At 67.3% G+C, this 193,963-nt stretch carries 174 protein-coding genes, 1 tRNA gene and 3 pseudogenes (1 of these 178 running past the window's edge); 59 read left to right on the top strand and 119 right to left on the bottom strand.

Annotation, left to right across the window (positions count from 1 at the left end):
• Positions 1–25 precede the first annotated feature (25 nt).
• Genes AC1DX8_RS02010 through AC1DX8_RS01985 form a run of 6 tightly spaced genes read left to right on the top strand, consistent with a single transcriptional unit; the run spans position 26 to position 6,831 of the window.
• The gene (locus AC1DX8_RS02010) at positions 26–1,540 is read left to right on the top strand and encodes a sugar ABC transporter ATP-binding protein (RefSeq protein ID WP_477628215.1); all 1,515 of its coding nucleotides are present in this window, start codon (positions 26–28) and stop codon (positions 1,538–1,540) included.
• Positions 1,541–1,543: 3 nt separating this feature from the next.
• A complete protein-coding gene (locus AC1DX8_RS02005) occupies positions 1,544–2,524 on the top strand; it encodes an ABC transporter permease (RefSeq protein ID WP_477628214.1) in 981 nt (326 codons plus the stop codon).
• 5 nt (positions 2,525–2,529) lie between these two features.
• Positions 2,530–3,624, top strand: coding sequence for a Gfo/Idh/MocA family protein (locus AC1DX8_RS02000; RefSeq protein ID WP_056918303.1), 1,095 nt, complete (start codon positions 2,530–2,532; stop codon positions 3,622–3,624).
• Positions 3,621–4,541 carry a sugar phosphate isomerase/epimerase family protein gene (locus tag AC1DX8_RS01995; RefSeq protein WP_477628213.1) on the top strand — a complete coding sequence of 307 codons (921 nt, stop codon included), beginning with the start codon at positions 3,621–3,623 and terminating at the stop codon, positions 4,539–4,541. The genes AC1DX8_RS02000 and AC1DX8_RS01995 overlap by 4 nt, the downstream gene beginning before the upstream one ends.
• 26 nt (positions 4,542–4,567) lie before the next feature.
• A complete protein-coding gene (locus tag AC1DX8_RS01990; protein ID WP_056918305.1) occupies positions 4,568–5,197 on the top strand; it encodes a gluconate 2-dehydrogenase subunit 3 family protein in 630 nt (209 codons plus the stop codon).
• Positions 5,194–6,831, top strand: coding sequence for a GMC family oxidoreductase (locus tag AC1DX8_RS01985; RefSeq protein WP_056918306.1), 1,638 nt, complete (start codon positions 5,194–5,196; stop codon positions 6,829–6,831). Before AC1DX8_RS01990 ends, AC1DX8_RS01985 begins: the two co-directional genes overlap by 4 nt.
• Positions 6,832–8,029: 1,198 nt before the next feature.
• Here the strand turns inward: AC1DX8_RS01985 and AC1DX8_RS01980 are convergent.
• A complete protein-coding gene (locus tag AC1DX8_RS01980; RefSeq protein ID WP_477628212.1) occupies positions 8,030–10,276 on the bottom strand; it encodes a hypothetical protein in 2,247 nt (748 codons plus the stop codon).
• A 2-nt stretch (positions 10,277–10,278) separates the two neighbouring features.
• The gene (locus tag AC1DX8_RS01975; protein ID WP_477628211.1) at positions 10,279–11,358 is read right to left on the bottom strand and encodes a hypothetical protein; all 1,080 of its coding nucleotides are present in this window, start codon (positions 11,356–11,358) and stop codon (positions 10,279–10,281) included.
• Between the two features lie 1,257 nt (positions 11,359–12,615).
• On the opposite strand from AC1DX8_RS01975, the gene AC1DX8_RS01970 reads away from it, so the two are divergent.
• Positions 12,616–13,236 carry a hypothetical protein gene (locus AC1DX8_RS01970; RefSeq protein ID WP_477628210.1) on the top strand — a complete coding sequence of 207 codons (621 nt, stop codon included), beginning with the start codon at positions 12,616–12,618 and terminating at the stop codon, positions 13,234–13,236.
• A gap of 76 nt (positions 13,237–13,312) precedes the next feature.
• Complete coding sequence (locus AC1DX8_RS01965; protein ID WP_477628209.1) at positions 13,313–14,734, top strand: M48 family metalloprotease; 1,422 nt, start codon at positions 13,313–13,315, stop codon at positions 14,732–14,734.
• A 217-nt stretch (positions 14,735–14,951) separates the two neighbouring features.
• Here the strand turns inward: AC1DX8_RS01965 and AC1DX8_RS01960 are convergent, their stop codons facing one another.
• From AC1DX8_RS01960 to AC1DX8_RS01925, 8 genes are all read right to left on the bottom strand, one after another.
• Complete coding sequence (locus AC1DX8_RS01960; RefSeq protein ID WP_477628208.1) at positions 14,952–17,261, bottom strand: (Fe-S)-binding protein; 2,310 nt, start codon at positions 17,259–17,261, stop codon at positions 14,952–14,954.
• A 159-nt stretch (positions 17,262–17,420) separates the two neighbouring features.
• Positions 17,421–18,209 carry an enoyl-CoA hydratase/isomerase family protein gene (locus tag AC1DX8_RS01955; protein ID WP_477628207.1) on the bottom strand — a complete coding sequence of 263 codons (789 nt, stop codon included), beginning with the start codon at positions 18,207–18,209 and terminating at the stop codon, positions 17,421–17,423.
• 137 nt (positions 18,210–18,346) lie between these two features.
• Positions 18,347–19,663, bottom strand: coding sequence for a wax ester/triacylglycerol synthase domain-containing protein (locus AC1DX8_RS01950; RefSeq protein WP_477628231.1), 1,317 nt, complete (start codon positions 19,661–19,663; stop codon positions 18,347–18,349).
• Between the two features lie 96 nt (positions 19,664–19,759).
• Complete coding sequence (locus AC1DX8_RS01945; RefSeq protein ID WP_477628206.1) at positions 19,760–21,415, bottom strand: AMP-binding protein; 1,656 nt, start codon at positions 21,413–21,415, stop codon at positions 19,760–19,762.
• The gene (locus AC1DX8_RS01940) at positions 21,408–22,532 is read right to left on the bottom strand and encodes a hypothetical protein (protein WP_477628205.1); all 1,125 of its coding nucleotides are present in this window, start codon (positions 22,530–22,532) and stop codon (positions 21,408–21,410) included. The genes AC1DX8_RS01945 and AC1DX8_RS01940 overlap by 8 nt, the downstream gene beginning before the upstream one ends.
• Positions 22,533–22,838: 306 nt before the next feature.
• Positions 22,839–23,810 carry an alpha/beta fold hydrolase gene (locus tag AC1DX8_RS01935; RefSeq protein WP_477628204.1) on the bottom strand — a complete coding sequence of 324 codons (972 nt, stop codon included), beginning with the start codon at positions 23,808–23,810 and terminating at the stop codon, positions 22,839–22,841.
• On the bottom strand, positions 23,807–24,364 hold the full coding sequence (locus tag AC1DX8_RS01930) for an N-acetyltransferase family protein (protein ID WP_477628203.1): 558 nt from the start codon (positions 24,362–24,364) through the stop codon (positions 23,807–23,809). Before AC1DX8_RS01930 ends, AC1DX8_RS01935 begins: the two co-directional genes overlap by 4 nt.
• A 69-nt stretch (positions 24,365–24,433) precedes the next feature.
• Positions 24,434–25,630, bottom strand: a complete 1,197-nt coding sequence (locus tag AC1DX8_RS01925) for an acyl-CoA dehydrogenase family protein (RefSeq protein ID WP_477628202.1) — start codon at positions 25,628–25,630, stop codon at positions 24,434–24,436.
• 96 nt (positions 25,631–25,726) lie between these two features.
• Here AC1DX8_RS01925 and AC1DX8_RS01920 point away from each other — a divergent pair, with 96 nt between their 5' ends.
• Positions 25,727–26,473, top strand: a complete 747-nt coding sequence (locus AC1DX8_RS01920) for a Crp/Fnr family transcriptional regulator (protein WP_477628230.1) — start codon at positions 25,727–25,729, stop codon at positions 26,471–26,473.
• Here AC1DX8_RS01920 and AC1DX8_RS01915 read toward each other — a convergent pair.
• From AC1DX8_RS01915 to AC1DX8_RS01880, 8 genes are read right to left on the bottom strand one after another with little or no spacing between them, the layout of a single operon-like run.
• The gene (locus AC1DX8_RS01915) at positions 26,439–27,386 is read right to left on the bottom strand and encodes an NAD-dependent epimerase/dehydratase family protein (protein ID WP_477628201.1); all 948 of its coding nucleotides are present in this window, start codon (positions 27,384–27,386) and stop codon (positions 26,439–26,441) included. The genes AC1DX8_RS01920 and AC1DX8_RS01915 overlap by 35 nt on opposite strands.
• A gap of 57 nt (positions 27,387–27,443) precedes the next feature.
• Positions 27,444–28,418, bottom strand: coding sequence for a MaoC family dehydratase (locus AC1DX8_RS01910; RefSeq protein ID WP_477628200.1), 975 nt, complete (start codon positions 28,416–28,418; stop codon positions 27,444–27,446).
• 13 nt (positions 28,419–28,431) lie between these two features.
• Positions 28,432–29,631 carry a CoA transferase gene (locus AC1DX8_RS01905; protein ID WP_477628199.1) on the bottom strand — a complete coding sequence of 400 codons (1,200 nt, stop codon included), beginning with the start codon at positions 29,629–29,631 and terminating at the stop codon, positions 28,432–28,434.
• Positions 29,632–29,686: 55 nt separating this feature from the next.
• A complete protein-coding gene (locus AC1DX8_RS01900; protein ID WP_477628198.1) occupies positions 29,687–30,856 on the bottom strand; it encodes an acyl-CoA dehydrogenase family protein in 1,170 nt (389 codons plus the stop codon).
• On the bottom strand, positions 30,853–31,632 hold the full coding sequence (locus AC1DX8_RS01895; RefSeq protein ID WP_477628197.1) for an enoyl-CoA hydratase/isomerase family protein: 780 nt from the start codon (positions 31,630–31,632) through the stop codon (positions 30,853–30,855). Before AC1DX8_RS01895 ends, AC1DX8_RS01900 begins: the two co-directional genes overlap by 4 nt.
• Positions 31,620–32,822 carry a CaiB/BaiF CoA transferase family protein gene (locus tag AC1DX8_RS01890; RefSeq protein ID WP_477628196.1) on the bottom strand — a complete coding sequence of 401 codons (1,203 nt, stop codon included), beginning with the start codon at positions 32,820–32,822 and terminating at the stop codon, positions 31,620–31,622. Before AC1DX8_RS01890 ends, AC1DX8_RS01895 begins: the two co-directional genes overlap by 13 nt.
• The gene (locus AC1DX8_RS01885) at positions 32,819–33,568 is read right to left on the bottom strand and encodes a FadR/GntR family transcriptional regulator (protein ID WP_477628195.1); all 750 of its coding nucleotides are present in this window, start codon (positions 33,566–33,568) and stop codon (positions 32,819–32,821) included. The genes AC1DX8_RS01890 and AC1DX8_RS01885 overlap by 4 nt, the downstream gene beginning before the upstream one ends.
• A complete protein-coding gene (locus AC1DX8_RS01880) occupies positions 33,565–34,479 on the bottom strand; it encodes an acyl-CoA dehydrogenase family protein (protein WP_477628194.1) in 915 nt (304 codons plus the stop codon). Before AC1DX8_RS01880 ends, AC1DX8_RS01885 begins: the two co-directional genes overlap by 4 nt.
• Before the next feature lie 283 nt (positions 34,480–34,762).
• Here AC1DX8_RS01880 and AC1DX8_RS01875 point away from each other — a divergent pair, with 283 nt between their 5' ends.
• On the top strand, positions 34,763–36,256 hold the full coding sequence (locus tag AC1DX8_RS01875; protein WP_477628193.1) for a 3-hydroxyacyl-CoA dehydrogenase NAD-binding domain-containing protein: 1,494 nt from the start codon (positions 34,763–34,765) through the stop codon (positions 36,254–36,256).
• Between the two features lie 34 nt (positions 36,257–36,290).
• Here AC1DX8_RS01875 and AC1DX8_RS01870 read toward each other — a convergent pair whose 3' ends face one another.
• From AC1DX8_RS01870 to AC1DX8_RS01810, 13 genes are all read right to left on the bottom strand, one after another.
• Positions 36,291–37,910, bottom strand: a complete 1,620-nt coding sequence (locus AC1DX8_RS01870; protein WP_477628192.1) for an MFS transporter — start codon at positions 37,908–37,910, stop codon at positions 36,291–36,293.
• 18 nt (positions 37,911–37,928) lie between these two features.
• Entirely contained in the window at positions 37,929–39,359 is a 1,431-nt protein-coding gene (gene pntB, locus AC1DX8_RS01865; protein ID WP_477628191.1) for a Re/Si-specific NAD(P)(+) transhydrogenase subunit beta, read from the bottom strand.
• Positions 39,360–39,371: 12 nt separating this feature from the next.
• Positions 39,372–40,916: a Re/Si-specific NAD(P)(+) transhydrogenase subunit alpha gene (locus AC1DX8_RS01860; RefSeq protein WP_477628229.1), complete on the bottom strand. Its 1,545-nt coding sequence runs from the start codon at positions 40,914–40,916 to the stop codon at positions 39,372–39,374.
• 19 nt (positions 40,917–40,935) lie between these two features.
• Positions 40,936–41,742 (bottom strand): enoyl-CoA hydratase/isomerase family protein, encoded by an 807-nt coding sequence (locus tag AC1DX8_RS01855; RefSeq protein WP_477628190.1) that lies wholly within the window; start codon positions 41,740–41,742, stop codon positions 40,936–40,938.
• The gene (locus AC1DX8_RS01850) at positions 41,735–43,306 is read right to left on the bottom strand and encodes a class I adenylate-forming enzyme family protein (protein ID WP_477628228.1); all 1,572 of its coding nucleotides are present in this window, start codon (positions 43,304–43,306) and stop codon (positions 41,735–41,737) included. Before AC1DX8_RS01850 ends, AC1DX8_RS01855 begins: the two co-directional genes overlap by 8 nt.
• 47 nt (positions 43,307–43,353) lie before the next feature.
• Complete coding sequence (locus tag AC1DX8_RS01845; protein WP_477628189.1) at positions 43,354–44,133, bottom strand: SDR family oxidoreductase; 780 nt, start codon at positions 44,131–44,133, stop codon at positions 43,354–43,356.
• A 51-nt stretch (positions 44,134–44,184) separates the two neighbouring features.
• Complete coding sequence (locus tag AC1DX8_RS01840; protein WP_477628188.1) at positions 44,185–44,943, bottom strand: SDR family NAD(P)-dependent oxidoreductase; 759 nt, start codon at positions 44,941–44,943, stop codon at positions 44,185–44,187.
• 21 nt (positions 44,944–44,964) lie between these two features.
• Positions 44,965–45,303 carry a carboxymuconolactone decarboxylase family protein gene (locus AC1DX8_RS01835; protein WP_477628187.1) on the bottom strand — a complete coding sequence of 113 codons (339 nt, stop codon included), beginning with the start codon at positions 45,301–45,303 and terminating at the stop codon, positions 44,965–44,967.
• A gap of 1 nt (position 45,304) precedes the next feature.
• On the bottom strand, positions 45,305–46,132 hold the full coding sequence (locus tag AC1DX8_RS01830) for an aspartate/glutamate racemase family protein (protein WP_477628186.1): 828 nt from the start codon (positions 46,130–46,132) through the stop codon (positions 45,305–45,307).
• A complete protein-coding gene (locus AC1DX8_RS01825) occupies positions 46,132–47,340 on the bottom strand; it encodes an acetyl-CoA C-acetyltransferase (RefSeq protein WP_477628185.1) in 1,209 nt (402 codons plus the stop codon). Before AC1DX8_RS01825 ends, AC1DX8_RS01830 begins: the two co-directional genes overlap by 1 nt.
• Positions 47,341–47,360: 20 nt before the next feature.
• Complete coding sequence (locus AC1DX8_RS01820; RefSeq protein WP_477628184.1) at positions 47,361–48,104, bottom strand: SDR family NAD(P)-dependent oxidoreductase; 744 nt, start codon at positions 48,102–48,104, stop codon at positions 47,361–47,363.
• Positions 48,105–48,159: 55 nt separating this feature from the next.
• Entirely contained in the window at positions 48,160–49,653 is a 1,494-nt protein-coding gene (locus tag AC1DX8_RS01815; RefSeq protein WP_477628183.1) for an aldehyde dehydrogenase family protein, read from the bottom strand.
• Between the two features lie 147 nt (positions 49,654–49,800).
• On the bottom strand, positions 49,801–50,550 hold the full coding sequence (locus AC1DX8_RS01810) for an SDR family NAD(P)-dependent oxidoreductase (protein ID WP_477628182.1): 750 nt from the start codon (positions 50,548–50,550) through the stop codon (positions 49,801–49,803).
• A gap of 45 nt (positions 50,551–50,595) precedes the next feature.
• Here AC1DX8_RS01810 and AC1DX8_RS01805 point away from each other — a divergent pair, with 45 nt between their 5' ends.
• Positions 50,596–51,435, top strand: coding sequence for an SDR family NAD(P)-dependent oxidoreductase (locus AC1DX8_RS01805; protein ID WP_477628181.1), 840 nt, complete (start codon positions 50,596–50,598; stop codon positions 51,433–51,435).
• Between the two features lie 189 nt (positions 51,436–51,624).
• On the opposite strand, the gene AC1DX8_RS01800 is transcribed toward AC1DX8_RS01805, so the two are convergent.
• The 10 genes from AC1DX8_RS01800 to AC1DX8_RS01755 form a co-directional block, all read right to left on the bottom strand.
• The gene (locus AC1DX8_RS01800; protein WP_477628180.1) at positions 51,625–52,398 is read right to left on the bottom strand and encodes an SDR family oxidoreductase; all 774 of its coding nucleotides are present in this window, start codon (positions 52,396–52,398) and stop codon (positions 51,625–51,627) included.
• A gap of 16 nt (positions 52,399–52,414) precedes the next feature.
• Complete coding sequence (locus AC1DX8_RS01795) at positions 52,415–53,797, bottom strand: MmgE/PrpD family protein (RefSeq protein ID WP_477628179.1); 1,383 nt, start codon at positions 53,795–53,797, stop codon at positions 52,415–52,417.
• Between the two features lie 94 nt (positions 53,798–53,891).
• The gene (locus AC1DX8_RS01790; protein ID WP_477628178.1) at positions 53,892–55,382 is read right to left on the bottom strand and encodes an aldehyde dehydrogenase; all 1,491 of its coding nucleotides are present in this window, start codon (positions 55,380–55,382) and stop codon (positions 53,892–53,894) included.
• Position 55,383: 1 nt separating this feature from the next.
• The gene (locus AC1DX8_RS01785; protein ID WP_477628177.1) at positions 55,384–56,595 is read right to left on the bottom strand and encodes a sugar ABC transporter permease; all 1,212 of its coding nucleotides are present in this window, start codon (positions 56,593–56,595) and stop codon (positions 55,384–55,386) included.
• The gene (locus tag AC1DX8_RS01780) at positions 56,592–58,115 is read right to left on the bottom strand and encodes a sugar ABC transporter ATP-binding protein (RefSeq protein WP_477628227.1); all 1,524 of its coding nucleotides are present in this window, start codon (positions 58,113–58,115) and stop codon (positions 56,592–56,594) included. The genes AC1DX8_RS01785 and AC1DX8_RS01780 overlap by 4 nt, the downstream gene beginning before the upstream one ends.
• Before the next feature lie 43 nt (positions 58,116–58,158).
• Positions 58,159–59,235 carry a substrate-binding domain-containing protein gene (locus AC1DX8_RS01775; protein ID WP_477628176.1) on the bottom strand — a complete coding sequence of 359 codons (1,077 nt, stop codon included), beginning with the start codon at positions 59,233–59,235 and terminating at the stop codon, positions 58,159–58,161.
• A 250-nt stretch (positions 59,236–59,485) separates the two neighbouring features.
• On the bottom strand, positions 59,486–60,355 hold the full coding sequence (locus AC1DX8_RS01770; RefSeq protein ID WP_477628175.1) for an NAD(P)-dependent oxidoreductase: 870 nt from the start codon (positions 60,353–60,355) through the stop codon (positions 59,486–59,488).
• A 134-nt stretch (positions 60,356–60,489) separates the two neighbouring features.
• Positions 60,490–61,257, bottom strand: coding sequence for an SDR family NAD(P)-dependent oxidoreductase (locus AC1DX8_RS01765; RefSeq protein WP_477628174.1), 768 nt, complete (start codon positions 61,255–61,257; stop codon positions 60,490–60,492).
• Between the two features lie 119 nt (positions 61,258–61,376).
• Positions 61,377–61,805: a cupin domain-containing protein gene (locus AC1DX8_RS01760; RefSeq protein ID WP_477628173.1), complete on the bottom strand. Its 429-nt coding sequence runs from the start codon at positions 61,803–61,805 to the stop codon at positions 61,377–61,379.
• Between the two features lie 206 nt (positions 61,806–62,011).
• The gene (locus AC1DX8_RS01755; protein WP_477628172.1) at positions 62,012–62,839 is read right to left on the bottom strand and encodes an HpcH/HpaI aldolase/citrate lyase family protein; all 828 of its coding nucleotides are present in this window, start codon (positions 62,837–62,839) and stop codon (positions 62,012–62,014) included.
• A 161-nt stretch (positions 62,840–63,000) separates the two neighbouring features.
• Here AC1DX8_RS01755 and AC1DX8_RS01750 point away from each other — a divergent pair, with 161 nt between their 5' ends.
• Positions 63,001–63,729, top strand: a complete 729-nt coding sequence (locus AC1DX8_RS01750) for a FadR/GntR family transcriptional regulator (protein ID WP_477628171.1) — start codon at positions 63,001–63,003, stop codon at positions 63,727–63,729.
• A gap of 53 nt (positions 63,730–63,782) precedes the next feature.
• Here AC1DX8_RS01750 and AC1DX8_RS01745 read toward each other — a convergent pair whose 3' ends face one another.
• The 10 genes from AC1DX8_RS01745 to AC1DX8_RS01700 form a co-directional block, all read right to left on the bottom strand.
• The gene (locus AC1DX8_RS01745; protein ID WP_477628170.1) at positions 63,783–64,775 is read right to left on the bottom strand and encodes a zinc-binding dehydrogenase; all 993 of its coding nucleotides are present in this window, start codon (positions 64,773–64,775) and stop codon (positions 63,783–63,785) included.
• A gap of 103 nt (positions 64,776–64,878) precedes the next feature.
• Complete coding sequence (locus AC1DX8_RS01740; protein WP_477628169.1) at positions 64,879–67,392, bottom strand: ATP-binding cassette domain-containing protein; 2,514 nt, start codon at positions 67,390–67,392, stop codon at positions 64,879–64,881.
• A gap of 104 nt (positions 67,393–67,496) precedes the next feature.
• Positions 67,497–68,792 carry a substrate-binding domain-containing protein gene (locus AC1DX8_RS01735; protein ID WP_477628168.1) on the bottom strand — a complete coding sequence of 432 codons (1,296 nt, stop codon included), beginning with the start codon at positions 68,790–68,792 and terminating at the stop codon, positions 67,497–67,499.
• A 67-nt stretch (positions 68,793–68,859) separates the two neighbouring features.
• Entirely contained in the window at positions 68,860–69,927 is a 1,068-nt protein-coding gene (locus AC1DX8_RS01730; RefSeq protein ID WP_477628167.1) for an ABC transporter permease, read from the bottom strand.
• A gap of 154 nt (positions 69,928–70,081) precedes the next feature.
• Positions 70,082–70,819 carry an SDR family NAD(P)-dependent oxidoreductase gene (locus AC1DX8_RS01725; RefSeq protein WP_477628166.1) on the bottom strand — a complete coding sequence of 246 codons (738 nt, stop codon included), beginning with the start codon at positions 70,817–70,819 and terminating at the stop codon, positions 70,082–70,084.
• 80 nt (positions 70,820–70,899) lie between these two features.
• Complete coding sequence (locus AC1DX8_RS01720) at positions 70,900–71,700, bottom strand: aspartate/glutamate racemase family protein (RefSeq protein ID WP_477628165.1); 801 nt, start codon at positions 71,698–71,700, stop codon at positions 70,900–70,902.
• Positions 71,701–71,747: 47 nt separating this feature from the next.
• On the bottom strand, positions 71,748–73,238 hold the full coding sequence (locus tag AC1DX8_RS01715; protein WP_477628164.1) for an aldehyde dehydrogenase family protein: 1,491 nt from the start codon (positions 73,236–73,238) through the stop codon (positions 71,748–71,750).
• A gap of 41 nt (positions 73,239–73,279) precedes the next feature.
• Positions 73,280–74,335 (bottom strand): NAD(P)-dependent alcohol dehydrogenase, encoded by a 1,056-nt coding sequence (locus AC1DX8_RS01710; RefSeq protein WP_477628163.1) that lies wholly within the window; start codon positions 74,333–74,335, stop codon positions 73,280–73,282.
• Positions 74,336–74,534: 199 nt separating this feature from the next.
• The gene (locus AC1DX8_RS01705) at positions 74,535–75,401 is read right to left on the bottom strand and encodes an SMP-30/gluconolactonase/LRE family protein (protein ID WP_477628162.1); all 867 of its coding nucleotides are present in this window, start codon (positions 75,399–75,401) and stop codon (positions 74,535–74,537) included.
• 608 nt (positions 75,402–76,009) lie between these two features.
• Complete coding sequence (locus AC1DX8_RS01700) at positions 76,010–76,936, bottom strand: cupin domain-containing protein (protein ID WP_477628161.1); 927 nt, start codon at positions 76,934–76,936, stop codon at positions 76,010–76,012.
• Positions 76,937–77,051: 115 nt separating this feature from the next.
• Between AC1DX8_RS01700 and AC1DX8_RS01695 the strand changes: the two genes are divergently transcribed.
• On the top strand, positions 77,052–77,768 hold the full coding sequence (locus AC1DX8_RS01695; protein ID WP_477628160.1) for an NADPH-dependent F420 reductase: 717 nt from the start codon (positions 77,052–77,054) through the stop codon (positions 77,766–77,768).
• A 47-nt stretch (positions 77,769–77,815) separates the two neighbouring features.
• Positions 77,816–78,754 carry an NADP-dependent oxidoreductase gene (locus AC1DX8_RS01690; protein WP_477628159.1) on the top strand — a complete coding sequence of 313 codons (939 nt, stop codon included), beginning with the start codon at positions 77,816–77,818 and terminating at the stop codon, positions 78,752–78,754.
• Positions 78,755–78,883: 129 nt separating this feature from the next.
• Here the strand turns inward: AC1DX8_RS01690 and AC1DX8_RS01685 are convergent.
• From AC1DX8_RS01685 to AC1DX8_RS01625, 13 genes and pseudogenes are all read right to left on the bottom strand, one after another.
• A pseudogene (locus tag AC1DX8_RS01685) lies at positions 78,884–79,170 on the bottom strand (formyltransferase family protein); the annotation flags it as partial.
• Between the two features lie 555 nt (positions 79,171–79,725).
• Positions 79,726–80,298 (bottom strand): LacI family DNA-binding transcriptional regulator, encoded by a 573-nt coding sequence (locus AC1DX8_RS01680; RefSeq protein ID WP_477628158.1) that lies wholly within the window; start codon positions 80,296–80,298, stop codon positions 79,726–79,728.
• Positions 80,295–81,122, bottom strand: coding sequence for a polyphosphate--glucose phosphotransferase (gene ppgK, locus AC1DX8_RS01675; RefSeq protein ID WP_477628157.1), 828 nt, complete (start codon positions 81,120–81,122; stop codon positions 80,295–80,297). The genes AC1DX8_RS01680 and ppgK overlap by 4 nt, the downstream gene beginning before the upstream one ends.
• Positions 81,119–82,099 carry an acetylxylan esterase gene (locus AC1DX8_RS01670; RefSeq protein ID WP_477628156.1) on the bottom strand — a complete coding sequence of 327 codons (981 nt, stop codon included), beginning with the start codon at positions 82,097–82,099 and terminating at the stop codon, positions 81,119–81,121. The genes ppgK and AC1DX8_RS01670 overlap by 4 nt, the downstream gene beginning before the upstream one ends.
• 148 nt (positions 82,100–82,247) lie before the next feature.
• Positions 82,248–84,641 (bottom strand): GH116 family glycosyl-hydrolase, encoded by a 2,394-nt coding sequence (locus tag AC1DX8_RS01665; protein ID WP_477628155.1) that lies wholly within the window; start codon positions 84,639–84,641, stop codon positions 82,248–82,250.
• Positions 84,642–85,007: 366 nt separating this feature from the next.
• On the bottom strand, positions 85,008–86,135 hold the full coding sequence (locus AC1DX8_RS01660) for a Gfo/Idh/MocA family protein (RefSeq protein WP_477628154.1): 1,128 nt from the start codon (positions 86,133–86,135) through the stop codon (positions 85,008–85,010).
• Complete coding sequence (locus AC1DX8_RS01655; RefSeq protein ID WP_477628153.1) at positions 86,132–87,151, bottom strand: sugar phosphate isomerase/epimerase family protein; 1,020 nt, start codon at positions 87,149–87,151, stop codon at positions 86,132–86,134. Before AC1DX8_RS01655 ends, AC1DX8_RS01660 begins: the two co-directional genes overlap by 4 nt.
• Before the next feature lie 48 nt (positions 87,152–87,199).
• A complete protein-coding gene (locus AC1DX8_RS01650; RefSeq protein WP_477620630.1) occupies positions 87,200–88,075 on the bottom strand; it encodes a carbohydrate ABC transporter permease in 876 nt (291 codons plus the stop codon).
• Complete coding sequence (locus tag AC1DX8_RS01645) at positions 88,075–88,914, bottom strand: carbohydrate ABC transporter permease (RefSeq protein WP_477620628.1); 840 nt, start codon at positions 88,912–88,914, stop codon at positions 88,075–88,077. The genes AC1DX8_RS01650 and AC1DX8_RS01645 overlap by 1 nt, the downstream gene beginning before the upstream one ends.
• Before the next feature lie 91 nt (positions 88,915–89,005).
• Positions 89,006–90,334: an ABC transporter substrate-binding protein gene (locus AC1DX8_RS01640; protein ID WP_477628152.1), complete on the bottom strand. Its 1,329-nt coding sequence runs from the start codon at positions 90,332–90,334 to the stop codon at positions 89,006–89,008.
• 55 nt (positions 90,335–90,389) lie between these two features.
• Positions 90,390–90,947, bottom strand: a complete 558-nt coding sequence (locus AC1DX8_RS01635; RefSeq protein WP_477628151.1) for a hypothetical protein — start codon at positions 90,945–90,947, stop codon at positions 90,390–90,392.
• Positions 90,948–91,180: 233 nt separating this feature from the next.
• A complete protein-coding gene (locus AC1DX8_RS01630) occupies positions 91,181–92,245 on the bottom strand; it encodes a Gfo/Idh/MocA family protein (RefSeq protein WP_477628150.1) in 1,065 nt (354 codons plus the stop codon).
• A complete protein-coding gene (locus AC1DX8_RS01625) occupies positions 92,242–93,120 on the bottom strand; it encodes a sugar phosphate isomerase/epimerase family protein (RefSeq protein ID WP_477628149.1) in 879 nt (292 codons plus the stop codon). Before AC1DX8_RS01625 ends, AC1DX8_RS01630 begins: the two co-directional genes overlap by 4 nt.
• Before the next feature lie 227 nt (positions 93,121–93,347).
• Between AC1DX8_RS01625 and AC1DX8_RS01620 the strand changes: the two genes are divergently transcribed.
• Complete coding sequence (locus AC1DX8_RS01620; protein ID WP_477628148.1) at positions 93,348–94,619, top strand: ROK family protein; 1,272 nt, start codon at positions 93,348–93,350, stop codon at positions 94,617–94,619.
• A 102-nt stretch (positions 94,620–94,721) separates the two neighbouring features.
• Here AC1DX8_RS01620 and AC1DX8_RS01615 read toward each other — a convergent pair whose 3' ends face one another.
• The 3 genes from AC1DX8_RS01615 to AC1DX8_RS01605 are packed head-to-tail and all read right to left on the bottom strand — an operon-like array spanning position 94,722 to position 96,991.
• Positions 94,722–95,504: an SDR family NAD(P)-dependent oxidoreductase gene (locus tag AC1DX8_RS01615; RefSeq protein ID WP_477628147.1), complete on the bottom strand. Its 783-nt coding sequence runs from the start codon at positions 95,502–95,504 to the stop codon at positions 94,722–94,724.
• A gap of 27 nt (positions 95,505–95,531) precedes the next feature.
• A complete protein-coding gene (locus tag AC1DX8_RS01610) occupies positions 95,532–95,918 on the bottom strand; it encodes a nuclear transport factor 2 family protein (RefSeq protein ID WP_477628146.1) in 387 nt (128 codons plus the stop codon).
• Positions 95,919–95,953: 35 nt separating this feature from the next.
• Positions 95,954–96,991 carry an aldo/keto reductase gene (locus AC1DX8_RS01605; protein ID WP_477628145.1) on the bottom strand — a complete coding sequence of 346 codons (1,038 nt, stop codon included), beginning with the start codon at positions 96,989–96,991 and terminating at the stop codon, positions 95,954–95,956.
• 128 nt (positions 96,992–97,119) lie between these two features.
• On the opposite strand from AC1DX8_RS01605, the gene AC1DX8_RS01600 reads away from it, so the two are divergent.
• Positions 97,120–97,767, top strand: a complete 648-nt coding sequence (locus tag AC1DX8_RS01600) for a TetR/AcrR family transcriptional regulator (protein ID WP_477628144.1) — start codon at positions 97,120–97,122, stop codon at positions 97,765–97,767.
• A gap of 50 nt (positions 97,768–97,817) precedes the next feature.
• On the opposite strand, the gene AC1DX8_RS01595 is transcribed toward AC1DX8_RS01600, so the two are convergent.
• A complete protein-coding gene (locus AC1DX8_RS01595) occupies positions 97,818–98,378 on the bottom strand; it encodes an NADPH-dependent FMN reductase (protein ID WP_477628143.1) in 561 nt (186 codons plus the stop codon).
• A 91-nt stretch (positions 98,379–98,469) separates the two neighbouring features.
• Here AC1DX8_RS01595 and AC1DX8_RS01590 point away from each other — a divergent pair, with 91 nt between their 5' ends.
• Positions 98,470–99,063: a TetR/AcrR family transcriptional regulator gene (locus tag AC1DX8_RS01590; protein ID WP_477628142.1), complete on the top strand. Its 594-nt coding sequence runs from the start codon at positions 98,470–98,472 to the stop codon at positions 99,061–99,063.
• Positions 99,064–99,795: 732 nt separating this feature from the next.
• Here AC1DX8_RS01590 and AC1DX8_RS01585 read toward each other — a convergent pair.
• The 5 genes from AC1DX8_RS01585 to mobF form a co-directional block, all read right to left on the bottom strand.
• Complete coding sequence (locus AC1DX8_RS01585; protein ID WP_477628141.1) at positions 99,796–100,833, bottom strand: NAD(P)-dependent alcohol dehydrogenase; 1,038 nt, start codon at positions 100,831–100,833, stop codon at positions 99,796–99,798.
• A gap of 73 nt (positions 100,834–100,906) precedes the next feature.
• Positions 100,907–101,302, bottom strand: coding sequence for a (R)-mandelonitrile lyase (locus AC1DX8_RS01580; protein WP_477628140.1), 396 nt, complete (start codon positions 101,300–101,302; stop codon positions 100,907–100,909).
• 94 nt (positions 101,303–101,396) lie between these two features.
• The gene (locus AC1DX8_RS01575; RefSeq protein ID WP_477628139.1) at positions 101,397–101,858 is read right to left on the bottom strand and encodes a MerR family transcriptional regulator; all 462 of its coding nucleotides are present in this window, start codon (positions 101,856–101,858) and stop codon (positions 101,397–101,399) included.
• An 888-nt stretch (positions 101,859–102,746) separates the two neighbouring features.
• Positions 102,747–103,247 carry a hypothetical protein gene (locus AC1DX8_RS01570; protein ID WP_477628138.1) on the bottom strand — a complete coding sequence of 167 codons (501 nt, stop codon included), beginning with the start codon at positions 103,245–103,247 and terminating at the stop codon, positions 102,747–102,749.
• Positions 103,244–106,921 carry a MobF family relaxase gene (gene mobF, locus AC1DX8_RS01565; RefSeq protein ID WP_477628137.1) on the bottom strand — a complete coding sequence of 1,226 codons (3,678 nt, stop codon included), beginning with the start codon at positions 106,919–106,921 and terminating at the stop codon, positions 103,244–103,246. The genes AC1DX8_RS01570 and mobF overlap by 4 nt, the downstream gene beginning before the upstream one ends.
• A 308-nt stretch (positions 106,922–107,229) precedes the next feature.
• Here mobF and AC1DX8_RS01560 point away from each other — a divergent pair, with 308 nt between their 5' ends.
• The 4 genes and pseudogenes from AC1DX8_RS01560 to AC1DX8_RS01545 all read left to right on the top strand — a co-directional run bounded on the left by AC1DX8_RS01560 (position 107,230) and on the right by AC1DX8_RS01545 (position 109,431).
• A complete protein-coding gene (locus AC1DX8_RS01560) occupies positions 107,230–107,574 on the top strand; it encodes a hypothetical protein (RefSeq protein WP_477628136.1) in 345 nt (114 codons plus the stop codon).
• 98 nt (positions 107,575–107,672) lie between these two features.
• A pseudogene (locus tag AC1DX8_RS01555) lies at positions 107,673–107,849 on the top strand (helix-turn-helix domain-containing protein); the annotation flags it as partial.
• Complete coding sequence (locus tag AC1DX8_RS01550) at positions 107,850–108,887, top strand: hypothetical protein (protein ID WP_477628233.1); 1,038 nt, start codon at positions 107,850–107,852, stop codon at positions 108,885–108,887.
• Between the two features lie 4 nt (positions 108,888–108,891).
• The gene (locus tag AC1DX8_RS01545; protein ID WP_477628135.1) at positions 108,892–109,431 is read left to right on the top strand and encodes a flavoprotein; all 540 of its coding nucleotides are present in this window, start codon (positions 108,892–108,894) and stop codon (positions 109,429–109,431) included.
• A 26-nt stretch (positions 109,432–109,457) separates the two neighbouring features.
• Here the strand turns inward: AC1DX8_RS01545 and AC1DX8_RS01540 are convergent, their stop codons facing one another.
• The 11 genes from AC1DX8_RS01540 to AC1DX8_RS01490 form a co-directional block, all read right to left on the bottom strand.
• Positions 109,458–110,006: a hypothetical protein gene (locus tag AC1DX8_RS01540; protein WP_477628134.1), complete on the bottom strand. Its 549-nt coding sequence runs from the start codon at positions 110,004–110,006 to the stop codon at positions 109,458–109,460.
• A 142-nt stretch (positions 110,007–110,148) separates the two neighbouring features.
• Positions 110,149–111,291, bottom strand: a complete 1,143-nt coding sequence (locus AC1DX8_RS01535) for a C40 family peptidase (RefSeq protein ID WP_477628133.1) — start codon at positions 111,289–111,291, stop codon at positions 110,149–110,151.
• A 1-nt stretch (position 111,292) separates the two neighbouring features.
• Positions 111,293–111,631 (bottom strand): hypothetical protein, encoded by a 339-nt coding sequence (locus AC1DX8_RS01530; protein ID WP_477628132.1) that lies wholly within the window; start codon positions 111,629–111,631, stop codon positions 111,293–111,295.
• A 290-nt stretch (positions 111,632–111,921) separates the two neighbouring features.
• Positions 111,922–113,931, bottom strand: coding sequence for a hypothetical protein (locus AC1DX8_RS01525; RefSeq protein WP_477628131.1), 2,010 nt, complete (start codon positions 113,929–113,931; stop codon positions 111,922–111,924).
• A 1-nt stretch (position 113,932) separates the two neighbouring features.
• On the bottom strand, positions 113,933–116,488 hold the full coding sequence (locus AC1DX8_RS01520; protein WP_477628130.1) for an ATP-binding protein: 2,556 nt from the start codon (positions 116,486–116,488) through the stop codon (positions 113,933–113,935).
• Positions 116,485–116,913 carry a hypothetical protein gene (locus tag AC1DX8_RS01515; protein WP_477628129.1) on the bottom strand — a complete coding sequence of 143 codons (429 nt, stop codon included), beginning with the start codon at positions 116,911–116,913 and terminating at the stop codon, positions 116,485–116,487. Before AC1DX8_RS01515 ends, AC1DX8_RS01520 begins: the two co-directional genes overlap by 4 nt.
• Positions 116,914–116,917: 4 nt before the next feature.
• Positions 116,918–117,172 carry a hypothetical protein gene (locus tag AC1DX8_RS01510; RefSeq protein ID WP_477628128.1) on the bottom strand — a complete coding sequence of 85 codons (255 nt, stop codon included), beginning with the start codon at positions 117,170–117,172 and terminating at the stop codon, positions 116,918–116,920.
• 350 nt (positions 117,173–117,522) lie between these two features.
• Positions 117,523–119,937: an AAA family ATPase gene (locus tag AC1DX8_RS01505; protein ID WP_477628127.1), complete on the bottom strand. Its 2,415-nt coding sequence runs from the start codon at positions 119,935–119,937 to the stop codon at positions 117,523–117,525.
• Positions 119,930–120,271, bottom strand: coding sequence for a hypothetical protein (locus tag AC1DX8_RS01500; protein WP_477628126.1), 342 nt, complete (start codon positions 120,269–120,271; stop codon positions 119,930–119,932). Before AC1DX8_RS01500 ends, AC1DX8_RS01505 begins: the two co-directional genes overlap by 8 nt.
• 230 nt (positions 120,272–120,501) lie before the next feature.
• Positions 120,502–122,238 (bottom strand): SIR2 family protein, encoded by a 1,737-nt coding sequence (locus tag AC1DX8_RS01495; protein ID WP_477628125.1) that lies wholly within the window; start codon positions 122,236–122,238, stop codon positions 120,502–120,504.
• A gap of 566 nt (positions 122,239–122,804) precedes the next feature.
• On the bottom strand, positions 122,805–123,038 hold the full coding sequence (locus AC1DX8_RS01490) for a helix-turn-helix domain-containing protein (protein WP_477628124.1): 234 nt from the start codon (positions 123,036–123,038) through the stop codon (positions 122,805–122,807).
• Between the two features lie 150 nt (positions 123,039–123,188).
• On the opposite strand from AC1DX8_RS01490, the gene AC1DX8_RS01485 reads away from it, so the two are divergent.
• The 12 genes and pseudogenes from AC1DX8_RS01485 to AC1DX8_RS01430 form a co-directional block, all read left to right on the top strand.
• Positions 123,189–123,602 carry a hypothetical protein gene (locus tag AC1DX8_RS01485; RefSeq protein WP_477628123.1) on the top strand — a complete coding sequence of 138 codons (414 nt, stop codon included), beginning with the start codon at positions 123,189–123,191 and terminating at the stop codon, positions 123,600–123,602.
• A complete protein-coding gene (locus AC1DX8_RS01480; protein ID WP_477628226.1) occupies positions 123,602–123,988 on the top strand; it encodes a hypothetical protein in 387 nt (128 codons plus the stop codon). Before AC1DX8_RS01485 ends, AC1DX8_RS01480 begins: the two co-directional genes overlap by 1 nt.
• 58 nt (positions 123,989–124,046) lie before the next feature.
• The gene (locus AC1DX8_RS01475) at positions 124,047–125,099 is read left to right on the top strand and encodes a C40 family peptidase (RefSeq protein ID WP_477628122.1); all 1,053 of its coding nucleotides are present in this window, start codon (positions 124,047–124,049) and stop codon (positions 125,097–125,099) included.
• A 98-nt stretch (positions 125,100–125,197) separates the two neighbouring features.
• Positions 125,198–125,479, top strand: coding sequence for a DUF6112 family protein (locus tag AC1DX8_RS01470; protein WP_477628121.1), 282 nt, complete (start codon positions 125,198–125,200; stop codon positions 125,477–125,479).
• A 233-nt stretch (positions 125,480–125,712) separates the two neighbouring features.
• Complete coding sequence (locus AC1DX8_RS01465) at positions 125,713–126,267, top strand: hypothetical protein (protein WP_477628120.1); 555 nt, start codon at positions 125,713–125,715, stop codon at positions 126,265–126,267.
• A 2-nt stretch (positions 126,268–126,269) separates the two neighbouring features.
• Positions 126,270–127,514 (top strand): hypothetical protein, encoded by a 1,245-nt coding sequence (locus AC1DX8_RS01460; RefSeq protein WP_477628119.1) that lies wholly within the window; start codon positions 126,270–126,272, stop codon positions 127,512–127,514.
• A gap of 24 nt (positions 127,515–127,538) precedes the next feature.
• Positions 127,539–128,996 (top strand): SCO6880 family protein, encoded by a 1,458-nt coding sequence (locus tag AC1DX8_RS01455; RefSeq protein WP_477628118.1) that lies wholly within the window; start codon positions 127,539–127,541, stop codon positions 128,994–128,996.
• A gap of 1 nt (position 128,997) precedes the next feature.
• Positions 128,998–130,500, top strand: a complete 1,503-nt coding sequence (locus AC1DX8_RS01450; protein ID WP_477628117.1) for an ATP-binding protein — start codon at positions 128,998–129,000, stop codon at positions 130,498–130,500.
• Positions 130,501–130,505: 5 nt separating this feature from the next.
• Positions 130,506–132,272 (top strand): type IV secretory system conjugative DNA transfer family protein, encoded by a 1,767-nt coding sequence (locus AC1DX8_RS01445; protein WP_477628225.1) that lies wholly within the window; start codon positions 130,506–130,508, stop codon positions 132,270–132,272.
• Positions 132,273–132,444: 172 nt separating this feature from the next.
• Positions 132,445–132,726, top strand: a complete 282-nt coding sequence (locus AC1DX8_RS01440) for a hypothetical protein (RefSeq protein ID WP_477628116.1) — start codon at positions 132,445–132,447, stop codon at positions 132,724–132,726.
• 51 nt (positions 132,727–132,777) lie between these two features.
• The gene (locus AC1DX8_RS01435; RefSeq protein WP_477628115.1) at positions 132,778–133,452 is read left to right on the top strand and encodes a hypothetical protein; all 675 of its coding nucleotides are present in this window, start codon (positions 132,778–132,780) and stop codon (positions 133,450–133,452) included.
• Positions 133,449–133,661, top strand: a pseudogene (locus tag AC1DX8_RS01430) (CHC2 zinc finger domain-containing protein); the annotation flags it as partial. The gene AC1DX8_RS01435 and the pseudogene AC1DX8_RS01430, both read left to right, overlap by 4 nt.
• Here AC1DX8_RS01430 and AC1DX8_RS01425 read toward each other — a convergent pair.
• Positions 133,596–133,757 (bottom strand): hypothetical protein, encoded by a 162-nt coding sequence (locus AC1DX8_RS01425; RefSeq protein ID WP_477628232.1) that lies wholly within the window; start codon positions 133,755–133,757, stop codon positions 133,596–133,598. The pseudogene AC1DX8_RS01430 and the gene AC1DX8_RS01425 sit on opposite strands and share 66 nt — an antisense overlap.
• 69 nt (positions 133,758–133,826) lie before the next feature.
• On the opposite strand from AC1DX8_RS01425, the gene AC1DX8_RS01420 reads away from it, so the two are divergent.
• From AC1DX8_RS01420 to AC1DX8_RS01395, 6 genes are all read left to right on the top strand, one after another.
• Positions 133,827–134,897 (top strand): toprim domain-containing protein, encoded by a 1,071-nt coding sequence (locus AC1DX8_RS01420; protein ID WP_477628224.1) that lies wholly within the window; start codon positions 133,827–133,829, stop codon positions 134,895–134,897.
• Positions 134,898–134,983: 86 nt separating this feature from the next.
• A complete protein-coding gene (locus tag AC1DX8_RS01415; RefSeq protein WP_477628114.1) occupies positions 134,984–135,337 on the top strand; it encodes a hypothetical protein in 354 nt (117 codons plus the stop codon).
• Entirely contained in the window at positions 135,334–136,785 is a 1,452-nt protein-coding gene (locus AC1DX8_RS01410; protein ID WP_477628113.1) for a hypothetical protein, read from the top strand. Before AC1DX8_RS01415 ends, AC1DX8_RS01410 begins: the two co-directional genes overlap by 4 nt.
• A gap of 121 nt (positions 136,786–136,906) precedes the next feature.
• Positions 136,907–137,095 (top strand): helix-turn-helix domain-containing protein, encoded by a 189-nt coding sequence (locus AC1DX8_RS01405; RefSeq protein ID WP_477628112.1) that lies wholly within the window; start codon positions 136,907–136,909, stop codon positions 137,093–137,095.
• Positions 137,092–138,429 (top strand): tyrosine-type recombinase/integrase, encoded by a 1,338-nt coding sequence (locus AC1DX8_RS01400; protein WP_477628111.1) that lies wholly within the window; start codon positions 137,092–137,094, stop codon positions 138,427–138,429. The genes AC1DX8_RS01405 and AC1DX8_RS01400 overlap by 4 nt, the downstream gene beginning before the upstream one ends.
• Positions 138,430–138,549: 120 nt before the next feature.
• A complete protein-coding gene (locus AC1DX8_RS01395) occupies positions 138,550–139,647 on the top strand; it encodes a nucleotide kinase domain-containing protein (RefSeq protein WP_477628110.1) in 1,098 nt (365 codons plus the stop codon).
• Between the two features lie 27 nt (positions 139,648–139,674).
• Here the strand turns inward: AC1DX8_RS01395 and AC1DX8_RS01390 are convergent, their stop codons facing one another.
• The 4 genes from AC1DX8_RS01390 to AC1DX8_RS01375 all read right to left on the bottom strand — a co-directional run bounded on the left by AC1DX8_RS01390 (position 139,675) and on the right by AC1DX8_RS01375 (position 142,203).
• Positions 139,675–140,463, bottom strand: coding sequence for a thymidylate synthase family protein (locus AC1DX8_RS01390; RefSeq protein ID WP_477628109.1), 789 nt, complete (start codon positions 140,461–140,463; stop codon positions 139,675–139,677).
• Complete coding sequence (locus tag AC1DX8_RS01385) at positions 140,460–141,296, bottom strand: ImmA/IrrE family metallo-endopeptidase (RefSeq protein WP_477628108.1); 837 nt, start codon at positions 141,294–141,296, stop codon at positions 140,460–140,462. The genes AC1DX8_RS01390 and AC1DX8_RS01385 overlap by 4 nt, the downstream gene beginning before the upstream one ends.
• A 221-nt stretch (positions 141,297–141,517) precedes the next feature.
• Positions 141,518–141,880, bottom strand: coding sequence for a helix-turn-helix domain-containing protein (locus AC1DX8_RS01380; RefSeq protein WP_477628107.1), 363 nt, complete (start codon positions 141,878–141,880; stop codon positions 141,518–141,520).
• Positions 141,877–142,203, bottom strand: coding sequence for a hypothetical protein (locus AC1DX8_RS01375; protein WP_477628106.1), 327 nt, complete (start codon positions 142,201–142,203; stop codon positions 141,877–141,879). The genes AC1DX8_RS01380 and AC1DX8_RS01375 overlap by 4 nt, the downstream gene beginning before the upstream one ends.
• Positions 142,204–142,279: 76 nt before the next feature.
• On the opposite strand from AC1DX8_RS01375, the gene AC1DX8_RS01370 reads away from it, so the two are divergent.
• Positions 142,280–143,170 (top strand): MazG nucleotide pyrophosphohydrolase domain-containing protein, encoded by an 891-nt coding sequence (locus AC1DX8_RS01370; RefSeq protein WP_477628105.1) that lies wholly within the window; start codon positions 142,280–142,282, stop codon positions 143,168–143,170.
• 208 nt (positions 143,171–143,378) lie between these two features.
• Here AC1DX8_RS01370 and AC1DX8_RS01365 read toward each other — a convergent pair.
• Together AC1DX8_RS01365 and AC1DX8_RS01360 are read right to left on the bottom strand one after the other, a co-directional pair.
• Positions 143,379–143,452, bottom strand: a tRNA-Met gene (locus AC1DX8_RS01365).
• Positions 143,453–143,551: 99 nt separating this feature from the next.
• Complete coding sequence (locus tag AC1DX8_RS01360) at positions 143,552–146,482, bottom strand: UPF0182 family membrane protein (protein ID WP_477628104.1); 2,931 nt, start codon at positions 146,480–146,482, stop codon at positions 143,552–143,554.
• Between the two features lie 299 nt (positions 146,483–146,781).
• Here AC1DX8_RS01360 and AC1DX8_RS01355 point away from each other — a divergent pair, with 299 nt between their 5' ends.
• Positions 146,782–147,318, top strand: coding sequence for a PPA1309 family protein (locus AC1DX8_RS01355; protein WP_477628103.1), 537 nt, complete (start codon positions 146,782–146,784; stop codon positions 147,316–147,318).
• A 67-nt stretch (positions 147,319–147,385) separates the two neighbouring features.
• Here the strand turns inward: AC1DX8_RS01355 and AC1DX8_RS01350 are convergent, their stop codons facing one another.
• The 3 genes from AC1DX8_RS01350 to AC1DX8_RS01340 are packed head-to-tail and all read right to left on the bottom strand — an operon-like array spanning position 147,386 to position 150,152.
• Positions 147,386–148,546 carry a YlbL family protein gene (locus AC1DX8_RS01350; RefSeq protein WP_477628102.1) on the bottom strand — a complete coding sequence of 387 codons (1,161 nt, stop codon included), beginning with the start codon at positions 148,544–148,546 and terminating at the stop codon, positions 147,386–147,388.
• Positions 148,543–148,995 (bottom strand): molybdenum cofactor biosynthesis protein MoaE, encoded by a 453-nt coding sequence (locus AC1DX8_RS01345; protein WP_477628101.1) that lies wholly within the window; start codon positions 148,993–148,995, stop codon positions 148,543–148,545. Before AC1DX8_RS01345 ends, AC1DX8_RS01350 begins: the two co-directional genes overlap by 4 nt.
• A complete protein-coding gene (locus AC1DX8_RS01340; RefSeq protein ID WP_477628100.1) occupies positions 148,992–150,152 on the bottom strand; it encodes an NAD-dependent epimerase/dehydratase family protein in 1,161 nt (386 codons plus the stop codon). Before AC1DX8_RS01340 ends, AC1DX8_RS01345 begins: the two co-directional genes overlap by 4 nt.
• A 61-nt stretch (positions 150,153–150,213) precedes the next feature.
• Here AC1DX8_RS01340 and AC1DX8_RS01335 point away from each other — a divergent pair, with 61 nt between their 5' ends.
• The gene (locus AC1DX8_RS01335; RefSeq protein ID WP_477628099.1) at positions 150,214–151,728 is read left to right on the top strand and encodes a zinc-dependent metalloprotease; all 1,515 of its coding nucleotides are present in this window, start codon (positions 150,214–150,216) and stop codon (positions 151,726–151,728) included.
• Positions 151,725–152,306 carry an NUDIX hydrolase gene (locus AC1DX8_RS01330; RefSeq protein ID WP_477628098.1) on the top strand — a complete coding sequence of 194 codons (582 nt, stop codon included), beginning with the start codon at positions 151,725–151,727 and terminating at the stop codon, positions 152,304–152,306. The genes AC1DX8_RS01335 and AC1DX8_RS01330 overlap by 4 nt, the downstream gene beginning before the upstream one ends.
• A gap of 5 nt (positions 152,307–152,311) precedes the next feature.
• Here AC1DX8_RS01330 and AC1DX8_RS01325 read toward each other — a convergent pair whose 3' ends face one another.
• From AC1DX8_RS01325 to AC1DX8_RS01305, 5 genes are all read right to left on the bottom strand, one after another.
• Entirely contained in the window at positions 152,312–152,881 is a 570-nt protein-coding gene (locus tag AC1DX8_RS01325; protein WP_477628097.1) for a M48 metallopeptidase family protein, read from the bottom strand.
• A gap of 72 nt (positions 152,882–152,953) precedes the next feature.
• Entirely contained in the window at positions 152,954–154,027 is a 1,074-nt protein-coding gene (locus tag AC1DX8_RS01320) for a phosphotransferase family protein (protein ID WP_477628096.1), read from the bottom strand.
• The gene (locus tag AC1DX8_RS01315) at positions 154,024–154,785 is read right to left on the bottom strand and encodes an SDR family NAD(P)-dependent oxidoreductase (protein ID WP_477628095.1); all 762 of its coding nucleotides are present in this window, start codon (positions 154,783–154,785) and stop codon (positions 154,024–154,026) included. Before AC1DX8_RS01315 ends, AC1DX8_RS01320 begins: the two co-directional genes overlap by 4 nt.
• Positions 154,782–156,032: an acyl-CoA dehydrogenase family protein gene (locus AC1DX8_RS01310; protein ID WP_477628094.1), complete on the bottom strand. Its 1,251-nt coding sequence runs from the start codon at positions 156,030–156,032 to the stop codon at positions 154,782–154,784. The genes AC1DX8_RS01315 and AC1DX8_RS01310 overlap by 4 nt, the downstream gene beginning before the upstream one ends.
• A 32-nt stretch (positions 156,033–156,064) precedes the next feature.
• Positions 156,065–156,889, bottom strand: a complete 825-nt coding sequence (locus tag AC1DX8_RS01305) for an enoyl-CoA hydratase/isomerase family protein (protein WP_477628093.1) — start codon at positions 156,887–156,889, stop codon at positions 156,065–156,067.
• Between the two features lie 132 nt (positions 156,890–157,021).
• On the opposite strand from AC1DX8_RS01305, the gene AC1DX8_RS01300 reads away from it, so the two are divergent.
• From AC1DX8_RS01300 to AC1DX8_RS01290, 3 genes are all read left to right on the top strand, one after another.
• Positions 157,022–157,180: a DUF5679 domain-containing protein gene (locus tag AC1DX8_RS01300; protein ID WP_091788997.1), complete on the top strand. Its 159-nt coding sequence runs from the start codon at positions 157,022–157,024 to the stop codon at positions 157,178–157,180.
• A gap of 139 nt (positions 157,181–157,319) precedes the next feature.
• On the top strand, positions 157,320–158,321 hold the full coding sequence (locus AC1DX8_RS01295) for a hypothetical protein (RefSeq protein WP_477628092.1): 1,002 nt from the start codon (positions 157,320–157,322) through the stop codon (positions 158,319–158,321).
• Positions 158,318–159,655, top strand: coding sequence for an ABC1 kinase family protein (locus AC1DX8_RS01290; protein WP_477628091.1), 1,338 nt, complete (start codon positions 158,318–158,320; stop codon positions 159,653–159,655). The genes AC1DX8_RS01295 and AC1DX8_RS01290 overlap by 4 nt, the downstream gene beginning before the upstream one ends.
• A 6-nt stretch (positions 159,656–159,661) precedes the next feature.
• Here the strand turns inward: AC1DX8_RS01290 and AC1DX8_RS01285 are convergent, their stop codons facing one another.
• The 8 genes from AC1DX8_RS01285 to AC1DX8_RS01250 form a co-directional block, all read right to left on the bottom strand.
• The gene (locus AC1DX8_RS01285) at positions 159,662–159,856 is read right to left on the bottom strand and encodes a hypothetical protein (RefSeq protein WP_477628090.1); all 195 of its coding nucleotides are present in this window, start codon (positions 159,854–159,856) and stop codon (positions 159,662–159,664) included.
• A gap of 2 nt (positions 159,857–159,858) precedes the next feature.
• On the bottom strand, positions 159,859–160,452 hold the full coding sequence (locus tag AC1DX8_RS01280) for an HhH-GPD-type base excision DNA repair protein (RefSeq protein WP_477628089.1): 594 nt from the start codon (positions 160,450–160,452) through the stop codon (positions 159,859–159,861).
• Positions 160,453–160,509: 57 nt separating this feature from the next.
• Positions 160,510–161,991 carry an alkaline phosphatase family protein gene (locus tag AC1DX8_RS01275; protein WP_477628088.1) on the bottom strand — a complete coding sequence of 494 codons (1,482 nt, stop codon included), beginning with the start codon at positions 161,989–161,991 and terminating at the stop codon, positions 160,510–160,512.
• Positions 161,992–162,138: 147 nt separating this feature from the next.
• The gene (locus tag AC1DX8_RS01270) at positions 162,139–162,270 is read right to left on the bottom strand and encodes a hypothetical protein (protein ID WP_477628087.1); all 132 of its coding nucleotides are present in this window, start codon (positions 162,268–162,270) and stop codon (positions 162,139–162,141) included.
• A 146-nt stretch (positions 162,271–162,416) separates the two neighbouring features.
• Positions 162,417–162,704 carry a WhiB family transcriptional regulator gene (locus AC1DX8_RS01265; protein ID WP_477628086.1) on the bottom strand — a complete coding sequence of 96 codons (288 nt, stop codon included), beginning with the start codon at positions 162,702–162,704 and terminating at the stop codon, positions 162,417–162,419.
• Positions 162,705–162,975: 271 nt separating this feature from the next.
• A complete protein-coding gene (locus AC1DX8_RS01260) occupies positions 162,976–163,212 on the bottom strand; it encodes a hypothetical protein (RefSeq protein ID WP_477628085.1) in 237 nt (78 codons plus the stop codon).
• 148 nt (positions 163,213–163,360) lie between these two features.
• Entirely contained in the window at positions 163,361–165,547 is a 2,187-nt protein-coding gene (locus AC1DX8_RS01255; RefSeq protein WP_477628084.1) for an ATP-dependent DNA helicase UvrD2, read from the bottom strand.
• Positions 165,548–165,665: 118 nt separating this feature from the next.
• On the bottom strand, positions 165,666–166,115 hold the full coding sequence (locus AC1DX8_RS01250; RefSeq protein WP_477628083.1) for a PPOX class F420-dependent oxidoreductase: 450 nt from the start codon (positions 166,113–166,115) through the stop codon (positions 165,666–165,668).
• Positions 166,116–166,224: 109 nt separating this feature from the next.
• On the opposite strand from AC1DX8_RS01250, the gene AC1DX8_RS01245 reads away from it, so the two are divergent.
• Positions 166,225–166,494: a glutaredoxin domain-containing protein gene (locus tag AC1DX8_RS01245; RefSeq protein WP_477628223.1), complete on the top strand. Its 270-nt coding sequence runs from the start codon at positions 166,225–166,227 to the stop codon at positions 166,492–166,494.
• A gap of 123 nt (positions 166,495–166,617) precedes the next feature.
• On the opposite strand, the gene nudC is transcribed toward AC1DX8_RS01245, so the two are convergent.
• Positions 166,618–167,574: an NAD(+) diphosphatase gene (gene nudC, locus AC1DX8_RS01240; RefSeq protein WP_477628082.1), complete on the bottom strand. Its 957-nt coding sequence runs from the start codon at positions 167,572–167,574 to the stop codon at positions 166,618–166,620.
• Between the two features lie 41 nt (positions 167,575–167,615).
• Between nudC and AC1DX8_RS01235 the strand changes: the two genes are divergently transcribed.
• Positions 167,616–169,013 (top strand): phosphotransferase, encoded by a 1,398-nt coding sequence (locus AC1DX8_RS01235; RefSeq protein ID WP_477628081.1) that lies wholly within the window; start codon positions 167,616–167,618, stop codon positions 169,011–169,013.
• Here the strand turns inward: AC1DX8_RS01235 and AC1DX8_RS01230 are convergent.
• The 4 genes from AC1DX8_RS01230 to moeB form a co-directional block, all read right to left on the bottom strand.
• Positions 169,010–172,438 carry an ATP-dependent helicase gene (locus AC1DX8_RS01230; protein WP_477628080.1) on the bottom strand — a complete coding sequence of 1,143 codons (3,429 nt, stop codon included), beginning with the start codon at positions 172,436–172,438 and terminating at the stop codon, positions 169,010–169,012. The two genes, AC1DX8_RS01235 and AC1DX8_RS01230, sit on opposite strands and share 4 nt — an antisense overlap.
• The gene (locus AC1DX8_RS01225; protein WP_477628079.1) at positions 172,435–175,635 is read right to left on the bottom strand and encodes an ATP-dependent helicase; all 3,201 of its coding nucleotides are present in this window, start codon (positions 175,633–175,635) and stop codon (positions 172,435–172,437) included. Before AC1DX8_RS01225 ends, AC1DX8_RS01230 begins: the two co-directional genes overlap by 4 nt.
• 64 nt (positions 175,636–175,699) lie before the next feature.
• Positions 175,700–176,041: an MGMT family protein gene (locus AC1DX8_RS01220; protein WP_477628078.1), complete on the bottom strand. Its 342-nt coding sequence runs from the start codon at positions 176,039–176,041 to the stop codon at positions 175,700–175,702.
• 31 nt (positions 176,042–176,072) lie between these two features.
• Positions 176,073–177,281: a molybdopterin-synthase adenylyltransferase MoeB gene (gene moeB, locus AC1DX8_RS01215; RefSeq protein ID WP_477628077.1), complete on the bottom strand. Its 1,209-nt coding sequence runs from the start codon at positions 177,279–177,281 to the stop codon at positions 176,073–176,075.
• Positions 177,282–177,357: 76 nt separating this feature from the next.
• On the opposite strand from moeB, the gene AC1DX8_RS01210 reads away from it, so the two are divergent.
• The 3 genes from AC1DX8_RS01210 (at position 177,358) to AC1DX8_RS01200 (ending at position 178,778) form a co-directional block, all read left to right on the top strand.
• Positions 177,358–177,999 (top strand): TetR/AcrR family transcriptional regulator, encoded by a 642-nt coding sequence (locus AC1DX8_RS01210; protein ID WP_477628076.1) that lies wholly within the window; start codon positions 177,358–177,360, stop codon positions 177,997–177,999.
• A 122-nt stretch (positions 178,000–178,121) separates the two neighbouring features.
• Positions 178,122–178,343, top strand: coding sequence for a DUF3107 domain-containing protein (locus tag AC1DX8_RS01205; protein WP_477628222.1), 222 nt, complete (start codon positions 178,122–178,124; stop codon positions 178,341–178,343).
• 168 nt (positions 178,344–178,511) lie between these two features.
• Positions 178,512–178,778, top strand: a complete 267-nt coding sequence (locus tag AC1DX8_RS01200; protein WP_477628075.1) for a GlsB/YeaQ/YmgE family stress response membrane protein — start codon at positions 178,512–178,514, stop codon at positions 178,776–178,778.
• 67 nt (positions 178,779–178,845) lie between these two features.
• On the opposite strand, the gene AC1DX8_RS01195 is transcribed toward AC1DX8_RS01200, so the two are convergent.
• Positions 178,846–179,538: a ferritin-like fold-containing protein gene (locus AC1DX8_RS01195; RefSeq protein WP_477628074.1), complete on the bottom strand. Its 693-nt coding sequence runs from the start codon at positions 179,536–179,538 to the stop codon at positions 178,846–178,848.
• Between the two features lie 225 nt (positions 179,539–179,763).
• On the opposite strand from AC1DX8_RS01195, the gene AC1DX8_RS01190 reads away from it, so the two are divergent.
• Positions 179,764–181,317 (top strand): DEAD/DEAH box helicase, encoded by a 1,554-nt coding sequence (locus AC1DX8_RS01190; RefSeq protein WP_477628073.1) that lies wholly within the window; start codon positions 179,764–179,766, stop codon positions 181,315–181,317.
• 97 nt (positions 181,318–181,414) lie between these two features.
• Here the strand turns inward: AC1DX8_RS01190 and AC1DX8_RS01185 are convergent, their stop codons facing one another.
• Positions 181,415–182,461 (bottom strand): NAD(P)-dependent alcohol dehydrogenase, encoded by a 1,047-nt coding sequence (locus tag AC1DX8_RS01185; RefSeq protein WP_477628072.1) that lies wholly within the window; start codon positions 182,459–182,461, stop codon positions 181,415–181,417.
• A gap of 98 nt (positions 182,462–182,559) precedes the next feature.
• Complete coding sequence (locus AC1DX8_RS01180; RefSeq protein ID WP_477628071.1) at positions 182,560–183,339, bottom strand: ParA family protein; 780 nt, start codon at positions 183,337–183,339, stop codon at positions 182,560–182,562.
• A gap of 230 nt (positions 183,340–183,569) precedes the next feature.
• On the opposite strand from AC1DX8_RS01180, the gene AC1DX8_RS01175 reads away from it, so the two are divergent.
• The gene (locus AC1DX8_RS01175; protein ID WP_477628070.1) at positions 183,570–184,493 is read left to right on the top strand and encodes a hypothetical protein; all 924 of its coding nucleotides are present in this window, start codon (positions 183,570–183,572) and stop codon (positions 184,491–184,493) included.
• A 10-nt stretch (positions 184,494–184,503) separates the two neighbouring features.
• On the opposite strand, the gene AC1DX8_RS01170 is transcribed toward AC1DX8_RS01175, so the two are convergent.
• The 4 genes from AC1DX8_RS01170 to AC1DX8_RS01155 form a co-directional block, all read right to left on the bottom strand.
• Positions 184,504–185,415 carry a RecB family exonuclease gene (locus AC1DX8_RS01170; protein WP_477628069.1) on the bottom strand — a complete coding sequence of 304 codons (912 nt, stop codon included), beginning with the start codon at positions 185,413–185,415 and terminating at the stop codon, positions 184,504–184,506.
• A gap of 10 nt (positions 185,416–185,425) precedes the next feature.
• Positions 185,426–186,043, bottom strand: coding sequence for a MarC family protein (locus tag AC1DX8_RS01165; RefSeq protein WP_477628068.1), 618 nt, complete (start codon positions 186,041–186,043; stop codon positions 185,426–185,428).
• Positions 186,040–186,900 (bottom strand): PHP domain-containing protein, encoded by an 861-nt coding sequence (locus AC1DX8_RS01160; RefSeq protein WP_477628067.1) that lies wholly within the window; start codon positions 186,898–186,900, stop codon positions 186,040–186,042. Before AC1DX8_RS01160 ends, AC1DX8_RS01165 begins: the two co-directional genes overlap by 4 nt.
• Positions 186,901–186,986: 86 nt before the next feature.
• Positions 186,987–187,361 carry a YciI family protein gene (locus AC1DX8_RS01155; RefSeq protein ID WP_477628066.1) on the bottom strand — a complete coding sequence of 125 codons (375 nt, stop codon included), beginning with the start codon at positions 187,359–187,361 and terminating at the stop codon, positions 186,987–186,989.
• A 188-nt stretch (positions 187,362–187,549) separates the two neighbouring features.
• Between AC1DX8_RS01155 and AC1DX8_RS01150 the strand changes: the two genes are divergently transcribed.
• The 6 genes from AC1DX8_RS01150 to AC1DX8_RS01125 all read left to right on the top strand — a co-directional run.
• Entirely contained in the window at positions 187,550–188,077 is a 528-nt protein-coding gene (locus AC1DX8_RS01150) for a MaoC family dehydratase (RefSeq protein ID WP_477628065.1), read from the top strand.
• 54 nt (positions 188,078–188,131) lie between these two features.
• The gene (glpK, locus tag AC1DX8_RS01145; protein ID WP_477628064.1) at positions 188,132–189,655 is read left to right on the top strand and encodes a glycerol kinase GlpK; all 1,524 of its coding nucleotides are present in this window, start codon (positions 188,132–188,134) and stop codon (positions 189,653–189,655) included.
• A 3-nt stretch (positions 189,656–189,658) separates the two neighbouring features.
• Positions 189,659–191,377, top strand: coding sequence for a glycerol-3-phosphate dehydrogenase/oxidase (locus AC1DX8_RS01140; RefSeq protein WP_477628063.1), 1,719 nt, complete (start codon positions 189,659–189,661; stop codon positions 191,375–191,377).
• A gap of 146 nt (positions 191,378–191,523) precedes the next feature.
• On the top strand, positions 191,524–192,915 hold the full coding sequence (locus tag AC1DX8_RS01135; RefSeq protein WP_477628062.1) for a cryptochrome/photolyase family protein: 1,392 nt from the start codon (positions 191,524–191,526) through the stop codon (positions 192,913–192,915).
• Complete coding sequence (locus tag AC1DX8_RS01130; protein WP_477628061.1) at positions 192,912–193,685, top strand: CPBP family intramembrane glutamic endopeptidase; 774 nt, start codon at positions 192,912–192,914, stop codon at positions 193,683–193,685. The genes AC1DX8_RS01135 and AC1DX8_RS01130 overlap by 4 nt, the downstream gene beginning before the upstream one ends.
• Positions 193,686–193,689: 4 nt before the next feature.
• A protein-coding gene (locus tag AC1DX8_RS01125; protein ID WP_477628060.1) for a tryptophan-rich sensory protein crosses the window boundary here: on the top strand, positions 193,690–193,963 show its start. The gene runs 1,136 nt beyond the window's last position; the window shows 274 of its 1,410 coding nt (coding positions 1–274); the start codon lies at positions 193,690–193,692; its stop codon lies beyond the right edge, outside the window.

Raw genomic sequence — 193,963 nt, 5'->3', positions numbered from 1 at the left:
CCCCGCCACCAGAAGGGAGTACGCGATGGGCGAGCAGAGCAGTACCGCGACAGCGGTAGAGATGCACGGCATCACCAAGGCATTCGACGGGGTGGTCGTCCTGGACAACGTCGACTTCGAGGTCCGCCGCGGCGAGGTCCATGCGCTCGCGGGGGGCAACGGCGCAGGAAAGTCGACGCTCATGAAGATCCTCCAAGGGGTCTACCGGGCCGACGAAGGGGAAATCCGCGTCGACGGCGAGCCCGTAGACATCAACTCCATCCAGAGCGCGCGAGCAGCGGGCATCGGCATGGTGTTCCAGGAGTTCAGCCTGGTGCCGACTCTGACCGTGGCACAAAACATCTATCTGGCCGACGAGCCCGCTGGAAGGTTCGGTCTCATTGACGACCGAGCTGCCGTCGCGAAAGCCGCGGAGGTCTTTGCCACCATGGAGGTCTCAGTCAACCCGAAGGCGATGGTTGCCAGCCTCGGAACTGCTTACTGGCAGCTCACCGAAATCGCCAAGGCGCTGGCCCAGAATGCCCAGATCCTCATCATGGACGAGCCCACGGCGAGCCTGGCCAAGCACGAGACCGAGGCGCTTTTCGACCTCATCGGCCGGATCAAAGAGCGCGGAATCTCGATCATCTACATCTCCCACCGGATGGACGAGATCTACCGAATCGCCGACCGCATCACCATTCTTCGCGATGGGAAGCGCCTCCTCACCGAGCCGCTGGCTGCGGTCACGCCCGAGCAGATCGTCGAGGGGATTGTCGGCAAGAAGATCGAAGGTCAGATGAACTACCGCGAACGGGAGGGTCTCGACCAGCGGGAGGCCCTGCTGGAAGTATCCGGGCTGACCAGTGGTCCCCTGGTGCAGGACGTGTCATTCACCGTCCACGCAGGCGAGATCATCGGGCTCGCCGGCCTCATGGGTAGTGGACGCACCGAGCTCGCCCGGACCCTCTTCGGGATCGACAAGGCCACGAGCGGAACCATCCGCCTGCGGGGCAGGGAGATCACCGTTAACGACCCCCGCGCCGCGATCGGTCACGGACTCGCGCTCATCCCGGAGGACCGTCGCGAGCAAGGACTGGTCCTGGACCATTCCGTACGCGAGAACCTGCTCCTCCCCCTGCTGGGGAAGCTCAAGAAGGGTCCGCTGCTCGACGGGAAGGCGGGAAAGGCCATGTCCTCCAGCCTCATTCAGCGGTTTGCCATCAAGGCAACCAACCCGAATCGGCCCATCCGTCTGCTCTCGGGCGGCAACCAACAGAAGGTCGTGATCGCCAAGTGGCTGGGCACCGAACCCGACGTCCTCATCCTTGACGAACCCACCGCGGGAGTGGACATCGGGACCAAGTCCGAGATTCTCGACATGGTCCGCGCCCTCGCTGATGTCGGCAAGGCCGTCATCCTCATCTCCTCGGAGTACCCCGAGCTCCTCGCGGTCAGCGACCGCATCCTCATCCTGCGTGACGGCTCTGTGACCCGCGATCTGCGGCGGAGCGAGATCGCCGACGAGGAATCCCTTCAACTGGCCGTTCAAGGAGTCTGACCCATGGTCACCATCGCACCGAACCAAGAGAACACCGCACTGGGCTCATTTCAGAGCCGCATGTCCACGATCGACTGGCGCCGCTACGTCATCTACATCGGCTTCCTGGTCGTCTTTGCCTTCTTCGCAGTCCTGTTGCGGGACCAAGGCTTTCTCTCCTCCAACAACCTGCTCAACATCTTCCGCCAGACCGCGACGATCACGGTCATCGCTGTGGGTATGACCTACGTGATCGCCTGTGCCGAGATCGACCTGTCCGTGGGCTCAGTGGCAGGACTGTCGAGCGTCGTGACCGCCATGGCTATTTCCAGCTGGGGTCTCATCCCGGGCGTCCTCGCCGGACTCGCGGTGGGCCTTGCCGTGGGCGCGGTGAACGGTGCCCTGGTGAGCCTGCTCGGTATCCCGTCCTTCCTTGTGACGCTGGGCATGCTCGGCATCGCCGCAGGGGTGGCGCAATGGATAACCTCCTCGGCGCCGCAGCCCATCCTGAACGACACGTTCAACCTGATCTTCGGTGGTGGAAACTTCGGTCCAGTTCCCGGCCTGCTCGCGTGGAGCGCCATCTTCGTGACCATCGGCGCCATCGTGCTGGCCAAGACGCGCTTCGGCCGTCAGGTGCTCGCGACAGGCGGCAACCGCACCGCGGCTCAGTTCACTGGGGTGAACACACGCAGGATCAAGTTCCAGGTGCTGCTCCTCTCCGCCACGGTCGCCAGCTTTGCCGGAATGCTCTATGCGGGCCGGCTGCAGTCTGGACGGTTCCAGTGGGGCGCAGGCGACGAGCTGTCCGCCATCGCGGCGGTGATCCTCGGCGGCACCAGCCTCTTCGGGGGCGCAGGATCGGTGGTCGGCACGCTCGTCGGTGCGCTGCTCATCGGCCTGATCAACAACGGCCTGATTCTTGCCGGACTCGACAGCAGCCAGCAGCAGGTCGTCCGCGGCGTCATCATCATCCTGGCTGTCGCGCTCGCGCGGAAGAAGTGAGTCGCATGCCCGCACTGCGAGCTGGAATCATCGGCGCCGGCTTCATCGGCGGTGTGCACGCGTATGCCGTGCGAGCAAGCGGAGGAGTGGTGACGCAAGTCGCCGACCACTCCCCCGAGGCAGCCACCCACGCCGCGGTTCGGCTCGGAGCCAGGTCAGGCGCCGAGTCCCCCGAGGCACTCATCGCCTCCGACGACGTCGACGTCGTGCACATCTGCACACCGAATGACACGCACTACGACCTGGCGCTCGCCGCAATGCAGGCCGGGAAGGCGGTCATCTGCGAGAAGCCGCTGGCCACCTCGGTGGAGCGCGCCGCCCTGCTGGCCGAGACGGCCGAGTCCACGGGCGCGGTCACCGCAGTGCCGTTCATCTACCGCTTCTACCCCTCCGTCCGTGAGGCGAGGCACCGCATCTCCAGCGGACAGGCGGGAGACCTGTGGATGCTGCACGGCTCGTATCTCCAGGACTGGCTCTCCGGCTCACAGGAAACGAACTGGAGGGTGGACCCGGCCATCGGCGGTGGGTCGCGAGCCTTCGGCGACATCGGTGTCCACTGGTGCGACGTCATGGAGTTCACCACCGGACACCGCATCACACGTCTCGTGTCCCGGATGTCCCAGGCCCACGCCAGCCGGGCAGGCACCGACGGCAGTTCGGTGGTGGGCACCGAGGACGGCGCGACCGTGATGTTCGAGACCGACCGCGGCGCGACCGGCTCGGTGGTAGCCAGCCAGGTATCGCTGGGCCGCAAGAACCGGCTCTGGTTCTCCTTCGACGGGACCGAGGCGGCTTACGTCTTCGACCAGGAGCTCCCGGACTCTCTGTGGATCGGTGGGCGGTCCTCCAGCCAGATAGTCCCCCGTGGGCCGGATACGTTCACCGCCGGTGGCGGCGCCGACTACTCGCGCCTGCCTGCCGGGCACCCACAGGGGTACCAGGACAGCTTCACCGCGTTCATGGCGGATGCGTATGCCGCGGTGTCCGGCCCGCGGCCCGAGGGGCTTCCCAGTTTCAGCGACGGCCACCGGGCCGCCGTCATCACCGAGGCCGTCCTGGCCTCGGCTGCGAAGGACTCCTGGGTGGAGGTGCCCTCGTGAAACTCGGGTTCCTCACGGCCTGCCTTCCGGACCGGCCCCTCGAAGACATTGCCAGGTGGGCGGCGGAGCACGACTATGAGGCGCTGGAGGTGGCAGCTTGGCCGGCACTTGGTGATCGACCGTTCACAGCGAGCCACATCGTGGCTGAGTCGTTCACCGACGGCGAGGCCGAGAAGATCCGTGCGCTGTTCGAACACCACGATCTCACCCTGTCGTCCCTTGCGTTCTACGACAACAACCTTCACCCGGACCTTCGGGAACGACAGGCGATCAACGACCACGTCATCGCGTGCATCGATGCTGCCGCTCTCCTCGATGTCCCTACCGTCGGGACGTTCATCGGCCGCCATCCTGGCCAGAGCGTGGCGGACAACCTTCGCGAGGCCGAGAGGATCTTCCCGCGACTCGTGGACCACGCCGGCCAGAAGGGCGTCAAGCTCGTCATCGAGAACTGCGTCATGGAGGGCTGGCACCCCGACGGTTATCCCGGAAACCTTGCGTACTCCCCTGAGCTCTGGGAGTGGATGTTCGGGCTGGGCCTCTACCTGAACTACGACCCGTCCCACCTGGTCTGGATGGGCATCGACCCTGTGGAGGCGCTGCGCCCCTACGTGGACCGCGTCGCGCACGCCCAGGCCAAGGACATCGAGCTGTTCCCGCACAAGCGGAACCGGTTCGGCTGGCCCGGGATCGCAGACAAGAGCGCGGACCCGTGGGACGTCGGTTGGTGGCGGTACCGCATCCCYGGTCGCGGTCAGGTCGACTGGAACGGCGTCGTGGACACGCTCTACGAGGGCGGGTTCGACGGCGTGCTGTCGGTGGAGCACGAGGACCCGGTCTGGGGCGGCAGCGAGGCCCGGATCGAAACCGGGCTGCTCGTCGCACATCACACCTTGCGACCACTCATCATCGCCTGACCCCCACGACTCGAACGGAGGCCCCCATGGCTGACATCTTCCTCGACGCCCACCAGCGGGAGACGACAGAGGCGGCAATGGCCCGGATCATCCCGACTGACGACACACCCGGCGCACGCGAGGCCGGCACGATCGACTTCCTCGACCGCTACCTGTCTGGCATCGACTACATCTACGCCCTTCCCGACGGGACCGGGTTCGAGACGCTCACTGGACTGCGCGCGCAGGCCTGGCAGCAACGGGTCGACCACGCGCGTGCGGTGTACGTCGCAGGGGTCGTCGAGCTCGACAAGCGTGCCAACGACGCCCACGGAAGGTCCTTCGTCAAGCTCGATGACGCCGAGCAGGACGACATCCTTCGCGGGCTCGAGCATGGCACGAGCGCTCCGACCATCAACTACGGGGGGCCCGAAGAGCCGGCGCTGCAGCAGACCAGCGCCGAGTCCGACCTCGACTTCTTCGGCCTGCTCGTGACGCACACCCGCCAGGGCTTCCTGGCAGATCCGATCTACGGCGGCAACCGTGGCCAGGTCGGCTGGCAGACCATCGGCTTCCCCGGGCCGAAGGATCTCGCGGAGGTGCACACCGGCCGCTACACCACCCACCAGTACTTCTCTGACAACCCGACCCACCGCAGCCTGGAGGAGTCCTCATGACCATCCCCGCGACCAAGCCCGAGAGAGTCGATGCCGTGATCATCGGCGCCGGTGCCTCCGGGGCAGCCGCGGCCAAGGTGCTCACCGAGGGTGGCATGCGCGTGGTCGCCCTCGAGAAGGGGCCCTGGCGCACCAAGGAGTCCTTCGGCGGAGACGAGCTGGCCAACGTCAACCGCTACAACCTCTGGCCCGATCCACTGCTGAACCCCCGCACATCGCGGCGCGACACCGAGAGCGAGGCGGAGGTCGACCTCTTCTGCCCGGTTCCGCAGATGGTCGGTGGCGGGACGGTCCACTGGCAGGGGTGGCTCCCCCGATTCACCGAGAACGACTTCCGCCTGCGCAGCATCGCGGGCGAACTGCCCGGGACCTCACTTGCCGACTGGCCGATCACGTACGCCGAGCTGGAGCCCTACTACGACAAGGTCGAGTGGGCCTTCGGAGTCTCGGGACAGGCCGGAGCGAACGCGTTCGAGTCCTTCCGTTCCCGGGGCTACCCCTGCCCGCCGATGCCCCAGTCCCGCTACGCCGAGAAGTTCCACCTCGGCTGCGAACAACTCGGCTGGAACTCCTTCCCGACTCCGCAGGCGGCCCTGTCTCAGCCGTTCAACGGGCGGCCCGCCACGGTCATCAGCGCCTTCGCGCAGCAGCACGGCGATCCCAGTGGCACCCGGTCCAGCGCACTGAACGTGTTCATCCCCGATGCTGTCGCCACGGGCCGGTACGACCTTCGGGCGGACTCCTACGTTCGCGAGCTCACGGTCGACTCTCAAGGTCGCATCCAGAGCGCCGTGTACGAGGACTCCGCGGGTCGACTCGTGGAGCAGGAGGCCGATGTCTTCATCCTTGCCTGCGGCGCCGTGGAGACCGCCCGGCTGATGTTGCTGTCGACCTCCTCGAGGTTCCCCAACGGACTCGCCAACGGCAACGACCTCGTGGGGCGCAACGTCACCTTCCATGAGTACAGCGCGTCGGTCGGCACCTTCGAGGACCCGATCAATGCCTGGGCCGGCGGCGGCTATGTCAGCGCGAGCAGCTTCCAGTTCTACGAGCACGACGACTCCAGGGGGTTCGTCAGTGGTGGGCACATTGCTGCCGCCGGAGTCGGCATACCACTGCCCATCAACTGGGGACTGCCGGGTCGACCCACCTGGGGCGCCGAGGCCAAGCAGAACGATCGCGACTACTTCAGCCACAGCATGGCGGTCGCCATGGTCCTGCACGACATGCCGCAGCACGACAACCGGGTCGACCTCGACCCCAACGTCAAGGATGCCTGGGGACTGCCCGTCGCCCGCATCACCCTTCAAACCCACCAGAACGACATCGACCAGGGCAGGTTCCTGGTCGACCGGTGCGGGGAGATCCTCGACGCTGCGGGGGCCAAGCAGGTCGACCGCGTCTACGCCGAGAAGGTGACAGGCAACTGTTCTCACCAGCACGGCACCGCCCGGATGGGTGACGACCCCGCATTGTCAGTACTGGACCGCAACTGCCGCGCCCACGAGGTCGACAACCTGTTCGTTGTCGACGGCTCTCCGTTCCCCACGGCAACAGGAGCGAACCCGACACTCACCATCATGGCCAACGCCTGGCGGGTCTGCGACCACATCTTGTCGAACCGAGCGAGCTAGTCAGAGACACGAAGACTCCGACCGGGTACTGCACGTCACAGGAGCACCACCCAAGGAGAAAATCACCCAAGGCTCTGTGGTGGGCGCTGACTGGCGATCGCCCGGATATCGACCCGGCGACATCCCGAATTGGCGGCATCCGGCGTCCGGCCGGGCGTCTCATGCGTTTCTGCCTCGTCCCAGGTGTCCCAAGCGGTCCCGCTCGTCCCGGAGCCCTCGACGCCCGCTGGCTACGCATTTGGCTACAGGTGCCAACGCCAGAGGCCCTCTCCTCGAAAGGAAAGGGCCTCTGACCTGCTACTTCGTGGTAGCGGGGGCAGGATTTGAACCTGCGACCTCCGGGTTATGAGCCAGCCCTGCCCACGTCTCAAACGTCCCGCAAACTCTCACCTGCCGCACGAAATCTCGGTGTCGAGTCCCAGTCGTCGCGCCGCGTCGCACGCCGTCCCTCCACCTCCCGGTTACACATTTGGCTACACCTCCCCGCCTAGCAGTCACGTCTGGCCATGGGCGTGCTCGGAGTACCCGCCAGCCGGTACAACACAGCGCGCAGGTCGCTGATGCACCGACGCAGGCACGTGTCGATCAGGTTGGATCAGGACGTGGGCTGACCCGTACGCGCCAGGCGCTGCGACAAGAGGTCACCGGACACATTTGACGAACAAGGTTCGTCCCGATCCGCGCCTGGACTTGCACCCGATCATCAGCACCTGGTCGGCCGTGCGCACGAGACTGAACCCCTCCTGGCTTGCCGCTGGCCGCCGAACGGAGCACCTGAGACACAGTTCKAAGTGTCTCGTCGTCGACGAACTGTGCACAGAACGGGGCAGCTGTCGCGGCGGATGGAGGTTGCGCAGACCCAATTGCCGAGTCCGCGCGAGACGCACTGTCCGTATGTGACCCGTTCGCGCCGCTGCACCCGGTCATCGCGCCCGCCGTCACGACGGCTAAGCACAACGCCGAGACACCCTCGCGCGCGTGCTGCCAACCCGCTCCGGCTCGGAGGCCCCTCATCCTCCATGTCGCTCCCTTCCCCAAAGGGGACGGCTGGGATGCGACAGTCCGCGGCAAGACGGTCGTGATCAACTACAAACAAGAGCGTGGACGCGGAACTCTTCCTTCGCAGGGCCCTTGGCCATCGGCGTTTTGCTTGGGCGCTCTGGCCGGACTTGCGACCGCCTCAGGCGTCGGGCGGCATTCAGTCCGTACCGCCCCACAGCTGGTTCAAGAAGAAGTCGAAAAGAAGCGGGTCGAATCGCTCGTCTTCAAGGGCCGAGTACATGCCCGGCAAGATCGGGAGCTTGCCTGCGATAGTGGCAAGGAGCATTTCGATCCGCAGGTTCGCAGAGGGTGCCTCCTCCCAGCGGGTCTGCATCGCTCGGCTGAATTCTCGCCCGGCAATGGGGGCAGTCAGGTCATGTTTGTTCGCCGCGCGAAGGATTGACGCGGTGATGGGTTCGGCGTAAAACCGGCCATCCGCCCAGAACGCAGGATCGAGGACTTTCGCGACGGGGGGCGTGAACTCAGCATCAAGTTTGCCTTCGCTGCGCAGCCACTGCAGCCCGGAAGCTACAGATGCGAAGATCTGAGCATCGGTAAGGGCGACGGAACCCAGGACGCTTTCGGGACCAAGCGGCAGTGTTGCGTCATTCAATCCCCAAAAGAGACCAGTCGTGAGGCCGTTGCCATTGAGGACCTCCGCACGATCGATCAGTTCGCTGGCAATCTCCTCACCGCGGCGACCGTAGTCGTGCAGCAAGGACCGTTCCCAGCACCACGGGCAATCGTTCTCGTCCATGTTAGGAAGAAGGAGATCTTCCACGCTGTGCAAGGTCCGCTCAGACTCGCCCATCTGGTGCACAAGGTTGGCGATCGTCTGTCGCATCTTCCTTGAGGTGGGACGGCAGACCCCAACAAGGACATGGACGATTGTGGGTGACAGGTCGTGGCTGAGCATCGCGAGCCGGTACCCCCGCAGACGGCTACCGCTGATGATGGCGTCATCGACGATCAGAACGCGTCCTGTGCTGAGGAGTTCGCGCTCACCAGCATCGAGGGTGTGGAACTCCTCGGCATTTCGGTTGATCACTGGCAAGCCGGTGTACTTGGAAGCCTTGTCTCCCAGCGTGACAGCGGCGTCATGTTGCGGGGTCAGGATGACATCGACCGACGTGCGGAGCCGGCGGGCCTTGTCGCGGAAGCGGGCAATGAACTCCGGCTCGTTCTGAAGAATGCTCACATCGATGTAGACGCCGTGGTGTCTGGGGCGGCGGGAGAGCCCGCGGACGGGTTCGTCCCGATGGACGGTGAAGGCGTTCGATCCTTCATACCGACCCATGAAGTCAATGGCGGGATTGAACGCGTTGATGTTGAGCTCAGCTGCGATCGGGTGCGAAATTTCCACTTGGTAGCTGTCGCGCCCAATGATGAGTGCCGGGCTGGATCCTCTTCGGTCCTGTCGGCACTTTTGGCAGTCGGACGCGTCGACGCGTCCGAGGTCGTCGTCGAGCTGCGCGAGGATTCGGTTCAGCCGTCCGACCTGCAGCGCCTGATCCTCGTTGCCCGCGCCGAAGATCCCCACGGACGTGATCTGGTCGAAGCGAAGCCGTTCGGCGAGAGTCCGGCCGCGCAGGGCGAGGCTGCCCGTGCCGACGACACTGACTAGCACCAACGCGTGAGTTCTGTGTTCGGGGTTGGGCAGCGCGGCTTCGACCTGTCTGTGTGCCACTTCGACGAGTTCGTCGTCATACCCCCGCATGGGGTGGACCACCGCGACTTGGCGGTCAGTTTCGAGTCCGGTCTCGCGAACGTACTGGGCAAGGTGGAGGCCGACAACGCTGATTGTGCTGCTGTCGAGCAACACCACTGTTCTCTCCTCGACGAACGGAAGAAGCCAGAACGCTGCCGCATCCAGTTGGTCGGGAAGCCGCAGGATGGACTGGACGCGTAGGAACGATCGGTAGTGCTGACCATTAGGGCCTTCGTAGTGAAACGAATCGTTTTCGGGCAGCCTGCCGCGTGGGTCATTCGCGTAAGTGGTCAGTTCGGCGCGGGCCATGTGCGCCAGCAGAGTGCGGGCGTGTCCGGTCGCGCCGGGTGCATGCTCAGGGACGCTGGCCAGCGAGATTTGATGTTCCGCCCCAGCCCAGGCGACGACATACAAGGGAACCCGGGCTCGCCTCCTCAAGACCTCCAGCCCGGGGGCCATTAGTCCGTCACGCGGCAGGTAGGCGGTCTCGTCGCCTGGGTGCACGCGCAGGAAGATGGCCTGGGCGTGCGTGGTGACGACGGGGTCTAGCCGTTGCCACTGTTCGTCCAGGTCGGTGACATCGAAGTGCCGGGGCAGGCATACCAAAAGGATGTCGTTCCAGGATGCGTCAGACGACTCGACTTCGAGGGCGCCCGTGAAGGTTCGGCTGCCGAAGGCAGCGACATTGATCCGCACCGTCAGCTCAATTCAAAGGGGAGCTGGGGTTCAGAGGGGATCCAGGGCACCAGGAGAGTTAGTGCTGTTCCTCCCAGCAGGGCTCGGGCGTCCGGGCGGATCGTGATGCTGAGCAGGTCATCGTCGGGCGCATCGATGAAGTGTTTGGTCGCTTCGACTCGACCGGTCCGGATGGCTAGGAACGCGCGAAGGTCACGGGTTGCTTCTTGTACCTTGGACAGTCCTACGCCTGCCCAGGAGCCTGCGGGGGCTTCTTCGCTCATGCGGAATGCTCGACGGACGAGTGTGGCCTCGTCGTCAAAGTTGCTGGCGTAGATATTGACTCTGCTGCCATAGTGCGCGGAGATGCCAACGCCGCTGTCGGCAACAGTGAACTCGGCGAACTGGGTGTCGGACAGGTCGGACCTCAGCGACCTTTGCAACGCGGAGAAGTAGTCCGCTAATGGACCGGTTGTGCCGGCGAGGGCCGCACGCTGCTCCCTGAAGTGGTAGCGCTTGATGGACATGTAAGCCAAGCCAGGAATTCGTTCCCCCCTGAGGTCGCGGGTCGCGTGAACTCGGGCGTTTTCCAACGTTTCGGCGGCGAAGTCACGCACGGACTTCAGCAAGACGGGGGATGGTCCGGACGTTGGTGCATCGAAGCCGGTGAGCCCCATGGCGGTCAGTCCGTTGGCCAGGAGCGTCTTCAAGGCTGGCGTGGGAAGCTCGTCAGGCCGGCGCGCGATGGCGTCCAGCAGTGGAAGGCCCAGCATCTGGTGGTCGTAGAAGTAGACACGGAGGTCCGGCGTCGCCAGAGTGCCCTGGTTTTGCTCAAGGTGCGCCACCTGGGCTTTGCGAAGTTCGCGAGTGCGGTCTGCACCGTTGTGGACGACGCGACCGCTCATGCGCCCTAGAAGGTAGTAGGCGAGTTCGGAGGTCGCTCCGGCCGGAAGGGAATCGCCACGAACGCTCGGTGGAAACATCAAGTCGGGGCGCGCCCGCGCGAGATTCTGTCGGGCGAGCCAACCGAGAAGTCTGGCTTCAGCGCCGAACGACACTGGCGTGGTGGACTGCGATAGACCGGCTAGTTCCACGAACTGCACGGTTCGCCCCTGAGTCGCTGCTGCGTGTTCTTCAACGAGGTCCGCGGATAGGGGGACGGTCAATCGGACGTGCCTGCCGGAGGGTGCCAAACTGGCCGGTGGGCGGCTCATATGTCCGCCCGCTCGGGCACTAGGTAGCGCGCCAAGAACGAACGTAAACCCGGCCTGGGCAACGTGCGGCCGGATCTGCTGGATGAGCACGCCAGCACAGCGACGCACGCGCCATTGGGTATGCAGTCAGGTCCCACCAGCCAACCGTCCGTCCCCATGCGTGGAACGTAGCGCGATCGGGGTGGGCTACGCGACCGTTTGGGCCATCCGTGCGGTCGATCCGGCCGCCCGAATGCGGACAACCGTGTAAGCGCAGGTACGAGCGAGCCTGCGCGCCAACGAGCGGTTCGTCACGTCGCGGAGAACGCCTGCGCGGGGTGTACCCAGGCTCAGGGGACGGATGGTGAGTCGGTTCCAGCTGTGCTTGCAACTGCCAACGGAAGAGACCGTTCTCGAAGGCGATGGCCTAGCAGACGGTGAGATGCACATTCGGTGTGATTGCCCCCATTGTGTTCTCATTCGGTAAAGATTCTCCATTTCGCGACGGAAACAGAGGCTGGCGAGGATCGTCGCATTCTCAGCCCACGCGCCGGCAGTCGTCCGAGAGGACGATGAGCGTCAACCCTTCCAGGGTGTGCAGCGTGCGTGCAGTCAAGGGTTCCTGACTTTGGACCGTCGCTGAAGTGGGTCCTTCGAACCGTTGACGGGCGCGCGAACACCCCGATACTGAGACTGAAGGGTCGACGGTCGCACCCCCACGCAGTGCGACCGCGGTTGCACCGGCGCTGCGGCCGCAAATTACCGCACGGAGGGGGTGTTCATTGTGGACGAGCAGGCAAGCATGTCAACGCCAGAAGCGGATGAGCCAGAGCACAACGCTGCCGACTGGGCGGCAAAGGCATCGGGCACCGAGATGGCGTGGCTGGAGGAAAGCAAGGACGAGTACGGGGAGGGGGCGGCGAAGACTATTCCGTACTCGCGGCGGCCGCCGACGGACCCGGATGAGTTGGTGTTCGAGGGGCCGTGTCCTCGATGCCCGCACTCGTTCGTATACGTGTGGCCGTTGGCGTATGTGCGAGCTGCCGGCCCCGCCTTTCGGAAGACAAGAACCGTGCCCGTCCGGTGCCAGTGCGAGGGCACGCACCCAGGCCGGCCGCCGGAGAAAAAGGGTGGCTGTGGAGCGTTCTGGACCGTGGAGGTGAACGAATGAGCGGGCAACTGCCGGTCAGTGGTGGGTCCGCGTCCACGGCTCAGCTGCGCGATGCGGAGGCGGTACTTGCGGCCAGGCAGGGGGAGCTGGAGGCGACGCGTGCGGTTGCGGAGAAATGGCAGGCGGGCCTGGCCACGTTGGTGGCCGTGGTGATCGGGCTGTCGTTCACGTCTCTGTCCGATGCGGTGCGGGGCATGGCTGGCCCGTTCGACGTGATCGTTGCGTTGGTGTTGTTGGTCGCGTTCGGTGCCGCGGTCACCTCGTTGCTGCTGGCGCTCCGTGCTTCTGGTGGGTTCCCCAAGCTCGTCGTGACATCAACCAGTCAAAGCCAGGACCGTGCCGCGCACTTGGAGGCAGTGAGGGCAACCCAGCTGCTTAGGTGGGCGGTCATCCTCACGCTGGTCGTCCTGCTGTTGTTCGCGGTCGTCGTTGGCATGTTGTGGTTCGCGCCGGAGCCTGAAGGACCCTCCGCTGAAATACGAACGAGTACTGATAAGGCGTGCGGGGGCGCGGAAGTGTCCGGCGACCATGTCATCGTCACCGCAGCCGACAAGACCGTTCACGTGCTCGCCCTGTCAGACATCAAATCGTGGTCAAGCGTCGGCAAGTGCCCATGAGCGCCCTCTGGCCGGGCGCCCAGGATGACGACGATGCGCCCAGGCCGGGAGATCTGCCGATGCGTCCCAGACGGCGGTGAGCGACGCGCAGGACCGTCTGGCGTTGTTGTGGGCCGCAGGACGGAACCCGGACGCGGTCGAGCTTGGCGTCGAGCACTTCCACTCCCTATACCCGTCGATGCGCGACGACCCGACGTTTGGTCCGATGACTGCCGAAACCGAGGCGGGGTTGCGTGCCACCGGAACCATGACCGGCGAACTGGTCCGATCTGTGAAGCGGCTGGTCGCACGCAACGCTGACGCGCCATGGGTAAACGAGCTGACCCAGGCGGTGGCCGGTGTCGTTGTGGGGGCAGTTCGTGGAGGTGAGGTGTCTGCGGCCACGCTGCGATTCCCGGACCGGTCCCACCTGCTGCTGGTCGACCACGGCATGGCCGCGGTGACGTGGTTGGCCGCGAGCATGGTCGCCATCCTCGGACGGGACCGCCCCGCCGGCGAAAGCCAAAGTGGCTCCGGTGAAGAAGCACTTGGCGAAGCGTGCGCATTTCGCCTCGCGTTGAGTCGGGCAGCAGCTGGTGGCAGCGCGAACCTGATTCCACCCATGGTCCTGTCAGTCGACGAGCTTCGTGTCGCGGGTGCGTTCGCGTTGGAAATGGACGCTTTCGTGGTCGCTCACGAGGTTGCGCACGTACTCCTCGGTCACCTGAATGCTGGCGCTAAAGAGGTCGGCGTTGTCGGTGGTTCGAACCGATTGATGGGAAAGCAGGCCGCGCAAGAGCTCGCCGCAGACGAGCTGGCTTTGCGGCTCATGTTCGCTGACGCCGGCACGGATGCGGTGACTAGCCAGGTCGCGACCATCCGGCTGGGCGCGGTGCGTCTGTTTCTGTCTGTCCTCCAGGAGTACGAGCAGACGTGCTTCCTTCGGCTGCCGTCGTCCCATCCGCCAGCACCCGTTCGGTGGCAGTCGCTGCGCGACAAGCAGCTCATCGAATGGTTCCCCGATGTGGACGACCGCATCAGCGCTGTGGAACCGTTCCTGAACGCGCTCGGGAACTTGGCGGGCACCCCGCGGTCAGAAGACCCCTACATCGTCGACGACAGACTTCGGGACCGGCTGGATGCAAGGTTGTGGTCGGTCGACGAGTGGACGCAGGTCGGTCAGGTTGCCCGAATGCTGTGCACCACAGTTACCGACGCGGACCTCGTTCTGGATGCATGGGGTCGGCGCCACCCAGACCTTGATGCGCGAGTCTTCGCTGCGCGCACCGTGCCCCTGATGCTGGACCAACCGGCCGTACACGCGCTCGTGCGCCAAGCCATCGAGCATGGGCGGGCAATCAGCCGCCTCGAGGCAACGGCGGCGCTGCTGTCCTGCGAACCCATCACCGAGGTCACCGCCCTGCACCCTCGTGACCCGTTCCCAGCCTGGACGATGTCGATCATGGCGCAGGAAGCCCTTCGCGCCACGCTGATCAGCCATCAGGGCGTGCACCTCTGAGCGCGCCCGGGCCGTTCCGACGCGCTGCATACCAACAAGGGCTGCCTCGCGCGGCTGCAGGTCTCGGTTCCGGCTCGTACGGTTAGGGCATGTACGACCACGGCCCAAGGCTCATCGGCTGAGGTGCAATCGCAACCTTGGAATCAGGCGTCCGACTGAAGATCGGAAGGTTACCCACCGCGCCCATCAACTAGTGGTCAGGCGTCAAGGCGACGGGCTAGGGCTCGGGTTCGGTCGGCTGACCGTCGTCGCGGCGCTTGACCGCGGCGAGCAGCATCTGGGCGACGTCGACGACCTCGACGTCGGCGCCCTTGCCCTCGGACTGCGCAGCGGTCAGGCCGTCGGACATCATCACGCGGCAGAACGGGCAGCCGATCGCGATCCGCTCCGCGCCGGTGCCGATGGCCTCCTCGGTGCGGTTGGTGTTGATCCGCGTGCCGAGCTTCTCCTCCATCCACATGCGCGCACCACCGGCACCGCAGCAGAACGACTTCTCCTTGGTGCGCTCCATCTCCTTGAGCTCGACACCGGGCAGGGCGCCGATCAGCTCGCGCGGCGGGGCGTAGACACCGTTGTGCCGGCCGAGGTAGCAGGGGTCGTGGTAAGTCACGGTCTCCGCGGTGGAGGCGACGTCCTTGTTCGAGGACTTGCCGGGCACGTCGGCCGGGCGGGCCACCGGGACCAGCTTCTTCTCGCGGACCAGCCGGTTGAGCAGCTGGGTGTGGTGGACCACCTCGTACTTGCCGCCGAGCTGCGGGTACTCGTTCTTGATGGTGTTGAAGCAGTGCGCGCAGGTGACGACGATCTTGGTGGCGCCGACCTCGTTGAGGGTCTCGACGTTCTGCTGGGCGAGCATCTGGAAGAGGAACTCGTTGCCGGCCCGTCGCGCGGAGTCACCCGTGCAGGACTCGCCATCGCCGAGGATCGCGAAGGTGACCCCGGCCTGGTCGAGCAGCTCGGCCACGGCGCGGGTGGTCTTCTTGGCGCGGTCCTCATACGCGCCGGCGCAACCGACCCAGAACAGGTAGTCGACGTCGTCGGCCGAGTCGACGTCCTGGCCCAGGATCTTGACCTCGAAGGGCAGGTCCTTGGCCCAGTCGAGCCGGGCCCGGGCGGCCATGCCCCACGGGTTGCCCTTGTTCTCGAGGTTCTTGAACAGCCCGTTGAGCTCGTTGGGGAAGGCGCTCTCGATGAGGTTCTGGTAGCGGCGCATGTCGACGATGGCGTCGACGTGCTCGATGTCGACCGGGCACTGCTCGACGCAGGCACCGCAGGTGGTGCAGGACCAGAGCACGTCCTGGTCGATGACCGCGTCGGGGCCGTGCGGGTTGTAGGCCCCCAGCGGGTTGGTGATGTCGTAGCCGGTGTCACCGATGAGCGGCACCTCTGACAATGCAGTCAGCGCGGCGGCGCCCTCACCGAGCGCGGACCGCTCGGACTCGGTGGCGAGCAGCCAGGGCGCCTTGGCGTGCGCGTGGTCGCGCAGCGCCATCACGAGCATCTTGGGCGACAGCGGCTTGTCGGTGTTCCAGGCCGGGCACTGGGACTGGCAGCGGCCGCACTCGGTGCAGGTGCTGAAGTCGAGCAGGCCCTTCCAGGTGAAGTCCTCGACCTTGCCGACGCCGAGGGCGGCGTCCTCGTCGAGGTCCTCGATGTTCTCGAAGTCGACCGGCTCGCCCTTGACCATCAGCGGCCGGAGCTCACCGAGCGAGGTGCGGCCGTCGGCGTGCCGCTTGAGGAAGATGTTGAAGAAGGCCAGGAAGCGGTGCCACGCGACGCCCATGGTCGGCTGCAGGGAGATGGTGATCATCCAGGCGAACGAGATCAGGATCTTCACCGCGGCGACGACCACGATGACGTTCTCGAGGGTGCTGACCGAGGCGCCGTCGAAGAGCCCGCCCAGCCACCCGGTCAGCGGGTAGTGCAGCGCGTTCGCGTGGCCCACGGCGGTGGTCCCGGTCGTCCCGCCGAGCTTCTCAAGCRCGTACTCCAGCGCCCGCAGGCTGATGATGCAGATCGTGACGCCGAGGATGGTCAGCTCCACGTAGTAGGCCTGCCACYAGGTCGACCCGAAGAACCGCGACCGGCGCCCGCCCTCGCCCGCGGCCGAGCGCGGGTGGTTCCTCTGCCGGATCACCATCAGCGCCACGATCCCCACGAGGCCGGTCCACGCGAAGAACTCGGTGACCCACTCGTAGAGGAAGAAGTGCCCGATCACCGGCAGCGTGAAGTCCGCCTTGACCAGCTGGCCGAACGCGTTCAGCAGCGTGAAGAACAGCACCCCGAAGCTGATCATCGTGAACCAGTGCGCCACCGCGACGACCGGCAGCCGCGACATCCGGGTGTGCCCGAGGAACTCGCGCAGCAGCGTCACGGTGCGGGTGCCCTTGTCGCCGGTGCGGGTGGCATCGGGCTCGCCGAGGCGGAAGACGGCCAGGAACTGCCGGACCACCCGCGCGAACAAGGCGATACCCGTGAGGGCGACGGCGAGGCACACCACGAGCGCGACGATCTGAAGCACAGACATGCTGCTCACCTCCTTGTCACAAGCAGAGCCGCACGGCAGCCCCGCCTTAGCTTGGGCGCCACATCGTCCTCCACCGGCCGAGGCGACCTGCCGGTCGAACACACCATCCGGACCCGGGGCTCTCCACGTTCGTACCGTGGGGAACACTCATGTCGGCGGCTATTCGAAGTCAGCGTCGCGGCGTTCCAGAAATGAGGAGATCCCCTCGCGAACGTCGGGGGAGAACAGGGTGATCATCTCCATCGCCAAGCTCGCCTCGAAAGCCGGCATGGCGAGCCGCAGCCAACTGTTCAGCGAGCGGCGGGTCCACTTGATCGCCTGCTGCGGCCCGGTGGCCAGTTGGTTCGCTATTCGCAAGGCCTCGTCAAGCACCTCCTCGCGGGGCACAGCCTTGCTGACAAGTCCGATCTGGTCGGCGGTACGGCCGTCCAGACGATCAGCGGTAAGGAGGTAGTACTTCGCCTTGGCCATGCCGCACAACAGCGGCCAGATCAGTGCGGCATGGTCACCAGCCACGAGCCCGATGTTGATGTGCCCGTCGGTGAACTCGATGTCCTCGCCGATGATGCTGATGTCCGCCATGAGGCCGACGACTAGTCCAGCTCCTGCGGCGGGGCCATTGATGGCGGAGATGATCGGCTTGTCACACCCGATCATGTTCTCGACCAGCTTGCGGGCTTCCTCGAGCGAGGTCACGACGCTGGGATAGTCCCCCACCTTCTGGAGTTCCTCCTGCAGGTCACCCCCGGCGCAGAACGCCTTTCCGGCCCCAGTTACCACGGCCACCCGCGTCTCCGGGTCATCGGAGATGTCTGGCCAGACCCTGACGAACTCCTTGAGCATCACCTTGTCGGCCGCGTTGTACCTGTCCGGGCGATTGATGGTGACGACCAGCACGCCGTTGTCCCGCCGCTCAAACGTGAGTCGCTCGTAGGTACTGAAATCCATCGTGTTACCAACCTCTACCGTCAGGCCCTTTGATCACACAGTACACGAATGATCAAGTCTGCAAACTGTCTTAACTTTAGTGCGGGAGGTGACACGGTCGCTGACTCGCCATGCTCCCACCCCCTGCCCTTCCGTCACTAGACGCCAGTGAGGCTTAAGTCCGTGACCCCGAGTTCGGCGAAGGCGGCCGAGACCGAGCTGAGCAGCAACTCCGTGTGAGTCACAGCGGCAGGGTCGATGGTGAAGCCCAGCGTGCAGAGTCCCTCGTACGAGACAAGAACCGCCATGATCGGTATGCCGGGCAACGGTCCGAAGGCATAGAAGCGGGACACGTGCACTCCCGCGAGGTAGACCGCGCTCCTGGGACCGACGACGTTGCTGGCCTGGAGGTCCACCCGCGCGGCATATGCGCCCAGTGCGGTGGTCGCTAAGCGGGGCGGCACCTGGTGCAGCAGGGATGCCAGCCGTACCGGCGCGTCGACTCCGGGCTCGGCTCGTCGCGCCGCGATGAGATGGCGCACCGCATCGAGTCGTTCGAAAGGGTCTTCCACGGAGCACGGTCCAGGGATCACACCGGCACTGAAGTGATTGCCACTCTCGGTGGACGCGTCACGTGAGATGTTGATGGGAAAGGCTACATTGACGTCGACCACCTGCTCTCCGGACGCCTCCTGGTACGTACGCAGACCTCCGAGCAGGCCTGCGATGAATACGTCGTTCACCGTTGCTGAGCGACCAGCGCCGACGGCCCGAATTTGCGCCAACGGCATCTCGATGGTCGCGAATCGGCGTGCCCGGCTGCGTGACCGCAGGAGGGGAGACCCCGGGGCACCCGCCGCCGTGTAGATCCTGGCCACCGATCGGGCATACCGGTTGGCGTGCACCACGGTGCCGGTCGGGTGCCACGACGCGTCGAGAGCTAGGCGCACTGCGGAGTCGACGCGACGCCGACGCGCCTCGAGCACTTGTGAGGTAGTACGGACCCACCGCTCTCCGGAAATCCGGATCCCCGAACCCATGTGTTCCAGCGCCGGAAGCTCCTCCCGCGAAGGATGCGGTTCCAGGTCGATTAAATGGGTCATCATGCGAAGCAAACGCAGGCCGTCAGCGATCGCGTGGTGCACGCGCAGGACAAGCACCGCACGCTGGCCCTTCACGCCCGTGACCAAAGTGGCGTCCCACAATGGCTTCGCGGGGTCGAAGGGAACCGTCGCGTAGCTGGAGGCGAACTGGAGCACGTCGCTGACCGATCCGTCACCAGGTGCTCCCACCTGTCGGATGTGGCTGGCCGCGTCGAACGCCTCGTCCCCGACCCACGTCTGGTGGGAGCCCGTCCAGCTGGTGGCCTTCGCCACGCGCTGGCGCATGCGGGGAACGACCCGTGAAGCGCGCTCAAAAGCCTCGGCTAGGGCGTCGGACTCCGGGATCCCGTCCAACACCAGGGCAGAACTCATGATCGCCCGGGTCGTGGGATCTGCATCTCCCTTGAGCAGCAGGGCGTCGAGAGGTGCCACCAGCTCAGCCAGATAGTGCGACATACTCGCCTTTCGTCAGCCTGGTGCCCGTCGGTCCTCACCCACGCCATCGGAATGCGACAGCACTTGGTCGCGCAGGACGAATTTCTGGATCTTGCCGCTTGGCGTGCGCGGTAGCTCTTCCCGCACGCGCACCACCTCGGGGTAGAACTGTTTGGCCACGCCGCGCTCCTCGAGGAACCTCCCAAGAGCCGCGACGGAGGGCATCTCCGAACCGGGGACGGGCACGATGCAGGCGCACGCGATCTCGCCCAGGCGGTCGTCGGGTAAAGGCACGAGTGCAACCTCCTTGACCGCCGGGTGGGTGATCAAGAGGTTCTCTATCTCCACGACGGGGATGTTTTCCCCGCCTCGGATGATGAGGTCCTTGGTGCGCCCGCAGATCCGGATACTGCCGTGCTCATCGAGCACCCGCGCCCGGTCGCCCGTCCTGAGGAAGCCGGACTCGGTGATGGCGTCCTGATCCAGGTCTGGACGCTTGTAGTAGCCGCGGAAGAGCCCGGGTCCCCGGATCAGAAGGTCACCTTCCGCGCCGACGGCCACTGGATCGCCAGCCGGGTCCACCACGATCACGTCAGCGCGCGCGATCGGACGGCCATCGGTGGAACTTGCCGCGCGCGGGTCATCTCCCACGGTTGTTGCGGTTCCCACGGGGTACTCGGTCATGCCCCAGACCGCGACGACGTGGCACTGGTGCTCGCGCACCGCGCGCTGCACGAGCGAGGGTGGGATGGGCGCGCCGCCACAGACGAAGACGTTCGGGAACGAGGGGGACGGCCGTCGGCTGGCCGCGTCGAGGAGGTCACTCAGGAAGGGGGTGGCCCCCATGGTGAAGGTGACGTCGTATCGTTCGACGAGGTCCAGCGCCTGCTCTGCATCCCAGGACTCGAGAAGCACCACGTCACCGGCGCCCCGTAATGGCATGAGGATTCCCCACGTAAAACCGGTCAGGTGTCCGAAAGGCGACATCACTAGGGAGGTAAGACCGGCGCCGTACTGCGCGTGGACGACGAGGTCGTCGATCGCCGCATGCATAGAGGCATGCGAATGCATGACCCCCTTCGGCTCACCGGTGGTTCCTGAAGTGAAGGCGAGAACAGCAGTGGCGGCGGGATCGATGTCAGCGGCTGGGACAACCCCATGCGGGGCGGAGAGGAGATCCCGGCTCGACAAAGCGCCGTCCGCGTCACCCTCCCCTACGCGGATGATGTGGTTCAGCGACGGCAACCGATCCCGGAGCCTTGTCGCCATCGAGAGATAGTCGAAGCGACGGTAGCTCGCCGGCACGACCAGCACCTTGCATTCGGTCCGCTGCAATATGAAGGCGAGCTCGCGCTCGCGGTAGATGGTCGTGATCGGACAGACGACTGCCCCGAGGCGAGCCGCTGCGTAGGTGTAGATCACGGCCTCGGTCCAGTTGGGAAGCTGAAGGCAGATGACGTCGTTCACGCCCAGACCGAGAGCGGCAAGTTGGGCGCTTGCACTGATCACTGTGGAAAGGAGGTCTTGGTAGTCCAGCTCAACCCAATCCACCGCATCTCGGAGCCCAGAGAGGGCGCGCCGCCCGGGGTCGCTCGACTCAGCGGCACGCAGAAGCGACCCAAATAGGGAGTCGCCGACGCTTAGGTTGAGGTCGGCAGCCGTGCTTAAGGCCTGCGTGAGCTCAGTCATTCGGATTACCACTTGGGTTAACGGGTTTTGTCGCGTGCGGCGTCGAGTGTCGCTCCAACCACTCCAAGACCCCCGGCATGGTCTGACGACGTGCGACCGAACCCATCAACGCACCGGCATGACCACCGGGCACCCGCAGGATCTCTACGTCCTTGGACCCTAGGAGCTCAGCCAAGGGCTCGGAGTTAGCCGGCGGGACGAACTCGTCACGCTCCGCTATCACCAGGAGGGCGGCAGCAGTGATGGCGTCGAGGCGAACGGGCCGCCGGCTCAACTCGGCCCTTCCGGTGGCAAGCTGGTTCTCCCGTACGTAATAGGTAACCATCTGCAGGAATGCCGGCCCGGCCATCGCGCGGTGGTTCCATGCCCAGTGGTTCACGGCCCGGTGGGCCTCCACGTAGTCGTCTCGCCACAGGTGTTCCCACAGGGTGACGTACTGCACGAGGTCCGACGTCGGGGCCATCAGGCGGAACATGGCGCGGACGGCCTCAGCAGGCACCAAGCCTGTGTGCTCGTCGATGGCGTCCTCGGCACGCATCTTGCCGTCGCGGTAGCGCTCCATGAATGGAGGCGCGTGCGTGTAGTCGCATGGCGGCGTGAACAGAAGCACGTTACGCGCAGGGATGTCCTTCCGACTACCCAGCGCAAGGAGGGCCATGAGCGACCCCATGCAGTAGGCACCCAGCGAGACCTCCGTCGCCTGGGCGGTCCTGCAGACAGCGTCGATCGCGTGGACGAAGTACTCGTCGAGGTAGGTCTCCAGCGTGTGGTCCCCCTCGGCGGCCTCAGGGCGTCCCCAGTCGAACAGGAACACGTCGAAGCCTTTGCCGATGAGGACCTCGGCCCACGAGTTGCCCGGATGAAGGTCGAAGATCGCGGAGTCGCCCATAAGTCCTAGGAAAAGCATCACCGGCGGACCAAGGCGCACATGGTCGTTGCGGTAGCGCCATAGTTCTGCCTTGCCAAGCGACCACACCTGGTCCTTCGGCGTGAGGTTCACCCCCGGTGGAGGCGTCCTGGCGATGAGCTTGATCCCCTTGCGTGCGCGCAGCTGGGTACGCTCAACCTCCCTCCGGATTCCCCGAGCAGCGTCGATCGCGGTGCCGACGGGATTCACGACCGCCCCCGCTGGTCACGCGCAGCCTGAGCGCGGGAGCGCCTCATAGCACTGATTTCCCGCTCAACCGCGTGGAGCCCCTGACGCAGTTCGCGCACTTCCGAGTTGGTTGGCATGCCGAGCAGGTGCAAACCGTATCCCGCAACCGCCTGGACCGGCTTGACCACGGCACGTACGAGTCGGCCGGCCTTGAGAGTCCCCGACTGAAACTCCGTAGAACTGGTCAAGCTCGCCAGCGGTTCGCCCACGCGGTGCTCTACCTCGTCGAAGACTCGACGCCACAGCGGAGACGGCTCTTTGCCCATCTCACTCCGCTCCGTCCTGTACGGGGTTCGCGCGGCGCACCAGTCCGTTGGTGTATTGCGTGTAGTGGGCACTGCGCGGCGAAGCCCGCACGAACGTGCGCATCTCGTCGACGCCGATCGCGCGAGCCCCTGTCCAGGCCTCGCTGGTGCCGTAGTCCTGTGCCGACAGGAAGTCGGAGACCATCCGCGCGGCCCCGGACGCAGCATCGTGAAGAAGGTAATGACCCCAGTTCTTCACGACGCGCAGCCGCGCGTTGGGGAGGTACGCGGCGAGAACGGCAGAATTGGCCATGGGAACCAACCTGTCGTGCGAGCCTGTGAGGAGCAGCGTCGGTTGCTTGACTTCGTGCAGCCACGGGAGGCTGTTGAAGACTGAAAAGGCGGTCATCTGTAGGAAGGACCCGCGCCAGGAAGGTGGCGACTCGTGATGCCACCCGTCCCACTGGTGTCGCAGGGTGTCGCTCTTTTTCTCTGCCGGAGCCAGGTCCACCATCTTCATGGCTATCCGGTAGCCTGACTTGACGTAGTGCCGCAGCGGGGTCATGACGGCCATCAGGGCTACCAGTGAGCCTGGCACCGCGCCAGCGCCACATGAGGTACTGACCAGCACCAGACGCCGCACGCGCTGGGGAAAGTCGTGGGCGAGCTGTTGGGCGACGCCCCCGCCAAGCGAGTACCCGAGGACGTCCACCTCGTCATACCCAAGCTCGTCGAGCACGTGCGCTGCGACCCGGGCGATGTGGGCGACGCTGTAGGGCAGCACGGGCGCATCAGACCGTCCGGCGCCCGGCGCGTCAAAGGAGATGACCTGGCGATCTGGCAGCTGATCCACCAGCTGCCCCCACATTGCGGTGTTTCCCCCTAGGCCATTGATCAAGAGGAGTGGCGGGCCCGAGCCCTGGACCCCCACGTGCACGGTCCGTCCGGCCACGTCGAGGAAGTGTTCGGTCTGAGGCAGGGGTGTGCGTGTCATGCGCTCAACTCGTCAAGCAGCAGATGGTGCACCTGCTGGTCCTGTGCGCGGTGGGTCAGCAGCATCAGGTCGTGGAGGTCCCCGTTACCGTCACGGACGAAGTCAGCCAGCAAGGCCTCCGGCTCGAACCCCAGGTCCTGGAACATTGCTACGAGCGCTTCCTGCTCCGCTACCACCTCGATGTAGGCGTGGCTACAGCCCTGTTCGAGGGCCTCCATCAACGCGGCTTGGGCGAGAAGTCGCCCGACCCCTTGACGTCGGTGTGAGGAGCTCACCAGGACGCGCAGTTCCGCCACGTGAGAGGACCAACCACGCCCGAGGAAGACGCCCGCCATGCCGACGATGACACCCTTCGGCAGGTGCGCAATCAGGCGGTGGACTCCCGGCTCCGAGACCATGGTGGCAAACCTAGATTCGGAAGTCTCTAGGGCCTCCTTCAGAAACCGACGCTCGCCCTCCGCCACCGTGGCCGCAAAGAGGGCGAACTCCTCCGCGTCCGCAACGGTCAGACGGCGCACGGAAATCGGGCGATCGGCGGCCTCCGGCTCAGGCATGGCGTTGAGTATAAGTTTCAGTAGCGCAAAGGTCAAACTTTTTACGCTCGGTTGAAGACGCGCGGATTGTCAACGGCGGAGGGCGTAGTCCTTCAGCAACGACCGGCCGATGATCATCTTCTGGATCTCAGCCGTGCCCTCACCAATCAAGAGGAAGGCTGCCTCGCGATACAGCCGCTCGATCTCGTACTCCTTGGAGTAGCCGTAGCCGCCGTGGATCCGGAAGGCCTGCTCCACGACCTCGTTGCAGAGCTCTGCCGCAAGGTACTTCGCCATGCCCGCCTCTACGTCATTGCGGTTGCCCTGATCCTTGAGTCGGGCAGCGCGGACCGTCATCGAGTGGGCAGCCTCCACCTTGGTCGCCATCTCGGCCAACTGGAACAGCACGGCCTGATGCTGGGCAATCGGCTTGCCGAAGGTCTCACGTTGCTGTGCATAGGCGATCGCCAGCTCAAACGCTCGGTTGGCGACCCCCGTGGCGCGCGAGGCGACGTTGACCCGCCCAACCTCCACACCGTCCATCATCTGGTAAAAGCCCTTGCCCGTTTTCCCACCGAGGACCTGGTCGTCGGAGACGCGGAACTTGTCAAAGACGGCCTCGGTGGTGTCCACGCCCTTGTAGCCCATCTTGTCGATCTTGCCCGGAATCGTGAGGCCAGGAGCGACCTCACCGAAGCCCGGCTCCTTGTCCACGAGGAAGGTCGTCATGTTCTTGTACACCGAATCCGCGCCCTCATCAGTCTTCGTCAAGAGCGCGATCAGGGTCGAGGACCCGCCATTGGTCAGCCACATTTTCTGCCCGGTGATGGAGTAGCCGTCACCGTCCTTCACGGCCTTCGTCCTGATGGCCGACACGTCGGAGCCCATGCCCGGCTCGGACATGGAGAAGGCACCGCGAACCTCGCCCAAGGCCATCCTGGGGAGATACTTCTGCTTCTGCGCTTCCGTTCCGTGCTGCATCAGCATGTAGGCCACGATGAAGTGCGTGTTGATCACGCCAGAGACGCTCATCCACCCACGCGCGATCTCCTCGACGACCAGCGCGTACGTCAGCAGCGACTCGCCCAGCCCGCCGTACTCCTCTGGAATGGTGATCCCGAAGATCCCGAGCTCCTTGAGCCCCTCCACGATCTCGGCCGGGTATTCGTCGGCATGCTCCAGGCGCGACGCCACCGGGATGATCTCGGCGTCCACGAACTGACGCACTGTTTTGAGGATCTCCTGCTGGACGTCGGATAGACCCTCTGTGTGGCACAGGCGAGCCATGCGGCAACCCCCTTCCCGATCGATGAGTCAACCTTCGCAGGCTCGGAACTGCCTGACATTTACCATACTGTAGTAGTGTCGAAGGAGGATCAAGCGATGATGAAGCCGAACTTGCCGGAGCGCCCACCAGCGGCCCTCGTAGCTGTCGCCAGAATCCAGGCGTACTCCCCTGGTGCCACCATTTTTGATCAGGGCGCATCCGGCGATACCGGATACGTTGTGATGTCTGGGAAGGTAAAAGTCGCTCAGAGCACCAGGAGAGGATCGGTCCAGCTTCTCGCCCTCCTAGGGCCGGGAGAGGTCGTTGGAGAGCTCTCACTGTTCGATGGAGGGCCCCGGTCTGCGTCGGCGCAGGCCGTGGGACCAGTGGTCCTCAGCACCTTCGACCGTTCAGTGGTCACGGAGGTGATGGGAACGAGCTCCGCCGCAGAGGCCTGGCTGATCCGGCAGTTGGCTCATCGCCTCAGACGCGCCGTGGAGGCTACGTCGCTCCTTGCGTTCGCGGACGCGCCAACACGACTCGCTGCCTTGCTCGTCGACTTGGCTAGACGCTTCGGAATGCCAATCGGCCACGACATCGTCGTTGAGCATGGACTAACCCAAGTTGAGCTCGCGCAGCTCGCGGGCATGACCCGCGAGTCTGTTAATAAAGGCCTGTCTTCCTTTGCCGCGCGAGGTTGGATCAGTGTCTCCAAAGGATGCATTTATATCCTCGACGAGCCGGCGCTGACGCGACGAGCCGGACGAAACCCAGTCGCGTCAACTCCGGTTGTGATCTCTCCGAGCCCTCCGCTTCCGGGGCGACCGCTCACTCCGCGCGTGAATGAACGTACCAATCGATGACGGATTGCACCCCCTCCTCCAGCCCGACGGATTGGTGGAGGTCCAAGTGCCGCAACATTCGTGTCCTGTCGGTGGCCTGGAAGCGAGTCCGCTGCTCGTCCCAAGTCAGCCCCTGCGGGTCGTGACCGTACAGCCGCACCAGCGTGAAATAGATCTGTGCGGCCGTTACTGGCTCACCTACGATATTGATCGCCATGTCGACGGCGTCGCTGGTCAGGGCACGGACGCACGATTTTGCCACGTCGTCCACGTGGACCAGTCCGTGCACCGATCCGCGAGCCCACGGCACGTGCGGGACCTCGCCGGCGTCCAGTGCCCGCAGCACGTCCAGCATCGTGGCGTTGTTCGAGCCCTCACTAACCCGGGGGCCGTAGATCGTGCCGAACCGAAGGGACAGGTAGGGCGCACCGCCACCGCCTCGGAACGCCTCAAGATAGGCCTCTGCCGCGAGCTTGGTGGCGGCGTACATGCTGAGGGCGCGTCCGGTCCCGCCAGTCTCCGTCTCCCTGTAAGGAAAGCGCTCAGGATCGGCGAAGGCACCGTACACCGTGTGCGACGACCCGAACACGAACCGCTCGATGCCGTGCGCCGCGGCTCCAGCGATGAGGTCGTACGTGGCGTCGACGTTCACCTCGTGCGAAAGCCGCGGATTGGAGTCGGACGAGCGCGAGCGGACCGCCGCCAGGTGCACGACATGCGAGACACCCGTAAGGAGGCGCCCGACGGTCTCCCGGTCGCGCAGGTCCGCTCGTTGGAAATCCACAGCCCGATGCCCGGCCAGCTCGGCCGAGTGGTCGTTCTCCACCACGTCAACCATCAACACGGGGGTCCCGGAGGCAGCCAACAACTCCACCACCCTAGAACCGACAAAGCCGGCGCCGCCCGTCACAAGCACACGTTCCAACGTTGTCACGTTCTGTTTCTCCTGATCGCCCGTGACCCTTGGGTCAATTGGAATGTGGTCAATGGCTCACCGCACGACCACTACCGGTCGCCACCGGAGCACTTCAGTGCCCCCGACCGAGCTCATCACCAGCAGAGTCAACGCCGCCAGACCATCTGGGAGGTGCCGGACCTCCTCGATAGTCACCGATGAGCCCACCAGGTCGCCCTCATGCACCGGGGCGACGTGGTCGCACCCGTGCCAGCCTGCGACCGCCACGAGGCCTGGAAGGACCTGGCAGACGTGGTTCAGTGCGAGGCCTATGGTGTGACCGCCGTATACCAGACGTCCACCACCGCCAGCCTCGCTCTCGTGGTGCACTCGTGCCAGGTTGCCGGTGAGCCGGGCGAGTTCGGGGGCGCTGGACACTAGGTCCCGACCGAGAACAGCGTAAGTCCCGGTCAGCGGGCCCGCTCCACCTGATGAGGTCGGAAGCGCGCGGAGGTCCCATCCCTCGATCGACGCAACCGCGCTGCTGCCATCCGCGTCGTCGTGGGACAGCTCGTCCGCATACCCAGTGGGCGCCGCGTGTGGCGAAAGCAGGATCATTGCGCATCGGCGGTAGTCGAGCACGACGCGTTCGTGCTGGTCCACGGTCGTGATGCGGAGTTCGGCCAGCCCTGTCGGCGGCCGGTCAGGCCGCCGAGTATTTTCCCGGAGGGCCACCACCCGCGTCGTGGTGGACAGGGTGTCACCGAGCAGAGGCTGCCGATGGAACCAGAGCCCACGGTAGAACAGGTTCGCCTTGACATGCTGGGTCGCGACGGTGGATTGGCCAATCGAGATGTCCCAAACCAGCGCAGGGCCCGCCAGCGGACCCCCAGCGACGCGGCGCCCAAGCTCATGATCGAGGACGACCGGCACCCGGTTACCTACGATCGCTGTGTGTGCGCCTTGCAGGCCACAGGTCAGTGTGACCGCAGGCGGCCGCGCAAGCACCATGCCGACGGCAAGTTCGTCGAAGTATGGCCCTCGGACGAGGCTGGGCACTTCCTTTGTCATGGCCGCCTCTTCCTCACACGATTCCGGCTGTACGCAGCCGCCCGATTTCGGCACCCGTCAGACCAAGAACGTGCGTGAGGACCGATTCCGTGTCGGCGGAGAGCATGGGAGCAGGCAGAGCTGGCGGGTTGACGTGGTTCCACCGCCAGGGTGCGGACGCCGCCAGCATGGGCCCGATTCCCGGCTGCTCGATCTCGCGAACGATGCTGTCGTTGGCTCCTCGTTGCTCCTTGGCCAACTCGGCCATGTCCTGGTACGGGCTCCAGAGAACCTTCGCTTCGTCGAGTAGTCGCTGGAGGGTGGCGTAATCACGCGCCTCGAACCAGGGTCGCAAGATCGAGGCGATGGTCTCCCGCAGTCGATATCGGTCACCTTCGCGATCGAGGTCGGCCCCCAATGTCTCCTCCAGGGCCGCGAACACATGCTCGGTGCCCGTGACCCTCCGCAGCGCGATCCACTGCCCTTCTGTGAGCGCGACGACCATGATTCGCCGGCCGTCCGAGGTCGCGAAGTCAACGCCGAACGAGCCGTACATGTGGTTGCCGACACGTGCACGAGGGCGACGCAATTCGTCCGCCTCGGCGAGCCAACCCATGCCAGCGACACCGGCGATAGCGACGTCCGCGAGCGCCACTTCGACGCGAGCTCCCTCTCCTGAACGCTCACGACGGTAGAGCGCCGTGGTCACCGCGGACGCGGTCAACATGCCGGTCACCAGGTCCCAGGCAGGCAGAACGTGGTTGACCGGAACGGCGGCATCGACTGGGCCGGTCATCAGGGGCACGCCGACCTCGGCATTGATGGAGTAGTCGACGGCCGGCTTGCCGTTACGCCGGCCCTCGACATGCACGTGGATGACGTCCGGGCGCCGTTCGGCGAGTTGCTCGTAGCGCAGACGTCGAGCCCCGACGAGATTGTCGACGTACACGCCACCTTGGCGGCCGGAGGAAACCACCAGCTCGAGCAGCAGTTCACGTCCTTCCTCGCGACGGTAGTCAATCGTGACCGACCGCTTCCCCTTGTTGAGGTTCGCCCAAAAAAGGCTGGCGCCGCGGGTGGAGAGGGGCCAGCGACCGGCGTCACTGCCACCCCCCGGCGGGTCCACACGGATCACGTCTGCGCCCAGCTGCCCCAGCGCCATTCCCGCCGACGGCGCGGCGACGAAGGAGGCGGCCTCGACGACACGGAGACCTGCGAGGGGGCCGGTCGCCACGGTCAGGCGTCCGTGTCAGGCGCCCGGCGGGACAACCGTCCGAACATGCCTTTGGTCATCGCGCCGCTCTCCCGGCCGCAGCCGCGAGGCTGATGTCGCGAGCCACCAGCATGCTCTGGATCTGATTGGTACCGTCATAGATCTCGGCAATCTTGGCGTCGCGAAGCCGTCGCTCGACGCCGAGAGCCACGTCGTCGCCAGCCGGTCCGAGAAGCTCCAGACACGCCGCCGAGACGCTGGTGCCGAGGGCCGTGCAATGCAATTTGACCAGCGACACCTCCGCAACAGGCTCATCTGGGCTCGTGTCGACTCTGTCGCACACCGACAGAAGCATCGCCCGAGCGGCGGTGATCTCACCGCGCAGCCTGGCCAGTTCGAATTGGAGGTCTTGGGCTTCGCGGGTCCTCGATGACAGCAGACCCAATGGAGCAGCCCAGTTCACCGTGGCGTCGTACGCGCCTTCGGCGAAGCCGAGACCCTGCGCCGCCGCACTGATGCGCGAGCGGATCACCGAGCGCAGGAGAAGCGGGTAGCCCTCGCCCTCCCCACCGAGGCGATTAGCCACTGGGATCCGGCACTCCTGAAGCGCGAGGGTTACAGTCGAGGCGCCCTTCTGCCCCAGCTTCTTCATTGGGCGGCCGACCGAGAGGCCCTCTAGGCCATCGGTCTCGAGGAGGAAAGCAGTCACGCCTTCCTTGCCGAGGGTCAGATCGACTGATGCAAACAGCACCACGACGTCCGCCCGGTCACCGTTGGAGATGAAGGTCTTCTCACCGGTGATGACGTACTCGTCACCGTCGCGGCGGGCGATTGTGCGCATCGTCGCAACGTCTGAGCCGGCGCTGGGCTCGGTCAGGGCTATTGACCCGATGGCGCTGCTGTCGCACAGGCGTGGGATCCAGGTCTCGGCCTGCTCGCGCGTACCTTGGAGATGAAGAGGGTGCGCGCAATGCATCTGCGTCATGTAGACAGTCGACGTAGCCCCGCACTCGGCGCTGATCCGAGCGAGGGACTCGGCGTACGTTGAGATGCTGGTGTCTGCTCCCCCGAGGTCTGCCGGCATCAGCATGATGCCGAGACCCTCTCCGGCCAGTTGGCTGAGCGCCTCGGCCGGGAAGGTCCCCTCGGCGTCGATGCTCCCCGCCTGTGGACGGATGGTGCGGTCGATGACGGCATCGACACTCTTGATGACGTCGGCGTCCACCGTCGGCCAGACGTAGGTCATGAGGGCTCCTCGTGGAAGTGGGGAGAACGTCGCTCGGCGAAGGACGCGATGCCCTCTTGGCCGTCCCTCGACGCGATCGACAGGGCGGCCAGGGCGGCCTCATGCTCAAGGGCTGCGGGCGCGACAGCGCGACGAGCTGCGTCCAGGATGTTGGTGATGCCCCGCCGACTGCCTGAGGCGATCAGGTCCGCCAGCCGGCTCACCTCGGCGTCGAGTGCGTCGGGCGCGAGCGGGGGCACCGAGAGCAACCCGATCTGCCACGCGCGCTCGGCGCCGATGCGCTCACCGGTCAGGAGGAGGTGCATGGCCGCTGGGCTTCCAACCGCGTGGGGCAGCCTTTGGGTACCGCCGAACCCGGGAATGCAGCCGATGCGCGCCTCAGGGAGGCCGAACTGGCTTCGCTCAGACGCCACCACCAGGTGACAGGCGAGCGCCAGTTCGAAGCCGCCACCAAGCGCATACCCGTCCACCGCAGCGATCACAGGAACGTCAGAGGCCGCGATCGTCGTCATCGTGCGATGTCCGGCGTTGATGAATTCCTGCGCCTCCTCAACGCCCAGCCCTCGGATCTCGTCGAGGTCCGCGCCCGCGCTGAACGCCCGGGGACCTGCACCGCGGATGACGACACAGCCGATGGCGCTATCGTTCTGGATGTCGAGGATGGCGGTGCGGACAAGCGCGAGCACCTGGGAGTTCAGCGCGTTCATGTGCTCAGCACGTGAGAGTTCTATGCACAGGACCCTGCCGGAGCGGGACGTTTCAATCACGGAACCCATACGACACTCTCCTGCGCCAGTTCGTCGATGGCTTGCTCGTCCAAACCAATCTCCCGAAGGATCTCCCGGCCGTGCTGGCCCCGTATCGGCGCTGGTCGCCGTGGTTGACGTCCGTCCGGGTCCGAGGCAAGCCGCCAAGGAGCGCCGACCCCCCGGAAGGCTCCAGCAACCGGATGCTCATATTCGACGATCGTTCCCYGGGCGACCACCTGTGGGTCTGTGACCACCTCCGAGAGGTAGTTGATCGGTGAGCATGGGACGCCGACGTCCTGAAGGAGCTTGAGCGCGTGGACCGAGGGCATTGTCCCCAACTTCGCTTGGAACTCGTCGACCACTTCTTGGCGGTGGGCCCGCCGGCCGGCATTGGTGCGCAACTCCTCGCGCTCGGCCAGGTGCTCGAGGTGGAGCGCGGCACACGCACGCTGCCAGTGGTTGTCGTTGCCGAGAGCGAGCACGATGTTCCGATCGGCGGTGCGCATCGATTGGTAGATCGCGACGACCGAGTCGGCGCCCCCGCACGGCACGGGTTCAGGATCACCGGCGAGGAAGCTGGCAATTCTCGGCGACATCAGCGCCAGGTCGGCCTCGAGTAGAGCGATGTCAACGATTTCGCCCCTGCCCGTTTGTTGCTGGCGCACGAGGGCAGCGGCGATCGCGAATGCTGCCACGGTGCCCGAGGCAACGTCGGAGAGTGCTGTGCTCACACGCTGGGGAACGCCGTGGTCCCCGGTCACGCTCATCATGCCCGACCGTGCTTGCGCGATGAGGTCGTAGCCCGGCAGCCCCGCGTCGGGACCGTCCAGACCGAAGCCTGAGAAGGCGCAGATAACGAGTTGAGGAAAGCGCGCGAGGAGGCCATCGAGACCCAAGCCGTGCTTCTCGAGCTTGGTCGGGACGATGTTCTCGATGAAGACGTCCGCCGACGCCAGCAGTTCGAAAAGGAGCCCGCGACCCCGCTCGCTCCGCAAGTCGAGGCACATACTGCGCTTGTTGCGGTTGACCGAGAGAAACCAAGCGGCCTCTCCGTTGAGGAACGGCGGCCCCCAACTTCGGGCGTCGTCTCCGCGCAGTGGCTCGATCTTGATCACGTCAGCACCCATGTCTGCGAGGTACATCGAGGCAGTCGGGGCGGCGTAGGACGACGCAATGTCAACCACGCGAACGCCGGCCAGCGGTCCGTTGCGGCTCATGCGCCAACCTCGTGCGGGGTTGCGGTGGAGTAGCGCAGCACGTACTTCAAGTGCCGGTCCATCGCCTGTGCAGCTGCATCAGGCGATCCATCGCGGATGGCGCTGAGGATCGCCATATGCTGACGCACGGTCTCCCGGCCCACGGCGGGCGTGACCGCAAGGTAGCGCGCCGGCAGCGTCGTCTCGTGAATGGCCGCGATGAAGGCGGCCAGGAGGCGGTTGCCGGAAGCCTGCGCGATCGTGACGTGGAAGTCCCGGTCGTACAGGGCGATTTGCGGGTCGTCGATCGTCGTGGTGCGTTGGAGTTGGACAATGTCCTGTAGCGCCGTGACCTGAGGCTCTTCGCGCTTGTGCGCTGCCCACCTGGCTGCCGGGACCTCCAGCACCCGCCGCATCGACGTCAGTTCGTCGATGGTGAGCGAGCCGAGGCGCACGATCGTGTCCATGGACTCACTGAGCATGGAACTGAGCGAGTTCGGGGTCACGGTGTTGACAAAGCTGCCGCCGGCGACGCCAGGAACCTTACGGATCAAGCCGTCGGCTACCAGCGACCCCAATGCCTCCCGAACGGTCGGCCTGCTCACCCCGAATTGCTGGGCAAGTTCGGTCTCCGGTGGCAACTTGTCGCCCTGGCGGAACTCGCCGCGGAGGATGCCCTCTCTGATCTGGTGTTCGACCTGCGCTCTCGGCCGCAGGATCTGCTTGGCCTGGAAGGCGTTGCGTGCTCCTGCTCCCTCGCGTGTCACGACCGTCGCCCCACGGGCTCGCCGAGGCCACGCGTCGCCACTCGCGCCACGTGCAGGCGGCGGCCGCCAGACCGGGCCTGCAGGCTGATCGCGTCACGGAGCAAACCCGCCACCGGGTACTCCTCGATGTAGCCGTAGCCACCGTGCGACTGAATCGCGTCCAGACAGTTGTCGATGGCCGCTCGTCCTGCGAGCGGCGCAACACCGTCGCTTGCGCCCTGCCCTCGAAGCGCCTGGTCAAGCTGGGCGCGCACGGGTTCGACTCGAAGCGACATCCCGGCGACCAGGGCGCGCAGCCCGGCGAACGACCCGATGGGGACCCCGAACTGGTGACGCTCCAGGACGTAGCTCGACGTGAGCCTCACGGCTCTCTCCGCGACCCCCACCAGGGCTGCACCCAAAAGGAGCGCCCAGGTGGAGAGCGCTGCCTCCGCGTCGCGCTCCAAGGAACCTGGCGTCGACCGGAGGTCCAGCGTGCCGAGTCTCGCACCTGCGAGCCCCGTCCGGGGAAGACGCTCTACCGTGAGAGCGTCCCAGGCCATGAGAGCGAGCTGCGGGGTGTCGACGTCGAGGAGGACGACGGCGTCGGGGGTGGGGGACGTCGCTACGACGGGCGCCGCCAGGTGTGAACGCAGGGCGAAGGTCGGGGACTGGATGGTGTCCTCTTGAACGATCAGATCTGCGGCGTACCGCCCGGCGAGGATGTAGCCGAGGGCCGGGGACGACCCAGCGGCCACACGCACGGTATGGGCCAACCACTCCAAGGCGTCTGCTTCCTCGGCGGTGTCGCGCGCCAGAGTCCACAGACCAGCAGTCGCGACAGGGGCCCATCCGTCGACATCGGCAACTGCGGCCGAGACCTTGTCGACGACCTCCAGAAACTCCTCGAGGTCTTTGCTCAACGCGGTCATCGATAGGTCTCGTCTCGGCTAGGCGAGCGCAGTGAGTCCAAGAGCTCCGGGACAGTGTGGATGCCCGACTCAGCGGAACTGGCTGGGGAGCTGACCGGGGTGGCTACGCCCTCCGTGGTCGAGGCCAGGATGTCCGGGTAAGTCATCAAGTGGAGCCCTCCCACCTCGCCTAGGTCAGGCGATTGCGCATTGGTAAAAAGTTGACAGCACTGTACATTGTCTTACACCTACGGAGCAAGGCAACTGGCCCCAAGCGAGGCCGGACAGATGAGGAGAGCGAATCGTGGCAACGTCACGCTTGTCTGGTGTCTGCGTCATCGGGGCGGGCACGATGGGGCGGGGGATCGCCCAGGTCGCTCTCGCTGCGGGACACCAAGTGAGTTTGGTCGACCCGGACTCCGCACAGCTGGCCGCGGCTGTTGCAGACATCGGGCAGCGCCTGTCCCGCCGGCACCCTCAGGTTGGCGGACGTCTGAGCGACGTTCTCGGGACGCATGAGTCCATCGACGAAGCGCCCGTGTGGACCCGCGCGCTCGTGATTGAGGCCGTGCTCGAGTCACTGCCAGTCAAGACCGACGTGCTCTGCGGAGCGTGGACTCATTTCGGTCCAGAGACCATCCTCGCGACCAACACCTCGTCCTTGTCGGTCACGGAGATCGCCCAAGGGACGCCCGCGCCCGAGCGGGTCGTGGGGATGCACTTCTTCAACCCGGTGCCGGCGATGCGACTTGTGGAGATTGTCACTGGCATTCAGACGGACCCCGAGATCGCCGACGAAGTCGCCGATCTCGCGGTGTCGTGGGGTAAGCAGGTGGCGCGAGTGAGGTCAGCCCCTGGATTCATCGTCAACCGCGTCGCTCGAGGGTTCTATGGCGAGGCGCTGCGCCTGGTCGAGGAACAGGTTGCGGCCCCCGCGACCATCGACGAGGTCATGCGTGGGGCGGGACAGTTTCGGATGGGTCCCTTCGAACTCATGGACTTGATCGGCAACGAGGTCAACGCCGCAGTAACACGGTCGGTGTGGACGGCCTTCAACTTCGACCCCAGGTTCGAACCGTCGAGGATCCAGGACGAGCTGGTAGCCGCCGGTCGCTACGGCCGCAAGCGTGGTCACGGCTTCTACTCTTATGCCGAGGGTGCTGTCCTGCCCCCGCCGACGCCTGTGCCCGCCACGGGTCGCCCCGCGCGCGTCGTGTCTCGGGGTGGTTCCTCCCAACTGGACACCCTCCTTTCACGCTGCGGCGTCAAGGTCGAGCATGACCCGGGCTACGAGCTTGGCCTGTCGCGGTTCGACGACGTCGTCGTCCGAGTGACGAGGGGGCGTACGGCCGCCGAGGAATCTGACTTGCTCGGCGGCGCTCCGGTGGTCCTGGTCGACCGCATGTTGAGCGCGGAGGACGCCACGGCGGTCGCCGTGTCAGCGTCGGACCCCGCCAAACTCGGCATGGTCGCGGCTGTGTTTGCTGACGCTGGCGTAGCGGTGCACGAGGTGGCCGATGCCCCCGGGCTGGTTCTCGCGCGCACGTTGGCGGTAATCATCAACGAGGCTTGGGAAACGGCACTGCATGGCGTGGCCACGCCTGAGGACATCGACGTGGCCATGGAGCTGGGCACGAACTACCCGTCGGGCCCGTTCGAGTGGACCCGCCGCTGGGGGAGAAGCGCGGTTCTGCAACTCGTGGACGCGCTGTGGTCGACGTACCACGACCCCCGTTACCGCGCCAGTCGCCACTTGCGGCTGCCGTCCGCTCAGCCCCCAGTACCCAGTCAGGAGTGACCCAGGGTGCGGCGCGGCGTCTTCGCTGAACCGCTCACCTCGCTGGGGGGAGAAGGTGGCGCACCTCGGGTGCAGAACGCGAGAACGCGCGAGCTTCGCGCTCGATCGCGGCGTCAGTCTCCGTGAGCCTGCCGTCATGCTGCCGCAGGTGCTCCCCCCAAGACCTCACCAAGTACACCTCGACGAAGCGAGCGGGCTGCTCACCGTCCTGAAAGAGCTGCCACCAGTAGGCGCCCGACCGTTGTCGCGAGCGTCGGACTCGCTCCATCGCGAGGACAAAGCCGGGACGGTCCTCTGGCGGCACGCTGTAGGCCAGTTCGACCATGATCGGTCCGACGCTGGGTTCGGGCTCCACGAGGAGTTGCGGCTGCTTCCAATACGTGGCGGATTCCCGTCCTCGCTCAGGCGGATTGAGGGTGGGCCACCACCGGATCGACAACGCGCCGATGGCCATGACACAGGCGGCCGAGGTCAACGACACCGCGACACTGGCCATATCGGAGATCACTCCCCAAAGGGCAGCGGCCAGCGCCTGGGCGCCGAAGATGGCCATCTGGTAGACCGCAAGTCCACGGGCGCGCACCCAAGAGGGCAGGTGCGATTGCAGCGTCGCGTTGATGGTGGACAACACCACCACCCAGCAGGCGCCGGCCGGCAGCAGTGCGGCGATGACGAAGGGGACTTCGCGGACGACACCCACGACCGCAGTGGAGCAGGCAAAGACGACGCTGGACAGCCCGATCAGGCCCGACGGCGCCAGCCAGAGTCGAAGGCGCGGCATCGTGACCGCTCCACCGACGGCTCCCAGTCCCAACGCCCCAAGCAGCAGGCCATACCCGCTAGGGCCGAGGCCCAAGCGTTCTGTTGCGACAATCGGCAGCAAGGCCCACGGAGCCATCGCCGGTGCCACGAACAGCACGGACCGCAGTACAAGGCGGCGGATGACCGGGGAGTGCCGCACGAAGCGTCCACCTGCCCGGAGCGCGGGGGCGAAGCGCTCGCGCCCGTAAGCCACTGGCACACGCTCAGGTCGCCACGTGAGCAGTACAACCGTGAAGATCACGAACGTGGCTGCGTTGATCGCGAATACTGCAGCAGTTCCGATGCGCGTGATGACGATTCCGGCGATGCCCGGCCCCACCGCGCGGGCGACATTCATGCTGACAGCGCCTAACGCCGAGGCGGAAGACAGCTCGGTCCGTGGTACGAGGTCCGGGATGAGCGCTTGGTACGTCGGCCACGTGAGTGCGGCCCCTACCCCGAGGGCGAAGGTGAGCATCAGCAGGAGCGGGGGCCGCATCTCTCCCGTTGCCGCGAGCAGCGCCATGGCTAAGGCGGCAGTGGCCAGGTAGATCTGGATCCCGATCAGCAGCAGCCGGCGGTCAAATGTGTCTGCCAGCACGCCCGCCGGCATGGCGAGGATTACGACCGGCAGCGTGCTAGCAGTCTGCACCAAGGCCACGAGTGCTGATGCGCGTGGCTCGTCGACCAGCATCAGTTGCGCGCCGACGGTCTGCATCCACGTCCCGGTGTTACTGATCACCACGGCGAGCCATATGGACCGGAACGGAGGGCGGCGCAAGGGGCTCCACGCATTGGGGGTGCCCGGCGTCGGGTGAAGCTCTGATGAGTCCTGCACATGGAGGTGACTCATGTCCTCACGCCCGCAATCTCACAACGACCGCAGGATGTCCTCCACGCGGTCCTTGGCGTCGCCGAAGAGCATGTGCGTGTTGTCGCGGAAGAAGAGCGGGTTCTGCACTCCGGCGTACCCAGCAGCCATGGACCGCTTGAAAACCACAACCTCCTGCGCCTCCCATACCCGCAGGACCGGCATACCCGCGATGGGACTCGTCGGGTCCTCGGCGGCGGCAGGGTTCACGGTGTCGTTCGCGCCGATGACGAGGACGACGGACGTGTCCGCAAAGTCGTCGTTTATCTCGTCCATTTCCAGCACGACGTCGTAGGGGACCTTGGCTTCGGCCAATAGGACGTTCATGTGTCCCGGGAGGCGCCCGGCGACGGGATGAATCCCGAAGCGGACGTCCACGTCTCGCGAGCGCAGCAGCCGGCAGAGCTCCGCCACGCCGTGCTGAGCCTGCGCCACGGCCATCCCATATCCAGGAGTGACGACGACCGAGCGTGCTGAACCAAGCAACTCCGCCACCGCGGCTGCGGTGGTCTCCCGGTGCTCCCCGTGCTCGGCGTCTTCCCGAGCCGGAGCCTCGATGCCGAATCCCCCGGCGATCACCGAGATGAAGGAGCGGTTCATCGCAGTGCACATGATGTACGAGAGGTAGGCACCCGAGGAGCCGACAAGCGCTCCGGTAATGATGAGTAGGTCGTTGTTTAGGAGAAACCCTGACGCCGCCGCCGCCCACCCGGAGTATGAGTTCAGCATCGATACAACGACCGGCATGTCTCCACCGCCGATGGAGGCCACCAGGTGCCACCCGAGGGCGAGCGCGACACCCGTCACGACGGCCAGCAGCCACAGCCGCGGTGAGATCACGAACCAGGCAGTGAGCGCTGCAAAAAGCACCAAGGCGGCGACGTTGAGGATGTTCTTACCTGGGAGGACGAGTGGGCGAGAGCTGATCCGGGCGGAGAGCTTCAGGAAGGCCACCACGGACCCGGTGAATGTGACGGCTCCGATGAAGACACCGATGACCACCTCTGCCGAGTGGACCCCAGCCATGCCCTGCGCCCCGAGCGCCACGTGTTCCGCGCCTGAGGGCTTTGCTTCGACCTCGAGGTAGCCGTTCCACCCGACAAGCACCGCGGCGAGGCCCACGAACGAGTGAAGGAGGGCGATGAGCTCGGGCATGCCGGTCATCTCCACGGCGCGGGCGCGCCACAGCCCAAGCGCCGCACCGACGACGGTGACAAGCACGAGGAGGCCTAGTCCCTGGCCCGATATGCCTCGGTCGGCGGCGAGGGCGATCGTGGCGGCCAGGGCCAAGGCCATACCTACGATCCCAAGCCGGTTGCCGAGTCTGGCTCGCTCGTGCCGCGACAACCCAGCGAGGGCGAGAATGAACAGGAGAGCCGCCACGATGTAGGCGGCGCGGGCACTGGTCTCAACGCTGACGAGGTCAGTCATGGTGGGCCTTCCTCAGCTCCGGGTGAACATGCCGAGCATGCGACTGGTGACCGCGAAACCGCCGAAGACGTTGATGCTGGCCAGGAGAACGGCTGCGGCAGACAGCGTCGTGACGGCTGCGTTCCCGTGACCGATCTGCAAGATCGCACCAGTCACGATGATCCCGGAGATGGCATTCGTCACCGACATGAGTGGTGTGTGAAGGGCGTGGTGGACATGGCCGATGACGTAGTAGCCGACGACGATCGCGAGGGCAAAGACCGTCAAGTGCCCCAGAAGTTGTTGCGGCGACAGGGCGGCGAGTCCGAATAGTGCTATGCCGCCGGCGACGGCCAGCCACCTTCGCAGCGTTGTCCGGTCGCGCTTGGGTTCGAGGACCGTGGTCGCCTCAGAGGGCGCGACGGGGGCTGCGGACACTTGTACGGGCGGAGGGGGCCACGTCGTCACGGTCCTGCCTTCGTAGTGCCGCACCACGGTCATCGACCGCAGCACCACGTCGTCCCAGTCGATGACAAGCCGGCCGTCGCGTCCGGGCGTCACGAGCTTGAGGAGGTTCAGCAAGTTGGTGCCGTACAACTGGGAGGCCTGGGCGGGCAGTCTGGCGGGCAGGTCCGTGTAGCCGATGATGGTCACCCCGTTAAGCGTCGTGACGCGTTGCCCGGGAACGGTCCCTTCGACATTGCCGCCATTCGCGGCGGCCATGTCAACGATGACACTGCCCGGGCGCATGGACGCGACCATTTCGGCAGTGATCAACCGCGGCGCGGGCTTGCCCGGGATGAGCGCCGTCGTGATGACGACATCCACGTCGGCGCACTGCTCGGCGTAGAGGCGGCGTTCGCGTGCCTGGTAGTCCTCGCCCATTTCCCGCGCGTAGCCGGTGGCTGAGACCTCTGCCTGCTCATCGGCCACTGATACGTAGGTGCCGCCGAGGGACCGCACCTGATCAGCCACTTCCGGACGAGGGTCCGTGGCCCGCACGACGGCACCCAATGAACCGGCGGTCCCGATCGCGGCCAGCCCGGCGACACCCGCGCCGACGACGAGGACTTTCGCGGGGGGCACCTTCCCGGCGGCGGTGATCTGCCCGGTGAAGAAGCGTCCGAAGGCGTGCGTAGCCTCCACAACGGCGCGGTAGCCAGCGATGTTGGCCATGGAGGACAGCACGTCGAGCGACTGCGCCCGCGAGATCCTCGGGACGGCATCCATGGCCATGGCAGTGACGGGCAAGCTCCCTAGCGCTTCGACCAGGTCCGGACGCAAGGCCGGCGACAACAGGGAGACGAGCGTCGCTCCGCTTGCTAGTAGCGCGAGCTCCTCAGTGGTCGGAGGGTTGATCTTCAGGACGACGTCGCTACCCCAAGCTTCTGCTGCGGCTGCCGTCACGGCTCCGGCCTCCACGTACGCGGAGTCTGGAAAGTCGGCACGCGAGCCGGCGCCCGCTTCCACCCGCACTTGGTAACCGAGCTTCCTGAGCTGCCGAACGGTGTCGGGAGTGGCCGCGACGCGCGCTTCTCCCGTAGTCGACTCGGCGACGACGCCGACGAAGGCACCCATGGAGGATCCATTCTCCGTCTCAGCCACGGCCATCCCTCCGCTGCGAGTACTGCTCCATGACGTGGAGGATCTTCGCGCGCACCTCCAGCTGGGAGATGAGGTCGATGTTCGCTGCGAGGCTCTCATCCAGGGCCGCGTTCAGCTCGGCGGTGGCGGCCGCTCGTGCGATGCGCTTGGCCCGAGCGAACGTCACTGCCGGTCCCTGCGTCATGTCGACAGCGAGGTCGTGGGCCCGCTGCGGGAGAGACGGCGCATCGCAGACTTCGCTCACCAGGCCCAAACGCAGCGCCTCGTCCGCGTCAACGAAGGCGCCGCTGGCTATCATCCTCGTCGCCGCGGGCAGCCCGATCAGCATGGGCAGGAGGTACGCGCCCCCAGCTACGGGCACCATGCCGAGATTGACGTAGCTCTCCGCGAAGCGTGCCGAGCGAGCGGCAATGCGGACGTCGCAGCTGAGCCCGAAGTCCAGGCCACCCGCGGTGGCAGCGCCGTTGTATGCCGCGATGACCGGTTTACTGGCGGACCACAAAGCGCGAACCGTGCCCTGCACGGCGGGCATCCACGTCTCGCCGAGGTAGTCCATGAGCCCATCGGCCCCGTGCTCCTGCTGGATCTCGTACATGTCCCTGACGTCCGCACCCGCGCAGAACACCGAACCGGTGCCGGTCAGGACCACCGCCATGACGTCGTCACGGGCGACCATCTCTTGCACGGCGACACCGAGAAGCGTCACCACCTCTGGGGTGACCGAGTTCCCACGGTCGGGCCGGTTCAGCCGCACCGTGCCGATCGTGTCGGTCACATCGAACACGACCTCATCACCCATGCCGCACCGCCTTCATCACGTTGTGGGGCGTGGAACGGGGATCCTTGACCCAGGCCCGCACGAGACGCTTGACGTCCCCGCGAGCGATCTTCGACTCACCGGAAGCCCGTGGCAGGGGATCGGCCGACAAGAACAGGTGTCGGGGCCGCTTGAAACCCGCCAGGCGTGAGCGGAGATGCTCCTCCAGCAAGTCGCCCGTCGACTTCTCCAGCACCTTCACATGGACGTACGCTGCAGGCGTCTCGCCCCAGTCCTGATCCGGAACGCCCACCACGACGGCCTCACGCACGTTGGGGTGGTCCTCGAGTGCACGCTCGATCTCGACGGGCTGGATGTTGGTCCCGCCCGTGATGATGGTCTCGCTCGCGCGACCGACGATGTAGATGCGCCCCTCGTCGTCGAAGTGACCGAGGTCCGAGGTCCGCCACCAACCGTCCGACAAGAGGCGCTCGGCATGCTCGGCCTCTCCGCCCACCAGGGCACTGGCAATGCTGGGTGTCCGGATGACCAGCTCAGCATCCACACCGGCCTCCGGACGGTCGAGAACCTGCCCATCCTGGTACAGCGAGAACTCGACGCCGGGGACGGGTCGACCGATCGAGGGCCACAGCTCTCGCCGGGCCATCTCTGCGCGACTGAGGAAGGTTGTCGAAGCCGGCGCCTCCGTCTGCCCCCAACACTGGACGAGCGCGTCCGTGTGCTCGCTGACGACGTCGAGGGCAGGAAGGGCCGCAGGCTCCCCGGCCAGCATCAGGCACGACAGCGCAGAGCCCCTCAGGCGGGACAGCTCCGAGGAGCCGGCCGCCCGCCGGAGCATCGTCGGCACCGCGAACATCCAGGTGATCCCCTCATCCGCGATCACGCTCAGCATCTCGTCGGGGTCGAAGCGGTTCATCACCACGTTGGTGCCCCCGCAGACCAGAGTGGGCATGACGCTCCACCCACCCGCGTAGACGACAGGTGCGACCTGCAGGGTCCGGGGCGAGAGAGTCGGCCCGCTGGTGGACATCACCCAGGTATTTCCCAGCATCGCGGCTCGTGCTCCCCGATGGGAGATGGCGATGCCCTTGGGCTTTCCGGTCGAGCCAGAGCTGAATCGGATGTGGTAAATGTCGTCCGGCCCGACCTTCACCCCGACCGGCGCGGCGGACCCGGCAGCGACGAGATCTGAGAAGCTGACCCAGCCATCGCGGGATCCGATCACGGCCCGCTTGGGGCCTTCCTCGCCGAAGACTTCGTCCACCGCCGCAGCGGATGCCTCATCGGCTACCACGAGGCGTACCTCAGCGAGTTCGAGGCAGCGCTTGAGTTCGTCAGGGGCGAAGCGGGGGTTGAGCGGTACCTTGACCAACCCAGCCTTCAGCAGCGCGAACTCGAGGACGACGTACTCGAGGTGGTTCTGCGCTATGTAGGCAACCCGGTTGCCGGGCTCGAGCCCGAGACCCAGGAACGTGTTGGCCAAGCGGTTGGAGTCCTCGGCCAGCTGCCCGATGGTCAGCGACCTGCCGCGTCCGGCCTCCTCGACGGCGACCTGACCGATCGGACGGCGTTCCACCTGGCGCATCAGCTGGACGACGGTCTCCGCGACTGCCGAACCGGGGCCGGTCGCCATCATCCCTGTCCGAAGCCGACGGGCATCGTCGCCAGGGAGAGTCCGCCGTCGACGACGATGGTCTGCCCGTTGATGGCAGCGCTTTGCGGCGAGACCAGGAAGGCCATGACGTCGGCCACCTCGTCCGGGGTCGGGTAGGCACCCGAGGGAGTTTGCGCCAGCCACTGTCTCGCATAGTCCTCCCACGCTTCCCCGGCGTAGTAGCGGAAGGAGTCAGTGTCGATGGGACCGGGACACACCCCAACCGTGGTGATGTGGTCACCGGCCAACTCGATAGCGAGGTACTTCACGAGGGTCTCCATGGCGGCCTTCGCTGCACCGAGCAGGGCGTGTCCAGGCAGGACGCGGAAACTGTCCCACCCGGACACGGCCATCACACGGCCGCCGTCGTTCATGTGCGGGGTGGCAAGCCGCACCAAGTCCAACAGGCCTTGAACAGTGAGGCTCATGGTCTTGTCGATGTGGTGGCCGTGGATCTGCGACAGGGGCTTGAAGGCGCTGGCAGCGGCGTTGGCCACGATGACGTCGAGGCTGCCGAAGCGCTCGACCGACTGGGCAACGAGCGACTCCACGGCCGGCGTCTCGGCGACGTCGGCCTGAACCGCGAGCGCCGTGCCGCCTAGCGACTCGATCTGCGCGACGGTCTCCTGGGCCGCACTCTCGTCCCGCCGGTAGTTCACGACCACGTTGGCTCCCTGCTCGCCGAGCTTCAGGGCGAGACGTTGCCCCATCCCGCGCGAACCCCCGGTGATGATGACGGTCTTGTCTTGCATGCTCATGGCTGCACCTTCTGTTGCTCGGGTCGTGTTTGGCTGTTGCATCGCCCGGACTCAGGAACTCATGGTGAGCCCACCACCGACACACAGCGTCTGACCGGTGACGTAGCTCGCCGCCGGGGACGACATGAAATCGATGGCCGCGGCGATCTCGGAAGGGTCACCTGCGCGACGCAACGGGATGGCACGCACCACGCTCGCGAGCAGCTCCTCGCCGCCTTGACTGTCGAGCAGGGGCGTTTGGGTAACCCCGGGGGCCACGACGTTGACGCGAATCCCGAACCGCGCCCACTCGCGGGCTAGGGCCTTACCGAGGGTCACCACCCCTGCCTTGGCCGCGGAGTACACCGCCTCCCCGGACTGTCCCGCGACCCCGGCCTCCGAGCTGGTGAGGACGATGCTGCCCCCGCCGCTCTCTCTCATGACCCGACCAGCCGCAGCCGACAGGTAGATCGCGGACATCAGGTTGAGATCGATGATCCGGCGCCAGTATTCGGGGGACTCGTCCAGGAATCGGGTGATGGCTGTCCATCCGACCGTCGACACGACTCGGTCCACTGATCCCAGCTCTTCCACCGTCGCGGCGAGTAGCCGTTCACAGGCGGCGGGATCGGTGGCGTCCCAGCCGTTTTCGCCGACGACCCGGATGTGCTCGTGTTGCCTCGCAAGCTCCCGCGGACCTGCCGGGTCGAGGTCGGCCGCCACGGTACGGATACCGCGGCTAGCGAACAGCTCCGCGACGGCACGGCCGATTCCGGAGCCTGAGCCGACGACTAGTGCTGTCTCAATGGGAGCGGGGTCTTCGTTGGTCATACAGGGTCCTCCTCGAGGAGATCAGTCGAGCTCGTCGTGTAACCAGGACAGCGCCTCGACCACGGGGACGAGTCCCACGCTGGTCCCCAGCAGAAGGACAGCAACCTGCTCGATCTCGGCGATGGTTGCCCCGGCCTCCATCGCGCGCGTGCAGTGAACGCGAAACCCACCCTCGTTGCGGGTTGCGGCAAAACCTGCCAGCAGCGTGAGCTCGCGTTGCCTTGCGTCGAGGGGTCCGTGTGCGTCGGCAGCGTGACGGACGCCTCTAAAGGCGGTCGCTACGTCAGGAGCGTGCTCGCGGAGCCGGTCGAGGTTCGAGACGAACCGGCGCTGCTTGCTGAGCGGGTACTTGTTGCCCACGTTACTCGCCCATTTTCTGTGGCTCGCTCAGGCGAGCGAGCGCTGGGAGCCGGTAGGCCTCGGCGTACTCTTGGGCGACCTGCCGGATCGATGTGGCGGGCGCCTTGGCGTAGAGACGTTGACGGCTCACGAAGGTGCCGGTCTGACGTCGGATGCGGACAGCTGCCTCAGTCGCGGCGAGAAGCGAGACGGTCCCATCGACCAGCGGCGCTCCGTCTACCTGTCGTACGTCGTTGGCGTTGAGGAATGCGGTCAGGCGCCCACCTGCAGGAATGATCACCTCGGCGCCCTTCGCCAAGGATGCGCGAGCCGCGCCGTGGAATGCCGCGAGTGCTTCGTCCCGCTTCCCAGGGTCAGAAAAGCAGACGTCGAGCTCATGCGGGGTCAGGCTCATCGCCTCGATGCTGGCGAGCCGGTCCCCCAATCCGTACTTTGCGACGTTCTCCTGGAATCTGCCGCCGAAGTACGGGTTGACCCCGACGAGGGCGAAGGTGCTACCCATCAGGCACGAGGTGAGCATGCAGGTCTCACCGAGGCCGAGGACCGGGATGTCCACCATCGAGCGGGCGTCGCGCAGGCCAGGATCCAGGATGTTGCCGATCGCGACGGCGTCGTATCCCGAGAGCTCGGCGTCGATCACCGCGTCGATGATGGAGATGGTGTCCAGGCTCTCGAAGAAGCGGTAGCTGTCGATGAGCCCGACGCGGGTGCCGCGGAGGTCGACGCGCGTGCCTGGCGACACGACCGAGTCGATGTAGGACCGCAGGAACGGGAAGTAGCCGGCCGAGTGTTCCGGACGCGACATGCTCAGGTAGAGGATGCGGGTCATCACGTGACCCGCTCGAAGATGGCCGCCAAGCCCTGGCCGCCCCCCATGCACATGGTCTCCATGCCGTAGCGCGAGCCCCGCCGATCCATCTCACGCAGCAGGTTGGCGAGGATGCGCCCGCCTGTGGCCCCGATGGGGTGCCCCAGCGAGATGCCGGATCCGTTGACGTTGACTCGGTCGAGGTCGGCCTGCGTAAGGCCCCAACCCTTGAAGCAGCCGAGGACCTGCGCCGCAAACGCCTCGTTGAGCTCGATGAGGTCGATTTCGGCCCATGTCAGGTCTGCATTCTTCAGTGCCTTCTTGGCCGCTGGAACGGGACCGATGCCCATCAGCTTCGGTTCGACGCCCGCTAGGGACCAAGTGACAAGCCGTGCGAGCGGGCGCAGTCCGAGCGCCTCCGCCCTCTTCGGCGTGGTGACGATCGCGACGGCTGCGGCGTCGTTCTGTCCGCTGGAATTCCCAGCGGTCACGGTGGCGTCAGGTCGCACTCCGCTCATGATGGGGCGCAGGCGGCCGAGGCTTTCTACCGTGGTGCCGGGGCGAGGGTGCTCGTCCTTGGTAATGGTGAGGGGCTCGCCTTTGCGCTGCGGCACCAAGACTGGAATGGTCTCGTCGTCGAAGAGCCCGGCCTCTATGGCCGCCACTGCGCGAGCGTGCGACCGCACTGCCCACTCGTCCTGGGCGCCACGGGTGATCGAGAATTCGCGTCCCACGTTCTCGGCCGTCTCGATCATGCCGCCCTCGACGGGGAAGCGGTGACCGCCTGAATTGTGCCGTGGGCGAGCAAGTCGATCGTAGAGCTGCGGAACACCACCAGCGTTCCAGCGCATGTCAGGGAGGTAGTATTCAGCCCTACTCATGCTCTCCGCGCCACCGGCCAGCACGAGTTCTGACCCGCCCGTGGCGACCTGCATGCAGGCGTAGAGGACCGATTGAAGGCCGGAACCGCACCGCCGGTCCACTTGGAGACCAGGAACCTCGACGTCGAGCCCCGCGTCCAGGGCAGCAATGCGTCCGAGGGCCGCTGCCTCTCCGTTGGGGTAACCCTGACCGAAGATCACATCATCGACGTCCGAAGAGGTAATCCCCGTACGTTCGACCAGTCCCTTGACCACGGTTGAGGCGAGTGCCGCGACGGTGACGTCCTTGAACATGCCTCCGTAGCGCCCGACGGGAGTTCGTACGGGTTCGCAGATGACGGCATCCATCACTGATCTCTCCCTCGGCCTCAGACGCTCGACTCGCCACCGTCGACGGCGATGGTTTGGCCGGTCAAGAAATCCGGAGCCTGCAATGCCAGGTAGGCAACGACATTGGCGAGCTCTTCGGGCCTTCCCATCCGATGGGCCGGGATTCGGCGCACCACCTTCGCCAGCGCGGCTTCGTCCTCGCGCATGGCCGCATTGATGTCGGTCGCGATGTACCCGGGGGCCACGGCGTTCATCTGAGCCCCGAACCGGGCCCACTCCGCCGCGACCGAGCGGGTGAAGTTGATCACCGCCCCCTTGGAGGCGCAATAGGCGGAAAATCCCGGCCGACCGACCAGGCCGAAGACAGAAGCCACGTTGACCGCACGGCCGCAGCCGTGAGCGGCGAACCTGCGCCCCGCCTCCCTACTGCAGAGGAACATGCCGCGGACATTGGTCGCGAAGATGCGGTCGAACTCCGACTCCTCGAGGTCGACAAGGTTCACTTGTGCAGTGATGCCGGCGTTGTTCACCAGCACGTCTAACCGCCCGAAGTGGGATTCAGCGGCGTCAAACAGTTCGACGACGGAGTCAGCATTAGTAACGTCCGTCTGCTTGACGATCGCGATGCCGCCGGCCGCCTCGATCTTGTCGCGAGTCCGTTCCAAGGCGTCCAGCGCCCGCCCGGCAAGCACAACCCGCACGTCGGCGGACGCGAGTTCCAGAGAGATAGCTGCCCCGAGCCCCCTGCCAGCACCAGTGACCACCGCGACGCGATTAGACATGAATGCAATATGTCTGACAATCAACCGGCAGTCAAGCGGTTTCGGGGACCGTCCTTCACGAGAAGCTCGGGAGTGACTTGGACTCCTCCTCGAACCCGAAGATCGACTTCACCTCGAGGTACTCCTCCAAGCCAAACACTCCCATGGAGCGACCGACGCCTGACTGGCGATAGCCGCCCATGGGCGCCTGGGAGTTGACGTTGGCCCCGTTGAAGACGATGCGTCCAGCCCGCATCCGGCTGGCGAAGTCATACCCACGCTGTCGATCCTCGCTGAACACGTACCCGCCAAGGCCGAAGATGGAATCGTTGGCGATGGCCAGTGCCTCCTCCTCGGAGCCGTAGGGCATGACCACGACCACGGGACCGAAGATCTCCTCTTGCGCCAACGTCATCTCGGGCGTCACGCCAGCGATGATGGTGGGCTTGCAGAAATAGCCCTTCTCGAATCCGTCGACCCTGCCGAGACCTCCGGTCACCAGACGACCGCCTTCATCGAGCCCGACCTCGATGTGACGCTGCACGCTCGCGAACTGCTGCGCATGGACGAGCGGGCCGTGAGTCGTGCTCGGATCACGGGGGTCCCCGATGCGCATCTGATCGATGGCGTCCAAGAGATGGGGCACGATGTCATCGACCTGGCTCTCGTGGACCAACAGGCGAGTTGGCGCGTGACAGGACTGACCGCTGTTGGAGAACCCACGGGCGATGTTGAACCGCGCAGCTTTCTCGAGGTCCCCATCCGGGAGCACGACATTCGCGGACTTGCCCCCTAGTTCCAAACACACCCGCTTGACCGTCTGAGCGGCCGCTTCGCCTACGCGGGCACCCGCGGTCGTGGACCCCGTGAAGGACACCATGTCGACGTCGGGATGGCTGGAAAGCGCCTCACCAACGACTCGACCCGGGCCGATGACCAAGTTGAAGACCCCAGCCGGCGTGCCGGCTTCATGCATCACCTGAGCAAGGGCGACCCCGGATGCCGGCGAGGCGTCCGAGGGCTTGAGCACCATCGTGCAGCCCGCAGCCACGGCATAGATCACCTTGATGACCGACGTCTGAATCGGCCAGTTCCACGGCGAGATCAGGGCGCAGACGCCGATCGGCTCACGTCGCACGACGGTGTCGGCGATCTGGCGTTCGAAGGCGTAGCGCCGGATCAGGTCCCTGGCGACCTTCATGTGGCTGGCTGGCCCCGTGACTTGCGCAGTGAAGGACACAGGCACCCCCACCTCTTGGGCGATAAGTTGCGCGAGTTCCTCCTCGCGGCGCTCGTACGCGGCGATGATCCGGTCGATCAAATCGATGCGCTCATCGATGGACGTGCCGGAGAATGACTTGAACGCGCGCCGGGCTGCCGCTACGGCGTCGTCGACGTCCGATGCCCCGCCCCCGGCCGTGACAGTGGCCCAAGGCTCTTCGGTCGTCGGGTCGATGAGGGGTCGAGTTCCGTCCCCAGCAGGCGCTCGCCACTGGCCGTCGATGTATAGCTCCCCGAAATGCTGCACGGGCCAACCTCCACTCTCGTCCCAGCTCCCCGTCCGCGCCATCTGGGACTCGTTGGCACCTGCCGGTGACGGGACGTGGAGCCGGCCGCCTTGAAGGGAGGGAAACCCTTCATAGGCAATCTGCGTAAGGCAATATGTCTGACATCTTGCCTTCAGTCAAGACTGTGGCTGCCTGTGCGCCCGGGCGGCCTATCGGGGGTCGTAGGCGGCACGCGTCCCTCCGTCCACAGGCAGGACTACCCCGTTGACGAAGGAGCCTGCATCACTGAGCAGGAAGAGAATGACGTCTGCCACGTCGTCGGGGCGGCCCATCCGCCCGAGGGGCGAGGCTCCTGAGATCCGGTAGCCCGACTGGTCACTGGCCTCCAGGGCGGCCTGGATCATCGGCGTGTCGGTGGAACCAGGGGCCACCACGTTGACGGTGATGTGCTCGGGGGCCAGCTCGACGGCAGCCACTTGTGCCAGCACATGGGCAGCCGCTTTCGTCGCCGCGTAAACCCCCCCGGACACCTTGGGCCTGATGCCGCCGACAGACCCCACCAAGACCACTCGGGCCGGACGTTCCTCGGTTGCAGCCGTGCGTAGCTGTGGCAAAGCCGCCTGTAAAGCCAGCAATGGCCCGCGGAGGTTGACCTGCAACATGAGGTCAGCCTCGTCGAGCGACACGGACGCGAGCGGGCCACCGATGTTGACGCCGGAGGAGTAGATGAGGGCGTCGATTCCAGCGTCAGGGGCGATCTCCGCGAACGCTCCCGCGACGCCGCGTGGATCCCGCACGTCGCACTGCTGGTACGTGAGCATTTCGCTTTGGGGCAGCTCGGTCGCCGAACGTTCGCGGGTACCCAAGCCCCACACCCGCCAACCCTCGTCGAGGAGGCGCACGGCCGTTTGCTGACCGATTCCCGAACTGGCACCGACCACCACGGCATTGCGCGTCATCACTACTCCTGACAGACTGTTTATTGCCCGACAGATACCATAGCAGTGCAGGATTCATCGGTCTCGCTGGCGCATCGTAGACAGCACGGGAAGGCGATCATGCAGCTGGATAAGAAGGTCGCCGTCATCACCGGCGGAGCGTCGGGCATGGGGTTCAGCATCGCCACTCGATTCGCGCGGGAAGGTGCGCACGTCGTCTTGGCCGACAGGGACCACGAGGCGCTGCACCATGCCGTGACGGAGATCGGTGCGTCGGGGGGCGTTGCCTCACCTCTGGAACTCGACGTGGGCGACCGCCGAGCAGTTCATGCGGGGCTAGGCGGCGTCGTCGAGAACCTGGGTCATGTGGACATCTTGGTCAACAACGCAGGAGTCACTCGCTACCGCCCATTCGCGACGGCCGACGCCGATGACTGGGATGCCGTCCTTGACGTGGACCTCAAAGGCGTCTTCTTCTGCGTCCAGGCGCTGGCGCCACAATTCAAAGCCCGCCGAAGTGGGCGGATCATCAACATCTCGTCGGTCGCCGGGACTGGGACGACACCCCACGCCACGGCCGGATCACCTGGCGGCAGCGCCGCTTACGCTTCGGCAAAGGCGGCGGTCATCCAGCTCACCAAGACGCTGGCCCGCGAGCTGGGCCCCTTCGGCGTGACGGTCAACTGTGTCGCGCCTGGGTTCTTCCTCACGCCGTTGACGTCGTCCTCGCGGACGCCTGACGAGGTGGCAGCGCACATCGAGGAGCGCAGCCGTGCCGCCGTGCTCGGCAGGCCGGGTCGGCTGGAGGAACTGGCAGCGGTCGTTCTCTTCCTCGGCTCGGCGGACTCCAGCTTCATCACCGGGCACACCGTGTATGTCGATGGCGGGCGAACCGACCGCATGTAACCGGTGCTCCTTGGCGACGATGGAGATGGCCAGGCCAGGGCGGCGGCCGAGGCGTGAGGGCGAGCAGGTTTACGGGGCCGGCCAGCAGGGGCCGACCCAAGATGCTCGGCGAGGGCCGCGCCTGGGAGGGCCTGACTGGGCCTGCCGAGCAGGCGGCGTCAGCGCCCCGCGTCTGGGTAGGGCGGATGCTCAGAACAGCGAAGTCCCCATCCCGCCGTCCACGACGATGCTCGACCCGGTGATGAATCCTGCCTGCTGAGAGGCCAGAAAGCCCACGACTGCGCACACTTCCTCCTGGGTCCCCAGTCGACCCAAGGGGCTGAGGCTTGACCGGTGCTGGGTCTGCTCGGCCGTGTAGGCGGCGGCCCCCTGCCGGTGCGGCGTCTCGATCAGGGCGGGAGCGACGCAATTGACGGTGACCCCGAAGGGCCCGAGGGCAGCGGCCAAGCCCTTCATGTAGGCCGTCACCCCTGCCCGAAAGACGCTTGAGAGGGCGTGGCCCTCGACCGGTTGCTTCGCGTGCGCCGAAGTGATCGCGATCAGGCGCCCCCAGCCGCGTTCTTGGAGCAAAGGGCCCAGACCGTTCACCAGGCCGATCACGCTGGCGAGTTGATTGTCGTACGCCAGCTGCCACCGCGCCGAGTCCGTTTCCTCCAGCGAGGGGCGTAACGGCGTGGGGGGCCGCGGGGAAACGAGGACCGCGATGTCGAGACCTCCCGTGTGTCGCAGGTGCGCGATCAGCGCCGCGATGTCCTGGGGCGAGGTCATGCTGCCGGCGTGTGTGGTGACCGTGACACCGTGCTTCTCTCTGATCTCGCTTGCCGCCTCGCCCAACTTGTCCTCATTGCGCGAAAAGAGTACGAGGTCGACTCCCTCAGCGGCGAGGGCCAGGGCGATGTTGCGTCCCATCCCCGCGCTCGAACCGGTGACGAGCGCGCGCCGCCCGGCAATCCCCAGGTTCACGGGAGTCGTCCTCCGATCACGCGATGGCTCGGATCAGGTCGACACCATCGTCGACGGTGTCCAACGCCTCGGCAAGGCCGCGTATGCGCGCCAGGTCGTCGGCCGTCAGCGCTAGGGCAGACGCGCCGGCGCAGTCGTCGAACTTCTGGGTCAGCTGGTCCCAGCTCAGAGGCGCCTGACGAGTACCGGGAACGGAGGTGCCTTGCTTCTCCAGCCGTCTCCCGTCCTTGAGGACGAGCTCGACCCGTCCGGAGGGGATCTCCAGCTTCCAGTCGAGGTTCGGATCCGGCACAGGCACGACCATTCCGGCGAGCTCGCGGATGGCACTGTCATTGCGACGCTCGGCGGTGAAGTCGCGGACACCGACGTCGCCGCGATCGACCGCGACAGCAAGGAGATAAGGAAGGCTGAACTTCGCGTCAAGGGCCGTCTGAGGTGCGCGGCGCTCCTCGAGCGGCGTGCACATCACTTGATGCCAGTCACCCACGAACGCCCGGATCTCCTCGAGGTCGGCGGCCTTGACCGCGTTCTCCTGCATCAACGCGATGGTGGCGTGGATATGGCTGTGGGAAGTGCTCACGGACGGCCATCGCTTGTAGAGCGTGGCCGCACCCTGGTACTCCTCGCCGAGCCCGCCCAAGATGGCCGCGCGGTCGTAATTGCCGCCGAAGTACGTGTTGAGGAAACCGTATTTCCCTTCGAACAGGGTGCTGATGCCGGTGAGGCCCTTGGCGGCCAACAACGCGGCATTGACTGCACCCCTGGCCGAGTACGCCGCGTAGATCCCTCGGACGTCGCTGTTGCCACGCACGACCTCCATGGTCCCGGCCGCGCTCATGCTCGCGATGCCCATGGCGTTCGAGATCTGGGTGGCTGACAGACCCATGACCTTGGCTGCCGCCGCCGCGCCGGCGAAGACGCCCATCACAGGTGAGATGTTCCAGTCCTGCTGCCACTCCACGTACTGCCGGAGTCTTCCAAATATGTCCTGGCCGACCGCGACGGCGGTGATCAGGTCCCGGCCAGAAGCGCCGCCGGCCCGCTCGGCGACGGCAAAGACCGCGGGCACCAGAGTGCTCGCGGCATGGTGACCCCAGTCGGTGTAGTCGTCGAAGTCAAGGCAGTGCGCCATCGCCCCGTTGACGAAGGCAGCCGCCTCAGCCGGCAGCCTCACTCCGGAGGCGATGACCGTTGCTTCGGGCTTGCCGCCTGCCTCACGCATGAGTTCGAGGACCGTCGTGACGGAGTCCTCGAGCCGACTCGCGCCAAGACTGACGCCGAGGGTGTCGAAGATGCTTTGTTTCGCCGCCTCAATGGCCTCCTCCCCCAGGCTCGAGAAGTCGGTCGCGGCAGCCATGGCACCGAAGTGCTCGACAAGGTCTGCTTCCTGTGATGGCACAGTGATACTCCCTTTCATGGGACCAGTACTGGGCTTGTCCCGATCTGCAGGATGGGCGTTCATTCGGCCCCGGGACGGCGCCCAGGGCCTCGGGCTAGTGACTGGTCTCGAGGGAGGCAGCGAGTTCTTCTGGTATGGCGATCGCCTTGGTCTCGACGAAAGCCCCTAGCCCGTCGGGGCCGTACTCACGCCCGAGCCCGCTCAGCTTGACCCCTCCCATCGGGGCACGAGGCCCGGCCGGGCTGCCATTGAGTTCCACCGTCCCCGTGTGGACGCGTGCTGCTACCTGAAGCCCGTGCTCAAGGTCTTGGGTGAACACGGCGCCGTTGAGGCCGTAGTCGGAGTTGTTGGCGATGTGGATCGCCTCGTCTTCGGAGTCGTAGGGAAGCACGCACACGACTGGCCCGAAGATCTCCTCCTGCGCAATGGTGGCGTCTGGAGCCACACGGGTGAAGACAGTGGGTTCCACGAACCACCCATGGTCGAGGTTGCGCGGGCGGCCGCCTCCCCGGACCAGCGTGGCCCCTTCGGCCGAACCCACCTTGATGTAGCCCTCGACTCGCTCACGTTGACGGGACGTCACCAGGGGCCCGATGTGCGTGGCATCGTCGTGCGGATCACCGACCGCCATTGAATCGACGAGGGCGCCCAGGTGATCGAGAAACTCGCCATGGCGGTTCTCTGGAACGAGGAGGCGAGTCTTCAGGCTGCAGATCTGCCCGTTGTTTCGGAAGGAGCCCAGGCGTAGTGAGTCCATCACTTGTGCGAAGTCCGCGTCCTCCAGCACGACGGCAGCGGACTTTCCGCCCAGCTCCAGTGTCACGCGTCGGAGGTCCTTGGCACAGATCTCCGCGATCCGCCTGCCGGCAGCACTGCTTCCCGTGAACGTCACCTTGTTCACGTCACGTTGGGAGATGAGGTACTCGCTGGCGTCCCGGTCAGCCGGCACCACGTTGACCACGCCTGGCGGCACACCTGCCTCCGTGAGCAGGCTCGCCGTCAGGAACGCATCCAGCGGGGTCTCGGGAGAAGGCTTGAGCACCACAGTGCAGCCGGTGAGGAGGGCAGGGACGATCTTTTGAAGGCCGAGGGAGAACGGCACGTTCCAGGGCACCACGCCTGCGACGACTCCCACAGGTTCACGTACGACCAAAGACTGTCCCACCCTGGAGCGGCGGACGGTGCTGAATGGATATTCCTGAGCGTCCTCGACGTAGCCCTCCAAGACGGCGATGGGCGCAGGGACCTGGATGGTGCGCGCTTGCGTGATCGGGCAACCCATTTGCTCGGTGATCAACTGAGCAAAGTCCTCGGCACGTTCTGTGACCAGGTCACGAAAGCGCAGGAGCACCGCAATTCGCTCCTCCAGGGGTGTGCTCGGCCAGGGACCCGAGTCAAAGGCACGTCTCGCAGCGCGGATCGCCCGGTCCATGTCATCTCGGTTACCGGACGGAACCGAGGCGATGACCTGCTCGCTCCACGGAGAGACGACTTCTAGCCGCTCAGATGCCGCGGAGGGCACCATCTCGCCGTCGATGAAGACGCGCGTATGGTCAGTCAGCAGATCCCCGAGAGCCGTTCCCATGTCAGAACCTTCCTTGCCTGCGCGTGAAGTGCACGTCCAGCCCTACGGCGAGGACGAGGATCAGCGCCTTCGCAACGTTCTGGGCGTACGACGAGACCCCGAGTAGGGACATGCCGTTGTCGATGGTCGCGAGCAGGAAAGCGCCCATCACTGCCCCAATCACGGATCCGACACCGCCGCGTAGGGAATTGCCGCCAATAACTGCGGCGGAAATGGCCACCAATTCCAAGTTGGTACCGGCGTCAGCCGTTGACACGCCAGCACGTGCCGTCAGCATGACCCCGGCCACGCCATAAACAACGCCCATGATGGCGAAGGCGATGACGACCGTACGGCGAGCGTTGATGCCGGCATACACCGCGGCCTCTCGGTTTGACCCGAGCAAGAAGACCTGACGGCCAAACTTCGCCTTGCTGAGCATGACGCCCAGAACAACCCCGACCACGGCCACCCAGATGAGCGCGTTGGGCAGCCCAGCGGCACCGGTGCTGATCCAGACGGCTGCGAGAGCGAGCAGGACGGGCACGCCCAGAGAGCTCGCAAGCTCACTCACCGGAAGGGGATCGCCGGCAGCCCGTGCCGCGCGCACCAATCGGTAGGACCGCCAGAACCCCATCACGAGGACGGCAACGACGAGGGCAATGGCGAGTGCGTCGTGCATCCGTCCCTCGGTGAGGGCCGAGAATTCTCCGCTCACAGGCCCGACACCGCCGGCGTCCGTCCAAAGAAGGCCGATGCCTCGCCAGAGGAGGAAGCCGGCGAGCGTGACGATGAAGGCGGGGATCGCGAACCAGACGGTGACGAGACCCTGGACGACGCCGATGACCACCCCGACGGCGAGGGCCGCGAGAATGGTCACCACCACCCCATGACCACCCACCTGGAGCTTGGCCGCGACGAGGCCGGTCAGAAACGCTGCGCTGCCCATCGAGAGATCGATCTCGCCGACGATGATCAGGATGGCGACTCCAGCGGCAAGTACCGAGACGACTGCCGCCTGCCGGACCAGCAGCGAAGCGTTGGTAGCGGTGATGAAGGATCCGCCCGAGGTCTGTTCGAAGTACGCGATGAGGGCCAACGTTGCCACCACCAGCACCGCGGTGCGGGAGAGCAGGACCGCGCGCAGCCGCGAGCCACGAGCAGGAGAGGTATCGCTACCCGGCGGCGTTGACCGATTGAGGACTTGAGATCGTGAGTTAGAGGCATTCATCATTGGGCTCCCGTGGCCGCGGACAACAGGTCGTGGGCGGTCGACCCGCGGGGGAACTCCGCGCAGATCTTCGTCTTGTACATCACGAGGATGCGATCGGCCTCGGTGAGCACCTCGTCGACGTCGCTGGAGATGAGCAGCACGCCGACGGAGAACTCTTGGGCGACAGAGCGCACGATGTGGAATATGTCCTTGCGAGCACCTACATCCACGCCGAGCGTCGGCTCGTCGAGGATCAGAACCTTCAGCCCGTCCACGAGGCACCGACCTAGCAGAACCTTCTGCTGGTTGCCACCGCTCAGCGCATCGATCGGAAGGTCGGTTCGGCCCGGCCGAACGCCCAGATTCCCCATGAGCTCATCCACACGATGACGCTCACGGCCCTGGTCGATGAAGATCCGCTTGCTGCTGAATTGTCGCAGCAACATCGACGGCGTCATGTTGCGCGCGACGGACTGACCCGGAAGCAGGCCTTGAGACTTGCGGTCCTCTCCCAAAAGTGTCATGCCACGCCTGACCGCAGCAGAAGGGCTGCGCGGGAGGCCGGTGCTACCGGCGATCCGGACGGTGCCGTCCACGGGTCCCGGCCAGGCGCCGTAGAGAGCTCTCGCCAGCTCGGAGCGGCCTGCACCGACCAAGCCATACAGACCCAGGACCTCCCCGGGATAGAGGTCGAAGGCAATGTGTTGCGCTCGAGGCCGTCGGGTGCCATCACCGGTGTAGACACACAGGTCCTGCACCTGGAGGACCGGCTCGACACCGACCTCAGCGGCGGCCGATCGGGCGATCTCCCGCAGTTCCTTCAGCTCGCTGCCGAGCATGGCGCCGACGAGTTCCGACCGCGAGGGCACCGATTCGAAGTCCGCGACCTTGACGCCGTTGCGAAGCGCCAGGACACGGTCGGCGATCTGGTCCAGTTCGTCCAGGCGATGGGTGATGTAGATGATGCCCACGCCGTGATCTCGGAGCTTGCGGAGGTGGCCGAGCAGGACCTCGGCCTCTGAGTCCGTGAGGGCAGCGGTCGGCTCGTCGAGAATGAGGACCTTGGCCGAACGGTACAGAGCACCTGCAAGGACGATCAGGCGCCGCTGCGCGGGCGAGAGCGTGCGGGCCAGATCGCTGGGTTTGAAGTCGAGGTCGAAGATGGCCAGTGCTTCACGCGCCTGCTGGAATGCGGCCTGTTCGTCGTAGATGCCGAGCCGTCCGGGCAGGTGGCCCTGGAACATGTTCTCGGCGATGGTGAAGTGCGGCACGACGTGCAGCTCCTGAGGAACGAGCACCACCCCGTGGTCGCCGCTGGCACGGATGGAGGTGAACTCGACGGGCGCGCCATGCACGCAGATCTCGCCGTCGTGGTCACCGGCCGGGATGACACCGGCGATGATCTTCATGAGCGTCGACTTGCCCGCGCCGTTCTCACCGACGACAGCAAGGACCTCTGCTGCCCTCAGCTCGAAGTCGACGTCGCTGAGGACGGTGACGTTTCCGTACCGCTTGGTGAGCCCGGTGCCCGACAGGAGCACCTCCGACCCGGCACCCTTCGCCGGGTCGGTAGCGGGCTGCACCTCACCCGCACTCAGTGGTCCCGGCACCGAACACCTCGTCTGGGGTCACCCAACCCTTGGGGGCGATCTTGGTGATGAAATCGCAGAGGTTCGACTTGGTGACACTCGTGATCTTGACGTAGTCGCGCGGCACCCCGTCGACAGTGGCGTCGGGCGCCGGCGGCTTCTGCCCCGCCGCGAACGCGTGCGCGATGTCGGCGGCGTCCCTAGCCATCTCATCGATGGGAGTCCACACCGTCTCGCCCTGCCAGCCCTGCGCGATGTAGGCCAGGCTGGGTGTCGACGCATCGGTGCCGGTGACAAACACCTCGCCAGGCTTCTTTCCGGCCGCCTTGAGGGCGCTGACGACGGACTGTGCGGCCTCGTCCCACATTGCAACGAACACCTTGATGTCGGGATTCTTCTGCAGGGCCGCCTCAGCTTCGTGCTGGGCCTGTTCTGCGGACCACTGCGGGGTCGCCACGTCGTAGACGATGTTGATCCCTGAATCCTTCTTCAGGATGTCGTTGTAGGGCTGGCCGATCTCCTTCTGTGCGGAGTTGGCGGCGTCGCCCCTGATGACTGCGTACTTGCCGGAGGGCACTGCCTTAAGGGCGTCTTCTGCGTGCATCTTGCCCAGGTCAGTGTTGTTGCGAGAGATCGCGTAGTCGGCCTTCGCGCCCTCTACCGGTGTGTCGTAGGCGATCACCTTGATGCCTTGCGCCTGGGCCTTGCTCGCGATCGCCCCGGCGGACTTGGAGTCGAACGACTGCAGGATCAGCACCTTGATCCCGCGTTGCATCATGCTTTCCACCTGGCTCGCCTGGGTGCTCGAGCTCGACTTGGCGTAGTTGACGATGACGCTGTCGCCGTTCTTTTTGGCTTCCTCGGTGATCGCGTTCGCCTCGAACGGGTAGCGCTTCTGGTCCTGCGAATAGAACGCGACTCCGATGAGGTTCCCCTTGCCCTTCGACGAGCCGGACCCACCACCGCTTGAGGACCCGCAGGCCGTGAGAGTGGCGCACATGGTCGCGACCACGGCGCCGATGGCGACGGCGTGCACCGGGCTGCGCAGAGAAGAACTGAAGGGTCGGGCCATGTGAACGCCTCCACATCTAGAGTGCCAATGAGTGGCTTGGACCGCCACCCTCACAGGGGAATCCACGCTGACGTGACCTGCATCACCGTCGGTGCGAATAGTCTGACGTTAACACCCAATTACAGCAAGGGCAATAGTCTGACAGTTCAAAGCTATGCGATTTCTCGAATGCGTACCTCGGTGAGGTTGGTCCACCGGAGGTGAGGTTGATTCGGGCGCCCGTACTGTCCCGCAGGCCGTGCTTGCGGACTCAGCAGTCTTTAGCGCCCCACTTCAACATCAATTCAGTCTGGTCGGCCGAAGGTCCCAGCTTGCCGATCGCCTCGATCAGTACCTGATCGATCACGGCCCCGAGACGAAGGTCGAGGCCCACGTGCTCGGAAAGCTCATTGGCCAGCCGCACGTCTTTGCGCATGAGGTCGAGGGTGAAGCCCTGCGCCTGCCCCGTCGCGACGAGGGTCGGATACGTGTACTCGGTGACGTAGCTGCGTCCGGTTGACTTGTTCAGGACCTCGACCATCAATTCGCGGTCAATACCACAGGCCCGAGCGAGGTTGAGGGCCTCGACGGTTGCGACCCGGTTGCATGAGTTGAGGAGGTTGTTGACGAGCTTCGCGGCGTGTCCCGCACCGACCGGGCCGAGATGGAACACCTGCGTGGTCACCTTCTCGAGCCACGGTCGAGCCCGTTCGAAGTGCTCGTCCGAGGCCCCGACCATCAACGTGGCGTCACCGGAGTATGCACGTCGCACCCCACCCGCGATCGGCGCGTCGACATACGCGACTTGCCGAGTTCGCAGCTCTGAGACGAGGTCGCCGTCCACCACGGGGGTGCTGCTGGTCGTATCGATGATGAGGGTGCCAGGTTGCAGCTTGTCCGCCAGGCCACCTTCCCCGATCAGCAGGCCCCAGACATTGTCCGGCCCTGGAAGGGACAGAAAGATCGTGGAGCACTGCGCCGCGAGTTCGTCACTGGCGGCGAAGCGGGCACCCCGCTCGATGAGCGCCTCTGCGAGCGCGGGATTGAGGTCGTTCACCATGAGATCGCATGAATCGACGAGCCTCGACGCTATCGCTGACCCCATCGCCCCGATCCCGATGAAACCGATGGACTCTCGCACGGAAACCTCCTCGATCCGCCACCTCAGCGCGGTGGCTGCCTGTTCCACGTCACCACGGGCAGGCCCCGGGGTGCACACCTGAGTAGCCCAACGCGGCGGATTTTCCGACATGCGGAGGCCTCGCCCACGTTGGGTCAGCGGGCCACGTAACCGCCGTCTACGGGTAGAGCCACTCCTACGACGAAGGCAGAAGCTGGACTGCAGAGCCAGAGAACTGCGGCGGCAATCTCTTCAGCAGTTCCCAGCCGACCAATCGGCGCCAGCGACGTGACGTCCGACTCCGCAAGGTCACCACTGGCAAAGAGCCCGTCCACCATCGGCGTACGGATGGTCCCGGGACAGATGGCATTGACCCGAACCCCACGCGGGGCGTATTCCAGCGCCACGCTCTGGGTCAAGCCCAGAACCCCGTGCTTGGATGCGTGGTAGGCCGCCCGTCCGGGGTTCCCCACCAAGCCGCCCAGGGACGAGTTGTTGACGATCGCGCCAGATCCCTGCGGCCCCATCACCCGCAGCTCGTGCTTGATGCTGGCCCAGACACCGCGCAGGTTGATGGCCTGGACGCGCTCGAACTGCTCGAGCGACTCCTCCGCTGCGTCGGTCGCCGGAACCATGATGCCGGCGTTGTTGAAGGCCATGTCCAAGCGGCCGAAGCGGCTCACGGCCGTGTCGACGAGGTGGGCCACCTCGTCCTCGGCGGACACGTCGCAGGGCACACCCACGACGTCATGGCCGCTGGCCTCGAGGCCAGCCACGGAAGCGTCCAGTGCCGCCTTATTCACGTCACCCAGGACCACTTTGGCTCCGGCTTCGGCGAATGCTTGCGCGGTGGCCAGTCCCATGCCCATCGCCGCCCCGGTCACCAACGCCACACGGCCTGAGAAGTCATACGACGGATTCACAGCGACACCTCAATATCGTTCATCCCGCAACTGGTTTGCGTGCTTGACTCGTGTCCTTCAGGGGGCATCGACATCGCGCCACGATGTCAGGGACGCCGCGTCTTTTCCGCGGCGCGGGCCTAACGCCGGGCTCCGACCATGACCGTGGAGTGGACGCAAGGCTGGTCCCCAGTCACACGCCAAGCGTGCCTCGTACCGCGCTGGATGAAGGTGTCGCCGGCGCGGAGGACGGTCTCGGTCTCCTCCAGCACGACGACGCACTCGCCAGCGACGATCGTGATGATGTCGACGCTGTCGGTCTGATGCATTCCAGGGTCAACGTCGCTGTCCACATGCGACTCTCCGGCGCCCGCGGCAGCCATGGAGGCTTCGTAACCGCCGGCACCGTACTCCCAGGTACTGTCCGGCGGGAAGGTCGCCAAAACGTGGGTGAAGCCCCGAGGAGGCGGAGGAATGCGGGCCTCGCTCGTGAGAGCGTTTTCGTCATTGACGTGAGGAGGCAGCTCCGTAATCTGCCAGATCTGGTTCAGGACGAACGCGTCCGTCACCAGCCGAGTCTCCGTGTACGCGTCGCTGACGATCGTTGACCGTCCGTTTTCGTCGAGCCCGGAGACCACCCGCCTCACGCGAATGTCTTGGTGCGCTCCAGCCATATCCGCTCCTCCTTCAGCACCGCTTCGAGGCTGGCCAACATGAGTCGGCCACCGCGACATCGAAGCACGAGATTGACAGAAACGCAAGTGTCAGATATTTATCAGTCTGCCGCGCAGTTGACACGCGCCAGAATGGACCGCGCCCTGGCAATCACCGGTGCGTCGACCATCGCACCGTCAAGCACTGACACTCCTTCCACCGCGGATGCGACCACCCGCTCCGCCCAGGCCACCTCGGCTGGCGTCGGGCTCATTCCTGCGGTGGTGGGGCCGACTTGGCGAGGGTGGATGCAGAGGCGCCCAGCGAAGCCGACCTCGCGAGCGTGACGCACGTCCTCGATCAGCCGAGCTGGGTCGTCCAGGTTAGTGGTGACTCCGTCGATCGGTCCCGGCAATTCCGCTGCAGCGCTGGCGAGTACAAGGGCACCCCGCGCTGGCGCAAGGGCTGCTCGGGAGGCCGGGTCGACACCGAGGCTCGCGGCGAGATCAACGTTACCCAGTACCAAGCGCGCCACGGCTCCACTCGCGGCCAGGGCATGCGCGGCCTGGACGCCGCGTGCTGTCTCGATAAGGGCCAGGACCGGAGCCCCACCCGTTGCCTCATGGACGCGAATGACGTCTCCTTCGCTTTCTGCCTTGGGCAGCATGACCGGGACACCGCTCCCCCGCAGGGCATCCAGTTCGTGGGCCGCCCACGGGCTGGCCAGAGAGTTGATCCGGACGATGGCGCGGTCGTGGTGCTCGACCCATGAGAGGACTTGCGTCAGTGATGCTTCCTTCTGGTCGGCCGGCACCGCGTCCTCGAGGTCGAGGATGGTCAAGTCCGGTCTTGCGGCCTCAGCCTTGGCGAAGCGTTCGGGACGGTTGCCCGGCACAAAGAGGAGGCTTCGCGCGGTCAGCAGCGCGAGCTGTCGACTCTCAGGAGTCACCGCGGGCGTCCGACCCGGGGGGCGACGACGAGTTGGCGGCGGGTTGGTACCGTACGTCCCAGCCAAGATGTCATCTGTAGGACAATATGGATACCTACGAGGCTGCTATTGCCCGACCGGCCATGACCCACCGCTGCACCGCGATACAAGGAGACACCAGCATGGCGAGCACCGGAACGACCGACAAGCGTTTTCAGGCGCAACAGGTCACTCGTCCGCGGGACCAGGTCGAGGCGCAGCTGCGTGAAGCGATCTTGGAGGGTCACTTCGCTCAGGGCGAGAAGCTTCCGGCGGAGACCGAGCTTGCGTCGCAGTTTGGGGTGAGTCGCCCCACGGTGCGCGAGGCACTCGGTGCCCTCGTCAGCTCGGGCCTGATTCGCAAGATTCCGGGAGTAGCCGGCGGCAGTTTCGTGAACACGGTGACCCCGGGTTCGCTCAGCAAGATGCTGAGCGAATCCATGGACACCATTGTGCGCATAGGGGCCTTGGACATCGACGAGATCACGGAGGTCCGCCGCGTGCTGGAGATCCCTGCTGCGCAGTGGGCTGCGCGAAACCGCACAGACGACGACGTGGAGATGATGCGGTCCGTCGTCGAGATTCAGAAGAAGACCACCCTCGACGACCCGGACATTCCGAGCTACGACCTCCGGTTTCACACAGCCATCGGCCGCGCATCGGGCAACAGACTCCTCGAGGCCTTCATCGCCGCCGTTCACGACGCCACGCACCCGGCCCAGTTCCTGGAGGTGACCCGCCCCGTTGCTCAGAAGACGGTGCGGCAGCACATCGCGATCCTCACCGCGATCGACCGTCAGGACGCTGACGCAGCTGGCAACGCAATGCGCGAGCACTTGGACTTCGTGCTGCGCTACTCGCACTCGTCGTAGTTCGCCTGGGAACGGACAGGCGTCTGCCGTATCGGCGTGCAGCGCGGGAGCAGTCATGGGAACTGTATGACACCCTTGCCGGCGTCCTGCTTGTCGAACCACTGATAGGCCTCTTCGACTTGGTCGAGCGTCCAACGGTGAGAGAACAGGTCGTCCACAGGGACACCGTTCCGGGCGACGAACTTGCTGCATTCCTCCTGCGCCACCAGTGACATCGACCAGGAGGTCATTACTGTCATCTGGGACCGATGGAAATCCATGACGTCGAAGCGCACCTCTCCGCCGAGGCCGACGACACAGAATCGGCCCCAGGGTGCGAGGATTTTGAGGCCGCTGGCGGCCGCAACGGAAGACCCCGATGTTTCGAGAACGGCGTAGACGCCCTCCCCCTCGGTCAGCTCCCGCACCCGCTCGACCACGTCCGTCCGCAGCGGGTTGATCGTGGCGAACGCGCCAGCCCGGTGTGCCAAGGCCAAACGGTGGTCCTCGGTGTCGAGTGCGATGACCTTGGCGCCCAAGGCAGAACCGAGCATCGTGCCGGACAGTCCGACCGGCCCTTGACCGAATACCGCCAAGGTTGCACCACCGAGGTCGCCCAGCCTCTGCAGACCTCCCCAAGCGGTGCCAGTCCCGCAGCCAATTGCAGCGCCTGCTTCGAACGTCAGCCGCTCGTCTAGACGGATGAGCGTGGCCGCCGGCACCTTGAGAAAGGGCGCGTGCGAGCCGTTGCCGTTCATCCCCAGCACGGTGACAGGTCTTGTCGTGCACATCTGTGTCCATCCGCTGCGGCATTGGCGGCACTGACCACACCCGATGTAGTGGTGCACCATGACGCGCTCACCGATTCCCGGTGCCGCGTCGGGCACACCTGGGCCGACAGCGTGCACCACGCCAGCCGGCTCGTGCCCGGAGATCAGGCGTCCGGACGCGAACGTGTCGTTACTCGGGCCCCGGTAGTACTTCAGGTCGCTGCCGCACATGCCTGAGGCGCGAACCGCGACCACGACCTCACCGGGACCTGGAACCGGGTCGTCGACCTCGACCACGGCAAGTCGGCTGTCTCCCAAGAAGACCGCAGCTCTCATGATGCAGAACTCATTTCGCTAGGGGGGAGGCTGACCGACAAGGGCAAGTACATCAACGGCCCATTCATCGGCTCGCCAGAGCGGCACGGGCCGCGAGTGAGTACACGGCAACGGCGAGGAGCAGGATCGCGCCGTAGATGATCTGCGTCCAGGCGAACGGCAAACTCACCGCTTGCGCTGCGTTGCTGATGACCGTGAGGAACACCGCGCCGAAAGCCGCGCCGACGAAGGTCCCGCGTCCACCCGTCAGAACTGCTCCTCCCAGAAAGCACGCCGCGAATGCTGGCAGAGCCAATCCCAGGCCCACGTCGTTGCTGCCGACGCCCACCTGAACCGACAGAAAGATCCCGCCAAAGGCGGCGCCGAGCGCGGCAGCGATGTACCCCATCGTCTTGATCCGTCCTACGTGGACACCTACGCGCAGGCTTGACTCGCCGCGCAGCCCCACAGCCCGACTCGACAAGCCGCCGCCGGAGCGAAAGAGCCAGAAGTCGCCCAGCAGCGCAATCACGAGGACGACGAGGAAGCCCAAGGGGACGAACCCAGCCGCACGGAGCAAGCCGATCCCAAAGTCGGCATCGATCGTCCCGCCCGGCTTGGGCCGAAGGAGAATGCAGACACCCGAAACGATGCCGAGGGTCCCGATCGTCGCGATTAGCGGGCTGACCCCCAAATACTGGGTGAGCAGGGAGTTGACCAGTCCGACGAGGACGGCCACCGCAAGGATCACCCCGATGCCCACGGCGAGCGAGCCGGGCGACCCGCTGTCGAGCAGGAAAGAGGCCAGGACGACACTCAGCGTCGTCGTCGCTCCGATGGAAATGTCCAGCTCTCCCACCAGAAGACAGAACTGCAGACCGATCGCGATCCAGACCAGAGGCAAGGCGGACAACATGATGTTGTTGAGGTTGAACGACTCGAAGAAGAGCGGCGTCCGGCTGCCAGCGTAGACCGCGAGCACGGCCGAGAGAAGCGCAAGCACGCCCACCGGAACCCAGGGTGACACCAAGAGCCGGGCCAGCCGGCGGCTCGTCTGCCCCTCCTCTTCCGCCATCTGCTCTGGCTTGTCAGTGGTGCTCACGAAGCGTCTGACGATGCTGGACTCGCTCAGTTCGCTCGAGGCCTCGTCAATAATGGATCCGTCTGCGAGGACGTACACCCGATCACACAGCCCGGCCAGCTCGCTGGAGTCGGACGAATTGATCAGGACGGCGACACCTTGATCGGCCACCTCTCGGATGACGTGGTAAATGTCCAGCCGAGCCTTGGCATCAACTCCCTGGGTGGGTTCGTCGATGACAAGAACCCGCGGGCTCCTCAGAGCCGCACGGGACAGGACCACCTTCTGCTGGTTGCCACCCGACAACTCACCGATCGGCTGGAACGGTGACGCCACGACGATCCCGAGCTGCCTCACGACACCGCGGAACCGGTCGAGTCCTCTCGACGGAACGTTCAGACCGCCCCGGCCTAGCTCAGAACCCAGTTGCACCGTGCTGTTGTCGGCGACCGCCATGCTCGGGAACACTGACTCGGCGACTCGGTCGCCACTTTGAAAGTTGATGCCGGCCCGCAACGCCCCAGTCGGGTTGGCGGGGACCTTCCGCCCTTCGACCTGAACCGAACCCGACTTGCGCCCGACGCCGACCAAGGCCCTCAGCAGCTGACGCTGGCCGCTGCCTTCTGCGCCCGCGATCCCAACCACCTCTCCTCGCCCCACCGTGAGTGAGACGGGACCCATGCCGGGCGCCTGGAGGTCCTCGACCGCGAGAACCACCGCCCGCTCAGCAGTGGTGGCAGGCCGAACAGGGAACTCGAGGTCGACGGGGGCGCCAACCATGAGCTCGACGATGTGGTCGACCTCCCAGTCCATACTGGCGTGGGTGCCCTGAATGGCGCCGTCACGCAGAACGGTGAGGCGGTCCGCCAGTCGCCGGACCTCTTCCAACCTATGGCTGACGTAGACGATCGCACAGCCACTGTCGCGGATGTGGCGAATCAGCGTCTGCAGCCGCTCGGCTGCCGGAATGTCGAGCACGGCGGTGGGCTCGTCTAGGAGGAGCACCTTGGGCTCGTGGACGACGGAACGGACGACCTCGAGCATCTGCCGTCCACCAGGCCCGAGGTCGCCGACCCGATCAGCCGCCCCGAACGGAAGGTCGAAGCCACCCAAGACCTTGTCGAGGTCTTTCGGGGCCTCGTCACCGAGGCAGTGGTAGGACAGCAGGAGGTTCTCGGCAACAGTGAGGTCCTCGACGAGGGAGCTGTCCTGGTAGGCGGTCATCAGACCGAGCCGCCGGGCCTTGCGTGGTCCGCCCTGGCCCAGCTCGGCAGAATCGATCCAGACCCGGCCCGCGTCAGGGGCGAGCAAGCCGGCCGCCGTCTTGATCATGGTGGACTTGCCCGAGCCGTTCTCACCCACAAGAGCGTGAACCTCGCCTGGGCGGCACTCGAAGCTGACGTCGTTCAGGGCCATCACACCGGGGTAGGTCTTGGTGACGCCGGCGAGAACCAGACCTCTTGGCGTGGTCATCGGCTCCTCCACGCGCGTATCAACGTCGGACATAGCGTCGGTCACGTCAACGATTCCTTTGCTCCATGGGTGCTGATCCGCCCGCCGGCCGGGCCGTCCCTTTGAGACGACCCGGCCTTGTCACTTGGCGCGTACCAGTCCGCTTCTGCTTAGTGCTTCAAGGACTCGTTCTGATCCTGAGCATCAAGCGTGCTGCCGAGAAAGGCTGCTTGGTTGATGTTCAGGTCGATGGACCCGATCACGTCCTTGAGGTCGGTGAGCTTCATCGGGTACTGGATTGGATTGGACGACGCCTTCTTCCCGTCCTTGAGTGACAGTTCTGTCATGAAGGCGAGGTTGACGGTCCAGACGTTGGAAGGGGCCACCCAGATGTCGGCCTTGAAGCCCTTGGCCAGAGCGTCCTTGTAGGCCTTGGCCGTCCCGACGGTGCTCGACGCTGTCAGGACGAACATCGGCAGGTCCTTGATGCCGGCGTCCTCATAGGCGTGGATGAAGTCCTCGGCGTAGGTGTCGTACACGATGACACTCGGCTTCTTGCCTGATGCCTGCAGGGCTGCCGCTGCCTTGACCGTGCCCTGTGGCGTCCAGTCGGTGGTGCCGTCGTAGACGCCTTTCATCCCCTCCGCCTGCAGGGCCTCCTTTACGCATGGCTGCCAGGTAGCCGCGAACGAGTTGCCTGCCGGCCCCGTGAATAGCGCGAAGGTAGGATTGCCGATCCCCTTGGATTTGAGGTGGGCTGCGACATCCTTTGCTCCTCCGTTCTTCCACATGTCACACATGGAGGCCTCGGTCACGGTCGAAAGCTTCGACATCACTTCGGGTGAGAACATGCAACACCCGTTGACCACGGGGATTCCCTTGGCCTTGGCCTGCGCAATAGCGGGACCGGCCTGGTTGCCCAGGGCTCCGTACTGACTCACGATCATGTCCGCGCCCTGGCCAATGGCCGAGCGCCAGTCCGCGAGGTATTGCTGGACGTTGAGGTTGCTCGAGAAGTGGATGATCTTGGCGACTGCACCCGACTTGATGGCTACCGAAGTGACTTCAGCGCGAGCCATGCTGTACCAGGTGTTGACCTGGTCATCCACGATGGCCAAGGTGTATTTGCCCTGGCCAGTCTCACAAGAGTCCTTCGCGAGACACGTCTTGAGAGTCTGGCGCTGCGCTTCAGTCAGTGGCTCGCTCGCGAGCATCATGGCCTGCTGGATTTCCGGAGCCAGAGCGTTCACGTCTGCGTTGCCGTTGAGCACCTTGGCAGCGACCTCTTTGAGCTTGGCCTGGTCCGGGGCGAGATAGGCGGTCTTCTGCCACGACGCCGCGTCCGCGCTGCTCGCCTTTGCTCCGCTTGGCGATCCTCCGCACGCGGCCAGCAGAGTGGCGAGTGCGGCGAAGACCGCCACAATGCCGCTAGCGCGCCGAAGGCGTCGCCTTCTGGTCGGGTTCATTCCACTCCTTCGATTGCAAATGTCATCCTTGAGCCGGGTTGGCTTTCGGGGGTGCAGAGGGTCAGGTTCACGATTGGGCCTTCTGAGCGCGCCGCTGGAAGAGAGGGTCAACGCCCCGACGGACGACACGGGCGAGAGCGCCGGCCGCCACGGCGAGCACCAGCAGCACGCCTTGGACCAGCACGCGGACGCCGCTGTCCATCCCCTGCAAAGTCAGGGCTTGGTCGAGGGTCTGAAGGAGCAGGCACGCTGCGACCAGGGCCGAGATGCTCACCGGACCGCCGCTGAAGACCGCGCCGGCGATGGCGACGGCGGTCAGGGTCGTCAGCTGATAGGTGGACCCCAACGTCGCGTCAGGACTGCGGACAAAGCCTGCTGTAAGTGACCCTGCGATTCCATAGAGCGCTCCGGCCGCGGCAAAGGTGCTGATCTGGACCGCGTAAAGCCGGATCCCGAGCAGGCGCGCTGCGGTTCGGTTGGCGCCGACGAACGAGACCTGACGTCCCGCGCGGGTGCGGAAGAGCAGAACGCTGCCGAGTCCGGCGATGACGACCGCCACGATGAAGATCGCGTTGATCCGCCACACATTCGCTCGCCCGAGGTCGATGAGCCACCCCGGAGCATCCCCGTCCTGGGAATAGGTCTGCCCCAGCGCCTGGACGAGCACTCCCGCGAGGAGCGTGTTCATGGCCAACGTCACGATGATGGAGTTGAGCCGCACGACCGAGACGAGGACTCCACTGAAGGCGCTGATCACGGCGCACACGAGAACGGCAAGGACAGCCGTGACTCCAGCTCCCCAACCGGCGTTGTGGTAGTGCACGTTCAGCGCAGCGGCCAGTGTCATGTACGCCGGCACCGAGAGGTCGATCTCGCCGAGCATGACGATGAGGATCTGTCCGAGGCTCGCGACGAGCAAGCAGCCGGCCAGCGCTGTGATGAGTTCGAGCGAAGCTGTCCGGAAGGTATCGGGCCTCAAGATCGTCGACAGCAGAATCGTGAGCGCCAGCCCGGACCAAGCGATGGTGTATCGCGCCGGCAGCCTGTACCGCAGGTCGACCAGTGGACGTGGTCGTACCAATGAAGCCGTGTCAACGGGCGAAGCAGCCACCATCCACACCTCCTTGTGCGCCAAGCCCTCACGGTGATCGCGGTCGCTCCGCGCGTACAACGTGACGCTTGGCGTACATCGGATCATAGAATTGACATAGGATGCAAGAGTCAGTCTTCATAAACTCATGTATTTTGTCTGACCGATACCAGGAGGAGGCATCTCCCGCGCGGACCACTCAGCCGCGCACCAGTCCTCCATCAAGCCAGAGGGTCTGCCCGGTGATGAAGGCCGCCTCCTCGGACACGAGAAAGGTGAGCAGGCCGGCCACGTCATGCGGCTCCGCCACCCGGGGAATGGCGCAGCGTTCCGCGAAACTCGCAAAGGACTGCGGTTCCTCCTGGCTCGGTCCGACCGTTCCCTCAGTCCGCACCACACCGGGCGCAATGGCGTTCACGGTGACGCCATCGCGGCCGAACTCGGTGGCTAATGCGCGCGTGAGTCCGACCACGGCGCCCTTGCTTGCGGTGTAGTGGCTGAGATCCGGGATGACGATGCGCAACGTGTCAGAAGCCATGTTGACGATGCGCCCCCAACCCGCACTCCGCATCGAGGGAGCGAAGGCCTGGCACATCAGAAAGACCGAGTCGGCATTCACGCTCATGACGCGTTTCCACTGGGAGAAGGCGATGGACTCGAACGGAGCGAATGGGTATATCCCCGCGTTGTTGACGAGCACGGCGACGTCACCGACCAAGCCCACGGCCTCGCGGTGGATGCGATCCACGTCGGCGGCAGAACTGACGTCACCGACGAGCCCGTGTGCTGAGCCTCCTGCGTTGCGAATGGCTGAGACCGTGACCCCAGTGTCGGCGAGGTCTACGCACAGGACCGTTGCACCATCAGCAGCAAGCCGTTGCGCGAACGCCCTCCCCAGACCTTGGGCAGCGCCTGTGACTAGGGCCGCTCTTCCCATGTTGGGACTCTCCTAGATGTCGGGCCGACACTTGGGGTCGTGGCTCCAGCGGACAAACCGCGCAGTGGAGGGCACCCCTCTCAGGAGAGGTCGAGACCCTCGGTGTACGGAACGCCATACATCTCCTGCGCCTTGGCGATGATCTCGCGCGAAGGCTTGGAGTAGAGCGGGCCCCGGCTCGTCCATTGACCGGTGTACTGATGGATCGCGACCGCGGCCTCGGCGAACCTTGCAAGCACTGCATAGGTATCCTGGATGACTACCCCGTCGACCTCGCGCAGGCCCGCTTGTGCAGCCAGAGTGGTGTGCACCCCGGCCCCGATGATGGTGTCGGCGCCCTGGGCGATGAGACGGCGGGCCGACGCCGCATAAGCCTCGACAACAGCTTCTGCCACGGTCGCATCCGTGAATCCCTCATGAATACGAGGCAGGTAGTCAAATCTCACCGAGTCCACGCCGACAAGTCGATCGGAATATCCGTATCCACGGACCAACTCGCGGTAGCGCGGGCTGAACTTCTGGTTGGTAGCCACGATGCCGAACCGCTCCCCGGTCATGCCCGCCACAGCACAGGACACCTCCATCTGCACCACGACGGGGATGTCAAGGATCTCGCGCAAGGCTGTCACGCCCGGGTCGAGGGAGTTGCCGATGGCGAAGACGTCGAACCCGTCGTGCTGGGCCTTCAAACCGTTCTCGATGATGTCGCGCTCGTCGTAGTGGAACAGCAGGCGGTACTGGTCGGAAAACGCTCCGTGCGGTGTTCCTCGCACGACGATCTCCGTACCGGGACTTACCACCTGGTCAAGCTGTCGCTGCACCTCGTTGATGAAGCCGGGACTGCGAGTCTCGGACGCCATCAGCTGAAAGAGAATTCTCATCTTGGCCTCACGTATGGACGGTCTACCCTCGATGAGGGTGGAAGGAATCAGAGTTGGGTGAACACGGACTTAGTCTCAAGGAAGACCTCAAGGCCCTCAGGTCCGAGCTCACGACCCCACCCAGACTGCTTGTAGCCGCCGGTGGGCATCGAGACATCTGCCAGGCCGTGCACGTTGATGCCCACGCGGCCCGCTCGAAGGGCTCGGGCGATCCGGTGAGCCTTGCTGACGTCACGGGTCCAGACACTCGCTGCCAGGCCGTAGTCGGAGTCATTGGCCCACTGGACCGCCTGCTCGGGGTCGCTGAACGGAATGGCCGTGACCACGGGCCCGAAGATCTCCTCCTGAACGACCCTCATTGACGAGTTGGCGCCTACGAGGACTGTGGGTTCCACGAAGTACCCGACATCTCGGCCTCGCCCGCCAGCCGCAACCTCTGCCCCCTCGGACTTGCCTACCTCGATGTAGCCGAGCACTCGGTCACGCTGCTTCGCGGAGATGAGGGGGCCCATCTGCACATCGGGTTCGGTGGCGTAGCCAACCCGGATGTTGCCGGCGATCTGTTGCACGCCCTCGACGACGCGCTCGTAGGAGCGCTCGTGGACATACAGCCGAGATCCCGCGGTGCAGACCTGGCCGGAGTTCTGGAAGATCGCGTTGGCGGCGGCCGGGATGGCGGAGTCGATGTCGGCGTCGTCCAGGATTACGACGGGGGACTTGCCTCCGAGTTCGAGAGAAACCTTTTTCAGGTTGCTGACGCCTGCGGCCCGCACGATCTCTCGACCGACCTCCGTCGACCCGGTAAAGGCCACCTTGTCGACGTCGTCGTGCGACGCCAGCGCGGCACCTACCTCGTGGCCGTAGCCGGTGACGAGGTTGAGCACCCCCGCGGGGACACCAGCGTCCAAGCAGATGTGGGCGAGCAGAAGTGCCGTCAGCGGCGTCTCCTCCGCCGGCTTGAGGATAGTCGAGCACCCCGCGGCCAGTGCCGGCGCTACCTTCCACGCGGCCATCAACAAAGGCGTGTTCCAGGGCACGATCATGGCGGCGACACCGACTGGCTCTTTGCGCGTGTACGCGTGGTAGAGCCGTCCGTCCGCCGAGATCTCGCTACTTCGACCGCCGAGCTTGTCCGCCCACCCGGCGTAGTAGCGGAACACGCGCGCAGCCCGGTTGACGAAGGTTCGTGCGTTTCCTCGGGGCATTCCCTGGTTCAAGCTCTCGATCGTCGCGATGGTGTCGACGTGGTCTTCGAGCAGGTCTGCGATCCTCCACATGATCTGCGACCGTTCGGGCGACGGGATCCTCAGCCAGCTCTCCTCATTGAAGGACCGGCGTGCAGCGGCCACGGCAGCGTCAACGTCCTCCTGGGTGCCCTGCGGAATGCGCGCGATCACCCGCTCGGTGCCAGGGTCGTAGACGTCGATCGATGAGGTAGACGTGCCGAGGGTCCATTCGTCGTGCACGAGCATGGGCCACGGGACGGGGGTCGGGTCTCCTTCCACCAAGCTGGAGACCTGCTTCTTGAGTCCGTGCATGAATGGCTCCTATCAGTGCGCAGTCGTGGACAAGTGGGTCGTCACGAAGCGAAGGTCGTGCCATCGATGACGAAGCGGTACCGGACGTCTCCCGCGACGACGCGGTCGAAGGCGGCGTCGATCTCGTCCGCGTTCACGACCTCCACCTCAGCGGCAATCCCGTGCTCGGCACAGAAGTCGAGCATCGCCTGAGTTTCCGCGATTCCGCCGATCATGCTCGAGGCCACCGAACGCCGGTTATGGCGCAGCAGGTAGGTGGAGACGCTCAGCGGCTTCTCGGCACCGCCCAGGTTGACGAACACACCGTCGACGCCCAACATGGCCACGAACGAGTCGAGATCGGGATTAGTTGGCACCGTGGAGATGATGAGGTCGAAGCTGGACTTCAAACCGTCGAGCGCCCCCGGGGAGCGCGGGTCGATGAATTCGTCTGCTCCGAACCTGAGGGCGTCGGGCCGCTTACCTGGGTCCAGATCGAAGACCGTCGTGTGCGCGCCGAACGCTCGGGACATCTGGACGCCAATATGACCAAGCCCGCCGAGACCGATGATGGCCACTCGTTTGCCCGGGGCCGCACCCCAGTGGGCCAGCGGTGAGTAGAGCGTGATCCCCGCGCACAGGAGCGGTGCGGCTTGGTCCAGCGGAATCGCGTCTGGGATGCGCAGAGCGAACTTTTCGGTCACCACGACGCTGTCGCTGAACCCGCCAAGGGTGTGGGAGCCATCAGCGAGTGGCCAGTTGTACGTCCGGGTGAAGTCCGCCTCGCAGTAGTTCTCCATGTCGGCTCGACACGCTTGGCATTCACCGCATGAGTCCACCATGCAGCCGACCCCGACGCGGTCCCCCACCGTGAGACCCGAGACGGCGTTCCCGACGGCCGCCACCGTGCCTGCAATCTCGTGTCCCGGGACGAGTGGGTAGCGGGCCTGGGCGAGCCTCACGGGGTTGTGCAGAAAGTGGATGTCAGAGTGGCAGATGCCGCAGAACGCGATGTCAAGGCGAACGTCGTGCTCGCCGAGCTCCCGACGTTTGACATCGAGGCGGGAGAACTTCTCCCCGGGTTCAGCGATTCCGCGGGCAGTGGCACTGGTCGTCATTGATCCTCGATTTCACTCTTGCGCTCCGGCTTGCGGGCCGCATCACGGTTGCGTTCTTGGCCAAGCCGCCGCGCACCACACACGGGTCGTGCGACATACGGCTATCCCGATCGATATCGCGCCTGCCGCGGCTGGCTGTCTCGAACGAGTATTGTCGGACAAAAGTCCGCTTGTCAACGTATGCACGTTCACTCGCCGGCTATGGGAGCCCTGCCGCGGCCACGTCGACCCGCACCGAGTCGATGTACCCAGACATCTCTTGTCGCTTTATGCGCTCGAAGTCGGTGTCACTGGTCAGGAGGAAAAGGGTCCGCCGATCGGCACCGCCGAGCATGGGTGCAAGAGCCCACCGGCCCGGCGTGGCGATCCGATGCGTTACCTCGCCGCCCTCCAGAATTCGCAGAAACTCGTAGGTGAAGCAGGAGCCGACCCACAATGCTCCTTCGGCGTCCAGACAGATCCCGTCGGGCGTGAAGTCCTTCAACTTGACCCACGCCCGCCTGTTCGAAAGCGACCCGTCAGTCGCGCGGTCGAAGGCAGTGATCTCGCCCGCCTGGGTCTGGGCGATCAGCAGAGTTCCGCCATCGGCCGTTACCGCAACCCCATTCGGAAAGAGTAAGTTTTCAGCGGCTACTCGCGTGACCCCCTCTGCGGTCGTCATCAGCAGCTTGCCGGGCGCTGGCGGCTCACCGGTGAGGAGGTCATACTCCAAGCATCCGGTGTAGGTGATGCCGTCACTCGCGGTGACGCAGTCATTGAGCCAATACTTGGTGAACTCCGACAGGTCGGCGAATGGCTCCGGGTCGACGCCGGATTCGGTCAGCACCCGGAGCAGCCGGGGCTCCTGTTGAACAACGATGCGCCGTCCGTCGGGTAGCTGACCAAGTCCGGATGGCAGGCCCTCGAGGGGCGCGATCTCGACAAGCTCTAAGCCGTCCTCACTCATCCGGAAGACCTTGTTGCCGTAAAGGTCGGAAAAGTACAGCTGCCCGTCCCACCATCGTGGGGACTCGGGGAACCGTAAGCCAGACGCCAAGCGTTTCGGCCGTAGTTCGACAACTTCCATACCGGGAGTAGTAGCCATCATCACGCCTTCCTCTTCTTTGAGGTGGGTCCAGGGCGGTCGCGCTGGACCGGCCGCATGTCTTGACGACCCGCGCGAGCCGCGAACTGCCCGGTTGAACAGCAGCGATACTGTCCGACATTCGACGGGTCGTCAAGGGTGTGACACGCCACCCTCACCACGGCACCCCCGTCCACACATACGCGGCTCGAGCAGGGGCAGAAGCCCCCAGCAGCGTCATGTGCCGGGTCGGCCGGACGCCAGGCCTAGCGCGGGAACCAATGCGCCTAGGCGAAGCTTGGTGTTACTCCGGCGTGCCAAAGACTCTCCACCGTTACGGACGCGGTCCACGAGTGGATTTCAGCGCTCGCGACTCCGCCCGGCGCGGTCTTCCTCGGTGCGGTTGTAAATGACAACGCGAAGATGCTCCGGATCGCTGTGCCCGACGACGGTCCGAACTCCGGTCCGCCGCGGTGCCGGTAAGCATGGCGAGGCACGGCCGGGAGCCGCGGTGGATTCAAGGTGCACCGGGTCCTTGTGACCATCGTTTGCCGAGCGTATGGGATTTCATTGTTGGATGAAAGGACAGCTGTTGAACTTGGCGGCCATGATCAGGCTGCGCGCAAGTCGCCCAAATGTCTTCGGCGCCATACTCCCGGAGCCATCTGGTCGAGCTTTCGGAATGCCCTATTGAGCGCGGTGTCGCTCTCGTAACCGACCGCAATGGCGACTTCTAGGACCGACATGGATGAGTCAGACAGGAGGGTCTTGGCTCGGTAGACGCGCCAACGCGTCAGGTACACCAACGGACTGTGACCTGTTTCCGACTTGAACATGGCAGCAAAACTTGACCTTGACATCAACGACAGGCCAGCGAGTTCGGCGACCGTCCACGGACGCGCCGGGTCGCGATGCATTGCGATAAGGGCCGGCCTGAGCTGAGGCACGCGCAGCGCCGCGATCCAGCCCACATGAGCACCGGGACCCGAGTTGCACCAGGCGCGCAAGACTTGGATGAAAAGCACATCGGCCAGCCTGCCGGTGACTGCCGCTGAACCCATCGAGTTCGCTGACTCCAGCGACAGCAAGTGGAGGGTCGTCCGGATGGAAGAGTCATCTAGCTCGTCGAGCCGGATGCGCATGATGGGCGGCAGAGAACTCATCAGGAGCTCAGATGCATCGACATCCAGGCTGAAACGACCGGTGTGCATCTCGGTCACCGCGCCCCCGCCATCGAGTGTGGCTTGCCGATTGTCGCTGAACGTCAGGCCGTCACACTCGACAGGAACGGTCGAGAGGTCATCCTGAAGCGCGAGCTCGACCCCGGCCTGCACGATGACGCAGTCACCCGAGGTGAGCGCCATCGGTTGGTCCAGGGCGTCCGATGTGATGACGCACTCGCCCTTGGTGACGACGATGAGTCGTGCAAGTGGAGCCGCGGCAGAGGAGAACGCCCAGGGACTCGTGCCTCGGACGCTTGCGTACCAAGAGCGTTCGATGGTCACTCGACCCAGCATCTCGTCAAGTACGTCGGTCACGTCATGCGAAACCTGCTCGATGGCGTCGCTATTCCGCTTGGACGCTGGACGATCGGCCCGGATCTTCGGACGTCAGGCGTTGGGACGCGCTCATCACGACTTCTAGCGTGAAACCATGATGATTCCTCCGACACCGTTGGCACCCCCCGTCCACTCCATCTCTTTCATCGGGGCAGGCCACATGGCCGAAGCACTTTCAYGGCGCGCCATCAAGGCCGGCCTGGCGGTGAACGTCAGCAACTCACGAGGCCCCCAAGCCCTCAAAGGATGGGTCCACGAGCTCACACCCACCGTCCAGGCCACGACGGCACGCGAAGCTGCCACCGCTGGTGACGTCGTCGTCCTGGCGATACCGTTCGGCAGCTTCGAGCAGCTGCCCGCGGACCTGGCGGCGGCCAAGGTCCTGATCGACCTGACCAACTACTACCCCGGCATGTACGCGCCGCAGCCGCTGCTCGACGCTGCTTCGATCACGAGCAGCGAACTGCTCCAGCGCCATTTCCCCGACGCACGCGTCGTCAAAGCGTTCAACACCATCGCTTCCCACCACATCACCAACCTCGCGAGGCCGGACGGCGCACCCGACCGAACGGCGATCCCCATTGCGGCCGACAACGCGTCCGACCTAGTGCTCGTTTCACGACTCCTGGACGACCTCGGCTTCGACGCCCTGCCCGTAGGCGCCCTCGCCGAGAGCTGGCGGTTCGAGCCCGGGACGCCCGCGTTCGTCACCCCCTACCTCAGCCGCCCCGACGCCCAATGGCTCCACGATGTCGGCAAGGCCATGCCGTCAGCGGAGCTCAAGACCTACATCGACGCCGCCCGGCGTTGACCCTCCCGAACCACCACACATAACCACACACCAAGGAGTTCAAGATCATGCGCGCAGCCATCTACCGCACCGTCGGCGGACCGGACGTCATCGAGGTCGTTGACCTTGATATCCCTGAGCCCGGTGACCATGAGGTGCGCATCAAGGTGCAGGCCTCGGCCATGAGCCTGGCCGACGTCGCCGCATGGAGTGGGGTCTTCCCCGGTCCCGCAGAAGGCACCCACTACGGCATCGGCTGGGACATCGCCGGCGTCATCGACGCCACAGGCGGCGGCGGTACGCCCGCCCTCTTCAGCAAGGGTGAACCCGTCATCGCAATCACCAACGGAGCCGTGGCCGTGGGCCGCGCACACGCCGAGTACGTCATCGTCCCCACCCACGCGGTGGCACCTGCCCCGGCCGGGGTTGACCCCGTCCTCGCGTCCACCATCCCCCTCAACGGGCTCACCGCGACGCAGACAGTGGAACTCGCAGCGGTCCGCCAGGGCCAGATTGTCGTGGTCGTCGGTGCCGCCGGCGGCGTCGGGGCGATCGCCACCAAGCTCGCGAAGCTGCGCGGAGCACACATCATCGGCATCGACGTCCCTGAGCGGGAGGATTACGTCCTACATACCGCCGGCGCCGACGAGTTCATTCCTGCCGGCGACGACCCGGCTACCGCGATCAAAGCTCGCTACTCCGATGGCGTGGACACCGTGATCAACATGACCGACCAGGGCCAGGCCGTCATGGGCGCCATCAAGGACGGCGGCACCTACAGCACGACCCGCTGGGACGCCATGCCTTCGGCCGAGCGTGGCATCCGTTTACGTGCAACGGTGGTCGCCCCAGACGCCGCGACACTGACGACATTGTCAGACCTCGCAGCCGCCGGTGAGTTGCCACTCCTCGTCGCTGCGACCTACCCCTTGGAGGCGGCGGTTCAGGCCTACGCGAAGTTCCAGGCTGGCCCTACGCACGGACGCTTCGTGCTCGAGATCTCCTGAACCAACCCGTAGGCCACTGGTCACCCCGGGCCTCGTGGTCCTCGATCTCCCGTTCAAGTACCACGGTCCCTGCCCGGGAGTGGGCACGCCGATCCGAGTGGTCGTCGTCCGTGGCGGGCATGTCCGCCTACGGAAGACGACGGTGCGAACCCTGTTGAGCATCACCCGGTGTTCGCCGTGCCAGCGTACGGCCCGGGCCAGGCATGCACTGGGCGTCACGGCCGGCCCCGACGAGCTCCTCAGGGCCGTAGGTGTGGTCCACCCTGATCACCTCCTGCTCGATGATCGGTCCCTCGTCGAGTTCTGGCGTGACGGGGTGGGCGGTTGACCCTACCTGCTTGACCCCGCGCAAAAGCCTGGCGGGAGGGCTTGGCTCCCTTGAAGCTGGGCAGGAAGGAGTGGTGGATGTTGATCGCGCCGGCCCTCGAGCTCGCTTCTGACCCGGGATCGCCCGCCCACCGCAATCCTGTTCGACAACGACGTGGTGGCCGTCGCCGGACTGAGCGCTGCCAAGGAGGTGGGGCTGCCGCGTCCCAGAGGATGTCTCGTTGCTGGCATACGACGAATCTCTCCTGTGCGAAATCGCCTAACCAACGATCTCCGCCCTCAGCCGCGACGTGTACGCCTGCGGCGCTCACACTGCAAGAGTGTTGCTCCGCTAGCTCGATTCGGCTGACCCATTCGGCGACGAGCTTGACGCAGAGCCGCGCTTGATCGAACCAGGATCGACGGGCGCGCCCCCACCATCTCCCGCAGATTGAACCCGCCGTCAACTCATTTCTGGCGACCTCACTGGTGAGCCTGTCCTCCACAATCGGCCGAATGGGTCCCGGCGCTCTGGTCGCAAGGTCACTTGCCAACCCGCGGTTCTGCATGCTTATTCGGCCACGTGGGCGACAGAGGGGGCGCAGCCCTAGAGCGCTCCCTGCGGCAGGCTTCGGTATGGCGCCCAAGGGGTCCCCACATGCCGCCTAGCGCGTCTGCCGACGCTCCTCGAACGCTAGGCCGATAGCGCCCTGATGGTCTTCCTGCATAGCCTCCCAGCCACCGCGCTCCTTGTTCGCCTTTGGACTTCGGCGCTTTACACCGCGGCCGCGACGTAGTTGGGCGGCTGCCTCGTTCCTCTCGTAGCCGAGCAGTGCGACGGCGCGCTTCACCTGCAGCCGGGTCTCCTCGCGGACATGCGGGTCGGCGTTCAAAACCCGCGACACGGTCGCGAAGCTCACCCCAGCCAAGCGGGCGACGTCTTTGATGGTCGGGGGTCTGGGGGCGTCAGCTTGGTCCCCCGACCCGTTGGCAGGGGTGGTATCAATCTCGACGTTCGACAGTCGGGAGTCCCGACACGCGGCTGAGGCGTCCGTCATGAGGGTTGCCGCCCCCTTCACGAAGCCCGAGGCATCCCCCACAATTGGGTGAGTGCCGGCAGACCGACACGCCGTCGTATGAGCAGTCGCGCCGCCGGGGTCCGGCTGGCAGGGGTCACGAATCTCCGGCTCGGCGCTGGTCGGCGGGTTCCAGCGAACATCAGGAGACCTGCCGCTCATGTCGGGGATGGTTCTGCTGGGGGTTGGATGGCGCGCCCGGCGCGGTGTTGGATCAGCTGCCCGGTGTCGGCACGGTGCTGCATCCAGGCGGCATCGGCTGCACCGATGATGCCGGCGCTGTTGATCGACTGCGCGAGCCGGACCGGGGTGCGCGGGTTGAGGTGGTGAAGCCACTTTTCGGGGTTCTTGGAGATGCCGCCTCCCAAAATGATCAGGTTGGGCCAGATCAGGTTTTCCAGGGCCTTCAGATAAGTGTCGGCGCGGGCGCCCCAATCGGCCCAGGTCAGCTGGTCGCGTTCACGGGCTGACGCAGCGGCGCGGCGTTCGGCGTCAACGTTTTCGATCTCGATGTGGCCGAGTTCGGAGTTGGCGACCAGCTCGCCGTTGTTGATTACGGCGACACCGATGCCGGTACCGAAGGTGACGACAACGACGACGCCTTGCTGGCCCCGGGCTGCACCGTAGTGAGCTTCGGCGAGGCCGGCGGCGTCGGCGTCGTTCAGAAAGGTCGATGGTCCACTTAGCCGGACACCGATGAGCTGGTGCAAGGAAGTGCCGATCCAGCCGTCGTCCAGGTTGGCGGCGGTATGAGCAACGTCGTCGAGGACGACACCCGGGAAGGCGACGCCTACAGGGCCGGCGAAGTCGAAGTGGGCGGCAACGGCGGCCACGACGTCGGACACGTCGACTGGCGTCGCTGGATGTGGGGTATCGAGCCGATACCGCTGACTGACCAGGGACCCTGATGAGATGTTCACCAGACCGCCTTTGATTCCGGTGCCCCCGATGTCGATGCCGAGGGCGACGTCTGGCTGGTAGCTCATTTGGGTGCCACCAGACGCTCACGGAGGAACCGAATCTTGCTTTCGTCGTGCTGCCTGCTGTGGGAGTGCACCCCGAATGGGTTGACCTCTATGCGCTTGCGCGCGGTGATGGCGTTATAGGCAGCGAAGACCGTTGATGGCGGGCACACTCGATCCATCAGACCCACAACTATCGAGGTGTCTGCCGTGATGCGGCGTGCGAGAAGGGCGTTGTCTATGTAACGCAGCGTGTCGCGGGCGGCATCGACCAGGTCGAAGTGCATGGCGAGGAAATCGGATATCTCGGCGTACGGGTGTTGGTCCGAGAGTGTGATCGCGCGTTGGATGTCGCATAGGAAAGGTACGTCTGCCGCGCATGCACGCACTGCTGGCGGCAGAAGTGCCGCCGCCGCGAGGGCGAGCGCGCCGCCCTGACTGCTGCCGGTGACGCCGATGCGATCAGGGTCTACGCCGGGTAGTTGAGCGGCGACCTCGACTGCACGAACCGCGTCGACGTAGAGCCGGGTGTAGTAGTAATTTTCGGGGTCGGCGATGCCTCTCGTCATGACCTCGGCTCGTTCCGCGAACGTCCCTGTCCCGTCCGGCGTCGCTCCGGTTGACCAGCGACCGCCTTGCCCCCGCGTGTCCATGACGAGGTGGGCGAAGCCGACGGCAGCGAGCGCGAGGTGGTCRCTCGGGACGCTGCGTCCGCCGCCGTAGCCGATGTAGGTGATGACTAGAGGCAGCGCCGTGTCGCCGGAGTCTGCTGGGCGCAGGTACCAGCCGCGTACGCGGTCACCGCGAGCGCCGGAGAACTCGACGTCCCAGACTGGCAGGTCTCCGTAAACCTCTGGCCGGTGACGCGTCATCGTGGTCGGCCGTGCCGATGCTCGCGCTTCGTCGATCCGGGCGACCCAAAATTCGTCGAGCCCCTCAGGCTCAACCGTGGTCGTGCGGTAGGTGCGCAGTTGGTCCTCGGGTAGGTCAAACCAAGGCATGGCGTAGGCCTTTCGGGGCTGTCGAGGATGGAGGATGCACGCTGCGTAAGAGGGATCATCGGACGCTGACCCACGCACGTGATGAGGACGCAGGGTCACGCGCTGACCCTGCGTCCTCATTTGGTGCACGAGCGTTAGGTCTGCGACGTCACTTCCTGCGGGCCGATGCGTACGTGTCCCAGGCGGCTAGGGCTCGCACGTAGTAGGCCGCTCGGTAGGTCGTGGGGTCGTAGCCGTTCCACGCCTCGGGGGTGTTGAAGGCGTATGCACCACCTGCGGCTGCGCTCGGGCTGTAGATCTGGTGTACCAGACCCTCCGCGAGCTCGTTGCCGTCGGCGACCAGGTCGGGTCGTCCGAGCCGTCGGCCTTCCCGGATGAGCGTCCCGGCGAACTCAAAGTTCGTCCCGGTCCACACCTCCGCGGCCTGGAACCCGAGTTCCAGGGGCCGGTTGAGCAGGAACGGGTACGGCTTGCCACCGTAGGGGACGAGGTTCGGCGCCCCTAGCATGTGCCCCGTGGGGTCCTTCAGCTGCGTCATGAGGTCGAAGGTATTGGTCAGGTGGGCTGCCACATGTGCAGGCGGATTGATGTCCGGCAGGCCGAGCTGCTCTGCCACGTGCTGAGGCCACAGCACGTCGACGAAGGCATCCGTGGACCGGGCTCCTGCGTCAGTGAACTTGTAGTAGCTCCCGGTCCAGAAGGCCGCCTCGTACGCGGCGCGGGAAGTGGCCCGCGTGTGGTTGAGGGCGTTTAGATCCACCGTTGAGGCTGCGGGAATCCCTAGCCGCTTTGCGTCCTTTGTAGCGGCTGCCATGATGTCTGCGGCCAAGACGTAGAGGCCGGAGTTGTAGACACCATGCACTCCACCGGACTGCCCCATGATGTCGTAGGTGCTGGCGAAGGCGGCCGGCTCCGTGGGCAGCGTGTCGCCCTGCGGTATGCGAGATTGGACGTCGTGGGTCCAGGCGCGGAGCATCGCAGGGTAGATGTCGCGCAACAGTGCGTCGTTGCCGGAGCTGTGATACGCGCCGTACGAGCGGATCAGGTATTTGGCCGGACGGTCGAAGAAGGTGGTTTCGGGGACGGCTGGGCTGGCGGAGTGCTCCCATAGCAGCCACGGTGCGGTCAGGTGCCACCAGAGGTAGCTGCCGACCTGGCCATTGAAGCCAGGGCTCCCGGGTACTCGGCCGTTCGGGTCTTGGGTGACCATCTCGGAGGTTGCGCGTACCCAGGCGGCTTCAGTGGATGGGAACAATTCGCGCAGGGCGATCGCCATCTGCCCTGCGACGTCGGTCTCGCCGGCGTCGGCCCAGCCACCGCCCGTGACCGTGTGGAACAGGTGGGTGCCAGGAACCGCCGAGCCTATCCGGGGTGCACCGGTCAGGTGTGGACTGGAGACGAGGCCGGATTCCCAGAAGGAGCCGTTGAATGGGAGCTGACCAAGTTCGTTCAGAGCGGCCATGCGGATTGCGGGCGACACCGTGTTGTCGAATGCCACCGGCTTCCACCAGCGTGCCACGGCTTTCGCTGCCTTGTCTTCGCGGGCGAGGTTCCGGGCCGCGATGGCGAAGCCCTGATTGCCGGCATAACTGCCCGAGATGTAGTTGTTTCGTGCGTCTTCACGGGCTCCGTAGTAGGAGGTGTAACGCCGCATCCAGACTGTGTCCCCCGCAGTACCGAAAGTGACTTGCGGGAAATCCCAGGCCAGGACGAAGTGAACGGTTTGAGTGTGATGAGCAGGCAAGTTCATCGCGACTGCGAGGGCGCTGGCGGAGCTGCTGTTGTCGATGGCAGCGTTGGGAAGGAGACCGGTTGCCTTGAAGGGGGTGTAGATGTCAGAGCCGTCACCGTCGGCGTCCCAGGAAGTTGCGTAGGTAACTCGCTGTCCGGGTTCGCTGCGAACGGCAGTGGTCCACTCGCTGTTCTGCGAGTCTGCGGTGTTGTCCGGGCTGGAGGCCCCCAGCGTGATGCCGGTGATCTTGTTGAGGTGATCGACCGTCTTGTGGCTGGTGTAGCCCGTGCGGACACTGGACACGGGGCTGGGGGTGTTCTGAACAGTGCTGGCCACGTGGGTTGGAGCGTTCGGGAAGGTGAACATCGTCGACACCTTCGTCGCCTTGCTCGTCTTGTTCGTGAGTTGCACATCGAAGTAGGCCACCGGTTGGGACGAGGACTCGTCGTTGCCGGCCACGATGGGAGACCAGAAAGTGGTAGACACAGACGTTGAGGGCACGGGGTCGGTGTAGTCGATCCGACCGAATGGATAGAGCGCGCTGTAGGTCCCCTTGCCAGCATCTAGGGTCGACCAGGCAGGAAGGACGGAACCGAACTCGGAGCTGTTGACGGCCAGCGTCCTCGTCGAGGCACTTCGGCCTCGCTGCTGCTCGCGGATGTGGATAGCAGCTTGGGGCAGGATCCGCTTCTCGTAGTTGGAGTTTGTGGCTCCGCCCATACTCCAGGGACCGAAGGTCCCAGCTTGGTTGATCATGAAGGAGCCCGCTCCGAGTCCACCGAGCGGGATGCCGAGGCCGGGCTGCGCCATGGGGTTGCCGAGCCCGAAGGGCACGGTGTCGGGTGCGGAGGCATCCCCGGCGCACCGCTGCCAGTCGCGAGGGCTACATGGGGTGCTGCCAATCACTCCGAGGGGTCGCTGGTATGCCGCGTCGCCAAGGGCAGTGTGTCGCGCCGGTTGCGCGGCTGGCGCCAGCGGCACCGACGCTAGGGCTGGTGCGATGCCGGTGGCGGCTATGCCGACTGCGACAGCAAGGGCCGCCCGGCGCCTGCGGCCCCTCCGGCTTCTGGAGAAGTTTGGGTCTTYCATGGCTTGACTCGCTTCCGGTCGGCACTGACGGATGGGACATTCCGAAGGCGTCCGAGGACGGCCTTTGGGCTTGATTGGGGCTGGAGATCAACCCCGGGCCGCGGCACTGACGACCCCCTGCCGGGGCGTCGTCGGCTTGACCCACGCGCCGGTGCGCGCTGACTCCAGAACGGCGTCGGTCAGTGCGGCCGCGCGAAGCCCGTCCGCGAAGGTGGGTAGGCCGTCCGGTCGCTCGCCGCGCACCGCCCGGTGGACGTCTCTGACGAAGTTAGTGAAGCAGTCTTGGTATCCCTGGGGGTGCCCTGCAGGGACCAGGTCGTAATGGGGGCCGATGACTTGGTCCTCCGCGGCACGCGGCAGTTCCACGTTGTGGCCCCGTCCGCCGATCCAGAGGGAGTCCGGGTCTTCCTGGTCGAACTGGTAGGAGGCGTCGGCGGTGTCGATGGAGAACCACAGCCGGTTCTTGCGACCGGGTGAGATCTGGCTGATAACGCTCGAGCCGATCGCCCCGTGGTCGGTGACGAACTGGATGACTGCGGCGTCCTCGGTGCCCGATCCTCCGGCTCCTGTTCGCGGTAGCGCCAACAGTTGCGCACTGACCCGGGCGATGCGATGGCCGGTCACGAACTCGACCAGGTCACACCAGTGGACGCCAATGTCGCCGAAGGCTCGCGAGTGTCCTCCGAGGGCGGGGTCGACCCGCCAGTTCGTGTCGTCGGGACGTGATAACCAATCTTGAAGGTAGCTGCCGTGGATGATCCTGACGCTGCTTTTCGGGGAGGCGAGGACACGTGCTCGGGCTTCGCGAACGGAGCCGTAGAAGCGGTACGCGAATGGGATCGCGTGGACCACTCCAGCCGCGGTTGCTGCCGCCTCGAGGTCCTCGGCATCCGAAGTGCTCGTGGCCAGCGGCTTCTCACAGATGACGTGCAGGCCTGCGGCGATCGCTTCGTGCGCGAGCTCTAGGTGGGTGTGGTTGGGGGTGCAGATGTGGACGACATCGACCTGGCCCCCGTTCAGTGCCTGCTCCAGGGCGGTGTATGCCGACTCCGCCCCGAACCGTGTCGCAGCGGCGGCCGCTTGGTCGGCGCTGCGCGAGACGACGGCCGCGACGGTGCCCCCAGAGGCGCGTACCGCCCGAGCATGAACGTCGCCCATGAATCCCGTCCCCACGATGACAGACCGAATGGCTGACGGGATGGCGGTGGGGCTCATGACGTCAGACCCGGGGCGGTGGCGAACGCGGAGTCGAACGACGTTTCAGGCGGTTCAAACAGTTGGCTGCGCAGGTACGTCACAGCCTCGGCTGCGCCCTGCAGCCGGTCCATGCCGGCGTCTTCCCACTCGACGGAGATGGGTCCGTCGTAGCCGATGGTCGTGAGCATGCGGAAGCACTCGGCCCAGTCCACGTCGCCGCGCCCGGTCGACACGAAATCCCAGCGGCGTCGCGGGTCGGCCCAAGGCAGGTGGGATCCGAGGATGCCGCGGCGACCGTCGGGGGTCCGCATCTTGGTGTCCTTGCAGTCGACGTGGTAGATCCGGTCGCGGAAGTCCCAGATGAAGTTCACCGGGTCGATGCCCTGCCACACCATGTGCGAGGGGTCCCAGTTGAGACCGAAAGCGGGTCGGTGGTCGACCGCCTCCATGGCCAGCTGTGTGGAGTAGTAGTCGTAGGCGATCTCGGAGGGGTGGACCTCGTGCGCGAAGCGGACACCGACCTCGTCGAACACGTCGAGGATCGGGTTCCACCTGGCGGCGAAGTCGAGGTATCCGGCCTCGACCATCGCGCTGGAAGCAGGGGGGAACATCGCGACGTACTTCCAGATCGACGACCCGGTGAACCCGACCACGGTGGTCACGCCCAGCCGCGCGGCCGTGCGCGCCGCGTTCTTGACCGCCTCAGCCGCCCGATGACGAACTCCCTCCGGGTCGCCGTCACCCCAGACCGAGGGAGCCAGGATGCCTTGATGGCGTTGGTCTATCGGGTCGTCGCAGACGGCCTGACCTTGGAGGTGCGCGGAGATCGCGTACACGCGCAGGCCAAAGCTGTCGAGGGTCTTCCGCCGCTCGGCGATGTAGGCGTCGTCGACGGCGCCGCGTTCGGCGTCGAGGTGGTCTCCGGAGCATGCGATCTCCAGTCCGTCGTACCCCCATGAGGAGGCCAGCCGGCATACTTCCTCGAATGGCAGGTCCGCCCATTGGCCGGTGAACAGAGTCAGGGGTCGCCGCATGGCGTTCTCCTATTCGTAACGCTTCGGTGCTGGTGAGGTGGGGGCGAACTACTGGCCGGCGAGCGAGCCGCCGATTCCACCCACGCTGAAGTACTTGTTGAGCAGCACGAAGATGACGACAGGCGGGATCATCATGACGACGGCGATGGCCATGACTCCGCCCCAGTCGGTCGTGTTCTGCTGGAAGAAGGACTGCACGCCCAGAGGCAGCGTGAACGCGACGGCTGAGCGCAGAAAGACGATGGCGACGAGGTAGTCGTTCCAGGCGACGAGGAACGTGAAGATGGCGGTCGACAGGACGCCGGGCAGGGAGTTGCGCAGCACGACCTGGGCGAAGCCTCGGAAGAGTGATGCGCCGTCGATCCAGGCGGCTTCCTCGAGGGAGATGGGGATGGAGTCCATGTAGGCGGCCATCATCCAGGTGGCGACCGACATGGCGGAGGCRACGTAGACGATCGTGACGCCGAACAGGTTGTCGATCAGGCCGAGTTTGGCAAACAGGATGAACAGAGGGATGACCGAGGTGACCACGGGCAGGCTCTGGAAGACGAACAGCAGAAGTGAATAGCCGGACACGGCCCTACTCCGGCCCCTGGAGAGGACGTAGCCGGCTGGCGCCGCGACGGCGAGCGAGACCACGACGGTGCCGAGGGTGACGAGCAGGCTGTTCTGAAGCCAGAGAATGACATCGCTATTGGCGAAGACGTTGCTGAAGTTCTCGAGGGTGAACCCGCTGCTACTCGAGGTCACCGTGGGGGTGAACGCCAGAAACAGCACGACGGCAATGGGTATCAACGTGACGACCACGATGAACAGGACGAGGACGAAGCGCCACCACTGCCCGCGGGTGCCCTTCTCCTGTGATGTCAGCAGTTGCTTGCCGGCGACCTGGCCGACCTTGGCCGTTTGGTGGACGATAGCCATCAGATCGCTGCCTTTCGGATCTGCCGGTAGAGGAGGGTGGCGATGAACACCAGCACGACGGTCATCATGAACGCGACCGCGACTCCGAGGCCGACTTGCTGGTTCTGGAAGACGGTTCTGTAGGCGAGCACGACCAGGGAGTTGGTGGCGTCGATCGGACCACCGCCGGTGAGCAGGAAGATGGTGGGGAAGTCGTTGACGCAGAAGATCGTCATGAGGATCCACGAGATGTATGTGGACCGGGCGATCATTGGCAGGGTGATCCAGCGCAGCTGCTGTGGGCTGCTCGCGCCGTCCATGCGGGCCGCCTCGTAGACGGTCTCGTCGACGCTGGCCAGGGCTGCGCTGGACATCAACATCATGAACGGGAAGCTGACCCACACCTTGAACACGCAGACGAGAATCCGAGCCCAKGTCGGATCGGCGAGGAACAGCGGCGGGGCGAGTCCGAGGTTTTCGAACAGCGTGGGAATGGGGCTGGAGCTGGTGGCGACCAGCCAGTTGATCGCGGTGGAGGAGACGACGATGGGCACGACCCAGGGCAGCAGCAGCAGCACCTTGAAGATGCCGCCCGCCGGTATCCGGGTGCGCAGTAGGAGCGCCAGCGCAAGCCCGATGATCCAGCTGCCGAAGACCCCGACCACGGTGAAGACCACGGTGAACCCGGCGGCCTTCCAGAACGTGGGGCTGTTCAGGTTGTCGATGTAGTTCTGCAGCCCCACGAACTGCCCCGGGTCGATCAGGGTGCCATCGTGCAGCGACTGCCGGAACGCCTGGATGAGCGGCCACCCATGGATCAGCAGCAGCAGCACGATGGACGGCAGAGCCAAGAAGAACATGGTCCACGTACCGGGCTTGAACCGTCGCCCGCCCGGCGTCCCGGGGGCACGCCTCTCCCGAGTCGACGCGGCCGTGGTCGTGGACGTCATGTCACGACTTCACGATGCTGGACAGGCCCTGCTGCAGGGTCGTCAGCGCCGACTTGGCGTCCGTCCGCCCGCCGAGGACCGCTTGGGCGAACTGGTTCAGCGGCTGGCTGCCGTCGACCTGGCCGATCGCGCCGAACAGCTTGTCCGAACGTGCGCCAAAGGTCTTGGCGACCGGCTGATACTCCTTGACCACCTTCGCCTTGGCCTCGTCCTTCTGGAACTCGGGCAGGTCCACGATGGACTGCAGCACAGGGAGAGCGCTGATGACGCCCTGCTGCCAGTACGACTTCATGTTCTTGATGTAGTAGGACACGAACGCCTCGGTCGCCTGCTGGGACGGGGTGTTGGTGTACATCATGATGCTGTTGACGTATGCCAGGATTGCCTTGTCGCCGTGCGGACCTGTCAACGGGCTGGCAACCACCAAGTCTCCAGTGGTGTCTCCGATCGACTCGTTGAGTCCCGCAGTGTGAATGCCGAATGCGTTCTTCTTGTTCTTCCACTGGGCAAGGAGATTGTCTGCGGAGTAGCTAACCGAGGCGCGGTCGCTGATGCCGGCCTTCACCAGCTCGATGACGAAGTCGATGGCCTCGACGTTGCGCTCGTTGAGCAGGTCGAGCTTGCCGTCGGGCGAGAAGATGCCGCCGCCGTTGTTGATCATCATCATGACGATTCCCTGGACACCGAAGCTGTTGCCTGCTCCCGCCCCCAAACCGAAGCCGAAGTAGCCCTTCTTCTTCAGTGCGGCCCCGGCGGTCATCAGTTCATCCCATGTCGTGGGGATCTTCGCTCCGGCGTCGTCGAACAGGGACTTGCGGTACCACCAGACCCGGTAGTCGGACTGCCAGGGGACGCCGACGTATCCCTTGTCGGTCTTCATCGCCTCGATCGTGCCGGGGAGGAAGTCCTTCTTGAAGCCTTCCTTCTCCCACGTCGAGATGAGGTTGTCCGCCATGGCGATGTAGCCCTGGTCGGCGAACTGGAACGCCTGGAACCCGCCGCCGGAGCTCGCCGCGGGACCGGTCTTGGATGCCAGTGCCGAGGAGAACGTGGTCGTGAAATTGTTCCACTGGATTCGTTGCAACGCCGCCCCCGGCAGCCCCTTCGCCGGCTTGTATGCAGCGACCAGGGCCTGCGAGGCCTTGTCGTACGTGCCTGTGGACCATGGCATGTCCCAGAACTTCAATGTCCCGGCGGCGCCACCGGAGCCGGTCTGGGTTTTCGACTCGGCGCAGGCCGCCAATCCGGGGATGAGGGCCAGACCGGCAGCTGCGCCGGAGGCCTTCAGAAAGCCGCGTCGGGAGAAGTCAGGAATGCTCAGGTTGGTCATGATTGGTCCTCTCGTGGGTGTGCATTGTGTTGAGCCAGTTGGGTCAGTGCAGGGGTCATGGCGTTGGAAGAACGTCGGTGACCAAGATCAGGTCCGACCGCAGTTCGGTCAGGTCGGTCGTCAGCCGGGTCCCAGCGACGGCGGCGTGTAGTCGCCGCCATGCCGCGCGGTGGGAGGACTCCCACAGCGTGGGCATCATGGTGGCGCCGCTGGGCGTGGTGATGACGAGCGCAGCGGGTCGGGCGCTGGCGGAGTCCGGGAGGACCAGCTCGACCGCGGTATCGGCGGTCAGTCCCCGAACTCGTAGGGAGGCTTTAGTGCCGGACGTGACGTGGGCACTGAGAAGGACCGGTGATCCCGCGGTCGTCGACGCGCGCAGGTAGTAGCCGCTGCCGGTCCAGTTCAGCCTGTGGAGGTCCGCGAGGGGCTGACCGAGGCGGCGCAGGGTGGCCAGCTGGTCAAGCAGGGTGGCGCCCAGCTCAGACGCATCGTGATTCGTGGCCGCGATCTCGATCAGCGCGTCGGCCGGCCAGCCGACGAACGCCTCAGCCGCCGCGGCCACGGCAGGGTTCCCCGCAAACCGGTAGTCGACGACCACCGGAAGGGAACTCACGTCGGGAACCTGGTTCGCCAAGACTGGTGTGGGGTGGACGATCAGCAATCCACGGGTCTTGTGGCGGAGGCACTCGGCGGTTCGCTGTAGCCAGCCAGAACCGCCGTGGACGGCAAACAGATCGGCCGCCTCGGTGGATTCCGCGGCTACCAAGGAGGTCGGCAGAGACGCGATGACGGGGAGGATGCTGTCGGCGACGGCCCCGTCGGCCCCGGCGCTGACCCGCAGGGCGGTCATCGGGCACCGGCCGGTACGGAGCTGCTCGCCAACGCCCCTGCCGCCTGAGCGGACAGATCGAGGGCGAACGTCAGGTCGGCTATCAGATCAGTCGGGGAATAGCGGGGCGCGTGCCCGAGAGCGAGGTCGTACAGGTGTTGCCACTGCTCGACGTACCCATTCCGCGCGCTGGGGGCAAGCCGCACCTGTTGGTCGGCTGAGCTGATGGCTGCCTCGGCGGAGCCTGCTTGGACGTATGAGGGCGTGAATTGGATTGAGCCGACCCGGTCTTCGGCATACACCTCCAACAACCAGTTTGGGTTCCAGTTGTCAGACAGGTGGGCGTGCAGCTCAACGACCTGGTCGCCGCAGGAGAAGACGACCAGATATCCGAACGGGCTCAACGTCTGTGCGCTGCGAACGACGATGCTGTCCGTGGAGGTCAGGAACGCACGGATCAGAGGGAGGTCGTGGATGGCGAGTCCGAGGATCCCGCCACGCAGCCGATTCGCTCGGTCGTCGACCGAGTTCGAAGGCGAGGACTCCTGCCGTGGCGGGCGGCTGGTCACTTCGGTGGCGAAGTCCTCGAAGCGAGGGTTGGGCGGAAGTACCACCGAGCAGCGGATGTGAGACGCGCTCCCTCGGGTTGGCCCCCAAGCCTCGGTGAACGAGATCCAGCCAGGATCGTAGGTGTGCATCGCGCCGACGATGATGGGTACACCGGTCTCCTGGGAGACCTGCGCGATCCGTGACGCTTCGTCGGTCGTGGTCGCGAACGGCTTCTCGCACAGCACGGCTCGCTTACCCGCTCGGCAGGCGGCGATGACCTGCTCGGCGTGGAACTGGTGCGGGCTGCATACCGCAACGACGTCCACCGTGGGGTCCTGCAACAGGTCGTCGATCGACGTGGTTGCCCGAGCCCCGACTCGCGCGGCGACCTCATCGGCGGTGACTTCACTGACATCCATCACCGCTCGCACGGTGAACAGGTCGGTCAGCCGTGCCAATGCGGGGAGATGGATGGCCTGGGTAACCGGCCCGCTTCCCAGGAAGCCCACGCCGAGCGCGGCGGTACCGGTCATGACGCGGAGACCTCGAAGGCCGGCTGGGCCTCGAAGTAGCTCAGGCCGACGCGTGCGCTCTCTACGCGCGTCGGCAGGTTCGGCACGTCCACCTCGAGGACGGCCCACCCGTCGAAGCCATTCAGCGCTGCGATCACAGCGTCCAGGTCGACATCACCACGTCCGGGCTCGGTCCAGACATGCCGCACGGCGGTCGCGGCCTGATAGTCGTCGCCTTGCTCGCGGGCAGTTGCGGCTGCGGCCGCGTCGACGTCCTTGATGTGCACGCACGCCACTCGCGCCGCGTAGGCCTTGACCATGCGCGCCGGGTCAGCGCCGCCCCAGAACAGATGGCCTGTGTCGGGACCGAACCCCAGGGCAGAACCTTCCGACCAGTCCAGCACCGCCCGGATCTCTTCTTCCGTCTCCACCCACGAGCCGACGTGCGAATGCAACGCGGCGGTGACTCCTTCGGCCTGCATGACCTCGGCAGTTGCCACCATGCCGTCGGTGAGTCGCTTCAGTCGTTCGTCATCCGGGAGATGTCCGATAGCCGGACGAGCCAACCGCTCGGTCGCCATGTCAGACGCGATGAACATCTGCGACAGGCCCAGCTCGGTGTGCGCCTGGGCGGCCCGGCGCGCGCGCTCAAGGACCCTATGGCCGGAGTCCGCGTCCGCGAAGTCCTCGGAAAAGTAACCGGGGGCCGGCTCGAACCCGTAGTCCGCGAGGGTCTGGCTGTACTCCTTGACCGTCATATCGTCTGGCACTTGGGCGTGCATAGCGCGGAAGCCCACCTCGCGCAGGTCGGTCAAAGCCTCGACTAGCACCGTACGGCTCAGCTGGAACCGGCCGTTCTTGAGCACCCACGGAAGCGGGTTGACGGCGACCTTCATCTTCGAAGCAGACATCAGTGTCCTTGTCGATTGCGCCAAGGGAGGTGCGGGTCGGCGAGGTGCGGTTGGCCTCGGCGTTTCTATTCGGAGGATCGGGGCGGGTGACCCGAGCGCCGTGTGATGCCGAACATATGTACCTCACGGATAAAAGTCAAGGTTTGGGACGCGAGGGATTTAACTGTGAGGGATGTAACCTTGCGAAGCGCCCGATCAACTCCGGAGGACACGTGGCAAAACGGCTTGTCAGTACGGCTCCTGTCGCGTCGAGCGACACCCACCTCGAGCAGGTGCTTGAGCTAATTCGCGAAGGCGCCGCGAACACCCGCCCAGACCTCGTCCGCGTCACGGGGCTCAGTCGGAAGATCGTCATCCAGCGGGTCGACCAGTTGACCACGGCGGGTTTGGTCCGCGAGGGTCCGACCGTCGCGTCCACGGGAGGGCGCCCGCCTGGTCGGCTCGACTTCGTTGCGGACGCGGGGAGCGTGCTCGCGGTCTCGCTCGGCAGCACTGGCCTCACCGCCGCGATCACCGACCTGTCAGGCCGTGTCCTGGCAACCCGCCACCGCCGGCTGCCACTCGCAGCGCGTCCGGACGTGGCGCTCGCGGGGGCCGAGACAGTCTTCGCGCGGTTGCTGGGGGATTGCCCCGCAGGCGCCCGAGGGCCCCTGCGTGGAATCGGCGTCGGCGTGCTCGGCCCGGTCGGGCCTGACGGCCTGACCATGGATACGACGCGCGACGGTGGATGGGCTGGCTTCTCCGTCGCCGACTGGTTCAGCTCCAAGTACCACGTGCCCGTTTGGGTCGACAACGAGGTGAACATGATGGCCGCCGGTGAAGCGCGCGAGCGCTCCACCGAGGAGTGTCGGAACATGCTGTACGTGAAGATGGGTACCGGAATCGGTGCGGGACTGATCAGCGACGGAGTGCTCTACCGGGGCGCCTCCGGCGTGGCCGGCGAGATCGGCCACATGACGATCTCCAACGATCGCTCGTTGATCTGCTGGTGCGGCAACTCGGGCTGCCTGAACACTTTGGCCAGCGGGAGGGCAATCACCAAGTTCGGAGTGACGGCGATGCGTAAGGGGAACAGTCCCTTCCTTGACGGGATGCCGGCGCGCCAGATCCGAGACGAACACATCGTGGCGGGCGCGCTTGCTGGCGACGAGGCCTGTGCGCAAATCATGGCGCGAGCGGGCGAAGCACTCGGGTTAGCTGTCGCCGGCGCAACGAACCTGATCAACCCCGCGTTGATAGTTATCGGTGGCCGAGTGGGAGGCAAGGCGGGCCACCTCCTGACCGAACCGGTCCGGCGATCCGTGGACAAGCGCTCATTCCCGCTCGCGACGGAGCGCCTGAAGGTCGAAAGCTCGCAGAACGCGAACACCGCTGGCGTGGCTGGTTGCGCAGACACCGTCATCCGAGGGCTGCTCTCCGGCGAACAGCTGGAGGCCTGGCAGACGGCCGTAGATGATCCCTCGCTGGAGCCGGCTGCTGGATAGCCGCCCTGCCGGACTCCATGAAGAAGATCGAGGCTCGGGCACCGGTGTGGGGATCACATCTTCATGGAGCTCTTCTCGGGGTTGACCCATGACTCGCGATGGTCATGCGCCTTCATGGCTTGTGAGGTCAACCCCGGTCATGTGGGCCAGTTGGCTGAGGAGTCGGTCTTGATAGTGGCTATCGGCTGCTGCCTTTGCACAGCGCGCTGGTCGGCGGTGATGCCAGACCGACCCGCTGCGCAGCGCCTCGGGGTCGTCGCTAACGGCGAGCCAAGTCTGGGTGAGATGACCTTGTTCGAGGTCGTCGGTGGCGGAGGGGCCACCCATGCGGGTGGGTACCCAACCTGGGTCGACGGCGTGGCTAATGGTGTCCTTCCAGCGGCGGGCGACGGCGAGGGCTAGCGCGGTAACGAAGAGCTTGCTGTCGCAGTAGGCCTGGGTGCCGTTCCAGCGACGGGTCTTCCAGTCGAGGTCGCTGAGACTGTCGTCGCCGCTGATATGCATGTCGCTGGTCAAGTAGATCAGCCTGTCCGGTCGTTCAATCAGACCGGTCAAGACGTAGGGGGCGAGGGTGTTGACCGCCAGCGTTCGCGGGTGTCCCTCCCGGCCGGCGTGGGCTTCGTGGTCGCCGTAGACCCCGGCGTTGTGGATTACGGCGTTCATGCGGCCGAGCTCATTGACCTGGTTGGCGAGGTGACGTGTTTGGTCCGGGTCGGCGAGGTCTCCGGTGACGACCGTCGCACCGCGCTGCACCAGGTCGGTCAACCCGGCCGCTCGGCTCCTGTCCCGGGCGTGGACTACCACCTGGTGGCCTTCGGCCAGCAGCCGCGCCGAAGCGCTGCGTCCTAGGCCTTGGGCGGAGCCGGTGATGAAGATGCGGGCCATGAGTTTGGTGTGAGCTCTCTGCTTGGCCTAGGCGAGGAAAGGGTCGACCGGAGCGTTGTCAACGTAGATTCGTTGATCGGTGAATCTGCCGTCGGCAATGGTGAAGATCGAGGAGGCGTTGACTGATACGACGGTGTCGTCGTGGAAGTGCCAGAAGGTGGTTGCTTCGAAGATGGTGACGCCGTCCTCCTCTTGCCAGACGTTGGTCAGCGAGTGGGTCAACAGCTTCACCTTGCTGAGCAAGTCGACCATGCGGGCGAGTAGGGTGTCCCGGCCGGTGATGGTCGGGGCGTTGGCGAAGGTGTGGGTGATGTCGTCAGCGCAGTAGGCGCCGAGACGGTCGATGTCCTTCCTCTCCAATGCCGCGAAGTAGTCCGTCAGGAGGTCGATGGTGGCCTGCTCGGCTTGTGGCACGACGAGTCCTTGTTGGGTAGTGGGAAGATGAGCGCTCAGTTGGGTGTGACCGAGCCGGGTGAGGGCGGCCGTTCCGGGCCGTCACCGGCTCGGTGATAGAAGTGTTTGGCCTCTGTGGCCAGCGCGGTCAGGGCGTCCAGTTGCCCTGGTTCAAGCTCGATGTCGGCTGCGGTGGCGTTCGCTCGCAGTTCCTCAATGGTTTCGGCACCGATGATGGCCGCGGAGACCGCCGGGCGGGACAGGAGCCAGGCCAAGGAGGCCTGGTATGGCTGCAGACCCCATGTTTGGCCTAGCCGGTCGACTTCGCGGCCGATGGCGATTTCAGCGTCAGTGAATCCTGCTCCGGAGAAGCGCTGGTCGCCGGCAACGTCGCGGTCAAGGACGCCAAGGTCGGCGAGGAGTCCGCCGTGCAGTGGGGCGTAGGGGATGACCGACAGTCCGAACTGCTGGCACGCCGGCGTGAGTTCGCGTTCGGCGGTCCGGTCGATCAGGTTGTATTTCACCTGCGCGGCGACGGGTGAGTGCTGGCGCCGGTCGTCAGCGATCCATAGGGCCTGGACGACCTGCCAGGCCGGGTGATTGGAGAGGCCGACATATCGGATTTTGCCTTGCCGGGTGAGATCGTCGTATACCGCCAGGGTCTGCTCCAGTGGCGTGTCCGGGTCCGGGTCATGGGCGTAGTAGAGGTCGATGTAGTCGGTCTCCAGGCGGCGCAGACTGGTCTCGACCTGGCGAATGATGTGGCGGCGTGACAGGCCGCGGTCGTTGATATTGGGTCCGACGATGCCGTTGGACTTGGTGGCGATCACCATCTCGTCGCGGTGACCGCGGAGGGCGCGGCCGAGGATCTGTTCAGCGGGCTCACGGTCGGCGGCGGCCGGGGCTCCCGGGCGGTCGAAGACCGGCATGTTGCCGTACACGTCGGCGGTGTCGACGAAGTTGATGCCCATGTCGATCGCAGCACCGACGACCCGATCGGCGTGCTGTGCCGTGGGGGCCACCCCGAAAGTGGCGGTTCCCAGACAGATTTGCGACACCCTCACACCGGTCCCACCGAGGACGGAGTACTTCACTAGCGCTTCCCTTGCTCGACCTTGCACTGGAACGACCATCGACTCAACTATGAACGGTCGTTTACTAATTTAAAGCGTAAACGACTGTTAATGTTTGGTCAACACGGCGAGAGGGGCGAGCAACGGTAATGGCACGTGCCAACACCACAGTGAGCGGCGGGCGCGGGCCCTACCGCACTGGCCTGCGGCGGCGCGAGCAGATCATCGACGCCGCTACCGCAGTATTTGCCGAATATGGCTATGCCGGCGGATCGGTCCGCACCATCGCCGATCGAATCGGTGCGTCGCCGGCTTCCGTGCTTCAGCACTTCGGCAGCAAAGAAGGGCTGCTGATGGCTGTTTTGGCGGACTGGGACCGCCACACCGTCGAAGCCCGGCTCACCGATGTGGCCGGGCTGGACTACTTCCGCCGCCTCCCAGACGTGATGCGTGCCCACCTGGCCAACCGGGGTCTGCTCGAACTGTTCTTGACCATCGCCGCCGAGGCATCGAGCCCTAGCCATCCAGCCCATGGGTTCATTCAGGATCGCTACGCCGCCAACCTGGGTACGCTTGCAGCACATCTGCAAGAAGCCATAGAGACCGGCGAGATCGCCGAGCTTAGCTCCGCCGAGATCGACCTAGAGGTGCGTCTGGTGACCGCTGTGCTGGACGGAATCGGACTGCAATGGCTGCTCGACCCCACCACTGACGTCGTTGCCAGCGTCGAGACCTACATCAACCGAACCATGACAGCCTGGCGTACTCCCCCGGGCGACGGACCACACACGCCCTAGGTCAGTGATGTCGTCCCGAACCAGGGGCCTCAAACCGTCCCCGCAGAGGGCTAAGCGACGGCGCGAGCCCGCGGCTCGACCGCCACGAGCGACTCCACTGCCGCGACCAGGCGACTGACGACCTGGTCGTCGCCCAGCACGTCGACGCCAGTGGTCGTCTGCGAGAACTCGATGTGGTCCGGCACTACCGCGCCCGCGATCGTTGCCGACCGGCGCGCGTGGTCGTGCGCCCACCGACCGCCGTACTGGCTCGCCGTCGTACCGACCGCGGCGAACGGCTTGCCCGCGATCGCGCCTTGCCCGTACGGCCGGGACAGCCAATCAATGGCGTTGTTCAGCACCGCAGGCATGGTGCCGTTGTACTCCGGCGTCACGGCCATCACCCGGTCGGCACCAGCCACGAGGTCGCGCAACCGCTGCACGGAGGACGGGGCAGACCCGCCGTCGAGGTCCTCGTTGTAAAAGGGTATCTCGTCGAGCCCATCGGCAATCACGACGTCGACGCCTTCGGGGGCGCGCTCGACCACCGCCTCAGCGACACGTCGGTTGAACGAGTCCTGGCGCAGGCTGCCGACAAGCACGACAAGACGGGTGGTCGGGTTAGCGGTCACGGGGGGCTCCTTGGGGCTGGGTATGGATTGCTTTGCCAGGAGCATAAGCGGACCATGGTCCGCTTATATTCCCAGCCCTTAGACTTCCGGAATGAGTGGCGACCTCCTCCCACTGCTTGGAGGTCCCCGCCCCGAGCGCTCCGATGCAGCTCGCAACCGCGAGGCGTTGCTCACGGCTGCGCGTCGCATGGTCGAGGAGAAGGGCGTCGAGTCGGTGACGATGGACGCCCTCGCCCGGGAGGCAGGCGTCGGCAAAGGAACGGTCTTCCGGCGATTCGCCAGCCGAGCGGGTCTTATGGCAGCGCTCCTGAACCACGGTGAGGCACAGTTCCAGACCCTGGTCATGAGCGGGCCGCCGCCCCTTGGACCAGGCGTCGGTCCCTGGGAGCGGCTGGTCGCGTTCGGCCACACGCGTCTGCAATACAGCCTTCATGCGGCTCGCCTCATCGAGGCAGCGGGGCAGCCTGGCCGCCGCTCCGTCGCCGTGGAATCGTTCGCCAGCCTGCACGTGATCCACCTGTTGCGCCACCTGGAGGTGCGTGGAGACGTGCGGTTCCTCGCAAAGGCGCTGCTGGCACCCTTAGAGTCCGTCATCGTCGAGGAGACGGTGCGCCTTGACGATTTCCCCGTGAGCCGATTCCTCGCGGGCTGGGAAGACCTTGCTCGCCGCGTGGTCGAGGGTTGAGGACGGCAGCGGTGATCCCACCGAGCTCGACTCTCTCAACAGCCGTGCGGCCAAACCGACACGGCACGACAGCAGGAAGTCCCGGTGATCCACGGTTGGGGACGTATGGCGAGATATCGCGCGCCTCTTAAGAAGGCGCCTGCCTTGCAGGCTCGCCATGTATGACAGTCGAAGGGGCGGAGGTTCGCCCCCGCTCACACGAAGCCGAAGGCTAGCCGGCTGCCCCAGAGGCCCACATCTGCGCGTTGAGCGGAGGTGATGGCGAGCGCCATCTAGACAGGGATTTGAGCCGGGCGCCTCGGCGTCTCCTGCTTAACAGACGCCGGCTCGGTGGTTCCGAGGACGAGCGGTCGGAGATCCTTCTGCGTTCCCGGCGGGCAGCCAACTGTGGTCAGCCTCCACATCCACTCCTCGCGGCGAAGCGGGGCGCGGGACCCCGGCCCACGTGCGCCGCCCAAGGCGAGCCATTCTTGACAACCGCCTCCGCGGGGCGACGTAAGGCACGCAACTAGGCACGGCGAGCCGTCCTCGATGAGCGCGCTCGTGTTGACGTAGTCCAAGGCCTTGCAACTCCACGGTCCTACTCCTGTCTTGCTATTGGAGAGCGAAGGTCGGCCGAGCCAAACGTTGGCAGCGCAGCCCGGCCGGCACGCGCGGGCGACCGCGATGGATGCGGCCGCCAACGCGCCGTCGGCCGTCACATCCCAACGAGCTGCGGCGGTCAAGAAGCGATCACAAAGTCGCCGTGTCGATGACAAAGCGGTAGCGGACGTCGGAGGCGAGCACCCGCTCGTAGGCCTCGTTGACCTGGTCAGCGGGGATGACCTCGATCTCTGCGCCCAGCTCGTGCTCGGCGCAGAAGTCGAGCATCTCCTGGGTGAGGGCGATGCCGCCGATCATCGAGCCGGCAAAAGACCGACGGGCGCCGATGAGCGAGAAGACGTTGAGACTCAACGGATCCGCGGGGGCGCCCACGTTGACCAGGGTGCCGTCGACGGCCAGGAGGCCGAGGTAGGCGTCGAGGTCGATAGCGGCGCTGACGGTGTTGACGATGAGGTCGAAAGTGCCCGCGAGCTGCTCGAAGGTGTCGGGGTCCGACGTCGCGAAGTAGTGGTCGGCGCCAAGCCGCAGCCCGTCCTCCTGCTTCTTGAGCGATTGCGACAGCACGGTGACCTCGGCGCCGAGCGCGTGGGCGATCTTCACCCCCATGTGGCCGAGTCCGCCGAGGCCGACGATGGCGACCTTCTTGCCGGGACCGGTGTTCCAGTGCCGCAGCGGCGCGTAGGTGGTGATGCCGGCGCAGAGCAGCGGCGCCGCAGCAGCAGGGTCAAGGCCCTCCGGCACGGAAAGCACGAAGTCGGCGTCGACGACGACGTGGGTCGAGTAGCCGCCCTGAGTGGTGGTGCCGTCGCGGTCGGTGGCCGCATAGGTGCCGACCATCCCGTTGAGGCAGTACTGCTCGTCGCCCTTGAGGCAGCTGGCGCACTCGCCGCAGGAGTTGACCATGCAGCCGACGCCAACACGGTCGCCGACCTTATGGTTGCTGACGTCCGCGCCGACCTCGGCGACCAACCCGACGATCTCGTGACCCGGCACGACGGGGAAGGGCTGGGGACCCCAGTCCCCGTTGACGGTGTGGATGTCGGAGTGGCAGATGCCGGCGAACTCGATCTTGATGAGGACGTCGTTCGGGCCGACCTCGCGTCGCTCGATCATGGTGGGGGCCAGAGGCTGGCCGGCGGCGGGTGCTGCATAGGCGTTGACGCGCATGTGGAAGATCCTTCGTGTCTGGGTAGTGCGTGGCTGGGTGGCTTTGCTGGGCGGCTGTCCAGGGAGCGAGGGCTCAGGCGCCGTACTCCGCGTCGGTGACGGGATCGAGCCAGGTCACGACCTGGCCGTGGTCGTCCGCCTCCTGGATGGCGACGTGCGCCATGAAGCGGTCGGCCGTGGCACCGTGCCAGTGCTCCTCGTGCGGCTCGATGTAGACGACGTCGCCCGGACGGATCTGCTGCGGTTCGCCGCTGCGCCGCGCGACGTACCCGATCCCGTCGGTAACGTACAAGGTCTGGCCCTTGGGGTGGCGATGCCAGGCGGTCCGTGCGCCCGGGGTGAACCGCACGTGGGCGCAGCCGACGGCCGACTGCTCGTCAGGGTTGCGGATGCCGTCGATGTAGACCGTGCCGGTGAACCAGTCGCTGGGGCCGACCGCCGTCTGACCGCCGCTCTGGGTGAACTTCATGTGGTGCTCTTCCTTCTTTTCAGGTCGGATGGGATCGGCTCGTAGGAGAAAAACAAGTGCAGCCGCCGCGATTGACGGCGGGGCCCGCAGCGGATCATGGCTTGCTGGCTCCCTTGAGTTTGTCCACCAGCGTGCCGGCCTCTCCAGAGAGCAACTCGGCTCGCGCGTCGTTACCGGCGGAAACGGCGTTCCAGTAGTCGATCTTCAAGGCGACGTAACGCTGGCGCAGGACCAGGTGCTCGGCCTCCAGCGCCAGCCGACGCTGTTGCTCCGTGAGCAGCTCGACCTGTTCGGCCGCGGCGGACGGGCCCAGGCGCCCATTCGCGACGTACTGGCGCATGCCGCTCACGGACATCCCGGTGGCGGCGAGGCACGCCACCCACATGATCTGGTCGAGGTCCGCCTCGTCGTAGACGCGGTGACCGCTGCTCGCCCCGCGACCCACTGGCGCGATGACCCCGATGGACTCGTAATAGCGCAACGTGCTGGCCGGCAACCCGCTCAGCGCTGCAGCCTCCCTGATTGTGTACTCGTGCCGGGTGGTCACTGGGCTCATGTCCCCAACGCTAGGAACTTCAAGTACTTGAAGTCAAAGCTGGGAGATTGGTCTGCAACGAGCGGGAGAGGTATCGCTTGGGGCCACTGAGGTGGCTCATGGCGCTGGCGTACACCTTGCGGACCACCCGGTCTGGCGCAGCGAGTGGGCGTCCTGACGCCGTCCACCCATCGATACGGGTCCGAGGCGTCGTCCGTTTGACGGCGTATGTCCCGTGACACGGGTCACGGCGCGTCCAAGGGGCCGACGCGCCCTTACTACCTTGCCGCCAGGCCCCCCGCCTCGGTGAACCTCTGACCTCGGAGGTGGGGGTGCCGCCAACGCTATGCGGCAACCCGCGCCCCGTCTCAGGAGCTGGGGAAGGTGATTGCACGAACTGGGGCATCCGAGGACTCCGGCCCCACCAGACGCGCCATTTGACCTTTTGTTTACCTCACGCTGACCATCGCAATAGTGTTCGGGACGAGGCAGGCAGGGAGCCGGGGCGGGACCCGCTCTCTGAGCGGTCGGTCCGGTCACGAGGGGGCTCGGTGACCGGACGGACCCCTGTCGGCGTGGCGGGGCGGCGCGGAACACCGCGAGGCCTGCGCGCAGCCTGAGCCGGCCGGCCATGGCAATCCCCCAAGCCTCCAGCATGCAACCCCTCCCCTGCTTGGTATGACTCGCACCGCCTCCGTGGACACCTGTAACCATGCGCGCTCTCCGCTGATTGGTCGGTACCGCATGTTTTCCCGGCGCCGCGCACGTTCGCTGGAGACTCCGCCCTTGGGCGTGCTCACTCAGAGAGTGCTGTGAAGGTTCACTCGAAGCATCAGGTGGCACTCGCGTCCACGCCATCACCGTTGGACTCAACTCCAATAATGGCTCTGCGGGCGGACGGAGGCGCACTCACGCGTCGATGACCGGCGCGCCCCGCAATGGATCCAGGGCTCGGTGACGGATCAATCCCTCAACACCCTGAACGAAGGCGACGGCTCCGACGCCGATGATGGCCGACTGGATGCCTGAGAGGGCGATCGGCTCACCGTCTCCGTAGTCCAGAACCACGTGTTCCGCGGCGAGGTCCACCTGCAGGCCCACGACGCCGTTCCACCAAAGGGAGGTCCATCGTCCGTCGAACAGGCGACAGAGGAGTCGCTGGTCGCTGATCAGGACGTTAGCCCGCTGACCTTGCCCCCAGGCACCTGACGTCTGCATCCGAAGCCATACTTCGGTTGACCGATAGACGGTTTCATGGGGTGCCAAGACGACCCCCGCGTTCAAGTCGTCGAAGGCACATGAGGACGAGCCGCGGCCCAACTCAACGGCCAGGGCTCGCGCGTCGTCGTAGGCGGCGGTCCGTTTGTGCGCCAGCTGCGCCGACGCAGCGGCTACGCTCCGTGGGCTCACATCTGCACCCCTTCCTTCGTGATGCCCTGCTCAACAGGGTGCCCCAGGGTGCCGACATTCGCCCGTTCAGCGCGTGTGATGGCGAGCGCCCCTTCGACAGCGGCTTGAGCCAGGCGCCTCTGCGTCACTTGCTCAACGGATGGCGGCTCGGTCGTTCCGAGGACGGAGCGGTCGGTGATCCCCCAACGCTGCCGGTAGGCAGCCACGGTCGCCACTCTCAGCAGCCACTCATCGCACCGCAGGGGATCAGCGGGGCGCCGGCCGAGCTGCGCCGCCCATGGCTGGCGTTTCTCGACAGCGGCTTCCGCAGCGGCTCGGGCTCGCTCCTCGATGAGGCGAGCGCGATCATCGAGGCCGGACTGCAAGTCCGACTGAGCCGTGAAGATCGGTTTCGGAAACAGACCAGCAATCCGCTCCAAGTTCACCTGGCGCGAGCGATCAACGCTATGAATCCAATGGTCCACTCGACCATGGAGCACCGCCGTCGGGTCATCGGCGGTGGCCAGTGTCCGCCCTCCGACCAGACTCGGCAGATGACGCTCGACGTCCAGACCAAGTGCCTCCGCCTCACCCAGCGCGGCGAGCAACGGGCCGTACGCCTCGGACTCAGTTACGTCCAGGACGTCGTCATCAGTAGCGAGGGAACCGCGCACGAGGGCGTCGTACCGCTCACGCTGCGCGAGACCGGCAATCGTTTCGTACTCCGCCCACAACCTCGTGATGGAGTACTGCTCGGCCCATTCTGCGGCCATCGTCTCGGTGGCAGAAAGGTCCGCTCCGCGCGCCTCGAGGACCGTTCGGAGGACGTCACCGGCGTCACGTTCCATCGGAGTGCCGTGCTGGGTATCCATATCGGGGTCGTACATCGTGTCGACGTAGAGCCTGTTGGACTCACGACCCCTCGAGGCAGAGACGTACAAGACCTCTCGCTGGGTCGTCACCGATACGAACGCATGAGCAGTGTCGACGGTCCTACCCTGGGCTCGATGCGCCGTGGTGGCGTACCCAAGCTCGAGGTGCTCCCGCGCGTAGTCGGCGGGAAGGACAACCTGCCGGCCACACGGCATACCCATCCCGGTGGTGCGGGCAACGGTCACCGCACCGTCGGTGGCGACGGCCACCACGACCCATTGATCGCCGTTCTTGACCCACCCCCGGCCGCACGAGAGGCGCCTGTTGTTCTCCCTAGTGACCACAAGGTCTCCAACAGCGATGTGTGCGCTGCTGTTCGTATGTATGCCGTTTCGCGCGACCCGGCCTGCGGCTACGAGATCTGCTCGCGCCCGTTCGTTCAGGGCGGCGACGGTCTCCTTGTCCGAGGCGATCATCAGCGAGCGGTGACCAGCCGCGACGTCCTCGCGCCACGCGGCATACATCAGATCGAGCATCGACTCGCGGTCGCCGCCCTCGACACGGTCCTGGGACTGATAGTCGTCCACGGCCTCCAACCGTCCGATCCTCAGGTTCACTGATGCCGTCTTTTCCCACTGGTTGACGAACCTGCGAACGTCGGTCAGCTCGGGCACGACGTCACGGTCGCGGGCGAGCAGGTGGAATGCTCCGCCTGCCTCGACAGGACTGAGCTGCGCCCAGTCTCCGACGAGAACGACTTTCGCCCCGGCGTTCTGCGCCGACTCCGTGAGTGTGTCCAGACCGAAGGTGCCTGCGAGGGATGCCTCGTCCACGATCACGAGCTGGCCTGGATGTAGCCGCCACTGCACCACCTCGGCCGTGAGCTCGTCGATACGCCTGCGCAGGACCGCGGTGCGCATCGACGGTCCCTGACGGTGTGCCTTGGCCCGGAGACGGTCGATCTCGGCAAGCCGTTCCGCCTCGCGCGCGTGCTCGGTGAGCCACTTGCTTGTGTTCTCCGTAGGGAGCCCACACTCCTGGGCCAGGACCTTCGCGGCCGCCGCGGAGGGGGCAAGACCGATCACGGAGCCAGCGCCGAATGCCTTCTCCCACACGGTCCGTAGTCCGGACATGCTGGTGGACTTGCCGGTGCCAGCAGGTCCCACGAGGAGGTCGAGGGGGCGGCCAGATGTCGCGATCTGTTCGACCGCGCGGGCTTGGTCTGCGGATAGCGGGTGCGCTCGGCCAGGCAAGTTGGCTTCGGCCACATCGGCGACCTCTCGTATGCCGGTGCGTGGTCCATCGGCGCGCCGGCTCGCCTCCAGAAGTCTCGCCTCCGCCTCCAGCAGAGCCTGCGTCGTGTAGACCTCGTGCCCGCGAGCGCGAAAGCGTGAAGTCCCATCCGATCTGGTGAAGGGTGTTGGCGTGTGCGCCAGATCCGGGGCCCTGAGGGACAGCGACTCGTTCAATGCGAGGCCCACGGTGCGCTCGACTACGGCCATCCGGTCGTTGGGGCTGGCGAATCGAACACCGTGTACCTGCCGCAGAACTTCGGCGAAGACGTTGGCCTGGGAGAAGGTCGCCCGCTTGGTCGCGACTGTGTCGACGGCGATGGAGGCAACCTCGGCGAGCATCTCGTTGGTGAGGTCGTCGCCGCGCAGCAGTGGTAGGTCGTTCCTCTCCCCCAGGCTGTTGACCCACGGGACCGGCTCGGCCTCGAGGACGCTCTGGGCCCTTGCGCGCCAAGCCCTGACGAGTTCGGCCAAGGGTTGGACGTGCTTGTCCGGCCGGGTCTCCAAGGTGGCGCGTTGGCGGAGCCGCAGCATCTCCCGACTGCTGGGTCCGCGCCCGTGGGCCTCCACGAAGGCAGGGATGAGCTTGTCGGTGGCGGCTTCGATGGCCGACGAACGCCTGGAGAATTCCCTTTGCAGGGCTTCAGGCACGCCAGCCACCTCGTACTTGGGGACCGGCGAATGGGCTCGGCGGGTGGGGTCCCATCCCCAGCCCAGGGCTTCGGTCAGCAGATCGGAGAGGACGCCGTTGTACAACTCGGAGAGCCCAACGGCGGAGCGGAACAGTGCTCGGGAGTCGAGCGTCCGCCAGGTCCCGTCTCGGCCCTGCACCCGGTTCATCACGACGACGTGTGTGTGCAGTTGCGGGTCGCCCGCCCGTGAGTCCCAGTGGTCGAACGCCGCGCCTACGATCCCGCGGACGTCATCCTGGACGACGCCGTTCTTCCCCGACCGGGAGCTGAAGACGCTCCGCTCGGCATAGGCCACGACGTAGGCAAGGGCCTCCTGATGCGCGTCGTAGATGACGCCCTGCGTCCCGGCGTCCGCGAGGGCCCACGTGACGCTCACGCTCTTGGGTGCGCTGAAGGTGAGGTCGAATCCTGCGACTGCGCGGGACATTCTTGTCTCCGCGATGCGCTCGTCGCGCTTGATGTTGAGGACCGCTTCCTCCCGCTTCTTGCCACTGACCCCTACCAGCTCGCGAGCGATCCGGTTGGCCACCCGATCGCTGTATGAGGTGGCGGGTCGTCGCGGCGGACGGCCGAGCTGCTCACCAGTCAGGGGATCCTGCAGCATGCCGAGCATCCGGAAGAGGTGCTCCTCCGTGACCTGGCTGCCCGGCTTGACGCCGTTCCCACTATCGAGGCCTGCGAGACCCTCGCCGAGAAACCGCCCGGGCGGGGTGCCGGACTCCGCGTAGTAGCGAGTCAAAGCGGAGGCCTGCTGGGAGGCCCCGTCGCTCTGCGCGACCGAGCTCATCAGGTACTTGTAGCCACTGCCGAGCGTCATCCGGCGGATCGACATCGTCATCTGAGCGGTCCATTCCGTCGTCTCAATGCACGCCGTTTGCGGCGTTCCGTCGCACCGACTACCGCCGTCGCGATACACGCCGAGCGGGCCTTGGGGCCTCGGATGCCAGAGGTGTGGTGATGGAGAGGGCGCCATGGTGAAGCGTCAGGAAGCGGAGTGTCGCGTTGCGGACGGCTTTGCGAGGCCGGTCCATCGGACGGGCAGCCCGGAGACGGGGAAGAGTCAGGCCCGAAGACCGAAGGCAGCGGTGTACCGGACGAGGGGTAGACGACGCATCAAGTTGGACAACCGAAACCAGGAGCGTTGCCATGTCCCGTACCAACCGCAGGCCTTTGGACGAACGAGCTCGCCATCGACTTCGTGAGGCGCAGCAGAAGGAAAGCGAGGCGGTCGCCGCGGTCCATGCCGCCGACGCGGCAAAGGAAGCGGCACAAGCGAAGCTCGACGCCCTTGTTCGTCAGCACCATTCCCGAATCGAGACCGCGGAGGGGCTTCTCAACCTCGCCAAGGCGGAATTGGTGTCCGTATCCGGCATCGAACGGGCTGCGGCCCTCCTAGACCTGCCGGCGAAGGTGCTTCGGTCAGCCGTCCGTGCCGCCGACCGCACACGCGCGCCCGAGCCGGCCGAGAGGCCTACCGCATCGCCGTCCTAACGGGCAGTGGTCCACAGCCAAGAGGACTCCTGTGGTCGTTTGTCCTCCTTTGGCTATATTTCAAGGGTGTGTCCTCAGAGATCTCGAAGGGTCGCATCATGGCAAGCGGGGCGGTTGGAGAACGGATCGCGGCGTACCGGCGTCGTCGCGGCCTTAGTCAAGCCGCCCTGGCGGGCTTGGTCGGGCGCTCCGAGTCCTGGCTATCCCAAGTCGAGCGGGGCGTGCGTTCCGTTGACCGGCTGTCAGTCCTTCTGGACATGGCAAGGGTTCTGCACGTGGACGTCGAATCGCTCTCGGGACGGCCTTGGCAGTACGCGCCCAACGGCGGGGCATTCGGAACCGGGCTGGCCGAGCTGCGTACCTGCATGACGAGGTATGACCACATGCTCGGGGACTCGACACCCGCCGCCTTGACTCTTGCGGAGTTGCAGACCCAGGTGGTGGCGGTGCATCGCAGCTACCAGGCCGCTCACTACGAACAGGTCATCGGCGAGCTCCCGGCGCTGCTCGGGCAGGCGGAACGGCTACGTCTGGAACTCGCCCAGAGTCCCGACCAACGGGAAGGTCATCTGGTCTACGTGTCGGCGTATGCCGCGGCAGCGAAACTGGTGACCAAGCTGGGATCTGCCGATCTGGCGATCCTCGCCGCCGACCGTGCCGCGGCGGCCGCCTACACGGCTGAGTCCGACGTTGCATCCGGGATGGCGGCCTACCAAGTTGCCTGCGCCGTGCTGCGAGCGGAACAGCCTCAGGACGCCGAACACCTGGCCGTCGGCATGGCCGAGAAGCTGGAGCGCGGGGCGCGCTCCGACTCCCCCATCATCGTCTCGTTGTGCGGTGCGCTCTGGCTGATCGCTGCGGTCATCGCCGCGCGTCAGACCGAGAGGTGGACCGCCTGGGAGCGGATCGAACGAGCACAGCGGTTGGCCGACCTGCTGGGTGAAGACGGCAACCATGCCTGGACGGCATTCGGGCCGACCAACGTGGCGATACATCGAGTCTCGGTCGCGGCCGAGCTCGGCGACCCGGGCGAGGCGCTACGGGCGGCCGCGACCGTCGACTCGGAGCGACTCCCGTCCGGTCTGGCGAGCCGGCGGGCCCAAGTGCAGTTGGACTTGGCGTGGGCGCAGGCTCAACGCAAGCGCGATGCCGAAGCGACCCTGCATCTGCTCGATGCCGAGCGCGCGGCGCCGGAGGTCATCCGGCACAACGTCATCGCTCAGGAACTCGTGCGGGAGATGCTCGCGCGGGGAAAGAAGGCGCAGACACGATCACTGACTGACCTCGCCACGCGCGCCGGTCTGCTGCACTAAGAGCATGCCGTCGTGTCTGCTGGTCGTAACGGGTGCTCCCCTGGCGCGCCGCTGCTCCGAGATTGCCCATGCAGTTGGTGCGGCCGGCTGGCAGGTAGAGGTTGTCGCCACACCGTCCGCCGGCGCCTGGGTGGATGAAGGCACTGCCTCTGGCCTCAACTCCGCCCTTGGCCTTGGCGAACGGGCTTCGGCTGATCCCGACGTGGTCGTCGTCGCCCCCGCGACGTTCAACACGGTCGCGAAGCTGGCGACCGGTATTGCTGACACCTACGCGCACAGCCGATTGTGCGAAGCCTTAGGACAGCGGATCCCCATGGTGCTTGTGCCGATGATCAACAACAAACTCTGGGGGCATCCCGCGCTCGACGGGCACCTTCGCACGTTGGCCCAGGCGGGGGTCGCTCTCGTCGACTGTCAGTCCGGCGGACCGGAGCCGACGGCCGTTAGATCTGGAACGGGTGAGGAAATCGTCGAGCGTTTTGATCCAGCCTGGATCGTGGCTCGCCTGACCGATGTGGCCACCACCGGCTCGTCAATCGACTGACACGCGCGAGGGCGGCAGCGTGTCGCCTACTCGACCCAGACGTGGGCTGCGCGTTCCCACCGCAATGAGGGATGTGGTGCCGCCGGGTAGTCGCGCGCCCATCGGTACCAGTCGCGTTCGGACATGACCGTGATGGCCGACTCACCGTTGTCGGTCATCCGCACCGGACTCACAGCGCGCAGATCCGTCTCGAGGCGGTCGCCCACGACGACGACGCGAGCGCCCACCGGGTCGGGGTGGCCTTCGGCCGACTGAAGGCTCCGGAGCTCGGGCGAGTTGGGGTCCCTGTTGAGGTTGTCGATCCAGGACTCCCTGCCGACACCTAGGCCACCGACAGCCGGGCCTGAGTCGGTGTTGGGAGGCGGGGCCGAGATGTACTGCTCCACCCAGACGCGCGAGAGCCCGACGGCAAAGCGGTTGGTGCTCTCGGTGTCGCCGTAGTACTCGCGCTCCTCCTGGATCCACACGGCGGGTTCGTCGAGGCCACTCAAAGCCCCCACGACCTCGGACACGACCCGCAGGCCGTCCTTCCAGCCGTGCGCGAGCCAGTCGCCCTTCGGGGAGTGGCTCGTCATCAGGAAGCGTGCCCGCTTGCCCACCAAGGTTTCGCGGAGGTCGCGCGCTCGACGGATCAGGAGCGCCGGGACGCTCCCGACAGCAGTCGCCCGCGAGTCCGCCGCCAGGAGGCTAGCGAGTTCTTGGTCGAGTGGCTCTCGATCAGCCATGGCCGCCGCGGTGGGCTCCCGCGCCCGGGCCAGCGCCCCCGCCCGCAGCCACTTCTGGGCGGGCGACCAGGGCCAGTTGGGAGGCGAAGTACGGGTTCTTCAGGACGTCGTGCACGACCTCCACGGTCTTGCCGGTTCGCGGTGCGTGCACCATGCCTCCTTGGCCGTCGTAGATCCCGACGTGGTGGTAGCTGCCCGGAGGGTCGCCCGGGGAGCGGAAAAAGAGCAGGTCGCCGGCGCGCAGTTTGGAACCCGGTGGCACGTGCGGGAGGGCGGCTGCCTGGGCGTCGGTGACTCTCGGCAAGGTGAGTCCGGTGGCCTGGTGGTAGGCGTACTGGACGAGGGACGAGCAGTCGAACCCGACCGTGGCGCTGCCGGGCCCGAAACCTGTGCCGGCCCCTCCGATCCCGCCGCCGCCCCAGCTGTAGGGCTTCCCGAGCTCCTGCAGCGCCGATGCGACGACGTTCGAGCCCGGCGTCCCGTCACCGACGTAGTCGGCGGCGGTATAACAGCTGGCGGACAGCACGCTGGGATTGGCGACGATCTGTTGGGCCAGTGGTTCCCAGCGCGCGTAGGCGTCCGGGAACGCGCTGGCCTGGACCGCTTGGGCTGCGCGGGTGAGCGGCATCGACTGGAAGTCCTTGATCTGGAGGAGCCCCTTCTGGCCGCCTTTGCCGCCCTCGTAGAACATCCGCGCGGCTTTGGCCGGGTCGAGTCGGTCGGCTGCGGGCGCCCACGCCGAGCGCTGCTGGAACAGCCCGACGCTGTCCAGGTGGCCGGTGGGCAGGTTCTTGAGGCTCGACTCCTGGAGCGAGGTGGCCACGGCCACTACCCAGCCGTATGCCGGGACGCGCAACTGCCGCCCGACCGCCACGATGGTCTGGGCGTTGGCCAGCTGTTCCTGGGTCAGTCCCGCCGCTGGGGTTGCCGAGTTGCTCGCCAGCGTGGTGCAGGTGCCCGACCCGGTCACCGGGCTGGATTCGTTGCCACCAGCGGAGATGAGCAGTGTCAGCAGGCCGACGGACACTGCGCCCACCACGACGACGGGCAGGACCACCAGACCCATGCGAAGCAGGCGACGCAGCACGACCTTGCGCGCGACCTGCAGTCCTGCGGCGACGACCGGGGCGGGCATGTCAGCCTGCGGAGCCGGCGGTGGTAGCGCCGAGGGCCGGCGTGGGCGCGCCCGGTGGGGCGTCGTCGGGGGCCAGCGAGTCTGCCTTCCACGCCCCTGACTGCTGGACCAGCTCCACCGCGACCCGCCCGCCATCGGTCGGGACGCTGACCGTTGCGGTCCTGGCCTTGATCGCCCGGAGGGCCGCGTCGCCGGTGACCTTGGTTGCCGGCACCTGGGTGGGGTCGGTGCCGGCCATCGAGGACACCAGGTCTGCGGTGGCCCAGGGCTTCATCCCGGCCAGCCACTGCGACTCACCCTCGCCGGGCTTTGCCCATGCCGTCACGAGAGCGGTGGCCACGTCGACCGGGGATCCTTTGCTGGCCGGGGTCGCGGCTAAAGGGGCACTTGTCGTCGGCGCGGCGGTGGTCGCCGGACCGGAAGGTGGTGACGTCGCGGGCAGACTGGCCGCAGGGACCGTTGGCGCCGACGAAGGGCCGACGGCGCTCGAGGACGACGAGGAGTCCGCGCTCAGCGTGTCGGTCAGGCGACCTACCCCGGCGAGCAGCGCGAGGGTGGCGATCGTGGTGATGACGAGGTTGCGCCACGACCACAGGGGCCATCGCGCGGCTCGACTCAGCGAGGCCCCGGTCATTCCTCGGGCCGCCGCTGGACGCTGAGCACGGTGCGCTTGATGTAGGGGTCGTAGACCCGAGGGCCGACCCCGTCCGGTCGGACCTCGGTCTGCGAGTCGTGGGCCAGGTTCGGCAGCTCGCGGGCGTTCGTGGGGACCTGGTCCACGAGCACCCCTGTGACCAACGCCCCACGCGGCTGGGCGAATGACGGCGCCTCGCCCGCACGTGTCTCGGGGACGCTCGAGGCGAGGGCGTATGCCGGGTCGTCACGGCTATCGGCCCCGTCGCCTTCCACTGCCGCAGCCTCCCGGGCCACGGCCGAAGAGCGATTCCACTCATCGCGAGGAGCCTCGACGGCGCTGAGCTGCAGGTGTTGCGGGTAGGGCAAGGCTCGCTCGGCCGCGCCGACGGCGGGAAGCTGAGCAGGACGTCCAAATGCCTCGGCGGGAGGGTGAGTCACGTATCCGAAGGCAGGTGCTCGATCGCGCGCGGAGCCGGAACGCGCCGTCTGCTCCTGGCTTTCCCCGGTCAGGTCCTCGTTCGCGTCTCGGATTCCATGCTCGGTGGCGGACCGGCGCGAGAGGTAGTTCCACCCTTCGCGGCCGCCGCGTTTGAGCCACCGCGGCCCGCCGGACTGGCCGAGGATGCTGGAGAAGCTGAGCAGCGGGAAGAGCACCACGAACGCCGCCACCGTGGTGACGAGGCAGAGGACCAGGCCAAGGACGCCCATGCCTGTGTTGGTGGCTCGGGCCAGGACGGCGGAGATGACCGTCGTGTGGACCGCCGACCCGGCGGAGAAGGCGACCACGTTCACGACCGCGGCGCCACCCATGGAGAACACGCGGCGTACGACGGATGCCATAGGAGCCATCACACCGACGACCGCGACCGCGGGGAACAGCATGACTAGCAACCGCAGCATGACCAGGCCCGCGAAGAGGAAGATGTCGGCGACCAGTCGGAACAACAGGCTGAATGTAGACCCGAGCGCCACCATCAGGCCCGTGCCTGCGCGGCCGCCGGACTTGCCCTGCAGGTACCCGTAGGCGACAGGGTCGTCCTGCTGGACCTGGGTTGCGGTCTTCTTCCAGTTCTCGGCCTTCGTCTCGGCGATTCGCTTGCCCGCGGCCGGATCTTGTTCGGCCTGCTTGGCCTCCGCCCAGGTGAACGCGCTGGCCTTGAACAGGTCGGGGCCCCACTTCTTGGCCGCGGCCGAGTCTGTCGAACCAAGCTGGCCGCGGAGCCAGTTGTCGTACAGGACGCGGTCGACGACGAGGGCGCCTTGGGCGCGTGCCGGGTCCGAGGACGATGGGAGGTTGGTCAGGCCACTGACTCCGGCGTTGATGGAGGCGACGCTGGAGGAGACGGTGTGGTCGAAGAAGGTGGCGACGCGGGTGGGGTACTGCCCGATACCGGCCACGACGGCCAGGACGAGAAGCGCCCAGGCGGCCGAGGAGGTGACCGAGGAGAGCCGCCCGTTCATCGAGTAGAGGAGCAGCATCGCGCCAACCCCGACGAGCGCGGTGGCACCCCACGGGCTCCAGATCGAGTCGTGCAGCCGCTGAGTGACCCCGGCGACGACGTCGTCAAGTGGCGCCATGTACTGCTCCGGGTGGGCGACCTTGTTGTGCAACCCGTTGGAGGCGGCGGTGCCCCAGATGGCCGACGACATCAGGAAGTTGCCGGCGGCCGTGTCGATGCTGGCCTCGACGTCACGCATCCCACCACCGCAACCGAGGTCGTAGGTGTGCCAGCCGAGACCCGCGTAGCCGTACTGCTCGTACACGCTCGTCGACGGGTTCGCGACGAACGGGTCGAGAGGGTGAGGTGGGGTGGCCGGGCCAGGGTCGAGGAACCCGGTGATGCCATTCCCGGGTAGCTGCGCCGTCGGGGCGTCCTTGCAGTCCGGCACGCCCGGGATCATCGGGGACGCGTCGGCGCCACCGGCCAGGGCGACGAGCGCCCCGGCGACGATCGCGCCGATGGCGAGGACGCGGCATATCGCGACGCGAAGCGTATCCGTCATGTCAGGCGCTCTCGCGCTCATGGCCCTCGGGCAGGGCCACCCGAGCGGTCGCGCCCGACTCGATCTCCTCGCGGATGACCCGGTTGAGCGCCTTCTCCGGCTGCGCCGTGGTGTTGAGCGCGTCGAGCAGCTGCGGGTGCGCGGACAGGTCCATCCGCATCCGCTCGATGCCACCGGTGCCGTCGCTGAAGATGAACTCGCGCGAGCCGCGCCGGCCCTCACGGGTGGGGCGCGACAGGGTGCCGAAGATCGACTCGTAGCCCATGCCTTCGCGGATACCGGGCAGGAACCGCAGCGCGTCGCGCTGCGCGTCCTCTCCGGTGAGCCGGCCGATGAACGCGGCGGACACCAGGTTGGCGAGGTCGAGCTTGAGCAGGTCGGACGGGTTCTGGGAGGCCATCAGCACCCGGGTGTTGTGCTTGCGGGAGTCGCGGGCGGCGCGGTCGATGAACCGGCGGCCGGTGCTGAATGTGGACAGCGCCCACGCCTCGTCGATAAAGATTCCCTTGCGGGCGTTGATATCCCCGAAGTACATCCCGCGCTGCGTGAGCCACGCGGCCAGGTAGAGGACGCACATGGACAGCCGCTCGTCGAGGTCCTCACTGTTGGCGGTGGACTCGTCGGGCAGGGCGAGCCCGCGCAGGCTGTAGACCGTCAGCAGTGGGTCGGTGCGGTTGTAGTCCTGCAGGTAACCGGGCGGGAAAATGAGGCGGCCGTGGCTGGTCTTGCCCGCCTCGGTGAGGAAGTCGGCCATGTAGCCGGCGTGCCGCTGTAGGTCCGGGTCTCCGGTCAGGTTCCGGAGCTCCGTGACGACATCACTGGGGGAGGCGGTCTGCTTCGCGCTGACGGCTCCGACCGCGCGCATCAGCGCGACCTCGGTGAGCACATGCTCCTGGAGCTGTCGCGGCAGCATCGCCCGCAGAACGCTGGACGTGAGCAGGCGACGGGTCTCCTTCGCCTGGTCCTGGGCGGCCCGCCAGTCCAGGTCGGTCTCGTAGTGCTCGCGCCGGGGTTCGGCGATGACGCGGTAGGTCGACAGTGCCCCGGGCGGGGCATCGAGGAGGTCGATCGCCTGGGAGACGTCGGCCAGCTCGGGCAGACGGCAGAGGGCGGTCAACCGGCCGGAAGGGTCCAGCACCGTCCAAGGAACGCCCTGCAGGACGGTGCGGTAGATGATGTTGCCGCCCGCGGTGGACTTGCCACCACCCAGGCCGGCGCACAGCACGGCCAGTCCGGACTCCTCGCGGCGCTCGGTGGTCTCCCACGGCTCCCACGTGACCACGCGGGCGCTGGTGCCCGACGTCTCGCCGAGGTGGATGCCCACCCGGTCGCCGACCTTCGCCGTCGCGGCCGGGACGGCGGCTGCGAGGGTGGTCACCGGCATACGCCGCTTGTATGCCGTCGACGCCAGCTTCTCGCCCGGGATGAACTCGCGCGCCACGGCGTACTGGTCGGCAGGTCGGGCAATGGTGATCTGCGGGGTGTAGAGCTTGCGCAGCAGGCTCGCACGCTCGAGGGCTTCTTCCTCCGAGGCGCCGGAGACGGCGAGGCGGTACCAGCCGGTGGTGCGGGTCGACAGCCCGGAGAGGCCCATCGAGATCTCATCCTCGACACCGAGTGCCTTGTCGGCCTGGCGGTCGAGCGCGCCCGGGGCGGGCTCGTGGTGCTCGAGCTCGTAGTGGTCCTTCTGGGCGCGGATCTTCTGGATGTTGCGGCGCATCGCCATGCCGACCTTCGCGGAGTCGTCGACGGTGACGCGGGCCGACCACTCGACGGGGAACCCGAGTTGGTCGGTGCGCTGCATCCAGGGGATGCCGGCGGGGATCTCGAGGTCCGTCATCCGGCCGACGGACAGGATGCAGACGTGGCGCTCGACCCGCTGGTCCTCGTTCTCCCCGACGACGCGCAGCGTGCGGGCGTACGGTTCGGCGAACCACTGGACGTGGTCGGTGAACTCGTGGAGGTCCTCCTCCTCCCAGCGGCCGTCGTCGACCGCGCCCAAGGTCAGCGGTGCGGGCAGGCCGAGCGAGCAGGACCGGTGCAGTAGCCACTCGAGCTGCCGCGGGGTGACGGGGGCGCCGTCCATTCCCGGGGAAGCCATGATCTCGTCGGTGGCCCGGATGTGCTTGGACAGGGCCGCGACCTCACGGTCGGAGAAGGTCCCGGCCAACCCGCCGAGCGCCTTGTGCAGGCCCTTGCGTGCGGGGATCTCCACCCCGACGTAGACCTCCTTGTCGGCCATGCTCCGACCCGACAGGTGGTGCTGGTCGGTCATCAGGTAGTCGCGCCACACGGGGAGCGGAGCCGGGGCGTTCTGGTCGTGGGCCGAGGCCCACCGGCTCACCGGGTAGGGACGGGTCGTGACCCGGATGTGCAGGCTCCGCTTGACGAGCTGGGCGAACACGTCGGCGCCGTCAATGATGAGCTGCTCGCGAACACTGTCCGGACGGAACGACCAACCCTGAGCGTCGAGGAGGTACCAGGCGTAGATCTTGTCCGCGGTGACGGTGCAGTGGCCGCTGATCCGGCGCAGGGCCAGTCCTGCCTTGGCGCTCATGCCGCCACCTCCTGTGCCTGGCCGTCCTTGGGTGCGCGCCGGGTGGCTTTGCGTTGAGCCCGGCTCAGGCGCGTGGGGACAGCACGCACCCCGGCCGGCCGCAGGACGCCCACCGTCGGCTTGGTGCGCTGTCGTGGCGCGCCGACCTCGTGCGCGAAACCAGCGAGCGCCGAAGCCAGCGGGCGGTCGGCGTCGACGACGTTGAGGATCAGCCGCGTCAGGCCCACCGTGGCCAGCAGGCTGTAGGCCAGGCTGAAGAACCCGAGCCCGATGCCCAGCCGTCGTTCGATGACCTGGAGCACGACGAACACGAGCGCGCCTACGGCATACGCGACGTATCGCGCCCGGAAGGGAAGCGTTTTGTTCGGCGGGCCGAGCCAGACGGCGTTGACGTTGTAGATCTCGTCGTCGACAGGAAGTCGCATCCGATCAGCCCGTGACGAGCCCGGCCATCCACGCGCCGAGATTGTCTGCCTGCCCTGAGCTGGCGATGCCGAGCACCGCAAGTGCCACGATCACGCCGGCCACGACCTTCATGGCCTTGGCGTTGTCACCACGCTGGGCCAGCACGAAAAGCATCACGGCGATGAGCAGGAGCAGCAGGGGGATGACGTTGTCCTTGATCCATTCCTGCAGGCCGCCAGTGCTGGCCGCGGCGACAACTGCGGTGTTGAAGGTGTGCATGACTGGACCCCAATCGGTTGCGCGGACGTGTGCCCGCGCGACCATTGAGGCCCCAGTTGAGCCGGAAATCCACCCTAGGTCCCGATTGTGGACAGTTTCTTACGTTTTGTTTACCTTGCGTTCGGCAGGTGACTGGCCGAAGGCTGGTGACCACGACAGCGATGCGGCCGGCCGCTAGGCCTCCGCCAGAAGGACTGTCCAGGCCCTGAGTCGCGGCCCTGGCCGCGGGACCTGCGGCTCTGGCGGCGGTATGACGCGAGTCCGGCGTGGGTCGCCCGCACGGACCTGTTGGGGTCACCAGCGCGGCGCTCAGGCCGTGCACCTCTCCATCACCGCAGCCAATCTCGGGACTAGTTGGCTATTGCGTGATCCGGCGCCCACACGTGGCGAGTGACGCCTTGGTCTTCGTCGGCCGCGCGTTCGCCGAGCTCGATGGTGATGAGCTCGTCGCCTTCATACGCCGGGCTGAGTTCGAGGGCTAAGTAGTCGAAAAGTTCGCGATCGTGGACTGCAATGATGACTTGGCGGCCATTCCGTTTCGCCAGAAGTCGGATGAGGCCGGCGAACTGTGCGACGTGCACCTCGTCCATGGCTTGGACGGGGTCGTCGAAAACGAGGCACGGAACGATCGGTTCGACGGCGAGATGGAGGGCGAGGAACAGGGAGAGAGCTGCGGTGTTCAGATTGCCCGCAGACAGCATTATTTGAGGGGGGCCGCTCGCTTCCCCATTGCGGTCGGTGGTCTCCAACATGATGTTGAAAGTCCTCTTGGTGGCGCTAGGAATGCCGAACCTGGGGATGAATCCTTCGTTCGGGGCGAGCCTGGTGAACACGCTTTTCCAGACATCGTTGAGGGACTGCGTGAAGACACGGTGAACGATGGTGGCACGCGCCTGCGTCGCGGCTTGGTGGACGTCCTTCGCAACCACCTGACGGCGCTTCGCTTCAGCTAGGCGGTCATCCCAGTACTTCTTGTGTTCGGCGATGTCGGCGACGCGTTGCACAATTTCAGATTCGCGTTCCAGCGCGGCCCCTAGGCGACCCGCTTCGTTGTTTGCGTTCCGGTGTTGGTTGGCGGAGTCGGAGAGGCGGGCAACCTCGGTTCCGGCTCGGTCGAGCAGTTGGGCCCACGCCGTTTGGAACGAATCGACTGTTGAGGGCACCTTGACCTGGAGAAGGGCCGAGTATCTGGCCAGTTCGCCGCGGATGTAGCGCTCTTCTGACGAAGCCGTCTCAAGATTGTCAAGTTCTTGCTGAATGTCACGCAGGCGTCGATTGAGGTTATCGCCGGTGGACATCGCGGCTTCGATTCCGCCGATCTGGTCGGAGAGATTGGAAAGTCTCGCGTAACGCAGTTCGACGGCCTTCAGCTGATCGGTGGGCAGGAGGCCAGCCCTGAGTCGGGCGTACTCAACCTCCGCAAGCTCGACCGCCGCTACTGACTGGTCGCGCGCAATTCGAAGGTCGACAAGCTGTTCCCCATGAATGGTGAGCGCGGCCAGTTTCGTGTCGATGTGGGCCATGAGGCCGCCGGGGCCGACCTCAGTGAAGTTCCTGTCGCAAACCGGACAAATGTTGGTGTCGTCGATGACCGTGCGAAGAGTAGTCAAAGACTCGAGGAGTGCACTTGAGTGTTCGTGAGCAGTTGCGAGCTGGGCCTGAAGCCGGTCCAGCTCGACTCGGTCAGCCTCAAGTTGGGCGCTCACCGATTCCGCCCGCTCTCGGACGTTGGAGGCGTTCTCCAAGATTTGAAGGGCTTGATTGGTGGCTTGTTGGACGGCGAAGCGCGGCTGTCTGCGTAGATCGATGCCAGCCGCCTCGGCCGCGGCTTCCCACGCCCGGACCTTCACACCATCCGTGGCCTCCCACGCTTGCCTATCGGTAGTTGCAGCCGCCAACGCGGCGCGGACTTCCTGCATTCGTTGCATGCTCGGGCGTTCTGCCAGTGCAGTGATGCGTCCACCCAGTGCGATGAGCTCTCGGTGGAGTTTCGCGGCGGCCCCAGTTTCGGCCTGATTTCTGTCGTGGTTGAGGGCCGACCGGACTAACCCAAGCAGTTCGGCGTCGGCCATGTTGTCAGTCGTATCCGAGTGAAGTCCTTTGATGGAGGCACGGGTCGCCGTCCGCGCACTCGCGACCTCCTGTCGGGTTTCGACGCGCAGCGCACTCTGCTCCTCGAGTTGGATCGCCGCTGCTTTCGCCTCTCGGTCGGCTTCGTCGACGCCGACGGCGAGCCGTTTGAGTAGCCTGAAGTCGATTGCGTCGCTGAGCCCGTCGCGAAGTGCGTCGAGTTTCTCAAGACCGAGGAGTTCGTTCACGAACTCCTCGAGGGCTGTCTGTTCGTTGCCCTCCCGGGATTGGTAGAGGTCGAGCAGACGCCCTAGCGATGACTGATCCAGGTAGCACCGTTCGGCGTAGAACTTCGCGGCGGCCTCGCTAAACGATGGGGTGCCCTCCAAACGCGCGCCGTTCACGGTCAACGGGACTCCGGGGGACCCCGCTTGGAGGTAGTCGGCGACGTCGGCTCGAACGGTCGCGTATGCCTGCCCGAAGAACGGCAGGTGCGCCCGATAGCGGTCAGATTGTCGCTCCATGCTCCGAATGGCGCCGGTCAAGGCGAGCTCGAGCGCGGACAGGACGCTGGTCTTGCCTGTGCCATTCGGGCCGTGGATCAGGACGATGGGCGCATCGAAAGGCAGTTCGCGTGTGCCTTCGATGCGACGGAAGTCGGAAACCACCAGGCGCTGGATCGGGACCTCACTCATTGTCGTCCTCCACCTCGTCGGTCCAGCCTGCCCCTTCGTTCGCGTATCGCCGCAGCGCTTCTCGCACTGCGTCAGCTCCGTCAGTCGCTGCCCTGATGAGCGCGATGTGGTCCGATGTCGCCTTGAGGGGACCGAGCGCAGCCATGACTTCGTTGACGGGGTCACTGCCATGAACCAGGACTGCCCTTGGCAACTCGAGTGGCAGCAGGACCGCAACTGCTTCCTCAATTTCGGCCACATCGGGTGCGGTGGATGCGATCGGAAGGACGCGGGCATAGCGTTCCAGCTCGATCCTGGTAGCGGCAGCGACTTCGCCGACAAGTATGAGGCTCACGGGTCTGCGGGACGCTGCCAAGTCAAGAGAACGAGCCAATCCCGCTACAAGGCGTTGCAGGCGTACAGGGGGAACTTGGTCGGTCGCAACGAGAACCAAGTCGTGGGATGTGTGGGTGCCACGAGCCGCGGCCTCAAAGTCGAACTCCGTGCCGGCCACCGTCAAAGGCTTCGGAAGAGGTTCAAAACCGGCTCCCTCTAGAACGGCGACCACGTCATGGACACTTGTCATCAGAAGCCCCCCGCCATTTTGAATGACTCATAAAGGTCATCGACTGAGGCCGTGTCAGCGACGTTAGTAGCGACACTGAACCGCCCCGCGCTCGTCCTGCCATCACGACCGTAGCGAGACCTGGGCGACCGAGTCGACGCCTGGGGCTCCTCGTCGGCGACGACGAGCAGCACAGTTCCATCGCGTTCGTCGAACGAGCCGTCTAACTCAAGCCTCATCAAGGTCGTGGCATCCTTCACAAAGAACACCCGCGTATGCCGCTTGCTCGTGAGCAGACGGACCACACCGTCGCGAGGCTTCGCGCTATCTCCCGGCGCGGCCGACCAATCACCGGAGGAAAGTCCGCGACCGATCAAAGCCAGCGCGACGCCGAGTAGTCCGAACTGTTTTGCAGGAAAGTCCGCGCCGTGAACCGCCTGCGCAACGGGACGGTCCGACAGCGGTTCGTAGCGACGTTCACCAGCAGACGGCATGCGGCCGGTGCGAAAGACGGTCAGACCTAGGTTCGTCACGTCGACAAGCCGCGCGAGGAATTCCCTCTGATACTTCACAATCGCCGAGTGCTCAAGCGCCTCGAGGTTGGCGGGATCAGCTTGGAGGGCTGCCGCGTCACGCATGCTAAGCAGGTCTGTCTGCAACTGCTTCACCGCAGCCGGACCCCATGCGGTTCCCACGCCATGCTCAATCAAGTAGCTCAACTTGTCAGTGAGCGACCACAGGACCAGCGCCAGCAAGGTTGGTTTGCCGTATGAGCCTAAAAGTGCGGACTCCGCGATTGCACTGGCGTTCCCCTGGTGATCCGAGCCGTACGTGAGTCGAAGAAGATTCCGGTGATATGACTCTATGGACTCTTCACTGAGAACAACTGCGGGCGGCGATGCCGGCCACGCTCGAGCCAAGTCTTGGATGGCGGCCGCGAACACCGTATGGAGATTTGCGTCCTGCGCCGACAGACCAATCATCAGTGTTAACCGGTCCGTATATAGCACCTCAAGATGCTTGCGCATCGACTTGCTCTCTGGCTGCTCAGTCCAACCTGAAATCTGGGATTCTCGCGCGATGAGCAAGCTCCGATATTGGGCCTCGCCATCTCGGGCGCGCACCGCACAACCGTGGAACTTGACGACCTCGATGCGGGGTCCGGCGATGCGGAAATCGTCCGGCTTCACGGCGACCCGAACCAGGGAACCGAAGGCCGGCGTTAGTTCCTCCAGTGCCTTCTCAAGGAGTCCGTCCCAGTTCGCGGTCACCGCCGAGCCGACGAGCCCTTCGAGCATGAGGACCGCGATGCAATAGTGCTCAACATCGGGCTCAAGATCCGGTGACCCATAGGTGTTCGGGACGTCTAGACCCGCCCACACTAGGTAGTCATCAGGGCTCTCATCGCCCACGGGCACATCAAGAACGCGCGAGTAGTTCGTGACCAACGCTGAGATGATGCGGTCCCGAAGTGGCCAGCCGTCGATAGTGGTCGAGAAGTCGATGCTCTCCAGTTCTTCGCGGTTAAGGCCGGCTAGCCGCAATACCTCGTTGAGGGCGCTGCGGTAGGCGCAGCCCGCATCCTGCTGGACGAGGTTCGCCCGGAGGTGCTCCACGACGCGCTCAAGGAGTTTAGAGACACTCGGCACTCGCTCACGGGAGATCCCCGAGCCGAGCCACAGGACGTATTGGCCTTCATTGAACGCAGCTGCGAAGTCTGAAAACGTCGAGTCGAATCGATCGATGACAGCAGGCACCGTCCTCACTGGTTCAACCGTCATCTTCTGCCTCGCCAAGTTGCAATCAGTATCATCCCGATCCCGCGGACGGTCAGCACGCCAGCGTTCCGGGTCATGCTGCCATGCACCGACCACGCACGTACCGCCTTCCCAAAGTCGGACAACCAGGTCAACCTAGGCGCCCTGTAACAAGGGTGCGTCCTTCTAGGCGAGAAGCAGCAGCGCGGTGACGCACCCCAGGTGTGGAAGGACGCGCTCGACCAGGCAGCGCTCTACCCGTAGTCCGATGCAAAAGGGAAAGCCAAGTGGCGAGCACGGACCTCCTCGTCGCCGCCAAGTCACCCGCACTTTTGTGCGGGTGGTAGCCGATTGCGTGCCAGAGCGTCTCCCCGCCGGCAGGCTGTCCACACAGCCACCGTTGAGGAGGAGCGATGCCGAAGGATCCCAGGCAGTCCATGGAGGCCCTGGCCGAAATCCTTGCAACGGACGCCAACCGATTGCGAGCGATGAGCCTTCAGGACCTCGACGCACTTTGCCTCCGCCGACGGGGGTGCCCCGTCGCGCGCGTTGTCCGAGAGGCCGAGTCAGCGATCCAGCGTGGACAAGAGCTCGGACACGGGGACGTCGAGAACGCGAGAGACCGTCGCAAGGTCCTGAACCGTCCATCGCGTCCGCCCCCGGAGCCGCATTGAGAGGGAGGGTTGCGTGATCCCGAGCGCCGTCGCCAACGCTTCCTGCTTGACGTCTCGTCGGGCCATCCACGCCCTGACCTCTCGGGACACCAGCAGCGTCAGCTCTTCGACCTCATCTCTGGCCACGCGCCAAGGATAGGGGGTCAAGGGAGACAGAGGCTCTATCCCAGAGCCCAGCACTTCGCCTCAGTTGTCCACAGTGTCACGTCCAGACTCTAGCCTTGAATCAAGGTTTCACTCTATATCTCAGTGTTCCAATCTCTAGATGGAGGGGTCATGAGATCCACGAATGCAACCAACAACGCCGCAAAGGCTCTCCGGCAGGCTCTTCAGGCCACACCGCCATTGCGGTGGCCTAGCTCCGAACGCGACAGCCTCTGGCTGGTCGTCCAGGATGCAATCTGCACACGCGGCCGCGCTCTTGCCTGTCCCATGGGATCACTGACACCGCAGGAGGTCGGAGGAGAGGACGCCCGACACGACGAACTCCTGGCTGCCATGTCATGGCTCGTTGAGCACGAGCCTCAGGCGCGCGAGTTGGACATGGTTGAGCTCTTCCGCATGCTTCGCGGTGTCGCCGTTCGCGGCAAGCACGGGTCGGCAAGAAGGGCGCAGGAGGATGCACTTCACGGGATGACAGGGGTCGTCGCCGGCGAGCCCGTCACCTTCGTTGAGGACGAGGTCGCGTGATGATGACTTTCGAAGCCTGGTGCCGACGCCAGGACATCTGGGATCCCCTATGCCCGAGCCATATTCAGGCCGCGTTTGAAGTGCTCGTGTCACGCATCGACGCCGCCAAGGCTGCTGGAGCCGGAGATCCCATGTTGACGGTTTCGACGAGCAAGGCCGGCCCCAACTCGCGGGCCGTGACCCACCAGATGCTCGAGGCGCTGGGCTACTCCCCCGCCCAACGGCGGATCGTGCACAGGCTCATGGCCGGATCGACGTCGGGGTGGGCGGGTCTCCTCCTGCTATTCGCGACGGACACTGACTTAACCTCACGGGAACGCTCCTACGTGCTGCGGCAGGCACGGCAGTTGGCTGCGCTTCGTGTGTCCGTTCCCGCTGGCGGATGAGGGACGTCCTACGCCCGACAACCGGCCGTTCGTGTATCCGGTCCCGGCTAGTCCGACCATGACCAACTCTCCCCTCTTGGTAGTCGCAGCAATCGTCACCTCTCTGCTGGGCGCCACGGGCGGCGTGGCCCTTGTGGGCGTCAGCAGCGAGATCTCGTCGCAGCGCGGCACCTTGGCCGGATCACTCTGTTCAACCACCGGCTCGATCCCCGGACTCTCAGCTGCTGCCGCAGCCAACGCGCGAGTGGTGGCCGCAACCGCCGCGGCCCGCGGCGGTCATGATGCAGTTGTCATCGCGCTCATGACGGGACTTGCAGAGTCAGGGCTACGGGTCCTGGCCAACCCGAACGACCCAGACGGCGCGGTATACGCGCATGACGGAGTGGGTTCAGACCATGACTCTCTGGGGATCTTCCAGCAGCGCCCAACCTGGGGCCGCGCGGGAGCGAGGATGGACCCGACCGCGTCAACCAACCTCTTTCTCGATCGGCTTCTCGCGCAGCGCAACTGGCAGCGCCGCCTCCCTTGGGAGGTGGCGCAGGCAGTTCAGGCGTCAGCCTTCGCCGACGGCTCGAACTATCGCGCCCAGCTCACCCTCGCACGCCGCATTGCCGACAACGTCGAGCTCGATGCGAGGAGCGTGGACTGTGGTGGCTCAGCTATCGGCATCCCAGCCACAGGCAGCCTCGGAGCCCACGGGCTCCCGAAGGACTATGCGATCCCTCCCGGCACCTCCGCGGACGCTGCTGCGGCCGTGGCCTTCGCCCTCAACGAGCTTGGAAAGCCCTACGTCTTTGGGGCGAACGGACCCGCGGCATATGACTGCTCAAGTCTCATGGTCGCAGCGTGGGCTGAGGGTGGGCGCCATCTGACGCGAACCACGTACACACAGGTGCACGAGGGCACACCAGTCACCGAGGGCCGGCTGTCCCCCGGCGACCTCGTCCTCATCCCTGGCTCGGACGGAACCATCAGCGCCCCTGGCCATGTGGGCATGTACATCGGGCGGGGGTTGGTGGTCCAGGCACCGAAGACCGGCGACGTCGTGAAGGTCGTTACGTACGCGTCCATGACGAGTCGCGGCGTCTCAGGGTTGCGGCACATCGCCTGATCGACTCGACACATCTCCACCCGCCCATGGTGTACCCGCCCTGCGGTTACCCCTTCGGCAGAGATCTACCACGTCGGTCACGACAGCGAAGGACGACCATGTTCCCCTACATCGACATCAAGCCGAACCGCTCTGGACTGCCGGGCATTGCCGCCCTCGAGAACATCGTGGGCGCGCTCCTGACCTTTGGGTTGGTGGCTTCCGTCGCAGGAATCGCAGTCTCCGCGATCGCCTGGGCGATCGGAGCCCACTCGGGAAACCCGCACGTCGCAGGCAAGGGCAAGTCCGGCGTTCTCGTCGCGCTCGCCGCTTCCTTCCTCGTCGGCGGCGCCACCTTCCTGGTGAACTTCTTCAACGCACAGGGCAGCCACCTCTCATGACTCCTCGGCTCCCCTTCCACCGGTACCGCCGCGTCGCGCTAGTTGGACTGCTCGCCATCACAACCCTGCTTGCGGCAGGCGGCCTGCTCGTTTCGGGCCGCTCGTCCCCACAGCCCCCTTCGGAGGTGCGCGCCCAGCCAGCGCCGGGCGCGGCTCGGCAAGACCCCGCAACTCCCCCGACCGCGCCCCGTGCGGAGTCTGACCTGGACACCGCCCTGGCACGGATTGCCTTGGTGGATCCGCTCCCCGCCGCGACGTCGTCCGCATATCCCCCCGTCTCCGACGCAGCGCGGCTGCAGCCGGACCTCTACGCCACCGCTTTCGTTCAGCGCCTCTTGACGCAGGACTATCGGCGTCCCCGCGACGAGTGTCTTCGCTGGATCCAGTCCGAGGCAGCCACCACGAGTGAGCCCCTTGTCGTCGGACTCGTGCCTCCGGCCCTCCGCTCGCGGCTTGCGGTGGCATCGGTCCAGGACGACGTCAACGGTCACRCACCGATCCCATCCGCCGACAACTGGGTGTCGCTGGCCAAGCGCGGCGCGATTTCGACTGCCTCGATCGTCAAAGTGTCGGAACCATACGGGTGGAGCGTGGCGGTGGCCAACAACGAAATCACGGATCCAGGCATTACCGCACGTCAGGTAGACGCGGAGGTCACCGTTAAGCAAAGAGCCGGCGAGACCGCGACGTACAGCGTGAGCGTCCTGCTCAACCTCGAGGGTCCCCCAACCCGTGCCACATACGGCTTCGTCACGTTGGTCAATTACACGTCCACTCGGGTGGGCTGACCGTGAGCTGCACCGGCCCAAACGCCCTCAACCCCGCTTGTCGAGTCAAGGACCTCGCCGAACAGGCGAGCAATGACGCCTTCGCCAACATCGCCGCTTGGTTCAGCAAGGCGGCGAATGAGGCGACGAACTGGCTGTGGAAAGAGATCGATACCGCGACCACAGTCGACTTGGATTCCACCCACCTTCGGACGGATTTCATGGCCACCTCAGCCATCGCAGTCGTCCTCAGCCTGGCTCTCTTCCTCACCCAGATCATCACGTCGGTCCTACGCCGCGAACCCGGTGGGCTCGGTCGCGCCCTGCATGGCTTGTTCATCTCCTTGGTGGCGTCCGCATTCGCCCTCAGTGCGACCCGCGTGCTTCTGGCCGCAGTCGACTCCTTGAGCGAAGGCGTTGTCCGTTACGCCATGGACACCAACGCTTCTGGCCTCGGGAGTCGGCTCGCGATAGCCAACTTGTCCAGCATCAACAATCCGGCACTCGTTCTCCTCGTCTCGCTTGTCGTGCTTGCTGCGGTGGTCGTTGTCTGGGGCGCAATGATGGTCCGAAAGATGATGATCATCATCGCGGCCGTGCTCACGCCATTGGCATTCTCGGGGGCGACAGCCGACATCACTCGCGGCTGGGTGCGCAAATGGATCGAGTTCATGGCGGCCATGATTGCCTCGAAGCTGCTGCTCGTCGTGATCCTGATGATCGGCGTATCCGTCACTGAAGGGGCGGGCCTGGTCTCGCATTCGGGCGCGGGCCAAGAACTGACCCAGGTAGCCACGGGTGCGCTGATCTTGCTCATGGGTGGCTTTGCTCCCTGGGTGGCGATCAAAATGTTCCACTTCGCCGGCGACAGCCTTCACTCCGCCCACGCCGTCGCCGCCCAAGCTCCAAGCGGGGCACGCGTGGCCCTTGCGGCCCCTCAAAAGGCCAACAACCTGCACACCCAGGCGCACCAGACGGCCAGCAAGTTCCAGAAACCTCCCGTCACATCCAACAGATCACAGGGTGATGTTCCGCTGACCGAAAGGGGGCGCCCTCCGGCAACAGTCGGCTCCAGCGGCAGTCAGGGCATCCAGCTCGCCAAGGAGGCAACGACGGGGCCGGGGGCAGCCAACCCCGTGCTCTCGACCGCTGCAGTCGCCACCGGTGCCGCGATGGGGGCAAAAGGCGCAACGAACAAAGCAATCAACAGCGCCCAGAACGCCACCCCCAACGACCCAACCCACTGGCCCGACCGTCCCAAGCCTTAGTGACCGCCAATCTCAGGAGAGACCGTGACTGACATTGCTTCCTCATCGACGAGATCCGTGCGCTTTGGACGCCTCCCATCCCGAGGGCTCTTTCTCGGCTTCTCAGGCATCCGAATTACCTGCATCGCCAGCAGTGCGCTGGTGTTCGTGCCCTCGCTGCTGATCGGCGGGTTCCTCGGGCTCCTATCCACCGCGACCGTTTGGGTGACCCTGCTTGGGGCGGCCTTCGTTCCGTGGGCCGGACGGCCTGCGGCCGAGACGGCCCCCACAGCTGCCCACTTCTTGACGCGGCGCCTCGAGCGTCAGACGACGTATGCCGCGCGGCCAGGAGCGCCGCGCCCCGCCGGGACCCTTGCCCTCCCGGGCGACGCCGCTGCTCTGCGCTGGTGGGAAGACCCGGTAAGCGGTGCCGCCATGGTGCACGACCCGCACGAGCGCACGCTGACTGCGGTGGCGCAGGTGACCCACCCGGCATACGTCCTCCTCTCCCCGGACGAGCAGGCTCATCGGGTGCACGGCTGGGGCCGCGCCCTCGGTGGCTTGGCATCCTCGGGATCTTGCGCACGCATCCAGGTTCTCGAGACCACCCGGCCGGACAGCGGCAAGGGCCTGCGCGACTGGTGGGTAAGCCACCGAATCGACGGCCGCTCCAGCTGGGCCGTCGCGCAGTACGACGAACTGATGACGACGAAGGCGCCGGCCGCGTCAACGCACCGCACCCTGGTCGCAATCTCGTTGGACATGAAGCGAGCCGGTAAAGCAGTGAGGGATGCTGGCCGGGGCGTTAAGGGCGCAGCCGCTGTGCTCGCCCAGGACATGAACGCCTTCGAATCGAGCCTTCGGGCAGCGGAGCTGAAGCTGGCCGGGTGGCTGGATCCCTCGGAACTGGCAGGGGTGCTCCGCAGCGCGTACGACCCCTCCGGTTGGGATGCCGTCGCATGCACCGAGGTCGGAAGGAATCCGTCGACGGCGGGGCCGATCGCGGTCGAAGAGCACTGGGACCACCTCCGTCACGACACCGGATATTCGGCCGTCCTTTGGATCAGCGAGTGGCCGCGAATCGACGTGCCGCCCCACTTCCTCCACGCAATGGTCTTCGCGCCGGGAGTTCGCAAGACCATCTCCCTCACGGCGACTCCACTGTCGACTGCCGCAGCTCTGCGTGACATCCGCAAGGCAAAGGTCGAGTACGCCACTGACTCGGCCCAGAAGGCGCGAGCCGGCTTCATCGAGGACCTTGCCGATGTTCAAGAGCTCGCCGATGTGAACGAGCGCGAGCGGGCCCTCATCAGCGGTCACGCCGACATGAAATTCACCGGCCTGATCGCAGTCACGTCACCCACCAAGGACGAACTCGACGCCGCCGTCGGCCAGGTGCAGCGGGCGGCGACTCAAGCCCTCTGCGAGACCCGACTCCTCGTAGGACAACAGGCTCGAGCGTTCGCAACGGCGGCTCTGCCTCTCGCACGAAAGGTCCACTGAAATGTCCAGTCGACACCGCGTCCACGCGGCGACCTTCTTCACCCCGCCCCGCCATCCACGACGCGAGAGGCGCATTCAGTCTCGCGAGGCACGCGAGATGGAAAAGCAGGCACGGCGGCGCGCTCGTAGCCGCCTCAACAAGTCGGGAAATCGAGCGGACAGGACGAGGCCCGACTTCCTTGGCCGGAACGGCGAGCCGTTCCCCGAGTCATTGCGATCCCACAAGCAGCTCAAGCTGCCCGCGCACCGGGCGACATCTGAGGTCCTAGGGGGCGCCTATCCCTTTCTCGCCGAAGGCGGCCTCGGCAGTGCAGGCACCTTCGTGGGACAGGACGCCTGGTCGGGCGGTGGCTTCTGCTTCGACCCTTGGGTGCTCTACCAGGACGGGACACTAACCAACCCCAATTGCCTGCTGGCCGGGGTGGTAGGTCGGGGGAAGTCCATGCTTGCCAAGTCGCTCGCAACTCGATCGATCGCCACCGGCCGCAAGGTGTACGTGCCAGGCGACCCCAAGGGCGAGTGGACGGTTGTGGCGCAGGCCGTCGGCGGCGTTGCCATCGAACTCGGCACCGGCACCGGCAATCGCCTGAACCCGCTCGACGAAGGGCCCCGCCCTTCAGGCATCCAGGACGCGGGCTGGCGCGCACTCGTGGCAACACGTCGTCGGGCCCTCCTAGGCGCGCTTGCCGAATCCGCGCTCAACAGGCCAATGGTGGCCGTCGAGCACACCGCGTTGGACCATGCCCTTCGAACCGTCGTCGATGGCGCCAAGGCCCCCACCCTGCCCGCGGTGGTGGAGGCGCTCTTTGACCCGATGCGGGGTGAGGCTGGTGCCACGGTTGAGCAGCTCCTCACCGACGGTCGTGACGTCGGCCATGCACTGCGTCGGCTGGTCTCAGGCGACCTGGCTGGGCTCTTCGACGGTGAGTCGACCGTCAGGTTTGACCCGAGTCTTCCGATGGTTACTCTCGACCTCTCGCGGATCTCCGGCTCCGACCAGCTCATCGCCATGGTGATGGCCTGCGCGTCCGCATGGATGGAAGCCGCACTGTCAGACCCTCTCGGCGGCCAGCGCTGGGTCATCTACGACGAAGCCTGGCGACTCATCAGGCAGCCCGCGCTGCTGAGCCGGATGCAGTCGCAGTGGAAGCTTTCGCGGGGCCTTGGCATCGCCAACCTCATGATCATCCACCGACTCTCCGACCTCGAAGCCGTCGGCAGCGAGGGCTCTGAGTCGCGAGCTCTAGCCCGCGGCCTCCTTGCCGATTGCTCGACCAAGATCGTCTACCAGCAGGAGACCTCGGAGGCGCCACGGACAGCATCGGTCCTTGGCCTATCGGTGACAGAGCGCGACGAGCTGCCCGAACTTCAACGAGGAGAAGGACTCTGGCGAGTCGGCCAGAGAGCCTTCGTGATTCGTCATCTCGTCACCGAGGGCGAGTTGGAGCTCTTCGACACAAGTTCTCGGATGGCGCGAAGCATGCCCGAACAGGGACCTCGGTGAGCACCATGTCCACCGCATCGTCACGTCGTGCAAGCTTGGGAAGCCCGGACAGGTTCGCGCTGGCGATCCTGACCGTGGGTGCGCTGGTCGTAGTCCTGTGGCTCGGCGCTGCCCTAAGCGCCGTCATCCTGCACCGTAAGCAACCTTCATTCAGTCTGGAAGCGGTCATTCAGGTGCTCGGCCCAGCGGTTGGACATCCGTCGGCCGCCTGGGGCGACGCCGTCGGTCCTGCAGGGTTGTATTGGACGTGCGTGGGGTTGGTGCTCGCCGTCCTTGCCGTTGTGATCATGGCGGGATGGGGGCTCCTTCACACGCATGCTGATGGCGAGCAGGATCCGAGCCACGCCGAGGGCCTCGCATCTCGTGCTGAGACAGACAAGGTGACCGGCCGCCGTGCTCTCAAGACCCGCGGTGGGCAGTTGCGGCCCAGCCTGAGTTCGCCCCGCATCGAGGACTTGGGGCATGCACTGGGCGAAGCGCGCGGAGTGACGTGCTTTGCCACCGTTGAGGATTCGATCGTGGTCCTCGGTCCCCCGCGATCGGGAAAGGGGCTGCACCTGGTCATCAACGCGATCCTCGATGCGCCCGGAGGAGTGATCACCACCTCGACGCGACCAGACAACCTCACGGCTTGCCTCGATGCCAGGGCAAAGGTGGGACCCGTCGCCGTTTTCGATCCGCAGGGGCTTGCGCCCGGCATCGACTCGGCCACCCGATGGTCCCCTGTGCGCGGCTGTGAGGACCCGCACGTGGCCATGGTGAGAGCGAAGGCCCTGACGTCCGGTGCGGCCTCTGGCACTACCGACGCCAACTTCTGGCAGGCCTCCGCAGAGCAGGCCGTGCGGTGTCTCCTCCATGCAGCGGCCTTGGCGCGGTTGGGGGCCGCAGACCTCTACCGCTGGTCCCTCTCTGCGCCTCAGGCGCACGAGGCCGTCATGATCCTGGCGTCGGATCCGCGAGCGGCCACCTCTTGGCACCAGGCACTGGAATCGATCGTGACCGCGGACCAACGACAGCGAGATTCCGTCTGGGCCATGGTCTCGATCACGTTCTCCTCACTTGCGGACCCTCGCGTGCTCAACGCGCTCACCCCAGGCCCCGGCGAGCAGTTCGACCCCGAAGTCTTCCTGCGCAGGCGTGGCACCGTCTTCCTGGTCGGGACCTCGACGGGTGCGTCCGCGACGGCGGGGATCGTCGGCGCCTTCGTCGAAGACGTGGCCGAGGTGGCAAGACGAATGGCAGCACGCTCCGCGGGAGCGCGGATCGACCCGCCTCTGTCCATGGTCCTGGACGAGGCCGCCAACTACCCCTTGCCCTCGCTGACCTCRCTGATGTCCGAGGGCGGCGGAACAGGCATCTCCACCACCGTCGTCCTGCAGTCCCTGGCCCAAGCTAGGGCGGTCTGGGGTGAACATGAGGCTGCGGCGATTTGGGACGCCGCCATCCTGAAGGTCATCCTCGGTGGCGGCTCAAATGCGCGAGATCTCGACGACCTCTCTCGCCTCATCGGCCAGCGGGACGAGCGGCAGTTCAGCGAGTCCACCGGAACTGATGGGCGCAGGTCGCGGAGCTCGTCGACGCGACAGGTGCCAATCCTCGACTCCTCTCAACTGAGGATGCTGCCATTCGGCCAGGCCGTCCTCATCTGCCGGTCAGCAAGGCCGATCGTGTTGAGCATGCGCCCTTGGCACGAGCGAGACGACGCCACGGACCTTGAGGCCGCACGCCGGCGACGCGAGACATTGATCCAGCGTGCCAGCAGATCCGACTGAACACGGCCCAGGTCCAGTTCATTGGCCATCACTGTTGCCCGATGTCGCGCCATCTGCGTGGGCTGAGCTACGTGGGTGGGTTGAGGCACTGGCAGACCGCTACGACTTCGACACGAGGACAATCCCCCCGTGCTGGTACCACCACAACTCGATTGTCGAAACACTTTCCGCATTGCACGACTTCGAGCGGACCTCCTTTGACCCCAACGCGTCACCAACAGGATCGATGGACTTTGTTCGTGCCCTGCGAGAGACCGAGCACCGACTCGTCGAGTTGAATGCCAAGACACAGTGCTCGGTCCACGAACACCGGACGCCGCCGACACAGGCGTTGGTCGCGGAGGACGAAGCCTGGTCGGCGTTCGTCGACGCTGACACCAGGAAGCGCTGGACGACTCTGACCGGCGAACTGGTGCCCGGCGACAGCGCTGACTCTGTACCGCTGAACCCGTAGCCCGGTCACAGCGCGGGAACGGCTCGCGCAGCCGCGAAGGGCAGAACGGCCATGAGTCTGCATCCCAACCACCCCAACACAGTTCAGCCTGCGGAGTCGGGAGCGACCTACGACGCTCGGGCCGCCGTGGAGGTGCTGATTCACCTCGCAGTGCGCGCTCACCAGAACGTGGATCGCGCAGACGACGTCGACTACTGGTATCGCCTCGGCCAGAGGAACGCCTACCTCCAGTCCGCTTCACAACTGACGTGCCTGGACCACGACGCCCCTGTCTTGGAGGTGGCCGATCGCCTCGGGCGGGCCCTCGAAGAGGGCTGCACCGATGTCCCGACACTTGCTCGGCTGGCATCGACGGACGCGCCCTGCGGCCCGGACCGGAGGACTCCTGAGCTCGACTGGCTAGGCCCCGGCGCCTTCAAGGCTCGGTATGCCGCGACGCCGGGGACCGATCATGACTACGGGATGCGTTGGGGGCCGCGAAGCGACCAGCGCATCTCCCACCGGAGGGCCGGGGAGAGCGCGCCAACGGGCATTCTCTACGCCTACGACGCAACGTGGGACGAGTACGCGCTCATCGGGCTCGATATCCCCACCGCTTCTGTTGAGGCTGCCTTCCGCCGGGCCCTGGACTCGGACGTCCACATGCCCGCCGCCGAGTTCGCACAACTGGTCACCCAGCAGATTCGTCAGGCGACGCCCACCGGAAGCGCTGGCCCGGAGCTGTGAGCACCGCGGCCCGGTGGGACCTGGAGGTGATACGTCGCTCCCACGCGATCGAACAGGTCGTTGCGGCCTCCGGAGTTGTACTCCGTCGACAGGGAAGCGGCTTCATCGGCTGCTGTCCCTTCCACGAAGACAGCCGGCCGTCTCTATCCGTCGGCGGTATCGCCGATCGATTCCACTGCTTCGGCTGCGGAGCCCACGGCGACGTCATCGCCTTTGTCCAGCAGCTTCACGGCCTCACGTTCGTTCAGGCCGTTGAACGCCTGGAAGGCCAGTCGCCGATGCGACCGACCGCGGCGACGGCTCATCAAGCCGCGTCTGGTTCAACACGACCTGCCTTCGCAACCGGGACAGGTCGAGCTCACGAAGTGAATCGGATGGCGTGGGAGTACTTCACCACCCCCGCCCGCGAGACCCGAGCCACCGACTACCTGGGTGCGCGCGGCATCGATGTCCGTGGGCTCACTCGTCAAGCGGGCGAGCCAGTGGTCGGTCACACGGGGAACCGCTGGACGGGACTCACGACCTTCCTCATCGCCCGCGGAGTCTCCTTCACCGAGCTCGAGGAAATGGACCTTTCCCGCCCCACAAGGTCCGGTGGCCGCGTAGACACCTACCGCGACCGACTGGTCGTCCCCGTGCGGTCACGTGAGGGGCACATCGACGGGTTCATCGGGCGCGACACCACAGGCCGAGCCGACTCGCCCAAGTACATCAACCCACGACGCACGCCGGTGTTCGACAAAGGCACGGCGCTGTACACGCCGAGGAGCGGCCAACTGTCCCCCGAGGCGACGGTGGTCATCGTGGAAGGACCACTGGATGCACTGGCGGTCGCCTCGGCGGCCGCCACCCGGCATGCGCAAATGTTTGCTCCCTGCACGGCGAACGGGGTGACCGTGTCCGCCTCACAGGCCAAGGCCGTGGTGTCGTTGCGCCCGTCTCCCCCAGTCATCGCTCTAGACGGCGACCGCGCAGGGCGCGAGGGAACAGACCGCTGGCTCAAGGCCCTGTGCCTCGACGCCGGTAGACCTGCCATGACTGTGCGCCTGCCAGACGGGGTCGATCCGGCGGACTGGCTCTCAGAACGAGGCACCGCCGGGCTCGCAGCATTCGAACCTCGATCCGAAGGTCGCATCGATCCTCGTGAGGTGGGGCCCCGCGTTCCCACTCGGGACCTGGTCAGGATATTGCTCGACGACGACCAGCGCGCTCCTCGGGAGGCGCTCAAGATCCTTGCCGCGATTGCCAAGGACCTCACTGGTCACGACTTGCATGACTTCGTGGCTCAGTCATCGCACGAGATGACCGTCCGGGGCTGGAACCGCGAAGGCACGTTCGGACCGGCTCTCGAGGGCTTCATCAGTGGTAGCCGTGTGCACGGGCAAGCGTGGGGGCTAGCAGCCGTTGCCGACATGAGGCGGCCGCAGTTATCCCCAGATCTATGAGCGGAGGGCGCCACGCACGACCTCGTAGGTCGATGGTCGTTGTCCCAGTCACGTTCTCACCATCACCAAGCAGCAAGGAGATTCGCATGGCCCGTGGTCTGTCATCCCAGCACGATGACGCGCAAGGGACGCCCGTCAACATCGCCCGGGCCTGTGTATACATCGACCTAGCGGCCTGCCAGCTGGAGCGCCGCGCGGGTGAGGACGTGTTCTCGCGTTGGCTCGCGATAGCCGGGCAGTTGCATCTCATCAGGGGCGGTCTAAACCCTTCGATTCGAGCAGCGGCCGAACCGGACGGCGTAGACGTGAGCGAGCATCTCGACAAGGCCCTCGCTCTCTTGGACCCCGGCGAGCGGGCGCAGGGCCGCGAGTTTCGGGATTGGATCGTCGACCTGCAGGCCCTTCGCGCCAAGATCGCCTTGGGGGACGAAGCGCGATGACCGTTACGACGCTCCCTGATCTCATCGCCCGTGCCGAGTCGTTGGCCCGCGGTCTGCGTTTCTCCGACGAGCCCACGACCACCGAGCAATGGAACACATTTGAGGCCACAGCCCATCGGCTCATGCGCGCGCTTGTCGACGCCCCTGTGAACGGCCGTCGACCGGGGGCAGCCGATCCGTTGCGCTCTCGTGAGATTGTGCGCGCTCTCCCGAGGGCAGCCATGTTCAGCGGAGCCCAGACCTCGTACACGGCGAGGGAAGCAGGGGCCCAGCTGGGGATCAGCGGGTCAACTGTCCTGAAACGCGTTCGCCGTTCGGACTTGCCCGCAGTGCTCGATGCTGGCACCTACGTAATCAGGGCCGAAGATCTTTTTGGTGGGTCGGAACTCACACCCGCCAACGCTTCGAGCGCCCACCCACTGGATCGTCTGAGCACGATGTTGGGAACCGCCGGGGACTTGATCCTCCTACACCGGCAGCGCCAAGGCCCCGGCGTCCAAGGCGATCCCCTGAGCAGCGAGGCGCAGGTGGCCCCGGCGATGACCAGAGTCCTGACTTTGACTCTTGCGGCAGCTCGCGACTCCGCATCGCGCCTCCCTTTGGCGACCACCGACCAGGCACTGGCGCTTGCCAAGTATGCGGAGCGCTCCCTCGACCAGCTGAACCAGCTGAACGAGCGAGTCGACAACGACAGTCTCAGCCGCGTCGCAACCTTCATGGCCGAGCCGACGCGCCGCGGTCACAACGGCGGCCTGCAGTCAGTCCTTCGCTCGTGGGCCGAGTCTGCGCACGCCGAGGTCCGACGTGACATTCCCAGTGCGGACTCGCTGCGAGCGATCGCAAACCAGGGCCTTCACGTCTACGCCGTGACCGCGAGGATGCTCGATGCCAGTGAGCCAGGAGCAGTTGATGCTCGTGACTTCCAGGACCTGCTCCGCGAAGCTGCCGAGCACCAACGCCGGCTCCAGGAACAGTGGGGCAATGTGACTACGGCCATGAAGCCACGACGCGAGTTCGCCTTGGCCACACGGGAGTTTCATAGCGCGTTGGAGCGGCTCGACGGGAAAATGGTCGATGCCAAGTCCGACAGCCCCCTCAGGGACGTGGACCGCATAACCGTCGGCTACGAGCTTGCCAATGCCCTCGGCGAGATCGCCGACCTTTCCCACGAAGCTCGGCACCTGCCAGACCTGCTCGCTCAATCGGAGCTGCTCTTCGCCCCCGCCCGAATCCTGCCGAGTACCACAGATCGACTCCGGGCAAGACACCTGGGCCGGTTCGTTCCCGTCCTCGGGACGGAGGCTGAAGACTTGAGGCTGGCCGCCAACTACGCGGCTGACGCGGCAGCCACTGTTCTCCGCAACGTGACTCCCACGTTGCAAGCGACACGCGGCGAGGTGACCCGTTACCTGGTACCGATTTCTCACGGCATCGCGCCCGAACTCTAGCAACGTCTGTTCCCTTGTGGGATCCAGATGTTGTACCCGCCCTGCGGTAGTCCGAGGGAGACCGAAACGCCGCCGAGCGGGGCGGCAGACCAACCTCGTCGCAACGCACTTGGAGCACACGATGATCGACTTGGAGCAGCTGCCAGCGCTGATCTCCGTACCCAAGGCTGCAAAGATCCTCGGGCTGAGTAGAGCGAGCGCTTACCGCTTCGCAGCTGCCGGTGAGTTGCCCACGCGCCATCTTGGTGGTCGCGTATTTGTTGTGACCCACTTGCTCAAGGCATTCATCGAGGGCTCGGAGGCCGCATGAGCCGTCGCACCATCCCGGGCGTCGCCGTATACAAACGTGGCAAAGCCTGGGCCTACCAGGTGGAGCGGGATCGGGCGACGCTCGACGGAAGCCGGAAGCGGTCCTACAAGGGCGGCTTCGCGACAGAGCAGGAAGCCTGGGCCGCGGCCGTAGAGGCCAAGAAGCAACTGGATGCCGGCCGTGCCCCTCATGCCAAGCGAGTCAGAGCCGAGGCCTTCCTGCAGGAGTGGCTGGACTCAGTGCGACCGTCGCTGAAGCCATCGACGTTCGCCAGCTACCGGGACATGGTCGAGGATTACGTGGCGCCCACCATCGGCCAACGATGGTTGGGCGACGTAACCGTCCAGGTCCTCAACGCCTTCTACCGTCACTTGAGTGAGAGCGGTCGCAAGCGCGAGGACGCGAGTCTTCGGGTCTACCAGTACTGGTCGGCCCGCTTGGACGAGCGGGGTGGCCTTGGTCCTCGTCCGACCGAGATCGCCGAAAGATGTGGTGTATCTCGAGATGCAGCGCGGTCCGCGCTCATGCGGTTTCGTCGCGGCAGGGTCCCTACGGACAGAGGTAGTGGCCTGGCGCCAAAGACCGTTCGCAACATTCACAGGATGCTCCACCGAGCCTTCAACGACGCGGTGGCCTGGGGGTACCTAACGGCGAACCCCACGCAGCACGCTGTGCTCCCGCGGCCGACCCCTCAGATTCAGCGCACGGCCGCGCCATGGACCACCGAAGAACTCGCCGCGTGGCTCCGCGTCGCCATCCAGGACCGGTATGCCGGGCTGTGGGTCTTGGCCGCCACCACCGGGATGCGTCGATCCGAGCTTGCCGGGATCCGTCGACGTTGGCTTGACCTCGAGGAAGGGACGCTCGTCGTGGCCGACACCCGTGTCGTGGTGGACGGACGAGCTGCCGACTCGGACGGCAAGACGGCGGCCGCACGGCGCACCCTGTCTCTCGACGACTTCACCATCAAGCATTTGCGGTCACACAACGACATGATTGACGCCGAACGCGAGGCCTTCGGTGCCGGCTTTACGGAACACGACTTCCTGGCTGTTCGGCCCGATGGGGTGCGGCTCCATCCAGACACCCTGACGCGACGCTTCAACCGTCTCGTGGATCACGCCGGTGTCCCTCGGATCAGGCTGCACGACGTACGGCATACCTACGCGACTCTCGCGATGGACGCCGGCGTTGACCCGAAGATGCTCAGCGATCGGATGGGCCACGCCAACACCTCGATCACGCTGCAGATCTACACCCACCGATCGGTCGGCAAGGACCGTGACCTCGCCCGTTCCGTGAGCGCTGTCATTGAGCGGGCATTGGATCCGTAACGTGGCGGCGGAGGCGGACCCTTGCGATTCGCGACCCTGTGTATCGTCGGCGCCGCCTGCGCAGTCAGCACACCACACACCTCTAGGGTGGGATGGCATCCGGACCAATCAGGAGCGTCCATGACTGACACTGCGCAGCGAAGTGCGACCATCCCTCGGCAGCGCCGCGCGAGTGCGTCCAGCCGCGTCTTCGCCGGTGCGCAGCGCGCGGATCAGGCTGCAGAAACCATTCCCGTGGCTGGCCGCCGACTGACGCCGACCCCTGTGTTCGACACGTACTGGCGCTTCGCTGCCGAACGGCATGCCGTTTACCAGGCCCGAGCCCGCGGCGACGCCGGACCATGGACCAACGACAAGGTGATCTCCGGGCACCGATTCACCAACTGCTACCGGGCCGCGGACCGCGTCAGTCAGTACCTCATCTCCCACGTGGCGTACCCCACCGACACCGACGACCCGACCGACATCATGTTCCGAATCCTGCTGTTCAAGATGTTCAACAAGGTCCAGACATGGCAGGCGCTGTGCGAAGCGCTTGGCCAGACCCCCACAGCGTCTGAGTTCGACGTCGATGTGTATGACCGCATCCTGGGCGCCCGCATCAACGCCGGCACCCGCCTGTATTCGGCCGCGTACATCGTCCCGCCGCCACCGTTCGGTGCGGTCCGCAAGCACACGAACCACCTCCGTCTGCTCGCGCACATCCTCCACCAGCGGGTCCCCGAACAGCTGCAGCAGGCGCCGTCGATGAGCACGGCGTACGAGATCCTGGCCGGCCTGCCTGGCATCGGCCCGTTCTTGGCGTATCAGTTCCTCATCGACCTTAACTACTCGGCCGCGCTGTCGTTCGACGAGATGGACTTCGTCGTCCCGGGTCCCGGTGCGCGCGACGGCATCCGCAAGTGCTTCGGTGACGCCGCCAGGGGCATCGAGGCCGACGTCATCTCCTACATGGCCAGCCACCAGGAAGAGCACTTCACCCGGCTCGGGTTGCGGTTCGACGGCCTGTACGGGCGCCCCCTGCAGCTCGTCGACGCTCAGAACCTGTTCTGCGAGGTCGACAAGTACGCGCGCGTCGTCCACCCCGACCATGCCGGACACTCCGGCCGGACCCGGATCAAGCAGAAGTTCACGGCAGACCCGTCACGGGTGCAGGCGTGGTTCCCGCCCAAGTGGGGCCTGAACGACAAGGTCGGCCGTCCCGCACTGGCCGGCTGAGAATCGTCCCCGGGGGCCGACGACCCATCAGACGTCCAGGGCGAACCCGTCCAGAAGGGGACTGATGTGCTTGCCGGCCAGGTCCAGGTGCGCCCGGCCCGTCACGACGGTGAGCCGGCCAGGTGTGACCTCCACCTGTGAGGCGACGAACGACATCATCTGAGCCAGGCCCAGGTAGTTTCCGTACCCCTTGGTGAACAGGAACTCGTACCGGTACTGGGCCAGCAGGTGCACCTGGTCGTCGATGAGCTGGAAGCTGAGCCCGGTCAGGCACGGGAAGCCCCGGTACTGGTGGTCGGTGCCCGGAACCTGCGTGGCCAGGTACGCCACGGCGTCGCCGGGCTCGTGCACCGTCGCCTCGTATGCGGCGCTCATCACACCCCCGTGTCCCGGCTCCCGGTGCCCACGCTGCAGCCGCATCCGCTTCACGACTTCAGCAAGCTGGTCCACCGGCTCGCCCGCTGACGGGTACTGCACGAGTCGGCCGAAGTAAGTCCCCGACGCGTTGTCCGAGTCCAGCTTCCGAAGTCGCGGGTAGATGGCGCGGTACCGGCGTCCGAGGTGCTCGGCATCGGTCGACGTGGCCGCCATCGCCGCAGGGAACACCGTGTTGGCCACCTCCACCACTGGTGGCTTGTTGTGCGCGGCCAGCAACCGGTCCAGCCCCGCTCGCAGGGCGGGGTCCTCGCGGGTGGGGTCGGTCATCGTCGTGACCGTGTGGAACGACTTGCGCTCTGGGCAGCCCAGCAGTGCACGCACCGTCTTGGCCCACCCTTCGCTCAGGCTGGCGCTGGTCGTGATGACGGGAGGGTTCATCCAAGACTCCTGCCCTGCTCCAGTCCCGATGGACGCGACGAGACACGCACCAGCACCGTTCCGGCCTCTGGCACGCTCAAGGCCACCGGCGCCGGTAGGGGCCGGTCCTCACCCAGCGCCTCGTCCTCGTCTTGGTCCTGCCACGAGCCTTGGACGTCGAAGGCCACTGACGCCCCAGAACCCACGGCCATCCCCTCCCCCGCGACGGGCACCAGCCACCGCGGCCACCCGTTCACCCCCTCTGTTCCAGCCGTCGCTGCGGGCGGCGCAGGAAATACCAATCTGTCCCCCTCCTTGACCACCAGCGTTACCCGGTCGTACGACGGCCCCACCATGAACACGTCGCTACGGCCACTGACCGGCGCATCAAACCCCGCACCGGCGCGAGCCTTCAGCCGCCCGGGCTGAACGGACGCCCACGCCTTCGTCGTCGTCGGCGACACCTGCCGCACCGCCGGAAGGTGCCGCACCAGCGTCCGGTACGGCACACCCATCAACAGCGAAACCTGGTACGCCTGCTCAGGCGAGCTCAACCGCGGCGCACCACCCGTCACCAGGCCCACAGCAGCCTGCACCGCCCTCGGTGGCATGAGGAACCAGGTCGCGAACGACTCCGCCAGCTTCTCCTGGTCGGTCCACCGACCACGCCGCCCGGAGCCACCGATCCCACCCACGATGTGCTCATCGTCCAGGCTCGTGTCGTGCCCGAACCAGTGATGGCCGAGCTCGTGCGCCACCGTCATCCGGCGCGCCGCGAACGGGATGCCGTTGTTCACCAGCACCCCGACCGGGGCGCCCGGCTCCTTCAGGTACGCACCGAACAGCGCCCCCATCGGCCGCCACATCAGGTGCCGAACCCCCGATACCGCTAGCGCCGCAACCACGTCCACGAACGGGTCCCGACGACTCACACCCAAGTCGCCGTGCGCCTGAGCGGCCGCGACCATCGCGGCCGACTGCGCCTGCCGCCACGTCATCGCCGCCGGCCGGGCCGCGGCACGCGGGACCCCCCGCGGGCGCGGATGCCCTCCCCCTTCCTGCTCCCCCTCCAGGCTCACTGCTGCTCGACCCCCAGCCGGCCGTTGAACTTCAGGAACTGCGCGTACCGCATCAGCTCGGCGATGTCCTGGTCGGTCAGGTCGCCCACCGCCCTCGCGAGCGCGCTGATGGCGTCCAGCGACCCGTCGTCACCGCCGGGCTGCTCCCCGAGCAGGGCYGCGACGGGGTACTTGTACAGCTTGGAGAACTTGCGCAGCTCCAGGCTGTCGACCTTGCGTCGCCCGTGCTCGATCTCGGAGATGGCTGAGCGGGTGATGCCGGTGACCTGCGCAACTTGCTGCTGCGACAGGCCCAGGTACTCCCTGATTTCCTTGAGCCTGGCACCCAGGCGTGCCCACTCCTGCGCCTCCGAGCTCACGCCAGCGCTCCCCCGGCCACAGACCCCTGCTGGGTGGCCTGCGCGACGGCGTCCGCCATCGCCTGGGCGAATGCGCGCACCGACCGCATTGCCTCCCCGTTGGCTGGGCTCGCCTCCAGGCGCGCCCCCACGATCTCCTCGACCCGGACCAGGACCTCGACCGCCAGCAAGGAGTCGACCGGCATGTCCGCCCCACCGGCCACCAGCTCACGCTCAAGCTCAGCGGGCGTGCAGCCACGCTCCTGCGCGAGGAGCTCGATGATGACCTTCTCGATGTCCCTCGTGTCCACGAGCGCCTCCGTGACCAGAATCTGTGTTGGCATTGCCGACCGTCTTGTCGGATGATACAACAGCAACTGGTTATCCGACAACGTGTCGGAATACCCGAAGGAGGGGACCATGGACCTGCGGGACTTCCAGGCCAAGGCGCTCGGCACCGACCAGCGCGACCGCACCGAGAGCGACGAGGCGCTCGTCGTGCACCTGCTCGGCTTGGCCGGGGAGGCCGGGTCGGTGGCCAGCGAGTACAAGAAGCACCTGCGCGACGGGGCAGCGCACGCGTTCTGGAAGGCCCGGATGCGTGAGGAGCTCGGCGACGTGCTCTGGTACGTCGCCGCTGTAGCCAACCACCTGGACCTGGACCTGAACGAGATCGCTACCGCGAATCTGGAGAAGGCCAAGGGACGTTGGCAGCTCACCCCCTGCGACCAGCTCGACGGCGACTTCCCGACCGGTGAGCAGCTCCCACGCCGGGGCGTCGTCGACCTCGTCACGGCCCACCGCGATGACGGCAGCGAGGTCGTACGGATGATGTTCCAAGGTGCCCAGATCGGCGACGACCTCACTGACGCCTCCCCCATCGACGACGGCTACCGCTTCCACGACGTGTTCCACCTCGGCCACGCAGCGCTGCTCGGCTGGTCACCGGTGACCCGTGCCCTGATGGGCCGCAAGCGCCGCAGCAACCCCACGGTCGACGAGCAGCAGGACGGCGGCCGGGCAGTCGCCATTGAGGAAGGCCTGTCCGCGGCCGTGTTCGCCTACGCGGCGCAGCACGACTACCTCGACGGCGTCACACGGCTCGACCAGTCCCTGCTGCTCCAGGTCGACCAGCTCACCGGGCAGATGGAGGTCGGCGTCCGCACCCCCGCCCAGTGGGAGCACACCATCCTCACCGCGTTCACCGTATGGCGCCGCGTCCGGTCAGCCGGTCAGGGCCGGATCGTGTTCGACGCTGACGCCGGCACCTTTGAGTTCGAGCAGGCACCTGCGCTTCCCGACCCGCGGTAGCCGCAGCCGCTCGGCTTCCGAGCCTAGGACCCGCCGTGGCGCGTCGGACTCCTCGCCGACGAACCGCTTTGGTCCACCGCGAGACGCATTGAGACACATGGACCGCATGTCCTCGCTGGCTACACTTTTGGCTACACGCAGGCGTAAACGACGAAAGCAAGAGGCCCCTTCCAGATTGGAAGGGGCCTCTGACCTGCTACTTCTTAAGTAGCGGGGGCAGGATTTGAACCTGCGACCTCCGGGTTATGAGCCCGGCGAGCTACCGAGCTGCTCCACCCCGCGTCGGTAGACACCACCTTACGTGAACCCCTGCGCCCGAACCAAATCGGTGGGGCGCAGGGCTTTCGCACCAGTCAGCCGACGGACGTCACCGCCCCCACGTCACGGCGTGGACGTCGTGGTCGGCGTCGCCGTCGGAGTGGCGGTCGTGGTCGGCGAAGGCGTCACCGTCACCGAACCACCCTTGGGTGCCGCCGCCACCGCGCGTTGGATGGCTTCGCTGAGCTGCTTCTGAGCCGTGCCGTATGCCGCGAAGTCGCCGGCCTTCAGCGCCTTCTGTCCCGCGTCGTAGGCGGCCTGGATGTCGGCCAGCGCCTTGGCGAGCGCCGCCGAGTCCGCAGCGGGCGGCGTGGTCGGGGTCCCACCAGGGGTCGTCGGCGGGGTCGAGCCCGAGTCTCCGGCCGTGGCGCCGGAGTTGCCGCCGAAGAGACCGTCCAGCGCGCCGTCGAGCGTGTACGCCCAGGCGAGCTTGTCACCGAACGCGACGACCGTGGCCCGCTGGAGCGGGAACGCGGAGTCGCCCTGGGCGCGGACGTAGATCGGCTGGACGTAGAGCAGCCCACCCCCGACGGGCAGCGTGAGCAGGTTGCCCAGCGTGACTCGGGACCCGCTCTGGCGGGCGTTGTTGAGGAACTGGCTCAGGTTGAGGGCCGAGTCCGGCGAGGTGGCGTTGGAGGAGCCGATCTCGTTCTGCACCTGGCCTGGGCCGCTGACCTGGCTGTCCTTGGGCAGCGTGAGCAGGCGCATGGTGCCGTAGTCGGCGCTGCGTTGCCCCTTGGTCGTCCCTGCGTCCGCGTCGACCGAGAGGAAGCCGGTGAGGATCTGTCGGTCACCCACGGGCTTGAACGTCGTGGTGATCGAGAAGCGGGCCTCGTCCTGCTGCGGCATCTTGAGGGTCAGGTAGTACGGCGGCTGCACGACGTTGGCCTCCTGGGCCGGGTCCTCGGGGATCTGCCAGTAGTCCTGGCCGCCGTAGAAGGACGCTGCGTCGGTCACGTGGTACTTCGCCAGCATCTGGCGCTGCACCTTGAACAGGTCCTCGGGGTAGCGCAGGTGCGACATGAGGTCGGCACTGATGTCGCTCATGGGAAGGACGGTGTTGTGGAAGGCCTTGCTCCACGCCTTCAGCAGCGGGTCCTTGTCGTCCCACGCGTAGAGCTTCACCGACCCGTCGTACGCGTCCACCGTCGCCTTGACCGAGTTGCGCATGTAGTTGACCTGGCCACTCCCGATGGTGGTGACGGCACTGGACCGTGCGGTCACGGAGTCGGAGGTCGCGGTGTCGATGTCGGTCAGCCGCGAGTAGGGGTAGTCGGACGAGGTGGTGTAGCCGTCGATGATCCACTGCACCCGGCCGTCGACCACCGCCGGGTAGGGGTTGCCGTCAGGGGTCAGCCACGGGGCGACCCGCTCGACCCGCTGGAGCGGCTCGCGGTGGTCGAGGATCCGGCTCTTGTCGTTGACGGCGTCGGACAGCAGGAGGTTGAGCTCGCGGTACTTGAGTGCGTAGGCGAGCTTGCGCGGCAGCGAACTCAGCTGGACGCCGCCCTTGCCGGTGTACGTGCTGTTCTTCTGCCCGGCAGCGCTGTTGTCGGGGTAGTCGAACTCGCGCGGGCTGCTGCCTGCGGCAGCGCCGACGATGGAGTACGACGGCGACTGCTCGCCGAAGTAGATCCGCGGCTCGAACTTGGGGAGCTCGCCGGCCTGGGGGATGTTGCGCTCGTAGAAGACGGGGGCACCGTCGGCGGTGCGCTGGTTGCCGTACGCGGCGACGAGCCCGAAGCCGTGGGTGTAGACGGTGTGGTCGTTGAGCCAGTTGCGCTGGTTGGCCGGGATGCCGTTCAAGTCGAGCTCGCGCACGGCGAGCACCGTGTCGCGGACCTTGCCCTCGACCGTGTAGCGGTCGACGTCGAGCGCGTCCGGGAACGCGTAGTAGGACTTCACCGACTGCAGCTGCTTGAACGTCGGCGAGACGACGATCGGGTCGACCAGGCGGATGCCGGGGATGGTCTCGGCGTCGTCGCGCAGCTGTCCCTGGGTCGCCTCGGTGGTCGCGGTGTAGCTCTGCGTCTTCACGTCGGCGATCCCGTAGGCGGCGCGGGTGGCCTTGATGTTGCGGTCGATGTAGACCTGCTCGAGGGACTTCTCCGACGGCTTGACCTTGAACCGCTGGTACAGCGCGGGATAGATGCTGCCCACGACGATCGACGTGATGAGCAGCAGTGCCACGCCCACGATCGGCAGCCGCCACGAGCGCGACCAGATCGAGGCGATGAACAGCCCGACGGTCATCAGCGCCGCGATGGCGAGGATGGCCTTGGCCGGCAGGACGGCGTGCGCGTCGGTGTAGCCGATGCCCGTCAGCAGCCGGGAGTCCTTGGTGGACAAGCCGTAACGGTCGAACCAGTAGGTCGCGGCGCGCACCAGGACCAGCCCGGCCACGAGGATGGCCAGGTGGGTGCGGGCGGAGCGCGACGTGCGCTCGGCGCGGGACTGGATCTGCAGGCCGCCGTAGACGTAGTGCGTGAACGCAGCGGCCAGGGTGGCCATCACCAGCGCCATCGTGAGGAAGCCCAGCACGAACTGGATCCACGGGAGGGTGAACACGAAGAACGACAGGTCACGCCCGAACTGCGGGTCCTTGGTGCCGAACGGCACCTGGTTGCGCCACAGCAGGTAGGTCTTCCACTGCCCCGCCGCGCCCGTGCCTGCCAGCAGGCCGAGGATCGCGGGGATCGCGACGATGGCGATCTTGCGCAGCGGCTCGATCGCCTCGCGGTACTGGTCGAGGTTCTGCTGCTGGGCGGTGACCGGAGCGTAGATCGGCCGGGTGCGGTAGGCGACGACCAGGCTCGACGCCACGACTGCCGCCGTGAGCACGAACCCGACGACGAAGAGCAGGATCTTGGTGGTGAGCTCGGTGACGAAGACCTGCTGGAAGCCGACGGAGTCGAACCACAGCACCTCCGTCCACAGCGACGCCATGAGCGACACGACGAAGCCCAGCACCACCAGGACGATGAGGGTCGGCACGAGCGGGCCACGACGCCTGCCGAAGGTCAGCGTGGGAGGCCGGCGGCCACCGGGCCCGGAGCCGGACCCTCTGGGCGTTCCCTCCGGTCGGGAGCCCTCGGCACCCGGCTCGCCCCGGCCGAACCATTCAGAGGAAGAACTCACGCCACGCCCGATCGTCCGTGCGACCGCCCGCGGTGGTCGCCTGCTGTAGTGGGTCCAACTTACCGAGCGCTCCGGGGGTTCCCACGCCAGCCTCGGACACGTCTTGGCACCACCTGTGCACCGACTGGGTATGCCGGATACGGCACCATGGGCGCGTGAGCCAGACCTCCCGCCCCGTCGCCGACCCGCTGTCCATCGCTGCGCTGGACACCGAGCGCCACGTCGCCGCCTCCGGGTGGGACCAGAACCCGCGGCTGTTCGCGCTGGTGCCGACCGCCGAGCTGCTCGAGCGCGAGCCCCACCTGCGCACCCAGATGCGGGGGTCCGACCTGGCCGAGGGCGCGCTCAGCGCGATCGAGCAGGAGGACCTGCCCCGCACCTCGAACCTCGAGAGCCTGCTCGGCGGCATCGCCTGGCCGGACAGCGTCGTGGGGGCGGCCCTCGCGGTCGAACGGATCGTGGTGCCTCCGGAGGCCGAGCGCGACCTCCCGGCCCACCCCGAATCGGCCGTCGACGCGCTCGCCGCGCACCCCGACCGCCAGGACGTGCGGCTGCTCGTGGCCGTGACGCGTGACGGCCAGAGCCGGTGCCTGCTGCGTCAGCGCGCGAACGACAGTGATGACAAGGTCGCGCTCGGCGACGAGATCGCCCCGGGCCTGGTCCACGCGCTCCAGGCGACCCTCCAGGGCTGAGCCGGCCACCCGGCATACCTCGGGGCGGTGGGGTGGCGACCCCTGCGGGCGTGGCCGCCCGCGCGCCTCACTTCGTGCAGGTGGGCAGCGAGCCGGCTCGCTGGTCGGCGATCGCCTCGACCGCCTTCTTCGCCTCGTCGAACGTGGCGATCTTGACCACCCGCAGGCCGTCGGGCACGTGGCCGACGACCTCGTCGCAGTTGTCGGCGGGCGCCAGGAACCACTTGGCGCCACCGTCGTGGGCACCGACGAGCTTCTGGCGGATGCCGCCGATCGGCCCGACCTGGCCGTCGGAGTTGATCGTGCCGGTGCCGGCGATCTGCTGGCCCCCGGTGAGCGGGCCCGGGGTCAGGGTGTCGTAGACCGCCAGGGAGAACATCGTCCCCGCCGAGGGGCCGCCGACGTTGCCGGCATTGATCTTCACGTCGATGGGGAACTCGAACCGGATGCCGAGGAAGACACCCACGGTGGCGCGACCGTCAGCTGCGCGGGTCTTGGCCTCGACCGTCACCGGCTTGCCCCCGCGCACCAACCCGAGCGCGACCGTCTCGCCGGGCTTGTGGGCGCCGACGCCGTCACGGACGCCGTTCGAGTCGGAGACCGCCTTGCCGTCGACGGAGACGATCTCGTCACCGGCCTTGATCAGTGCGGCCGACGGCGCGTCCTTGGCCACCTGCGCGACGACGACGTGCTCGGTGACCTTCTGGCCGACGGCCTTGAGCGCCACGGCGACCGCCTCCTGCTGCGAGTCGATCATCTCGGCGGTGCTCTCCTCCTCGACCTGCTTGCCGGTCACTCCCTTGGGGAAGTAGAGCTCCTCGTCCACGACGTCCTCGCTCGGACGGAGCGCAGCAGCCAGCAGGTCCCAGACCGTCACGCGGTACCCCGGTCCCCCGGCGATCCGCACGGTGGTGAAGTCGAGCGCACCCTTGGTCGGGTAGGTCGGAGCACCCGACACCGTGATCAGCTGCTGCCCGGAGAGCGTGCCGAGCGTGTTGGTGATCGGGCCCGGCTTCATGATCACGTAGGGCAGGCCGACCATGACCGACAGCGCCCCGAGGGCGATCRCCAGGAAGAACCCGACGAGGCTGACGATCGACCGACGGCTCATGCGGTAGGGGTCGCCGACGGCCCCACCGACGCCGCCGGTCGGGCCGGTCGGGCTCGTCGGGCCGGTGGGCCCCGACGCGTCGTTCGGCTGGTGGACCTCGGGAGGGGACGTGCTCACGGCAGGCCCACCCACTCGTCGCTGCCGTCGGTGAACAGCTGGTGCTTCCAGATCGGGACGGTTCCCTTCAGGGTGTCGACGAGGTCACGACAGGCCTCGAAGGCCTGGCCGCGGTGCGGCGCCGAGACGGCCGCGACCACGGCGAGGTCGCCGATCTCGAGGTGGCCCACCCGGTGCACGGCCGAGAGCCGGGCGACCTCGTGGCGACCCGCGACGGCACGGCACACCTGAGCCAAGGTCTCCACGACGCTGGGGTGCGCCGAGTAGTCCAGGGCGGCCACGTCGGCGCCGTGGTCGTGCTCACGCACCACCCCGACGAACAGGGCGATGCCCCCGCACCGCGGATGCTGCACCGACCGGAGCACCTCGTCGACGCTCAGCGGCTCGTCGCGGACGTCGCTGAGCACCACCATGGGCTCGCTGTCGAGCTCCCTGACCGGATCGGTCATGCCGTCGAACCTTTCCTGCGGCGTCGCCGCATGATTGCCGCCGTACCCACCAGGGCCACCGCGGCGCTGGCCGCCCCCAGGGCGGCATCCTTGCGGTCCAGTCTGCGCGCCGCCACTGCGTGGGAGCCCCGGATCGCCTCGAGAAGCACGCCGAGACAGGTCTCGTTGTCGTGGACCGGCACCCAGCCGCGACCCAGCAACGTGCGGGCGGAGACCGCCCAGGGAAAGGCCACGAAAGCAAGGTCGCTGGCAGGGGCCGGCAACACCCCAACGCGGTGGAGGCGGTCCGCAGTTCCCATCGCCGCCCCCAGGCTGAGCTCGACCTGACGCATGCCGGTCAGTCGTTCGAGGTCGCGCTGCGTCAGGTGGCCCTCGGCGCCGACGGTGACAGCCCCAGCCACACCCTGGGCCAGGACCAGCGCCACCGCGGACCCCAGGTCGTCCACGTGGCAGAACTGCCAGGCCGACTCGGCTCCGCGCAGGGTGAGCAACCGCGGCGCCTCGAAGTGCCGGGTGACGACCGTGTCGACGCCTTCGCCCACGAGTGCGGCGGGCCGGACCGCCGTGATGGTCAGTCCGGGATGGACGTCGCGAGCGACCGCGATGAGGTGCTCGACGTCCATGAGGTCGCCCACCTGCCCCTCGTCGGAGGCTGCGCGCAGGGGCGCGTCGTCCTCCAGCGGGACGGGGTTGTCGGCGTGGGCCCCGTAGGTCTGCGCCGACGTCACGACCACGAGGTGGCGCAGCCCGGCGGCCGCAGCCGAGGTGATGACGGTCTGGGCGACCCGCAGGTTGCGTTCGCGCCGGACCCGGCTGCCGAGGGCCAGGTCGCGTGCGAGGTTCGTGCTCGTGGCGACGTATGCCGCGGCGTGCAGTCCCGAGAGCGAGGCAGCGAGGCTCGGGTCACCAAGGTCTGCGTGGCGGTACTCGACTCCCCCGACCGGTACGGGGTCGGTGCCCACCGCGACCACGGTCCCGATCCGCGCCTCCCCGTCGACCCCACCGGGCCGGGCGCTGGTCGTGCCCCGGGCGGCCGCGGACACCAGGGCGCGCAGCACCGCACGACTCGCCGGGTCGGCCGTACCGATCACCGCGACGTCGATCGCGCTACGCCGCGAGCGAACGGCACCCCGTCCAGCCCGCTCGGGGGAACTCACTGTGGCCTCCGCGTGGTTGTCTAGTGAGAGACCATCCTCTCAGGACCGCTGAGGAGCAGTTGTGCCCGACCTTCCCCGTGACCATGACGACCCGTCCGACGACCCGTCCGACGACCAGTCGAGCCACCCGCGCGACGAGTTCGCGGACGCGGCGTCCGAGCCGTCCGAGCCGGCTGACCCCTTCGGGCCACCGTCCGACGACGCCCTGGGCAACGCCCTCGCCCCCGAGATCGCTGAGGTGCTGGCGCGCCTGACCGGCGGCGAGATCGACCCCGACATGGCCAAGGCCCTCAAGGACATGGGCATCGACCAGGTCGACCCGGCGATGCTGCAGATGATGGTCGGCCAGATGCAGTCGATGTTCGCCAGCACCGACACCGATGCGTTCAACCTGACCCTCGCCACCGACACCGCCCGCAAGACGGTGTCGGAGGCCGGCGACTCGGTGGTCGGCGAACCCGCCCAGCGCCAGCTCGACCAGGCGGTCCAGGTGGCTGAGCTCTGGCTCGACGAGGTCACCGCCTTCGTGGCCCCGGGCATCTCGACGCACGCCTGGAGCCGGGCCGAGTGGGTCGAGGCCACCATGAAGACGTGGGGCACCCTGGTCGAGCCGGTGGCCGAGGGGGTGGGCCGCGCCGTCGGTGACGCGATGCGCACCCAGCTGCAGCAGCTCGGGGAGGGCGGCCTGCCCGAGGGCCTGCTGCCCGCCGGCATGGACCCCGCGGCGATGCTGGGCCAGATGGAGCCCATGCTGGCGAAGATGAGCGGCGCGATGTTCGGGCTGCAGGTCGGCCAGGCCGTCGGCACCCTCGCCACCGAGACGGTGAGCGGCACCGAAGTGGGCCTGCCCCTCGTGGCCGACCGCTCGGTCGCCCTCCTGCCCGCCAATGTCGAGGCCTTCGCCGAGGGGCTCGGGGTTGACCTCGACCAGGTGCGGATCTACCTCGCCGTCCGCGAGGCCGCCCGGGTGCGGCTGTTCTCGGAGGTGCCGTGGATCGGCCCGCAGCTGGTCGCCGCGGTCCGCGACTACGCCCGCGACATCAGCATCGACACCGACCGGATCGAGAGCGCCCTGCAGTCGGTGGACGCCAGCGACGCCACGGCCCTGCAGTCCGCGCTGCAGGACCAGCTGTTCCGCCCTGACCCCAGCCCGGCGCAGCGCGCGGCACTCGGCCGGCTGGAGACCTACCTCGCGCTCGTGGAGGGCTGGGTCGACGTCGTGGCCGACCGCGCCACGCGCGACCACCTCCCCCAGTCCGCCGCCCTCGGCGAGGCGGTCCGTCGCCGGCGGGCCACCGGCGGTCCCGCCGAGAAGGCGTTCGCCGGCCTGGTGGGCCTGGAGCTGCGACCCCGCCGCCTGCGCGACGCCGCGAACCTCTGGGCAGCCCTGGAGGCCAAGCACGGAGCCGACGGCCGCGATGCCGGGTGGGGCCACCCCGACGTCGCCCCGACCGGGGCCGACCTCGACGACCCGCTCGGCTACGTCGAGCGGTTCGGCACCTCCGAGAGCGCCGACCTCGACGCGGCCCTCGACCAGCTGCTCCGCGAGGGCGAGGCCGACGAGGACGGCCGGTGACGGCGCAGCCGTCCGGCGTGCCCGCGGCATACCTCACACTGCGCGACGACGCGATCGCCCGGCTGGCCGCCTGGAACGCCCCTGACCCCCAGCAGGAGCAGTGGCGGACCGAGCTGCTCGAGCACTGCCGGCTGCACCCGGACGCGTTGTGGAAGCAGGGGCCGGCGCAGCACCTCACCACCGGCGCCATCGTGCTCGACGAGTCGCTGGAACGGGTGTTGCTGACCCTGCACGCGAAGGCGGGGATGTGGCTCCAGTTCGGAGGGCACTTCGAGCCCGAGGACGGGAGCATCCTCGCCGCGGCCACGCGCGAGGCCCGCGAGGAGAGCGGGCTCCCCGATCTGGAGCTGGACCCCCGCATCGTCGAGCTGCACCGGCACCACCTGCTCGACCCGGCGTTCGGCCGCTGTGCCGAGCACCTCGACATCCGTTTCGCGGGGGTCGTGCCGGGTGACGCCGCCTTCGCCGTCAGCGACGAGTCCCTCGATGTCGCCTGGTGGCCTGCTGACGGGATGCCGCCCGAAACCGAAGCCGAGCTGGGTCCGCTCGTGCGCGCCGCGCAGCGCCTGCTGGCCTGAGCCGGTCAGTCGCTGGGACCGAAGTCGAGCGCGGCCTGGCCCAGCTCGTCGGTGTCGGCCTCGGCGTCGGACAGGTCGAGCCCTGCGGTGGCCGCCACGCCCTCGAGGTAGCCACGCGCCCGCTCGAGCCGCGGGTAGCCGGCCAGCAGGCGCCAGAAGTCGGGGCCGTGACCCGGAGACAGCAGGTGGGCGAGCTCGTGGAGGATGACGTAGTCGAGCACGTAGCCCGGCATGCCCCTGACCCGCGTGGAGATACGGATCGTGCCGTCGGCGGGGGTGCACGAGCCCCAGCGGGAGTTCTGGTTGGTCACCCAGCGGATGCTGATCGGCTTGGCCTGGCCGCCGAGGTAGCGCTGCGACAGCTCAGCCGACCGGGTGCGCAGCTGGGCGTCACCGGGGCGTCGCTTCCTGTCGCCCTTGGCCAGTCGCTCGAGCATGGTGTCGACCCACTGCTGCTCCTCGGCCTTCGTGAAGCGGGCAGGGATGAGCACGATGGTGCGACCACCCTCGCGGTAGGCGCTGACGGTGCGGCGGCGCTTGCGGCTGCGTCGCACCTCGACGTCTGGACTCCCCATACCCACCACGATAGGCGAGCGGACCGACATGGCCGGTGACCCGCGCCGCAACCTGAGCGCCCCCTGGGGCGCTCAGGTTGCGGAAAGGAGCGTGGCCAGCCTGCGGTCGAGCACCTGCACGGCCGGCCCGAACACGGCATACGCCTCGTTCGTGGTCTGGCCGAGGGCGTAGCGGTAGTAGATCTGCTGGGCGATGACGGCGAGCCGGAAGACGCCGTAGGCCTCGTAGAACACGGCGTCGTCGGGGCTGACCTCGCGACCCGCCCGCTCGCAGTAGCCCGCGACGAGCTCGGCCCGGGTGAGCATGCCGGGCAGGTGGGTGGGCACCCGACGAAAGCTCTGGAAGTCGGCGTCGTCGTCGGCCTGCACCCAGTACGCCAGCGCCGCACCGAGGTCCATCAGCGGGTCACCGACCGTGGCCATCTCCCAGTCGAAGATCCCGACGATGCGGGTGGGGTCGTCGTCGGCGAGGACGAGGTTGTCGAGCTTGTAGTCGTTGTGGATCACGCAGCTGCCGACGTCGGCGGGCTGGTGGGCGTCGAGCCAGGCCATCGCCCCCTCGAGGTCGGGCTGACCCTTCGTGTGCGCCCGGCGGTAGCGCGCCGACCAACCCTCCACCTGGCGACGCACGTAGCCCTCCCCCTTGCCCAGGGCGTCGAGCCCCGCCCCGGCGGGATCGACGGAGTGCAGCTCCACGAGCACGTCGAGCATGGTGTGGCACAGCTGGGTCGCCTGGTCGGCGGACAGGTCGACCGGCATCTCCCTGCGCGGCACCGTGCCGACCAGACGCTCCATCACGTAGAAGTCGCCGCCCAGCACCGACGAGTCGTCGCACATCGCGACCATCGTTGCGACATAAGGGAACACGGGACCGAGCGCGTCCTGGATGCGGTGCTCGCGAGCCATGTCGTGGGCACCCCTGGCCTTGGTGCCGCTGGGCCCGCGACGGAGCACCAGGTCCAGGTCGGGGAAGCGCAGGAGGTAGGTGAGGTTGGAGGCTCCGCCCGAGAACTGGAGCACCTCGGGCTCCCCGGCGAGGCCCGCGGCATACCGGTCGTCGGCGTGGGCGCGCAGCCACGTCACCGCCGCGTCGACGTCGAAGGCGTCCTCGGCGCGGACCGGCCTGGCGCCGGCGACCTCGCTCACCGCTCGTCCGCCAGCCGCGACGCCTGGTGGCGCATCAAGGCGTCGTATGCCGGGCGGTCACCCCACTTGAGCGCGAAGGCCTGGCGGGCCGGCTCGTCGGGGACGATGACGTCGTCGCCGTTCGCGATCCCCTCCAGGACCGCGGCCGCGACCTCCTCGGCCGTCACCGTCGCGCGCTCGATCATGCCGGCGACGACCGCACCGACCCGGCGGTCGGAGCCGCGCATCGAGCTGAGCAGGTTGGTCTTGAAGTACGACGGGCAAACCGCAGATGCCTTGACACCAAAGGGATGCAGCTCGTGTCCGGTCGTCTCGGTGAAGGCCACGACCGCCGCCTTCACCGCGTTGTAGGAGCCCATGCCGGCGGCGTGCACCAGGCCCGCGAGCGAGGCGACGTTCACCACGTGGCCCGAGCCCTGCTGCTTGAACATCGGCGTGAAGGTGCGGGTGCCACGCACGACGCCCAGCAGGTTGACGTCGATGATCCGGCGCCACTCCTCGATGGTCGACAGCTCGATCCGGCCGCCGCCGGCGATGCCTGCGTTGTTGACCAGGATGTCCAGTCCGCCCCAGGTCTGCTCGACGTGGGCGAGGGCGGCCGCCCAGTCGTCGTCGGAGGTGATGTCGAGCGCAAGGTCGACGCCCTCGCCGGCGTTCACGTCGGTCGCCAGCACCGTGTCGCCGGCCGCGCGGAAGGCGCTGACGAGGGCAGCTCCGAGACCTGACGCGCCTCCCGTCACGAGGACACGGCGGCTCACTGGTGCTTCCCGAGCTCGATGCGGCCGACCACGCTGCGGTGCACCTCGTCCGGCCCGTCCGCGAGGCGCAGCGACCTGGCCCCCACCCAGGCCGCGGCCAGCGGGAAGTCGGTCGTCATGCCGCCGCCGCCGTGGAGCTGGATCGCGAGGTCGATGACGTCGAGGGCCATCGCCGGCACCTCGACCTTGATCTCACTCACGGCCGAGAGCGCCTCCCGCGAAGCGCCCTGGTCGAGGAGCCAGGCCGCGTGCATCACCAGCAGGCGTGAGCGGTTGATGGCGATCCGGGCGTCGGCGATCCGCTCGAGGTTGCCCCCCAGCTTGGCGATCGGCTTGCCGAAGGCGGTGCGGGCCAGGGCGCGCTGACAGGCCAGCTCGAGGGACCGCTCGGCCAGTCCGATGGCCCGCATGCAGTGGTGCACCCGCCCGGGGCCCAGACGACCCTGCGCGATCTCGTAGGCGCGCCCGGGGCCGAGGAGGACGTTCGACGCCGGCACGCGGACCTCGGTGAAGGACACCTCGCCGTGGCCAAGGGGTTCGTCGTAGTAGCCCATCGTCGTGAGCATCCGCTCGACCTCCACCCCGGGAGCGTCGCGCGGCACCAGCACCATCGTGTGGCGGGAGTGGCGGTCGGCGTCGGGATCGGACAGCCCCATGAAGACGAGGATCTTGCACTCCGGGTTGCCGATCCCGGTCGAGAACCACTTGCGGCCGTTGATGACCACCTCGTCACCCTCGATGACCGCGGTGGCGGCCATGTTGGTGGCGTCGGAGGAGGCCACCTCGGGCTCGGTCATGCAGAAGGCGCTGCGGATCCGGGCGTCGAGCAGGGGTTCGAGCCACTCGCGCTGCTGCTCGGGCGTGCCGTACTTGAGCAGCACCTCCATGTTCCCGGTGTCGGGCGCGTTGCTGTTGAACACCAGGGGCGCGATCGCCGAGCGACCCATCACCTCGGCGACCGGCGCGTAGTCGACGTTCGTGAGGCCTTCGCCGCCGTCGGTCCCGAAGTCCGCGGCATACCGCCCCGCATGCTCGCGGGGCAGGAACAGGTTCCACAGGCCCTGCGCCCGTGCCTTGGCCTGCAGCTCCTTGATCACCCGCGACGGGGTCCACGGGTCGCCACCGCTCTCGCGTCGGCGCTGGATCTCGGCGTGGAGAGCCGCCTCGACCGGCTCGATCTCGGTGTCGAGGAAGGCGCGGACGCGGTCGCGCAGGTCGGTGGCGCGCGGTGACAGGGAGAAGTCCATGCGACCGACCCTAGTGAAGGTTGCCGTGCGGGTCAGCGGCCGTGGAAGGTGGGCGGGCGCTTGGCGGCAGCCGCGGCGATGCCCTCGTGCAGGTCCTCGGTGGCGAGGGTGACGGCCTGGGCGAGCGCCTCCCACTGCAGGGCGTCCTCGAAGGTCGCGTGCCCGCCGTCGCGCAGCGCCTGCAACGTCAGCCTCGTGGCCACCGGCGCTGCCGCCGCGATCCGCTCGGCCGCGGCGATTGCCTCGGGCAGCACCTCGTCGACGGGCAGGGCCCGCGACACCAGTCCGAGCTCGGCCGCCTCGGTGCCGGTGACCAGGCGGCCGGTCAGCAGGAGGTCGCGGGCCACCGCGTGACCCGCGACGTTGGGCAGCGACCAGGTGGTCGCCATGCCCGGGTGCAGGCCCAGCGAGGTGAAGGGCACCCCGATCTTGGCGTCAGCGGCGGCATACCTGAGGTCGCAGGCCAGCGCGACGGCGAACCCCGCCCCGATCGCCGCGCCGTTGACGGCGGCGATCGTGGGCACCTCGAGGTCGCGGATCGAGAGCCACGAGCGGTAGAAGGCGAGCATCCTCATCCGGAGCTCGCTGACCGGGGCATCAGGGTCCTTGACGATCCAGGACAGGTCGCCACCGGCGCTGAACGCGGGCGCCGCGCCGGTCACCACGACGGCCGCGAGCGCCTCATCGGTGCGCAGCAGCCCCACCAGCCTCACCCAGGAGGTGGTCATGGCCGTGCTCATCGAGTTCCGTCGATCCGGGAGGTCGAGGGTGACCACCGCGATCCGGCGTCCCGAGACCTCCCGAGAATCGACTCGCAGGTCCTCGAACTGGGTCTCCCACCACGACTGCGTGCTCATGGGGCGAAGACTAGGGGCGGGCGCTGAGCACGACGCACAGGCCCCCCTTGCGCGATTTTGTGCTCAGCATGGTCTAAGTTTGGCCGAAGTCCGACGGCGCACCGTGTGCCGTGAACAAGAGGAGACATGGCGATGGCTGAAGAGACCTACAAGGGCGAGTTCTACTGCGTGAAGTGCAAGGAGAAGCGCGAGGCCGAGGGCCGTGTCGTGGAGACCAACGGTCGCCGCATGGCCAAGGGCGTGTGCCCCGTGTGTGGCACCAACCTCAACCGCATTCTCGGCAAGGCCTGACACCAGCAGTTCCCAGGCTTTCCACGCGAGGGGCGGGTCCGACCACAGGTCGGACCCGCCCCTCGCGGCGTGCCGGCGGTTGGCCTGAGGCCTGTGGATGGCCGACCGGGAGCGGTGCCGGCTGTGCCAGATTGGCCGCGTGACCGCCCGTCCCCTGCTCAAGACCCTGTGGCCGGTGCTGCGCCGCGGCCCGCGGTGCGTGCAGTTCGGCACCGACCAGGCGCACGCCACGGTGGTGGACGGGCTGCACCCCGACGAGGTGGACGCCCTCGAGCTGCTCGACGGCACGCGTGAGCTCCCGGCGGCGCTGCGCACGCCGACCGGCCGCGACCTGCTCGACCTCCTCCTCGCCCACCGGCTCGTCGTCGACGTCGGCCTCCCCGCCCCGCTGCCACCTCGCGTGCGGTCCCTGCTCGCCCACGACACGCAGGCGTGCCTGCGCGCGGCCCCGAGCCCGAGCCACGGGTATGCCGCGTTGTCCGGCCGCCTCGCCGCGCACCTGCTCGTGGTCGGCAGGGGTGACCTGCCCCGCTCCCTCGCCGACCTGCTGCGCCGCGCCGGGGTCGGCTCCGTGTGGCAGGGCCCCGAGGCCGCCGACGACTGGGAACACGCCCAAGGGCATGCGGCGGCAGCCGGGGGCCGGCTCGGGGCGCGGCCGGTGGCGCTCGTCGTCGTGGCCGGCTACGCCGCCGTCGACCCGGCGACGGCGACGCCCTGGCGGGCCCGCGGCATACCGGTGCTCCCGGTCGTGCTGCACGGCCTCGAGGCGGTCGTCGGGCCGGTCGTCGGGCCGCGCGGGCCGTGCCTGCGCTGCCTCGACCTGGCGCGGGCCGACCTCGACCCCGCCTGGCCCGCCGTGCTCGGACAGCTCGTGCCCACCACGGTCGGGACCGGGCCGGAGGTCGCCGGCGAGACCACGCTGGTCGCGATGGCCGCCGCGGTGGCCGCGATGGTGGCCCTGGCGGTGGTCGACGGCCGGGCCGTCCCGACGGGTCGTTCGCTGGAGTTCTCGCTGCCCTGGCCCGCGGTCCGCCAGCGCCAGTGGGAGGCGCACCCGCGGTGCTCCTGCATGGCCCGATCCGACCCGTCGCGGCAACCCGCTGACGGTGACGCACCCGCACAGGCGATGATGGCGGGGTGAACGAACTTCCTCGGCGCGCCGTCAGCCGCACGGCCCGTCTGGCCAGCCTGCCCCTCGGCTTCGCCGGCCGCACCGCCGTGGGGTTCGGCAAGCGGGTGGGGGGCAAGCCCGCCGAGGCGGTCGCGGCCGAGCTGCAGGCCCGCACCGCCGAACAGCTGTTCAAGGTGCTGGGCGAGCTCAAGGGCGGCGCGCTGAAGTTCGGCCAGGCCATGTCGGTCATGGAGGCCGCGCTCCCCGAGGAGATGGCCGGCCCCTACCGCGCCACCCTGACCAAGCTGCAGGAGGCCGCCCCGCCGCTCCCCGCCGCCACGGTGCACAAGGTGCTGGCCGAGGAGCTCGGACCACGCTGGCGGAGCGCGAAGTTCCAGTCCTTCGACGACACCCCCGCCGCGGCTGCCTCCATCGGGCAGGTGCACAAGGCGGTCTGGCGCGACGGTCGTGAGGTCGCGGTGAAGATCCAGTACCCCGGGGCCGGCAAGGCGCTCCTCTCCGACCTCAACCAGCTGGCGCGGGTCGCCCGGCTGGCCGGCGGCTGGATCCCCGGCATGGACATCAAGCCGATCACCGACGAGCTCAAGTCCCGCATGAGTGAGGAGCTCGACTACAACCTCGAAGCCTCCAACCAGCGCACCTTCGCCAAGGCGTTCCGCGACGACCCGCACTACGCCGTGCCGGACGTCCTGGTCCACAGCGAGCACGTCATCGTCTCGGAGTGGATGGACGGCATCCCGCTGAGCCAGATCGTCGCGTCCGGCACCCCCGAGCAACGCAACGCCGCCTCCGAGCTCTACATGGCGTTCCTGCTCGTCGGTCCCGCGCGGGCCGGGCTCCTCCACGCCGACCCCCATCCCGGCAACTTCCGCCTGCTGCCCGACGGACGGCTCGGCGTCATCGACTTCGGCGCGGTCAACCGGCTGCCGTCAGGACTGCCGCCCGCCATGGGCTCGCTGGTCAGCGCGGCGCTGCGGTCAGAGGCGGGCCAACTCGAGCGGGGTCTGCGGTCCGAGGGGTTCATCAAGCCGTCGATGTCCCTCGACGCCGAGGCTCTGCTCGAATACCTCCAACCGTTCATCGAGCCCCTGACGCGCGCCGAGTTCACCTTCAGCCGGCCATGGCTGCGGGGCGTGGCCGCGCACGTCAACGACATCCGTCGTCCCGAGTTCCTGGTCGGCATGAAGCTCAACCTGCCCCCGTCCTACCTGCTGATCCACCGCGTCTGGCTGGGCGGGATCGGGGTGCTGTGCCAGCTGGGAGGGACCGTGCCGGCTCGACAGATCGTGGTCGACCACATGCCCGGTATGCAGCTCCAGCACCTCCCGCCGCCCGTGGACTGACGAGGCTCACCACCAGGCGGAGTCGAGCTTTCCCTCGATGCTGCGCAGGTGCTCGCGGCTGCAGCGGTCGCAGGTCCACACCTCGCGACCGTTCTCGGTGCCACGGGTCCAGGTGATCGCGGCCAGGTCCGGGTCCGCGGCAGTGGTGCCGCACGTCGCGCAGACGGGCGGCGGCTGGGGAGCTCTGACCGGTTCGCCCACCACTACTTCTTCGTGAGGGCGGCGTCCTTGGCCTTCGCCGCCGCCTTGGCCGCCTGCTTGAACTCGCGCACCTTCGCCAGCGAGGCGGCGTCGACGACATCCGCCACCGAGCGGTACGAGCCGTCCTCGGCGTACGGACCGATGGCCTCCTGCCAGCCGGGCGGTCGCACCTCGAGCTGCTTGCCGACGAGGGCGGCGAAGATGCGGGCCTTCTGGTCGCCGAACCCGGGCAGCGCCTTGAGCCGCTCGACCAGGTCGCGGGTGTCCTTCGCCTCGGTCCAGATCGTCTCGGCGCGGCCGTCGTACTGGTCGCGGACCACGGCGGCGAGCTGCTGCACGCGACCCGCCATCGACCGGCCGTAGCGGTGGATCGCCGGGGGCGTGGCGCACAGGTCGGCAAACGACTCCGCCTCGGCGGCGGCGATCGCATCGGGCGCCAGCGTCCCGAACCGGGTGAGGATCTTCCAGGGCCCGCGGAAGGCGTGCTCCATCGGGTACTGCTGGTCGAGGAGCATCCCGACCAGCAGGGCGAACGGGTCGTTGCTGAGCACCTCGTCGGCGGCCTCGTCCTGGGCGATGCGGATCTGCGTAGCCATGTCGGCCAGCCTAACGACGGGGTTTCGAGGCGGGTAGGGGCCTTGCCGCCGCAGCCCTCAGAGCAGGTAGACGAAACCCGGGCCCTCGTCGCGGTAGGGGATGCCGAGCGAGTCCAGCGCCGGCTTCCACGAGCCGGTCACACTCGGGTCCGCCCCCTCGAACCCGTGGTCGGCCGTGAGGAGGAACGTCACCTCGTGCAACACCCCCAGCTGGTCGAGGTGGTCGAGGAACGCCACGAGCCGCGCGTCGCTCTGGCGCAGCGAGTCGCGCGCCTGCTCCGACCGCGGGCCACCACCGTGGTGTCCCGCGTCGGTCACGACGTGCGCCCACCAGGTGAGGGTGGGGGCATCCTCGGCCGTCTCCCACAGCTGGAGCACCTGCTGCAGACCGAGGTCGTCCACCTGCACGCCCCACCGGAAGTAGGCGTCGTCCAGGTGCTCCGGCCTCTGGACGAACGGCGACTTCGCCGGGTCGGGCATCAGGTCACCCATCCCGTTGGTGGCCGACTCGAACCCGCCCGCGGCCCGCAGCAACGCCATCGTGCCGTAGTCGGCGCCGCGGTCGATGGCCTCGTCGACACTCGCCGTGCGCGGCGAATTCGATTGCGGCACATGGTCGTTCACCATCTCGAACACCGTCCGCACCCCTGGTCTCAGCCACTCCCCGCTCCGGTGCCAGGTCTCGGCATCGTTGGGGACGACCCGCTCCTGCAAGGCACGGTCGAAGTACACGTTGCCCAGCACGCCGTGTCGCCCCGGGCCGACACCGGTGAGGATCGACGTGTGGTTGGTGAGCGTCACGCTCGGGAACTCCGCCACCGCTCCCCCACGAAGCGCCAGCCCGTGCTCGATCAGCCGGGCGACCCCGGGCAGCTCACCGGTCTCCGCGAGGTGGAGCAGGTCACCGCAGTGCGCGCCGTCCCAGAGGATGCCGACGACTCGCCGACGCTGGCCGTGCGGCAGTGGTTCGAGGTATGCCGCCAGCGCCCGTCCGTCCAGGGCTTCACCGTCCTCGTCGCGCAGGTCGTCGGCAGGCACCCCTGACAGGAGGGCCAGGGTGGGCGCCACGTCGACGAGCCGGGCGTGGTCGTTGACGAAACCGCGCTTCGCCACCCCGGGCCCGGACATCAGCAAGGGGGCGCGCGACTGGATCACGTCGAGCGACCCGTGCTCGCCCGCATGGCCACCCTCGTCCACGAACCAGTGCCGCGGGGTGTGGACGACCGCGAGGTCGGGACTGCGGTCGGCGTCCCCGAACAGCGAGAGGATCCGCTGCGCGGCATACGGGTACGCGTTGTCGGTGGACACCCGCGGACCGGCGGACGCGAGCTCGGCGGCGTACGGCAGGAAGGCCATCGGGTCCTCGCTGGCCACCGGGTCCACCCCCGAGAGGACCTCGTGGCTGCCGTCGAAGTGCAGTCGGACGACGCCGAGGTGGTTCGCGGCGTGGGCCACGTCGTCCTCGACCCACACCACCAGGTCGACGACGGCGGCGAGGTCGGGGGCGGTCAGGGCCGTGACGACGGCTTCGCGCGACATGCCCGGACCCTAACGAGTCGACCGTGCACGACACGCTGACGGACGGAACGACATCAGCGTGTCGTGCACTCTCGAGCTCCCGGGCATGAAAGAACCCGCCGGGACGACCTCCAGAGCGGAAGGTCCCGGCGGGTTCGGGCGCGGGGGTCACCGGGCCAGCATGCGAGGCAGGGCGAGCAGCATCTCCTGCTGCGCCTGTGCCTCGAGCCGGCGCTGGTACTCCCGTTGACGGCGCCGTCGATGGGCGCGCGCCAGGTCGGCGTACAAGGCCTGGAACATGGTGAAGCTCCTGGGGTGTGAAAGATGGATATCGGTGGTGTGGGCGTGGTCGACGGTCGGTCCCGCGGGGCCAGCTCCTGCGGCTGACCCCGCGATCACCTCTCCGGCGCCCCCGCCAGTGGTCACGACGTGCGTCAGGGACGACATCAGGCGGCGACCGGGTTCTTGCGCGGCCGGCCACGGGGCCGCTTGCGTGCGACGATGACCCCCTGGATGAAGAGCTCACCGCCCCACACGCCCCACGGCTCGGACCGCTCGAGCGCGCCTGCGAGGCAGGCGGCCAGGGCCGGGCACGTGCGGCACAGCGACTTCGCGAACTCGACGTCAGCCGGGCTCTCGGCGAACCACATCTCGGCGTCGTTCTCCTGACACGGGATGCCGGCGCCTGCGATCGCGGCCTGCTCGTTCAGGTCGTGGAGTGCGCTCAGATGCATCGGGTGTCACCTCCCTCTCGTCGTCCCGCCACGGTGGTGGCGGATTCTGTTGGTTCCGTCTGGCCGGTGGGTCCCCGGTCGGGGGCCGGCCCGTTCTCTTCGGTGTGGCACTTCATCTCTGGTGGTGCTTCTTCCTGCTCGGCGTGGTGCGGAAGAAATCTGTTCGGACAAACACCTGTTCTGGACAAACACCTGTTTTGGACAAACAGAAAGGCCGCGGATCCCGGATGTCGGGTTCCGCGGCCTCGGAGAGGACCTGCTGGCTGGTGGCCTAGACAGGTGGGTCTCCGAAGGGACGGAACGCGAGATCCTTGGTGGCACCGAAGCTGCCGACGTAGAACGTCGGAACCGGGGCATCGGTGATCACACGGGTGGCGACGGGCGAGGGCACAGTGGTCCCCTGGACCCATCCACGGTTGGCTGCGAGGAGGATCTGGCCGACCTCGGGGCACACCGAACGGACGCGGGACATGTGAGTCGCGTCGATCGTCATCGTGATGTTCTCCATTGGGACCTACCCTCCTTCGGCTGCTCGTAGGACGTCAGCGCATCGCGCGCGACACCCTGGGCTGTGTGTTCGTCCAGAGTAGAGGACGGCGCTGCGGGGCAGCAACGCATTTATCGAGATTTCCTGCAAAGAATTGGTGAACGAACCGCTAGTCGCCGGAATCCGTTGCGGCAGAACGGCTTTCGAGCACCGATTCGACATCGGCGCCACCGATGAGCGCCAGCACCTGCTCGCCGTAGAGGCCCAGCTTGCGGGTCCCCACTCCTGAGATCTGGGCGAGCTCGCCCTCCGTGCCGGGTTCGCGCTCGGCGATCGCCGTGAGCGTGGCGTCGGTGAAGACGACGTAGGCCGGCACGCTCGACTCGCGTGCGACAGCCAGCCGCCAGGCGCGCAGCCGCTCGAAGGTGGCCTCGGAGTAGGTCGGCGGGCAGGTGTCGCACCGGCCCGTCTTGCGCTGGCCCGCGGTGGTCAGCTCGGTGCCGCAGGAGCGGCAGTGCGCCGGCAGGGCGGGCTTGAGCGCCTTGCCCCGCGCAGCCTTGCCGCCCACCTTGCCCGCGCCCTTGGGCTGGGACCGCGCGCCGTCGCCGAGGATGCTCGCCGCGCCGTCGAGGAACCGCGACGGCCGGCGACTGGCCCGTGCCCCGGGCGTGCGGGCACCCGACCACGAGAGCCGCAGCTCGCGACGAGCCCGGGTGACGCCGACGTACATGAGCCGACGCTCCTCCTCGATCGCCTCGGGGGTCTCGGCCATCATGATCGGCAGGTAGCCGTCGGAGACCCCGGCCAGGAAGACGACGTCCCACTCCAGCCCCTTGGCAGCGTGCAGGGAGGCGAGCGTCACGCCCTGGACGGCAGGGGCGTGTTGGGCGGAGGCCCGTTCGTCGAGCTCGCGGACGAAGTCGGGGAGCCGCGCCTCGGGCGTGGTCACGACGAGGTCGTCGGACAAGGCAGCCAGCGCGCTGAGCGACTCCCAGCGCTCACGTCCGGCGCCGCCGGAGCTCGGCGCCTCGCGGGTCCACCCGGCCCCGAGCAGGACGTCCCGGACCAGCTCGGGCAGTGGCTTCGAGGCGTCGTCGGACCGGGCCGCTCCCCTGAGCAGGAGGATCGCGTCGCGCACCTCGCGGCGGGAGAAGAACCGCTCCCCGCCGCGCACGAGGTAGGGAACGCCCTGGTCGGCCAGCGCCGACTCGAACGCCTCGGACTGCCCGTTGGTGCGGAACAGGATGGCGATCTCGGCCGGCGACACCCCGTCGGCCACCCGCTTCGCGACCTCGGCAGCGATGGCCGCGGCCTCGGCCGGGTCGTCGGGGTGGGAGGTCAGCACCGGGACCGGACCGTCCTGCCCCTGCGCCTGGAGCTGGACGGCGTTGCTGCGCATGGCCCCCGACGGGCCACGCACGACGAGGTTCGCGAGCCCCACCACCTGGGGGGTCGAGCGGTAGTTGCGCACCAGCCTCACCACCCCGGCCTTGGGGTGGCGGGTCTGGAACTCGAGGAGGTGGCGGGGGCTGGCGCCGGTGAACGAGTAGATCGTCTGCGCTGGGTCACCCACGACGCACAGGTCGTCGCGCTCCCCCACCCAGAGGTCGAGCAACCGCTGCTGCAGGGCGTTGACGTCCTGGTACTCGTCGACCACGAAGTGGCGGTACTGGGACCGCACCGCGCGGGCGATGTCGTCGCGCTCGGCGAGGATGCCGACGGTCAGGAGCAGCACGTCCTCGAAGTCGATCACCCCACGCTGGGTCTTGACCTGCTCGTAGGCCTCGAGGACCCGAGCCATCGCGGTGGCGTCGAGGCCGGGGGGTTCGCGACGCGCGGCGCGCGCCCCCGCGGCATACGTCTCCGGGGTGAGCATGGACACCTTGGCCCACTCCACCTCGGCGGCGAGGTCGCGGATGGCCGTGCGGTCGCGAGCGAGGTCGAGGCGCAGCGATGCCGCGGCCTGGGCGACCGCCGCGGCCTTCTGGCTCATCACCTCGGGCGCCGCACCACCGATCGCCTGCGGCCAGAAGTAGTGCAGCTGGCGCAGCGCCGCGGCGTGGAACGTGCGGGCCTGCACGCCCGCGACGCCGAGCGTGCGCAGGCGGGTGCGCATCTCGCCCGCCGCGCGGGCCGTGAAGGTCACCGCGAGGACGCGCTGGCCCTGGTAGGCGCCGGCGTGCACGCCGTAGGCGATCCGGTGCGTGATCGCCCTGGTCTTGCCCGTGCCGGCTCCGGCGAGCACGACCATCGGCCCCAAGGGGTGCGCGGCAACCTCGCGCTGCTCGGGATCGAGGGCGTCGAGGATGGCGTCGGCGGAGGCGTGCACGGGTATGCCGTGGGGTTGCGTGGGCATCGGCGCGATCCTGTCATGGGCGACCGACGACGGTCTCCACCGGAGTGGTCAGCGGCTGCCCACCGGGCCAGTCAACGGCCAGTCACCGGGCCAGTCACTGGGCCAGTCACTGGGCCAGTCACTGGGCCAGCCCGTAGACCCGCGTCACGTGGAGACGCAGGATGCGGCGCCCGTCCTGCACCATCGCGCGGCGGTAGTCGGCCCAGTCGGGGTGGTCCTCGCCCCGGATGGCCCGGTACACCTCGATCAGCTCCTCGACCACCTCGTCGTGCTCGTCGGCCGCCACCGGTGAGAACTCGGCATCGCCCTCGAGCACGGCATACGACCAGCCGTCGGGCGAGGTGACCATCAGCGAGCCCCTCGGGTCACGCAGGAGGTTCGCCACCTTGGCGCGGCCGTCGACGACCGAGACCCGCGCCGACAGGGCGCCGGCGTCGCCGCGGTCGAGGGCGAAGTTGACCATCGACAGCTGCGGCCGACCATCGCGTTTGAGGGCCGCGAGCACCCCGAGGTTGCGGCCGGCGGCCAGGGACAGGAGGGCAGGGTCGAACGCAGGGGTCTGGGGCATGGGACATCATGGTCATACAGGTCACACGACGGCCAGGAAGATCCCGACCCCTGGCATGGTTGTAGCCCCTGACAGAACGGACCAGCCTCCGACCCCCGTGAGAGAGACGATGAGCCCCAGCGCCCTGAAGCACCCCGCCCCCGGTTCCGTGACCATGTTCAGCACCTCGTGGTGTGGCTACTGCAACCGCCTCAAGGCCCAGATGGGGCGCGAGGGCATCGCCTTCACCGAAGTGAACATCGAGGAGGTGCCGGAGGCCGTGAAGTTCGTCATGGACGCCAACGACGGCAACCAGACCGTCCCCACGCTGCTCTTCCCGGACGGCTCGTCGGCCACCAACCCCTCGATCAACGAGGTCAAGCAGCGCCTCGCCTCCTGATGGGCACCGCTGACTGAGCCTCGGCACAGACTGATCGGCACACAGACTGATCGGAACCACACAGACACCCGAGACCCCAGCCCGGCGGCTGGGGTCTCGTCACGTCGGGACGTGCTCTGTCGGTCAGTCGGGCGCGATCTCGGCGAGGTCGTGGCCGAGCCAGCGCTCGATCAGCCTGCGGGCGATCGAGAGCCGGGTGGACGGGTTGACCTCGCCCGCGGCCACGATCTCCCGGTACTCCTCGCGGGTGAACCACCGCGCCTCGGCGATCTCGGTCTCCTGCAGGCGTAGCTCCTCGCCGCTGGCCCTCGCGGTGAAGCCCACCATGAGCGAGTTGGGGAACGGCCAGGGCTGGTCGCCGAGGTACTCCACGTCGTGGACCTGCAGCCCCACCTCCTCGTGGACCTCCCGGGCGACGGCCGCGGCAAGGCTCTCCCCGGGCTCGAGGAAGCCGGCGAGGACCGAGAACCGCCCGGCACCCCACCCCGCGCCGCGCGCGAGGAGCAGCCGGTCGCGGTCGTCGACGACCGACATGATCACGGCCACATCGGTCCGGGGGTAGTGCTCGCTCCCGTCGCGGTCGCACCGCCGCAGCCACCCCGCCTGGATCGGCTCGGTGGGAGCACCGCACCGCGGGCAGTGGCCGTGGGTGGAGTGCCAGTTGGCGAGGGCGAGGGCGGTCGCGAAGAGGGTGGCATCGCGGTCGGAGAGGTCGGCGCCGACCTGCCGCAGGCCGCGCAGCTGTTCCCACACACCGCCGTCGGCGGCCTCCACCTCGGGGGCCGGCCGGGCGACGGCGAGGTATGCCGTGCCGTCGCCGTCCTGCCCGAGGAACAGGACCAGCCCTTCCGCATCGGTGGCGACGGGCGCCCGCAGGTCCAGGGCCGGCTCGGCGACCGAGGCGTCGCCGCCGGTGCGGTCCAGCACCGGGACCTTGTCGCCGTGGACCTCGAGGACCCGGGTCGAGGGGTCGGCCAGGAGTCGGTCGACCAGGTCCGGTTGCGCACGCAGCTCCGCGTGGCGGTCGAGGCCGGGTCGGGCGAGCGCGAGATTCGGGAGAGTTTCGATCAGGAGGCCCACACCTCCACCCTAGGCGCGCCCGCACGGCATACGGTGACGGTGTGGACCGCAGCCCCCTCTTCCTCGCAGCGCTCGCGAGCGCTGCCGTGCCGGGACTCGACCCGGCCAGCGTCGAGGCGCTCCCCGGCACGTCCGACCACCCCGACCGGGCCAACGGCTACGACGTCGCGTTCGTCCAGGACACCCAGCACCGGCGCTGGGTCGTCAGGGTGCCGCGCAGCCAGGCCGCAGCCGCCCAGATGGAGTCGACCTTCGGCCTGCTCGCGCTGCTCGCGCGGCGGCTCCCCTTCAGCGTGCCCACCCCGAAGGGTTTCGCCGCCCTGAAGGAGGGTGGCCGCGCAGCGATCTATCCCTACCTGCCCGGGCAGAACGTGGACTTCGCGCAGCTGCCCGCGGGCCCGGGCCTGGCCGCCGAGCTCGGCCGGTCGATCGCCGCGTTGCACAACGCCGACCACGGCCTGTTCGACGAGGCCGGGCTGCCCGCCTACGACGCCGACACCTACCGCACCCGCCGGCTGAGCGAGCTCGACCGCGCGGCTGCTACCGGCCACGTGCCGACCGGTCTGCTGGCCCGGTGGGAGAAGCTGCTCGAGGACGTCACGCTCTGGCGGTTCGCACCCACCCCGACGCACGGCGACCTCACCGGCGACCAGGTGCTGGTGGTCTTCGACGACGACCACGACGCAGCCAGCGGTCACGTCAAGGCGTTCACCGGCTGGGAGGACGCGAAGGTCGCCGATCCGGCCGACGACTTCTTCGCCCTGGTCACGCAGACCTCGCCGAGGGCGCTCGAGACACTGATGGAGGCCTACGCGCACGCCCGCGCGGAGCGTCCCGACATCCACCTGCTCACCCGCGCCCGGCTCTCGGCCGAGATGCGCACGCTCTCGCAGCTGATGTCGGCCGTGACCGGTGGGGACCGGCTGCAGGTCGAGCGGTACGCCTCCGCCCTGCGCCGCCTCGACGAGCGGGTGCACGCCGAGGAGGAGGCCGCGAACGACTACCGCCGGGCCGGGTCGGGCGTTCCCCAGGTCAGCCCGGTGCTGGTGCCCCCGGTCATCGATGACGCCGAGGACGACGAGGGGGACGACGTCGAGGTGATGTTCGGCCGGACGGCCGACTCCGCGGACGACCCGGTCCCTGTCGGCAGGGCCGAGGCCGAGGCCGACGCCCGCGTCGGCACGGTGGGCGAGGTCGAGACGGAGGACGAGCTCGAGAGCGAGGATGAGTTCGAGGGCGAGTCTGGGTTCGAGGGCGAGTCTGGGTTCGAGGGCGAGTCTGGGTTCGAGGGCGAGCTCGAGAGCGAGGAGGAGCTCGAAACCGTGGTTGGCCATGACATCACGGCCGAGCTCGACGTGAGCGCGCTGCGCCGACCCCAGCCCATCGAGGGCGAGGACCCCGGACCGGAGTTCGAGCCCGGCTACACCCCGCGCACCTAGTCCTCCGGGACGGTCTCCAGCAGGGCGGCCAGCGCAGCGTCGTCGGGCAGCTCGGGCCACACCGTCTCTCCGGTCCCGGCGTAGTAGAACGCCGCATCGACCTCGTCGAGCCCCAGGCCGCGCAGCCGGGCGAAGCCGACGCGGTAGGCCGCGAGCTGCAGCGCCCGGGATCGGGCGGCTTCGCCGCTCGGCTTGGCGCCCGTCTTCCAGTCGACGATCGTGAAACCGCCCCCCGGGCGTGGGAACACGGCATCGATCCGGCCCCGGACGGCGATCCCGTCGATGACGGTCTCGACCGCGATCTCGATCTCGGCAGGCGTGCGCAGTGCCCACTCGCTGGCCAGGAACTTCTCCTTCATCAACGGCAGGGCCTCGTCGTCACCGGGGTCGTCGTCTGCGCTGCCCGGCAGGTCGAGGATGTCGACCATCGCGGCCTGGGCGTAGTGCTGCTCCACCCAGGCGTGGAAGGCGGTGCCGCGCCGAGCCGCCAGCGCGGGCGCTTCGGGCATCGGGCGCCGCAGGGCAGACGCGAAGCGCGCCGGGTCCTGGGCGAGGCTGACGACGGCCGAGGCCGAGAGGTGACGCGGCATCAACACCGTGACGTCACCGCGGTGCGCGAGCCGGCGCCGCTCCTCGAGCAGCAGGTCGAGCTCCTCCAGCACCCCGAGGGCATCGCCCGGAAGCGGGAACATCGCCTGCTCGGCCACGGCCTGCTCGGCCGGCGCACCCTCGGCCTGTGCGGCCACGGCGGCGCGGACCGCCTCGGCACCAGCCGCCAGCGCAGCCCGGCGGTGCGCCAACGGGTCGGCCGGCCACAGCACGCTGACCGCCTCGGCCGCCGTCGGGTTGACCGCTTCGGCCGGGAGCGCCGGGTCGGGCAGGTCGGCCCACTCGAGCACCGTGACCGGCAACGCGGGCTCGGCCTCGACGACCTCGAGCAGGAAGCGCGAGGTCACCTTGGGGGTCTTGCCATCGGTCCACACGGGAGCGGTGAGCAGCATGTCTGACCTGGCCCGGGTGAACGCGACGTAGGCGAGCCGTCGCTCCTCGTCGACGCCGTGGTCGCCTCCTGCCCTCAGGAAGCGCTCCACCCGCGTCTCCATGTCCTTCCAGTCGCCGGCGCCCTCCCAATCGAGCAGCGGCAGGCCGTCGCGGTCTCCCCGCAGCGCGTACGGGATACCGCCGTCGGAGAGGCCACCGACCCAGCCGCGCTGCTTGGGCTCCGACATCGCCCACGCCGTGCCGTCGGATCGACTCGCGGCTGAGGCCAGGGCCGGGAACGAGCCCTCGACCAGCCCCGGGACGGCCACGGCGTCCCACTCCAGGCCCTTCGCGGCGTGGATGGTCAGGATCTGCACGGCGTCGGACGATGCCTCGATGTAGCCCTTGTCGAGGCCCCGCTCCTCCTTGAGGGCAGCCGCCAGCCAGGCGAGGAACCCGCCGAGGTTGGGCCGGTCGGCACTGACCGTGAACGTGGCGGCGACGTCGGCGAAGGCGTCGAGGTGGGCGCGGGCCGCGGCGGGGGTGTAGCCCTCGCGGGCCAGCACCTCGATGTCGAGGCCCAGGGCCCGCTCGGCCTCGCCCACCAGGTCTGCCAACGGGAGCGCCGACAGGGAGCGCAGCCGGCGGATGGCCTGCTGGAGTCCTCGGAGCCGGCTCAGGCCCACGTCGCTGACCTGCTTGCCGTCCCAGCTGCTCCAGCCAGGGCGGGGCGGGTCGTCGACGGCCTCGACGATGCTCACCCGGTCTGAGCTGTCGGGCGACTGGTCGCGCACCCGCCTCGCGGGGGCAGCGCCCGCGTCGCCGTCGGCCTTTGCGGACCCGATGACGACCCCCTCCGCATCGTCGTCGTCCAGCGGCGCCGACCGGTCGTCGACGCCGAGGCGAAGGTCCTGCTGGTGACGAGCCCAGGCCATCAACCCGTCGAGGTCGGCGGCCCCGAGGCGGCAGAGCGGCCCGGTGAGCAGCCGCATCAGCTGGTCGCCGCGACTCGGGTCGTGCACCACGTGGAGCAGCGCGGTGATGTCCTCGACCTCGGGGGTGAGCAGCAGCCCACCGAGCCCGACGACCTCGTAGGGCACGCCCTTGTTCTCGAGGGCGTCGATGAGGGGCGCGAACTGGGACCGCTTGCGGCACAGCACCGCCGCCGACCTGGCCCCGTCCGCACGTCGCTGCGCCAGCCAGTCGGCCACGAGCGCAGCCTCCTGGGGGGTCGTCTCGACCCGGGCCGCGACGACCCGGCCGGGCCCCGCACCCGCGCGGGCGACGAGCTGGTTCACCGGCACGGTCGAGCGGTCGCGCAGCGGCTCGGCGACGGCGTTGGCCACGTCGAGCACCGCCGCGTCGTTGCGCCAGCTGGTGGCCAGCGGCCGCACCGGCGCGAGCGAGTCCGCTCCCCCGAAGGCCCGGCGGAACGCGCTGAGGGTCGTGGCGCTGGCTCCGCGCCAGCCGTAGATCGACTGGTGGGGGTCGCCGACCGCGGTGACCGGGGAGGGTTCTCCCGGCGCGACGAACAACGACTGCAGGAGCTGGAGCTGGGCGGCCGAGGTGTCCTGGAACTCGTCGAGCAGGACGGCCCCGAACCGCTCACGCTCGATGGCGCCGATGTCCTCGAACCCGATCGCGAGCTTGGCAGCCAACGCCATCTGGTCGGCGAAGTCCATGGCGTCACGGGTGCGCTTGAGCGTGAGGTAGCGCTCCACCATGGGCAGGACGCCGGCGCGGGCCAGGAGCTGCTCGCGCATCTTCTTGACCTCACCGGGCAGGTCCTTGCCGCGCGCCCCGGCATGCGGGGGCAACGCCGCGAGCGAGGCCAGCACGCGGTCGAGGTATGCCGCGACGTCGCCCACCTCGACGAGGTGCTCGGCCATCTCGCCGGCCAGGTCGACGACGGCCGCCGTGACCGTCGACTCGGCGAAGCGGACCTCGTCCATCGGGCCGTCGTACGCGGCCACGACCTCGGACGCGTACTGCCACGCCGCCGCCTCGAAGAGCAGTCGCGACTCGGACTCGTAACCCAGTCGCAGGGCGTGCTCGCGGACCAGCCGTCCGGCATACGAGTGGTAGGTGGACACGGTCGGGGTGCCGCCGAGGACCTCGGCCCCGGTCTCGGTGTCGTCGGTGCGCGGGTGCCAGACGTCACGCTGCTGGAGCAACCGCAGGCGAGCCCCGATGCGTTCGGACAGCTCGGTGGCGGCCTTGCGCGTGAAGGTGAGGCCCAGCACCTGGTCGGGCTCGACGAAGCCGTTGGCGACCAACCAGACCACCCGGCCGGTCATCGTCTCGGTCTTGCCGGAACCCGCCCCGGCGACGACCAGGAGTGGGGCCATCGGCGCCTCGATCACCCGCACCTGCTCGTCGGTCGGCGGCGGCTGGCCGAGCGCGGCGGCGATCTCCCGGGCGGACAACAACGGTCGAGCCGTCACAGCACCCGCCCCTCGGGCTGGGCCGGGCAGGACGCGCGCACCTGGCAGAGCTTGCACCAGTCGCCGACCGTCGCCCGAAAGGTCGAGCCGGACATGCCCTCGGCGGTGTCGGTGACGAGCTGCTCGGCCCACTGCGGCTCCGGGTCGTCGCGCAGTGGGCCCTGGGTCTGCAGCGTCGTCTTGACGAGGGCGGCCTTGCCGACCTGGAGCAGCGCAGCTCCTGCCGACCGGTCGCCCAGGTCGCCGAACGCCCCCCTCTCGACGCCCAGCTGGTACGCACCGAGCTGGGGGTGACGAGACAGCTCCTCGGCCCGGGGCTTGCCGCTGCCCGTCTTGTAGTCGACCACCCGCAGCGCCGTGCCGTCGGGCGTGCCCTCGATGCGGTCGACCTTGCCGCTCAGCACCGCTCGCCCCAGGGCCACCTTCATGTCGACCTCGGCGCCGAGGCGCACCCAGCCGCCGGCTCGCGCCTCGTCGAAGTAGGTCGCCAGCCGCCGCACCATGCCGTGGGCCTCGTGGCGCTTGCGGTCGGAGACCCAGCCGGCCGGCATACCGAGGCGTCCCCAGCGGGCGTCGACCTCGGCGACGAGGGTGTCGGCGTCGACGTCACCGAGCTCGGCGGCGATGTCGTGCACGAGCGTGCCGATGTCGGCGGCGCCGACCGAGGGTCCGTCGCCGCCCACCGAGCCGAGCAGCCAGCGCAGGCCGCAGTTGCCGAAGGACTCGACCTTGCTCGGGGAGACCCGCACCTCCTCGCCGGGCCCGCGCAGCGGCCGCTCGTCGGACACCTCGCGGAGCACCCACCACTGCGCCGGGTCTGCCCCCGGCACTCCTTCGCGCGCCAGCCGCGCCAGGGCAGCCACGGCCGTGCGCCGCACCGCCGAGTCGTCAGACACCAGCTGGCGGCGCAGCTCGCCCACGAGGGTCGGCAGCGTCATCGTCCGCGCCACTTCGGCAAAGGGTCGATCCCCTTGTGTCGCAATGGTTTCGGGGTCGACGACGTCGAGGTAGACCGACGGCTGCTCGTCATCGGAGCGCACCGCCGTCACGATCACCCGGTCGCTCGCGCGCGTCAGGGCCACGAGGAAGGACCTGGTCTCGTCGTACCGGWCGGCGGCCTGCGCAGCCCGGAAGGTGCCGGCCCGGCCGGTGACGGCGTCGACCAGGTGCTCGGACCCGAGCAACGAGCCACGCAGCCGCAGGTCGGGCCAGACGCCTTCCTGCACGCCCGCGACGACCACGAGCTGCCACTGCCGGCCCGCGGCCGCTTGGGGGGTCGTGACCGTCACGGACTCGCCGACCGGCGAGCGCGCCACCAGCGTGTCTCCCGGGATGTCCTGGCTGCCGATGTGCGTGAGGAACTCCTCGGGCCCGGCCTGGGGCAGTCGGTCGACGAACTTCGCGGCGGCGTCGAAGAGCCCCACGACGGCGTCGAGGTCACGGTCGGCCCGTGCCGCGCCGGCGCCCCCCGCGAGGGCGGTGGCCTGCCAGTCGGCACCCAACCCCGTCGCGGCCCACATCGCCCACAGCACCGACTCGGCGCTGACCCCGGCCTCCCACCGCCAGACCGGGCCCGTGGGGGTGTCGTCGACCATCCCGCGCGCAGCCTTGACGCCGGCCGCGATCGTGGCTGCGACGCGTCGGGCAGGAAGGCCTTCCGGGCCCACCTCGACCAGGGCGCCCGGCGCGAGGAGGGCCTCGGCCAGGAGCTCGTCACTGGTCCTCCCCCCACCACCTTCGAGCTCGAGCCGGCGCAACGCCCGCCGCAGCCGACGCAGCCCGACCGCGTCAGCACCGCCGATCGGCGACAGGAGGGTGTCGACGGCCACCTGGGCGGGCAACGGCTCGTCGACCCCGCGGGCACGGTCGAGCACCACCTCCAGGAGCGCCAGCAGGGGCCGCACCGCCACCTCGTCGCGGACCGGCAGGTCGGTGGAGGTACCCGCCACCGGGACCCCCGCTGCCATCAGCACCCGTCGCAGCGTGGCCGTGCGCCCCTGGCCGCGCACGATCACCGCCATCTGCGACCACGGGATCCCGAACCTCAGGTGCGACTCACGCAGCTCGGCCGCCACATGGCTCGCCTCCTGGCTGACCGCACGCAGCAGCCGCACGTCGACGCGACCACCGGCTCGCCCCGCGGCCGCGCCGCGCTGGACGCCGCCCGCGAGCGCGCCGATCTTGGGGGCCACCCGCGCCGCGGCGTCGACGACCGCCTGCGGCAGCCGGTATGCCGTGGGCAGGACGAGCGTGCGCGGCTCCCCGCCGGCAGGGTCGGCCGACCGCCGGCCGCCCGCCGCGGCGCCGAGCTGCACCCAGCCGTCGCTCAGGTGGCGCGGGTCGGCGCCGCGGAACGTCTGCACCGCGCTGTCAGGGTCGCCCAGCAGGACCAGGTCGAGGCCGGGCGAGGCGATGGTGCGCAGCAACCGTGCCGCGGCCGAGGTGAGCTCCTGCGCGTCGTCGACGACCACGAGGCGCAGACCGTCCACGAGGCGGGCCCGGGCAGCCGGATCCTCCTCGATCAGGTCGGCGGCGGCCCCCAGGATCCAGGCCGGGTCGTAGGCGCCCGGCGCGGACAGCGCAGTCACCTCGTCGTACTCCGCCAGCACCTCGGCCGCTGCCACCCACTCGGGGCGGTCGTGCTCGCGACCGAGGCGGGCCAGGTCATGCGGCTCCAGGTCGTGCTCCACGGCCCGCATCAGCAGGTCGCGCAGCTCACCGCGGAAGCCGCGGGTGCCCATCGCGAGGTGCACCCGCTCCGGCCAGGCCGGCCCGGTGCCCTCGGCGGCGTGCCCGGCGAGCAGCTCGCGCAGGATGACGTCCTGCTCGGGACCACTGAGCAGGCGGGGCGTCGGGTCTCCGCGCAACGCAGCGGCCTGGCGCAGGATGCCGAACCCGAGGGCCTGGTGGGTGCGCGCGAGGGGCTCGGTCGACGTGCCGCCCAACCGGGCCGTGACGCGCTCGCGCAGGCTGCCGGCCGCCACGCGCGACGAGGTGAGGATGAGGCACTGGTCGGGGGTGGCCTCGCCCGACTCGACCCGGGCGACCACGGCCTCGATCGCCGTGGTGGTCTTGCCGGTGCCGGGGCCGCCGAGCACGCGCAGCACGCCACCGCGGTGGGCGAGCGCGGCCAGCTGGACGTCGTCGAGTGGCGGCGCCTCGGCCACCACGCTCGGGGCGCGGCGGAGGGTCAGCACTGACCCATCCCACCATCCGCGACCGACAGCGCGTGGGATGCCCCGTCTCTCTCGCCGGCGCGGCTCAGGACCGGGTCGGGGGGACGGGCGGCTTGGCCTCGAGCCAGCGGGCCCGGGCGAGGTCGACGCGGCGCCCGTCGACCTGGCCACGCACGAGGGGCGTGCCCTCCTCGCGGTAGTGGGCGAGGGCCTCGTCCTCGAGGCCTTGGGGGAAGTAGCCCCCCGAGCGGATCACCCGCCACCACGGCACGTCCGAGCCGTAGCGGGCCATCACGGTGCCGACCCCTCTCGCGCCACCGCGCCCGAGCAGCTCGGCGATGTCGCCGTAGGTCATCACCATGCCCTCGGGGATCGTGTCGACGACCTCGAGCACGTCGTCCGCGAACTCGCTCGGGGCACCGCTCACCCGCCCTGCCTCCGTCACCAATTCCGTGTCCTCAGTAGACCGGGAGGCTCGGGTCGACGTCGTGCACCCACGCGAGCACCCCACCAGCCAGGTTCGCGACGTCGTGCCGACCGGTGGCGACCAGGAGTCCCGCAGCCTCGGCCGACCGCACCCCCGACTTGCACAGCAGCACCACCGGAGTGTCCGAGGGCAGCTCGTCGGCGGCGGTGCCGTCACGGAACCGGTCGAGGTGCAGGGCCCGCGACCCCGGGATGGACACGACGGCCCGCTCCCCCGGCTCGCGCACGTCGACCAGTTCGAACGACCGGTGACCACTGTCCCGGTCGGCCAGCATCTGGGCGAGCTCGGTCGCCGTGACGTCGGCGAAGCCGGGCCGGGCAGCATCCTCGGCCTCCTGCGCGTCGGAGGCACCCGGCATACCGCAGAACTGCTCGTAGTCCACGAGGGAGGTGACGGACGGGGACTCGCCACAGACGGGGCAGTCGGGGTCGGCGCGCACGGTGAGCGTGTCCCAGGTCTGGCGCAACGCGTCATGCACGAGCAGACGCCCCACGAGCGGGTCACCGCGTCCCACGACGAGCTTGATCGCCTCGGCGACCTGCACGGAACCGACCGCGGCGCACAACACGCCCAGCACCCCACCGGTCGCGCACGACGGCACGGCGTCAGGCGGCGGCGGGTCGGGGAACACGCAGCGGTAGCACGGCCCGTGGCCGGCGAACCAGACCGACACCTGGCCGTCGAACCGGTAGATCGACCCCCAGACGTGCGGAAGCCCCAGGAAGACGCAGGCGTCGTTGACCAGGTACCTGGTCGGGAAGTTGTCGGCGCCGTCGAGGACCACGTCGTAGTCGGCAAGGATCTCCAGCGCGTTCTCGGAGGTGAGGCGCAGGTCGTGGCGGACGACGGTGACCAGCGGGTTGATGGCAGCGACCGTCTCGGCCGCGGACTCGGTCTTGGGCCGTCCGACGTCGGCGACCCCGTGCACGACCTGGCGCTGGAGGTTCGACGCGTCCACCACGTCGTCGTCGACCACGCCGATCGTCCCGACCCCTGCCGCCGCGAGGTACATCAGCGCCGGCGACCCGAGTCCCCCCGCCCCGACCACGAGGACCCGCGCGTTGGCCAGCCGTCGCTGACCCTCGATGCCGATCTCGGGCAGCAGGATGTGGCGCGCGTAGCGGGCCTTCTGCTCGGTGCTGAGCTCCGGTCCGGGTGCGACCAGCGGTGGGATCGCCATGTGATGCAGGTTACCCACCCGTACGATGTCCCCGACAGCGCAGTCAGGCTGCACCACCGCCGAACAGAGAGCCACCATGTCAGTTCGAGCAGTCCCCAGCACCGACAACGCCCGCGGCCAGCGCCTCCCGCGGTCGGCCCGCCGCGCGCAGCTCCTCGAGGCCGCCCAGGCCGCTTTCGTCGAGTCCGGCTACCACGCCGCCGCGATGGACGACATCGCCGACCGGGCCGGGGTCTCCAAGCCGGTGCTCTACCAGCACTTTCCCGGCAAGCTCGAGCTCTACCTCGCGTTGCTCGACAAGCACAGCGAGGCACTCGAACAGCTGGTCCGCGAAGCGCTCGCCTCCACCCATGACAACAAGGAGCGCGTCTACGCGACCATCGCCGCCTACTTCGACTTCGTCTCGCGCGACGGTGCGGCGTTCCGGCTCATCTTCGAGTCCGACCTCACCAACGAGTCCGCGGTCCGCAACCGGCTCGACGCCGTCGGGCTGGTCTGCGCCGAGGCCGTCGCCGAGGTCATCGCCGAGGACACCGGCCTGACCGACGAGGACGCCTCCCTGCTGGGCATGGCCCTGACCGGGCTCGCCCAGGTCAGCGCCCGCCACTGGCTCGCCCAGGGGTCCGACGTCCCCAAGGACGAGGCGGCCCTCCTCATGGGCGCGCTCGCCTGGCGAGGGCTCGGGTCGTTCCCGAAGGTGGGCGGGGAAGGTTCCTGACGCACCGCTGGTTAGCCTTGTCGACAGTTCCGCACGTGCTCGTATGCCGCGTGCCCAGCGTGGACGGCGACCTCCCCTCGCGGGAGGGTCCGGTGTCCACACCCAGAAAGAAGGGAATCACCGTGGAGGTCCGCATCGGCGTCCAGAACGTCTCGCGTGAGGTCATCTTCGAGTCCAGCGAGAGTGCGTCCGAGGTCGCCGCAGCCGTGAGCGCCTCGCTCGAGAAGGGCACCGTCCTCAGCCTGTCCGACGACAAGGGTCGCCAGGTCCTGGTCCCCGCGTCGGTGCTCGGCTACGTGCAGATCGGTGAGTCCGAGAAGCGTGGCGTCGGCTTCGGCGTCTGACCACCCGCTGCGTCCAGAAGGCCCCTGACCTGCGCAAACGCAGGAAAATCGTGTCCACTCCGTGACGCAACACGCCGCCGTCGTGGGTGCGGTTTGGGTTGTTTCGTGGTGGGGTAATGACGCAATGCGATCGGTCAGCCGCTCGCACACACGAAAGTGAGGCAGGACATGGAGATCATTGGCGTCATCATCGCGGGTGCCATCATCGGCGCCCTCGCCAAGCTAGTCATGCCGGGCCGCCAGGCCGGCGGGGTCATCATCACGATCATCCTGGGCATCATCGGCGTCATCATCGGGTACTACCTCGCGGCGGCGCTGGGCGTCGCGGCGACCAGCGGCATCGACTGGGTTCGCTGGATCATCAGCATCATCGTCGCGGTGGTGCTCATCGCCGTCTACGGCGCGGTCACCGGGCGAAGGAACACCACGGTCTGACGACCACCGCCTCACACGAGAGGGCTCGGGCCGCACAGGCCCGAGCCCTTTCGCCTGCGCGGAACGGTCAGGCGGCCAGGCCGAGGCGGCCCATCCGGCGGGTGTGCTCGTCGGTCAGCCGGGCGAACATCCGGCCCAGCTCGGCCAGGTCGGCGCTGGGTCGGTCCGGACCACCGACGCCACCGACGAGCAGGGAGGCGAGCGCGTCACGCTCCACGGCCACCTGCTGCGCCTGCGACAACGCCTCCCCCACGAGGCGCCGGCCCCACAGGGCGAGCCGTCCGGCGATCTTGGGATCGGCCTTGATGGCCTCGCGCACGACCTTGACGACGAACTCGGCCTGGCCGACGTCCTCCATGGCGGAGTGCACGAGGGCCTGGGTCGAGGGGTCGACGTAGGCCGCGATCTCGCGGTAGAAGTCGGTCGCGATGCCGTCGCCGACATACGCCTTGACCAGGCCCTCGAGCCAGCTACTGGGCTTGGTCCGCTCGTGGAAGGCGTCGATCGGCGCGATGAAGGGAGCCATCGCGGCCTCGGGGTCGATGCCCATCTCGTCCAGCCGCGTCACGAGGATCTCGTAGTGGCGGAACTCGGCCACGGCCAGCCCGGCGACGGCCGCCTTGAGCGGCTGGGTGGGCGAGAGCTCGCTGTCGCCGGCGAGCCGGGTGAACGCCGTGAGCTCGCCGTAGGCCAGCACCCCGAGGAGGTCGGCGACCGCGTCGCGGTACTGCGGGTCGGCGAGCCAGTCGTCCTTGGTCATGTCGGTCACCCTAACGGCGCGCCCCGCGAGCGCATCGGGAGTCGCCCGTCGATGCGGGGAAGTGGCGCCCACCGGGCTAGACTGCGCAGGTCAAAGGTGCCCGGTCGGCACGAATCAGCCGCGGAGACGATCCGCAGCCCCGCTCACAAGCATTGACGAAGACCTCCGATCGGCCCGCTGTGCGAGCGCGTCCCCTCTGGGTGCGCCCCCGATCGAGAGAACTTCATGACTGAGACCACCACGGGTGCGGCTGTGCCCGCAGACCCGTCGTTCGCCGACTTCGACGTCCACCCCGACATCGTCGCCTCGCTGGGCGACGCCGGCATCGTCACCCCCTTCCCCATCCAGGCGATGACGCTGCCCGTCGCGCTGTCCGGGCACGACATCATCGGCCAGGCCAAGACCGGCACCGGCAAGACGCTGGGCTTCGGCGTCCCGATGCTCAACCGCACGATCGCCCGTGGCGACGACGCCTGGGACACCTTCCCCCACGCCGGCAAGCCGCAGGCCCTGGCGGTCGCCCCGACCCGTGAGCTCGCCGTGCAGGTCGCCAGCGACCTCGAGCGGGCCGGCAAGCGTCGTGGCATCCGGGTGCTCACCGTCTACGGCGGCCGGGCCTACGAGCCCCAGATCGACGCGCTGAGGGCCGGCGTCGAGATCGTCGTCGGCACGCCGGGTCGCCTCATCGACCTCGCCAAGCAGGGTCACCTCGACCTCTCGCACTGCAAGTCCGTCGTGCTCGACGAGGCCGACGAGATGCTCGACCTCGGCTTCCTCCCCGACGTCGAGAAGCTGCTCGCGATGACGTCGCCGGCCCGCCAGACGATGCTCTTCTCGGCCACCATGCCCGGCGCCGTCGTGGCCCTGGCCCGCCGCTACATGAGCCAGCCGACGCACATCCGCGCGATGGGCGACGACCAGGAGAACGCCCACACGGTCAAGGCCGTCGAGCAGTTCGTCTACCGCGCCCACGCGATGGACAAGGTCGAGATGCTCGCCCGCATGCTCCAGGCCGAGGGTCGTGGCCTGACCATCATCTTCAGCCGCACCAAGCGCACTGCCGCCAAGGTCGCCGACGACCTGATCGACCGCGGTTTCGCGGCTGCCCCGATCCACGGAGACCTCGGTCAGGGTGCCCGCGAGCAGGCGCTCCGGGCGTTCCGCAACGGCAAGGTCGACATCCTCGTCGCCACCGACGTCGCAGCCCGTGGCATCGACGTCGACAACGTCACCCACGTCATCAACTACCAGTGCCCCGAGGACGAGAAGACCTACCTGCACCGCATCGGCCGCACCGCACGCGCCGGCAACACCGGCATCGCGGTCACGTTCGTCGACTGGGACGACCTGCCGCGCTGGGGCATGATCAACAAGACCCTCGACCTCGGCATCCCCGAGCCCGAGGAGACCTATTCCTCCTCCGAGCACTTCTACGAGCAGCTCGACATACCGCGCACCGCGAAGGGCCGACTGCCCAAGGCCGACCAGAAGCTCGCCGGCCTCGGCGCCGAGGTGCTCGAGGACCTGGGTGAGACCGGCAAGTCGAGCGGTCGTCGCCCGGCCGCCGGTGGTCGCGGCGGCCGCGACAGTGGACGCGACAGTGGCGGCCGCGACAGTGGCGGCCGTGGAGGTCGTGACGCAGGCCGCGGTGGCGAGCGGCGCAGTGACGGCGCGCCGCAGGCCAGCGAGGGCGGGGACGCCCCGGCCAAGCCGCGTCGCAACCGCAACCGTCGCCGCACGCGCGGCGGGGCGACCGGCGAGACCAGCACCCAGGCCTGACCGGGCCCGCACCACGAGACACACAGACAGGTATGCCGCGCGGCTCGGCCGCGCGGCATACCTGTGTGTGGTGCGACCGAGGTGAGGTCGCGAACGGTCAGGCGCCGATGGTGGCAGTGTCGATGACGAACCGGTAGCGCACGTCGGAGCTCACGACGCGGTCGTAGGCCTCGTTGACCTGGTCGGCGCTGATCGTCTCGATCTCCGCGGCGATGCCGTGCTCCGCGGCGAAGTCGAGCATCTCCTGGGTTTGCGGGATGCCGCCGATGTTGGAGCCGGCGAGCACCTTGCTCCCGCCGATGAGGGAGAACGCGCGGAACGTGCTCGGGTCGCTGGGGGCGCCCACGTTGACCATGGCCCCGTTGGGCTTGAGCAGCGACAGGTAGTCGTCGAACGGCAGGTTCGCGCTGACCGTGTTGAGGATCAGGTCGAACCGGCCGCGCAGGTCCTTGAAGGTCGACTCGTCCGTGGTGGCGCGGTGGTCGACAGCCCCGAAGCGCGTGCTGTCGGCCTGCTTGGCGGTCGACTGGCTCAGCACCGTCACCTCGGCGCCGAGGGCCGCGGCGAACTTCACGCCCAGGTGGCCGAGGCCACCAAGGCCGACGACGGCGACCTTCGTGCCGGGACCGGCTCCCCACCGCTTGAGCGGGTTGTAGGTGGTGATGCCGGCGCAGAGCAGCGGAGCGGCGACGTCGAGCTCGAGGGCGTCGGGGATGCGGACGGCGAACCGCTCGCTGACGACGACCTGCTGGCTGTAGCCGCCCATCGTCTCCTCGCCGTCGTAGCCCTTGCCGTTGTAGGTCATGACGGCGCCCTTGACGCAGAACTGCTCCTGGCCGTCCTTGCAGAACTCGCACTCACCGCAGGAGTCGACCATGCAGCCGACCCCGACGCGGTCGCCGACCTGGTAGCGGGTCACGCCGTCGCCGACGGCCGAGACGACCCCGGCGATCTCGTGACCGGGGACCATGGGGAAGATCGCGCTCCCCCACTCCTCGCGGACCTGGTGGATGTCGCTGTGGCAGATGCCGGCGTAGGCGATGTCGATGGTGATGTCGTCGTCACGCAGGTCGCGGCGCTCGATGGTGGTCGCCGTGAGCGGAGCGCCTGCGGACGCGGTGGACAGGGCAGCGGTGCGGGACATGAGTCTCCTCAGGGGTTGGGTTCAGTCACCGTCTAGGGACAAGTCACGGACTCGCGCTGCTATTCCGTCGTGGCTCCCCGGCCACCCCGGAGGTGGGGTCAGAGCTTCTTGGCCAGGGCGGCCGCGACGTCGCGATAGGCCTTGGCACCCTTCGAGGTGCGCGAGGTCGCGAGGATCGAGCGCCCCACCGCCGGCGCCTCCGCGAACCGCACGGTCTTGGGGATCGGCGGGTCGAGCACGGGCAGGTCGTACCGCTCGCCCACATCGGCGAGGACCTCGCGGGCGTGGTTGCTGCGACCGTCGAACAGGGTGGGCAGGATGCCCCACACCACGAGGTCCTTGTTGAGGATCTTCTGGACGTCGCCCACGGTGTCGAGCAGCTGGCCCACACCGCGGTGGCTCAGCATCTCGCAGGGCATCGGGATGATGAGGGCCTGGCTGGCGGTCAGGGCGTTCAGGGTCAGCACCCCGAGGCTCGGGGAGCAGTCGAGCAGGATCACGTCGTACTCGTCGCGCACCTCCTCGAGGACCGTGCGCAGGATGTACTCCCGTCCGGGACGAGGCAGCAGCTGGGCCTCGGCGCCCGCGAGGTCGATCACGCTCGGCACCAGGTCCACGCCGTCGTCGCACGCCACCCGCACGTCGGCGATCGAGGCCCGCCCGAGCAGCACCTCGTTGATCGACTGGCCGACCTCATCGGGGTCGACGCCGAGGCTGAACGTGAGGCACGCCTGGGCGTCGAGGTCGACCAGCAGCACGCGCTTGCCCTGCTCGGCGAAGGCCGCGCCCAACGAGGCGACCGACGTCGTCTTGGCGACGCCGCCCTTCTGGTTGGCCACGGAGACGACCGTGGCCTGCTTCGTGCGTGTCGTGGGCACCAGTGGCCGCCCTTCTTCTGTGGTTGCCTCGAGAGATGCGTATGCCGGTGGGCCAAGTCTGTCAGGTGCGCCTGCCGCCCACCGCGTGCCCCACCGGGACCGAAACCTCCGGTTGGCCCAGATCGCGGGCCCTGCGGCTGTACTGTTGACCCTTCAAGAGCTTCGGTGGCGAGGGGAGGCCGCACCGGGCCCCACATCGAACGGCAGCGCCCAGCGCAGGGGGTGGCAGCATGACCTCAGGGGACGTCGTGGACGGCGCCACCCGCGGTGGGTCGCGCGCGGCCGACCCGGACGGGTTCCCGGACGCCCTGCGCGCCGCGATCGCCGGCAGCGGACGCAGCCTGGAGTCCCTGCGCCGCCGGCTCGAGGAGCGCGGCACCCCCGTCAGCATCGCCACGCTGAGCTACTGGCAGTCCGGTCGGAGCCGACCGCAGCGCGGCTCGTCCCTTCGCGCCGTGCTCCACCTCGAAGAGCTCCTCCAGCTGCCGCACGGGCACCTCCTCGACCGGATCGGCCCCCGCCGTCGCCCGTTCCTGCCGCAGGCGGAGGTCACCGCCGGGGGTCTGCCGATCGACCACCCCGACGCCGAGCTGGCGCTGGCCGACCTCGGCTTCGGCGCGAAACCGGGCCTGGTGGACGTCACCATCCACGACACCCTCGACGTCGACGACCAGGGCATCGAGCGGGTCAGGACGATCCGGAACGTCGTCCGTGCGGTCCGGCCCGGCGCCCAGCGACTGCCCGCCTTGCTCACCATCGACGTCCCCAGCGGGGAGCAGGCGCAGTTCGTGCCGGTCAGTGGCTGCCGCCTCGGCCGCCAGGTCCTGCGCCCCGAGGTGGGCGTGTTCGCCGCCGAGCTGGTGCTCGACCGTCCGTTGCGGCTCGGGGAGACCGCCGCGGCCGAGCACCGCGTGCTGCTCCCCCGCGACCTCGGCACCGCGCACTGCATCGAGTACTACCTGGTCCGCGAGGTCACCGAGCTGATGATCTGGGTGCGCTTCTCGCCGGACAAGCTGCCGTTGCGGGTCGCGACCTACAGCGACCTCGGCGGACGGAGGGCCTCGAGGCCGATCGTCCTCGGTGGGTCGACGAGCGTGCAGCATGTCCTGCACCACGTCGGACCCGGAGTGGTCGGGGTGCGCTGGGAGTGGTGAGGGCGAACGCTCAGCCGACGATCGGCGGGGCCTGCGCGCCCGCCGTGACTGGTTGCTCCAGGGCGGCCCAGTCGGACTTCTCCGGACCGACGGCCTGACCCGCCGGGCAGTGGGCGCGGAAGTCGCACCACTGGCAGATCGGGCCCACCTTGGCCGGGAACCGGCTCGAGTCGACCCCGACGTCCGCGTAGTCGTCCTCGGCTCGGCGAGCCTCGCGGGCGATCGACTCGGCCTCGTCGAGCTTGCGCCGGAGCGACTCACCGGTGTGCTCGTGGCTCGCGACGGACCCGCTCGGGAGGTGGTGGAGCTCGACGCGGACGCACTTGCGCCGGAACATCTTCCACGCGGCCGCCGCGTAGAGGGCCAGCGGGAGCGACGTGCGCGCGTCGTCGTCGGTCGGCTGCCACCGACTCATCTTGTAGTCGACGACGGCAAGCTCGCCGCCGCGGTCGTCGAGCCGGTCGATGCGGCCCTGGAGGGTCAGGACGTCGGTCTTGAGCGAGACGGTGCGCTCGATGCCCAGCGGCTGGTGGGCCGGGTCGACGTCGTCGAGGTAGGCGACGACCTGGCCCTGGGCGCGCTCACGCCACGCGAGCGACTGGTCTGCGTCGCGGAAGCCCACGTCGATCCACGACGTGCGCACCAGCTCGGCACCGGCGGCGGGCGAGCGCTGCTCCACCGGGAGGTCCCACCAGTCGCGGAGGGCGTTGTGCACGGCCACCCCGACCGACGTGTGGGCGCGCTGCGGGCGGGACGGCGGCGCCGGCCGGTCGAGGTACTGCATGCGGTAACGGCGCGGGCAGTCGACCCACGCCAGCAGCTTGCTGGGGCTGGCGCGGAACAGGCGCCGCGGCATACCCACGAACTCCTGCTGGACGCCAGCGCCCACACGGCCTGCGCCGGCCGGCTCCTCCGTGACCATGTCGACCACGCTAGGCGGTGCCGCTGACAAAGGCTCGGACGCTGTCCGCGACCATCTGCACGGCGATCGCCGACAGGAGGAGTCCCGCGATCCGGGTCACGAGCACGGTGCCGCTGTCCTTGAGCACGCGGTGCACCTGGCTGGCGAAGCGGAAGAACAACCAGACGACGAACATCGTGGCGACCAGGCCGGCAGCGACGGCCACGTAGTCGCCGACCGCGTCGGCCCGCTTGACCTGGAGCATCGTCGCCACGATGGCTCCCGGACCGGCGAGCAGCGGGGTGCCGAGCGGCACGAGCGCGACGTTGACCCCGGCGTCGGCGTGCTGCTCCTGCTCCGAACCCGTCAGCAGCTGGAGCGCCACGAGGAGCAGCAGCAGACCCCCGGCGCCCTGCAGGGCCGGGAGGGAGATGTGGAGGTAGGTGAGGATCTGCTGACCGAAGACGGCGAAGAGCACGATGACACCGAGGGCGACCAGGGAGGCCCGGCGGGCCGCGGCGACCTTCTGCTTCTGGGTCAGCGAGGACGTCAGCGCGAGGAAGATCGGCAGCGCGCCGGGCGGGTCCATGATCACCAGCAGGGTCACGAAGACCGAGCCGAAGGTCTGCAGGTTGATGATGTCGTTCACGCGCGCGCCACCCTGACCACGTCGATACCGCTGGTTGCCTGTTCCTCGATCTGGGCGAGCACCTCAGGGGTCGTGGTGTTCTCGCCGAGCCGGTTGTCCTTGCCTGCGCCGTGGTAGTCGCTCGACCCCGTCACGAACAGCCCCAGCCTGGCGGCCAGCTCGACCGCGTGGGCACGCTCACCCGCCGTGTGGTCGCGGTGGTGCGCCTCCAACCCGGCCAGCCCCGCGTCGGCCATCTGCTCGATGACCGAGTCGTCGACGGTCCACCCGCGACCGTTCGCGAAGGGGTGCGCCATCACGGGCACGCCCCCCGCCTGCCGCACGAGCTCGACTGCGCGCACCGGGTGGGGGGCGTAGTGCGAGACGTAGTAGCGGCTGCCGTTGCGGAGCACGTCGGCGAACGCCTCGTCGCGGGTCTGCACGTAGCCGCTCGCGACGAGTGCGTCCGCGATGTGTGGCCGGCCCATCGTGGTGCCCTCACCCGCCTGCGCCCGCACCTCCTCGGCGGTCACGGGTATGCCGTCGGCGGCCATCAGCTCGACCATCCGGTCGATCCGGGTCACCCTGGAGTCGCGAGCGCGGTCCAGCTCGTGCAGGAGGCCTGGGGCCTCGGGGTCGACCAGGTAGGCGAGCAGGTGGACGCTGACCCCCCGGTGGGAGCAGGAGACCTCGACCCCACGGACCAGGCCCACCCCCAGCTCGAGGGCGGTGCTGACTGCCGCCGGCCACCCGGCATACGTGTCGTGGTCGGTCAGGGCCACGACCTCGAGGCCGGCCCGCGCCGCCTGGGCCACGACCACGTCGGAGGGTTCGGTGCCGTCGCTCGCGGTGGAGTGGGTGTGGAGGTCGATCGGCACGTGCCCAAGGGTAGGGCCCGCGCCGGGACGTTCCTGCCCGCACCGCCGGGTGAGCGCCCCGGTTCGGGTCGGGGCGCTCTCCCGGGTCAGTCGGCGACGGGGCGCAGCTCGACGGTCTCGCCCGGGCCGGCGAACTTCTCGGCGACCTCCTCGGCCCGGGCCTGGCTCGCGACGTCGATGAGGAAGAACCCGGCGAAGTGCTCGGTCGTCTCGGCGTAGGGCCCGTCGGTGATCTTCCGTCGCCCGGCTGACCAGCGGAACAGCCGTGCGTCGTGGGGGCTGCCCAGGGCCTGCCCGCCCACGAGCTCACCGCTGCTGGAGAGGCTCTCGAGCACCGACTCGAAGTCCGCGTTGAGCCCGTCGCGCTCGGCCTCCGTGAGCGACTGGTACTCCGGGAGGAAGTTGCTCGTGGGGTGACCCCACGGCTGCGGGTTGGAGTGGATCAGGATGACGTACTTCATGGTGGTGCTCCCTCTCGGGTTGGTCGTCGGCCGTGCGGCCCTGTCACCACCCTGACGCCCCGCGGTCGGGGCTCTCGATCTTTCGCCGCGTTTTTTCCGGCCGACTGTGGCCGGTGCGGCTCCCGAGCACGCGCTGTGAGGGAACGCACGCGGCATACCGGTGTCCTTGCTGGGCCCACCTCGGCAGGATGGGCCCCATGCAATTCGGACGCAGCTACGAGGAGTTCGAGGTCGGCGCGGTCTACAAGCACTGGCCCGGCAAGACGGTGACCGAGTACGACGACCACCTGTTCTGCCTGCTCACGATGAACCACCACCCGCTCCAYCTCGACGCGAACTACGCCGAGAACACGACCCAGTTCGGGAAGAACGTGGTGGTGGGCAACTACATCTACTCGTTGCTGCTCGGGATGAGCGTGCCCGACGTCTCGGGCAAGGCCATCGCCAACCTGGAGGTCGAGTCGCTGCGCCACGTCGCCCCGACCTTCCACGGCGACACCATCTACGGGCAGACCGAGGTGCTCGACAAGTGGGAGTCGAAGTCCAAGGACGACCGCGGGGTCGTGCACGTCGAGACCAAGGGCTACAACCAGGACGGCACGCTCGTGTGCATCTTCCGCCGCAAGGTGATGGTGCCCAAGGAGAGCTATCTCGAGGCGCGCGGCGGGGAACAGCCCGGTCGCCCCGAGCTCGTCGAGCCACCCGCGAAGGACTGAATGATCGACCCGGTCTGCTGGGTCGCCAGCGTCCCGCCGCACTAGGGTCACCTCATGGCCGATTTCGTTGGTGCTGTTGACCAAGGAACCACGAGCACCCGGTTCATGGTGTTCGACCACGACGGCGCCGAGGTCGGGCGCCACCAGCTCGAGCACGAACAGGTCATGCCCCAGGCAGGCTGGGTGGAGCACAACCCGCTCGAGATCTGGGAACGCACCCAGACGGTGATCGGCTCCGCGCTCTCCCACCTCGACCTCCAGCCCTCGGACCTGTCCGCGTTGGGGATCACCAACCAGCGCGAGACGACTGTGGTGTGGAACAAGCGAACCGGTCGCCCCCTCCACAACGCCATCGTCTGGCAGGACACCCGCACCGACCGGATCGCGCGGGCCCTCGACCAGTCCGGCAAGGGTGACGTCATCCGCGAACGCGCCGGAATTCCCCCGGCGGCGTACTTCTCCGCGGGCAAGGTCCAGTGGATCCTCGACCACGTCGACGGCGCACGGGCGGCCGCCGAGCGGGGGGACGCCCTCTTCGGCACGATCGACACCTGGCTCCTGTGGAACCTCACCGGCGGGACCGACGGCGGGGTGCACGTCACCGACGTCACGAACGCCAGCCGCACCATGCTGATGGACCTGCGCACCCTCGACTGGGACGACGAGCTCCTCGGGTTCTTCGACATCCCGCGGGAGATGCTCCCCACGATCAGGCCGAGCTCCGACCCCCAGTTCTACGGGCTGACCCGCCCCGGCGGGCCGCTCGGGGGCGAGGTGCCGCTCGCCGGCGACCTCGGCGACCAGCAGGCCGCGACCGTCGGCCAGGTCTGCTTCGCACCCGGCGAGGGCAAGAACACCTACGGCACCGGCAACTTCATGATCCTCAACACGGGCGAGGAGATCGTCCGCAGCGAGTCCGGGCTGCTCACCACGCTCTGCTACCAGCTCGGTGACGCCAAGCCGGTCTACGCGCTGGAAGGCTCGATCGCCGTCACCGGCTCGGCGGTCCAGTGGCTGCGGGACCAGCTCGGCATCATCTCGGGTGCGGCAGACATCGAACGCCTCGCCAAGCAGGTCGACGACACCGGTGGCCTCTACTTCGTCCCGGCCTTCTCCGGGCTGTTCGCCCCCTACTGGAGACCCGACGCCCGCGGCGCCATCGTCGGCATGAGCCGCTTCAACACGAACGCTCACCTGGCCCGCGCCACGCTGGAAGCCATCTGCTACCAGACCCGCGACGTGTCCGACGCGATGACCAAGGACAGCGGCGTCGAGCTCGAGGTGCTCAAGGTCGATGGTGGCGTGACCGCGAACGACCTCTGCATGCAGCTGCAGTCCGACATCCTGGGCGTCCCGGTGTCCCGCCCGGTGGTCGCCGAGACGACGGCGCTCGGCGCGGCCTACGCTGCTGGTCTGGCCACCGGGTTCTGGTCAGGCACCGACGAGCTCCGCGCCAACTGGCAGGAGTCAAAGCGGTGGTCACCGACCTGGTCGGACCGGCAGCGCAGTGACGGGTATGCCGGGTGGCGCAAGGCCGTGGAACGCACCCTGAACTGGGTGGACGTCGACGAGGGGTAGGACATGGGTCTGGCAGGTACGCACACGGCGCTCTCGCCGCAGGGTCGCGAACGCGCGATCGAGACCCTCAGCGGCGGGGAGGAGCTCGACCTGCTCGTCATCGGTGGCGGCGTGGTCGGCAGCGGCACCGCGCTCGATGCGGTCACCCGGGGCCTGTCCACCGGGCTGATCGAGCAGCGGGACTTCGCGAGTGGCACCTCCTCCCGCAGCAGCAAGCTCATCCACGGCGGGCTGCGCTACCTCGAGATGCTCGACTTCGCCCTCGTCAGGGAAGCCCTCCACGAGCGCGGCCTGCTCCTCACCCGCCTCGCGCCCCACCTCGTGCGCCCCGTCCCGTTCCTCTACCCCCTCACCCACCACGGGTGGGAACGCGCCTACGTCGGTTCGGGCATCGCCCTCTACGACGCGATGGCCATGAGCTCCGGTCTCGGCGCGGGCCTCCCCCACCATCGGCACCTCACCCGCCGGCAGGCGCTGCGGCTCATGCCGAGCCTCAAGAGCAGTGCGCTCACGGGGGCCGTGCAGTACTACGACGCGCAGGTGGACGACGCCCGACACACGATGGAACTCGCCCGCACGGCCGCCAGCTACGGCGCCCACGTCGCGAATCGCGTTGCTGCGGTTGGATTCCTGCGACAGGGCGAACGCGTCACGGGGGTGCGGGCGGTCGACAAGCTCACCGACCGCGAGTTCGTGGTGCACGCCAAGCAGATCATCAACGCGACCGGGGTCTGGACCGACGACACCCAGGCCATGGTCGGCGAGCGCGGCCAGTTCCACGTGCGGGCGTCCAAGGGGATCCACCTCGTCGTGCCCCGTGACCGGATCCACTCCTCGACCGGGCTGATCCTGCGCACCGAGAAGTCCGTCCTGTTCGTCATCCCCTGGGGCCGGCACTGGATCCTCGGGACGACCGACACCGACTGGGCGCTCGACAAGGCGCACCCGGCGGCCACCCGCGCAGACATCGACTACCTCCTCGACCACGTCAACCGCGTGCTCGCCACTCCCTTGACCCACGAGGACGTCGAGGGTGTCTACGCCGGGCTCCGGCCCCTGCTCGCCGGCGAGTCCGAGTCGACCAGCAAGCTGTCGCGCGAGCACGTGGTCGCCCACAGCGCGCCGGGCCTGGTCGTCGTGGCCGGCGGCAAGTACACGACGTACCGCGTGATGGCCCGGGACGCCGTGGACGAGGCGGCGCAGGCCATCCCCGGTCGGATCGCGGAGTCCACCACCGACACCATCCCCCTGCTCGGTGGGGTCGGCTACCAGGCCGCCTGGAACCAGCGCCAGACGCTCGCCCGCGCCTCGGGGCTGCACGTCGCACGCATCGAGCACCTCCTGCGCCGGTACGGCTCCCTCACCCAGGAGGTCCTCGACCTGGTCGCGGAGCGGCCGGAGCTCGGCGAGCCACTGGAGGGCGCGGAGGACCACCTGCGGGCCGAGGTCGTGTATGCGGCCTCCCACGAAGGCGCGCTGCACCTGACCGACGTGCTGACCCGTCGCACCCGGATCTCGATCGAGGCCTGGGACCGCGGAGTCTCCGCCGCCCCCGTCGCCGCAGCCCTGGTGGCGCCCGTGCTGGGGTGGGACGAGGCCCGCACCGCGCAGGAGATCGCGATCTACCTGGGGCGGGTGGAGGCCGAGCGCGTCAGCCAGACCATGCCCGACGACGCCAGTGCCGATGCGGCCCGGCGCAGCGGCCCTGACGGCACCCTCTGAGCCGCCCGGTCACCTCGCACCACGTTGGACATACTTTGAACATTGCAGGTCAGACGGTTAGCGTGACAGGTCCCGCAGTGGATCCCGTCCGATAGCCCACCGTCCTGGCCGGCACGCTGGGGCAGACCGAGTAAGGAGAGCGTCGCATGCCGTCGTCGAGCATCCTGTGGCTGCGCCGCGACCTGCGCCGCGGCGACCTCCCTGCCCTGGGAGCAGCCCACGCCGCCGCCACCGCTGACGGCCAGGGTGAGGTGGCGGTGGTCTTCGTCCTCGACCCGGCCCTGTGGGGCGGCGCCGGGGACGCCCGACGCGCGTGGCTGGCCGAGAGCCTCAAGGCCGTCGACGCGGCATACGAGGGGAGGCTGTGCGTGCGGGAAGGCGACCCGGTGGACGTCGTCCCGGCGCTCGCGCACGAGCTGGGCGCGACCTCGGTGCACGTCTCCCGCGAGACGACCCCCGCAGGACGGCGCCGTGACCGCAAGGTCGCCGCAGCCCTCGGCGGGGCCGGCGTCGACTGGGTCGAGACCGGCACACCGTATGCCGTGGGACCGGGTTCGGTGCTCAACGGCAGCGGGGCCGCCTACCAGGTCTTCACCCCCTTCTCGAAGGCGTGGCGGGAGCACGGGTGGCCGGCCCCCGCCGAGGAACCACCGGGCCTGCGGCTGGCCCAGGTGCGGTCCGACCAGTCCGCGCTGGTCGCCCTGAGGGACGCCCGCGGGGCCACGGACCTCCCCGCCCTCCCGGAGGCGGGTGAGGAGGCCGCCCTGCGGCGGTGGGCCGACTTCCGCGACGGTGCGCTCGCCGACTACGGCACCGACCGTGACCGCGCCGACCTCGACGGGGTGTCGCGGCTGTCCCCCTACCTCAAGATCGGTGCCGTCCACCCCCGCACCCTGCTGGCCGACCTCGCGGACGGACGGCGGAACCTCGGCAAGGGCGCCGACCGGTTCGAGACCGAGCTGGCCTGGCGCGAGTTCTACGCCGATGTCCTGTGGCACCACCCGCGCTCGGCCTGGCACGACCTGCGTCCCGCCCTGTCGGGGATGGACTACGACGACGCGGGCGAGGCGGTCGAGGCCTGGCGCCAGGGACGCACGGGCTACCCCGTGGTGGACGCCGCGATGCGGCAGCTGCTGAGCGAGGGGTGGATGCACAACCGGATGCGGATGGTCACGGCCAGCTTCCTCACCAAGGACCTGCACGTCTGGTGGCCCGTGGGCGCCCGGCACTTCCTCGACCACCTCATCGACGGCGACATCGCCTCGAACAACCACGGTTGGCAGTGGGTGGCCGGCACCGGCACCGACGCCTCTCCCTACTTCCGGGTCTTCAACCCGGTCACGCAGGGCCTGCGCTTCGACCCGCACGGCGACTACGTCCGTCGGTACGTCCCGGAGCTCGCGCACCTCGAGGGGCCGGCCGTCCACGAACCGTGGAAGCACGACGACGGGTACGCCCACGGCTACCCCGCGCCAATCGTCGACCACGCCGACGAGCGCCGTGAGACGTTGCGTCGCTACGAGTCGGTCCGCGGATGAGCGAGTCCACGCCGGGCGCCCATCGAGCATCGGCCGCGAGCCGCGGACTGCACCCGGTGCACGAGGTCCGCGACTTCATCCGCGCTGCGCTCGTCACCCCGGTCGCCCGTGACCACACCGAGAGCGACGCCGCCTTCCGCCGCCGCCGGCTCGTCGCCCTGGTCACCCTCGTCATCGGCGCAGGGGTGCTCGCGTTCGCGCTCCGGATCCAGCCCGGCGACCCGATGTTCTACGCCGCGACGCTCGGCCTCGCGGTGATCTGGACCGTCGGGGCGTTCACGTCGGGTCCCCTGCACCTCGGGCGGGCCCACACGCGGTCGGGCGGCGAGGACGCCCGCCCCATCGTGCAGTCGCTCGCGCTCGGCGCCCTGCTGCTGGCCCTGTTCCTCGCCGGAGCCCTCGTCGTGGCGCAGGTGCCCGTGCTGCGCGACCCCGTGCAGCACCTGCTCGACCACGCGCGGCTGGGCTCGCTCGCGCTGGTGGCGGTCCTCACCGCCGTCAACGGGATCGCCGAGGAGCTCTACTTCCGTGGCGCGCTCTACTCCGCCGTGGGTCGTCGCCATGCGGTGGCGATCACCACCGTCGTCTACGCGCTGACCACGATCGGGGCCGGCATACCGCTGCTCGTCCTCGCGGCCGGCCTGCTCGGCCTCCTCACCGCCCTGCAGCGCCGCGTCACCGGCGGCATCCTCGGCCCGGCCATCACGCACCTCACGTGGTCGCTCGGGATGCTCTTCCTCCTGCCCGCCGTCCTCTCCACCGGAAGCTGAACACATGAGTGACACCGCACCCCGCACGGCGCTCGTCACGGGCGCCACCGGCTACATCGGTGGCGAGCTCGTGCCCGCCCTGCTCGACGCCGGTTGGAGGGTGCGCGTGCTCACCCGAAGAAGGTCCGGACTCGACGGCCGCCCGTGGCGCGACGCCGTCGACGTGGTCGAGGGTGACGCCACCTCACAGGATGACCTGGGCCGGGCCCTCGAGGGCGCGGAGGTCGCCTACTACCTCCTGCACTCGATGGACGGGCAGGGCAGCTTCGTCGAGCGTG

It is taken from the genome of Pedococcus sp. P2_A3, assembly GCF_056405035.1.
The sequence above is the reverse complement of the archived record's forward strand: the minus strand, read 5'-3'. Positions and strand labels throughout refer to the sequence as shown.

What these genes read in the sequence shown, in the direction of transcription:
- AC1DX8_RS02010 (WP_477628215.1), top strand. Translation starts at nt 26, where the DNA reads ATGGGCGAGCAGAGCAGTACCGCGACAGCGGTAGAGATGCACGGCATC.
- AC1DX8_RS02005 (WP_477628214.1), top strand. Translation starts at nt 1,544, where the DNA reads ATGGTCACCATCGCACCGAACCAAGAGAACACCGCACTGGGCTCATTT.
- AC1DX8_RS02000 (WP_056918303.1), top strand. Translation starts at nt 2,530, where the DNA reads ATGCCCGCACTGCGAGCTGGAATCATCGGCGCCGGCTTCATCGGCGGT.
- AC1DX8_RS01990 (WP_056918305.1), top strand. Translation starts at nt 4,568, where the DNA reads ATGGCTGACATCTTCCTCGACGCCCACCAGCGGGAGACGACAGAGGCG.
- AC1DX8_RS01985 (WP_056918306.1), top strand. Translation starts at nt 5,194, where the DNA reads ATGACCATCCCCGCGACCAAGCCCGAGAGAGTCGATGCCGTGATCATC.
- AC1DX8_RS01970 (WP_477628210.1), top strand. Translation starts at nt 12,616, where the DNA reads ATGAGCGGGCAACTGCCGGTCAGTGGTGGGTCCGCGTCCACGGCTCAG.
- AC1DX8_RS01955 (WP_477628207.1), bottom strand. Translation starts at nt 18,209, where the DNA reads ATGGATTTCAGTACCTACGAGCGACTCACGTTTGAGCGGCGGGACAAC.
- AC1DX8_RS01950 (WP_477628231.1), bottom strand. Translation starts at nt 19,663, where the DNA reads ATGAGTTCTGCCCTGGTGTTGGACGGGATCCCGGAGTCCGACGCCCTA.
- AC1DX8_RS01945 (WP_477628206.1), bottom strand. Translation starts at nt 21,415, where the DNA reads ATGACTGAGCTCACGCAGGCCTTAAGCACGGCTGCCGACCTCAACCTA.
- AC1DX8_RS01935 (WP_477628204.1), bottom strand. Translation starts at nt 23,810, where the DNA reads ATGACACGCACACCCCTGCCTCAGACCGAACACTTCCTCGACGTGGCC.
- AC1DX8_RS01930 (WP_477628203.1), bottom strand. Translation starts at nt 24,364, where the DNA reads ATGCCTGAGCCGGAGGCCGCCGATCGCCCGATTTCCGTGCGCCGTCTG.
- AC1DX8_RS01925 (WP_477628202.1), bottom strand. Translation starts at nt 25,630, where the DNA reads ATGGCTCGCCTGTGCCACACAGAGGGTCTATCCGACGTCCAGCAGGAG.
- AC1DX8_RS01920 (WP_477628230.1), top strand. Translation starts at nt 25,727, where the DNA reads ATGATGAAGCCGAACTTGCCGGAGCGCCCACCAGCGGCCCTCGTAGCT.
- AC1DX8_RS01910 (WP_477628200.1), bottom strand. Translation starts at nt 28,418, where the DNA reads ATGACAAAGGAAGTGCCCAGCCTCGTCCGAGGGCCATACTTCGACGAA.
- AC1DX8_RS01900 (WP_477628198.1), bottom strand. Translation starts at nt 30,856, where the DNA reads ATGACCTACGTCTGGCCGACGGTGGACGCCGACGTCATCAAGAGTGTC.
- AC1DX8_RS01895 (WP_477628197.1), bottom strand. Translation starts at nt 31,632, where the DNA reads ATGGGTTCCGTGATTGAAACGTCCCGCTCCGGCAGGGTCCTGTGCATA.
- AC1DX8_RS01880 (WP_477628194.1), bottom strand. Translation starts at nt 34,479, where the DNA reads ATGACCGCGTTGAGCAAAGACCTCGAGGAGTTTCTGGAGGTCGTCGAC.
- AC1DX8_RS01870 (WP_477628192.1), bottom strand. Translation starts at nt 37,910, where the DNA reads ATGAGTCACCTCCATGTGCAGGACTCATCAGAGCTTCACCCGACGCCG.
- pntB (WP_477628191.1), bottom strand. Translation starts at nt 39,359, where the DNA reads ATGACTGACCTCGTCAGCGTTGAGACCAGTGCCCGCGCCGCCTACATC.
- AC1DX8_RS01860 (WP_477628229.1), bottom strand. Translation starts at nt 40,916, where the DNA reads ATGGGTGCCTTCGTCGGCGTCGTCGCCGAGTCGACTACGGGAGAAGCG.
- AC1DX8_RS01855 (WP_477628190.1), bottom strand. Translation starts at nt 41,742, where the DNA reads ATGGGTGATGAGGTCGTGTTCGATGTGACCGACACGATCGGCACGGTG.
- AC1DX8_RS01850 (WP_477628228.1), bottom strand. Translation starts at nt 43,306, where the DNA reads ATGCGCCAGGTGGAACGCCGTCCGATCGGTCAGGTCGCCGTCGAGGAG.
- AC1DX8_RS01845 (WP_477628189.1), bottom strand. Translation starts at nt 44,133, where the DNA reads ATGAGCATGCAAGACAAGACCGTCATCATCACCGGGGGTTCGCGCGGG.
- AC1DX8_RS01840 (WP_477628188.1), bottom strand. Translation starts at nt 44,943, where the DNA reads ATGACCAACGAAGACCCCGCTCCCATTGAGACAGCACTAGTCGTCGGC.
- AC1DX8_RS01830 (WP_477628186.1), bottom strand. Translation starts at nt 46,132, where the DNA reads ATGACCCGCATCCTCTACCTGAGCATGTCGCGTCCGGAACACTCGGCC.
- AC1DX8_RS01825 (WP_477628185.1), bottom strand. Translation starts at nt 47,340, where the DNA reads ATGGATGCCGTCATCTGCGAACCCGTACGAACTCCCGTCGGGCGCTAC.
- AC1DX8_RS01820 (WP_477628184.1), bottom strand. Translation starts at nt 48,104, where the DNA reads ATGTCTAATCGCGTCGCGGTGGTCACTGGTGCTGGCAGGGGGCTCGGG.
- AC1DX8_RS01815 (WP_477628183.1), bottom strand. Translation starts at nt 49,653, where the DNA reads ATGGCGCGGACGGGGAGCTGGGACGAGAGTGGAGGTTGGCCCGTGCAG.
- AC1DX8_RS01810 (WP_477628182.1), bottom strand. Translation starts at nt 50,550, where the DNA reads ATGACGCGCAATGCCGTGGTGGTCGGTGCCAGTTCGGGAATCGGTCAG.
- AC1DX8_RS01790 (WP_477628178.1), bottom strand. Translation starts at nt 55,382, where the DNA reads ATGGGAACGGCTCTCGGGGATCTGCTGACTGACCATACGCGCGTCTTC.
- AC1DX8_RS01785 (WP_477628177.1), bottom strand. Translation starts at nt 56,595, where the DNA reads ATGATGAATGCCTCTAACTCACGATCTCAAGTCCTCAATCGGTCAACG.
- AC1DX8_RS01775 (WP_477628176.1), bottom strand. Translation starts at nt 59,235, where the DNA reads ATGGCCCGACCCTTCAGTTCTTCTCTGCGCAGCCCGGTGCACGCCGTC.
- AC1DX8_RS01750 (WP_477628171.1), top strand. Translation starts at nt 63,001, where the DNA reads ATGGCGAGCACCGGAACGACCGACAAGCGTTTTCAGGCGCAACAGGTC.
- AC1DX8_RS01735 (WP_477628168.1), bottom strand. Translation starts at nt 68,792, where the DNA reads ATGAACCCGACCAGAAGGCGACGCCTTCGGCGCGCTAGCGGCATTGTG.
- AC1DX8_RS01725 (WP_477628166.1), bottom strand. Translation starts at nt 70,819, where the DNA reads ATGGGAAGAGCGGCCCTAGTCACAGGCGCTGCCCAAGGTCTGGGGAGG.
- AC1DX8_RS01720 (WP_477628165.1), bottom strand. Translation starts at nt 71,700, where the DNA reads ATGAGAATTCTCTTTCAGCTGATGGCGTCCGAGACTCGCAGTCCCGGC.
- AC1DX8_RS01715 (WP_477628164.1), bottom strand. Translation starts at nt 73,238, where the DNA reads ATGCACGGACTCAAGAAGCAGGTCTCCAGCTTGGTGGAAGGAGACCCG.
- AC1DX8_RS01710 (WP_477628163.1), bottom strand. Translation starts at nt 74,335, where the DNA reads ATGACGACCAGTGCCACTGCCCGCGGAATCGCTGAACCCGGGGAGAAG.
- AC1DX8_RS01705 (WP_477628162.1), bottom strand. Translation starts at nt 75,401, where the DNA reads ATGGAAGTTGTCGAACTACGGCCGAAACGCTTGGCGTCTGGCTTACGG.
- AC1DX8_RS01690 (WP_477628159.1), top strand. Translation starts at nt 77,816, where the DNA reads ATGCGCGCAGCCATCTACCGCACCGTCGGCGGACCGGACGTCATCGAG.
- AC1DX8_RS01680 (WP_477628158.1), bottom strand. Translation starts at nt 80,298, where the DNA reads ATGAGCGGCAGGTCTCCTGATGTTCGCTGGAACCCGCCGACCAGCGCC.
- ppgK (WP_477628157.1), bottom strand. Translation starts at nt 81,122, where the DNA reads ATGAGCTACCAGCCAGACGTCGCCCTCGGCATCGACATCGGGGGCACC.
- AC1DX8_RS01665 (WP_477628155.1), bottom strand. Translation starts at nt 84,641, where the DNA reads ATGGCGCAGCCCGGCCTCGGCATCCCGCTCGGTGGACTCGGAGCGGGC.
- AC1DX8_RS01660 (WP_477628154.1), bottom strand. Translation starts at nt 86,135, where the DNA reads ATGAGCCCCACCGCCATCCCGTCAGCCATTCGGTCTGTCATCGTGGGG.
- AC1DX8_RS01655 (WP_477628153.1), bottom strand. Translation starts at nt 87,151, where the DNA reads ATGCGGCGACCCCTGACTCTGTTCACCGGCCAATGGGCGGACCTGCCA.
- AC1DX8_RS01640 (WP_477628152.1), bottom strand. Translation starts at nt 90,334, where the DNA reads ATGACCAACCTGAGCATTCCTGACTTCTCCCGACGCGGCTTTCTGAAG.
- AC1DX8_RS01630 (WP_477628150.1), bottom strand. Translation starts at nt 92,245, where the DNA reads ATGACCGGTACCGCCGCGCTCGGCGTGGGCTTCCTGGGAAGCGGGCCG.
- AC1DX8_RS01625 (WP_477628149.1), bottom strand. Translation starts at nt 93,120, where the DNA reads ATGAAGGTCGCCGTCAACCCGCTTCCGTGGGTGCTCAAGAACGGCCGG.
- AC1DX8_RS01615 (WP_477628147.1), bottom strand. Translation starts at nt 95,504, where the DNA reads ATGGCCCGCATCTTCATCACCGGCTCCGCCCAAGGCCTAGGACGCAGC.
- AC1DX8_RS01600 (WP_477628144.1), top strand. Translation starts at nt 97,120, where the DNA reads ATGGCACGTGCCAACACCACAGTGAGCGGCGGGCGCGGGCCCTACCGC.
- AC1DX8_RS01590 (WP_477628142.1), top strand. Translation starts at nt 98,470, where the DNA reads ATGAGTGGCGACCTCCTCCCACTGCTTGGAGGTCCCCGCCCCGAGCGC.
- AC1DX8_RS01585 (WP_477628141.1), bottom strand. Translation starts at nt 100,833, where the DNA reads ATGCGCGTCAACGCCTATGCAGCACCCGCCGCCGGCCAGCCTCTGGCC.
- AC1DX8_RS01580 (WP_477628140.1), bottom strand. Translation starts at nt 101,302, where the DNA reads ATGAAGTTCACCCAGAGCGGCGGTCAGACGGCGGTCGGCCCCAGCGAC.
- AC1DX8_RS01575 (WP_477628139.1), bottom strand. Translation starts at nt 101,858, where the DNA reads ATGAGCCCAGTGACCACCCGGCACGAGTACACAATCAGGGAGGCTGCA.
- mobF (WP_477628137.1), bottom strand. Translation starts at nt 106,921, where the DNA reads ATGACGATGTCGATCCGCCGGATGACGCTCGGCAGTGGCTACAAGTAC.
- AC1DX8_RS01560 (WP_477628136.1), top strand. Translation starts at nt 107,230, where the DNA reads ATGTCCCGTACCAACCGCAGGCCTTTGGACGAACGAGCTCGCCATCGA.
- AC1DX8_RS01545 (WP_477628135.1), top strand. Translation starts at nt 108,892, where the DNA reads ATGCCGTCGTGTCTGCTGGTCGTAACGGGTGCTCCCCTGGCGCGCCGC.
- AC1DX8_RS01540 (WP_477628134.1), bottom strand. Translation starts at nt 110,006, where the DNA reads ATGACGAGCCACTCCCCGAAGGGCGACTGGCTCGCGCACGGCTGGAAG.
- AC1DX8_RS01535 (WP_477628133.1), bottom strand. Translation starts at nt 111,291, where the DNA reads ATGCCCGCCCCGGTCGTCGCCGCAGGACTGCAGGTCGCGCGCAAGGTC.
- AC1DX8_RS01525 (WP_477628131.1), bottom strand. Translation starts at nt 113,931, where the DNA reads ATGACGGATACGCTTCGCGTCGCGATATGCCGCGTCCTCGCCATCGGC.
- AC1DX8_RS01520 (WP_477628130.1), bottom strand. Translation starts at nt 116,488, where the DNA reads ATGAGCGCCAAGGCAGGACTGGCCCTGCGCCGGATCAGCGGCCACTGC.
- AC1DX8_RS01515 (WP_477628129.1), bottom strand. Translation starts at nt 116,913, where the DNA reads ATGCGACTTCCTGTCGACGACGAGATCTACAACGTCAACGCCGTCTGG.
- AC1DX8_RS01510 (WP_477628128.1), bottom strand. Translation starts at nt 117,172, where the DNA reads ATGCACACCTTCAACACCGCAGTTGTCGCCGCGGCCAGCACTGGCGGC.
- AC1DX8_RS01505 (WP_477628127.1), bottom strand. Translation starts at nt 119,937, where the DNA reads ATGAGTGAGGTCCCGATCCAGCGCCTGGTGGTTTCCGACTTCCGTCGC.
- AC1DX8_RS01485 (WP_477628123.1), top strand. Translation starts at nt 123,189, where the DNA reads ATGAGATCCACGAATGCAACCAACAACGCCGCAAAGGCTCTCCGGCAG.
- AC1DX8_RS01480 (WP_477628226.1), top strand. Translation starts at nt 123,602, where the DNA reads ATGATGACTTTCGAAGCCTGGTGCCGACGCCAGGACATCTGGGATCCC.
- AC1DX8_RS01475 (WP_477628122.1), top strand. Translation starts at nt 124,047, where the DNA reads ATGACCAACTCTCCCCTCTTGGTAGTCGCAGCAATCGTCACCTCTCTG.
- AC1DX8_RS01470 (WP_477628121.1), top strand. Translation starts at nt 125,198, where the DNA reads ATGTTCCCCTACATCGACATCAAGCCGAACCGCTCTGGACTGCCGGGC.
- AC1DX8_RS01450 (WP_477628117.1), top strand. Translation starts at nt 128,998, where the DNA reads ATGTCCAGTCGACACCGCGTCCACGCGGCGACCTTCTTCACCCCGCCC.
- AC1DX8_RS01435 (WP_477628115.1), top strand. Translation starts at nt 132,778, where the DNA reads ATGAGTCTGCATCCCAACCACCCCAACACAGTTCAGCCTGCGGAGTCG.
- AC1DX8_RS01425 (WP_477628232.1), bottom strand. Translation starts at nt 133,757, where the DNA reads ATGAGCCGTCGCCGCGGTCGGTCGCATCGGCGACTGGCCTTCCAGGCG.
- AC1DX8_RS01420 (WP_477628224.1), top strand. Translation starts at nt 133,827, where the DNA reads ATGGCGTGGGAGTACTTCACCACCCCCGCCCGCGAGACCCGAGCCACC.
- AC1DX8_RS01415 (WP_477628114.1), top strand. Translation starts at nt 134,984, where the DNA reads ATGGCCCGTGGTCTGTCATCCCAGCACGATGACGCGCAAGGGACGCCC.
- AC1DX8_RS01410 (WP_477628113.1), top strand. Translation starts at nt 135,334, where the DNA reads ATGACCGTTACGACGCTCCCTGATCTCATCGCCCGTGCCGAGTCGTTG.
- AC1DX8_RS01405 (WP_477628112.1), top strand. Translation starts at nt 136,907, where the DNA reads ATGATCGACTTGGAGCAGCTGCCAGCGCTGATCTCCGTACCCAAGGCT.
- AC1DX8_RS01400 (WP_477628111.1), top strand. Translation starts at nt 137,092, where the DNA reads ATGAGCCGTCGCACCATCCCGGGCGTCGCCGTATACAAACGTGGCAAA.
- AC1DX8_RS01395 (WP_477628110.1), top strand. Translation starts at nt 138,550, where the DNA reads ATGACTGACACTGCGCAGCGAAGTGCGACCATCCCTCGGCAGCGCCGC.
- AC1DX8_RS01390 (WP_477628109.1), bottom strand. Translation starts at nt 140,463, where the DNA reads ATGAACCCTCCCGTCATCACGACCAGCGCCAGCCTGAGCGAAGGGTGG.
- AC1DX8_RS01385 (WP_477628108.1), bottom strand. Translation starts at nt 141,296, where the DNA reads ATGGGGGCGCTGTTCGGTGCGTACCTGAAGGAGCCGGGCGCCCCGGTC.
- AC1DX8_RS01375 (WP_477628106.1), bottom strand. Translation starts at nt 142,203, where the DNA reads ATGCCAACACAGATTCTGGTCACGGAGGCGCTCGTGGACACGAGGGAC.
- AC1DX8_RS01370 (WP_477628105.1), top strand. Translation starts at nt 142,280, where the DNA reads ATGGACCTGCGGGACTTCCAGGCCAAGGCGCTCGGCACCGACCAGCGC.
- AC1DX8_RS01345 (WP_477628101.1), bottom strand. Translation starts at nt 148,995, where the DNA reads ATGACCGATCCGGTCAGGGAGCTCGACAGCGAGCCCATGGTGGTGCTC.
- AC1DX8_RS01325 (WP_477628097.1), bottom strand. Translation starts at nt 152,881, where the DNA reads ATGGGGAGTCCAGACGTCGAGGTGCGACGCAGCCGCAAGCGCCGCCGC.
- AC1DX8_RS01310 (WP_477628094.1), bottom strand. Translation starts at nt 156,032, where the DNA reads ATGGACTTCTCCCTGTCACCGCGCGCCACCGACCTGCGCGACCGCGTC.
- AC1DX8_RS01305 (WP_477628093.1), bottom strand. Translation starts at nt 156,889, where the DNA reads ATGAGCACGCAGTCGTGGTGGGAGACCCAGTTCGAGGACCTGCGAGTC.
- AC1DX8_RS01300 (WP_091788997.1), top strand. Translation starts at nt 157,022, where the DNA reads ATGGCTGAAGAGACCTACAAGGGCGAGTTCTACTGCGTGAAGTGCAAG.
- AC1DX8_RS01280 (WP_477628089.1), bottom strand. Translation starts at nt 160,452, where the DNA reads ATGGCTACGCAGATCCGCATCGCCCAGGACGAGGCCGCCGACGAGGTG.
- AC1DX8_RS01275 (WP_477628088.1), bottom strand. Translation starts at nt 161,991, where the DNA reads ATGTCGCGCGAAGCCGTCGTCACGGCCCTGACCGCCCCCGACCTCGCC.
- AC1DX8_RS01270 (WP_477628087.1), bottom strand. Translation starts at nt 162,270, where the DNA reads ATGTTCCAGGCCTTGTACGCCGACCTGGCGCGCGCCCATCGACGGCGC.
- AC1DX8_RS01265 (WP_477628086.1), bottom strand. Translation starts at nt 162,704, where the DNA reads ATGCATCTGAGCGCACTCCACGACCTGAACGAGCAGGCCGCGATCGCA.
- AC1DX8_RS01260 (WP_477628085.1), bottom strand. Translation starts at nt 163,212, where the DNA reads ATGGAGAACATCACGATGACGATCGACGCGACTCACATGTCCCGCGTC.
- AC1DX8_RS01255 (WP_477628084.1), bottom strand. Translation starts at nt 165,547, where the DNA reads ATGCCCACGCAACCCCACGGCATACCCGTGCACGCCTCCGCCGACGCC.
- AC1DX8_RS01250 (WP_477628083.1), bottom strand. Translation starts at nt 166,115, where the DNA reads ATGCCCCAGACCCCTGCGTTCGACCCTGCCCTCCTGTCCCTGGCCGCC.
- AC1DX8_RS01245 (WP_477628223.1), top strand. Translation starts at nt 166,225, where the DNA reads ATGAGCCCCAGCGCCCTGAAGCACCCCGCCCCCGGTTCCGTGACCATG.
- moeB (WP_477628077.1), bottom strand. Translation starts at nt 177,281, where the DNA reads ATGGCGATCCCACCGCTGGTCGCACCCGGACCGGAGCTCAGCACCGAG.
- AC1DX8_RS01210 (WP_477628076.1), top strand. Translation starts at nt 177,358, where the DNA reads ATGTCAGTTCGAGCAGTCCCCAGCACCGACAACGCCCGCGGCCAGCGC.
- AC1DX8_RS01200 (WP_477628075.1), top strand. Translation starts at nt 178,512, where the DNA reads ATGGAGATCATTGGCGTCATCATCGCGGGTGCCATCATCGGCGCCCTC.
- AC1DX8_RS01195 (WP_477628074.1), bottom strand. Translation starts at nt 179,538, where the DNA reads ATGACCAAGGACGACTGGCTCGCCGACCCGCAGTACCGCGACGCGGTC.
- AC1DX8_RS01190 (WP_477628073.1), top strand. Translation starts at nt 179,764, where the DNA reads ATGACTGAGACCACCACGGGTGCGGCTGTGCCCGCAGACCCGTCGTTC.
- AC1DX8_RS01185 (WP_477628072.1), bottom strand. Translation starts at nt 182,461, where the DNA reads ATGTCCCGCACCGCTGCCCTGTCCACCGCGTCCGCAGGCGCTCCGCTC.
- AC1DX8_RS01175 (WP_477628070.1), top strand. Translation starts at nt 183,570, where the DNA reads ATGACCTCAGGGGACGTCGTGGACGGCGCCACCCGCGGTGGGTCGCGC.
- AC1DX8_RS01170 (WP_477628069.1), bottom strand. Translation starts at nt 185,415, where the DNA reads ATGGTCACGGAGGAGCCGGCCGGCGCAGGCCGTGTGGGCGCTGGCGTC.
- AC1DX8_RS01155 (WP_477628066.1), bottom strand. Translation starts at nt 187,361, where the DNA reads ATGAAGTACGTCATCCTGATCCACTCCAACCCGCAGCCGTGGGGTCAC.
- glpK (WP_477628064.1), top strand. Translation starts at nt 188,132, where the DNA reads ATGGCCGATTTCGTTGGTGCTGTTGACCAAGGAACCACGAGCACCCGG.
- AC1DX8_RS01140 (WP_477628063.1), top strand. Translation starts at nt 189,659, where the DNA reads ATGGGTCTGGCAGGTACGCACACGGCGCTCTCGCCGCAGGGTCGCGAA.
- AC1DX8_RS01135 (WP_477628062.1), top strand. Translation starts at nt 191,524, where the DNA reads ATGCCGTCGTCGAGCATCCTGTGGCTGCGCCGCGACCTGCGCCGCGGC.
- AC1DX8_RS01130 (WP_477628061.1), top strand. Translation starts at nt 192,912, where the DNA reads ATGAGCGAGTCCACGCCGGGCGCCCATCGAGCATCGGCCGCGAGCCGC.